The organism is Micromonospora sp. RL09-050-HVF-A (genome assembly GCF_019374995.1).
GTDB lineage: Bacteria > Actinomycetota > Actinomycetes > Mycobacteriales > Micromonosporaceae > Micromonospora > Micromonospora antibiotica.
On record NZ_JAGKQP010000002.1, the window covers coordinates 4280172 to 4510857 of the forward strand.

General features: G+C 71.9%; 210 protein-coding genes, 5 tRNA genes and 10 pseudogenes (1 of these 225 running past the window's edge). 126 read left to right on the top strand and 99 right to left on the bottom strand.

The window, feature by feature from the left end; translation table 11 throughout:
• The 3 genes in view from J7462_RS18675 to J7462_RS18685 are tightly spaced (each overlapping or abutting the next) and all read left to right on the top strand, a layout consistent with a single transcriptional unit that may run on beyond the window.
• Window positions 1–520: the 3' portion of a hypothetical protein gene (locus J7462_RS18675; protein WP_219465218.1), read on the top strand. Its footprint begins 158 nt before the window's first position; 520 of the gene's 678 nt are visible here — the last part of the coding sequence; its start codon lies beyond the left edge, outside the window; the stop codon is at window positions 518–520.
• Complete coding sequence (locus J7462_RS18680) at window positions 517–1371, top strand: protein phosphatase 2C domain-containing protein (protein ID WP_219465219.1); 855 nt, start codon at window positions 517–519, stop codon at window positions 1369–1371. The genes J7462_RS18675 and J7462_RS18680 overlap by 4 nt, the downstream gene beginning before the upstream one ends.
• Complete coding sequence (locus J7462_RS18685) at window positions 1368–2975, top strand: hypothetical protein (protein ID WP_219465220.1); 1608 nt, start codon at window positions 1368–1370, stop codon at window positions 2973–2975. Before J7462_RS18680 ends, J7462_RS18685 begins: the two co-directional genes overlap by 4 nt.
• Before the next feature lie 832 nt (window positions 2976–3807).
• Here J7462_RS18685 and J7462_RS18690 read toward each other — a convergent pair.
• Window positions 3808–4188 carry a hypothetical protein gene (locus J7462_RS18690; protein WP_219465222.1) on the bottom strand — a complete coding sequence of 127 codons (381 nt, stop codon included), beginning with the start codon at window positions 4186–4188 and terminating at the stop codon, window positions 3808–3810.
• 83 nt (window positions 4189–4271) lie between these two features.
• On the opposite strand from J7462_RS18690, the gene J7462_RS18695 reads away from it, so the two are divergent.
• The gene (locus J7462_RS18695; protein ID WP_219465223.1) at window positions 4272–7112 is read left to right on the top strand and encodes a CHAT domain-containing protein; all 2841 of its coding nucleotides are present in this window, start codon (window positions 4272–4274) and stop codon (window positions 7110–7112) included.
• 29 nt (window positions 7113–7141) lie between these two features.
• Here the strand turns inward: J7462_RS18695 and J7462_RS32345 are convergent, their stop codons facing one another.
• The 3 genes from J7462_RS32345 to J7462_RS18705 are packed head-to-tail and all read right to left on the bottom strand — an operon-like array spanning window position 7142 to window position 9788.
• Window positions 7142–7336: a hypothetical protein gene (locus tag J7462_RS32345; protein WP_308290938.1), complete on the bottom strand. Its 195-nt coding sequence runs from the start codon at window positions 7334–7336 to the stop codon at window positions 7142–7144.
• A complete protein-coding gene (locus J7462_RS18700; protein ID WP_308290939.1) occupies window positions 7333–8985 on the bottom strand; it encodes an EAL domain-containing protein in 1653 nt (550 codons plus the stop codon). The genes J7462_RS32345 and J7462_RS18700 overlap by 4 nt, the downstream gene beginning before the upstream one ends.
• Window positions 8982–9788, bottom strand: coding sequence for an SAM-dependent methyltransferase (locus J7462_RS18705; RefSeq protein WP_208564992.1), 807 nt, complete (start codon window positions 9786–9788; stop codon window positions 8982–8984). The genes J7462_RS18700 and J7462_RS18705 overlap by 4 nt, the downstream gene beginning before the upstream one ends.
• A gap of 242 nt (window positions 9789–10030) precedes the next feature.
• On the opposite strand from J7462_RS18705, the gene J7462_RS18710 reads away from it, so the two are divergent.
• Window positions 10031–10354, top strand: coding sequence for a DnaK-like suppressor protein (locus J7462_RS18710; RefSeq protein ID WP_219465224.1), 324 nt, complete (start codon window positions 10031–10033; stop codon window positions 10352–10354).
• Between the two features lie 51 nt (window positions 10355–10405).
• Here J7462_RS18710 and J7462_RS33365 read toward each other — a convergent pair whose 3' ends face one another.
• The 6 genes from J7462_RS33365 to J7462_RS18735 all read right to left on the bottom strand — a co-directional run bounded on the left by J7462_RS33365 (window position 10406) and on the right by J7462_RS18735 (window position 15944).
• A complete protein-coding gene (locus tag J7462_RS33365; RefSeq protein ID WP_308290940.1) occupies window positions 10406–10681 on the bottom strand; it encodes a cellulose binding domain-containing protein in 276 nt (91 codons plus the stop codon).
• On the bottom strand, window positions 10678–11994 hold the full coding sequence (locus J7462_RS18715; RefSeq protein ID WP_308290941.1) for a glycoside hydrolase family 5 protein: 1317 nt from the start codon (window positions 11992–11994) through the stop codon (window positions 10678–10680). Before J7462_RS18715 ends, J7462_RS33365 begins: the two co-directional genes overlap by 4 nt.
• A gap of 227 nt (window positions 11995–12221) precedes the next feature.
• Entirely contained in the window at window positions 12222–13346 is a 1125-nt protein-coding gene (locus tag J7462_RS18720; protein ID WP_219465225.1) for a HAMP domain-containing sensor histidine kinase, read from the bottom strand.
• Window positions 13339–14034: a response regulator transcription factor gene (locus tag J7462_RS18725; protein WP_219465226.1), complete on the bottom strand. Its 696-nt coding sequence runs from the start codon at window positions 14032–14034 to the stop codon at window positions 13339–13341. The genes J7462_RS18720 and J7462_RS18725 overlap by 8 nt, the downstream gene beginning before the upstream one ends.
• 50 nt (window positions 14035–14084) lie before the next feature.
• A complete protein-coding gene (locus J7462_RS18730; RefSeq protein WP_219465227.1) occupies window positions 14085–14777 on the bottom strand; it encodes a VanZ family protein in 693 nt (230 codons plus the stop codon).
• A 99-nt stretch (window positions 14778–14876) separates the two neighbouring features.
• Window positions 14877–15944, bottom strand: a complete 1068-nt coding sequence (locus tag J7462_RS18735; protein WP_308290942.1) for a serine hydrolase domain-containing protein — start codon at window positions 15942–15944, stop codon at window positions 14877–14879.
• 506 nt (window positions 15945–16450) lie between these two features.
• On the opposite strand from J7462_RS18735, the gene J7462_RS18740 reads away from it, so the two are divergent.
• The 4 genes from J7462_RS18740 to J7462_RS18755 all read left to right on the top strand — a co-directional run bounded on the left by J7462_RS18740 (window position 16451) and on the right by J7462_RS18755 (window position 20935).
• Window positions 16451–17254, top strand: a complete 804-nt coding sequence (locus tag J7462_RS18740; protein ID WP_219465228.1) for an ABC transporter ATP-binding protein — start codon at window positions 16451–16453, stop codon at window positions 17252–17254.
• A gap of 3 nt (window positions 17255–17257) precedes the next feature.
• Window positions 17258–19768 (top strand): FtsX-like permease family protein, encoded by a 2511-nt coding sequence (locus J7462_RS18745; protein WP_219465230.1) that lies wholly within the window; start codon window positions 17258–17260, stop codon window positions 19766–19768.
• Between the two features lie 357 nt (window positions 19769–20125).
• Window positions 20126–20266 (top strand): hypothetical protein, encoded by a 141-nt coding sequence (locus J7462_RS18750; RefSeq protein ID WP_208564995.1) that lies wholly within the window; start codon window positions 20126–20128, stop codon window positions 20264–20266.
• Window positions 20267–20455: 189 nt separating this feature from the next.
• A complete protein-coding gene (locus tag J7462_RS18755) occupies window positions 20456–20935 on the top strand; it encodes a GNAT family N-acetyltransferase (protein ID WP_219465231.1) in 480 nt (159 codons plus the stop codon).
• A 291-nt stretch (window positions 20936–21226) separates the two neighbouring features.
• Here the strand turns inward: J7462_RS18755 and J7462_RS18760 are convergent, their stop codons facing one another.
• Window positions 21227–21694 carry a VOC family protein gene (locus J7462_RS18760; RefSeq protein WP_219465232.1) on the bottom strand — a complete coding sequence of 156 codons (468 nt, stop codon included), beginning with the start codon at window positions 21692–21694 and terminating at the stop codon, window positions 21227–21229.
• 101 nt (window positions 21695–21795) lie between these two features.
• Here J7462_RS18760 and J7462_RS18765 point away from each other — a divergent pair, with 101 nt between their 5' ends.
• The 3 genes from J7462_RS18765 to J7462_RS18775 all read left to right on the top strand — a co-directional run bounded on the left by J7462_RS18765 (window position 21796) and on the right by J7462_RS18775 (window position 24052).
• Window positions 21796–22740 (top strand): helix-turn-helix domain-containing protein, encoded by a 945-nt coding sequence (locus J7462_RS18765; protein WP_255597785.1) that lies wholly within the window; start codon window positions 21796–21798, stop codon window positions 22738–22740.
• 116 nt (window positions 22741–22856) lie between these two features.
• Window positions 22857–23354, top strand: a complete 498-nt coding sequence (locus tag J7462_RS18770) for an SRPBCC family protein (protein ID WP_219465233.1) — start codon at window positions 22857–22859, stop codon at window positions 23352–23354.
• A 44-nt stretch (window positions 23355–23398) separates the two neighbouring features.
• A complete protein-coding gene (locus J7462_RS18775) occupies window positions 23399–24052 on the top strand; it encodes an SRPBCC family protein (protein WP_219465234.1) in 654 nt (217 codons plus the stop codon).
• Window positions 24053–24113: 61 nt separating this feature from the next.
• On the opposite strand, the gene J7462_RS18780 is transcribed toward J7462_RS18775, so the two are convergent.
• On the bottom strand, window positions 24114–26801 hold the full coding sequence (locus J7462_RS18780; protein WP_219465235.1) for an AAA family ATPase: 2688 nt from the start codon (window positions 26799–26801) through the stop codon (window positions 24114–24116).
• A 290-nt stretch (window positions 26802–27091) separates the two neighbouring features.
• On the opposite strand from J7462_RS18780, the gene J7462_RS18785 reads away from it, so the two are divergent.
• Window positions 27092–27961: a site-specific integrase gene (locus tag J7462_RS18785; RefSeq protein WP_308290944.1), complete on the top strand. Its 870-nt coding sequence runs from the start codon at window positions 27092–27094 to the stop codon at window positions 27959–27961.
• Here J7462_RS18785 and J7462_RS18790 read toward each other — a convergent pair.
• Both J7462_RS18790 and J7462_RS18795 read right to left on the bottom strand, forming a co-directional pair.
• A tRNA-Arg gene (locus tag J7462_RS18790) sits at window positions 27927–27999 on the bottom strand. The two genes, J7462_RS18785 and J7462_RS18790, sit on opposite strands and share 35 nt — an antisense overlap.
• A 35-nt stretch (window positions 28000–28034) precedes the next feature.
• Window positions 28035–28125, bottom strand: a tRNA-Ser gene (locus tag J7462_RS18795).
• Window positions 28126–29103: 978 nt separating this feature from the next.
• Here J7462_RS18795 and J7462_RS18800 point away from each other — a divergent pair.
• Window positions 29104–30120, top strand: coding sequence for a hypothetical protein (locus J7462_RS18800; RefSeq protein WP_219465236.1), 1017 nt, complete (start codon window positions 29104–29106; stop codon window positions 30118–30120).
• 125 nt (window positions 30121–30245) lie between these two features.
• Here the strand turns inward: J7462_RS18800 and J7462_RS18805 are convergent, their stop codons facing one another.
• Window positions 30246–31019, bottom strand: a complete 774-nt coding sequence (locus tag J7462_RS18805) for a CPBP family intramembrane glutamic endopeptidase (protein WP_219465237.1) — start codon at window positions 31017–31019, stop codon at window positions 30246–30248.
• 144 nt (window positions 31020–31163) lie between these two features.
• Between J7462_RS18805 and J7462_RS18810 the strand changes: the two genes are divergently transcribed.
• Window positions 31164–32282 carry a globin domain-containing protein gene (locus tag J7462_RS18810; RefSeq protein ID WP_219465239.1) on the top strand — a complete coding sequence of 373 codons (1119 nt, stop codon included), beginning with the start codon at window positions 31164–31166 and terminating at the stop codon, window positions 32280–32282.
• 99 nt (window positions 32283–32381) lie between these two features.
• On the opposite strand, the pseudogene J7462_RS18815 reads toward J7462_RS18810, so the two are convergent.
• Window positions 32382–33883: pseudogene (locus J7462_RS18815) on the bottom strand (peptide deformylase).
• Between the two features lie 339 nt (window positions 33884–34222).
• Here J7462_RS18815 and J7462_RS18820 point away from each other — a divergent pair.
• Window positions 34223–35002, top strand: coding sequence for a hypothetical protein (locus J7462_RS18820; RefSeq protein WP_219470459.1), 780 nt, complete (start codon window positions 34223–34225; stop codon window positions 35000–35002).
• 15 nt (window positions 35003–35017) lie between these two features.
• On the opposite strand, the gene J7462_RS18825 is transcribed toward J7462_RS18820, so the two are convergent.
• On the bottom strand, window positions 35018–36730 hold the full coding sequence (locus tag J7462_RS18825; RefSeq protein ID WP_255597786.1) for a hypothetical protein: 1713 nt from the start codon (window positions 36728–36730) through the stop codon (window positions 35018–35020).
• A 393-nt stretch (window positions 36731–37123) separates the two neighbouring features.
• Between J7462_RS18825 and J7462_RS18830 the strand changes: the two genes are divergently transcribed.
• Window positions 37124–37834, top strand: a complete 711-nt coding sequence (locus J7462_RS18830) for a class I SAM-dependent methyltransferase (RefSeq protein ID WP_219465242.1) — start codon at window positions 37124–37126, stop codon at window positions 37832–37834.
• A gap of 50 nt (window positions 37835–37884) precedes the next feature.
• Here the strand turns inward: J7462_RS18830 and J7462_RS18835 are convergent, their stop codons facing one another.
• Window positions 37885–38418 (bottom strand): YbhB/YbcL family Raf kinase inhibitor-like protein, encoded by a 534-nt coding sequence (locus J7462_RS18835; RefSeq protein ID WP_219465243.1) that lies wholly within the window; start codon window positions 38416–38418, stop codon window positions 37885–37887.
• 145 nt (window positions 38419–38563) lie between these two features.
• Here J7462_RS18835 and J7462_RS18840 point away from each other — a divergent pair, with 145 nt between their 5' ends.
• Window positions 38564–38944, top strand: a complete 381-nt coding sequence (locus J7462_RS18840; RefSeq protein ID WP_219465244.1) for a nuclear transport factor 2 family protein — start codon at window positions 38564–38566, stop codon at window positions 38942–38944.
• Window positions 38945–38949: 5 nt separating this feature from the next.
• On the opposite strand, the gene J7462_RS32350 is transcribed toward J7462_RS18840, so the two are convergent.
• Complete coding sequence (locus tag J7462_RS32350) at window positions 38950–39285, bottom strand: hypothetical protein (protein WP_255597787.1); 336 nt, start codon at window positions 39283–39285, stop codon at window positions 38950–38952.
• Window positions 39286–39949: 664 nt separating this feature from the next.
• On the opposite strand from J7462_RS32350, the gene J7462_RS18850 reads away from it, so the two are divergent.
• From J7462_RS18850 to J7462_RS18875, 6 genes are all read left to right on the top strand, one after another.
• Window positions 39950–40171 (top strand): GntR family transcriptional regulator, encoded by a 222-nt coding sequence (locus J7462_RS18850; RefSeq protein ID WP_219465245.1) that lies wholly within the window; start codon window positions 39950–39952, stop codon window positions 40169–40171.
• A 9-nt stretch (window positions 40172–40180) separates the two neighbouring features.
• A complete protein-coding gene (locus tag J7462_RS18855; RefSeq protein ID WP_219465246.1) occupies window positions 40181–40423 on the top strand; it encodes a GntR family transcriptional regulator in 243 nt (80 codons plus the stop codon).
• 88 nt (window positions 40424–40511) lie between these two features.
• Window positions 40512–40790 carry a type II toxin-antitoxin system Phd/YefM family antitoxin gene (locus J7462_RS18860; protein WP_219465247.1) on the top strand — a complete coding sequence of 93 codons (279 nt, stop codon included), beginning with the start codon at window positions 40512–40514 and terminating at the stop codon, window positions 40788–40790.
• Window positions 40787–41197, top strand: a complete 411-nt coding sequence (locus tag J7462_RS18865) for a type II toxin-antitoxin system VapC family toxin (RefSeq protein WP_091251046.1) — start codon at window positions 40787–40789, stop codon at window positions 41195–41197. The genes J7462_RS18860 and J7462_RS18865 overlap by 4 nt, the downstream gene beginning before the upstream one ends.
• A 106-nt stretch (window positions 41198–41303) precedes the next feature.
• Window positions 41304–41642 carry a helix-turn-helix domain-containing protein gene (locus tag J7462_RS18870; protein ID WP_219465248.1) on the top strand — a complete coding sequence of 113 codons (339 nt, stop codon included), beginning with the start codon at window positions 41304–41306 and terminating at the stop codon, window positions 41640–41642.
• 127 nt (window positions 41643–41769) lie between these two features.
• The gene (locus tag J7462_RS18875; protein ID WP_219465250.1) at window positions 41770–42597 is read left to right on the top strand and encodes a hypothetical protein; all 828 of its coding nucleotides are present in this window, start codon (window positions 41770–41772) and stop codon (window positions 42595–42597) included.
• Between the two features lie 255 nt (window positions 42598–42852).
• On the opposite strand, the pseudogene J7462_RS18880 reads toward J7462_RS18875, so the two are convergent.
• Window positions 42853–43107: pseudogene (locus J7462_RS18880) on the bottom strand (haloacid dehalogenase); the annotation flags it as partial.
• A gap of 84 nt (window positions 43108–43191) precedes the next feature.
• Between J7462_RS18880 and J7462_RS32355 the strand changes: the two are divergent.
• A pseudogene (locus J7462_RS32355) lies at window positions 43192–43478 on the top strand (integrase); the annotation flags it as partial.
• Window positions 43479–43600: 122 nt separating this feature from the next.
• Here J7462_RS32355 and J7462_RS18885 read toward each other — a convergent pair.
• Window positions 43601–43687, bottom strand: a tRNA-Ser gene (locus J7462_RS18885).
• A gap of 326 nt (window positions 43688–44013) precedes the next feature.
• On the opposite strand from J7462_RS18885, the gene J7462_RS18890 reads away from it, so the two are divergent.
• The gene (locus J7462_RS18890) at window positions 44014–44991 is read left to right on the top strand and encodes an NAD(P)H-quinone oxidoreductase (protein ID WP_219465251.1); all 978 of its coding nucleotides are present in this window, start codon (window positions 44014–44016) and stop codon (window positions 44989–44991) included.
• A gap of 165 nt (window positions 44992–45156) precedes the next feature.
• Here J7462_RS18890 and soxR read toward each other — a convergent pair whose 3' ends face one another.
• On the bottom strand, window positions 45157–45618 hold the full coding sequence (soxR, locus tag J7462_RS18895) for a redox-sensitive transcriptional activator SoxR (protein WP_219470461.1): 462 nt from the start codon (window positions 45616–45618) through the stop codon (window positions 45157–45159).
• Window positions 45619–45663: 45 nt separating this feature from the next.
• Here soxR and J7462_RS18900 point away from each other — a divergent pair, with 45 nt between their 5' ends.
• Window positions 45664–46386, top strand: a complete 723-nt coding sequence (locus tag J7462_RS18900) for a transketolase (RefSeq protein WP_219465253.1) — start codon at window positions 45664–45666, stop codon at window positions 46384–46386.
• Window positions 46387–46388: 2 nt separating this feature from the next.
• Entirely contained in the window at window positions 46389–47288 is a 900-nt protein-coding gene (locus tag J7462_RS18905; RefSeq protein WP_219470463.1) for a transketolase family protein, read from the top strand.
• Between the two features lie 57 nt (window positions 47289–47345).
• Here the strand turns inward: J7462_RS18905 and J7462_RS18910 are convergent, their stop codons facing one another.
• Window positions 47346–48050 carry a glycosyltransferase family 2 protein gene (locus J7462_RS18910; protein ID WP_219465255.1) on the bottom strand — a complete coding sequence of 235 codons (705 nt, stop codon included), beginning with the start codon at window positions 48048–48050 and terminating at the stop codon, window positions 47346–47348.
• Window positions 48051–48205: 155 nt separating this feature from the next.
• Here J7462_RS18910 and J7462_RS18915 point away from each other — a divergent pair, with 155 nt between their 5' ends.
• A complete protein-coding gene (locus J7462_RS18915; RefSeq protein ID WP_219465257.1) occupies window positions 48206–50515 on the top strand; it encodes a phospholipid carrier-dependent glycosyltransferase in 2310 nt (769 codons plus the stop codon).
• 96 nt (window positions 50516–50611) lie between these two features.
• On the opposite strand, the gene J7462_RS18920 is transcribed toward J7462_RS18915, so the two are convergent.
• The 6 genes from J7462_RS18920 to J7462_RS18945 form a co-directional block, all read right to left on the bottom strand.
• A complete protein-coding gene (locus tag J7462_RS18920) occupies window positions 50612–51205 on the bottom strand; it encodes a hypothetical protein (protein WP_219465259.1) in 594 nt (197 codons plus the stop codon).
• Window positions 51206–51261: 56 nt separating this feature from the next.
• Window positions 51262–52713 carry a HAMP domain-containing sensor histidine kinase gene (locus J7462_RS18925; protein ID WP_219470465.1) on the bottom strand — a complete coding sequence of 484 codons (1452 nt, stop codon included), beginning with the start codon at window positions 52711–52713 and terminating at the stop codon, window positions 51262–51264.
• 57 nt (window positions 52714–52770) lie between these two features.
• Window positions 52771–53466 carry a response regulator transcription factor gene (locus tag J7462_RS18930; protein WP_208565052.1) on the bottom strand — a complete coding sequence of 232 codons (696 nt, stop codon included), beginning with the start codon at window positions 53464–53466 and terminating at the stop codon, window positions 52771–52773.
• Window positions 53467–53534: 68 nt separating this feature from the next.
• A complete protein-coding gene (locus tag J7462_RS18935) occupies window positions 53535–54047 on the bottom strand; it encodes a hypothetical protein (protein ID WP_219465261.1) in 513 nt (170 codons plus the stop codon).
• 119 nt (window positions 54048–54166) lie between these two features.
• The gene (locus J7462_RS18940) at window positions 54167–55171 is read right to left on the bottom strand and encodes a phosphotransferase (RefSeq protein ID WP_308290945.1); all 1005 of its coding nucleotides are present in this window, start codon (window positions 55169–55171) and stop codon (window positions 54167–54169) included.
• A gap of 108 nt (window positions 55172–55279) precedes the next feature.
• Window positions 55280–56452: an acetyl-CoA C-acyltransferase gene (locus tag J7462_RS18945; protein ID WP_219465264.1), complete on the bottom strand. Its 1173-nt coding sequence runs from the start codon at window positions 56450–56452 to the stop codon at window positions 55280–55282.
• Window positions 56453–56602: 150 nt separating this feature from the next.
• Between J7462_RS18945 and J7462_RS18950 the strand changes: the two genes are divergently transcribed.
• Window positions 56603–57028: a PH domain-containing protein gene (locus J7462_RS18950; protein WP_219465266.1), complete on the top strand. Its 426-nt coding sequence runs from the start codon at window positions 56603–56605 to the stop codon at window positions 57026–57028.
• A gap of 37 nt (window positions 57029–57065) precedes the next feature.
• On the opposite strand, the gene J7462_RS18955 is transcribed toward J7462_RS18950, so the two are convergent.
• Window positions 57066–58013 (bottom strand): rhomboid family intramembrane serine protease, encoded by a 948-nt coding sequence (locus tag J7462_RS18955; RefSeq protein WP_219465269.1) that lies wholly within the window; start codon window positions 58011–58013, stop codon window positions 57066–57068.
• Window positions 58014–58040: 27 nt separating this feature from the next.
• The gene (locus J7462_RS18960; RefSeq protein ID WP_208565059.1) at window positions 58041–58571 is read right to left on the bottom strand and encodes a peptidylprolyl isomerase; all 531 of its coding nucleotides are present in this window, start codon (window positions 58569–58571) and stop codon (window positions 58041–58043) included.
• Between the two features lie 84 nt (window positions 58572–58655).
• Here J7462_RS18960 and J7462_RS18965 point away from each other — a divergent pair, with 84 nt between their 5' ends.
• Window positions 58656–59507 (top strand): hypothetical protein, encoded by an 852-nt coding sequence (locus tag J7462_RS18965; protein ID WP_219465272.1) that lies wholly within the window; start codon window positions 58656–58658, stop codon window positions 59505–59507.
• A 260-nt stretch (window positions 59508–59767) separates the two neighbouring features.
• Complete coding sequence (locus J7462_RS18970; RefSeq protein ID WP_219465273.1) at window positions 59768–60694, top strand: polysaccharide deacetylase family protein; 927 nt, start codon at window positions 59768–59770, stop codon at window positions 60692–60694.
• 81 nt (window positions 60695–60775) lie between these two features.
• Here the strand turns inward: J7462_RS18970 and corA are convergent, their stop codons facing one another.
• Entirely contained in the window at window positions 60776–61924 is a 1149-nt protein-coding gene (gene corA / locus J7462_RS18975) for a magnesium/cobalt transporter CorA (protein ID WP_219465274.1), read from the bottom strand.
• 411 nt (window positions 61925–62335) lie between these two features.
• Entirely contained in the window at window positions 62336–63430 is a 1095-nt protein-coding gene (locus J7462_RS18980; RefSeq protein WP_219465275.1) for a PLP-dependent aminotransferase family protein, read from the bottom strand.
• A 256-nt stretch (window positions 63431–63686) separates the two neighbouring features.
• On the opposite strand from J7462_RS18980, the gene J7462_RS18985 reads away from it, so the two are divergent.
• The 4 genes from J7462_RS18985 (at window position 63687) to J7462_RS19000 (ending at window position 67099) form a co-directional block, all read left to right on the top strand.
• Window positions 63687–64496, top strand: a complete 810-nt coding sequence (locus tag J7462_RS18985; protein ID WP_308290946.1) for a hypothetical protein — start codon at window positions 63687–63689, stop codon at window positions 64494–64496.
• 122 nt (window positions 64497–64618) lie between these two features.
• Window positions 64619–65350, top strand: coding sequence for a sugar phosphate nucleotidyltransferase (locus J7462_RS18990; RefSeq protein WP_204925428.1), 732 nt, complete (start codon window positions 64619–64621; stop codon window positions 65348–65350).
• The gene (locus J7462_RS18995; RefSeq protein ID WP_219465276.1) at window positions 65338–66405 is read left to right on the top strand and encodes an iron-containing alcohol dehydrogenase family protein; all 1068 of its coding nucleotides are present in this window, start codon (window positions 65338–65340) and stop codon (window positions 66403–66405) included. Before J7462_RS18990 ends, J7462_RS18995 begins: the two co-directional genes overlap by 13 nt.
• Complete coding sequence (locus J7462_RS19000) at window positions 66380–67099, top strand: CDP-alcohol phosphatidyltransferase family protein (RefSeq protein WP_219465277.1); 720 nt, start codon at window positions 66380–66382, stop codon at window positions 67097–67099. The genes J7462_RS18995 and J7462_RS19000 overlap by 26 nt, the downstream gene beginning before the upstream one ends.
• 21 nt (window positions 67100–67120) lie before the next feature.
• Here the strand turns inward: J7462_RS19000 and J7462_RS19005 are convergent, their stop codons facing one another.
• The 3 genes from J7462_RS19005 to J7462_RS32360 are packed head-to-tail and all read right to left on the bottom strand — an operon-like array spanning window position 67121 to window position 70825.
• Window positions 67121–68578 carry a tetratricopeptide repeat protein gene (locus tag J7462_RS19005; protein WP_219465278.1) on the bottom strand — a complete coding sequence of 486 codons (1458 nt, stop codon included), beginning with the start codon at window positions 68576–68578 and terminating at the stop codon, window positions 67121–67123.
• Entirely contained in the window at window positions 68568–70475 is a 1908-nt protein-coding gene (locus tag J7462_RS19010; protein ID WP_308290947.1) for a CHAT domain-containing protein, read from the bottom strand. Before J7462_RS19010 ends, J7462_RS19005 begins: the two co-directional genes overlap by 11 nt.
• A 2-nt stretch (window positions 70476–70477) precedes the next feature.
• The gene (locus tag J7462_RS32360) at window positions 70478–70825 is read right to left on the bottom strand and encodes a hypothetical protein (protein ID WP_255597788.1); all 348 of its coding nucleotides are present in this window, start codon (window positions 70823–70825) and stop codon (window positions 70478–70480) included.
• A 370-nt stretch (window positions 70826–71195) separates the two neighbouring features.
• Here J7462_RS32360 and J7462_RS19015 point away from each other — a divergent pair, with 370 nt between their 5' ends.
• From J7462_RS19015 to J7462_RS19030, 4 genes are all read left to right on the top strand, one after another.
• Window positions 71196–72326, top strand: a complete 1131-nt coding sequence (locus J7462_RS19015) for a tetratricopeptide repeat protein (RefSeq protein ID WP_219465279.1) — start codon at window positions 71196–71198, stop codon at window positions 72324–72326.
• Window positions 72327–72498: 172 nt separating this feature from the next.
• Window positions 72499–73308: a pectate lyase gene (locus J7462_RS19020; RefSeq protein WP_219465280.1), complete on the top strand. Its 810-nt coding sequence runs from the start codon at window positions 72499–72501 to the stop codon at window positions 73306–73308.
• A 268-nt stretch (window positions 73309–73576) separates the two neighbouring features.
• Window positions 73577–73774: a hypothetical protein gene (locus tag J7462_RS19025; RefSeq protein ID WP_088642370.1), complete on the top strand. Its 198-nt coding sequence runs from the start codon at window positions 73577–73579 to the stop codon at window positions 73772–73774.
• Entirely contained in the window at window positions 73771–74175 is a 405-nt protein-coding gene (locus J7462_RS19030) for a type II toxin-antitoxin system VapC family toxin (RefSeq protein WP_219465282.1), read from the top strand. The genes J7462_RS19025 and J7462_RS19030 overlap by 4 nt, the downstream gene beginning before the upstream one ends.
• Before the next feature lie 255 nt (window positions 74176–74430).
• On the opposite strand, the gene J7462_RS19035 is transcribed toward J7462_RS19030, so the two are convergent.
• Together J7462_RS19035 and J7462_RS19040 are read right to left on the bottom strand one after the other, a co-directional pair.
• Window positions 74431–74613 (bottom strand): DUF397 domain-containing protein, encoded by a 183-nt coding sequence (locus J7462_RS19035; RefSeq protein ID WP_219465284.1) that lies wholly within the window; start codon window positions 74611–74613, stop codon window positions 74431–74433.
• 14 nt (window positions 74614–74627) lie between these two features.
• Complete coding sequence (locus J7462_RS19040) at window positions 74628–75506, bottom strand: helix-turn-helix transcriptional regulator (protein WP_308290948.1); 879 nt, start codon at window positions 75504–75506, stop codon at window positions 74628–74630.
• A 146-nt stretch (window positions 75507–75652) separates the two neighbouring features.
• Between J7462_RS19040 and J7462_RS19045 the strand changes: the two genes are divergently transcribed.
• The 3 genes from J7462_RS19045 to J7462_RS19055 are packed head-to-tail and all read left to right on the top strand — an operon-like array spanning window position 75653 to window position 77227.
• On the top strand, window positions 75653–75874 hold the full coding sequence (locus J7462_RS19045; protein WP_219465286.1) for a hypothetical protein: 222 nt from the start codon (window positions 75653–75655) through the stop codon (window positions 75872–75874).
• The gene (locus J7462_RS19050) at window positions 75871–76041 is read left to right on the top strand and encodes a hypothetical protein (RefSeq protein WP_219465289.1); all 171 of its coding nucleotides are present in this window, start codon (window positions 75871–75873) and stop codon (window positions 76039–76041) included. The genes J7462_RS19045 and J7462_RS19050 overlap by 4 nt, the downstream gene beginning before the upstream one ends.
• The gene (locus J7462_RS19055) at window positions 76028–77227 is read left to right on the top strand and encodes a helix-turn-helix domain-containing protein (protein ID WP_308290949.1); all 1200 of its coding nucleotides are present in this window, start codon (window positions 76028–76030) and stop codon (window positions 77225–77227) included. The genes J7462_RS19050 and J7462_RS19055 overlap by 14 nt, the downstream gene beginning before the upstream one ends.
• A 229-nt stretch (window positions 77228–77456) precedes the next feature.
• On the opposite strand, the gene J7462_RS19060 is transcribed toward J7462_RS19055, so the two are convergent.
• From J7462_RS19060 to J7462_RS19070, 3 genes are all read right to left on the bottom strand, one after another.
• A complete protein-coding gene (locus J7462_RS19060; protein ID WP_219465291.1) occupies window positions 77457–77849 on the bottom strand; it encodes a type II toxin-antitoxin system VapC family toxin in 393 nt (130 codons plus the stop codon).
• Window positions 77846–78130, bottom strand: a complete 285-nt coding sequence (locus tag J7462_RS19065; RefSeq protein ID WP_308290950.1) for a type II toxin-antitoxin system Phd/YefM family antitoxin — start codon at window positions 78128–78130, stop codon at window positions 77846–77848. The genes J7462_RS19060 and J7462_RS19065 overlap by 4 nt, the downstream gene beginning before the upstream one ends.
• Window positions 78131–78209: 79 nt before the next feature.
• Window positions 78210–79484, bottom strand: a complete 1275-nt coding sequence (locus J7462_RS19070) for a glycosyltransferase (protein WP_219465294.1) — start codon at window positions 79482–79484, stop codon at window positions 78210–78212.
• A 136-nt stretch (window positions 79485–79620) separates the two neighbouring features.
• On the opposite strand from J7462_RS19070, the gene J7462_RS19075 reads away from it, so the two are divergent.
• From J7462_RS19075 to J7462_RS19090, 4 genes are all read left to right on the top strand, one after another.
• The gene (locus J7462_RS19075; protein WP_219465296.1) at window positions 79621–80481 is read left to right on the top strand and encodes an Fpg/Nei family DNA glycosylase; all 861 of its coding nucleotides are present in this window, start codon (window positions 79621–79623) and stop codon (window positions 80479–80481) included.
• A 328-nt stretch (window positions 80482–80809) separates the two neighbouring features.
• Window positions 80810–82321: a sugar transferase gene (locus tag J7462_RS19080; RefSeq protein ID WP_219465297.1), complete on the top strand. Its 1512-nt coding sequence runs from the start codon at window positions 80810–80812 to the stop codon at window positions 82319–82321.
• Between the two features lie 40 nt (window positions 82322–82361).
• On the top strand, window positions 82362–83585 hold the full coding sequence (locus tag J7462_RS19085; RefSeq protein WP_208565080.1) for a sensor histidine kinase: 1224 nt from the start codon (window positions 82362–82364) through the stop codon (window positions 83583–83585).
• A 17-nt stretch (window positions 83586–83602) separates the two neighbouring features.
• A complete protein-coding gene (locus J7462_RS19090; protein WP_088643667.1) occupies window positions 83603–84364 on the top strand; it encodes a LytTR family DNA-binding domain-containing protein in 762 nt (253 codons plus the stop codon).
• Between the two features lie 235 nt (window positions 84365–84599).
• On the opposite strand, the gene J7462_RS19095 is transcribed toward J7462_RS19090, so the two are convergent.
• Together J7462_RS19095 and J7462_RS19100 are read right to left on the bottom strand one after the other, a co-directional pair.
• Entirely contained in the window at window positions 84600–86681 is a 2082-nt protein-coding gene (locus J7462_RS19095) for a choice-of-anchor D domain-containing protein (RefSeq protein WP_219465298.1), read from the bottom strand.
• A 289-nt stretch (window positions 86682–86970) separates the two neighbouring features.
• Window positions 86971–88356 (bottom strand): hypothetical protein, encoded by a 1386-nt coding sequence (locus J7462_RS19100; RefSeq protein ID WP_219465299.1) that lies wholly within the window; start codon window positions 88354–88356, stop codon window positions 86971–86973.
• 242 nt (window positions 88357–88598) lie between these two features.
• Between J7462_RS19100 and J7462_RS19105 the strand changes: the two genes are divergently transcribed.
• From J7462_RS19105 to J7462_RS19125, 5 genes and pseudogenes are all read left to right on the top strand, one after another.
• The gene (locus J7462_RS19105) at window positions 88599–89027 is read left to right on the top strand and encodes a hypothetical protein (RefSeq protein WP_374197537.1); all 429 of its coding nucleotides are present in this window, start codon (window positions 88599–88601) and stop codon (window positions 89025–89027) included.
• A 1-nt stretch (window position 89028) separates the two neighbouring features.
• A pseudogene (locus tag J7462_RS19110) lies at window positions 89029–90668 on the top strand (cation acetate symporter).
• A 157-nt stretch (window positions 90669–90825) separates the two neighbouring features.
• Entirely contained in the window at window positions 90826–91590 is a 765-nt protein-coding gene (locus J7462_RS19115; protein WP_208565085.1) for an ABC transporter ATP-binding protein, read from the top strand.
• On the top strand, window positions 91575–93263 hold the full coding sequence (locus J7462_RS19120; protein WP_219465300.1) for an ABC transporter permease: 1689 nt from the start codon (window positions 91575–91577) through the stop codon (window positions 93261–93263). The genes J7462_RS19115 and J7462_RS19120 overlap by 16 nt, the downstream gene beginning before the upstream one ends.
• Complete coding sequence (locus tag J7462_RS19125; protein WP_219465301.1) at window positions 93263–93781, top strand: SRPBCC family protein; 519 nt, start codon at window positions 93263–93265, stop codon at window positions 93779–93781. The genes J7462_RS19120 and J7462_RS19125 overlap by 1 nt, the downstream gene beginning before the upstream one ends.
• Before the next feature lie 13 nt (window positions 93782–93794).
• Here J7462_RS19125 and J7462_RS19130 read toward each other — a convergent pair whose 3' ends face one another.
• Window positions 93795–93995, bottom strand: coding sequence for a DUF397 domain-containing protein (locus tag J7462_RS19130; protein WP_219465302.1), 201 nt, complete (start codon window positions 93993–93995; stop codon window positions 93795–93797).
• Entirely contained in the window at window positions 93992–94840 is an 849-nt protein-coding gene (locus J7462_RS19135; protein ID WP_308290952.1) for a DUF5753 domain-containing protein, read from the bottom strand. Before J7462_RS19135 ends, J7462_RS19130 begins: the two co-directional genes overlap by 4 nt.
• On the opposite strand from J7462_RS19135, the pseudogene J7462_RS19140 reads away from it, so the two are divergent.
• The 12 genes and pseudogenes from J7462_RS19140 to J7462_RS19195 form a co-directional block, all read left to right on the top strand.
• Window positions 94726–95259, top strand: a pseudogene (locus J7462_RS19140) (flavin reductase family protein); the annotation flags it as partial. The gene J7462_RS19135 and the pseudogene J7462_RS19140 sit on opposite strands and share 115 nt — an antisense overlap.
• 333 nt (window positions 95260–95592) lie before the next feature.
• Entirely contained in the window at window positions 95593–95964 is a 372-nt protein-coding gene (locus tag J7462_RS19145; protein ID WP_219465305.1) for a DUF485 domain-containing protein, read from the top strand.
• Entirely contained in the window at window positions 95942–97615 is a 1674-nt protein-coding gene (locus J7462_RS19150) for a cation acetate symporter (protein WP_219465307.1), read from the top strand. Before J7462_RS19145 ends, J7462_RS19150 begins: the two co-directional genes overlap by 23 nt.
• Before the next feature lie 185 nt (window positions 97616–97800).
• The gene (locus J7462_RS19155; RefSeq protein ID WP_219465308.1) at window positions 97801–98778 is read left to right on the top strand and encodes an NAD-dependent epimerase/dehydratase family protein; all 978 of its coding nucleotides are present in this window, start codon (window positions 97801–97803) and stop codon (window positions 98776–98778) included.
• 77 nt (window positions 98779–98855) lie between these two features.
• Window positions 98856–100088: an LCP family protein gene (locus J7462_RS19160; protein WP_219465310.1), complete on the top strand. Its 1233-nt coding sequence runs from the start codon at window positions 98856–98858 to the stop codon at window positions 100086–100088.
• A 250-nt stretch (window positions 100089–100338) separates the two neighbouring features.
• Window positions 100339–101547 (top strand): LCP family protein, encoded by a 1209-nt coding sequence (locus J7462_RS19165; RefSeq protein ID WP_208565095.1) that lies wholly within the window; start codon window positions 100339–100341, stop codon window positions 101545–101547.
• Between the two features lie 196 nt (window positions 101548–101743).
• Window positions 101744–102685: an LCP family protein gene (locus J7462_RS19170; RefSeq protein WP_208565096.1), complete on the top strand. Its 942-nt coding sequence runs from the start codon at window positions 101744–101746 to the stop codon at window positions 102683–102685.
• 193 nt (window positions 102686–102878) lie between these two features.
• Window positions 102879–103214 carry a rhodanese-like domain-containing protein gene (locus tag J7462_RS19175; protein ID WP_208565789.1) on the top strand — a complete coding sequence of 112 codons (336 nt, stop codon included), beginning with the start codon at window positions 102879–102881 and terminating at the stop codon, window positions 103212–103214.
• 10 nt (window positions 103215–103224) lie between these two features.
• Entirely contained in the window at window positions 103225–104016 is a 792-nt protein-coding gene (locus J7462_RS19180) for a glycerophosphodiester phosphodiesterase family protein (RefSeq protein ID WP_208565097.1), read from the top strand.
• A gap of 135 nt (window positions 104017–104151) precedes the next feature.
• Window positions 104152–105609: an ATP-binding protein gene (locus tag J7462_RS19185; RefSeq protein ID WP_219465312.1), complete on the top strand. Its 1458-nt coding sequence runs from the start codon at window positions 104152–104154 to the stop codon at window positions 105607–105609.
• A 94-nt stretch (window positions 105610–105703) separates the two neighbouring features.
• Complete coding sequence (locus tag J7462_RS19190; protein ID WP_307799007.1) at window positions 105704–106117, top strand: ATP-binding protein; 414 nt, start codon at window positions 105704–105706, stop codon at window positions 106115–106117.
• A 163-nt stretch (window positions 106118–106280) separates the two neighbouring features.
• Window positions 106281–107162 (top strand): DUF5926 family protein, encoded by an 882-nt coding sequence (locus J7462_RS19195; protein WP_219465315.1) that lies wholly within the window; start codon window positions 106281–106283, stop codon window positions 107160–107162.
• A gap of 50 nt (window positions 107163–107212) precedes the next feature.
• On the opposite strand, the gene J7462_RS19200 is transcribed toward J7462_RS19195, so the two are convergent.
• Window positions 107213–108430: an arginine deiminase gene (locus tag J7462_RS19200; RefSeq protein WP_208565101.1), complete on the bottom strand. Its 1218-nt coding sequence runs from the start codon at window positions 108428–108430 to the stop codon at window positions 107213–107215.
• Between the two features lie 164 nt (window positions 108431–108594).
• On the opposite strand from J7462_RS19200, the gene J7462_RS19205 reads away from it, so the two are divergent.
• The 4 genes and pseudogenes from J7462_RS19205 to pheA all read left to right on the top strand — a co-directional run bounded on the left by J7462_RS19205 (window position 108595) and on the right by pheA (window position 111555).
• Window positions 108595–109332 carry a hypothetical protein gene (locus J7462_RS19205; RefSeq protein WP_219465316.1) on the top strand — a complete coding sequence of 246 codons (738 nt, stop codon included), beginning with the start codon at window positions 108595–108597 and terminating at the stop codon, window positions 109330–109332.
• Window positions 109333–109508: 176 nt separating this feature from the next.
• Window positions 109509–109970, top strand: coding sequence for a hypothetical protein (locus tag J7462_RS19210; RefSeq protein WP_208565103.1), 462 nt, complete (start codon window positions 109509–109511; stop codon window positions 109968–109970).
• 50 nt (window positions 109971–110020) lie between these two features.
• A complete protein-coding gene (locus J7462_RS19215; protein WP_219465317.1) occupies window positions 110021–110590 on the top strand; it encodes a hypothetical protein in 570 nt (189 codons plus the stop codon).
• Window positions 110591–110600: 10 nt separating this feature from the next.
• Window positions 110601–111555: pseudogene (pheA, locus tag J7462_RS19220) on the top strand (prephenate dehydratase).
• A 79-nt stretch (window positions 111556–111634) separates the two neighbouring features.
• Here pheA and J7462_RS19225 read toward each other — a convergent pair.
• From J7462_RS19225 to J7462_RS19235, 3 genes are all read right to left on the bottom strand, one after another.
• Window positions 111635–112354: an AIM24 family protein gene (locus J7462_RS19225; RefSeq protein WP_208565106.1), complete on the bottom strand. Its 720-nt coding sequence runs from the start codon at window positions 112352–112354 to the stop codon at window positions 111635–111637.
• A 149-nt stretch (window positions 112355–112503) separates the two neighbouring features.
• On the bottom strand, window positions 112504–112848 hold the full coding sequence (locus tag J7462_RS19230; RefSeq protein ID WP_208565790.1) for a metallopeptidase family protein: 345 nt from the start codon (window positions 112846–112848) through the stop codon (window positions 112504–112506).
• Window positions 112849–113059: 211 nt separating this feature from the next.
• On the bottom strand, window positions 113060–113491 hold the full coding sequence (locus tag J7462_RS19235; RefSeq protein WP_208565107.1) for an OsmC family protein: 432 nt from the start codon (window positions 113489–113491) through the stop codon (window positions 113060–113062).
• A gap of 118 nt (window positions 113492–113609) precedes the next feature.
• Between J7462_RS19235 and J7462_RS19240 the strand changes: the two genes are divergently transcribed.
• The 3 genes from J7462_RS19240 to J7462_RS19250 all read left to right on the top strand — a co-directional run bounded on the left by J7462_RS19240 (window position 113610) and on the right by J7462_RS19250 (window position 116216).
• Window positions 113610–114320, top strand: a complete 711-nt coding sequence (locus J7462_RS19240; RefSeq protein WP_219465318.1) for a hypothetical protein — start codon at window positions 113610–113612, stop codon at window positions 114318–114320.
• A gap of 262 nt (window positions 114321–114582) precedes the next feature.
• Window positions 114583–115404 carry an HAD family hydrolase gene (locus tag J7462_RS19245; protein WP_208565109.1) on the top strand — a complete coding sequence of 274 codons (822 nt, stop codon included), beginning with the start codon at window positions 114583–114585 and terminating at the stop codon, window positions 115402–115404.
• A complete protein-coding gene (locus J7462_RS19250; RefSeq protein WP_219465319.1) occupies window positions 115404–116216 on the top strand; it encodes an HAD family hydrolase in 813 nt (270 codons plus the stop codon). The genes J7462_RS19245 and J7462_RS19250 overlap by 1 nt, the downstream gene beginning before the upstream one ends.
• A 129-nt stretch (window positions 116217–116345) precedes the next feature.
• Here the strand turns inward: J7462_RS19250 and J7462_RS19255 are convergent, their stop codons facing one another.
• Window positions 116346–116945, bottom strand: coding sequence for a bacterial proteasome activator family protein (locus J7462_RS19255; protein ID WP_219465320.1), 600 nt, complete (start codon window positions 116943–116945; stop codon window positions 116346–116348).
• A 149-nt stretch (window positions 116946–117094) separates the two neighbouring features.
• On the opposite strand from J7462_RS19255, the gene J7462_RS19260 reads away from it, so the two are divergent.
• Together J7462_RS19260 and J7462_RS19265 are read left to right on the top strand one after the other, a co-directional pair.
• On the top strand, window positions 117095–117940 hold the full coding sequence (locus tag J7462_RS19260) for a S9 family peptidase (RefSeq protein WP_208565112.1): 846 nt from the start codon (window positions 117095–117097) through the stop codon (window positions 117938–117940).
• Between the two features lie 29 nt (window positions 117941–117969).
• Window positions 117970–119184 (top strand): ABC transporter substrate-binding protein, encoded by a 1215-nt coding sequence (locus J7462_RS19265; RefSeq protein WP_219465321.1) that lies wholly within the window; start codon window positions 117970–117972, stop codon window positions 119182–119184.
• Window positions 119185–119355: 171 nt separating this feature from the next.
• Here J7462_RS19265 and ddaH read toward each other — a convergent pair whose 3' ends face one another.
• The gene (gene ddaH, locus J7462_RS19270; protein ID WP_357538147.1) at window positions 119356–120189 is read right to left on the bottom strand and encodes a dimethylargininase; all 834 of its coding nucleotides are present in this window, start codon (window positions 120187–120189) and stop codon (window positions 119356–119358) included.
• A gap of 59 nt (window positions 120190–120248) precedes the next feature.
• On the opposite strand from ddaH, the gene J7462_RS19275 reads away from it, so the two are divergent.
• Entirely contained in the window at window positions 120249–120707 is a 459-nt protein-coding gene (locus J7462_RS19275; RefSeq protein WP_208565114.1) for an Lrp/AsnC family transcriptional regulator, read from the top strand.
• A 160-nt stretch (window positions 120708–120867) separates the two neighbouring features.
• On the opposite strand, the gene J7462_RS19280 is transcribed toward J7462_RS19275, so the two are convergent.
• The 3 genes from J7462_RS19280 to J7462_RS19290 all read right to left on the bottom strand — a co-directional run bounded on the left by J7462_RS19280 (window position 120868) and on the right by J7462_RS19290 (window position 123199).
• Window positions 120868–121980: a YbjN domain-containing protein gene (locus J7462_RS19280; RefSeq protein WP_219465322.1), complete on the bottom strand. Its 1113-nt coding sequence runs from the start codon at window positions 121978–121980 to the stop codon at window positions 120868–120870.
• A 170-nt stretch (window positions 121981–122150) separates the two neighbouring features.
• Window positions 122151–122447, bottom strand: a complete 297-nt coding sequence (locus J7462_RS19285; protein ID WP_219465323.1) for a DUF6457 domain-containing protein — start codon at window positions 122445–122447, stop codon at window positions 122151–122153.
• Entirely contained in the window at window positions 122444–123199 is a 756-nt protein-coding gene (locus tag J7462_RS19290) for a molybdenum cofactor guanylyltransferase (protein ID WP_219465325.1), read from the bottom strand. Before J7462_RS19290 ends, J7462_RS19285 begins: the two co-directional genes overlap by 4 nt.
• A gap of 221 nt (window positions 123200–123420) precedes the next feature.
• Here J7462_RS19290 and fdhD point away from each other — a divergent pair, with 221 nt between their 5' ends.
• Window positions 123421–124275 carry a formate dehydrogenase accessory sulfurtransferase FdhD gene (fdhD, locus tag J7462_RS19295; protein WP_219465327.1) on the top strand — a complete coding sequence of 285 codons (855 nt, stop codon included), beginning with the start codon at window positions 123421–123423 and terminating at the stop codon, window positions 124273–124275.
• 282 nt (window positions 124276–124557) lie between these two features.
• Here the strand turns inward: fdhD and J7462_RS19300 are convergent, their stop codons facing one another.
• Both J7462_RS19300 and J7462_RS33690 read right to left on the bottom strand, forming a co-directional pair.
• Window positions 124558–124812 (bottom strand): flavin reductase, encoded by a 255-nt coding sequence (locus J7462_RS19300; RefSeq protein WP_219465329.1) that lies wholly within the window; start codon window positions 124810–124812, stop codon window positions 124558–124560.
• Window positions 124809–125177 carry a hypothetical protein gene (locus J7462_RS33690; RefSeq protein WP_374197538.1) on the bottom strand — a complete coding sequence of 123 codons (369 nt, stop codon included), beginning with the start codon at window positions 125175–125177 and terminating at the stop codon, window positions 124809–124811. Before J7462_RS33690 ends, J7462_RS19300 begins: the two co-directional genes overlap by 4 nt.
• A gap of 399 nt (window positions 125178–125576) precedes the next feature.
• On the opposite strand from J7462_RS33690, the gene J7462_RS19310 reads away from it, so the two are divergent.
• From J7462_RS19310 to J7462_RS19320, 3 genes are all read left to right on the top strand, one after another.
• The gene (locus J7462_RS19310) at window positions 125577–126323 is read left to right on the top strand and encodes a helix-turn-helix transcriptional regulator (protein ID WP_219465330.1); all 747 of its coding nucleotides are present in this window, start codon (window positions 125577–125579) and stop codon (window positions 126321–126323) included.
• Window positions 126311–126505 carry a DUF397 domain-containing protein gene (locus J7462_RS19315; protein ID WP_219465332.1) on the top strand — a complete coding sequence of 65 codons (195 nt, stop codon included), beginning with the start codon at window positions 126311–126313 and terminating at the stop codon, window positions 126503–126505. Before J7462_RS19310 ends, J7462_RS19315 begins: the two co-directional genes overlap by 13 nt.
• A gap of 146 nt (window positions 126506–126651) precedes the next feature.
• Window positions 126652–126843, top strand: a complete 192-nt coding sequence (locus J7462_RS19320) for a DUF397 domain-containing protein (RefSeq protein ID WP_219465334.1) — start codon at window positions 126652–126654, stop codon at window positions 126841–126843.
• A gap of 414 nt (window positions 126844–127257) precedes the next feature.
• Here J7462_RS19320 and J7462_RS19325 read toward each other — a convergent pair.
• Window positions 127258–128303, bottom strand: a pseudogene (locus J7462_RS19325) (DUF4192 domain-containing protein).
• Between the two features lie 153 nt (window positions 128304–128456).
• On the opposite strand from J7462_RS19325, the gene J7462_RS19330 reads away from it, so the two are divergent.
• The 5 genes from J7462_RS19330 to J7462_RS19350 all read left to right on the top strand — a co-directional run bounded on the left by J7462_RS19330 (window position 128457) and on the right by J7462_RS19350 (window position 135210).
• The gene (locus tag J7462_RS19330; protein ID WP_219465337.1) at window positions 128457–129371 is read left to right on the top strand and encodes a fructosamine kinase family protein; all 915 of its coding nucleotides are present in this window, start codon (window positions 128457–128459) and stop codon (window positions 129369–129371) included.
• On the top strand, window positions 129368–130381 hold the full coding sequence (moaA, locus tag J7462_RS19335; RefSeq protein ID WP_219465338.1) for a GTP 3',8-cyclase MoaA: 1014 nt from the start codon (window positions 129368–129370) through the stop codon (window positions 130379–130381). The genes J7462_RS19330 and moaA overlap by 4 nt, the downstream gene beginning before the upstream one ends.
• Before the next feature lies 1 nt (window position 130382).
• Entirely contained in the window at window positions 130383–130628 is a 246-nt protein-coding gene (locus tag J7462_RS19340; protein WP_088643614.1) for a MoaD/ThiS family protein, read from the top strand.
• 12 nt (window positions 130629–130640) lie between these two features.
• Window positions 130641–131888, top strand: a complete 1248-nt coding sequence (locus J7462_RS19345) for a metallophosphoesterase (RefSeq protein WP_219465340.1) — start codon at window positions 130641–130643, stop codon at window positions 131886–131888.
• Between the two features lie 127 nt (window positions 131889–132015).
• Window positions 132016–135210, top strand: coding sequence for a UvrD-helicase domain-containing protein (locus J7462_RS19350; RefSeq protein ID WP_219465341.1), 3195 nt, complete (start codon window positions 132016–132018; stop codon window positions 135208–135210).
• A 108-nt stretch (window positions 135211–135318) separates the two neighbouring features.
• Here the strand turns inward: J7462_RS19350 and J7462_RS19355 are convergent, their stop codons facing one another.
• Window positions 135319–136014 (bottom strand): prepilin peptidase, encoded by a 696-nt coding sequence (locus J7462_RS19355; RefSeq protein ID WP_308290953.1) that lies wholly within the window; start codon window positions 136012–136014, stop codon window positions 135319–135321.
• Between the two features lie 26 nt (window positions 136015–136040).
• Complete coding sequence (locus J7462_RS19360; protein WP_208565132.1) at window positions 136041–137015, bottom strand: EamA family transporter; 975 nt, start codon at window positions 137013–137015, stop codon at window positions 136041–136043.
• A gap of 287 nt (window positions 137016–137302) precedes the next feature.
• Between J7462_RS19360 and J7462_RS19365 the strand changes: the two genes are divergently transcribed.
• From J7462_RS19365 to J7462_RS19375, 3 genes are all read left to right on the top strand, one after another.
• Entirely contained in the window at window positions 137303–137779 is a 477-nt protein-coding gene (locus tag J7462_RS19365) for a hypothetical protein (RefSeq protein WP_219470480.1), read from the top strand.
• Window positions 137780–139350: 1571 nt separating this feature from the next.
• On the top strand, window positions 139351–139773 hold the full coding sequence (locus J7462_RS19370) for a hypothetical protein (RefSeq protein ID WP_308290954.1): 423 nt from the start codon (window positions 139351–139353) through the stop codon (window positions 139771–139773).
• A gap of 181 nt (window positions 139774–139954) precedes the next feature.
• Window positions 139955–141199, top strand: a complete 1245-nt coding sequence (locus J7462_RS19375) for an ATP-binding protein (RefSeq protein WP_219465342.1) — start codon at window positions 139955–139957, stop codon at window positions 141197–141199.
• 56 nt (window positions 141200–141255) lie between these two features.
• On the opposite strand, the gene J7462_RS19380 is transcribed toward J7462_RS19375, so the two are convergent.
• Complete coding sequence (locus J7462_RS19380) at window positions 141256–141801, bottom strand: GNAT family N-acetyltransferase (RefSeq protein WP_208565135.1); 546 nt, start codon at window positions 141799–141801, stop codon at window positions 141256–141258.
• 192 nt (window positions 141802–141993) lie between these two features.
• On the opposite strand from J7462_RS19380, the gene J7462_RS19385 reads away from it, so the two are divergent.
• Window positions 141994–142539 carry a DoxX family protein gene (locus J7462_RS19385; protein WP_219465343.1) on the top strand — a complete coding sequence of 182 codons (546 nt, stop codon included), beginning with the start codon at window positions 141994–141996 and terminating at the stop codon, window positions 142537–142539.
• 204 nt (window positions 142540–142743) lie between these two features.
• Window positions 142744–144183, top strand: coding sequence for a glycosyltransferase 87 family protein (locus tag J7462_RS19390; RefSeq protein ID WP_219465345.1), 1440 nt, complete (start codon window positions 142744–142746; stop codon window positions 144181–144183).
• 66 nt (window positions 144184–144249) lie between these two features.
• On the opposite strand, the gene J7462_RS19395 is transcribed toward J7462_RS19390, so the two are convergent.
• From J7462_RS19395 to moaC, 4 genes are all read right to left on the bottom strand, one after another.
• Window positions 144250–144681 (bottom strand): molybdenum cofactor biosynthesis protein MoaE, encoded by a 432-nt coding sequence (locus J7462_RS19395; RefSeq protein ID WP_219465347.1) that lies wholly within the window; start codon window positions 144679–144681, stop codon window positions 144250–144252.
• Window positions 144678–145937, bottom strand: coding sequence for a molybdopterin molybdotransferase MoeA (locus J7462_RS19400; protein WP_208565138.1), 1260 nt, complete (start codon window positions 145935–145937; stop codon window positions 144678–144680). Before J7462_RS19400 ends, J7462_RS19395 begins: the two co-directional genes overlap by 4 nt.
• Before the next feature lie 78 nt (window positions 145938–146015).
• Window positions 146016–146486: a molybdenum cofactor biosynthesis protein B gene (locus J7462_RS19405; protein ID WP_219465348.1), complete on the bottom strand. Its 471-nt coding sequence runs from the start codon at window positions 146484–146486 to the stop codon at window positions 146016–146018.
• Window positions 146483–146974 (bottom strand): cyclic pyranopterin monophosphate synthase MoaC, encoded by a 492-nt coding sequence (gene moaC / locus J7462_RS19410; protein WP_208565140.1) that lies wholly within the window; start codon window positions 146972–146974, stop codon window positions 146483–146485. Before moaC ends, J7462_RS19405 begins: the two co-directional genes overlap by 4 nt.
• A gap of 698 nt (window positions 146975–147672) precedes the next feature.
• Here moaC and J7462_RS19415 point away from each other — a divergent pair.
• From J7462_RS19415 to J7462_RS19435, 5 genes and pseudogenes are all read left to right on the top strand, one after another.
• Window positions 147673–150201, top strand: coding sequence for a bifunctional diguanylate cyclase/phosphodiesterase (locus J7462_RS19415; protein WP_219465350.1), 2529 nt, complete (start codon window positions 147673–147675; stop codon window positions 150199–150201).
• Window positions 150198–151532: pseudogene (locus J7462_RS19420) on the top strand (glycosyltransferase 87 family protein); the annotation flags it as partial. The gene J7462_RS19415 and the pseudogene J7462_RS19420, both read left to right, overlap by 4 nt.
• 69 nt (window positions 151533–151601) lie before the next feature.
• Window positions 151602–152234, top strand: coding sequence for a phosphoribosyltransferase (locus tag J7462_RS19425; protein WP_219470483.1), 633 nt, complete (start codon window positions 151602–151604; stop codon window positions 152232–152234).
• 29 nt (window positions 152235–152263) lie between these two features.
• Window positions 152264–152692 (top strand): zf-TFIIB domain-containing protein, encoded by a 429-nt coding sequence (locus J7462_RS19430; RefSeq protein WP_219465352.1) that lies wholly within the window; start codon window positions 152264–152266, stop codon window positions 152690–152692.
• Window positions 152693–152826: 134 nt separating this feature from the next.
• A complete protein-coding gene (locus J7462_RS19435) occupies window positions 152827–153510 on the top strand; it encodes a maleylpyruvate isomerase N-terminal domain-containing protein (RefSeq protein ID WP_219465354.1) in 684 nt (227 codons plus the stop codon).
• Window positions 153511–153535: 25 nt separating this feature from the next.
• Here the strand turns inward: J7462_RS19435 and J7462_RS19440 are convergent, their stop codons facing one another.
• Both J7462_RS19440 and dnaB read right to left on the bottom strand, forming a co-directional pair.
• Window positions 153536–154465: a hypothetical protein gene (locus J7462_RS19440; protein WP_219465356.1), complete on the bottom strand. Its 930-nt coding sequence runs from the start codon at window positions 154463–154465 to the stop codon at window positions 153536–153538.
• Complete coding sequence (gene dnaB, locus J7462_RS19445) at window positions 154462–156798, bottom strand: replicative DNA helicase (RefSeq protein WP_219465358.1); 2337 nt, start codon at window positions 156796–156798, stop codon at window positions 154462–154464. The genes J7462_RS19440 and dnaB overlap by 4 nt, the downstream gene beginning before the upstream one ends.
• A gap of 390 nt (window positions 156799–157188) precedes the next feature.
• Between dnaB and J7462_RS19450 the strand changes: the two genes are divergently transcribed.
• Window positions 157189–158928 carry a hypothetical protein gene (locus tag J7462_RS19450; RefSeq protein ID WP_219465360.1) on the top strand — a complete coding sequence of 580 codons (1740 nt, stop codon included), beginning with the start codon at window positions 157189–157191 and terminating at the stop codon, window positions 158926–158928.
• 186 nt (window positions 158929–159114) lie between these two features.
• Here J7462_RS19450 and rplI read toward each other — a convergent pair whose 3' ends face one another.
• The 4 genes from rplI to rpsF form a co-directional block, all read right to left on the bottom strand.
• On the bottom strand, window positions 159115–159561 hold the full coding sequence (gene rplI, locus J7462_RS19455; RefSeq protein WP_208565147.1) for a 50S ribosomal protein L9: 447 nt from the start codon (window positions 159559–159561) through the stop codon (window positions 159115–159117).
• Between the two features lie 14 nt (window positions 159562–159575).
• Window positions 159576–159815 carry a 30S ribosomal protein S18 gene (gene rpsR / locus J7462_RS19460; protein ID WP_007073789.1) on the bottom strand — a complete coding sequence of 80 codons (240 nt, stop codon included), beginning with the start codon at window positions 159813–159815 and terminating at the stop codon, window positions 159576–159578.
• Window positions 159816–159856: 41 nt separating this feature from the next.
• Window positions 159857–160393, bottom strand: a complete 537-nt coding sequence (locus J7462_RS19465; RefSeq protein WP_208565148.1) for a single-stranded DNA-binding protein — start codon at window positions 160391–160393, stop codon at window positions 159857–159859.
• 79 nt (window positions 160394–160472) lie between these two features.
• Window positions 160473–160763: a 30S ribosomal protein S6 gene (rpsF, locus tag J7462_RS19470; protein ID WP_067301247.1), complete on the bottom strand. Its 291-nt coding sequence runs from the start codon at window positions 160761–160763 to the stop codon at window positions 160473–160475.
• Between the two features lie 540 nt (window positions 160764–161303).
• Here rpsF and J7462_RS19475 point away from each other — a divergent pair.
• Window positions 161304–162086, top strand: a complete 783-nt coding sequence (locus J7462_RS19475; RefSeq protein WP_208565149.1) for a deoxyribonuclease IV — start codon at window positions 161304–161306, stop codon at window positions 162084–162086.
• Between the two features lie 243 nt (window positions 162087–162329).
• Window positions 162330–164474: a hypothetical protein gene (locus J7462_RS19480; RefSeq protein WP_308290955.1), complete on the top strand. Its 2145-nt coding sequence runs from the start codon at window positions 162330–162332 to the stop codon at window positions 164472–164474.
• A 36-nt stretch (window positions 164475–164510) separates the two neighbouring features.
• On the opposite strand, the gene J7462_RS19485 is transcribed toward J7462_RS19480, so the two are convergent.
• The 6 genes and pseudogenes from J7462_RS19485 to J7462_RS19510 form a co-directional block, all read right to left on the bottom strand.
• Complete coding sequence (locus J7462_RS19485) at window positions 164511–164957, bottom strand: hypothetical protein (RefSeq protein WP_219465362.1); 447 nt, start codon at window positions 164955–164957, stop codon at window positions 164511–164513.
• A gap of 32 nt (window positions 164958–164989) precedes the next feature.
• Window positions 164990–167209 carry a GDSL-type esterase/lipase family protein gene (locus J7462_RS33370; RefSeq protein ID WP_219465363.1) on the bottom strand — a complete coding sequence of 740 codons (2220 nt, stop codon included), beginning with the start codon at window positions 167207–167209 and terminating at the stop codon, window positions 164990–164992.
• Between the two features lie 5 nt (window positions 167210–167214).
• Window positions 167215–167440: pseudogene (locus tag J7462_RS19495) on the bottom strand (helix-turn-helix domain-containing protein); the annotation flags it as partial.
• Window positions 167441–167763: 323 nt separating this feature from the next.
• Window positions 167764–169263, bottom strand: a complete 1500-nt coding sequence (locus J7462_RS19500) for a glycosyltransferase family 87 protein (RefSeq protein WP_219465365.1) — start codon at window positions 169261–169263, stop codon at window positions 167764–167766.
• Between the two features lie 177 nt (window positions 169264–169440).
• On the bottom strand, window positions 169441–172368 hold the full coding sequence (locus J7462_RS19505) for a transglycosylase domain-containing protein (RefSeq protein ID WP_219465366.1): 2928 nt from the start codon (window positions 172366–172368) through the stop codon (window positions 169441–169443).
• Window positions 172369–172565: 197 nt separating this feature from the next.
• Window positions 172566–173012, bottom strand: a complete 447-nt coding sequence (locus tag J7462_RS19510; protein WP_219465368.1) for a DUF5318 domain-containing protein — start codon at window positions 173010–173012, stop codon at window positions 172566–172568.
• 175 nt (window positions 173013–173187) lie between these two features.
• Between J7462_RS19510 and J7462_RS19515 the strand changes: the two genes are divergently transcribed.
• Together J7462_RS19515 and J7462_RS19520 are read left to right on the top strand one after the other, a co-directional pair.
• On the top strand, window positions 173188–173829 hold the full coding sequence (locus J7462_RS19515) for a PadR family transcriptional regulator (RefSeq protein WP_208565153.1): 642 nt from the start codon (window positions 173188–173190) through the stop codon (window positions 173827–173829).
• Window positions 173830–173846: 17 nt separating this feature from the next.
• The gene (locus tag J7462_RS19520) at window positions 173847–174926 is read left to right on the top strand and encodes an inositol-3-phosphate synthase (protein WP_208565154.1); all 1080 of its coding nucleotides are present in this window, start codon (window positions 173847–173849) and stop codon (window positions 174924–174926) included.
• Window positions 174927–175082: 156 nt separating this feature from the next.
• Here the strand turns inward: J7462_RS19520 and J7462_RS19525 are convergent, their stop codons facing one another.
• The 4 genes from J7462_RS19525 to J7462_RS19540 all read right to left on the bottom strand — a co-directional run bounded on the left by J7462_RS19525 (window position 175083) and on the right by J7462_RS19540 (window position 178826).
• Complete coding sequence (locus J7462_RS19525; RefSeq protein WP_219465371.1) at window positions 175083–175478, bottom strand: peptidase inhibitor family I36 protein; 396 nt, start codon at window positions 175476–175478, stop codon at window positions 175083–175085.
• A gap of 434 nt (window positions 175479–175912) precedes the next feature.
• Window positions 175913–177481 (bottom strand): hypothetical protein, encoded by a 1569-nt coding sequence (locus tag J7462_RS19530; protein ID WP_219465372.1) that lies wholly within the window; start codon window positions 177479–177481, stop codon window positions 175913–175915.
• A 36-nt stretch (window positions 177482–177517) separates the two neighbouring features.
• Entirely contained in the window at window positions 177518–177784 is a 267-nt protein-coding gene (locus tag J7462_RS19535) for a hypothetical protein (protein WP_219465375.1), read from the bottom strand.
• A gap of 562 nt (window positions 177785–178346) precedes the next feature.
• Window positions 178347–178826, bottom strand: coding sequence for a methylated-DNA--[protein]-cysteine S-methyltransferase (locus tag J7462_RS19540; protein WP_219465377.1), 480 nt, complete (start codon window positions 178824–178826; stop codon window positions 178347–178349).
• 198 nt (window positions 178827–179024) lie between these two features.
• On the opposite strand from J7462_RS19540, the gene J7462_RS19545 reads away from it, so the two are divergent.
• The 4 genes from J7462_RS19545 to J7462_RS19560 are packed head-to-tail and all read left to right on the top strand — an operon-like array spanning window position 179025 to window position 182728.
• A complete protein-coding gene (locus J7462_RS19545) occupies window positions 179025–179537 on the top strand; it encodes a SigE family RNA polymerase sigma factor (protein WP_219465379.1) in 513 nt (170 codons plus the stop codon).
• A gap of 4 nt (window positions 179538–179541) precedes the next feature.
• The gene (locus J7462_RS19550; protein ID WP_219465381.1) at window positions 179542–180627 is read left to right on the top strand and encodes a hypothetical protein; all 1086 of its coding nucleotides are present in this window, start codon (window positions 179542–179544) and stop codon (window positions 180625–180627) included.
• A 30-nt stretch (window positions 180628–180657) separates the two neighbouring features.
• Window positions 180658–181179, top strand: a complete 522-nt coding sequence (locus J7462_RS19555; RefSeq protein ID WP_308290956.1) for a hypothetical protein — start codon at window positions 180658–180660, stop codon at window positions 181177–181179.
• 28 nt (window positions 181180–181207) lie between these two features.
• Entirely contained in the window at window positions 181208–182728 is a 1521-nt protein-coding gene (locus tag J7462_RS19560) for a flotillin family protein (protein ID WP_208565160.1), read from the top strand.
• 55 nt (window positions 182729–182783) lie between these two features.
• Here the strand turns inward: J7462_RS19560 and J7462_RS19565 are convergent, their stop codons facing one another.
• Window positions 182784–184241, bottom strand: a complete 1458-nt coding sequence (locus J7462_RS19565) for a CCA tRNA nucleotidyltransferase (RefSeq protein WP_208565161.1) — start codon at window positions 184239–184241, stop codon at window positions 182784–182786.
• Between the two features lie 125 nt (window positions 184242–184366).
• On the opposite strand from J7462_RS19565, the pseudogene murJ reads away from it, so the two are divergent.
• The 7 genes and pseudogenes from murJ (at window position 184367) to J7462_RS19600 (ending at window position 192828) form a co-directional block, all read left to right on the top strand.
• Window positions 184367–186117, top strand: a pseudogene (gene murJ / locus J7462_RS19570) (murein biosynthesis integral membrane protein MurJ).
• A gap of 448 nt (window positions 186118–186565) precedes the next feature.
• On the top strand, window positions 186566–188161 hold the full coding sequence (locus tag J7462_RS19575) for a protein kinase family protein (protein WP_219470485.1): 1596 nt from the start codon (window positions 186566–186568) through the stop codon (window positions 188159–188161).
• Between the two features lie 43 nt (window positions 188162–188204).
• The gene (sigM, locus tag J7462_RS19580) at window positions 188205–189002 is read left to right on the top strand and encodes an RNA polymerase sigma factor SigM (protein WP_219465383.1); all 798 of its coding nucleotides are present in this window, start codon (window positions 188205–188207) and stop codon (window positions 189000–189002) included.
• A complete protein-coding gene (locus J7462_RS19585; protein WP_219465384.1) occupies window positions 188999–189991 on the top strand; it encodes a hypothetical protein in 993 nt (330 codons plus the stop codon). The genes sigM and J7462_RS19585 overlap by 4 nt, the downstream gene beginning before the upstream one ends.
• A gap of 177 nt (window positions 189992–190168) precedes the next feature.
• Window positions 190169–191119 carry a thioredoxin-disulfide reductase gene (trxB, locus tag J7462_RS19590; protein ID WP_208565165.1) on the top strand — a complete coding sequence of 317 codons (951 nt, stop codon included), beginning with the start codon at window positions 190169–190171 and terminating at the stop codon, window positions 191117–191119.
• A gap of 38 nt (window positions 191120–191157) precedes the next feature.
• Window positions 191158–191481 (top strand): thioredoxin, encoded by a 324-nt coding sequence (trxA, locus tag J7462_RS19595; protein ID WP_067310719.1) that lies wholly within the window; start codon window positions 191158–191160, stop codon window positions 191479–191481.
• A gap of 189 nt (window positions 191482–191670) precedes the next feature.
• Entirely contained in the window at window positions 191671–192828 is a 1158-nt protein-coding gene (locus J7462_RS19600; RefSeq protein ID WP_219465385.1) for an N-acetylmuramoyl-L-alanine amidase, read from the top strand.
• 42 nt (window positions 192829–192870) lie between these two features.
• Here J7462_RS19600 and J7462_RS19605 read toward each other — a convergent pair whose 3' ends face one another.
• Window positions 192871–193539, bottom strand: a complete 669-nt coding sequence (locus tag J7462_RS19605; RefSeq protein WP_208565167.1) for a GNAT family N-acetyltransferase — start codon at window positions 193537–193539, stop codon at window positions 192871–192873.
• Window positions 193540–193836: 297 nt separating this feature from the next.
• Between J7462_RS19605 and J7462_RS19610 the strand changes: the two genes are divergently transcribed.
• Complete coding sequence (locus J7462_RS19610; RefSeq protein ID WP_219465386.1) at window positions 193837–195144, top strand: PLP-dependent aminotransferase family protein; 1308 nt, start codon at window positions 193837–193839, stop codon at window positions 195142–195144.
• Window positions 195145–195151: 7 nt separating this feature from the next.
• Window positions 195152–196177, top strand: a complete 1026-nt coding sequence (locus J7462_RS19615; protein WP_255597793.1) for a D-alanine--D-alanine ligase — start codon at window positions 195152–195154, stop codon at window positions 196175–196177.
• A 121-nt stretch (window positions 196178–196298) separates the two neighbouring features.
• On the opposite strand, the gene J7462_RS32370 is transcribed toward J7462_RS19615, so the two are convergent.
• The 9 genes from J7462_RS32370 to rpmH all read right to left on the bottom strand — a co-directional run bounded on the left by J7462_RS32370 (window position 196299) and on the right by rpmH (window position 205496).
• Window positions 196299–197189: a hypothetical protein gene (locus J7462_RS32370; protein WP_255598811.1), complete on the bottom strand. Its 891-nt coding sequence runs from the start codon at window positions 197187–197189 to the stop codon at window positions 196299–196301.
• A gap of 2107 nt (window positions 197190–199296) precedes the next feature.
• Complete coding sequence (locus J7462_RS19625; RefSeq protein WP_219465387.1) at window positions 199297–200343, bottom strand: ParB/RepB/Spo0J family partition protein; 1047 nt, start codon at window positions 200341–200343, stop codon at window positions 199297–199299.
• Between the two features lie 27 nt (window positions 200344–200370).
• Entirely contained in the window at window positions 200371–201726 is a 1356-nt protein-coding gene (locus tag J7462_RS19630) for an AAA family ATPase (RefSeq protein WP_308290957.1), read from the bottom strand.
• 274 nt (window positions 201727–202000) lie between these two features.
• Window positions 202001–202702: a 16S rRNA (guanine(527)-N(7))-methyltransferase RsmG gene (gene rsmG, locus J7462_RS19635; protein WP_255598812.1), complete on the bottom strand. Its 702-nt coding sequence runs from the start codon at window positions 202700–202702 to the stop codon at window positions 202001–202003.
• Window positions 202703–202829: 127 nt separating this feature from the next.
• On the bottom strand, window positions 202830–203408 hold the full coding sequence (locus J7462_RS19640; RefSeq protein ID WP_208565172.1) for a R3H domain-containing nucleic acid-binding protein: 579 nt from the start codon (window positions 203406–203408) through the stop codon (window positions 202830–202832).
• Window positions 203409–203623: 215 nt separating this feature from the next.
• Window positions 203624–204610, bottom strand: a complete 987-nt coding sequence (gene yidC / locus J7462_RS19645) for a membrane protein insertase YidC (RefSeq protein ID WP_219465389.1) — start codon at window positions 204608–204610, stop codon at window positions 203624–203626.
• Between the two features lie 3 nt (window positions 204611–204613).
• Window positions 204614–204853, bottom strand: a complete 240-nt coding sequence (yidD, locus tag J7462_RS19650; protein WP_204925644.1) for a membrane protein insertion efficiency factor YidD — start codon at window positions 204851–204853, stop codon at window positions 204614–204616.
• A gap of 44 nt (window positions 204854–204897) precedes the next feature.
• Window positions 204898–205329 (bottom strand): ribonuclease P protein component, encoded by a 432-nt coding sequence (gene rnpA, locus J7462_RS19655; protein ID WP_219465390.1) that lies wholly within the window; start codon window positions 205327–205329, stop codon window positions 204898–204900.
• Window positions 205330–205358: 29 nt separating this feature from the next.
• Window positions 205359–205496 (bottom strand): 50S ribosomal protein L34, encoded by a 138-nt coding sequence (gene rpmH, locus J7462_RS19660; RefSeq protein WP_208565176.1) that lies wholly within the window; start codon window positions 205494–205496, stop codon window positions 205359–205361.
• Window positions 205497–206129: 633 nt separating this feature from the next.
• Between rpmH and dnaA the strand changes: the two genes are divergently transcribed.
• The 5 genes from dnaA to J7462_RS19685 all read left to right on the top strand — a co-directional run bounded on the left by dnaA (window position 206130) and on the right by J7462_RS19685 (window position 212736).
• A complete protein-coding gene (gene dnaA, locus J7462_RS19665; protein ID WP_219465392.1) occupies window positions 206130–207941 on the top strand; it encodes a chromosomal replication initiator protein DnaA in 1812 nt (603 codons plus the stop codon).
• Window positions 207942–208725: 784 nt separating this feature from the next.
• Window positions 208726–209859 (top strand): DNA polymerase III subunit beta, encoded by a 1134-nt coding sequence (dnaN, locus tag J7462_RS19670; RefSeq protein WP_208565178.1) that lies wholly within the window; start codon window positions 208726–208728, stop codon window positions 209857–209859.
• A 41-nt stretch (window positions 209860–209900) separates the two neighbouring features.
• Window positions 209901–210773 carry a phosphogluconate dehydrogenase (NAD(+)-dependent, decarboxylating) gene (gene gnd / locus J7462_RS19675; protein WP_208565179.1) on the top strand — a complete coding sequence of 291 codons (873 nt, stop codon included), beginning with the start codon at window positions 209901–209903 and terminating at the stop codon, window positions 210771–210773.
• 16 nt (window positions 210774–210789) lie between these two features.
• Entirely contained in the window at window positions 210790–211923 is a 1134-nt protein-coding gene (gene recF / locus J7462_RS19680) for a DNA replication/repair protein RecF (protein ID WP_219465394.1), read from the top strand.
• A 285-nt stretch (window positions 211924–212208) separates the two neighbouring features.
• Window positions 212209–212736: a DUF721 domain-containing protein gene (locus tag J7462_RS19685; RefSeq protein WP_219465396.1), complete on the top strand. Its 528-nt coding sequence runs from the start codon at window positions 212209–212211 to the stop codon at window positions 212734–212736.
• Between the two features lie 24 nt (window positions 212737–212760).
• Here J7462_RS19685 and J7462_RS19690 read toward each other — a convergent pair whose 3' ends face one another.
• Window positions 212761–212988, bottom strand: a complete 228-nt coding sequence (locus J7462_RS19690; protein ID WP_219465398.1) for a hypothetical protein — start codon at window positions 212986–212988, stop codon at window positions 212761–212763.
• A 91-nt stretch (window positions 212989–213079) separates the two neighbouring features.
• On the opposite strand from J7462_RS19690, the gene J7462_RS19695 reads away from it, so the two are divergent.
• Window positions 213080–213571: a MarR family winged helix-turn-helix transcriptional regulator gene (locus J7462_RS19695; protein ID WP_372443949.1), complete on the top strand. Its 492-nt coding sequence runs from the start codon at window positions 213080–213082 to the stop codon at window positions 213569–213571.
• A gap of 52 nt (window positions 213572–213623) precedes the next feature.
• Here J7462_RS19695 and J7462_RS19700 read toward each other — a convergent pair whose 3' ends face one another.
• Entirely contained in the window at window positions 213624–214208 is a 585-nt protein-coding gene (locus J7462_RS19700) for a hypothetical protein (protein ID WP_219465400.1), read from the bottom strand.
• A gap of 529 nt (window positions 214209–214737) precedes the next feature.
• Here J7462_RS19700 and gyrB point away from each other — a divergent pair.
• The 6 genes from gyrB to J7462_RS19730 all read left to right on the top strand — a co-directional run bounded on the left by gyrB (window position 214738) and on the right by J7462_RS19730 (window position 220898).
• A complete protein-coding gene (gyrB, locus tag J7462_RS19705; RefSeq protein ID WP_219465402.1) occupies window positions 214738–216684 on the top strand; it encodes a DNA topoisomerase (ATP-hydrolyzing) subunit B in 1947 nt (648 codons plus the stop codon).
• Between the two features lie 121 nt (window positions 216685–216805).
• Window positions 216806–219328 carry a DNA gyrase subunit A gene (gene gyrA / locus J7462_RS19710; protein ID WP_219465403.1) on the top strand — a complete coding sequence of 841 codons (2523 nt, stop codon included), beginning with the start codon at window positions 216806–216808 and terminating at the stop codon, window positions 219326–219328.
• Window positions 219329–219332: 4 nt separating this feature from the next.
• A complete protein-coding gene (locus J7462_RS19715) occupies window positions 219333–220241 on the top strand; it encodes a DUF3566 domain-containing protein (RefSeq protein WP_208565186.1) in 909 nt (302 codons plus the stop codon).
• 287 nt (window positions 220242–220528) lie between these two features.
• A tRNA-Ile gene (locus J7462_RS19720) sits at window positions 220529–220602 on the top strand.
• A gap of 49 nt (window positions 220603–220651) precedes the next feature.
• The gene (locus J7462_RS19725; protein WP_218108253.1) at window positions 220652–220780 is read left to right on the top strand and encodes a DLW-39 family protein; all 129 of its coding nucleotides are present in this window, start codon (window positions 220652–220654) and stop codon (window positions 220778–220780) included.
• A gap of 42 nt (window positions 220781–220822) precedes the next feature.
• Window positions 220823–220898, top strand: a tRNA-Ala gene (locus J7462_RS19730).
• A gap of 221 nt (window positions 220899–221119) precedes the next feature.
• Here J7462_RS19730 and J7462_RS19735 read toward each other — a convergent pair.
• Genes J7462_RS19735 through J7462_RS19750 form a run of 4 tightly spaced genes read right to left on the bottom strand, consistent with a single transcriptional unit; the run spans window position 221120 to window position 222770 of the window.
• Complete coding sequence (locus tag J7462_RS19735; protein ID WP_219465404.1) at window positions 221120–221620, bottom strand: hypothetical protein; 501 nt, start codon at window positions 221618–221620, stop codon at window positions 221120–221122.
• Complete coding sequence (locus J7462_RS19740) at window positions 221617–222207, bottom strand: CDP-alcohol phosphatidyltransferase family protein (RefSeq protein ID WP_219465405.1); 591 nt, start codon at window positions 222205–222207, stop codon at window positions 221617–221619. Before J7462_RS19740 ends, J7462_RS19735 begins: the two co-directional genes overlap by 4 nt.
• Window positions 222204–222428, bottom strand: coding sequence for a hypothetical protein (locus tag J7462_RS19745; RefSeq protein WP_219465406.1), 225 nt, complete (start codon window positions 222426–222428; stop codon window positions 222204–222206). Before J7462_RS19745 ends, J7462_RS19740 begins: the two co-directional genes overlap by 4 nt.
• A complete protein-coding gene (locus J7462_RS19750) occupies window positions 222429–222770 on the bottom strand; it encodes a helix-turn-helix domain-containing protein (protein WP_219465407.1) in 342 nt (113 codons plus the stop codon).
• Window positions 222771–222887: 117 nt separating this feature from the next.
• On the opposite strand from J7462_RS19750, the gene J7462_RS19755 reads away from it, so the two are divergent.
• Window positions 222888–223223 (top strand): DUF952 domain-containing protein, encoded by a 336-nt coding sequence (locus J7462_RS19755; protein WP_219465408.1) that lies wholly within the window; start codon window positions 222888–222890, stop codon window positions 223221–223223.
• A 237-nt stretch (window positions 223224–223460) separates the two neighbouring features.
• On the opposite strand, the gene J7462_RS19760 is transcribed toward J7462_RS19755, so the two are convergent.
• Window positions 223461–224222 (bottom strand): HAD family hydrolase, encoded by a 762-nt coding sequence (locus J7462_RS19760; protein ID WP_219465409.1) that lies wholly within the window; start codon window positions 224220–224222, stop codon window positions 223461–223463.
• 316 nt (window positions 224223–224538) lie between these two features.
• Between J7462_RS19760 and J7462_RS19765 the strand changes: the two genes are divergently transcribed.
• Window positions 224539–225504 carry an L-threonylcarbamoyladenylate synthase gene (locus tag J7462_RS19765; RefSeq protein WP_219470489.1) on the top strand — a complete coding sequence of 322 codons (966 nt, stop codon included), beginning with the start codon at window positions 224539–224541 and terminating at the stop codon, window positions 225502–225504.
• A gap of 301 nt (window positions 225505–225805) precedes the next feature.
• Here J7462_RS19765 and J7462_RS19770 read toward each other — a convergent pair whose 3' ends face one another.
• The gene (locus J7462_RS19770) at window positions 225806–230209 is read right to left on the bottom strand and encodes an HAD-IC family P-type ATPase (protein WP_219465411.1); all 4404 of its coding nucleotides are present in this window, start codon (window positions 230207–230209) and stop codon (window positions 225806–225808) included.
• A gap of 142 nt (window positions 230210–230351) precedes the next feature.
• Here J7462_RS19770 and J7462_RS19775 point away from each other — a divergent pair, with 142 nt between their 5' ends.
• On the top strand, window positions 230352–230672 hold the full coding sequence (locus J7462_RS19775) for a hypothetical protein (RefSeq protein WP_255597794.1): 321 nt from the start codon (window positions 230352–230354) through the stop codon (window positions 230670–230672).
• The last annotated feature ends 14 nt before the right edge of the window (window positions 230673–230686 follow it).

Genomic DNA, 230686 nt, shown 5'->3' on the forward strand with positions numbered 1-230686 from the left:
CATCGGGTTCTCCGAGGACGTGATCGTCCACTCCGCACTGTCCGACCTGCGCAACGAGTCGGCGCTGCCGCAGCTGTCCGTACGGGCCGGGACGGCCTACGGCGTCGCGTTCAGCCTGCTGGTCGACCGGATCCCGGCCGACGTGCGCGCCCTCAAACGGGAGGGCTTCGCGGTGCACCGGCCGGCGGTGTTCTTCCTCAGCGACGGCCAACCGACCGACCCGGGCGAGTGGGAGCCGGTCTATGCCGAGCTGACCGACCGGGAGCGCACCCCGACCGCGCCGAACATCATCGCGTGTGGCATCGGCGAGGCACGGGCCGAGACGATCCTGCACGTGGCGACCCGGCCGGAATTCGCGTTCGTGGCCACCCCCGGGGTCGAGGTGGGGTTCGCGATCGCCGAGTTCTGCACCGCCCTGACCCGCAGCGTCATCAGGTCGGGGCAGGCCGTCGGTGGCGACACGGCGGAGCTGGTCGTGGAGCGGCCGGACAGCTTCCGGATGGCCGTGGACGTGGTGTGAGCTTCGACTGGGCTCCTCCGCTGATCGGGGCGACGGGCCCGGAGCTGCCGGCCCGCGCGCCGCAGACGCAGCCGTACCGGCCGGACACCGTGCTCGACGGGTGGGCGACGGACGGCTTCGCGGTGCGGGCGGCCTCGGTGCGCGGGCCCGGCCACCGGGCGTCCGACGTACCCCGGCAGGACGATTTCGCGCTGGCCACGGCGGACGGTTCGGTGATCGCGGTGGTGGCCGACGGGGTCTCCAACGCCCCGCTGTCCCACCTGGGCGCCACCATGGTGTGCCGGACGGTCGTCGACTACCTGCTGCGCGCCGACGACACCGTCGACTGGCACGACCTGCTGCGCTGCGCGGGCTGGGCCCTGGTGGAGTACGCCGGGCGGCAGCTGGGTGAGCCCGATCCGCAGCGGGCCGAGGCGCTGCTGGCCAGCACCGTGGTCGTCGCCCTCGTCCGGCCGGACGGGCCCGGTCGGGCCGTCGCCCACCTGGTCCGGGTCGGTGACTCGGCCGCCTGGCGGTTGCGCGACGGCACCTGGGAGCCACTGCTCACCGACCCGACCGACCCGCAGGACGAGTTGCTGCCGGACGGCGTCGCCGCCCTGCCCCGGGTGCCCACCGAGGTCGACCCGGTGGCGGTGACCCTCGTCGCGGGCGACGTGCTGGTGCTGGCCACCGACGGTTTCGCCGAGCCGCTCGGGCACGGCACCGGGGACCTCGGGCAACTGTTCGGCGACGGGCTGACCACGCCGCCCGCGCTGACCCGGCTCGCCTGGATGCTCGACTTCGCCGGCGGGGCCTGGGACGACGACCGTACCGTGCTGGCCGTCTGGCCGGTCCCGCCCGAACTGCCATGACCAGCCCACTGCCGCCCGAGGTGAGCCTGTCCGCCCTCGGCCCGCGTAACCGCATCGGGGTCGGCGGTCAGGGCACCGTCTACGCCCTCACCGAGGACCCCCGGTGGGTCTACAAGGAGTACGCGACCCGGCTCGTCGACGACGTCGACGTGACCACGCTGAACCGTTTCGTCCGACTCGCCGCCGACGCCGGACCGGACGCGGACGCGCTGCTCGGTCTCGCCGCCTGGCCCACCGCCGTCGTCCGTAAGGAGGGCGTGGTGCGGGGCTTCCTGATGCCCCGGGTGCCCGACCGGTTCCGGGTCCGGATCCAACTGCCACGCGGGCCGGACACCGTGCTGGCACAGGTGCAGTACCTACTCAACAACGACGACTACCTGCGCGGCCGTGGCCTGCACGTCGACGACCGGATGCGCCTCGAACTGCTGCGGGACACCGCCGAGGCGCTGACCCTGCTGCACCGCCTCGGGGTCTGCGTCGGTGACCTGTCGCCGAACAACCTGCTGTTCAGCCTCGACGCCCGACCCCGGTGCTACTTCATCGACTGTGACGCGATGCGCCTCGATGGCGACTCGGTGCTGGCGCAGGCCGAGACCCCCGAGTGGCACGTGCCGGACGCGGACGCCGAGGAACTGGCCACCCCGGCCACCGACGCGTTCAAGTTCGGACTGCTCGCGGTCCGCCTGTTCGCCGGTGACCAGCAGACCCGCGATCCGGCTGCGGCGCAGCGGCGGCTCGACCGGCAACTGGTCACCCTCGCCGGCCGGAGTCTCGACCCCGTCCCGGACCGCCGGCCGGCCCCGGAGCACTGGCTGGACGCCCTGGAGCGGGGCATCCGACGCACACCGCCGACGGCACCGGCTGCTTCCCCGGGCCCGGAGCCGCCCGGTCAGGGGTCGACGCGCCCGAACGCCCCCCGCCGGGACCCCGTACGCCGCAACGTCCCCCGGCCCGGGGTGGTCAACCCCCAGCCGGCCGGCCGGGGTTGGGGTCTGCTCGTCGCGGCGATCGCCGCGATCGCGGTGATGGCCGGCCTGATCAGCGCCAACAGCGACACGACGAGCACGACCCCCCGGGCCCGGTCGAGTCTGCCGACGGGAGTGCGGTGGGACGCCACCATCGTGCCCTCCTACCCCCGGGTCCTGCCCACCCGCTACCCGGCAGGGGTGCCCGCAGCGCCCGTCCTGCCGCTACCGACCCGTTTCGACCTCGAAAAGCTCCTTCCCCTGGCCAGGCCCTGCCTGTTCAGCGACGTCACGGTGGGGCGCAGCCTCAACCGGACGTCCGCCCGGACGAAAGCGGCGGTCGCCGCCGTCGGCAGCTTCCTCTGCGGGATCAACATCGACTCACCACGCCTGGCCGACCGCAGCAGCACCCAGACCGCGCGCGCCGCCACGTTGGCGGACCGGGGCCCGTTCCGTGGCGCGACCATCATCGGGATCCGCACCGCGGCCAGCGGCAGCCCTCAGGTCAACGTGGTGTTCGTGCCGAGTGGTGAAGGCTCGTCATCCGATTGCTGGCGCTCCCGGCTGTCACTGGTCAAGGACGGTGCCGGATACCGCGTGGGCTCGCTCGCCGCCCCGGCCCGGGCCTCCTGCCCGTGACCGCTGGCACCCTTGTGCAGCAGGTCGTTGACGGCGGCAGCGGTGGACGGGGGCAGCGGACGACCCTCCTCGACGGGGAAGCCCAACTCGGCGACCAGGCTGCGGTGCCGCAGGTCGACGGTCGCCTCCACGGTGTCGGCGAACAGGCCCACCGCGGACCGGGCCCGCCACCAGAAGACGACACCGAGGGTCGCGCCGAGCGGTGCCGCCGGCCACCACCACGGGGTCAGCGCCAGGTAGAGCACCGCCCAGCCGGCCGAGGTGACGGCCCGGTCGAACCGGTCACGGGCCTGCATCACGTCGGTCCGGCCATCGGCGGTGAGCAGCAGCCAGAGCCGTGGCCAGATCAGGCCCAGGCGGAGACCGTACTGCGCGGCGACCCGGTCGTCGGCGAGGCGGATCCGGTCACCGATCCACGTCGGCCGGGCCGGCAGGTACACCGCCGGGACCACCCGGTGTTGCGCGACCAGCCGACGCGCGGCAGCGGCCCGGCGGCGGGCGGTCAGCGCCGTCGCGATCCGCCCCGCCGGGCCGGCCCAGGACCCGAGCCAGAGGTGGCGGACGACCCGGCCGGCCGCCTGGGCGCCGACGGCGGCCACCGCGGCGACCGCGACGACGAGCGACCCGACCACCACGGCCAGGCTGACCCGGCCCTTCAGGTGGTCGAGCGCGTCAGCGGCGGCGAGCGCCGCGCCGGGCACGTCGAAGACACCACCGCGCCCCGGCAGTACGGCGAACGCGGCGACCAGGCACCACAGCAGGCCGGGGCCCAGCGCCCGGGTCAGCCACCGGTCGTTGAGGCGTCGGCCGACCTCGCCCAGCAGCACCTCGATCATGGCTCGGTCCGGTACGTCATCGGCGTACCGGCGAGCGCACAGTGCGGCACCCGACCCCGGTCGTCGCGGTGGGCCCGGCGTGCACAGCGGTGGTGTGGGCAGCGGTAGTCACCGTTGAGCACCACCGGCGCGAGACCCTCCAGTCGGGCGCCCCCGGCGTAGTCGGGAAGCGACGGGCCGGAGCCGATGCCGCGCTCGGTCTCGGGCTCCGGTCCGACGGTCCAGCCGAGCTGCCGGCAGACCTCCTCCACCGGCCGGCCGGCGGCCAGCTCGTCGAGCAGGTCGTCGAGCAGGTCGGTCCACATCCCCGCCTCGGCGCGTTCGCGCAGGGTCGGTACGGCGGCGCACAACGCGGCCAGCAGACGACGTTGCTCCATACACGACACTCCTGTCGATTGACGCCCGAGCTGCCGTCGAATCTACTGAATCCGTGCCATCCGAAGCAGGATCCGTCGATTCGATGGATCCGCTCATCGTCGCCTACAACGACAGTGGCGACGAGTCGCTGCTGGTCCGGGCCGAGGACGTGGCGCGGAGCCTGCTCGCGTCCGATCCGTCCCGGGTGGATGTGCTCGCCGCGCTCTCCACCGTCCTGATGTTGCGGGGCCGGGCCTCGGACCCGAAGCACCTCGACGCGGCGGTGGTCGCCGCCGAGCAGGCCACGGCGCTGACCTCGCCCGGTGATCCGTGGTGGCCGTACGTCAACGCCCAGCTGGCCCTGGTCGTCGGCTTCCGGTTCGAGCAGCGGCGTAAGGTGGCGGACCTGTCGACGGCGAAGCGGCACGCGGACGTCGCGGTGGCCGCCGTCGGCGCGGACGACCCGATCCGGATCGACGTGCTGGTCCGCTGCGTGAACGTGTACCGGCTCAGTTTCGAACGGTTCGGCCAGTTGGCGGACATCGACGCGGCCGTACGCCTCAGCCGGGAGGTCCACCGGTCCACCGACCCGGACCACGTGCTCACCGCCCGCCAACTGCTGGCGCTGTGCCTGGCCATGCGCTTCACCCGGACGGGCGGTCCACGCGACATCGACGAGGCGATCGAGCACTGCCGCAGCGGTCTGGCCGCCATGCCCGCGCGGCACGTGGACCGGGCCGCCCTCAACGGTGTGCTGGTGATCGCGCTGGTGCAGCGTTGGGTGAGCACCGACCACGCGGACGAAACCGACCTGCACGAGGCGGTCCGGGTCAGCCGGCAGGTCGTCGCGGACCTGCCGGCCGTCGGCACGGTCCGCGCGCAACTGCTGGCCACCCACGGGGTGCTGCTGGTCCTGCACGGCCTCAGCAACAACTCGTCGGTGCACCTCGACGAGGCGATCCGCAGCGCCCGGGAGGCCGTCGACGCACCGACCGCCGGCACCCAACGGGCCGGCCACCTGGTCAGCCTGGCCCACTCGCTGCTCATCCGGGCCCGGATGAGCAGCGACCCGGCCGGGGTCAGCGACGCCGTCGACACCGGTATGGCCGCCCTGGCCGGGTTCTCGCCGGGCCATCCGGACCGGGCACGGGCCCTCAACGTGCTCGGCACGGCGTTGCGGATCCGCTACCTGATCGATCACGACCCGGCCGACCTCGACGCCGCGGTCGGCATGTGGCGGTCGTCGTCGGCCTCCCGGGCGGGTGCGATCGAGATCCGGATGACCGCCGCCCGCACCTGGGCGCAGACCGCCGCCGAGGCCGGTGACGCGACGCTGGCCCTGGAGGCGTACGGCACCGCCGTGGGTCTGCTGCCGCTGCTGGCGTGGCGGGGCCTGGACCGTACCGTGCAGGAGAAGCGGCTGACCTCGGTGGCCGGCCTGGCCGGCGACGCGGCGGCCTGGGCCATCGCCGCCGGTCAGCCGCAACGCGCGGTGGAACTCCTGGAGCAGGGTCGTCAGGTGCTGTGGTCACAGGCCCTGCAGACCCGCAGCGACCTGTCCGCGCTGGCCGCGGTCGCACCCACGCTCGCCGACGAACTCGACCGGACGCGCCGGGAACTGGACGGCGCCGGGGCGTCCCCGATCGTCGCGCTGCCGTCCCGGCCCGGCTGGGAGCTGGGCCGGGACCTGCTGACCAGCGCGCTGGGTGGACCGCACCGTGCCGAGACCGAGGACGCCGGTCACCGCCGCCGGTTGGCGGAACGCTGGGAGCGGCTGGCGGCCGAGGCCCGCCGCCAGCCCGGCTTCGAGAACTTCCTGCACCCGCCGTCGTTCGCCGCCCTCCAGCCCGCCACCAGGGGCGGGGCCGCGGTGCTGGTCAACACCTCGCGGTGGCGCAGCGACGCGATCGTCGTCACCGCCGACGGGGTACGGGCCGTGCCGCTGCCGTGGCTGTCGCACGACACGGCGCAGCGGCGTGCCGCGGCGTTCCTCGAGGTGCAGCGGGCGGTGGAGGGGGGCGGCGGGCCGGCCGAGCGGGCCGCGTTGCACCAGACGCTGGTGTCGTTGCAGCGGTGGCTCTGGGACACCGTCGGGGAGTCCGTCTGTGCGGCCCTCGACGACCTGCTCGGCGTCGGGCCGGAGCGACGGCACCGCGTGTGGTGGTGCCCGACGGGGCCGCTGACGATGTTGCCGCTGCACGCCGCCGGCCGGTTCGGGGCGAGCGCCCCGCTCGCCGCGCGACGCCGGATCTCGATCGCCGCGCGTTGCGTGTCGTCCTACACCCCGAGCCTGTCCGCGCTGCTGCGCGCCCGCACCACCCCGGCGCCGCCCGGGCCGCCGCGGGCGTTCGCGGTGGGGCTCGGCACCCTGCCCGGCCAGCCGTCGCTGCCGGCGGTCAGCGACGAGCTGCGCGCGGTCAGCTCGCACGTGCCCGGCCTGCGGGTGTTGTCCGGTCGCAGCGCCACCGTCGAGGGTGTGCTGAGCGCGCTCGAACGGCACAGCTGGGCGCACTTCGCCTGCCACGGCGACCAGGACTTCAAGCGGCCCAGTGCGGCCGCCCTCCGCCTGGTCGACGGCAGGCTCAGCGTCCTGGACCTGGCCGGCCGCCTCGCCGCCCGCAGCCAGTCGGCCGGTGGGGCCGACCTCGCCTACCTCTCGGCGTGTCGCACCGCGGCGGGCGGCCGGGACCTGCCCGACGAGGCGATCCATCTCACCGCGGCGCTCCAGATGGCCGGCTTCCGACACGTGATCGGCAGCCAGTGGGCGGTCTCCGACCGGGTGGCGGCCCAGGTCGCCGGCGACGTCTACGCCGGGCTGAGCGCCGGGGACCACCTGGACGCCGACGGTGCGGCCGTCGCGCTGGACGCGGCCATAGATCGGGTACGACGGGCGCACCCGGACCGCCCGGAACTGTGGGCGGCGCTGGTCCACACCGGCCCCTGACCCTCCGGCAGCAGCGGCCGGCGGGGGCGTCAGCGCCGCTGGACCGGGATCACCGGCAGCTCGGGGCCGGGTGGCACAGCTTCGCGGTGCTGCAGCGCGACGATGCCGGCGGTGATCTCGTCGGGTGGCACCGGACGACCGAAGTGCCAACCCTGCCCGTTGTCGCAACCGGCCGCGGTCAGCCGGTGGGCCTGCTGGGCGGTTTCGATGCCCTCGGCGGTCACGACGAGACCGAGCCTGTGCCCGAGCGACACGACGGTGCCGAGGAAGTCGTCATCCGTGCCGGGGCGGCGGGCCCCGGCCAGCGGGCCGGCTGCGCCGACGGCCGGGTCAGACTGGCGTCGAGTTTGAGGCCGTACAGGGGCAGGGAGCGGAGGTTGGCCAGATTCGCATAGCCGACGCCGAAGTCGTCGATGACGATCCGGACGCCGAGTTGCATCAACGCCGCCAGGGTCTGCGTCACCACGCCGGTCAGGTCGATCACCGCCTGCTCGGTGACTTCCAGGTGCAGCAGGTGCGGCGGCAGACCCGTCCGGTCGAGAATCTGCGCCACCTCCCCGGCGAGGCCGGTGCGGTGCAGTTGGCGTACCGAGACGTTCACGCTCACGTACAGGCCGGGTTGGATCCGCTGCCAACTGCTGGCCTGCCGGCACGCCTGCTCCAGCAGTTGGCTGCCGAGCGCCACCACGAGGCCGGTGCGTTCGGCCAGCTCGATGAAGCGGGCGGCGCTCAGCAGCCCGAGCTGGGGATGCCGCCAGCGGGCCAGGGCCTCCACCCCGGCCAGCCGTCCGGAGCGTAGCGCGGTGACGGGCTGGTAGGCGGCGGTGAACTCGCCCTGTCGCAGCGCCGCCGGCATGGCCGCCGACAGCCGGTAACGCTCGGCGTCGGCGTTGCTGCGGTCCTGGTCGAACAGGCGCAGGGTGGCCTTGCCGTCCGCCTTGGCCCAGTGCAGCGCGATCTCACCGGCGCGCATCAGGCGCGCGGCGCCGCCGTCGGCGACGGTGCCCTCGGCCACCCCGGCGCTCACCGTCAGCGGCACCTCGGTGCCGCTGACCCGGAACGGGGCGGCGAGCACGGCGAGCGCCCGATCAGCGATCTTGACGACGTCCCCGGCGCAGGTGGTGTCGCGGACCAGGATCGCGAACCGGTCGCTGTCCAGCCGCGCCACCAGGTCGACCCGCCCGTCGGCGAGCGCGCCGAGCCGGGCGGCGATCTCGCGCAGGAGCAGGTCGCCCACCTGGTACCCGAGTACGTCGTTGACCGCCGCGAAGTCGTCGACGTCGAGGCAGCAGACCCCGACCCGGTCGGTCGGCGCCTCGGCGGTGGACAGCCGTCCCAACTGCTCGGTGAGCAGTGTCAGGTTGGGTAGTCCGGTCAACTGGTCGTGCGTGGCGAAGCGACGGAACCTGGCCTCGCTGACCCGTAACGCCTCCTCGGCCTGGGTGCGGGCGGCCAACGCGGCAAGCCGGACCGTGTCCTGGGCCCGCAGGCTGTGGTCGTGCGCGGCCGACGTGAAGCCCGTCGCGAGTTCCGCCAGCAGGTCGTTCAGCCGGGCCGTCCGGGTGGGGTCGGCGGCGACGCCGAGGTCGCCGAGGAGCCGCGAGGTGAGGACCGCGATCGTCCCACCGAGCGCCTCCGGCGACCCGAAGCCGGCCGCCACCAGGTCGGCACCGATCCGACGGCCTTCGCCGGGCCCGCCCGGTCCGGCGAGGACCGCGGTGACCAGGCGGTCCGCGAGCCCGGTGACGATGCGGTGCCGTTGTTCGGCGCTGATCGGCACGTAGTGGGCCCGGTGCAGGGCCGTGGCCCACGCCGTCACGAACTCCCCGACGCCCCGGCCGTCGGCCCCGTCGGCGGCGGGCCGGTCGTTCACCTGCGGCGTCCGACTCCGACGTAGAAACTCATCCGTTCCGGGTGCTCGCCGACGTCGGCCTCCGACTCGGGACGCCACAGCGGGGACCACACCACGCCGGGTTCGACCAGGTCGAGGCCGGTGAAGAAGTCCTCCACCTGGGCGCGGGTCCGGGCGGTGACCGGGGTGTTCGTCCGGCCGCTGAGCCGGGCGCCCTCGCCCATCTCGTCCGGCCGGCTGTCGGTGGTGACGTGGCTGATCGCCACGCAACTGCCGGGGGCCAACGCGGTCCACAGCCGCCTGATCAGTCCGTACGGGTCGTCGTGGTCGGGGACCGCGTGGACCACCGAGACGAGCAGCAGGCCGACCGGTCGGTCCAGATCCAACAGCCGGCGGACCTCCGGATGGTCCAGGATGGCCTCCGGATGGCGCAGGTCCTCGAGCAGGGCGACCGCGTTCGGTTGGCCGGCGAGGATGTGCGTGCTGTGCGTCACCGCCACCGGGTCGATGTCCACGTAGGCGACCCGGGAGTGCGGGTCCACCTGCTGGGCGATCTCGTGCACGTTGCCCACCGTCGGAATACCGGACCCGATGTCCAGGAACTGACGGATCCCCTCGTCGAGCATGAACCGCACCGCCCGGTGCAGGAACTCGCGGTTGGCCCGCGCGACCAGGCGGAGATCGGGCACCGCAGCCAGTGCCTGGCGGGCGAACTCCCGGTCGACCTCGAAGTTGTGCGAGCCGCCGAGCCAGTAGTCGTAGGCTCGGGCCACGCTCGGCCGGCTGAGATCCACATCTGCTGGTGCCCATTCCGGCCGTTCCATCGCCACCCTCCAGCACCACACATTGACGAACCGCCGCCACTATAATCGGAACTTTGCCACCATTGCACCGCGCCGAGATCCCTACGCCGGTCCGCAGGTCGACGGGTGTGTCGATGTCGGCGGGGGCCTGACCGTCGGCGTGGTGCTGCCCAACCGCCCGCCGATCCCGGCGTCGGAGACCTCGGTGCACGCCCGCCCACCGGGAGCCGTACGACCGCCACGTCCGGCACCAACCTGGGCAGATGATCCGGGAGGCGCTGCTGCGGTTACGGGCGGGTGCGGAGGTCGAGGCGGCGACGCTGGCGCGGGATCTGGAGGCGCTGTTCGCGGCATCGCGGGATTCGAACGCCGACGACGAACACGATCCCGAGGGTGCCACCGTCGGCTTCGAACGCGCCCAGCTGATCGCGCTGCTCGCCGCGACGCGGGCGCGGATCGCCGAGGTCGACGACGCCCTGCTCAGGCTGGCGGCGGAGACCTACGGGAGCTGCGAGCGCTGCCAGCAGCCGATCGGTGCGGAACGACCCCCCGTGCGGCCGTCCGCCCGCCACATCTCGTGTGCGTAGGACCGACGGGCCGGGCGTCCGTGACGCCCGGCCCGTCGGCTCACGGCCTGCTCAGCTCGCCGCGCAGGACAACGCCGGTACGCCGTTGACGGCACCCGACGATCCGAGGAAACCGAAGGTCGTGCTGCCACCGGCACCCAGCGCCCCGTTGTAGCCGACGTTGCGGGCGGTGACGGTCGAGCCGCTGGTGGTCAACGTCGCGCTCCACGCCTGCGTCACCTGCTGCCCGTTCCCGAACGTCCAGGTCACCGTCCAACCGTTGATCGCCGAACTGCCGGCGGTCACCCGCACCTCGGCCTGGAAGCCACCCTGCCACTGACCGGTCACCGTGTACGACGCCGCACAGGACCGCCCGGTCGACGGCGGTGGGGTCGTGGTGGGCGGCGGTGGGGTGGTGGTCGGCGGCGGCGGGGTGGTGGTGGGGGTGGGGTGGTGGTCGGCGGCGTCGTGGGGGTGGTGCCGCCGACGGCGCTCATGATGGCGTCGATGATGCCCTGCTGGGTGACCGTGGCGTTGCTGCGGTTGAACAGCCCGAACCCGTACGCCCCGTTGTAGCCGTTGTCCCAGTAGGCGGTGGCCGCGCCGTACTTCCTGGCGGCGGCCACCAGGGTGCGCGCGTAGTCCGCGCGGTACCTGTTGTTCGTCGGGTCGGCCGACGTCTTGTCGACCGAGCCGTACTCGCCGACGAAGACCGGGTAACCACGCGAGACGAAGGTGTCGCGCACCTTCTTCAGCTGCCCGTCCATGTGGTCCTGCTGACCCCAGGTCGACTTCCGGGACGGAGTGGTGGCGTTCGGCCCCCACTGCGTGATGGTGCCGTTCTCCTCACCGGCGAAGTCCCAGGGGTCGTAGTAGTGCACCGAGATCATCAGCCGTTGCTCGTTGGCGGGCACGGACGACGACCGGTACTGGTCCGTCGGCAGCGTGAAGCCGTAGTTGCCCACGGTGTAGTCGATGTTGGTGTTCCAGCCGGGGACGAGCAGCCAGCGGGAGGTGTTGTTCCCGCCGGTGCGGCGGACCGTGTCCACGAAGATCTGGTTGTAGGCGTTGATGTTCGCGTAGCACGGCTGGGTGGGATTGCCGTACTGCCCGTCGAACTCCTCGTTCATGGATTCGAGGATGAGTCGCTCGCTGTAGCTCTGGAACCTGGTCGCGATCTGCTGCCAGACCTTCTGGTACTTGTCCCGGATCGTCGTCTGGTTGGACGAGTCGCAGATCAGCCACGAGCCGTTGACGGTCTTGAAGCCGTCGCCGTGCATGTTGATCAGCACGTACAGGCCGCGGCCGTAGGCGTAGTCGACGATTTCCTTGATCCGGTTGAGCCAGGCGGAGTTGATCGTGTAGTTCGGGGCGGACCCGATGTTGCCCAGGTAGGACACCGGGATGCGGATCGTCTTGAAGCCCGCCGCCTTGACCCGGTCGATGAACGCCTGGGTCACGACCGGGTTACCCCAGGCCGTCTCGCTGGGGATGCCGTTGGCGTTGGCCTCCAGGGCGTTGCCCAGATTCCAGCCCGCCCCCATGTCGGCGACGAGTTGGGTGGCGTTCACCTGGGCCATGCTGTCGGCCGAGGCGGAACTCGTCAGCACGGCGGTGGAGCCGGCCAGCGCCAGGACGCCGGAGAGCACGGCGAACTGCACCTTCCTGAGGGTGGATTTCACAAGAGTCTCCCGTCTTCGAGCCCACAGTCACACTGGGTTGTCGAAGCGATTCGACGATATTTCGACTGCCTGTCCCGGCAGCCGACGGGCCGCCAAATGATAGATGCATGTGCATCAATAAGGCAAGGTCGTCGCCGTACGGCCGCTCGTCAGGGGCCATGGCGGACGACCGACGGGCACCGCCCGGGCCGCAGGGAAGGGGCGCGTCACGGCGTGCCGGGCAACCGGACCGTGACGACGAGACCTCCGTGCGGGGGCGGGACGAGGTCGAGCGTCCCGCCGTGGGCGCGGACGATGCCGTGCACGATCGCGAGACCTAGGCCCACGCCGGCATGTTCGTCGGTGCGCACGCGTTCCGTTCCGCGCCGGAAGGGTTCGGTGAAGGTCGACACCAGAGCGGGTGGGAGCCGCCGGCCCGTGTTCTCGATCCGCACCATGCTCGTGGCACCGCACGCCTCGGTCAGGACCGTCACGGTGCCGCCGGCGGGAAGGTTGTGCACGATGGCGTTCTGCACGAGGTTCGTCACCATCCGCAGCAGGAGTTCGGCGGAGCCGCTGGTGAGTGCCGCCCCACCGCGGACGTCCAGGGTGATCCGACGCCGTTCGGCGAGAGGAAGCAGCGTCTCGGCGGCCTCCTCGGCGAGGAGGGAAAGGTCGACGCGCTCGCGGGTGAAGGCGCCACGGTCACCACGGCTGAGCAGCAGCAGGGCCTCGGTGAGGTCGATCGCCCGCTGGTTGACGGTGTGCAGTCGTTCGATGAGTTCGCCCCCCGCACCGGTGGGTTCCCGGCGGGCCACGTCGAGGAGCGCCCGGGAGATCGCAAGCGGCGTACGCAGCTCGTGGGACGCGTTCGCGGCGAACCGCTGCTGCTCGGCGACGTGGGACTCGAGCTGTTCGAGCATCGAGTCGAACGTGTCCGAGAGCTCCCGGAACTCGTCGTCGCGGCCCGCGAGCCGAATCCGGTGGGACAGCGACCCGCCTGCGGCCATCCGGGTGGCGTGGGTGATGCGGTTCAGCGGCGCGAGCATCCGGCCGGCGAGGATCCACCCGCCCAGCAGGCCGAAGAACAACAGCAGGGCCAGCACGGCGGCTGCTCTCGGGGCGAAGGCACGGAGCAGGTCGGAACGGTTCGGCACGAACATCACGGGGGCGGGGAGACGGGAACCGTCGGGTGCCGGCGCGGGCAGTCGGGCGTCGTCGATCACCTCGGGTACGTACCGCAGCAGGAACACCCACACGGTGACCAGCAGCAGGCCACCGACCAGCATGACGAACCCGGCATAGCTGAGGGTCAGCCTGAGGCGGACGCTCGGACCGGGCCGCCTATCCACGGTCCGCCCCGCCACCCCCGGCACCGGGCGCGGTGTCGATGCGGTAGCCGACCCCGGGCACCGTGGCGATGATCCACGGTTCGCCCAGCCGTTTGCGCAGCGCGGAGACGGTGATGCGCACGGCGTTGGTGAAGGGGTTGGCGTTCTCGTCCCAGGCCCGGGCCAGCAGTTCCTCGGCGCTGACCACCCCACCCTCGGCGGCGACGAGGACCTCCAGCACGGCGAACTGCTTGCGGGTGAGCGCGACGTGGCGTCCGTCGCGGAAGACCTCCCGGCGGAACGGGTCGACCCGCAGGCCCGCCGTCTCGCGGACCGGGGGCCGGGCGTACCCACGCCTGCGGTCGAGGGCCCGGAGCCGGAGCACCAGCTCCCGGAGTTCGAACGGTTTGGTGAGGTAGTCGTCGGCACCGAGCTGGAAGCCGGATGCCTTGTCGTCGATCCGGTCGGCCGCGGTGAGCATGAGGATCGGCATGCCGCTGCCGGAGGCGACCACCCGCCGGGCGACCTCGTCGCCGGAGGGGCCGGGGATGTCGCGGTCGAGGATGGCGAGGTCGTAGTGGTTGACGCCGAGCAACTCCAGGGCGGTGTCGCCGTCGGGAGCGACGTCGGCGGCGATCGCCTCCAGCCGCAGACCGTCGCGGACGGCTTCGGCCAGGTAGGGCTCGTCCTCCACGATCAGTACCCGCATACGCGCAGCCTATGGTCGGCGACATTCGACGGACACATCCCGGACGTACCTCAGCCGACCGGCACCGACGTGGGACCCGGCCGCTCCGACGGCACCTGCCACCAGGGGCGGGACGCCAGCGCGGCCAGCACGGCACCGGTGGTGTTGACCAGCACGTCGTCCACCGAGGACACCCGGTCCAGCCACAGGACGTACTGGGCGGTCTCCACCAGGACCGAACAGCCGACGCCGAGCGCCAGGATCCGTGGCACCGAGGCGAGCGCCGCGAACCGCATCGGGGCGAAGAACCCCAACGCCGCGAGGACCAGCAGGTTGCCACCGATACCGACCGGGCCCATGGTGACCAGGTCCCGTAACGGGACCAGGCTCACCCGGCCGGGGCCGACGCCCGGCGCCGCCCCCGGCATCAGGGTCATCCAGACGAACGGCACCGTCCCGTAGACCATGCCCACCTCGGCCAGCGACGTCCGCCACGCCTGGGCTACGCCGACGGCACGCCGGGAGTGCGCCAGCGCCCACACCACCAGGGCCGCCAGCGGCAGCCCCACCAGGGTCATGAACACCACCCCGTTGAACGTGTCGTAGCAACCCTGCCACCGCCCGGCCAGACACCTCGGAGCGGACATCAGCAGCGGCCGCCGTACGACGAACGCCGCGCCCGCCAGCCCGAGGAAGAGCAGGCTGGCGAGCACGATCCGGCGGGTGGGGCGGAACGCCCCGGACGGGTGTGCACCGTGTTCCATGCCCCCATCGAAGCCTCCGGCCCGTTGCGACGGCGTATCCGATTCCGCATACGCCCGCGATACACCGAGGCCCGACGGAGCGCACCGTCCGGCCGGCCCTCAGCCACCACCGCCGGGTGGGCCGACCGGTCCGCCGGTGACCGCCTCGGCCTCCCGCAGGCAGATGTCCAACATGGGTACGCCGTCGCTGTTGCCGAGGATGACGCCGACCCAGCCGGTGTCCGGGTAGATGCTCCAGTTCGCGCCGACACCACCGGCCCCGCCGCCCCGGCCGATCACCCACTGGCCGTTGACGATGCTGACCGGCATCGTGTACCCCTCGTACGCCGTGGGCACCGGGCCGGGAAGCTTGGCCCCGGCGAACAGGTCGGCGTAGGGACGGTCGAGCAACGTACCGTCGCGCAGCGCCTCGGCGAACCGGACCAGGTCCGGCGCGGTGGCGAAGCCGTCACCCGAGGCGTACCCGATGAAGCCCCGACCCGGATTGCGGCCCAGGATGTTGGGGTCCAGGCTGCCCTTGTCCAGGTTGCGGACGGCATCCACCTGGCTGCCGTCGGCCTGCTGCAGGTACGGGTGCGCGATGTGCCCGTCGGTGAGCCACTGCTCCCTCGTGTAGAACGCCGAGCCGCTCATCCCGCAGCGCCCGAAGACATGCTCGTGCACGTAGTCCCAGAACGTCATGCCGGAGACGGCCTCCACGATCTGCGCGGCCATGGCCAGGCCGACACCGCCGCCGGGCAGGTGACCGTTGGACCCGGCACCCGGAACCCCCACCAGCGTCGCCTGCCGGGCCCACTGCTCGTGGTGGTCGTGCACCTCCTCCCGGCTGTGGAAGACGCGTTGCCAGTCCGGCATCGGGGCGTCCAGCCCGGAGGTGCTGGTGAGCAGGTGGTGGATGGTGACCCGCTCGGCGATCTGACCCGCGAGCCCCGTCAGGTGGGTGCCCACCGGGTCGGACAACGTCACCCTGCCCTGCTGCACCAACTGCAGGATGGCCACCGACAGGAAGGGCTGGCTGCCCGAGGAGAGGTTGAACGCGGTGCCCTCGTGGTTGCGGATCCCCCGCTCCCGGTCGGCCATGCCGTAGCTGCGCGACAGCACCGTCCGCCCCCGGTGGGACAGCAGCACCACGCCGGAGAACCTGCCCTCGGCGGCCAGCTGCGCCACGTACCGGTCGTAGGCCCCGCCGGGCCGGGTGTCCGGCCGGGCCGGGTCGCGCCCGGACGGGCCGGTGCGGGCCGGGGCGGCGTGCCCCGCCCGGCACCCACCAGCGGGGAGCCCGCCACCAGCCCGGCGGCGGCCATCCCACCCCAGGTGACCAGCCGCCGCCGGTCGACACCCCGTGTGGCATCCGAATGCATGATCATGCTCCTTGCCCGGTCGACGATTGATGCGCTGACAGTGCTGCGCTCCGGTTCATCGCCGTAGTCAAGATGCACGCACGTTGCGGGGGCGTATGCGTTTTCCGATACGCCCCCGACACAGCGCCGGTGACCCGACCGGCGTACGGACAGCACGCCCGGACGGGTCCGTGCCGATCGCCTGACGACGGCACCGGGCCCTGACGGTACAGCCAGCGCTACCTCGGTCGGCCCGCCACCTGGATTGCTGGAGGCGATTCCCAAAAATATGGTTTCTCTGCGGAAGAAATCAACGAAAATTGGAGTCCGGCGATGTCGGTTAATAGCGCACGACTCGAATTCGGGTCGACAGTTACGAGAGAGACGCCGGTGGCGGCGGTGCGGGTCCAGCAACTGCGCAAGGTCTATGGCGGGGATCGGCAGGCGGTAACCGCACTCGCCGGAGTCGACGCGACCTTCCAGCGCGGGACGTTCACCGCGGTGATGGGCCCGTCCGGCTCGGGCAAGAGCACGTTGCTGCAGACCGCGGCGGGGCTGGACCGCCCGACCAGCGGCCTGGTGTGGGTCGGCGACACGGAACTGTCGAAGCTGTCGGAGACAAAACTGACCAAGCTGCGGCGATCGGAGATCGGGTTCGTCTTTCAGGCGTTCAACCTCGTCGGAGCGTTGACGGTGCAGGAGAACATCACGCTGCCGTTGCGGCTGTCCGGAAAGCGGGCGGACCCCCTCTGGATACAGCAGATCGTCAACCGGGTCGGGCTCACCGAGCGGCTGTCCCACCGCCCTTCGGAACTGTCCGGCGGGCAGCAGCAACGCGTCGCGATCGCCCGGGCACTGGCCACCCGGCCGGAGGTCATCTTCTGTGACGAGCCCACCGGCGCGCTGGACACCCAGACCGCCGGTGAGGTGTTGGCCCTGCTGCGCTCGGTGGTGGACGAGGCGGGACAGACGGTCATCATGGTCACCCACGACCCGGTGGCGGCGTCCTACGCCGACCGGGTGATGGTGCTGGCCGACGGGCGCATCGTGCAGGACATGCCGCAGCCGGGCGCGGAGCGGATCGCCGAGCACCTCGCGACGCTCGGGCGTCGTCCGCAGCTGACGCAGGAGGGCTGACCCGTGCTGAAACTGGCCGGACAGATGCTGCGTCACCGCAAGGGCAGCGCGACCGCCACCCTCCTGGCGATGACCGCCGGGGTGCTGATCCTGATGTCGCTGGGCGTCCTCGTGGAGTCCGGCCTGCGCTTCACCGCCGCCCCACAGCGTTACGCGGCCGCCGACGTCGTCGTCGCCAACCGGGACATCACCCTCACCTCCACCATGCTCGGCGAAAAGGAAACGAACACCGTCGCGCTGCCCGAGGGCGGAACAGTCCCGGCCGCGATGGTCGACCAGATCCGGAAACTGCCGGGGGTGGCCACCGTCGTCGCCGACCGGACGGTGCCGGCGATCCTGCCGAACGGTGCCGCCACCGGCCACGGCTGGAGCAGCACCGCCATCACCCCGTACCAGCTGACCAAGGGTGCCCGACCCACCCGCGACACCGAGGTCGCGCTGGACGAACGGCTGGCCGCTTCGGTGGCTCCGGGCGACGAGGTGCCGATCCTGGTGAACGGCAGCGCACGGACGTACCGGGTCAGCGGTTTCGTCCGCCACGCGGGCCCCCGGCCCGACCCGCACGCACCACCCGCGGTGTTCTTCACCGACGCGCACGCGGTGGTCATCCACCCCCGGCTGGGACAGGTCGACGCGGTGGCCGTCCTGGCCGAACCCGGTGCCGCCCCGGCCGTGGTGGCCGACGTGCGCCGGCTGGCCGCCGAAGCCGGCGTCAAGGCCTACGCCGGCGACGAGCGGGGGCTGCTGGAACAGTCCGCGGACCAGGCGGCCTCCCTCATGCTGGTCCAGCTGGGCAGCGTGTTCGGCGGCTACGTCGCGCTGCTGGTCATGTTCGTGGTGGCGGGCACCATCGGGCTCGCGGTCCGGCACCGCCGCCGTGACCTCGCCCTGCTGCGCGCCGTCGCCGCCACCCCCGGCCAGGTCGCCCGCCTGATCCTCGCCGAGGTGGGACTGCTCAGCCTGTTGTCGGTCGTCATCGGTGTGCCCGTCGGTTGGCTCGCCAGCCGCTGGCTGCACCAGGAGTTGGTGGACCGGGCGTTCATCCCGGACACCTTCCCGGTTCGCGGTGGCGGCTGGGCGGCGATCGCCGTGGCGGTGGCAACGGTCACGGTGGCGACCGGTGCGGCGTTGCTCGCAGCGCGTCGGACGGTGCGGATCCGCCCGACGGAGGCGCTCGGTGAGATCGCCGTGGAATCCGGCCGCAACAGCGTACTCCGCCTGATCTCCGGATTCGCCGCCCTGGCCGGCGGCTTCATCCTGATCGCTCTCACCGGCGCGGCGAAGGGGACCGCCGCCCTCGGGCCCGCGATGGGTCTGCTGTGCCTGTTCGTCCTCGCGGTGGCCCTGCTCGGGCCGTGGATCAACCGGGCCGCCGCCCGGCTGCTCGCCCCGGTGCTGCGGCGGGTGTGGGGCGACAGCGGCTACCTCGCCGCGGCGAACCTGCGCGCCAACGCCCAGGGCATGGTCACGGTGCTGACCGCACTGGTGCTGTCCGTCGGTTTCGGCGGCTCGGTCTGGTTCCTCCAGGACAACCTGGACAAGCAGATCGTCGCCGAGAACCATGGTGGGGTGCTGGCCCAGCAGACCGTGGTTTCCGCCACCGGACTGCCCGACACCATGCTGGCGCAGATCCGCGACATCCCCGGTGTGCTCGCGGCCACCGGCGTACGAAACACCTCGATCATCCCGGACGGAGCCGTCGAGAGCGCGGATGCGCAGGCGATCGACCCGGAGGGCGTCGACCTCACCATGGACCTCAAGGTCCGCAGCGGAAGCCTGGCGGACCTGCGCGGGTCGGCCATGGCAGCGTCGACCCTGCAGGCCGAGTCGAGCGGCTGGCGGGTGGGCGACCAGGTCACGGTGCGGCTCGGCGACGGCACACCCGCCGACCTGCGCGTCGTGGCGATCTACGACCGGGGCTTCGCGTTCGGCGCTGTCACCGTCGTCAACGACGTCGTCGCCGGGCACACCGCCGTCGCCGGCTACGAGCGGATCCTGGTACGCACCGAGCCCGGCAAGGACATCTCCGCCGCGTTGGGCGAGGTCATCGGCCAGTACCCCGGCAGCTCGGTGACCAGCACGGCCGACATCAGCGGTCAGCTCGCCGACGACCTCGCGCTGAGCGCCTGGCTCAACAAGCTCCTGATCGGCATCATGGTCGGCTACGCCGCTCTCGCCGCAGCGAACACCATGGTCATGGCCGCCCTCGCCCGAGGCCGCGAGTTGGCCCTGCTGCGCCTGGTCGGTGTCACCGGCAAGCAGGTCAAGCGGATGGTCCACGCGGAACAGACCGGCCTGCTCGGCGTCTCGCTGCTCATCGGCGGAGCCATCGCCGCCGTAACCCTGGTGTCGATCGTGCACACGCTCACCGGGCAGCTGGTGCCCTACGTGCCGACGCTGGGATGGGTGTCCATCATCGGCGGCACGACGCTGCTGGCGCTGTTCACCACGATCCTGCCGGTTGCCCGACTGCTCCGCGTCCCTCCGGTCGCCGGCATCGGCATCAAGGAGTAACCGGCCACGGCTGGCCGGTTGGGCGGATCGGCCGAACACGCGCGACGGGCGGGCCCGCAACACGGGCCCGCCCGTCGACCTCAGGGCGACGACGGGCCTGAGCACATGGCCGCAGCAGTGCCACCCTCATCGTCCTTGCCGAAGATGCCGGGAAGGCCGACAGCACCCGGACCGCCAGGACCGCCGGGACCGCCAGGACCGCCGGGACCGCCGGGACCGCCGGGACCGCCAGCCCGGGCTGCGGCCCGATACCGTCGAGACGAAAACAGGGAGACGACCTCAGCTATGACGAGCGACAGGAACACGGGCCGCCGGGGGTGGATCGCCGCTGCGATTGCCGTCCTCGCGGCAGCCGTCGTGACGGAGGAACTGCTGCGCTCCGGCACGCTGGCCGACGGTCTGCTGGACCATTGGTGGGGTCACGTCGGCAGCACCGCACTGCTGCTCGGCGGTGTGGGTGCCGGGCTGTACTTCCTGCATCGCGCGTACCGCAGCTGAGCCACCCTCGAAGCAGGTACGCCCTGACCGGGCCCTTCAGACCAGGTCGGCCTGCGCGGTCACGACGAGATCCTCGTCCGTAGCCGCGCCCGTCCTACGCTCCACCGCCTGCCCGGGAGGCCGACCGCCGCAGCCACGGCGGGCCGGCCGGTTCGGCGTAGCCGCAGGGAGCAGGGAGCAGGACGAACAATGGCACGACCACGTAGGGCCGGCCCCGACGACGCGGCTGCGCTGGTACGACTTCGCGTCACCATGCTGGAGGCGATGGGGGCACCCGTCGGCGACGCCACGGCACCGTGGCGGGCCGCCGCCCTGGACTGGTTCACCCGTTCGCTGAGCGATCCGCAGACGTTCGCCGCCTTCGTGATCGAAGACCCCGAACACGGCATCGTCAGCAACGCCTCCGGCCTCTGCGACCGGCACGCGCCGGGACCCGGCAATCCAGGAGGGCTACGCGGTCACGTCTTCAACATCAGCACCGTGCCCCACGCACGCGGACGCGGCCACGCCCGGGACTGCCTGAACGCGCTCCTGCGCTGGTTCGCCGACGACACCACGGTCAGCGTGGTCGATCTCAACGCCACCCCGGGCGGCGAACGCCTCTACCGAACCCTCGGATTCGCACCACCACGCCACCCCGCCCTGCAACTACGCCGGGACCAGATGTAGGGCTGCAGGTGCAAGGACGCCAAACGGGTCCGGAGACGACCACCCGTCGGGGCGTACCAGAACGTCCCACCAACAGCGTCGAGGCGTCGTCCTGACGTACCGCGTAAAGCTGCTGAACAGTTCGACACCGTGATGTCACCATCGGTGCAGCAGACCCGTGCGTGCGCCCGACCGGGCCGGATCAGGGTCGGTGCGAGGGCCGTAGCCAACCCTCTATCCCTGGATCGGGTTCGGGGCGTTCCCGAGCCTGCGGCGGTCGCCCTACCCGTGGCTGAGTAGCGCACCGTGTGGTCACCGAGGGAGTTCGAAGAGCTCCAACTGGATGCCGTCCGGGTCACGCAGGTACAGGATCTTGGTGCCGGCGAGCTCGCCAACGTGGATTCCGTCACCGCTGGCCAATATCACCGGGTCAGCGTTGAGGTGGACGCCGCGCTCCCTCAGGTGGCGTACCGCCGCGTCCATGTCGTCGACCTCGAAGCAGAGATGCATCACCCCAACGTCGCAGTTGCGGCCCTCGAACGGCTTCGGCACCGGCCGGTCATACTGGATCAGTTCCAGCAGGACGTTGTCTCCGGCGAGCGAGAACACCGCTCGCATCGCGGGGTTCTCCACTTCCACCACGGCGCCGAGCGCAGCGTTGTCGGCCGAGATGGTCACGCCGTTAGCGGCGACCCCGAGAACATCTTCGTACCACCGCACCGACCGGTCGAGGTCGCTGACGGGCACGCCGATGTGGTTCATTCGCGTCACTTTGAGCATCCATCGATGCTCCTACACCGATACGTTCCGAGGGAGTCAGAGATCTTCCTCGTACTGCTGGTACCAGGACACGGGCAACCGGATGCGGGATCATCAAGAGGATGAACCACCTTGGTGCCGCGCTCCGCGCCTGGCGAGACCGACTGGAGCCGGCCACCGTCGGGCTGGTCCACCACGCACCGCGGCGGGTCGTCGGACTGCGCCGCGGTGAGCTGGCGATGCTGGCGGGCGTCTCGGCCGAGTACGTCGCGCAGCTCGAGCAGGGCCGAGCGAAGACCCCGTCGGCTCAGGTGTGTTCGGCGTTGGCTCGCGCGTTGCAGTTGAACGACGAGGAGCAGGCCCACCTGCTGCGTCTGGCTGGGCATACCGCCAACCCGGATCGCATTCCCAGGTTGATCCCGATCAGTGTGCGCCGGGTTACCGACCAGCTCAGCGCCAGCCCTCTGGCCGTGTACGACGCCGCCTGGCAGTTGCTGCACTGGAACCTCTTGTTCGCGGCGACCTGGGGTGACCCGCGCCGAGCCAGCATTGAGGACCGGAACGCCATGATCACCCAGTTCGAACGGCGGAACGCCCGGGTCCGACAGACCACGGCGGAACGGGTGTGGTTCGAGCAGTCCCTCGTCGCGGACCTGCGGACCACCACCGGCCGATACCCGGACGATCCCGATGTCGCATCGTTGATCGATCGGCTGAGCCGCACTGCGCGGTTCCGCGAACTGTGGGCGAGTCCGACCGTCGCGGCTCACGAAAGCGCGCACAAGACTGCTGTCCATCCGGAGGTTGGTGAGATCGCCCTGGACGCCAACATTCTTCCGACACAGGACAGCGATCTGCGGGTCGTGGTGCTGACGGCGCGACCGGGCACTGACGCCCGAAGCAAACTGGACCTGTTGGCCACTATCGGTGTCCAGGAAATGGCTCTTCGCCCCGATCAACCTGGCACGCCGGGGCGTGCTCCGGCCGCGAACTCGTCCGCTGTGGCGGCCTGCGGCGAAAGCTGGCCACCGCGCCAGGGGGAGAGGGGCCACACCAGGAGTAGGTAATCCTTGCCGATGCGGGCGAGGCGTGTGCCTTGGCAGGATCGTCTCCGTTGTGCGGGGTCAGCCCCGCGAAACGGTGGCGGCCAGCGGGCCGCCGCTCACCGTAGAGAGGTAGCGCGATGGAGAACGGGCAGGTCACCGGCGCGGCAAACGAAGGTTTGAGGATCGACGAGACGGCACCGGTGATCAGTCGACACAGGGTCACGGTGCAGGCGTCGGCTGAGATCGTGTGGCGCGTTCTCACCGACATTGACGCGTGGACGACGTGGCTGCCGGAGCTTCCGTACGCGCGGGCGGAAACCCCGGGGCCGCTCGGGTCGGGATCGGTGTTCCGGTGGTCCGCGTCTGGGCTGGACATCGTCTCGACCATCGCCGAGGTACGGCCCTACGAGCGCCTGGTCTGGTCCGGACACGCCAACGGACCGGACGGCATCCTGGGCGTCCACGTCTGGAACCTGGCTCCTGGCGACCGCGGGCTGATCGTGTCCACCGAGGAGTCCTTCGCGGGCCCGCCAGTCGACGCCGATCCTGGCCCCATCCAGGCAGCTCTGGACGAGAGTCTGGTCACCTGGTTGCAAAGGCTCAAGGACACCGCCGAAGCGGACGCCGCCGGATAGCGACAACCCTTCATCGTGCGACGAACCCAGTGAGAGGAACAGCTTTGACCGTCTTCCCTCCAACTTGGCCGGGTATCAAGCGCATGCTGGCGGCCTCGCTCGCCATGACCACCATTCTGGGGGTCCTGGCCACGTCGGCGCACGCCTCCACTCGGAGCAGCGGCGCCAACTCCGGAGCACCACGTTGCGCGGGGGAGAGCGTCGACCCGAACGCCAAGATCCGCTACCGCACCGAAGCCGTCATCGACGCATCGCTCCGGACGGTCTGGAAGCTGCAGACCGATGTCGAGCGGTGGCCGTCCTGGCAACCGCCGGTCCTGACCAGCAGGCGTCTCGACTCCGGTCCGCTTCGCGCCGGCTCGTCGTTCCGGTGGACGACTCCGGTGCAGGAGACACACCTCAACCCCGCCACCACTCTCGTGGTCACCTCCACCGTCCACCAGCTTCAGCGGCAGAAGTGCGTGCGGTGGAGCGGTCCAGCGGTCGGCGAAGGACTGCGTATCGACGAGGGAGTCCACGTCTGGACCTTCACCGAGGTCGGGGGCCGGGTTCTCGTGCGTACCGAGGAAACCTGGCGCGGTCGCCAGGTCGAAGCGGACGTCGAATTCGCCACCGCCGCTCTCGGGGCAGGTCTCGAGGTGTGGCTACGAGACCTGAAGACCACGGCTGAACGAGACTGCGACCGGCACCGCCGCTGACAACGCTGAAAACCCCCGATGCCCCGCCACCGGCCCCCGGTGGCGGGGCCAGCCGTATCCGCTACAGCTGAAGCTCCCGGAGCTGGCGTCGCGACGTTATCTCCAGCTTTCGATAGATGTTGCGCAGGTGGGCATCGACCGTGCGAGGACTGACGAACAGCAGCGCGGCCACCTCCTTGGTGCCCGCCCCGGACGCGACCCTGCGAGCGACAAGCAGCTCCCGCTCCGTCAGTGCGTTGAGCGGGTCGGTCTCGTCCGCCCCCGGATGCTCACCGATGGCCGCCAGCTCCCGCGCGGCCCGGTCGGCGAAGGCCCGCGCGCCGACCGTCTTCAGCAACTCGTGCGCGGCACGCAGCTCCACCCGCGCCTCGGCACGACGGCCCACGCTGCGTAGCCACTCCCCATGCAGCAGGCGAGCCCGCGCGTAGTGCCCACGTACCCGGGTTTGGGCGAACCGGTCGATCGCGCCGACGTACAGCTCGTGAGCGCCCAGGCCCGGTTCGAGCAGCGCTCGCGCGAGCAGGTGCGCGCCGACCGCCCACGAGGTGGGGCTGGCGCGCGCGAGATCCTCAAGCCAGGCGGCTGAGACCTTGCCCTCCTCCGGCCGGCGGGCACGCACGGCGGCCTCGACGAGTTCACTGTGGAACGCGGAGACGACGTACGAACCATGCTGCTGCCGATCTCGCGCGACCAGCAACGCGTCGAGCGCGTCCTCGTAGCCGCCGAGCCCGTTGCGCAGCACGCCGGTCGCGTAGAAGACAGCGGTGAACTCCACACCGGCCCAGTCGCGCAACGCCTCCCGAACCTCGCGGAACCGTTCAGTGTCACCACGCCAGGCGGCGAGTGTCAGGTCCGAGCCGAGGAGATTGGTCGTGCCCGCCGCCTCGTCGACCGCGCGTGCCTCGATGATGCTGGCGGCCGCATCATCAATCCGGCCGACCATGACCCTGGCGGCCGCCTGAAAACGCAGCGCATGCGGCAGAATCGCATAGGCTCCCTGTGCCCGGGCAAGTTCGACCTGACGGTCGGTCAGCTGCTCCATCGCGACCTCGTCGCAGAGGTCGGCGCTCAGCACGCAGGCGCGCTCCATCCACCACGGATTCGCATCAAACCCCCGGGTCTGATCCTGAAACGCCTCGACCGCGCGGCGCATCGCGGGTGCCGCCTCGTCGACGGGCAGCAGGTTCTGGGCAAGCAGGGCGTCAAGTAGAAGGTCAACGGCGCGGGGCGGACGCCGTCGCGGTAACCGCTCCTGGATGCGTAGGGCGAGACGGCGCAGCCGGCCAGGCTCATCGATGCTGAACATCAGGGAGGCGAACGCCTCCAGGTAGGTTTCGCGGGCTCGGTCGGGATCGAGACCCTCGGCCGCGTCGGCAAGTGCAAGCGTCGCCGGGATACTGCGGGACACGTGGTAGTCGATCATCGCATCCAGGAGGCGCAGCTCAGCGCTGTCAGCCGTTCCAGGGCGGCCGCGCCGTGCCTGATTCACCAGTTCCCGCGCGGCTTCGGGCGCCCCGGACTGCAACCGCGCTCGAGCGGCCGACAACAACCGACCTGCCCGCCGCGAAGCGTCCGGCGTCAGCTGAGCGGAGCGTTCCAAGAACGCCGATGCCCCGGCGAAGCCCCCACGTTCGTGCGCGCGCACAGCCGACCGCTCCAACTCCGCCGCTATCGACTCGTCAGGAACGGCGACCGCTTTGGCTCGGTGCCACGTGCGACGGTCCGCATCCGTATCGACACTGGTCGCCTCGGCCAGCGCCGCGTGTACCTGCCGGCGTGTCCGGGCATCGGCCGACCGGTACACCGCGGAACGAGCCAATGGATGCCGGAAGTACAAGCGGGGACCGGCGACCACCAGGCCCTCCTCCACAACCGGAGTGAGATCGGCAGCGTCCAGCCCAAGAACCGTCATGGCGCGGCGTAGCAGCACGATGTCGCCCAAGGGTTCCGCCGCAGCGAGCACCGAAACCAACCGGGTCCGCGCCGGCAACCGCAGGATCCGACGGGTGAACTGCGCCTCCAACGCGCCTTGCACGCCACCGGTCACCACGTTCGGCAGACCCAACGGATCCGCGTCCCGAGCGAACTCCACCAGCGCGAGCGGATTGCTACCCGCCTCGGCGACAATCCGTTCCAGTACCGGGCCGTCAAGATTGGATAACGCTGACAATCGCAGCAGGTCAAGGGCTTCGCTGGCCGCAAGTCCGGCAACGGCGAGCCGAGGAAGACGATCGAGCTCCGGGACAGAAGCGACTTCCCGCGCGACGAACACCATTGCGACCCGATCGGCACCGACACGGCGCGCGACGAACGCCAGCGCCTGCCGCGACGCTTCATCACTCCACTGCGAGTCATCGAGCACGCAACACACCGCAACGTCCTGCGCCGCAGCGCCCAGAAGGCTCAGTACAGCCAGGCCGACCAGCATGGGACTCGGTGCGGCACCTGCGCCGAGCCCGAACACCGTCTCCAGTGCGAGCCGCTGAGGCGCCGGGAGCTCGCGGCGGTACTCCAGTACCGGAGCACAGAGGTGGTGCAGCGCCGCGTAGGGCAGCTCACTTTCGAACTCGACGCCGCTCGCGCGCAGCACCCGCCAGCCGTCGAGCGACTCGACCGCGGCCTGGACAAGAGTCGACTTGCCGATGCCCGCCTCGCCGACGATAAGCGTCGCACCTCCGCGCCCACCCGCCGCGGCCGCCGCGAGCGCGCCGAGCTCGCGCAACTCCGACTGCCGGGCGACGAATCGCATTCACACCCCATCCCGATGTCGTCCTCGTCGCAACCTTAACGCCGGCCACGCCGATCAATATTCGGCGCGGGCGGCATGACCTGCGCACCACGCTGCGCGCCGCGCTCAACCTCGCCGTCCGCGAGGGGCTGATCGACGGCAACCCGGCCCGGCACATCGAGGTCAGCGGCTACCAGCAACCCCACGCGAAGGTATGGACCGACGCCCGCGTCGAACAGTGGGAACGCACCGGTGACCGGCCGGCGGTGGCGGTCTGGACCGCCGACCAACTCGCCGAGTTCCTCGGCGACGTGACCGACGACTCGCTGTTCGCGTTCTGGTGGCTCACGGCCCTGCGCGGCCTGCGCCGCGGCGAGATGTGCGGACTGCGGTGGACCGACGTCAACCTCGACCAGGGCGTCCTCACCATCGAACGCAACCGCACCACCGCCGGTTACACCATCGTCGAAGGCGACCCCAAGACCCCCGCCGGCCGCCGAGCAATCGCCCTCGACAAACGCACCGTCCAGGTCCTGCGCGCACACCGTCGCCACCAACTCGACCAGAAGACCGCAGCCGCCGAGAACGGCAAGGCATGGACCGACACCGCGTATGTGTTCACCCGCGCCGACGGCCTGCCGATCAACCCGAACTACGCCACGACCCGGTTCCGCAAACTCGTCCAACGCGCCGGACTGCCCCCGGTACGGCTGCACGACCTGCGCCACGGCGCCGCGTCCCTCGCCCACCAGGCCGGCGCCGACCTGAAGACCCTCCAAGATCTGCTCGGCCACTCCAGCATCGTGATCACCGCCGACACCTACACCAGCGTCCTACCCGACGTACAACGGCACTGTGCCGACGCCACCGCCCACCTCGTCCTCGCCGCAGCCCGCCGCACCCGGAAAAAGATCAAGAACAAAGCCCGAGAGAATCGACCCACCCGCCGACCGAAAACAGGCGCTCCGATCCCCAGCGCCCCCGGCACGGCGGCGAAGCCACAGGCCAGAACCGCAAAGCGCGAGAAGAACTCAAAATCAAGGGTGGCACCCACATCGCACCCACGTGACACCCACCATCCACACAGGCCGAAAAGCAAGAAGGGTCTGACCGCCGTTTCGGCAGGTCAGACCCTTCATGATCTTGTGCGCCCGAAGGGACTCGAACCCCTAACCTTCTGATCCGTAGTCAGATGCTCTATCCATTGAGCTACGGGCGCCCGGTGCTCGACCAGTCTACACAACCGGTTTTGCGCGGAGACTCCGGGATTCGAACCCGGGAGGGGCTTTAAGACCCCAACCGCATTAGCAGTGCGGCGCCATAGACCAGACTAGGCGAAGTCTCCTCGGTGACCCTGCGGACCACCGCGGACGAGGATACAGGTCCGCCCCCACCCGGGGCAAAGCGACTATCCCGACCGACTGCAAGCCCTGCTGGGGATCGTGCCGGAGGGTCAGCCCGGAGGTGGCTGCGGGGCGGCGGCCGCCCTCCCACGACACCGCCCCGCACGCGTATTCCCGCGTGTGCCAGGTCACGTTCGCGGCTACGCTCCTGTCCCATGCAGGAGCAGCCGCCGAGCGACCCGCCCCGTCGCCCCGCCAGCGACCGGGCGCGTCGCCGCTCGCCGGAGGCGACCTTCACGCCGCCGCCCGTACCGCCCCGGCAGCAACAACCTTCCGATGACGAGGCGACGCCCCGGCCGAAGCGGAGTCGCCCCACGAAGGCGGCACCGGCCGTGCTGTTCCAACCCCCCGCCGACGGGTCGCCCGTACCATCGCCGCCGCCTGCCGCCCGACCACGCCGCGCGGCCGACGGTCCGCCGGCAGACGAGCCGACCAGCACGGCCGACGGTCCGCCGGCAGAGGAGCCGACCAGCACGGCGGGCGGTCCGCCGACCGCACCCGCGCAGCGCGGAGGGGACGAGAGGTCGGTACGCGACGCCGCCCCCGCCGCGGGCAGCGCGCCGGCACCCGCCGCGATCCCCGGGTCGCCTGCCGCGCGACGCACCGCCCGCAGCCGGGCGGCGGGGGCGGCCGCCGGCAGCACCACCTCCCCACCCCGGCGAGAACTACGGCCCGACCCGGCCGAGGGGCCCACCACAGTCCCCGGCACCCCCGATCCACCGCCGGAGACCGCTGTCTCGCCGGAGACGCCGGAGACGCGTGTCTCGGCGGAGACGCCGGAGTCAGCTGTCCCGGCGGAGACGAGCACGCCGACAGAAACAGCCGCTCCACAGGCACCGGTTCCGCCACCGAAAACGGCCAGACCGGCACAGAAGTCCACGGCTTCGCAAGCGGCCACACCGACGACGACCACGCCGGTGGTGCCGGGCACGCCGCCACGGAAGCGGGCCCCCCGGAAGGCGGCCCCGGCGGAGGAAGCCGGCCCGACCACCCGCCGGGCTGCGCCCCGCAAGCGGGCGACCTCACCGAAGAAACCGGCACCGCCGGAACCCGCCCCGGCGGCGACCACCAACCCCACCGGGGAACCCGACCCGACCATCGGGCAGCACCCGGTAGCAGGGCCCGACCTGGCGGGCGGGCAGCGTCCGCCCGCCGGATCGGAACTCGGCACCGCGCCGACCGCCCCCGGGCCGGCCACCGCCGACCTGGCGGAGCACGGCCCACGAGCCGTGCCCCCACAGCCCGACGCCACCGACGCACCTGCCGAGGCGGCAGCGGACCCGGACGGCGTGCCATCGGAGCGGGTCGAGCTGGCGGTGCTCCGGGCCCGGCTGCTGGCCCACCCGGGATTCGCCCCGGAGCTGCTGGCCCTGGCGGCGGTCGAGGGGATCGGGCCGCGCGCGCAGACGTGGGCGCGCGGGCTGCGGGAGGCGTACCCGGATGCCGGTCCGGACGGGCTGGCCCGGCTGGCCACCCGGCGGTTCGTCAGGTGGGCCGGGGTGGGTGGGGCGACGGCGGCGGTGGCCGGGCTGTTCGCGCCGGTGGCGGAGCTGACGGCGGTGCTCTGGACGCAGTCCGCGCTGGTGCTGCACGTGGCGGCGGCCTACGGGCGGGACCCGCTCCACCCGGACCGGGCGGTGGAGTTGCTGGTGCTGACCCAGGTGCACCCGGACGCGGACAGCGCCCGTGCCGCATTGGACTCGGCGCGGGCGGCGGACGGGCCCGGTGACGGGCCATGGCCGCGTGCGGCGGAGGCGGCCTGGCGGTTGGCGGCTCCGCTGGCCGCGCAGGCCGGGGGCTGGGCTGCGCTCCGGCTGGCGGCCCGGCTGCTGCCGGGGGCGGCGGTACTGGCGACGGCGGCGGGTGACGCGGCGGCAACCGAACGGCTCGCTGCCCGGGCGGTGGCCTCCTACCGGCCGGCCCGGGTCGGCCGGTAGGGCCGGCCCCCACCGAACCCGCTCACCGTCGGCGGCCTCCGCGGCACTTCAGTGACCACCGCCGGAACATCGACAGCGGAGCGGCGCGGCGACAGGAGGGCGGCGCGGGCAGTGGGTGGCGGCGGTCAGAGCCAGTCGAACCAGTCCTTGGGCAGCAGCGAGTAGCCGACGAAGGCGACCACGTCCAGCAGGGTGTGCGCCACGATCAGCGGCATCACCCGCCGGGTGCGCAGGTAGAACAGGCTGAACACGACGCCCATCACGGCGTTGCCGACGAACGCGCCGAAGCCCTGGTAGAGGTGGTAGGAGCCGCGCAGCAGCGCGCTGGTCGCGATGACCGCGCCGATCCGCCACTGGAGCTGGCGTAGCCGGGTGACCAGGTAGCCGACCACGATCACCTCCTCCAGCACGGCGTTCTGCACGGCGGCGAGGACCAGCACCGGCACCGCCCACCACAGCGGCGGCAGGCCGGCGGGGACCAGGGTGGCGTTGATGCCGAGCTGCGCCGCCACCCAGAACAGGGCCAGGCCGGGCAGGCCGATCAGCGCGGCCAGCCCGGCGCCCCGGGCCAGGTCGGACCCGGGCCGTCGCAGGTCCACGCCGAGGGTCCGCGCCGGGTCGCCGGGGTCCCGTGCCAGCAGGTGTACGGCGAGCAGCACCGGCAGCAGCGCGAAGACGATGCCGAGCAACTGGTAGGTCAGGTCGAGCCAGGGCCGGGCGGACTGCGAGGTGTTGAGCGAGGCGGTCTGTTTCGACAGCGGCCCGTCGGCGGTCAGCTTCGCGGTCAGCGACACCACGGCGTAGACGGCCGACTGCCCGAGCGACAGGCCGAGTACCAGCAGGGTCTCGGTGCCGAGGACCCGCCGGGTCACGGGGCGGGTGGGCTGCTCATCGGTCACCGCACCACTCTGCCCGACGGGGTGGCCTGATTGCACCGGCCGGTGCCCCGGACGAGCCGATCGCACAGTCTGTGCGACCGCTATATACGCTCCGTGGACATTCTATCGGGGCCCGATCCGCCGTCAGGAGGAGGACCGCCCCCCGTGGACAACTTCGCTCGGCTGTTGAAGGAGAGTTGGACCCTGGTCGAGGAGGACCGGAACCGGCTGAGCGGTCGTTTCTACGCCCGGCTGTTCCTGCTCGATCCGGAGCTGCGCCGGCTGTTCCCGGCGGAGATGACCGGCCAGGGTGACCGGATCCTGGACGCCATCGTCACCGCGACCCAGGTGATGGACGATCCGGAGAGCTTCGACGAGTACCTGCGCTCGCTGGGCCGGGACCACCGCAAGTACCACGTCGACGCCGCGCACTACGCGACGATGGGGGTGGCGCTGCTCGACGCGTTGCGTACCACTGCCGGTGACGGTTGGAGCCTGGAGTACGACCAGGCGTGGCGGGACGCGTACGCGGCCATCACGGCGACCATGCTGGCCGGGGCGGAGTCGGACGAGAATCCGCCGTTCTGGCACGCGGAGGTCCTCACCCACGAGCGGTACGGCACCGACACCGCCGTGTTGACCGTCCGCGCCCTCCAGCACCCGCTGGTCTGGCGGGCCGGCCAGTACGTCAGTGTCGAGGTGCCCCGGCACCTGCCCCGGGTGTGGCGGACGTACTCGGTGGCGAACGCCCCGAACGATGACAACGTGCTGGAGTTCCACGTCCGTACGCCGGCCGGCGCGGGCTGGGTGTCCGGGGCGTTGGTGCGCCGGACCAAGCCGGGTGACCTGCTGCGGGTGGCCGCTCCGATGGGGTCGATGACGGTGGACCGGGATTCCGGGCGGGACATCCTCTGCGTGGCCGGCGGGGTCGGCCTGGCGCCGGTGAAGGCGATGGTGGAGGAGTTGGCCGGCTGGAACCGGGCCCGCTGGGTGCACGTGTTCTACGGTGCCCGGCACGCCGACGAGTTGTACGGCCTGGCCGGCCTGGAGGAGCTGGTCGCCGCGCATCCCTGGTTGTCGGTGACCCCGTCGTGCAGTGACGACCCGGGCTTCGACGGCGAGCGTGGGGACGTCCCCGAGGTGGTGGCCCGGTACGGCCCGTGGACGTCGCACGACTGTTACGTCTCCGGCTCAGCCGCGATGGTCCGGGCGACGTTGCGGGCGCTCGCCGAGGACGACGTCCCGCCGCAGCACATCCGGTACGACACGTTCGGCAACCTGTAGAGCTTTACTCCCCCCGAACCGGGGCGCGTGCCCCCGCCCCCTGGGGCACGCGCCCCGGTCCCCTCCGTGCCCACCCGGATCAGCGTCCGGGGCAGGGGTTCAGGCGTTGCTGTCGCGGTACTCCTCGACGGGGACCAGCGGCACGCCGGGTGCCATCCGGTCGGTCCAGGCCCGCCCGTCGAGGTGGTCGATCTCGTGGGCGACCAACCGGGCCATCCCGTACGCGAACGAGGTGATCATCCGGCTGCCGTCCCAGCGGGCGTGTTCCACGTCGACGCGCAGTGGGCGGGGCACCAGGCCGCGGTGGTCGGCGGTGGCGAGGCAGCCCTCGTACTGTTCGACGGTTTCCGGGCTCTCGGCGACCAGCCGGGGGTTCACCAGGACGACCGGCGGGGCGGTCCGGTCGGGGGGGCGCACGACGGCGACGGCGACGTCCAGGCCGAGCTGCGGTGCGGCGAGGCCCATCCCGGCGCTGAACGTGTGCACCTCGTCTGCCTGGGCCAGCAGGTCGGTGAGCCGGCCGGCCACTTCGCGGGCGGCGGCGGCTTCCCGGGGCAGGTCGAAGGGGCGGGCCGGCCGGCCGGACGCGGTGGCGTCGGGGGGCAGCACGCCGAGGGCGCGCAGCCGGTCGGCGGGGCGGGCCGGCACCTGCGGCGTCGTCTCCGCCGGCTCCTGGCGGAACCGCCACTGGAGGCGGAAGCGGGTGTTGAGCGGCGGGTCGTCGGTGGACCAGTCGAAGACCACCCGGTCGCCCCGGTCGTGTCGGCGGACCGGGGTGCGCAGTGGCCCCTCGTCGGCGGAGAGCGAGGTCTCGACCCCCCAGACCCGGGGGTCGAGGGCCGCCGGGAGGTCGAGCCGCACGGCCAGGTGCCGGGTGGGCAGGCGGACGGCCCGTTGGAACCAGGGGCCCCACTTGACCCGGCCGACCCGGTAGGCGTACTCGACCTCGGCGCGATCGCCGGGGTGCAGCGGGAACGGCCCGTCGGCGTTCTCGAACAGCAGCCAGATCTCCTTGTACGCGTCCCGGTCGTGGCGGACCCGCCAGTGCATCGGTTCGCGGCCGCCGTCGTCGTGGTGGATGGCCCGGAAGCGCAGCTCGGCGAAGGTGAGCGGGTGTTCCCGGTGGTGCCGGTTGGAGCGCCCCGGGTCGTCGGGCCACCGGTCGACGGCGACCCGGACGAGGTAGCGGGTGACCGGTTCGGTGCCGGCGTTGTGCAGTCGACGACGGATCACGCACCGGTAGGTGCCGTCGACCAGGGTGAGGGTGGCGGTCTCCTGTTCGACGACGAGCCCGGTGCCCGGCGGGAGCCACCGCCCGGGGGTGTCGGTTCGCGTTGCCCGGGAACGGCACGGGCCTGGCGGAGCTGGTCGTACTCGCGGAAGCACTGCCAGATGACGCCGCCGGCGTCGAGGACGGCTTCGGCGCGGCGGGCGAAGTCTTCGGTGGGCCGGTGCCGACGCCCCTCGACGTGACTCACGTACGACGGATCGAAACCCATCAACGTGGCGAGCTGTTTCTTGGTCAGCCCCCGCCCCGTCCGGTGCCGGGCGAGTTCCGCCGCGAACGAATCGGCGGCCCGCTCCAGGGGAGAGGTCGTCATCAGCTTCCTCACGCAAAGCAGCCGGGACGACAAGTCTTCACGTTTTCTCCGTTTCCCCGTACCGAACTGGCACGTTGTCGACATATGCCTTGACACCGCCGGCGTTTTCCGCGCCTTCGGTCGGGTAGTAGCCGAACCGGGCTGACCCGTGCCGACCGGACGGCCATGGTGATCCCGACCTCCCGATCCGCTCCCGGAGAGGCTTCCCTCAGGACCCCAGGCATGGTTAGGCTAGCCTTAGCTTTACGGGCGACCCCTCCGGCACCGGAGTGGCCGACGGGACCTCCGCCACCCACGGCGGACGAGCGGTGACGGGAGGGGGTCGGGATGACGGCGGTGATGCCGGGCCAGGATCTCGCCGGCCGGCTCGCCCCGGTCACCACCACCCTGCGGGCCATGTTCGGCACCGACGCGCTGCCCGGCCTCGCGCCGGGTCTGGTGGTGGCGGACGAGTTCGGCTGGAGCCCCGCCACCACCCTCGTCGACGGCACCCGGATGCCCGAGTTCCTGCGCGCCGCCGCCCGCCGCTGGGGTGGCACCCCGCACGCGTGCGCCGCGCTGGCCTGGAAGTCCTACAGCTACTGGACGGCGCTGCCGGTGGTGCTCGGGTGGGCCTCGGCCCGCCGGGTGCCGCTGCTCGACCCGGCCGACGTGCTGATCCACTTCGAGGACCACCGGCAGCTGCTCACGATGGGCCTGCGCCGCTCGACGACCGTCGCGGTGCTGCCCGGTGACCCGCTCGCCCTCACCGGCCAGCCCGGGGTCCGGGTCGCCGCCGACGAGGCCGAGCTGCTCGGCCTCCTGCGCGCCTCGCTGCTCGACGCCCATCTCGCCCCGATGGTCACCGCGATCCAGGCGGAGGTGCGGGTGGGCGCGCGTACCCTGCTCGGCTCGGTGGCCTCGGGCATCGCGCACGGCATCCTGCGGGCGGCGGACGTCCTGCCGGGCCCGTCGGCGCGCACCATCGACACCCTGCTCGACACCCTCGGCATGGCCGACCTGGTCGAGCTGGTGCCCGGCCGGGGCGGCGAGCCGACCGTGCAGCGGCGCACCTGCTGTCTCGCCTTCACCCTGCCCAGCCCCAAGGTCTGCCAGGGCTGCTGCGTCCGCACGGCCTGAACCGGTCCGGCCCGCTCAACCCGTGAGCGGCCGGACGTCCCAGCGCCAGACCCCACCGGTCCAGGTGGGGGTGATGCCGGTCACCGCGGTCATCGCCTGGCGCAGCGCGTCGGCGTGCGGGTGCGGGCCGAGGATCACCACGCCGGCCCGCCAGTAGCGCAGGTCGGTCACGGCGGCCCGTCGGTCGGCGGCGGTGACCGGTGGAATGGTGCCGGTGCGCGCGATCCCGCCGAAGAAGTTGCTGGTCCGCCGGTACGGCGCGGTGAACAGGGCGGCGTCCGGCTCGGGCGACCACGGCCGGGTGTCGGGGGCCAGGAAGTAGCCCCGGGCCAGCGGCATCTCCAGCCGGGTCCGGGCCGACCAGCGCAGCGGGTCGGCGTAGGTGTTGTCGGGCAGCGGCAGGGTCACCACGCTGCGGCCCCCGGTGACGTAGGGGCGCCACCCGCCGGAGGTGACGAACGCCGGCACCGGGTCGAGGCGGGTCGCCGGCAGCGGGGTCGGCAGCAGCGGCAGCAGGGCCATCAGCAGGACGGTCGCCGTGACGAAGCGGATCTGTCGCCTGGCGGTCGGGTGCCGGTGGGCGAGATCCCGGGCCCGCTGCACGCCGAGGGCCAGCAGCACGCCGATGATCGGGGTGATCGCCAGCGACCACCGGGTGGGCACCACGGAGTGCAGCAGGGGCAACTCCTCCAGCAGCGCCCAGGGGGCGGGGACGCCGGTGTTACGCCCGTTGAGCTGCACCTCCCGGCCCAGCGACAGGACGGCGAAGAGCAGCCCGAGCGCGGCCAGGCCGAGCACCAGGGCGTTGCGTCGCAGCCACCAGACCAGGGCGACCGTGAGGACGACCAGCGGCCAGCCGAAGAACGCGTTCTCCTCGGTGGGGTTGCGGGCCAGCGGGTCGGCGGACCGGGCGTCACCGGCCAGGGACTCCCGCGACCAGCCGACGAACGCCCCCAGGTCGGTGCGGTAGCCCCGGATCAGCCGGGACAACCCGTGGTAGGAACCCGGCCCGAAGAGCTGCACGTACAGCGGGTAGGCGAGCAGCACGGCGGACAGCAGCGCGGCCACGCCCAGCCCGGCGAGGAACGGTCGGGCCGCCGTACGCAGCTGCGGCCGGCCGATGACCAGGGCGCCGGTGACCGCGGCCAGGGCGATCGCCGTCATCAGCAGGATCTCCAGGTTGAGGAAGGCCTGCCAGACGATCAGCAGGCCCAGCAGGAGCCCGTTGCGCAGCCACCGGCCCGGCTCGGTCAGTCGCAGGGTGCGCCAGATGATCAGCGGTACGACGAACTGGGAGACGATGTTCGGGTGGGCGTTGGCGTGCGACACCATCGCCGGGGCGTACGCGCAGAAGGCTGCGCCGAGCCAGGCCGGCCCCCGGGACCGGGTCACCACCCGGGACAGGAAGAAGTACCAGGCGGTGCCGGTGGCCGCCATTCCGAGGGTGAGGAAAAGAAGAAAGGACCAGTGCGGCCCGAAGAGCATGGTGACCGGGGTCATTGGTATTGAGATGGATAATACGGAGGTATTCGCCATCAGATTCACGCCGTCGGGCACGTTCATCCGGTCCGAACCGAACGGATAACTCCATTCCGTGACGACCCGAGCGCCGTGCGCCATCATCCACTCGAACTGCGCCTGGTCCGACCGGTTGTCCCGCACCCCGGCCCCGGGGTCGCGCCACAACCGGGCCGTGACCCACATCGCCAGCGCGAGATAGCTGGCCATGGCGAGCGCGTCCCGCCGCCACCCCGCCCTCGCCGGACCCCCGCCGCCGGGGCAGGTGGGCGACGCGGGCGGCCCGTCGGGAACACCCGCCGCCACCTCCGCCGGACGACACGCCGGGTCGGCACCGGCTCGGCGTCCCCGACGCCGGACCGACCGGCGACAGGCTCCGATTCGGAAGTAGTCATGACAATTCACAGCGTAGTTGGCCTATGGCGGGCACGTGACATGTTTCGGGTACTGCCGTACTATGTGCCGGGTTCGCCGACCGCCGATCACGTGCCCTCCCCCGACCACAATTCGGCCTTCACAGTGCCCCGTTTCCTCCGCCCCTCGCGCGGATGATTCACTCTGTCGGTCCAGGCGCGGGTCAGTCATATCGTGAGGAATCGACGCATGGTAGAAATCACTGGGGATCAGCGCGTCCAGTCAGAGGTCCTGGAGGGCCTCGCCACCGCGGTCAACCACCGCCGGTGGTTCGTCGAACTGGCGGTGCCCCACCTCGGTGACGACCCGATCGAGATCGGCAGCGGCCTGGGCGACTACGCCCTGGAGTGGGCGCGGCACGTCCCCCGTTTCACCGCCACCGAGGCCGATCCGGACCGGCTGATCCTGCTCAAGGAGCGACTGGTCGACGAGCCGACGATCGAGGTCCGCGAGATGCTGCTGCCGCACCCGGGCGGCGGCGACTACAGCGCGGCCGTGTCGTACAACGTGCTGGAGCACATCGAGGACCACGTGGGTGCGCTGCGCAGCATGCGCGACCTGGTCCGGCCCGGCGGCGCGGTGATCATCATCGTGCCGGCGTTCCAGTTCGCGATGGGCCCCGCCGACATCGCCACCGGCCACGTGCGCCGCTACACCAAGAAGACCCTCGGCGACGCGATGACCGCGGCCGGGCTGCGGGTCGAGACGATGCACTACGCCAACGCCCTCGGCCTGATCGGCTACTTCATGGCCACCAAGGTCTTCCGGCTGATGCCGAAGGAGGGCCCGATGGTCAAGGTGTACGACACCCTCGTGCTGCCCGCTACCAAGGCCGCCGAGCAGCTCGTCCGGCCGCCGTTCGGCCAGTCCGTCTTCGCCGTTGCCCGGGTACCCGGCTGACCGTGCCGCCCGCCCGCCGGCCCGCCCACGCGGGACCGGCGGGGCACCGCTCACTCCTTGATCTGGTACGTCGGCCGGATGACCGCCCGCGCCAGGGTGTGGAACGCCAGGTTGAAGCCGACGTACGCGGGGCTGGCGTCCGGCCCCACGCCGAGCGTGTCGACGTCGACCGCGTGCACGGCGAAGACGTACCGGTGCGGACGGTCACCCGGCGGTGGGGCCGCGCCGCCGTAGCCGGTGTCGCCGTAGTCGTTGCGGACGCTGAACGCCCCACCCAGGTCGGCCTCCTGCACGCCGGTCGGCAGGCTGGTCGTCGAGGCGGGCACGTCGACCAGCACCCAGTGCCAGAAACCGCTGCCGGTCGGGGCGTCCGGGTCGAAGCAGGTCACCACGAAGCTCTTCGTCCCGGCGGGGAAGCCCGACCAGGCCAGGTGCGGGGAGACGTTCTCGCCACCGGTGCTGCCGTGCGCGTACCGGGCGTCCATCGGCTCGCCGTTGTGCACGTCGTCACTGGTCAGGTCGAACGACGACACGGTCGGCAGCAGCTCGTACGGGTCCGGGGCGATCGGTCGTTCCAGGGTCATCGGGAAGGTCCTTCCGGTGTGCGCGTTTTCCTCTGCCCCTTCTTACCCCGCCGGGCGGGGACGACGAACCGGAAGCACCGCGCACCGTCGGGCCGCCAGAATGAGGGGACGCGGCCGACGGGCCGGTCGACGACCGGGAGGGCACATGCGGGACACCGAACGTGAGGCGGAACTGTTGGAGGCGGAGCGCCGCCTCCAAGCCGCCCAACGGGCCGGCGACGTGGCAGCACTCGACGCCCTGCTCGACGACCGGCTGATCGCCGTCGGGCCGGACGGTCGCACCTTCGGCAAGTCCGACGACCTGGCCGCGCACCGCAGTGGCAGTTCGGTGCTCGACGAGCTGGTGGAGGAGGAGTTGGAGCTGCTCGTCGCCGGGACGACGGGGGTGACGTTCTTCCGGGGGCGGGTCAGCGGCACCTTCGAGGGTTCGCCGTTCGCGGCGCGGCTGCGCTACACCCGCACCTGGGCCTACGACGACGGGTACGGCTGGCGCATCCTCGCCGCCCACCTCAGCCCCGTCCCCTGACCGAGCTATCTGGGCTGCTCGCTGGCCGACGCAGAGCGGCTGTCACCGGTCAGGACTCCGCCGCGGCGGCGCGCACCTGAGGGGCGCCGCTGTTCATGCCGGCTGCGGGGGACGGGCACCGGTTGCCTACTCTCCAGCTTCGCGGGCTGCACGAAGATCGATCGACGAGCGACCGCGTCGCCTCTGGCGTCCAGTTGGTAGACGTCGAGCCAGCACCACCCGTCGTAGGTGATCCAGTCGAGCACCCGGATGACCCGGCACCAGATCGGCTTGATGAACTGCACGCTGGCAGCGCGGGTGACGTACACCAGGTCGCCGGCCTTCGGCAGTGGCGCGTTCATCGATGGCCTCAGACCTGACGTAGCCTGCGCCACGCCCTGATCCGGGCACGGGCGGCCTCGACCATCGGGCAGAAGCTGCCCTCGGTGCATCTTCCGCACCGGCTGTGGCGGTGGTGCTCCAGGCAGTCCCACGCCGACTGGACCAGGAGCGGCACTCCGCTGCGCGCATCCACCGCGCCCCGGCGGACAGCCGCCTCCCCGCAGGGGCAGTCATCAGGGGCAGCGCGTGGGTAGGGCTGTGGTGGTGCCCTCCGGACCGGAGCCCACGCGCCGGTCTTATTCGGATACGCCGTGGCCGGACCGGTGCGATCCAACGGCGGGTAGGCACTCGGACGGCCAGCGAGCCGCCGCAGGGCACGTGTGATCAACGAACGCAGCATGAGCATCCGATCCTTCTGCCGGCCGATAGCGGGCCGTCGTGCGGACGTTCGTCCATGGAGATCCCTCAGCCGGTGGTGCTGCGGAGACGGGATGCCGGGCTGAGGCGGCACGGGATCCACCCCAGCCCGGCGGGGGCATCACGGCCAGGTGCCAACCAGGGAGGAATACCCGCCCAACAACCTAGGTCACTATATGACCACTATGCAAGGAGAGACCGGGGTGACCGGCGTGTCGTGATCTACTGGCCAGGCCAACCAGGTACCGGACTATCCGGAGATCCGCCATGCCCATCCCCATGTCCTCACGCCAGATCGCCGACGACCTCAGCGCCCGCATCCGCTCCGGGGAGTATCCGCCGGGCTCCAAGCTGCCGTCCCTGCGGGAGTTGGCCGACCTGTACTCCGTCAGCGTGTCCACCATCCAGCGCGCCCTGGAACTCACCCGTGACCGAGGGCTCACGGTCGGTCGGGCCGGTGCCGGGGTGTACGTGACCGAGGGCTACTAGGTGGGGACGATGATCGACCAGTTCTCGCCGACGCCCCTGTACGTGCAGCTCGCCGACCTGATCGCCAAGCGCATCGAGTCGGGAGAGTTGCAGCCGCTCAAGCCGCTACCGAGCGAGCTGCGGCTACAGCAGGAGTACGGGGTGGCACGCGGCACGGTCCGCGCGGCGATCGCCCTGCTACGGGAACGCGGGCTGGTCATGACCATGCCCCAGCGCGGCACGTACGTCACCGAGCACCGCACGAAGACGTAGCCCGGGTTGATTCCGCCCGGTCGGCGCGGGTAGTCCAGATGACGCCAGCAGCTGGAACGGTAGAACATTTAGTTCTACACTCGGTTTCATGGAGCGCATCGGTGTCCGGGAGCTGAACCAGAACACGAGCCAGGTGTTGGCCCGGGTGAGTGGCGGCGAGACCGTGGAGATCACCGATCGAGGCCGCCCGATCGCCCGACTGATTCCGGTAGGTGACGAGAGATCGGTTTTGGCCAAGTTGGTAGCCGCAGGGCGAGCCGTCGCCCCCACCGGCAGTGGCTCTGTGCCGCTTCCACCGAAGCTCGGTGACGAGAACGTGGACGTGGCCGCTTCGCTCGCAACGATGCGCGACGAGGAGCGCTGGTGATCTATCTCGATTCCGCCGCCGTCGTCAAGCTGGTCCGACAGGAGGAGTGCAGCACAGACCTCGTCTCCTGGCTCAACGCACACGACGACGTCCCGCTGGTCTCCTCCGCCCTCGTCGAGGTGGAAGTGCCCAGAGCGCTGCGCCGGTCAGCTCCGCAGGCGTTGATCGGAGTGCCGGCTGCCGTCGGACGGCTGTTCCGACTGGAGATCGACAGCACGATCCGGGCGACCGCAGCCACGTTCGCCGAGCCGATGCTCCGCAGCCTCGACGCCATCCACCTGGCCACCGCCCACGTGCTGACCAACGAATCCGGCACGGCACTCACCGCCTTCGTCACCTACGACCGACGGCTGCTCGAATGCGCCAAGGAAGCAGGACTACCCACAGCAAGCCCCGGCCAGAACTGACCTACGAGTCCCCGCCCCGGTACGGATTCCGGCCCTCCGTACGACACACGCCAAATGTAACCCAACAAGCTTGAAATATAACTCACGCGCAGTTACATTTCGCGCCATGACCGAGGACTTAGCCGACCTGGTACAGACGCTGCGCGCAGCTGGCGGGGATACGACCAGTGTCGAGGTCAAGGCTGCCGCAGGCGGACTGCCTGTATCGCTGACCTCCTCGTTGAGCGCCCTGGCCAACCTTACCGGTGGCGGGACGATCATCCTGGGCCTGGACGAACGTACCGGCTTCCGCCCGGTGCCACTCGCCGATCCACAGATCCTCAAGCAGGGCCTCGCCGCCAAGGCCCGCGCGTACACACCGCCCGTGCGCCTGTCCATCGACGACGGACTACATCAGCCAGTTATATGCTGCCTCGGCGGGCCAGAACTCTTGCGCCGCAAGTAGGACGACATCGACCTGCCCGCATCGGCTATTTGGTGAGCCCGTTCGCGTCGCCGCCCGGCCTGTTGTAGCTGGCGGGCTGGCCGCCTGATGACTTCTGCAACGTCTCCTTGTCAGCGACAATGCACCCATGACCCTGATTGCAACCTTGGCCAGCAACTCCGTCGTAGTCCAGGTCTCCGACCGAAGAATCTCTCTATTACATCCGGACGGCTCGACCGAACTGAGAGACGACGTAACGAATAAAGCTGTGTTGTATGAGAACAGAGCAACTCTGTCTTTTACAGGACTTGCTGAACTTGAAGGCCAAACGACGGACTTGTGGATCGCTCAACGTTTAGCCGCCGCACCAAACCTGAACGATGGTCTCGAAAAACTGACTAACGACCTCACCGTTCTCTTCCGGCGACGACCTTACCGAGGCCACTCCCACAGTATTGTCATGACGGGTTGGAAGAGGAACGGATCTGACGAGCCCACGCCGTTCTCAGGGTTGGTGTCGAATCAATTTGAGGTCGGAAAGGGATGGAGAGCGTCTCCGTCGGCGGATTTCGACTGGTTCGTGGAGATGGCGAGACCTGAGCTGCCTACGCTGATCTTCGCTCCAGACTTGGTCCCGAGGACGTCGGCAAGGGCCTTGTACCGCCAGCTACTCAGAGTGAAAAGCCAAGGCCTGAATGTTGCAAACGCCGTCGATCTGATTGCGGGAGAGATTCGGTCGGTCGCGGATTATCGGCCCACGGTCGGTCGCGAGTTGATGGTTTCAGTCCTGCCGAAATCTGCTGTCCCCCTCGGTCCGGTTACTGAACTGTCCGTCATAAGCGGACACGCCAATTCTGATACACCGACCTTCTGCAGCCTCTCCGCGAGCGGCGACCAGGTCGCGTATGGCCCAACAATGATCATGAACGGAATGATTATATCCGGCTTCCAGGCACGCCCTATCACCGACGACTAGCCCGATCCCTTTTCGCCACCATCCCGACCCACCCCGACCCTGGCCTGTTCGGCTTTCCTGAGTCAGTGGTGGCCGGGATGGCAGCTCCCCAACCCACTCGCCGACACTCCTTGAGTTTGCAGCCGGGCCATCACGGTCCGCCCCTACCTGCGCCGGTCGCAGCGCATTTCAGCCACCGATACGTTCAAGCACTACGCCAGCGATCTAACTCATGCTCGTAATCACCACATCCACCTCGGCGGCTCAGGACGTCTAAACCTTGGCCGACCGATTCGCATAGTCAATCACACGCGCGCCGACGGCACGCGCGGCTTGCAGGATCGGTTCCGGATTGGGCTTCATGCGGCTCGGATCGGCGTATGCCCGGCCGACCACCGGCGACACGTAGGCGGCGAGCCGATGCGCTGTTTGGTACGCGCTCACCGCGCCGGCCGAGTTGTTGCTGACGACCGCCACAGGTATCCCGGCCCGCGACGTACCAGCCTGTCTGGCACTGGTTCGCATTCTGCGGCATCATTCGCGGGAGCACTGCCGGAACATCAACGGGCAGATGTTCAACGCCGCTGGCGCTTGACCGGGACCGGTGTCTAAAGCACCTATCTGGGTGCATGGCGGCAGGCACGCGCGACAGCGCTGACACCGGCTTAGCAGCGCTCACCGCTGGCGCACCGGCCCTACGACCTGCGGCACGCCGCCGTATCGCTCTGGCTCAACGCCGGAGTGCCGACTACTCAGGTCGCCCAGTGGGCCGGGCACAGCGTGTATGTGCTGCTCAAGATCTACGTCTCGTGCATCGACGGACAGGACGAGGTCGCTCGGAAGCGGATCGAGGGGCGCTAGGCACCGAGCCGACCGAAGGGCCGGAGAGCGCCGACACGTAGACGACACAACCAGTGAGACACGGCAGTCCCAAGCGAGACGAAGTGAGGCTTGCTCGCGACATATAGACACGCCCCCTGCCGGCGTCCGCACTGGTCAGGGGGCGTTTCTGCGGCTCTGGACGCGGAGGGTGTGGGATTCGAACCCACGAAGACATCGCTGCCTTACCGGTTTTCAAGACCAGCGCCATCGGCCACTAGGCGAACCCTCCCGGACCGCCACCCACGGGTGCGCGGCCTGTGCCTAGTCTGCCACGAACCGCGTCCGGGCGAGCCGGCCCATCACCGTCGGGCGGGGTTCGGCGTACCGGAAAGGGGTCCTTGATCCATGGCATGACCAGCGTGACCTCACCCGGTCGGTCCACTGTGGCCGAATTTCCGGCCGTCCTGGGCGAGCGGTGGCCCGCCCCGGACGACGGGTGGTGGATTTTGCCGACCGAAGGTGGCCGCAGTGGCAGTTGTCGTCAGACCGACGTGTGTCACCGCACCGCCACCGTCGACGACTGCGTTTTCGGATCGGATCGGGTAAGACTGGGCCATGCACGCGATCACGATCCCGGAACCCGGTGGACCCGACGCACTCGTCTGGGCGGAGGTGCCCGACCCGGAGCCCGGTGCGGGTGAGGTGGTCGTCGAGGTGACCGCCAGCGCGGTGAACCGGGCCGACCTGCTCCAGCGGCAGGGGCAGTATCCGCCGCCGCCGGGTGCGCCCGCGTACCCCGGGTTGGAGTGTTCGGGGGTTGTCGGCGCGCTCGGTGCGGGGGTGACCGGCTGGGCGGTGGGTCAGCCGGTGTGCGCGCTGCTGGCCGGCGGCGGGTACGCCGAACGGGTGGCCGTGCCGGCCGGGCAGCTGCTGCCGGTGCCGGCCGGCGTCGACCCGGTCGACGCCGCCGCGCTGCCCGAGGTGGCCTGTACGGTCTGGTCGAACCTGGTCCGGGTGGCCCACCTCGGCAAGGGCGAGACGCTGCTGGTGCACGGCGGCGGGAGCGGGATCGGCACGTTCGCGGTGCAGTTCGGTGCGGCGCTGGGCGCGACCGTGGTGGCCACCGCCCGGTCGACCAAGCACGGCAAGCTGCGGGAGTTGGGTGCCGCGCACACCGTCGACTACCGGGAGCAGGATTTCGTGGAGGAGGTCCGGCGGGTCACCGACGGGCGGGGCGCGGACGTGATCCTCGACATCATGGGTGCCTCCTACCTGGGCCGGAACGTGGCGGCGCTGGCCGACGGCGGCCGGCTGGTGGTGATCGGCATGCAGGGCGGGCGCAAGGCGGAACTGGACCTGGGCGCGCTGCTGGCGAAGCGGGCGTCGGTGGCGGCCACCGCGCTGCGCTCCCGTCCGCTGGCCGACAAGGCGGACATCGTCCGGGGCGTCCGGGAGCAGGTGTGGCCGCTGGTGGAGTCCGGCGCGGTCCGACCGATCGTTGACCGGCGGCTGCCGATGCGCGACGCCGCGCAGGCGCACCGGCTGGTCGAGTCGGGCGACCACGTGGGCAAGGTGCTGCTCACCACCGGGTGACGGCCCGGCCGGACCACGAGGTGGTGCGGCGGCAGGAGCACCGCACGGACCCCGGACCAGGCGCCGGCGGCACGGCCCACGCCAGGCGGGGGTACGGGGGTTACGGCTGGTCGGTCGGCTCGGCGGTGTGCAGGCCGGCAGCGCAGCCCAGAGCCCGGGGAGCGTTCAGGCCGGCGGACGCGGGCCATCGCGGCGGGGCAGCACCAGGCGGGCGCCGGGGCCCTCGCCGGCCAGCGTGTCGCCCGGGTTGTAGAGGGTGCAGCGCTGCAACGACAGGCAGCCGCAGCCGATGCAGCCGTCCAGGTCGTCGCGGAGCTTGCCGAGCAGCTTGATCCGTTCGTCCAGCCGCTCCCGCCAGGTGCGGGAGAGGGCGGCCCAGTCGTCCGGGCTGGGGGCGCGGGACGAGGGCAGCGAGTCCAGCGCGGTCCGGATCTCCTCCAGCGAGATGCCGACCTGCTGGGAGATCCGGATGAACGCCACCCGGCGCAGCTCGGTACGGGCGTACCGACGCTGGTTGCCGCCGGTGCGGTCGGCGTTGATCAGCCCGAGGCGTTCGTAGTAGCGCAGCGCCGACTGGGCCACCCCGCTGCGCGCGGAGAGCTGCCCGATGGTGAGTGACTCGTGCATCATGACCCTTGAGTTGAAGTCAACTTCAGGTTGCACGCTAGCCACATGACCACACCGACCGCAACCCGCCCGTGGGGCCGCACCCTCCCCGCCCCGGTCGTCGCGCCGCTGGAACGCATCCGCGCCGGCAACGCCTACGACGACAACGTGTACTCAACCGTCGACGTGCACTGGGTGCTCTACGACCGGGTCCTGCGGGTCACCCCGGCCACCGTCGACGACCCGGACCGGGACCGCTTCCTGCTCTCCAAGGGGCACGCCGTGGCCGGCTACTACGCGGTGCTCGCCGCCAAGGGGTTCATCCCCGTCGACTGGCTCGACGACGCGGGCGGGCCCGACAGCCGCCTCGGCGGCCACCCCGACCGCACCCTCGTCCCCGGCGTCGAGATCGGCTCCGGCTCCCTCGGCCACGGCCTCGGGTTGGGCGTCGGCACCGCGCTCGGCCTACGCGCCCAGGGCCGCACCACCCCCCGGGTGTACGTCCTGCTCGGCGACGCCGAACTCGACGAGGGCTCCAACCACGAGGCGATCGCGTACGCCGGGGCGACCGGCCTGGCCGGGCTCACCGCGATCGTGGTCGACAACGCGTCGGCCAGTCACGGCTGGCCGGGCGGGGTGGCCAGCCGGTTCACCGTCAACGGCTGGACCGCCGCCACCGTCGACGGGCACGATCACGACGCCCTGCACGCCGCCCTCACCGGCCACGACGGCCACCGCCCGCACGTCGTCGTCGCGGTCGACGGACCGACCCCGGGGAGCCGGTCATGACCATGCGGGACACCTTCGTCGCCAGCGCCACCCGGTTCCTCGACGACCCCCGGACCACGATCGTGCTGGCCGACATCTCCGCCGACGCCTTCGCCGAGGCGGGCCGACGGTATCCGGACCGGGTGGTCAACGTGGGCATCCGGGAACAGTTGATGGTCGGGGTGGCCGGTGGGCTCGCCCTCACCGGGCAGCGCCCGATCGTGCACAGCTACGCCCCGTTCCTCGTCGAGCGGGCGTACGAGCAGATCAAGCTGGACCTCGACCACCAGGGGGTCGGCGCGGTGCTGGTCAGCATCGGCGCGTCCTACGACCGGGCGGAGGCCGGCCGGACCCACCTCGCCCCGGCCGATGTCGCCCTGATCGACACCCTCGACGGCTGGACCGTGCACGTGCCCGGTCACCCCGACGAGGTCCCCGACCTGCTGCGCGACGCGGTCTGCGGGCAGCACTCGAGCTACCTGCGGCTGTCGCTGCGCAGCAACACGCGGGCGTACCCGCAGGCGGGTGGGTTGCAGGTGTTGCGCGACGCCGGGCCGGGCGCGGCGCTGCTGGTGGCGGTCGGTCCGGTGCTCGACGCCGCGCTCGCCGCGGTGGCCGGGCTACCGGTGACGGTCGCCTACACGCACCGGCCCCGGCCGTTCGACGTGGCCGGGCTACGGGCGCTGGCCGGCGGCGAGGTGATCGTGGTGGAGCCCTACCTGGCCGGCACCTCGACGCGGGTGGTGGCCGAGGCGTTGGCGGACCGGCCGCACCGGCAGCTCAGTCTCGGCGTGGGCCGGGCGGAGCTGCGGCGCTACGGCACCGCCGAGGATCACGACCGGTGGCACGGCCTCGATCCGGCCGGGCTGCGCCGGGCGATCGGCGACTTCCTGGCGGCGGGCCACCACACCGGCCCTTCCTGACGACCGGGCGGTCTCCGACACGCCGACCGGAGGCCACGGCGGGCCCGGCCGTCGCGCTCAGCGGGATGCGCGCGACGGCCGGGAACGGGTGCGTTCCCGGCCGAGGATCCAGATCGCCTCGACGCCGTCCTTCCAGGTGATCTTCTTGCCCTCCTCGCGCCCGCGCGCCCGGTAGCTGATCGGGACCTCGTACGGGCGGATGCGACGGCGCAGGAGCTTGCCGGTCACCTCCGCCTCCATCCCGAACCCCCGGGACCGGATGCCCAGCGACCGGTACAGCTCGACCGGCATCAGCTTGAAACAGGTCTCCAGGTCGCCGATGTAGGAGTTGAACAGGACGTTCGCCGCCATCGTGACGCCCTTGTTGCCCATCACGTACCAGAAGCTGTAGGCGCTGTGACTGCCGAAGGTGCGGTTGCCGTAGACCACGGTGGCCCGCCCGTCGAGCACCGGGGCGAGCAGCCGGGGGATGTCCTGCGGGTCGTACTCCAGATCGGCGTCGAGGATGACCATGTACTCACCCTCGGCGCTGTCCACGGCCGTCTTGATCGCCGCGCCCTTGCCCGCGTTACGGGAGTGGGTGATCACCCGCAGCCGCGCGTCGTCCGCCCGGCCGAGGATCTCCCCGGTGCCGTCCCGGCTGCCGTCGTCGACCACGACCAGCTCGATCTCGCACGGATAATCGACCGCCAATGCCTGCTTGAGGGCATCCGCGATGCGTTCTTCCTCGTTGTAGACCGGCATGAGGATCGAGAGCTTCACGGGAATCTCCACGGTGGCGACAGTGAGTCGGGCCTAGCCTAGCCTGGCAGATCGGCCCCGCGAGGGTCGCCACCGCAGCGGCGGGTTCCCGTCATCCGTGGCCACCGTACCGGCCGGCACCCGGTCTTTCAGCGCAATGGTGTTTACTTCCGCCCATGTCGGCAGCCGGCTGGATGCTCGTGGCGGCCCCCGTCGCCTCGCTCGTGGTGCTCTCCGCTCTGCTGCGGCCCCGAGCCGCCGGGGTGGACGCCCCGCACCGCCTCGGCGTCGTCCGGGCCGCCCTGCTCACCGGCGTCTTCGCCGTGCTGACCGTGGAGGTGCTCGGCGCCCTCGACGCGCTCACCCTGCCCGCCTTCGCCCTGGCCTGGCTGCTCTTCGTCGCCGGGGTGGCGGTCGCGGCGGCGACCCACCGACGGTCCGGGCGGGTTGCCGGCCGGCCCGGCACCACCGCCGCCCGGACCCGCCGGGCGGTGCTGGTCGGCTCGGCAGTGGGCGGCCCGACGGCACAGGGCCCGGGCGGGGGCGGGCCGAGGGCGGACGACCTCACCGGGGACCCGGCCGCCGGCACCCGCGCGGAACTGCCGAGCACCGCCGGACGCGGCGTCGCGGCGGTGCTGTCCGACTGGGCGGGCCGACTGACCCACCTGCGGCGTACGGCGACCCGGGGCGAGCGGCTACTCGCCGGCGGGGTGCTCGCGATGGTGTCGATCGAGCTGGTGGTGGCGCTGCTGGCCGAGCCCAACAACTTCGACTCGCAGACCTACCACCTGCCGAAGGTGGAGCACTGGGTGGCCCAGGGCAGCCTGGAGTTCTGGCCCACCGCCATCCACCGGCAGGTGACCATCCCGCCCGGCGCGGAATACCTGCTGCTGCACCTGCGCCTGTTCACCGGCGGGGACGCCCTGCACAACCTGGTGCAGTGGGCCGCCGGGATCGGCTGCCTGCTGGCGGCCACCCGGATCACCGCCCAGCTCGGCGGCGGCCGGCGGGCCCAACTGCTCACCGCGTTCCTGCTCGCCACCACGCCGATGGTGGCCCTCCAGGCGACCAGCACCCAGACCGACCTGGTGGCCGCCGCCTGGGCCGCCTGCGCCGCCACCCTGGTGCTGGACGGCCTGCGCCGCCGGGCCGACCTGACCGCCGCGCTGGCGCTGGGCGCGGCCACCGGCCTGACCGCGTTGACCAAGACCAGCGGGCTGATCGCCGTCGGTCCCCTGCTGCTGCTCTGGGGGCTGGCCCAGCTCCGCCTCGCCGGAGGCGGCACCGGTCACTCCGCCGGGGCCGGCACCGGTCACTCCGCCGGAGGCGGCACCGACCGGACCGGCCGGGCGGTCGACGGTGTCGGGTCGGATCCGGCGACCCGGGCGGCCGACCGGCCGGCACCCACCGGGACCCGGCAGGTGGCCCGGACGGTGGGCGGTTCGCTGCTGGTGCTGCTGGTCGCGGCGACCGTGGTGGGGCCGTTCCTGGCCCGGGAGACCGCCGAGTTCGGCCACCCGTTGGGGCCGCCACGACTGCGCGAGTCCATCCCGATGGAACGGCACGACCCGGCGTCCGTGCTGGTCAACGCGCTGCGGATCGGGCACACCGCGTTCGACACCCCGCTCGCCCCGCTGCGCGCCGGCACCGCGGGGGCGATCACGGCCGGCTCCCGCGCCGTCGGTGTCGACCCGCAGGACCGGGCCATCACCTTCGGCCGGGAGGTCTTCCCGGTGCCGTCCTGGTATCCCGACGAGGACCGGGTGGCCTTCCCGCTGGCCGGGTCGCTGGCGCTGCTCGGGGCGCTCTTCGCGCTGGCCCGCCCCCGCCGGGTCAGCCCCGGTCGACCGGGGACACTGCGGGCGTACGCGGCCGTGGTGGTGCTCGCGGTGGTTCTGCACACCGCGATGATCAAGTGGCAGCCGTGGGGGAACCGGCTGCTGCTGTACGCGCTGGTGCTGGCCGTACCGCTGGCCGGGCTCTGGGTGGACGCGGTGCTGCGGCGGCGGCCCGGGGCGGGACGAGGGTCGGTGGCCGCCGGGCTGGTGGTGACCGTGCTGGCCACCTCCGCGTTGGCCGGCGTGCTGGCCCTGTCGTACGGCTTCCCGCGCCGGCTGGTCGGTGCCGGCTCGGTCTTCACCACCTCGGAGTGGGACACCCGGTTCCTGCGCCGGCCACAGTGGGCCGACGAGTTCCGGTGGGCCGCCTCGGCGGTGCGGGCGAGTGACGCCCGACGGATCGGCCTGGTGCAGCAGAACGACAACTGGGAGTACCCCTGGTGGTTGCTGCTGCGCGGCGACGACGGCCGCTCGCCCGAGCTGGTGGCGTTGCAGTCGGTGCTGCCGGACCGGCCGCCGGCCGACCCCACCTCGGTCGACGCGATCGTCTGCACCGGCCCCCGCACGGAGTGCGCCCGGCTGGTCCCGGCGGGCTGGACGATCGAGTACCGCGACCACGTCGGCTACGCGCTGCCCCCGCCCCGCTGAGCGCGATCCGACCGCCGGCAGCGCCGGCCAGCTGAACCGGTCGGCGGGACGTCGGGCCGGCGTGGTGGCCAACGCCGGCCCGACCGTCCCCACGGGTCACTTCTGCTTGACCGGCACCACGATCAGCCGGGCCACGCTGGCGTCGCCGTCCCTGGCCCCCGCCACGTTGACCTTCGTACCCACCTTGACGTCGTTGGCCTTGATGGTGGTGCGCCGCTCGACCACCCGGAGCTGCTCGCCCAGCTTCCAGGTGAGGGTGAAGCCGTCGGTGGACTTCACCGTCACCGAGTCGCCGTCGATCGCGGTGACCTCGCCGCGCTGCACGACGACGGTCTTCGTGCCGTCCTTGGTCTGTACCACCGCCTCGCCGTGCAGGCCGTTGCGGCCCAGCTGCACCCGGGCCTGCCGGCGCTGCCGCAGCTCCTTCACCCGCTCGCTCCGCTTGCCCTTCGCCCCGGCCTGCGGGGACGGGGTGGTCGACGCGGCGGGCGCGGCGAGCAGGTCCAACTCGACCGGGTCGAGGCCGAGCGCGGCCAACGCCTGCCCCTCGACGCCCAGCGCGGCGGCCACCTCGACGACGGCGACCTTCGTGCCGTCCTGCGCGACCTGGGCCGTACCGCAGCCGGCGACGCCGAGCGTGAGCGCCGCGAGCAGCGACGTGGCGGTGACGGCGATTCCCCGATGTGCCATGACTCTCCCTCTGGTCCGTGGTGCCACCAGCGTCGCGGAGCCCGATGGGCGCGGGGTCAGGCCGATGTTCGGGTCGGGTAAGGATGGGCGGGCAGCCGGACGGTGAACGCCGCGCCGCCCTCGGCGGCGTGCCCGGCGACGATCTCCCCGCCGAGCCGGCGGACCAGCCCGGCGGCCAACGCCAGCCCCAACCCGCTGCCGACCTTGCGGACCCCCCGGTAGCGCTGGTGCAACGCCCCCCGCTCGAAGGCCACCGCCAGGTCGTCGTCGGTGAAGCCGGGCCCGCCGTCACGGACCTCGATCAGCCCATCGGCGGTCGGGTCGGCACCGGCCGCCCGGACCGCGAGCACCACCGGCGCCCCCGGCGGTACGACCCGCAGTGCGTTCTCCAACAACCCGTCCACCACCTGCCGGATCCGCCCCGGATCGGTGTACGCGGGCACCGCCGTGCCCGGCGTCTCCAGCCGGAACGGCACCCCGACGGCCGCGCACCGCTCCGACCAGGTGCGCTCGGCGTCGGCGGCCAGCCGGGTGAGGTCGACCGGCACCGGTTCCAACGGGAAGTCCACCGCCTCCAGCCGGGCCAGCGCCAACAGGTCGGCGACCAGCCGGTCCAGGTGCTGGGCCTCGGTGAGCATGGTCCGGCCGGTGGCGGCGGCCTCGTCCGCGCCGATCACCCCGTCGGCGAGCGCCTCCGCCCACCCCCGGATCGCGGTCAACGGGGTACGCAGCTCGTGCGAGACGGACAGCAGGAACTCCCGCTGCCGGCCCTCGCTGGTGGCCAGCGCGGCGGCCAGCCCGTTCAACGCGTACGCCAGGTCGGCGACCTCGTCGGGGGGTTCGACGGGCACCCGGACGGCCCGGTCACCGGCGCGCAACCGGGCGGCGGCGGTGGCGGCGTGCCGGATCGGGCGGGCCAGCCGGCGGGCGAGCAGCAGCCCGGCCGCCGCCCCGGCGGTGAGCCCGGCGAGCAGCGGCAGCCAGAGGGCGCGCAGCACCTGCCGCCACGGCCCCTGCGGGGTGGCCCGGGTCAACACCACACCCTCACCGCCGGGCAGTGCCCGCCCCTCGACGAGGGTCCGTTGGCCGTTGACGAACCGTCGGCCGGAGACGTCCCGACCGCCGGAGACCCGGTTCACCACCTGCCGGGGCAGGCCGGGGCGGTCGGCCAGCCCACCCTGGACGACGTACACCTCGATCTGTTGTTCCCGGAGTTGGCGGATCAGCCGGTCGCCGGCCGCGTCGCGCTGGCGGCTGGGGCGTACCCGCAGGACGTCGGCGGCGAGACGGGCCTGGGCGGCCAGCGCGGCCTGGTCGCGGCGTTCCACCCCGCGTACCGCCAGGGGGACCGCGACCAGCGCGGTGACCAGCACCGACACCAGCGACACCGCGCAGGTGACCAGGACCGCGCGGGCGGTCAGCGTGTGGGTGAACCGGCGGCGCGGCCGACGGCGACGCCGCCGGGCCCCGCCCGGCGGCGGGGTGGCCGGCGGCGGGGCGGCCGACAGCGGGGCGGCCGACAGCGGGGCGGCCGACAGCGGGGTGGTCGGCGGCCGGGGGCGGGCTCAGCCATTGGCGGCGTATCCGACGCCCCGGTGGGTGCGGATCACGCTGGCCGGGCCGAGCTTGGCCCGCACCTGGGCGACGTGCACGTCGACGGTGCGGGTGCCGGCGTGTGCCGCGTAACCCCAGACCCCGGCCAGCAGCTCCTCCCGGGTGAAGACCCGGCCGGGGCGGGCCATCAGGTGGGCGAGCAGGTCGAACTCGGTGGAGGTGAGCTGGACGGGGGAGCCGGCCGCGAGCACCGTGCGGCGGGCCGGGTCGAGGGTGACCGGGCCGACGGTGCGGGGCCGGTCCGGCCCGTCCGGGGCTCCGGCGGTGCGCCGCAGCACCGCCCGGACCCGGGCCACCAACTCCCGGGGGCTGAACGGCTTGGTGACGTAGTCGTCCGCGCCCAGCTCCAGGCCGACGATCCGGTCGACCTCGTCGTCGCGGGCGGTGAGGAAGAGGACCGGGGTCCAGTCACCGGCCTCGCGCAGCCGCCGGCAGACCTCGGTGCCGGCCAGGCCCGGCAGGGTGATGTCGAGGACGCAGGCCACCGGGCGCAGCCGTCGGGCGGCGGCCAACCCGCCCGTGCCGTCCCGTTCCAGGTGTACGCCGAACCCGTCCCGGCTGAGATAGAGCCGGACCAGGTCGGCGATGGCCGGTTCGTCCTCCACCACGAGGACGAGCCCACGTTGGCCGGTGGCGTCAGCGGTCACCGGCCCATGATGACCGACCCGGGACCGACCGAAACGTAGGCCGGTGTTCGGGTCAGGTAAGGATGTGGTCAGCGGGTCGGCAGCGGGCGCAGCAGCGGGGCCGGTGCGACGGCCGGCGCGTCGCCGATGGTGGCGACGACCCGTTCCTCGGGCTTGCGCAGCCGGCTGCGGAACGCGTGGTGCAGCAGCGTGTCGAGCTGCCACACCTGCTTCGGGTGCTGGGTACGGATGACGAACCGCTCCCGCACCCCGTCGATCGCGGTGGCCGCCAACTCGACGGCCTGCGCCCGGGGATCGGGGCTCCAGGTGACGTTGCTCAGCTCACGCAGCTCGGTGTTCAGGTGCAGGCGCAGCCGGTGCAGCACCCGGGTCTGCTGGGTGACCACCAGCCGGCGGTGGGTGAGCAGGAGGAGGTAGTCGCCGTCGACCGGCCGGTCGGGGCGGGCGCACCGGGCGACCAGGATGGTGGCGTCGCCGGAGCCGACGCACTGCCGGAAGACCGGCATGTGCCGACTCACCGTCTGGACCGCCAGCCCGGTCTCGGCGGCGGCCGGGAGGAAGGTGCGCGAGAAGACGTCCATACCTGGCCAACGAGCCGTGACCAGGGGTGATGTGGGTCACTGTCGACTTTTGGAAGTTCCACTCCCCCGTGTCGCACCACCGGTGTGTCTTCCGGACCTCCCGCCCGCCCGACACCCGGTCAGACGGGCATCGGGGCGAAGAGCTCGCCGAGCCACCCGGGCACCGCGTCGGCGTACTCGGTGCGGCTCGGGTCGGTGGTGTCGAGGGCCCGCCGCCAGGACAACGCCCGACTCACCGTGGTCACCCGCATGGCCAGCCCGGCGACCTCCCGCAGGGTCGCCCGGTCGTGCCGGTCGGTCCACGGCTCCAGATAGGCGTCCCGCAGCCGGACCAGCACCGGGTCCCCCTCCGGCAGCGAGAACGTGTGTGCCGCCGAGCGCAACGTCACCAGCAGGGTGCCGAACGGGTGCGCGACGGAGGCGTCCCCCCAGTCGAAGAAGCGGTAGCCGTCGGCGGCGGCGAACACGTTCCCGTCGTGCAGGTCGTCGTGCTGGACACTGGCCGGGATGCCGCTGTCGGCGAGCCGCCGGCAGTCCTCGGCGAAGCGCGGCAGGTGCGCCCGCAACCGGTCGTGGGTCGCCGCGTCCAGGCCACCGCCCCCACCTTCGCCACCGGCGTCGAGGAGCAGGGCGGCCCGGTCGTCGAGGAGGTCGGCCAGGAGGCCCGGCATCGCCGCCGGACGCTGGTCGGGTACGCCGAGTGCGACGAGTTCGTCCGCCGCCGGGGCCAACTCCCGCTGGAGTTCGGCGTAGGCCGCCAACACGTCGACCCAGCGGGCGGGCTCGGGTTCGGCCAGTTCACGCAGGGTGGGGCCGCCGTCGGGCAGCAGCGACCAGCCCCGGCGAGGGTCCACCGCGACCGGGTCGAGCACCCGACCGGGGGTACGCCGGGCCAGCTCGGCCAGGAGCACCACCTCGTACGCCGTGCCGGGATTGTTCGCCTTGAACCAGTACGACCCGGCGTCGGTGGGCACCTGCCAGACCGACGACCAGGGGCGCAGCCGGGCCTCCACCGGGCCGGTGACCCGGCGACCGTGCCGGTCCAGGTGCCCGGTGACCCAGTCGAGGGCGGCGGACCGCCACTGCGGATCGGCCCAACCGGCGGCTACGGGAATGGTCGTCACGCCGCGCAGAGTAGGCCACCATCCCACCCCGGCACCCGCCATTTTCCACCGGGCCGGCCCGCTGGTCGGGTGGTGGCCGGATCGACCTGGGATCGCGGACGGGCGGTGTCAGAGCAGTTCGAGGATGGTGGCGTTGGCCATGCCGCCGCCCTCGCACATGGTCTGTAGGCCGTAGCGGATGTCGTTGTCCCGCATGTGCTGGAGCAGCGTCGTCATGATCCGGGCGCCGGACGCCCCGAGCGGGTGACCCAGCGCGATCGCCCCGCCGCGCGGGTTGAGCCGTTCCGGGTCGGCCTCGGTCTCGGCCAGCCAGGCCAGCGGCACCGGGGCGAACGCCTCGTTCACCTCGTACACGCCGATCTCCTCGATGCCCAGGCCGGCGCGGCGCAGCGCCTTCGCGGTGGCCGGGATGGGGGCGGTGAGCATGGTGACCGGGTCGTCGGCGGCGACCACGGCGGTGTGCACCCGGGCCAGCGGACGCAGGCCGTGCCGGCTGGCCCAGTCGCTGGTGGTGACGGCGAGCGCCGCCGCGCCGTCGGAGATCTGCGACGCGGACCCGGCGGTCACCACGCCGTCGGCGCGGAACGGGGTCTTCAGTCCGCCGAGCACCGCGAGGGAGGTGTCCCGGCGGATGCCCTCGTCGGCGGTGAAGGTGCCACCGTCGGCCAGCGGCACCGGGGCGAGCTCCGGGTCGAACACCCCGGCGTCCTGCGCGGCGGCGGCCTTCTCGTGGCTGGCCAGCGCGAACTCGTCGAGCTGGCTGCGGGAGAAGCGCCACCGGGCGGCGATCAGCTCGGCACCGACCCCCTGGTTGAACGGGAGCGGCTGGTCGTCGGCGAAGCCATCGACCCCCCGGTAGCGGGCCCGGAGCTGGTCGCTGAACGGCATGCCGTCGCCGACGCTGGACCCCATCGGCACCCGGGTCATCGACTCGACACCGCCGGCCACCACCAGGTCGGCCTGCCCGGAGAGCACCGTCGCGGCGGCGAAGTGCAGGGCCTGCTGGCTGGAGCCGCACTGCCGGTCGAGGGTGGTGCCGGGCACCGACTCGGGCCAGCCGGCGGCGAGCACGCCGTTGCGGGCGACGTTCCAGGACTGCTCGCCGACCTGGGACACGCAGCCCCAGATCACGTCGTCGACCTGGCCGGGATCGATGCCGGTGCGGTCGGCGAGGGCGCGCAGCACGTGCGCCGACAGGTCGACCGGGTGCACCTCGGCCAGGCCACCCCTGCGCCGCCCGACCGGGGTACGGACCGCACCGACGATGACTGCGTCGCTCATGACTACTCCCCGGTAACTTCGGCTGCCTCGATCCTACGTCCCCGACCGCCGGTCCGCCCTGCCCGGCGCACCCGACCCGACGCAGAGGGGCGGGCGGCGCGGGGCGAGCGGTCGCCGCAGGGGGGCGGGCGGAGCTGGCATGCTGGGACGGTGCATCCACCATCGTCTCCGGCCCGCCAGTGGCGGGTCCCCCCGGCGCTCCCGGCGGTGAAGCTGGTCGGTGCGGTCGGGCTGGTCGCCCTCGGGCTGCTGCTCGCCGCCGGGGACCCGGTCCCGCTGGCACTGGCCGTCGCCGCCACCGTGGGCCTGGCCGCCTGGGCGGTACGCGACCTGCTCGCCCCGGTCCGCCTCGCGGTCGACGCCGAGGGGATCACCGTCGTGCGGGGATACGCCGGGCGGCGGCACCTGCCGTGGGGCGTGGTGGAGGCGGTCACCGTGGACCGGCGGACCCGGTTCGGGTTGACCGGGGAGACGCTGGAGATCGACGCGGGCGAGACCCTGCACCTGCTCGGCCGGGCCGACCTGGGTGCGTGGCCGACCGAGGTGGCCGAGGTGGTCCGGGCCGCCCGCCCCTGACCGGCGCGGCCCGCGCCGGTACCGGCACCGGCACCGCTCAGCCGAGCAGCATCACGGTGCGGACGATCACCAGGCCGAGCAGCGCCACCAGGATCACCGCCGTACCGGCCGCCTGGAAGACCGAGCGTCGCATCCGGGGGGCGTACGCCAGCACGAGCGCCATCAGTGCCCCGACGATCAGCCCGCCGACGTGGCCCGGGATGGAGATGCCCGGCACGGTGAACGTGAAGATCAGGTTGATCACCAGGATCGGCAGGATCGCCGAGGTGTCCCGGCCCAGCCGGCGCATCAGCACGAAGATCGCCGCGAACAGCCCGAAGATCGCCGTCGAGGCACCGGCCGACGCGGTGTTGGGGCTGCTGAACAGGTAGGCCGCCACGTTGCCGCCGAGCCCGGCGACCAGATAGAGGGTGAGGAAGCGCAGTGGCCCGAGCAGGGCCTCCAACTCCCGCCCCAGCACCCAGAGCGCCCACATGTTGAGCAGCAGGTGCACCACGCCGTAGTGCAGGAACATCGCGGTGACGAGGCGGTACCACTCACCGGAGGCGACGCCGTGCGCTTCCCCGAACGGCACGTACGAGGCGTAGCTGAGCACCGAGCCCCACTGGGTCAGCGGGGTGCCGCCACCGAGCAGGCCGCCGAAGCCGGACCCGCCGATCATCGAGTCGCCGCCCCGGTCGCTGAGCACCGAGACGATCATCACCAGGACGTTCAGGGCGATCAGGACGCGGGTGACCACGCCGCGACGGCCGGCGGCACCGCCACCGAAGGCGGTACGCGCCGGCCGTACGCTGCGGCGTCCCTCGTTCACGCACTCCGGGCACTGGTGGCCGACCGGAGCGTCCCGCATGCAGTCCGGACAGATCGGCCGGTCGCAGCGGGAGCACCTGAGGTACGTCTCCCGGTCGGCGTGGCGGTAGCAGACCGGGGTGGTCGGCACCGGCCCACCGGTGGCGTCGCCGGCCGGCCCGGAGCGTTCAGTCATGCGTGCAAAGGTACCTCGCGGGTGCGGTCAGGCCTCGGTGCGCTCGATCTCGACCCGCTCGATCACCACGTCCTGCAACGGCCGGTCGCTCGGACCGGTCGGGGTGTTCGCGATCGAGTCGACCACCTTCGCCGACTGCTCGTCGGCCACCTGGCCGAAGATGGTGTGCCGGTTGTTCAGGTGCGGGGTCGCCCCGACGGTGATGAAGAACTGCGACCCGTTGGTGCCCGGCCCGGCGTTCGCCATCGCCAGCAGGTAGGGCCGGTCGAAGCGCAGCTCCGGGTGGAACTCGTCGGCGAACGTGTAGCCCGGGCCGCCCCGGCCGGTGCCGGTCGGGTCGCCCATCTGGACCATGAAACCGCTGATCACCCGGTGCGAGATGGTGCCGTCGTAGTACGGCCCGTTGCCCGGCTGACCGGTGCGGGGATCGGTGTATTCCTTTTTGCCCTCGGCCAGTTCCACGAAGTTACGAACCGTCTTCGGAGCGTGATTGCCGAAGAGCTCCAGCCGGATCGGGCCAGCGTTGGTGTGCAAGGTGGCGTAGACAGCCTCGGCCACGGGTACTCCTCACTCGTTGGTCAGTTCCATGCGGATCCTCCCATGTGCCCCATCTGGCAGTGCGGAGGCATCCGTTGGTGGAGGATGACGAAGGAACAACTCCCAGGAGGTGGGACCGTGTTGGGAATCGGGCGACGCAAGACCCAGGGGCAGCTGGCAAAGGTGGAGCTGCACCAGGGCATCGGTCACCTGAGGCAGGCTGCCACGCACGCGGCGAAGGGTGCCGGCGCCACGGTCGGCCCGCGGGTCCAGGCGGCCCGGGGGGCGGTCGCGCCGACCGCTGTCGTGGTGCGGGACCGGGCTTCCAGTGGCCTCGCGACGACGGTCGCGGCCCTCGCCCCGGTGGCCCTGGCCGTGCGCAACGCCCAGGCCGAGGCCGCCGGTAAGGCGGTGACCGGCAGGAAGGCCGCCGCCGCGAAGCAGGCCGCGGTGAGCAAGAAGATCAAGGCGAAGAGCCCGAAGGCCCGCAAGAGGAAGCGCACGTCGCGCGGCATGCTCGCCGGCCTGCTGGTCGCCGGGACGGTGGCCGGGGTGGCCGGTGCGATGGCGATGCGTCGCCGCCGTGAGCAGCAGGAGTGGGCCGAGTACGACCCGACCCGCAGCATCGGCACCGCCCCCGTCACGCCGCCCGCCGCCGGCGTCTCCGCCGGCTCGGTCACCGCCGGCATCGACGCCCCCCGCGACGAGGTCGACATCCTGGTCGTGGAGACCCCGTCGGCCGACGACCCCGCCACCACCGGTCCGGTGCCCCCGTCCACCGGTGTCGGCAGCTCCACGGTGGCCGGCACCCCGGCCGGCAAGCCGGTGATCCACCCGAACGACAAGGTCCCCTCGGTCGCCGAGGGCGCCACCGACGTCTCCGGCCGGCCGGCCGACGACCTCGGCAAGGCGCTCGACGCCGGTCGGAACGCGGCGCAGTCCAGCACCCGGCGCTGATCCCCCGCACCACGTCGGCGGCGCGGTGACGACCTGACCGGTCGTCCCGCGCCGCAGCCGACTTCCGGACCCCGTCGGGTCCCGGGTCGCCCGACAACGGGACGCGCCGCTGGCACTCGGAGCCCTCGGCACGGTACGGCCCGGCACCGTCATCCGGCCTGCCCGGGGCGGCGGTCCCCACGAGAACGTAAGGATTTTTCAGGGTTCTCCCCGACCGTTACGGGCCCACCCGGCGGGCTTCCGGCTCCTACAGTGCTCGTATGTCGTCGACCACCGACCCGGAGCGCCCGGCTCCGGAGCCGAACGGCGCCCCCTCGACGGGGCGCTGGGACCAGTCCGCCGAGCGTCCGGAGGAGCCCCCGGCCGGGCGTGACCGGGCGCTGTCCCGGCGGCGCGTGCTCTCCGGCACCGCCGCCGCGCTGGCCGGCGCGGGTGTGGCGCTGACCGGTGAGTTCGGCTACGCCGAGGCCACCGCCGACAGCAAGCTGCCCGTCTACGGCGGGTACGCGGCCAGCGTGCACGCCGACCGGCGTACCCCGCCCCGGTCGTCCCGGGTCGACGTGGTGTGGAGCGTGGACACCACCCGACGGTTGATCGCGCTCACCTTCGACGACGGTCCGGCCCCGAACTGGACCCCCCGGGTGCTGTCGATCCTCGCCCAGACCGACACCCCGGCCACGTTCTTCATGGTCGGCCGCCGCGCCCGTGAGTACGGTCGGCTGGTGGCGCACCGGCTGGACGGCCACGAGATCGGCAACCACACCTGGGCCCACCAGGACCTGGCGAAGATGACCTACGAGCAGGCGTGCACCGCGATCGGTCGGGCGCACAACGAGCTGACCCGGCTCTGGGGGCGGGAGCCCACCCTGCTGCGCCCGCCCTACGGGCACCTGGCCGGCAGCACCCTGCTGGCCGCCAACGACCTCGGCTACCAGGTGGTCCTGTGGAACCGGCAGATGCTCGAATCCCGGTTCACCCAGAATCCGGACGGCCTGGTCGACTACATCGTCGAGTCCTGTGACCCGGGCACGATCCTGCTCGCCCATGACACCGGGCCGGCGGACCGGCTGGTGGCGATCCGGGGGCTGGCCGCGATGATCATCGGGTTGCGGCGGCGGGGCTTCGAGTTCGTCACCGTCTCCGAGCTGATGGCGGCGGCGACCCCGGCGGCCACCCCGGCGCACTGACCCACCGCCGCCCCGGCCCACCGACCGGGCGGCACACCGGCCACTGACCGGCCGCCACCCCGGCCCACGACCGGGCGGCGGTCAGAGCCAGCCGTTGCGGCGGAACCACCGGTAGAGCGCCAGCGAGATGGCGAGCATCAGCGCGAGCACACCCGGGTAGCCGTACGTCCATTTCAGCTCGGGCATGTTCTCGAAGTTCATGCCGTAGACCCCGGCGAACGCGGTCCAGACCGCCGCGATGGCCGCCCACGCGGCGATCTTGCGCATGTCGTTGTTCTGGTCGACGGTGACCTGCGCCAGCCGGGCCTGGAGGATCGAGTTGAGCAGGTCGTCGTAGGAGTTGACCTGTTCGACGGTGCGGCTGAGGTGGTCCTGCACGTCGCGGAAGTAGCGGCGTACCTCCTGCGGCACCTCCCGGTGCACCTGCGCGGTCAGCGTCATCAGCGGCCGTTGCAGCGGGATCACCGCCCGCTTGAACTCGACCAGTTCCCGCTTCATCTGGTAGATGCGCTGGATCCGCCCGCTGCTCTGCCGGTCGAAGACGTCGGCCTCCAGCACGTCGAGGTCGTCCTCCAGCTGGTCGGCCACCTCCAGGTAGAGGTCCACCACCCGGTCGGTGATCGCGTACGCCACCGCCCACGGGCCGTGCCGCAGCAGGTCCCGCTTGGCCTCCAGGTCGGCCCGGACGGGCGACAGCCGGCAGGCGTCCCCGTGCCGGACGCTGATCAGGAAGTTGGGGCCGATGAAGAGCATCACCTGGCCGGTCTCGACCACCTCGGAGGTCTCGGTCAGCTCGGTGTGCTCGCAGTACCGGGCGGTCCGCAGCACCAGGAAGCTGACGTCGCCGAAGCGCTCCAGCTTGGGCCGCTGCTGGGCCTTCACCGCGTCCTCGACGGCCAGCTCGTGCAGCCCGTACGTCTCGGCGATGGCGGTCATCTCGGCCAGTTCCGGTTCGTGCAGGCCGAGCCAGACGAACCCGCCGCGCTCGTCGCGGGCGGCGGCCAGCGCTTCGGCGTACCGCCACTGGCCGGGGCGGCGTTCGCCGTCGACGTAGAGGCCGCAGTCGACCACGCCGCTGCGGCCGGGGCCGGTGGGCGCGGGGGTGCGGGGGGAGCCGTCGGCGTTGAGGATGCGCGACATCGCCCGGACCGGGGACACCCAGGCGCGGGGGTTCAGCACCCGACCGCCGTGGGGTGTCGTCGACCGTTCCCGTTCCGCCCGGTCCGTCATGGCGTACCCCCTCCCGGTGTGCGTGCTGCGGCTTGCAGGCTACGCCGCCGCCGGGCCGGCGGCCCTCGGACGATCGGCGGCCCCTGCGGCGGGACGGACGGCGGCAGGTGGGTGGCCGTGATCCTGGTCACCCGGGCCGGGCCGGGAGCGGGGCGGATGCCGGGGAGCAGGTGGGGGGTGGTGCCGGGCGGGTCGGGCCGCGTCCAGGGGGGTGAGGGGCGACCCGACCCACCCGGCACCGTTGGGGGCGGGGGCAAAGCTGCGGCGTCACCCGGCCGGCCGGTGGCAGGGGCCCTGAGCGGGTCACCAGCCAAACGTGAGTGACGCTCGCAGCATTGTGGGGCGTCGGGCCGGCCGAGGGGAGCCCTCGACCGGCCCAGGTCGCGCTTCTGTCAGAAACCCGACAGATTTTCAGCCGCGTACGGCAGCCACCGCGTCCGCCAGCCGACGCACACCCTCGTCGATCCGGTCCGCGGTCACCGCGGAGAACGCCAACCGCAACGCGTGCCGCCCACCGTCGACCATGAAGTCGCTGCCCTTGACCACGGCGACGCCCCGCTCGGCGGCGGCCGGCGCCAACCGGTCCACGTCCACGTCGTCGGGGAACTCCACCCAGAGGAAGTAGCCGCCGTCCGGCTCGACGAAGGTCACCTCGGGCAGGTGCCGGCGCAGCGACTCGGCCAGCACCCCGGCCCGCTCACCCAGCGCCGACGACACCGTGGCGATGGACCGCTGGATGTCACCCGAGACGCAGAACTGGTGCACGATCGCCTGCGCCACCATGCCCGGCGAGATGTAGAGGCTGGTCGCCGACTTGGCGATGTCGGCGATCAGGCTCGCCGGCCCGACCAGGTAACCGACCCGCACCCCGGGGCAGACGGTCTTGGTGAAACTGGACGCGTGCACCACCACGCCCCGGGTGTCCATCGACAGCATCGACGGCAGCGGCTCACCCCGGAACCGGATGTCGGCGTAGGGGTCGTCCTCGAAGATCGTGAAGCCGTACTCGGCGGCCAGGTCGAGCAGCTCCCGGCGCTTGTCCAGCGACAGCGTCACACCGGCCGGGTTCTGGTAGTTCGGGATCACGTGGGCCAGCCGGGGGCGTACCCCGGACTCCAGCAGCTTGCGCAGCTCGGCGGTGTCCAGGCCGTCCGGCTCGATGCCCACGCCGTGGATCTCGCCGCCCATCCGCTGGAGGTTGAGCAGGGTCCGGTCGTACGTCGGCCGCTCCACCACCACGGCGTCGCCGCGCCGGACCAGGTGGTCGAAGAGGAACGCGTCGGCCTGGAGCGAGCCGTTGGTGACCAGCACCTGATCCGCCTCGACGCCGTGCTTCTCGGCGATCCACTTCCGCAAGGGTGGGTACCCGACGGAGGTGCCGTAGGCGGTGACCCCGGCGGGGTCGGCGTCGAAGGCACGGACGGCGGCGGCCTTGAGCCCCTCGACATCCACGATGTCCAGCGAGGGCGCGCCACGGGCAAACGAGATCAGCTGCTCGGCGGTCATGCGCACGAGCCTAGGGCCTGCCCGGCCCGCTCCGGCCGGCATACACGCCAAGTTCAACATGCGGGCAGTCCCACCCGCCCCGGCGGTGGCGGCGGTCCAGCCCGGCGGCCTCCCGACGGTGGCCGGCGCACCGGGAGTCCGGAGCGGGGTGCACCGGGCGTCCGGGCCGGGGCCGGGGCGAACCGGTCGACTCCGGTGCAGGTCGGGACGGGACCGGACATCGGCGCGGTCGGCCGGCGCTCGCTACTGTCGAAGTGTGCCCACCGAGCCCTCCCGCTGCGCCGGCGCGTTGACCGTGGGCGATGGCGTCGAGCTGGCACCGCACCGGTTCACCGGGCTGGTCGCCCCGGCGGTCGAGCGGGCGTTCGTGGCCGGGATGCTCGCCGGCCGCGACGGTGGTGGCGCCGAACTGAGCCAGCGGTACGGCGGCCCGGCCGCCACCGGCTTCCTGGTGGAGTTCCGCACCCGGCTCGCCGCACCCGGGGGTGCCGTCGACCGGGCCGGCTTCGCGGCGGTCAACCGCTACCGCGACCCGGCCACCTGCCACCGGGCGCTGGACAAGCAGGTCGCGCACGGCATGATCGCCCGCCGGCCGGACGGCGGTTTCACCGCCACCGAACGCGGTGTCGACTTCCTCACCGAGCTGTACCAGGTGCACGCCGAGGTGACCGAGGAGCTGTGGGCCGGGCACGACGACCGGGTGCACCGGCTCGTCGAGGCGTACGGTCGGGTGCTGGCGTACGCGGTGCTGCTCGCCGGGGAGCCGGACGCCGAGCCCGGGCCGGCGTTCGCCGCGATGGCCCCGCCGTACGAGCCGGACGGCATCCCGTCGGGGGTGTTGCTGCTCAACCGCCTCGGCACGCTGCGGTACCACCGGGCGGACGCGCACGCCGCCGCGTGGACCGCCGCCGGGCACACCGCCACCAGCGTCGGGGAGCTGCCGGACGGGCCGGAGCGACGGGCCATCGAGCTGGAGACGGACCGTCGGGCGGCCGGCCCGTACGCCACGCTGACCGCGGACGAGCGGCTGGGCGTGCTCGCCGACCTGGCCGCCCTGCCCGGTTGAACCGCTGCCCGGCCAGCCCTGGAACCCCTGCCCGGCCCGGCCGAACTCACGGTTGGCGGCGGCTGCCCGGTCACCCGGGGCTATCCTCCACGGTGACCTGGAGTCGTACGAGGGAGGCCCGCATGATCGGGATGGTGCTCGCGGCCGGTGCGGGACGCCGACTGCGCCCGTACACCGACACCCTGCCCAAGGCGTTGGTGCCGGTGGACGGTGAGACCACCATCCTGGACATCGCGCTGCGCAACCTGGCCGAGGTGGGGCTCACCGAGATCGTGATCGTGGTCGGCTACGCCGCCGACGCGGTCGTGCAGCGGCAGTCGGCGCTGGAGGAGAAGTACGGCGTCACCCTCACCCTGGTGCACAACGACAAGGCCGAGGAGTGGAACAACGCGTACTCGCTGTGGCTGGCCCGGGAGCACTTCGCCCGGGGTGTGCTGCTGGTCAACGGCGACACCGTGCACCCGGTGAGCGTGGAGAAGACCCTGCTCGCCGAGCGCGGGCCGGGCATCCTGCTGGCGGTCGACACCCTCAAGGCGCTGGCCGAGGAGGAGATGAAGACCACCTTCGACGCCGCCGGCCAGCTCACCCGGATCACCAAGCTGATGGACCCGGGCGAGGCGTACGGGGAGTACATCGGCGCGACGCTGATCGAGCCGCAGGTGGCCGGGGCGCTCGCCGACGCGCTGGAGGCGACCTGGCGACGCGACCCGAACCTCTACTACGAGGACGGCTACCAGGAGTTCGCCGACCGGGGCGGTGAGGTGCGGGCCGCGCCGATCGGGGACGTCTCCTGGGTCGAGGTCGACAACCACGACGACCTGACCCGGGCGCGGGAGATCGCGTGCCGCTACTAGCCCGTACCATCCTGACCCCGCTGCACATCGACGTGCGGCGCGGCGCGGTCGCCGACCTGGCCACGATCCTCGCCGACGGGCGGATCTCCGCCGGAGGTGACGTGGCGGTGGTGGTCGGCCCCGGTCAGGGCGGGCAGATCGCCGACCTGCTGCGGCCGTCGCTGCGCTCGGCGGACGTGTTCACCGTGGCCGGCGGCACCCTCGACGCCGCCGACGAGCTGGGCGGCAAGCTCCGCGAACGCTCGTACGACGCGGTGGTCGGCATCGGCGGCGGCAAGACCATCGACGTGGCGAAGTACGCGGCCACCCGGCGCGGCCTACCGATGGTGACGATGGCGACCAGCCTCGCCAACGACGGCATCGCCTCCCCGGTGGCCAGCCTGATCACCGGCGGCATCAAGGGCTCCTACGGGGTGCACATCCCGATCGCGGTGATCGTCGACCTCGACTTCGTGGCGGCCGGCCCGGACCGGCACAACCGGGCCGGCATCGGCGACGTGGTCAGCAACATCAGCGCCCTGGCCGACTGGGAACTGGCCCGCCAGGTACGCGGCGAACCGGTCGACGGCCTCGCCGCCTCGCTGGCCCGGATGGGCGCGGAGGCGGTGCTCGCGCACGGCGGCGACATGACCGACGACGCGTTCGTCACGGTGCTGGCCGAGGCGCTGATCTCCAGCGGCCTGGCGATGGCGGTCTGCGGCAGCAGCCGACCGGCCAGCGGCGGCTGCCACGAGATCATGCACGCCGTCGACGCCCTCTTCCCCGGCACCTCGTCGCACGGCGAGCTGGCCGGGCTCGGCGCGTTGTTCTGCACGTTCCTGCGCGGTGACGAGCGGCGCTTCGCCGAGATGTCGGCCTGCCTGGGCCGGCACCGGCTGCCCCGGCACCCGGCCGACGTGGGGCTCAGCGACGACCAGTTCGTCGAGGCGGTGCAGTTCGCCCCGGCGACCCGCCCCGACCGGTACACCATCCTGGAGCACCTGGCCATGTCGGTTACCGAGACGCGGGAGCGGCTGGCAGACTACGCCGGTGCACTCCGCGACCACAGTGGCTGAACCCCGTCCCACCGTTGCCGACTTCCACCGGGTCAACCGGGGCGGCGGCCTGTTCAGCGAGTCGGTCAGCCAGTGGCTGGGTGCCGTCTTCGCCCTGGTCGCCCAGCGCCTCGGGCTGCGCCCGACCGCGCTGACCATCACCAACCTGGTGCTCAGCCTGGCCGCCTCGGTGACCGTGGTGGCGCTCGCCGACCGGGTCGCCGCCGGTACCGTCCCGGCCTGGCTGGTCGGGCTGGTCGCGCTGGTCGGCTGGCAGGTGGCGTACGCCCTGGACTGCGCCGACGGGCAGCTCGCCCGGGTGACCGGTCAGGGCAGCGCGGCGGGTGCCCGGGTCGACGTGCTCTGCGACGTGGCCGCCCAGATCGCCCTGGTCGCCGCCCTGTCCGCCACCGCCGTGGCGCAGCGCCCCTCCACGCCGACCTGGCTGGTGGCGACCTTCGCCGGCACCTGGATGGTCAACCTGGTGACCTCGGTGATGCAGTCCGGCCCCAACGCCGCCAGCATGGTCACCTCCACCTCCCTGCCGGTACGCCTGGTCAAGCTGGTCCGCGACTACGGCGCGGTGATCTTCGTGGCGGGGCTGGTGCTGATGCTCGTGCCGGCGCTGGTGTTCTGGGTGGTCGTGGCGTTCACCGTGGTCAACGGCGGCTTCCTGCTGGCCAGCATCGCCTTCTCGGCCCGCGCGTCGCTGTAGGGCCCTGCGGCGGCGCTGCCGTCACGGCCCCGCAGGGGGTTCGGCATCCTGTTCTTGCGCGCGTTGTCGGCGGAGTTGTTCGAGGACTGCGGTGTCGGCTTCGAGGTCGGGATGGTCGACCTGCCGGTCGAGGTCGACGACCTGTTCGAGTTCCCGGATCGCCTGGTCGAGGTCACCGTTCGCCCGGTGGACCATCGCGATGTTGTACCGGGTGACGGCTTCGCCGACCCGGTCACCGACCTCCCGCCGAATAGGGAGTGCCTGGTGGTAATGGTTTAAGGCCCGCTGCCGATCCCCCAACCCGTCGTACGCGCCGCCGATGTTGTTCAGGGTGACGGCTTCACCGGCCCGATCGCCCACCTCCCGCCGGATAGGTAGAGCCTGGTGGTAGTGGTCGAGGGCCTGACGCCGATCCCCCAAGCCGTCGTACGCGTTGCCGATGTTACTCAGGGTGGCGGCCTCGCCCGCCCGATCACCCACCTCCCGCCGGATGGGCAGAGCCCGGTGAAAGTAGTCCAGAGCCCGCTGGCGATCCCCCAAGCCGTTGTACACGGTGCCGATGTTGCTCAAGGTGACGGCCTCGCCCGCCCGATCACCCACCTCCCGCCGGATGGGCAGAGCCCGGTGAAAGTAGTCCAGAGCCCGCTGGCGATCCCCCAAGCCGTTGTACACGGTGCCGATGTTGTTCAGGGTGACGGCTTCACCGGCCCGATCATCCACCTCCCGCTGGATGGGCAGAGCCTGATGGAAATAGTCCAGGGCCTGCCGCCAATCCCCCAGACTGTCGTACACGCTCCCGACGTTGTTCAGGGTGATGGCTTCACCGGCCCGATCATCCACCTCCCGCCGGATAGGCAGAGCCTGACGGAAATAGTCCAGGGCCCGCCTCCGATCCCCCACGCGGTCGTACACGCTGCCAATGTTGTGCAAAATGGCGGCTTCACCGGCCCGGTTACCCACCTCCCGGTGGATCGGCAGGGCCTGATGGAAGTGCTCCAGGGCCCGCCGCTGATCCCCCAGGCTGATGTGCACGCCGCCGATGTTGCTCAGGGTTACGGCCTCGCCCGCCCGGTCACCCGCCTCCCGCTGGATGGGCAGGGCCCGGTGGTAATGGTCCAAGGCCTGCCGCCGATCCCCCAGGCTGTGGTAGACGTTGCCGATGTTGTTGAGAGTGACGCCTTCGTTGCCTGGGTGGCCGGCCTGCCGGTACATGATCAGGGCTTGCTGGTAGTCCTCCAGCGCCGGCTGGGGCCGGCCGGTCGACGCCCGCGCCCAGCCACGCTGGTAGAAGGCATCGGCGTCCGGGCCCAGGGTCAGGGTCGCGGTGGCCATGGCCTCGACGGCGGCGAACCGCGAGGTGCTCAGCCACGTCCGGCACACCCGGTTACTTGCGTCCCGGGCGATCTCCGGCTGTCGGCCCGCGACCGCGAGCCGGTGCACCTCGACCCAGCGGGCGAGGAATCGCGGGTCAGTGGCCATCGGCGGCGGTGGAGTCGAGGACCCAGAGTTGGTAGAGGGACCGGGCGGCGGCGGCGCACGCCTCGGTGTAGTCGTCGTCGGTGAGCAGAGGGCGGACGAGCGGGTGCAGGACGTTGGAGACGAAGTAGCGGGGCTGGTGGGTCTCGGGGTCGATGCCCTCTTCGAGCAGACCGAGTTCGACGGCCCGCTGGAGGTGCCGGGCGGCGTCGGGATGCTGGTGCAGGGCGTGGACGGTGGCGGCGGGGATCGGGAGTTCGACGACGTTGACCCGGGCGAGCATGCGGCGCAGTTCGAGGGGTTGGGAGTCGAGCAGGTTGTCGGCGAGGACAGTCTCCCGGCGGAACCGGTCGGCTTCGCCCTCGATGGCGGCGAGCAGGCCGTCGACGTCGAGGGCGGCGTCGCCGACGATCTTGTCGAGCCAGTCGAGCAGGCGGGGGTTGCCGGCTGCGGCCTCGATCGCCCGGGTCCGGATGGTGGGGTTGATGGTGGATTCGGGGCGCAGGTTGGTCAGGTTGGCGATCTTCTTGGTCTGCTCGACGGTGGTGAGGCTTTCCAGCGCCTCGACGGCGAGGGTGGTGCCGGCCGGGGTGGGGAAGCGGTAGCGGCTGGTGATGACGACGCGGCTCGGGCTGCCGGTGTCGCGGATGGCGGTGAGCAGGGCGGGCAGGATCTCGGCCATCGCCGGGGCGAGCACCCGGCTGCGGTCGTCGCGGGTGTCGAGGTTGCCGGTCTCGAAGTCGTCGAACACGAACAGGCAGGGTGTGTCGCCGAGCGGCCCGTCGACGTCGAGCAGGTACCGCAGCCGAATCGGAAGCGGGAGCTGCTCGTTGTCGAGGAGTTTGGCGGCCTCGATGCTCTGGTCGACGTCGTCGAAGCGGATCTTGCTGGTCAGTTCGCGGAACTTGATGGCGTCGACCCGGCCGTACCAGACGGCGCGCTGGTGGGTGGGCATGCGTTCCAGGAGCCGGGAGGCGAGGCTGCTCTTGCCGAGCCCACCCATGCCGGCCAGCAGCAGGCCCTGCGCCGCGCCGGAGGTGTCGGCGGGTTGCCGCAGGACACGTAGGCAGCGCTGGATGACCCGCCGTCGGCCGACGAACTCGGCGCGGGACGCGACCCGGGACAGTTGGGTCTGCGGGTCCAGGAACTGCTGGTCGGCGGCGCGCACCTGCAACCGCTTACGGCCCTTGGTGTGCAGCGGGGTAACCATGGGTGCCAGCGGGGACCGGTCGGCGTAGACCCGGAGCAGATGCCAGTAGCTGCTCTTCTTGTCGTGGAACAGGTGACGGCGTGCCTCGACGATGGCCCGGTCCAACGACCCGCCGTCGGCCAGGGCCCGGTAGAGGGCGGCGGCGAAGTCGGTGGCGGAGATGTCCCCGACCGGCAGCGCCCAGCCCAGCACCGCAGGGGCACCAGCGGCGACCAGACTCTCACTCATCGACGGAAACACCCCGCCTTCCGGAGCGTCGGCGGTCAGGCAACCGGAGACGAACACCAGCCTCGGCCAGTGGCCCTGCATCGCCTCGGCGAGTTGGTCGGCCGTCGCCCTGGTGGGTGCGCCGAACTCGTCCTCCAGGAGGAAGACCGGCTTCCCACCGTCGGTAGTGGCGTGCCCGCTCAGGTGCAGCACGTCGAAGTGGCCGGGCCCGTAGTCGCGGCTGAGGAACCGCAGCCCTTCCAGGGTGCCGCTCTCCTCCACCACCAGATCCGTGCCGGTGCGTCGGGTCGCGGCCAGGATCGCCGCCTCCTCGGCCTCGAAGTTGAGCACCGGCTCCACACCCTCGGGCGCGGCCGCCATGAACAGCACCCGCAACGGCCGGTTGCCCGGCACGACCGGGCCCGTCAACGCCGCGTGGTCGCCGACCGTCCGGACCGGCAACAGCGGTGCCCGCCCGGCCACCGTCAGGAAGGCCCCTCCTGGGCCAGCAACTCCCATGGCAGGTGCCGCAGCCGCTGCTCGGCGGTGATCCGCAACACCGCTCCGGCGGGATGGGCCAGCATCGGGGTCAGCCACCGCTCGTCGCCGTCCAGGAACTCCGCCAGCCGGGTCCCCAGCTCGGCCAGCCGGGTCGCGCCGTACACCTTGTAGGCGGTGGCGTCGGTGCTGTAGTCGCGGCGTACCAGGGTGATCAGCTCGTCGACCGCGGCCCGGTCCAGGCTGCGGACCCGGGGTGGCTGGCCGTCGGCGGACAGCCGCAGCTCGTAGTGGTTGGAGGTCTGCTCGAAGACCTCCAGGTCGAAGGTACTCATCTGCCATCCCCGTCATGGTGGTCAGGTCAGTCCGGCCCGCAGCTCCGCCGCCCAGCTCGCGGCCCGCGCCCCGGACACCTCCACTGTGGCGCTTTCCATGACCACGTCTCCCCTGATGCGCCTGGTCAAGCCGGTCCGAGGCCGCCCACCGCCGGCCCGGCCAGGTGATCGACGGTGGACCTTGGGTGGCTACTGTACGTTTCCTTCGCGTCGCGCGACCGCTTCGTGAACCCGGCTCGGGTGACGACTTTCCGACTTACTGACCGGCTCCCTGCCATCGGGGGTAAGAACGTTCACGACCGATGCGCTGCCGCCCGCCGGGTGGTGCCACGGTCCGGTGGCGACCGCGTCGGCAACAAGGAGCATCAGGATGACCGAGGTGGAGTCGGGGATCGAGGATCGGGAAGCAGCACGACTCCGACCCGTCACTCCCACTGCGGCGGTCACCGTTGCCCGGTGGGTCGAGGTGCACCGGCTCGCGGTGGCCGGTCGGCAGCCGGTGATCGCCCGGGATGTCGGTTCCCGGGTGTGTCGGGTGTGGCTGCGTACCTCGCGGTTCGCCGCCGTCGAGGCCATGGCCACCGCGACCCTGACCCTCGGCCCGGACGCCAGCCCCTTCCACCAGCGGGGTTGGGCGCGGTCGGCGACCGGCCGACCCCGGCCGGCGCTGGAGGACTACCAGCAGGCCCTGACCCTGTACCAACAGGCCGGCCACCGGGCCGGCGAAGCCGCCACCCTCACCAGCATCGGCAGCGTGTACGACAGGCTGGGGGATCGGCAGCGGGCCCTGGACCACTACCACCAGGCCCTCCCCATCACACGGGAGGTCGGCGACCGGGCCGGCGAAGCCACCACCCTCAACAACATCGGCCACGTGTACGACAACCTGGGAGATCGGCAGCGAGCCCTGGACCACTACCACCAGGCCCTACCCATCCGGCGGGAGGTCGGCGACCGGGCCGGCGAAGCCGTCACCCTCAACAACATCGGCAGCGTGTACCACAGCCTGGGGGATCGGCAGCGGGCCCTGGACTACTTCGACCAGGCCCTCCCCATCCGGCGGGAGGTCGGCGACCGGGCCGGCGAAGCCGTCACCCTCCACAACATCGGCAGCGTGTACCACAGCCTGGGGGATCGGCAGCGAGCCCTGGACCACTTCCGCCAGGCCCTCCCCATCCGGCGGGAGGTCGGCGACCGGGCCGGCGAAGCCGTCACCCTCAACAACATCGGCAGCGTGTACCACAGCCTGGGGGATCGGCAGCGGGCCCTGGACTACTTCGACCAGGCCCTATCCATCCAGCGGGAGGTCGGCAACCGGGCCGGCGAAGCCGTCACCCGGTTCAACATCGCGATGCTCCTCAGGGCAGGCGGTGACCTCGACCAGGCGATCCAGGAACTCGAACACGTCGTCGACCTCGACCGACAGGTCGACCACCCCGACCTCGAAGACGACACCCGTGTCCTCGAACAGCTCCGACAGGAACGCACGGAAAGCCAGTAGGGAAGCACTTCGGCCACGGCCGAGCGAGACCCTTTCGATACATCGAAAGGTGTCGTAGTGTGGCGGTCGCAGGCAAGCGCTTTCCTGTCGTGTACGACACGTCGGCGGGTGCTCCTGCGGCGCGGACGCCTGTCCGCCACCACCCCGTCCCATCACCCGTCTCGGAGGACACGTGAGCACACGTGAGAACGGCGCGACGTCGCGCCGCCGACGCTGGCAGGTCGCCCTGCTGCCGTTCGCCACCGTAGGGCTGGTCGCCGCCGGCCTGGTCGTCACCCAGACCGGCGCCCAGGCCGCCACCTGGCCCACCGCCAAGAGCACCACCACCGTCACCACCACCCAGTCGGTCAGCGGCACCAAGGACTACGGCCTGGTGCGCTACAAGGCCGGCGGCGCGATGGGCGACGGCGGCCAGAGCGAGAGCCAGAAGCCGATCTTCGAGCTGGCCGACGGCGCGACGATCAAAAACGTGATCATCGGTTCGCCGGCCGCCGACGGCATCCACTGCAAGGGCACCTGCACGCTGATCAACGTGTGGTGGGAGGACGTCGGCGAGGACGCCGCCACCTTCAAGGGCGGCTCGTCGGCGAACTACACGGTCGACGGCGGCGGTGCCCGGTCCGCCTCCGACAAGGTGTTCCAGCACAACGGCGGCGGCAAGCTGACCATCAAGAACTTCGACGTCAGCAACTTCGGCAAGCTGTACCGGTCGTGCGGCAACTGCTCGACCCAGTACAAGCGGACCGTCGTCATCCAGAACGTCACCGTGACCGCCCCCGGCAAGGTGCTCGCCGGCATCAACACCAACTACGGCGACACCGCGACGTTCTCGGGCATCACCATCTACGGCGACAGCAGCAGGAAGATCTCCATCTGCGACCGCTACACGGGCAACAGCTCCGGTGCCGAGCCGGTCAAGACCGGCAGCGGCCCCGACGGTACGTACTGCAAGTACACGTCGTCGAACATCGTCTACAAGTAGGGCCGACGCTCTTCAGGCATCGAAAGCTCAGCCCCTGCCGAGGCGGGCCGCGCACGCACCGAGGTGGGCGTGCGCGGCCCGTCGCCGTCGCTGGCACCGACGCCCCCAGCGAGCGGGCAGCCAGCTTGTCGCCCACGACAACAGGCCAGGTCACAGCCGCGCGGAGAGTATGACGGAAGACGACTGACAGTTGGCCGTGACATGCGGACGCCTGGACGTCGGAGGTGCGAGAATAGGCGACGATCCAAGACACAGGAGGTGAGCCGGGATGTCGAGCAGCGCCGAGCAGATGCCTGAGTGGCCGACCGCTGAGCACGTACCGGCCGAGGAGATTGCCCGTCGCCAGGGTGTCCGGCCGATCGCCTCCGTCGACGACCTCGCACGGCCGGGCCTGTTCGAGTCCGACGACGAGCTGGACGACTTTCTCGCTGATCTTTATGCCTCCCGCCGGGCCAACGCCGCGTGAGCCTGGTAGTCCTGGACACTGACGTCGCATCGGCCATTCTGCGCGGCCGGCTACACGACAGGCTCCGCACCCGACTGGTGGGTAAGACCCTGTGCATCACCTTCGTCACGCTCGGGGAGCTGACCAAGTGGACTGCGATGAGGAGTTGGGGGCCACGCAAGCTGGCCGACCTCGCGCAGTGGCGGTCCGGCGTGGTGCTGCTCCCCTTCGACGAGGCGGTAGCGACGACCTGGGGCCATCTTCAGGCTCGGGCGCAGCATCGCGGGCGGCCCCGGCCGACGAATGACTCCTGGATCGCGGCGTGCTGTCTCGTCGATCGGCTGCCGCTGGCGACCTTCAACGACAAGGACTACGCCGACTTCGCCGAGTACGACGGCCGCCGGCTCTTCGACGTCTCGTAGGTGGTACGGAAGCGGGAAGTCCGTCAACCCAGGTCAGGCCCAGATGTTCTTGGGCGTCTTCGACCGCCGCACCCACCTTGATTGACTCAGTTGGGGCGAAGTTGGGGTGTCAACCGTGCAGGAATACCGCTACTTCAGCCCACGGGTTTGGCCGCTCAGCTCTCGGACGGCTGTTCGTCCCCACCGCAGCGTGCTCCGGACTCCCGAGACAGGAGCCGGGGCAGGTTACTGTCGCAGTCGATACGACGGGCAACGTCAGTTGCTCTTGAGGGAGTCGACGAAGGTGCGCCAGCCGTGGGTGTCGAAGGCGAGGGTGGGGCCGGACTTGTCCTTGCTGTCCCGGACGGCCACTCCGTTGCGGAGGTCGGCCACCTCGACGCACTGACCGTTGGCGTCGCTTCGGCTGCTCTTACGCCACACGCCGCGTGAACGGTCCATTACCGCGTCTCCCCCTACGTCATGTCCTTCACTACGGCGGCGATCAGGTCTCGGGACTTGCTGACGCTGAGCGCTGCCGCGTGCAGGTGCGTATACGCCAGCGTAACGCGTCGCAAGTCATCCTCGCGTTCGAGATAGGCGTCTCCCGCCTGGCTCACCACGTAGACGACTGGGCTGTGGATGTCCTCGGGAAACTCCAAGATCGAGAAGGAGCCCACGGTGCCGGGGTGCCAGCCCTCGCCGAACGGCAGCACCTGAAGCTCGATGTTCGGCCGCTCGCTCATCTCGATGAGGTGACGGAGTTGGGCGCGCATCACGTCCGGACCGCCGGTCTGACGACGCAGCACGCCTTCGTCCACGATGCCCCAGAACTTCAGCGCTGGCTCTTCGATCAGGTGATCCTGCCTGGTCATCCGCACCTCGACCCGACGACGCACTTCCTCGCTCTGACCCGGCCAGGCGGCGCTGACGATCGCATAGGCGTATGCCTCGGTCTGAAGCAGTCCTGGCACGACGGCCAGCTCGAAGTTCCGGACTGCCGTCGCTGCGGACTCCAGCCCGATGTACATGCTGTACGGGTTCGGGAGTTGGCCGAACTTCGCCCACCAGCCGCGCTCCTTGCCTTGGCGCTGAAGGTCAAGTGCGGTTTGCCGTATCCGGTCGTCACTGACGCCGTAGCGGGTGAGCATGACGATCACGTCAGGCCGGCTGACGCCGACCACCCCTGATTCGATCTTGTAAATCTTCGACTCCGAGCAGCCCAGCTCGGTTGCGATCTCCTTGTGCGAGACACCGGCAGCCTCACGGAGCCGGTGCAACTCTCGGCCGAGCTGCCATCGCGCGATCGTCGGCCCGCTTGCCCTCGCCACGTCTACCTCCAGGGTTGCGAACACCGTCAGTGTTCTCCCCTCCATCTCCGAGATCAAGGAGCGCAAGGCGAGCCCTGTTCCTCCATGGAAAGTTTCCATGGAAGTCTAGACTTCGCCGATCGCCTTTGCCACTCTCTGTATGGAAGCAACTACGACTCGGAGGTCCCCCCATGGCTCGGCATGCGAAGCATCTGACGCGCTCTGGTCTGCTGGCGAAGCTCTGGCCGTTCGGGCGTCGTCGGGTGAACCCGCTCGACCGGCTCCGGCCGGCGACGAACCACGCCGAGCGCGTCGCGGCGTACCGGGTGACAGGGGTGGCGCGGGTGCCCGACCTGCCGGAACGGCCGCTGTTGACGCTGGCGGGGGAATACCGGGCGGGGTGCTGGTCGTGACGGCGCGGCGCGGGCCCGACCACGACGACCGGGGCGAGCAGATCCAGGCGGCGGAACGCGAGGCGGCCCGGCAACGGATCCTCGCCCAGGCCGAGGCGGAGCGGATACCGGCCGAGGAGACCACCCGGGCGGTGCCGGACCGGCGGTGGCGTCGTGGACAGCAGTGAGCTGCTGCCGGTCGGCCGGCGGGTGGCGTACTGGCGGGGGCGCCGGAAACTGTCGCAGCAGGTGTTCGCCGATCGGCTCGGCCGGTCGAAATCCTGGGTCGACAAGGTCGAGCGGGGTGTCCGGTCGCTGGACAAAATGTCGACGTTGCGGGACATCGCCGCCGTGCTACGGATCGACACCGCCGTGCTGCTCGGCCGGGACGCCCGACCCGCCACGACGACCGCCCGGATCGAAGGGGTGGAGCGGATCCGGGAGGCCCTGTCGACGTACGACATAGCGCTCGGTCGCCCGGCGACCCGCCCGGCGGCGCCGGCCGACCGAGTGGTGCGGGACGTCGGGCACGCCTGGGTGCAGTTCCAGCATGCCCGGTACCCGCAGGTGACCACCGTCCTGCCTGGTCTGCTGGCCGGCGTGCAACGGGTCGCCGCCGACGATCACGAGCGGAGCCGCCCGCTGCTGGTGGAGGTGTACCGGCTCGCCGCCGCGCTGCTGGTGAAGCTCGGCGAGGCCGACCTGGGCTGGCTGGCCGCCGATCGGTCCATGGCCACCGGTGCCGGCGATCCCCTGCTGGTGGCCGCCGCCACGGTGCAGCTCGGCCAGGTGTTCCGCGCGTCGGGGCGGGCCCGGGCGGCGCAGTCGGCGGCGCTCGCTGGCGCGTACCGGATCGCCCTGCTCGGACCCGGCGATGGTGGCCCTGGTGAGTTGTCGTTGTGCGGGGCGCTGCTGGTGCAGGCCGCGCTGGGGGCGGCCCGCCTGGGTGACGACCGGGCCGTCGCCGACCTCCTCGACGAGGCCGCCGGGATGGCCGCGCAGGTCGGTGAGGGCCACGACCACCACCGGACCGCGTTCGGGCCGACGGCGGTCGACCTCGCCCGTACCGCCGCCGCCCTGGAGCTGGGCCACGCGGGTGAGGCGGTGGCCTGGCACGAGCAGACGACCCGGCGGGACGCCTGGCGGTGGCTGCCACTGGAGCACCGGGCGGCGCACCTGATCGATGCGGCCCGCGCCTACCTCCAGGCCGACGACCCGACCAACGCGGGCCGGGTGCTGGCCGACGCCGACCGGATGGCACCCGCCGAGGTACGCCACCGGCCCGCCGCCCGGGAAGTGCTCGGCCAGGTGGCCCGCGCCCCGCACGCCCCGGCCACGATCGTCACGCTCGCCGCCGCCCTCGGGGTGACCTGACCATGACCGCGCCTCACCTGTCGTTGGCGCAGATCCGCAATCGGCTGGTCCTCACCGCCCGCGCGGTCCTCCGCGACCACCGGCCCGACCCGGATGGCCGCTGCCGGGTCTGCCGGGTCGCGGACTGCCGGGTGTCGGCCGCCGCCCGCGACGTCCTCGCCGCCGCCGCTGCCTGCCGGGAAAACCCTGGCCGGCAAGCCGGCTCCGCCCGGCCAGGAATGCAGACTGGCTAATCGGTGCCGGGAGCCGCCACCGGCAGGCCCACCGAGGCGGCGATATCCGCCATCCGCTTGTCGTATGTGACCAGCACGTCGAGCGCATCGCCAAGGATCTGGGCGCTTGCCACGTGCAATGCGTCCAATGTTCGAATCCCGGCAGGAAGCGCTGCTGCGGAATCCCGGACCTCCTCGGTCAACAGGATCTCGGTGAAGTTACGAGCCAGCATCTGCATGGCGTCCGGATAGTCTCCGATCCGGTCGAGGGTGCGTACCGTCTCGACGAACCCGACAGAGCTGGTCGCCATCGGCATGCCGGCCCGGTCTGCCAGAAACTCCTTCAGCTGCGTCACGTGGGTGCGGCCGGAGAGCAGCGTGATCAAGGCGGACGAGTCGAGGTAGATCACCGATCATCGTCCTCACGGTCTGCCAGGAGCAGATCGAGAGGCGACACGTCGGACGGCACGTCGTAACGGGGCAACCGATCGAGATCGCTCGTGGTGGTCGCCTTGAGGCGGATCGCGCCTTTGGCCACCAGGGACGCGTATCTGCCGAGTGTCCCTGAACCCGGCAGCAGGACGGCGATCACGCTGCCGTGCCGCGTCACCTCGATCGACTCGCCCCGCTCGACCCGGGCGAACATCGCGCTCGGGTTGTAGGAGAACTCACGCACGGAAACGGTGCTCACAACACGCCTCCCTTGTGCCGACAACGCCATCATTGTACCTACACGGCTGGCCGCTTGCCTGCACGCCGCGCGATCGGAGTCAGTTGGCGCGGGTGAGGGAGGCGTAGATGGCCAGGTGCCGCTTGAGGACCACGTCCGGATGGAAGGTCTGCTCGTACCGCAGCCGGGCCGGGGCGGACAGCAGCGCGGCACCGGCCCGCGCGACCGGAAGCGCGGCGGCCAGCGCGGCCGGGTCCGGCGGGACCACCCAGCCGGCGGTGCCGCCGAGCAGGCCGGCCGGGACCGCCGGCGGACCGGCCGGCGGCGGGGCGTGACCGGCGACCGCCGAGGCGACGGCGGCCGGGCCGGTGCCGGCGGGCTCGTGCGGGGCGTCCGCGCCGACCAGGTACGGGATGCCGCCGAGCGCGGTGCCGAGGACCGGTCGCCCACTGGCCAACGCCTCGATGATCACGGTGGGCAGCACGTCGTGCCACATGGAGGCGGCGATCACCACGGCGCTCGCCTCGACGGCGGCGCGTACCCCGGCCCGGTCGAGCTGGCCCAGGTAGACGACGTCGGCGCGCTCGGCGGCGGCGGCCTCGACCAGCGGGCGCAGCTCACCGTCACCGGCCACCCGCAGCGTGCCGAGGCTGCCCACCGGGTGCCGCCGCCACGCGTCCAACAGCAGGTCGACACCCTTCTCCGGGGTCAGCCGGGCCAGGAAGAGGAAACCGTCGCCGAGCGGGGTAGGTGCACCCGGGTCGGGCACCGCGTTCGGCTTGACCACGATCCGCTCGGCCGGGATGCCGTAGTCGGTCAGGTGGTCGGCGATGGCCGAGGTGAGCGCGATGAACCGGTCCACCGAACGCCAGGTGCCCCGGTGCACGGCCAGGGTGGCCGCCATCAGCGCGCTCTGCGCCCGCGAGTCGCGGTAGCAGCGGTGCACGATCGACGGCACGGCCAGCGCCCGGCCCTTGCAGTCCTGGCAGATGACGCCGTCGCGGAAATAGATCCCCGACGAGCAGACCTGCCGGTAGTTGTGCACCGTCTGCACCACCGGCACCCCGTGCTTGTGCGCGGTCCGCACCACCCACGGCGACAGCAGCGGGTACGGGTTGTGCAGGTGCAGCACGTCCGGCCGGTGCTCGGTGAGCAGCCGGGACAGCTCCTGCTGGGCGCGCGGGGCGTAAATCGGTGAGATCGGCAGCAGCGCCTTGGCCGACTTCGGCATCGACGGGATCTCATCCGAGCTGCGGATGAACGGCAACACCTCGACCCCGGCGGCGGTGAGCTGCCCGATCTCCGAGTCCACCATCGTGTTCTCACCCGACGGCTGGGCTTCCCGGTACCGGTTGTGCGCCACCACGATTCTCACAGAGCTTGTCCTTCGTTCGCGACTGTGCCGGTTTCTGCTCGCGACTGCGGGGCTCGCAAGCTCACTCCTCGCACTCACGGCAGGGACTCGCAAGCTCATTCCTCGCGCTCACGGGAAGGAAGGCTACCGTGATGTGATGCCCGAACTACCGGAGGTGGAAGCGCTCGCCGGCTACCTGCGTGAGCGTGCCGTGGGGCGACGCGTCGACCGGGTCGAGGTCGCCGCGATCAACGCCCTCAAGACGTACGACCCGGCGCCCACGGCGGTGTCGGGCCAGGCGGTCGTGGACGCCCGGCGACACGGCAAGTACCTCGACGTGATCTTCGACGGTGACCTGCACCTGGTGGTGCACCTGGCCCGCGCCGGCTGGCTGCACTACCGCGAGGCGTTCCCGTCGACCACTCCGCTGCGCCCCGGCAAAGGTCCGATCGCCCTGCGGGTCCGCCTCGACGACGGCTCCGGGTTCGACCTCACCGAGGCGGGCACCCAGAAGAAGCTCGCCGCCTACCTGGTGACCGACCCGGCGCAGGTCCCCGGGGTCGCCAAGCTCGGGCCGGACGCGCTCGACGCCGACCTGGCCACCTTCACCGAACGGCTACGCAGCCGACGGGGGCAGGTCAAGGGGGTGCTGACCGACCAGGCGGTGCTGGCCGGGGTCGGCAACGCGTACTCCGACGAGATCCTGCACGCGGCGAAGCTGTCCCCGTTCGCGATCACCGACCGGCTCACCGACGACCAGCTCACCACCCTGCACGCGGCCACCCGGGCGGTGCTCGGCGAGGCGGTACGCCGCTCGGCCGGGCACCGGGCGGCGGAGCTGAAAGGCGAGAAACGCTCCGGACTGAAGGTGCACGCCCGCACCGGGCTGCCCTGCCCGGTCTGTGGCGACACGGTACGGGAAGTGTCGTTCGCCGACTCCAGCCTCCAGTACTGCCCGACGTGTCAGACCGGCGGCAAACCGCTCGCTGACCGTCGGTTGTCTCGCCTCGTACGCTGAGTCACAACCCGCCATTGTTACGGAGAGGTATCGCCTGCGGCGCGTGGAACCTCCCCGTCCGCGCTCTACCCCGGTGGCCGTCCATCGGTATAGTGGCTCGGTCCCCGGCTTCGAAAACTGACGTGAAGTCGGCCGGTTCCTCGTTGGCGACCCCAGACGCAAAGCCCCCCGGCTCCGCGTTTGACCCGCCGCCAGCGTGGGAGACTGGAACGGTGGGCGACCCGGGCCCCTCACGGCGAGTGAGCGGCGCGTGTCATGCGGGAGGACATGGGTTGAGGTGACGACAAGCCTCCAGCGCCCGGTAACCAACACAGGCCGGAGCAGACTCGTGCGGCACGTGGACAGCTTCGAGATCCAGCCGCCGACACCGCCGTCACACAACGGGGTGCCCCGGTCGGCCTGGGCTCGCGCCCGACGCCGGGTGTCCCGCTGGCACCGCCCGTACATCGCCGCGCTGTTGCTGCTCGACTTCGCCGCCGTGGTGTTGGCGGACTGGGTCGCCCAGGAGGCATTCGGCCAGGCACGCGCGGGCTTCTACAACGCGCAGGCGGACCCGACCTGGTTCTACACGGTGGTCTTCCTGCTGGTGCCGCTCGGCTGGTTGGTGGCCCTCTGGGGCAACCGGGCCTACGACCGGCGTTACCTCGGACTCGGCCCGGAGGAATACAAGCGGGTCATCCGGGGTGGTGTCGCGGTCGCCGCGACCGTCTCGTTCGTCGCGTTCGCCACCAAGACCGACCTCTCGCGTTACACGGTGGGGTTCGCCCTCGCCGGGGCCTTGGTGCTGGTCCTCCTCTTCCGGATCACCGCGCGGTTCGTGCTGCACCGCATCCGGGGTCGGGCCGGGCACGCCGGGCACCGGATGGTGCTGGTGGGCACCCTGCCGGAGTGCCTGGAGGTCTACATCGCGGTCACCCGCAACCCGAGCGCCGGCCTGGTGCCGGTGGCCATCCACATCACCGACGGGTACGCCGCCGCCCGGGGCATCGAGACCCCCGTCCCGGTGTACGCCGGGCGGGACGTGCTGGCCCTGGTCCGGGAGGTCGGCGGGGACACCATCGCGGTCTGCGGCTCGGCCAGCGCCGAGCCGGGTGAGCTGCGCCGGCTGGCCTGGCAGCTGGAAGGCTCCGGTGTCGACCTGGTGGTCGCCCCGCAGCTCACCGACATCGCCGGCCCCCGGGTGCACATCCGCCCGATCGAGGGCCTGCCGCTGCTGCACGTGGAGGAGCCGACCCTGTCCGGGCCGGCGCTGCTGGCCAAGAACCTGATGGACCGGGTCGCCGCCGGGCTGGGCCTGCTGCTGCTGGTGCCGGTCTTCCTCGCCGTCGGGCTGGCCATCCGGCTCTCCGACCCCGGGCCGGTCTTCTTCCGCCAGCCCCGGGTCGGCCACGAGGGGCGGACATTCCGGGTCTGGAAGTTCCGCACCATGTACGTCAACGCCGAGGAACGACTGGCCGGCCTGGTCGACCAGAACGAGACCGACGGCATGTTGTTCAAGATGAAGCAGGACCCCCGGGTGTTCCCGGTGGGCCGTTTCCTGCGGGCCTCCTCGCTGGACGAGCTGCCCCAGCTGATCAACGTGCTGTGGGGGGAGATGTCGCTGGTGGGGCCGCGTCCGCTGCCCGCCGACGACGGCGACTTCCTCGGCGACGTACGGCGTCGGCTGCTGGTCCGTCCCGGGATGACCGGGCTGTGGCAGGTCTCCGGCCGCTCCGACCTGTCCTGGGACGAGGCGGTCCGGCTCGACCTCTACTACGTCGACAACTGGTCGCTGGCGTACGACCTGAGCATCCTGTGGCGCACGGTCGGTGTGGTGCTGGCCCGCAAGGGCGCGTACTGAACCCCTTGGCGTGGCGGCCCGGACAGGTCAGGATCGCGGGATGGGTGGCAACCTCTCCGCCGTGGTCGGCGTCGTCTCGCTGGTGACCGCGCTCGCCGCCGCGCTCTGGGCGGCGCTGCGGCTACGTGGTCGACGGGGCATCGCCACCGCCACCCAACGGGCCACCTACGAGGTGCTGCACACCGCCGGGCTGGCCGCCGAACCACTGCGTACCGGGCTGCACCCGGCGGGCGCGGCGAAGGCCGTACGCCATCTGCGGGCGTTGGTGGGGGCGGCCGGGCTGGCGTTGACGGACGCCGACACGCTGCTCGCCCTCGACGGGCGCGGCGGGCACCACGGCGACCAACTGCTCGCGGCGGCCCGGCGGGTGGCCGAAACCGGGCGGTCGACGGTGCTGGGCGAGTCGGAGCTGCACTGCGACCGGGTGGACTGCCTGGTCCGGGGGGCGGTGGTGGCGCCACTGTCAGCCGACGGCCGGGTGGTCGGGGCACTCGTCGCGGTGGCCGACGGGCCACCCGAGCCGGGCCTGGTGCAGGCCACCCTGGAGACCGCGCACTGGGCCGGCAACCAGCTCTCGCTGGCCGAGCTGGACTCGTCCCGGGAGCGGCTGGCCCGCGCCGAGATCCGGGCGTTGCGGGCACAGATCAGCCCGCACTTCATCTACAACGCGTTGACCGCGATCGGGTCGTTCGTGCGCACCGACCCGGAGCGGGCCCGGGAGCTGATCCTGGAGTTCGCCGAGTTCACCAGGTATTCCTTCCGGGCGCACGGGGAGTTCACCACCCTCGCCGAGGAGTTGCGCTCCATCGACCGCTATCTGACCATCGAACGGGCCCGGTTCGGTGACCGGTTGCAGGTGCGGTTGCAGATCGCCCCGGAGGTGCTGCCGGTGACCCTGCCGTTCCTGTGCCTGCAACCGTTGGTGGAGAACGCGGTGCGGCACGGGTTGTCGCGCAAGCCCGGTACCGGCATGGTGAGCATCGAGGCCCGGGACGCGGGTGCCGAGTGTCACATCACGGTGGAGGACGACGGAGTGGGGATGGACCCGGCCACGCTGACCGCGGGGATCGCCGAGCTGACCCGGGCCGGCAGCGACCCGACCGACGACCCCGGCCAGCACGTCGGCCTGTCCAACGTCGACGAGCGGCTCCGCTCGGTCTTCGGCGACGGGTTCGGCCTGGTCGTCGAGACGGGCCCCGGCTCGGGTACGAAGGTGAGCCTGCGGATTCCGAAGTTCCACCCGGGCGTACGGGCCGGCGCGTGAACGAGCGGGCCGGCACGGTGAACGCGTCCGGGTTCCTGCGGGTGCTGGCCGTCGACGACGAACCACCGGCGCTCGACGAGTTGGCGTACCACCTGCGGGCCGATCCCCGGGTGGCCCGGCTGCACACGGCCGGGGACGCCACCGAGGCGTTGCGGGTGCTGCGGGACACCGACGTGGACGTGGTCTTCCTCGACATCCGGATGCCCGGACTGGACGGGATGGAGTTGGCCCGGGTGCTGCGCCGGTTCGCCAGGCCGCCCGCGATCGTCTTCGTCACCGCGTACGACGACGGGGCGGTCGACGCGTTCGACCTGGGCGCCACCGACTACGTCCGCAAGCCGGTACGCGCCGAACGGCTCGCCGAGTCGCTGCGCCGGGTGATGGGCTCCCGGGTGGTGCCGTCGCATCCGGCGGCGCTGGCCCGCGCCGAGGAGGACCCGACCATCCCGGTGGAGCTGGCCGGGACGACCCGGATGCTGCCCCGCTCGGCGGTGCGCTGGGTGGAGGCGCAGGGCGACTACGCCCGGCTGCACACCGCCGACGGGTCGCACCTGGTCCGGGTGTCGCTGGCCACCCTCGCCGAACGTTGGGCGGACGCGGGTTTCGTGCGCATCCACCGGTCGTACCTGGTGCAGTTGCGGCTGATCGCGGAGCTGCGCCTGGTCAACTCGGGGTACGTGGTGCTGATCGACGCCGCCGAGTTGCCGGTGAGCCGCCGGCACACCCGGGAGCTGAAGGACAAACTGGTCCGCGCCGCCAAACAGGACTGGAACCGCTGAGCAGGCCCGCGCTGCCGCCACCGCACGGCCGGCCCTGATCGTCGCGCTGTCGGCGAGGTCGCGGAGACGGCCGACCCCTATAACCCGCGCTGTCGGCGAGGTCGCGGTGACTGCCGGCCCGGAACACGCGACGTCGGTGACGGAGTGCCCGGGAGGCCGCGACTTCAGCCCCCTGGCCTGGGGACGGCGAAGGGCGCCCCGGTCTGGCCGGGGCGCCCTTCGCCGTTGGGGCGGGTCAGCGCGGGGAGTGGGTACCCACGCCTGAGTCGATCACCTTGAACCTGCTGCCGGGGGACGTGGCCCGGCCCGTGGGCGGGGTGGCCGTGCCCGGGTAGACCCAGAGCGTGCCGACCACATCGGCGACCACATGTGTGTTACCGGAGTGGTTGTAGACGTTGAATCCCTGCGTGGGGCCGAGGATGCCCAGCACCGCGTTGGAGACCGTCTGCCCGGCGGCCGGGTTGAGGTTGCTCGCCGTGGGCCGGGTCATCGCCGAGTCGGCCGGCCACACCGTGAGCACGGTGTTGCTGGTCGGGGTGACCGCGGTGACGTTCATCGCGAGCACCTGCGTGCTGGGGGTCAGCATGCTCGCCGGCGCGGTGACCTTGCCGACCGCGGTCGGCCCGAGCACGCTCGGCAGGCCCTGGCCGATCCGGCTGTCCGCGATCCGGGTCGGCGACATCGGCGTGAACCGCAGGCCGTCCGGAACCGTGCCGTCGTCGATCACGCCCACCACGTCCACCACCAGGTGGGTGGTCTGCGAGGTGTAGATCGCGAACTGCGGGGCCCGCTTGCCACCGCACTCGGTGCACTCGACCGTCTCCACGATCGCGAGGTTCGGCACCACCTTGCCCGCCGGGTAGTTGACCGTGGACGCGGTGGGCACGTCCCCCTGCCCGGTCCAGGCCGTCAGGTAGCCGGCCTTGCGGGGCGAGACGGCGGTGATGTTGACGACGAGCGCCCGGATGTTGGCGTTGACGTTGCCGAAGCTGAGCCAACTCTCCATGTAGTAGGTGGCGGGCAGGGGAGCGCCGTCGTCCCGGGTGTCGTAGAGGCGGTACGGCTTGATCCACTGGTACTGGCCGCCCGGCCCCCGGCTGGAGAGCGAGTTGTTTCCCGCCCAGACGCCCGCCACGTCGACCACGACGTCCGTCGACCCGGCGTGGTTGTAGACCGACACCTTGCCGCCCGAGCCCACCTTAACGGTGACGCTGTTCGAGCCGAGCCACGACTTCGCGAAGTTGATCGAGGAAGCGGTGGGGCGGCTCTGGCCGGCAGGGTAGAGAGTCAGAAAGCTCCCCGCCGTCGGGCCGACGACTGTCACGTTCAGCACGACCGAGCCGACACCGCTGCTCGGCACGCCGCCCCGACCGGTGACCTGGAGGTCGACCTTCTTACCCGGGCCGATCTTGGCCTTGGGCGCACCCAGCCCGGAACGGGTGTCCATCAACCGCTTCGGCGTCAGCGGGTAGTAGCTGCCGGTGACACCCCGGAAGCCCTCCACGGCCAACTGCACCCGGCGGGTGCCGGAGGCGCTGTCATCGGCGAGCAGCAGGCTCGCCTGCTGCACCCCCTCCTTTGTCGGGTTGGCCGCGACAGAGACGGTGCAGGTCTGGCCCGGGGCCAGCGTCCGACCGGTGCAGTTCGAGCCGAGCAGCGCGAACGCCCCGGGCGTCGGGCCGCCCAGGCTGGCCGCCCCGAACGTGACAGGCGCGCTGCCGACGGACCGGAAGGTCACCGTCCGGGCCGCGCTGGGCACCGCGATCTCCTGGTAGTTGAAGCTCACCGGGTTGGGCTCGCCGTGCGCGACCGCGTAGTCCACGGACGAGTTCCAGCGCAGCTCACCGCTGACCGTGCCGGTGTAGTTGGTGCTGTCCCGGCAGCTGTACTCGTACGCGGCGGCGAAGGCGTCGACCCGGCCGGTGTCGCTGTCCCGGTCGGCCTGCCGGACCTTGATCCAGCCGGAGACGTGGCCGCAGCCGCGCCCGTCGGAGGCCAGGTCCATGGCGGCGGTGCCGCCGTCGCCCTGCCAGGTCGCCTGGTAGGTCTGACCGGCGGTCCACTGCTCGCCGGCCGGCGGCTGGATGCTGAGTCGCACGTAGGAGCCGGCCCGGGTGGTATCGACGGCCAGCCGGTCGTTGCTCTGCGCGACCACGGAGATGGTGGAGTTGTCGCGGTCGAAGACGTCGGACTGGTAGATCGGATAGCCGCCGGTCTGGTCGCCGACGTCGACGGTGAGGACCGTGTACGGCGCGGTGGGCGCGGCCAGCGCCATCCCCGGCAGTACGGCCAGCGCACAGGCCCCGGCAATGCTCATGCCGAGTAGAGCGCGAAAAATGCGCATGAATACCCCGTGAAGAAGGAAGAGTGATTGTGGACCACACACTATGGGCGGTGATCACGAGCGGCAAGGCCGAATCGACGGAATGCCAAGAAAGGGCATTGCGCCCTTACCGGATCGACGACCGGCACCGTGTCCGAAGCCCGTTCACCCTGCATGGCAGGCGCCTGCCATTCATCGTCGGAAAACGCGAGAGCGCCCCGACCGGGTGGTCGGGGCGCTCTGCGGGTGACGACTGACGGTCAGCCGTCGGGGTGGCTGTCGGTCAGCTCCGGTTCGCGGCCGGGACCGCGCTCGGCTTGGCCTTGCCGCCCTTCAGCGACGTGGCCGACTTGGCCGTGGACGCCGGCGGGTAGTAGAACGTGCCCACCACGTCGGCGACCAGGTGCGTGCTGCCGGACAGGTTGTTGACGTTGAACGCGTACTCCGGGCCGATGACGCCGAGCACGCCGTTGGAGACGACCTGGCCCGCGTACGGGTTCAGGTTGCTGGTGGCGGGCTTGCCGATGTCGTCGAAGTCGGCCGGCCAGGTGGTGATGACCGTGTTCTTGGTCGGGGTGACGGCGGTGACGTTCATCGCCAGCACCTCGGTGTCGGGCGTGACCAGCGCGCCCGGGGCGGTGACCTTACGGGTGCCGTTGGCCGGGATGGCCCCGGAGATACCCAGGTTGGAGCGGCTGTCCACGATCCGGGTCGGGCTCAGCGGCGCGAACCGCATGCCGTACGGGGACTCACCGTCGTCGACCACACCGACCAGGTCGACCAGGACGTGCGCCGCCTGCGAGGTGTAGATGTGAAACTTCGGCGCACCCTTGATGCACCAACCGTTCAGCTCGCTGCCGGTGCAGGGGGTGGTCTGCACGAACGTCAGGTTGGGCACGTTCGTGCCGGCGAGGTAGTTCACCGTGGAGGCGGTCGGCCGGGCGCCCTTGCCGGACCACGCGGTGAGGAAGCCGGACTTGGCCGGCGACACCGCGGTGACGTTGAAGACGAACGACTTGACGTGCGGGTTGTAGTCGTCGCCGAAGTCGAGCGAGTATTCCAGCACCTGACCCGCCGGGGGCTTACCCTCCGGGTCCTCGCGGCTGTCCCACATGCGCTCCGGCAGGTACCACTCGTACTGGCCGCCGGCACGGTTGGTGAGGCTGTTGTCGCCCGCGTAGAAGCCGACCACGTCGACGATCACGTCGGTGGAGCCGCTGTTGTTGAAGACCGAGACCTTGCCACCGGAGCCGAGCTTCACGGTGACGTTGTTGGAGCCCAGCCAGCCCTTGGCGAAGTTGACCGAGGAGGCGGTGGGGCGGGACTCACCGGTCGGGTAGGCGGTGAGGAAGCTGGCGGCGCTGGGACCGGTGACGGTCACGTTCAGCACGACCGCGCCGACGCCGCTGGCCGGTACGCCACCACGGCCGGCGACCTGGAGGTCGACCTTCTTGCCGGCACCGATCTTGCCGATCGGGGCACCCGTGCCGTTACGGGTGTCCAGCAGGCGGGCCGGGGCGACCGGGTAGTAGGCACCGGTCACGTCGTCGAGGGCCGCCGCCTTCTGCAGCGGTGCGGAGACGGGAGCCGCGGAGGCCGTACCCGGCACCACGGCCAGTGCACATGCTCCGGCGAGAGTGACGCCGAGGATAGTGCGAATTTTGCGCATAGAGACCCCGTGTTCGAAGAGGAAAGGATTGGCCGCCCCAGCGTAGGGGCCCGGGTCAATGCCGGCAAGGCCGATACAGATGACCGCCCGGTGACGTTCCGGTGAGGACGAATCACACGAAATGCCACCGGCATCCTCGGCCCGCCGCTGTCGTCCACAGGATGGCCGCCTTGTCCACAGGTTGTCCACACCCCCCGGTGGACGACACTTGACATTCGGGCCGGGCCCGCGAGACTGCCCGGGTGACCGCCCACCACGAGCCCGAACCGACACCCCGGGACCCCGGGCCACCGGCCGCCCGGCCGACCGGGCGGGTACGGATCGTGCTGGCCGGCGTCTCCCGCCGGGACACCCGGGCCGACCACACCCGCACCGAACTGGCCCAACAGACCCGGGTCGGTGAGGCGCTGGTGCGGGGCCTGGTCCGGGCGCAACTCACCCTCGCCCTGCGACTGAGCCTGCTGGTGCTGGTCGGGCTGGGCGGGCTGCCCTGGCTGTTCGCCATCGCACCCCCGGTCGGCCGGGTCACCGTGCTCGGGGTCAACCTGCCCTGGCTGCTGCTCGGGGTGGTCTCCTTCCCGTTCCTCATCGCCGTCGGCTGGGCGTACGTGTGGCTCGCCGAACGCAACGAACAGGACTTCGTCGACCTCGTCCAGCGGCCGGAACGCTGAGATGGGCAACGGGTACGTCGTCCCGGCGATCGTCGCGGTCACCCTGGTCACCGTCGGTATCGGCTTCTACGGCCTGCGCCTGGCCCGGACCACCTCCGACTTCCTGGTGGCGTCCCGGACGGTCAGTCCGACCTGGAACGCCGCCGCGATCGGCGGGGAGTACCTGTCGGCGGCGAGCTTCCTCGGCATCGCCGGGCTGATCCTCAAGTACGGCGTCGACGTGCTCTGGTACCCGGTCGGTTTCGCCGCCGGCTACCTGGCGCTGCTGCTCTTCGTCGCCGCGCCGCTGCGCCGCTCCGGGGCGTTCACCCTGCCCGACTTCTGCGAGCTGCGGCTCGGTTCCCGCCGGCTGCGCACCCTCGCCACCGTGTTCGTCATCTTCATCGGCTGGCTCTACCTGGTGCCGCAGTTGCAGGGCGCCGGGCTGACGCTGGCCACGGTGGCAGGCTCGCCCTACCCGGTGGGGGCGCTGCTGGTCGCGGCGGTGGTCACCACCAACGTGGCGTTCGGCGGAATGCGCGCGATCACCTTCGTCCAGGCCTTCCAGTACTGGCTGAAGCTGACCGCGCTCGCCGTACCCGCGATCTTCCTGGCCCTCCAGTGGCAGGCCGACGCCCGCCCGGCGGTGACCCCGCCCGACGGGCCGGCGTTCCGCACCGCGACCACCGTCGTGGTCGAGCACCGCGCGGCCCTCACCTTCCCCGACGGCACCATCCGGGAGGTACGCCCCGGCGACGAGCTGAGCTTCGCCGCCGGTGACCCGGTGCCCGAGGTGTCCGGGGCCGCCACCGGGCGGCCGACTGGCTGCTGCCCAGCGCCGCCGGGGACGACGACCGGGGGCTGTTCGCCACCTACTCGCTGATCCTGGCGACCTTCCTCGGCACCATGGGACTGCCCCACGTGCTGGTGCGCTTCTACACCAACCCCGACGGCGCGTCGGCCCGGCGGACCACCCTGGTGGTGCTGGCGCTGGTCGGCGTCTTCTATCTGCTACCCACCCTCTACGGCGTGCTCGGCCGGATCTACACCCCGCAACTGCTGGTCAGCGGGCAGACCGACGCGGTGGTGGTGCTGCTTCCCGAGGCGGCGCTCGGTAGCGGCGTCACCGGGCGGCTGCTTGCCGCTCTGGTCGCCGCCGGGGCGTTCGCCGCCTTCCTGTCCACCTCGTCCGGGTTGCTCACCAGCGTCGCCGGGGTGATCTCCACCGACGTGCTGGGACGCGGCTCGGTACGCGGCTTCCGGCTGGCCACGGTGATCGCCGGCGGAGTGCCGGCGGTGCTCGCGCTGAACGTCTCCGGGCTGGACGTCTCCCAGGTGGTCGGGCTGGCCTTCGCCGTCGCCGCGTCCAGCTTCTGCCCGCTGCTGGTGCTCGGCATCTGGTGGCGCGGCCTGACCGACCTCGGTGCGGCGGCCGGGGTGCTGGTCGGCGGCGGGGCGGCGATCGGCGCGGTGCTGGTCACCGTGCTCGGCCCCCCGTTGTCCGGCTGGCCGGCCACCCTCACCACCCAACCGGCCGCCTGGACGGTGCCGCTCGCCTTCACCGTGATGATCGCCGTGTCGATGGCGACCCGCCGTCGCACCCCCGTCGACGTCGGGGCCACCATGCTCCGCCTGCACACGCCCGAGTCACTGCGCTCCTGACCGTTTCGTCCCGGTCGTCCGGGGCCATGCCAGGATCGACGGGGCGGTCACGTCACGTCTCGGATCCTTCACCGTGCGCGACCGTCCGTCTCGGGGATGAGCCCGGATCGTCCCCCGGCGGGAGCAGCCACTCGCCCGGCCCGGATACGGTCGACACATGACTGGTGAACACCCTGCGCTGGCACTCCGCGGCCTGGCCAAGCAGTTCGACGGCAAGGTGGCGGTCGCCGGGGTGGACCTGGCCGTCCCCGCCGGCTCGTTCTACGGCCTCCTCGGCCCCAACGGCGCCGGCAAGACCACCACCCTGTCGATGGCCGTCGGACTGCTCCGACCCGACCACGGCAACGCGTGGGTGCTCGGGCACGACGTCTGGGGTGACCCGGTCGAGGCGAAACGGCTGCTCGGCGTCATGCCCGACGGCGTCCGGCTGTTCGACCGGCTCACCGGCGCGGAGCTGCTGGCGTACCACGGGCTGCTGCGCGGGATGGACCCGGCGGTGGTCGACCAGCGGGCGGCGGAGCTGCTCGACGTGCTGGCCCTCACCGACGCCGGCCGGACCCTGGTCGTCGACTACTCCGCCGGCATGAAGAAGAAGATCGGCCTGGCCTGCGCGCTGCTGCACGGCCCCCGGCTGCTGGTGCTCGACGAGCCGTTCGAGGCGGTCGACCCGGTGTCGGCGGCGCTGATCCGCGACATCTTGCACCGGTACGTGGTCGGCGGCGGGACCGTCGTCTTCTCCAGCCACGTGATGGAGGTCGTCGAGCGGCTCTGCTCGCACGTGGCGATCCTCGCCGACGGCACCATCAAGCGGGTCGGCACCCTCGCCGAGGTGCGTGGCGAGCGTTCCCTGGAGGACGTCTTCGTCGAGGTCGTCGGCGGCCGGACCGCTACCGGTGAGGAGCTGGCGTGGCTGTCCCGGTGAGCACACCCGCCGAGCGGGTCCGCCCGGTCTCCCCGCGCCACTTCGTCCGGCTCAAGCTGCGGGTGATGGGCAACAACTTCCGGGGCCAGGGCTGGCGGATCGCGCTCTTCGTGGTCGGGGTGGTGGTCGGGCTCTGGTTCGCGGCCGGCGGTTTCCTGATGTTCGCCGCCCCCGGCTTCGCCGACGAACCCCGCTACGCGGTGATGGCGGCGGCGTTCGGTGGCGGGGTGCTCGTCCTCGGCTGGCTGCTGCTGCCACTGGTCTTCTTCGGTGTCGACGAGACCCTCGACCCGGCCCGGTTCGCCCTGCTGCCGCTGTCCCGCCGCACCCTGGTCACCGGCCTGTTCGCGGCGGCGCTGATCAGCGTGCCGGTGTTCGCGGTGCTGGTCGCGGTCGCCGGGCTGGTGGTCAGCGCCGCGCTGCTCGGCGGCGCGGCGGCCGGCGTCGTCGCCGCCGTCGGCGTGGTCGCCGGGGTGCTGCTCTGCGTCGCCGCCAGCCGCGCGGTGACCAGTGCGTTCGCCACCATGCTGCGGTCCCGCCGGGTCCGTGACCTGGCCGCCGTGCTGCTCGCCGTGGTCGCCGCGCTGCTCGGCCCGTTGCAGCTCGTGGTGCTGGCCGCCGTACGCACCGCCGACTGGGACCGGCTCGTCGGGGTGGCCCGGATCGTCGGCTGGACCCCGTTCGGCGCACCCTGGACGATCGGCCTGGACGTGGCCGAGGGCCGGGCCTGGGCGGTGCCCGTCAAGCTGCTGATCACCGCGGTGACCATCGGGGCGCTGCTGCTCTGGTGGTCCCGGTCGCTGGAGTCGGCGATGGTCGGCGCGGCGAGCGCCGCCCCGACCAAGACCCGCCAGGCACCGACCGGCGGCGCGATCGCCCAACTCTTCCCCCGCGCGGTCGGCTGGGCCCGCCGGGACCGGTTCGGCGCGCTGGTGGCCCGCGAGTGCCGCTACTGGTGGCGCGACGCCCGACGACGGGCCAACCTGATCACCATCGCCGTGGTCGGGATCTTCGTCCCGGTGATGGTCAACCTCGGTGGCGCGGGCTTCGCCGTCGGCCAGGAGGGCTTCGAATCCACCGGGGACCCGTCGCCGGTACTGCTCAGCATCTCGATGATCTTCGTCGGCGTGCTCGCCTCGGTGACCCTGGCCAACCAGTTCGGCTTCGACGGCAGCGCCTACGCGGCGAACGTCGTGGCCGGGGTCCCGGGTCGGCTGGAGCTGCGCGCCCGGATGACCGCCTTCTCCGTGTACGTGCTGCCGATGCTCGGTCTCGTCTCCCTGATCATCAGCGGGGTGCTCGGCCGGCCGGAATGGTTCGGGGTGGCGGCGGGCGCACTGCTCGCCTCGTACGGGGTGGGGTTGGCGATCAACGGGTTCATCTCGGTGCTCGGGGCGTACTCGCTGCCGGAGACGAGCAACCCGTTCGCGATGAACGGCGGTTCCGGGGTCGCCAAGAGCATGCTCACCCTGCTGTCCATGGTCGGCTCGGCGGCTGCCGCCGTACCGATGGTGGTGGCCGCCGGGCTGCTCGGCGACGTCTGGCTCTGGCTGGCCCTGCCGGTCGGCGCGGCGTACGGGGTGGGGGCGGCGCTGCTCGGGGCGTACCTGGCCGGGGACGTGCTGGACCGCCGGATGCCGGAGTTGCTGTCGACCGTCACCCCCCGCCGCTGATGCCGGTCGTCGAGGCGGTCACCACCGTCGCGGTCCCGCCGGAGGTGGCGTTCGCGGTGTCGCAGACCGTCGCGCCGGTGCGCTACCGGTGGGACCCGTTCGTCCGCGAACAGCACTTCGTCGACGGTGCCACCCGCCCCGGCAAAGGCGTGCGCACCTTCACCCGGTCCCGGCACGGCCTCGTGATGATCAGCGAGTACGTCTCCTTCGCCCCGCCGACGAACGTGGGGATGAAGATGGTGCGCGGCCCGTGGTTCTTCGAGATGTTCGCCGGTGGCTGGCGGTTCGCACCGGCACCCGAGCCGGGCCACACAGTCGCCACCTGGCGGTACAGCTTCCGTTGCCGGCCGGCGTTCCTGCGCCCGGTCGCCGACCGGGTCGGCGTCTGGCTGCTCACCCGGGACATCCGCCGCCGGATCGCCGGTTACGCGGCCGGTTGCGCCGACCCGCAGGTGCTGGCCGCCGCCCGTGCCACCCTGTCCGTCGACCCTCCACCCACCGGCACGGGTACGCCCTAGCGCCGCACCGCCGTCACGGGCGGCGGGTACGGCCGACCCTGACGGTGCCGACGAAGGAACGCCAGGTGTCGGGGGTGAAGTGGAGCGTCGGGCCAGCGCGGTCCTTGCTGTCCCGGACCAGCACCACCCCGGGCAGATTGTCCGCCACCTCGACACAGTTGCCGGAGTCGTCGGAACGCGACGAGGTCCGCCAGCGCGGCTTGTCAGGGGTCATGGCGTCACCTTCAGCTTGTTGATCAGGTCGAGTGAGGCGCGCTCGGCGAGCGCCTCACCCAGCAGGCTCTCCCACTTGCGTAGCATCAGTCGAATCCACTCCGGATGGTCCGCGATCTGCCCTCGGGCGGTGTTGTCCAGACACAGGACCTGCTCGCTCCCGGGCAGTTCCGCCAGCACGAACCCACCGCCCAGCGAGACGTGCGCACCGGCATCGAGCGGCAGCACATGGAGCCGCACATGAGGCAGCTCAGCAGCCTCCAGTAGCCGTCCGAGCTGCCGGTCCATCACCGCCGGCCCACCGATCGACCGCCGCAGTGCGCTCTCGTCGATGACGAAGACACACTCGGGTGGGTCGTCCCGCCCCAGTACCGCCTGTCGGCTCATCCGGAGCGCGAGGAGTTCCTCCACCCGCTCGTCGCGCTGGAGCCCGCCGGCCGAGAAGACGGCCCGCGCGTAGTCCTCCGTCTGGAGCAGCCCGGGCACCAGACACGGCTCGAAGTTGCGCAGCCGGGTTGCCTGAGCCTCGTAGCTCTGCCAGGGCAGGAACCATGACGGTGCCCGCTCCCCCTCCTGGTCTCTGGGCGCGCGCCCGGTCGGCGGGAAGGTCCGACGATCGTCTACGCGTGAGCGGCACCGAACCGGCGTGTCGTAGTCGTTTACCCGTGGACGATCATGAAAGCGAGGCCGTCTCTCGCCCCGACCTGGCAACGCGGGACTGGGCGGGGGCCACAATGTTTCACGTGAATCCAGAACCGGGTGCCGAGATCCACCACACCGACCCGTTCGCGGTGCCGACCGGGCAACGCTCGCCGGCCCGTCGGCTGCGGGGACGGCTCGCCGCACCGGTGACGCTCTGGACCGCACCCGGCCCGGCCGGGCTGACCGTGTCGTCCACCCTGGTCGCCGAGGGGGAGCCGGACCGGCTGCTCGGCCTGATCGACCCCGAGGCCGACCTCTGGGCGGCGATCGAGGAGGCCGGCCGGTTCGCGGTGGCCCCACTCGGGCCGTCCCACCGGCAGCTCGCCGACCGGTTCGCCGGGCTCTTCCCCTCGCCGGGCGGCCTGTTCGCCACCGACACGTGGACCGACACGCCCTACGGGCCGGTGCCCGCCGACGCCGGGAGCTGGGCCGGCTGCCGCCTGGACACCGCCCGGGAGTACGGCTGGGCGCTGCTCGTCGAGGCCACCGTCGAAACGGTCGAGATCCTGACCGACACCCCGCCCCTCCTGCACCACCGGGGCCGCTACCACCAACTCCCCTGACCGGGCGGGGTGGCGTCGCAATGTCACCGATATAGCGGCTTCCTGGCCGGCGGATACTGCTATATCGACCCAAGAGAGTGGATCATGGCCGGCCGGGCGGGGCCAGGGCGGCCGGCGGGGCGGGGTCATGGTCCCGGGCGCGGGGCGGGTCGGGGCGGGCGGCGGGAAGCGGGCGGCAGGGGCCGGTGAGCGGGGTGACGTGGGTCACTGGGCGCAGGTGGGGGACCGTTCGGCGCAGGGGACTGCCGGGATCGATCTGCACCTTTTCTCGCAGGCAGGCCGCTCTCTACGGTGCGCGAAACTCCCGATGCCTGTGAAGGTGGTGATCCACAGATGTCCACGGACACACCCACGCCCGCCCCGGCCGAGTCGGCGGCGGAGCGTTATCTGGCCGTACAACGGTCGGACGAGTTCGTCGGGTTGCGCCGCGCGCTGCGCAGCTTCGTCTTCCCGATGACCGTCACGTTCTTCCTGTGGTACGCGCTCTACGTGATCCTCTCCGCCTACGCGCGGGACTTCATGGGCACGAAGCTCTTCGGCAGCAACATCAACGTGGCGCTGATCTTCGGGCTGCTCCAGTTCGTCTCGACGTTCCTCATCGCCTGGCTCTACTCGCGGTACGCCGACCGCAAGCTCGACCCGACCGCCGACCGCATCCGCGCCGAGATCGGGGAGGTGACCCATGAACACGGTCCTCGCGGTTGAGGCGGGTGGCGGCACCGCCCGCAACCTGACCATCACGCTGTTCCTGGTCTTCGTGGCGGTGACCCTGGCGATCACGATCTGGGCCAGTCGGCAGACCAAGACGGCCACCGACTTCTATGCCGGCGGCCGGTCGTTCTCCGGTTTCCAGAACGGCATGGCGATCGGCGGCGACTACATGTCGGCCGCGTCGTTCCTCGGCATCGCCGGCATCATCGCGCTGTACGGCTACGACGGCTTCCTCTACTCGATCGGCTTCCTGGTCGCCTGGCTGGTGGCGTTGCTGCTGGTGGCGGAGCTGCTGCGCAACTCGGGCCGCTACACGATGGCCGACGTGCTGGCGTTCCGGATGCGTCAGCGCCCGGTGCGTACGGCGGCGGCGGTCTCCACCATCACGGTGTCGATCTTCTATCTGCTGGCCCAGATGGTCGGGGCGGGCGCCCTGGTCGCGCTGCTGCTGGGGATCAAGCCGGGCACCACGTTCCTCGGCATGGACGCCGACACCGCCAAGATCGCCACCATCATCATGGTCGGCGCCCTGATGATCATCTATGTGACCGTGGGTGGTATGAAGGGCACCACCTACGTCCAGATCGTCAAGGCGTTCCTGCTGATGACCGGCGCGCTGGTGATGACCGTGCTGGTGCTGGCCAAGTACAACTTCAACCTGTCGGCGCTGCTCGGTGACGCCGCCGCCACGTCGGGCAAGGGCAGCGCGTTCCTCGAACCCGGGCTCCGCTACGGCGTCGAGGTGGCCGGCAACTCGACGCAGACCTTCTATAACAAGATGGATCTGCTGTCGCTGGGCATCGCCCTGGTGCTCGGCACCGCCGGCCTGCCGCACATCCTGATCCGCTTCTACACCGTGCCGACCGCCAAGGCGGCCCGCAAGAGCGTGCTCTGGGCGATCGGCATCATCGGCACCTTCTATCTGTTGACGCTGGCGCTGGGCTTCGGCGCGGCGGCGCTGGTCGGCGGCAAGGCGATCGTCGCGCAGGACAAGGCCGGCAACACGGCCGCGCCGCAGCTCGCCGAGGAGTTGGGCAAGACCTTCCTCGGCGGCAACCTGGGCGGGGCGACCCTGTTGGCGATCATCGCGGCGGTCGCGTTCGCCACCATCCTGGCGGTGGTCGCCGGCCTGACCCTGGCCTCGTCGTCCAGCCTGGCGCACGACTTCTACGCCAACGTGATCAAGAAGGGGCAGACCTCCGAACGCCAGGAGGTCCGGGTGGCCCGGATCTCGGCCCTGGTCATCGGCGCGGTCTCGATCGCCCTGTCGATCTTCGCGCAGAGCCTCAACGTGGCCTTCCTGGTGGCGTTGGCGTTCGCGGTGGCCGCCTCGGGCAACCTGCCGGCGATCCTCTACAGCCTGTTCTGGAAGCGGTTCAACACCTCGGGCGCGGTCTGGGCGATCTACGGCGGCCTGATCTCGGCCGTGTTCCTGGTGTTCTTCTCGCCGGTCGTCTCCGGCGCACCGACCTCGATGTTCCCGGAGCACGACTGGCAGTGGTTCCCGCTGTCCAACCCGGGCCTGCTGTCCATCCCGTTCGGGTTCCTCTGCGGCTGGATCGGCACGGTCATCTCCAAGGAGCACGACGAGGACAAGTACGCCGAGTTGGAGGTGCGTGCCCTCACCGGCGCGGGTGCGCACTGAGCAACCGGCACCACGAGGCCCCGCCGCGAGCGATCGCGGCGGGGGCCTCCGCCGTCGCCCGGGGCCCGCCGACCCCGACGGCCGCGTCGTGGCAGGCCCCGGGGCAGAGACGGGCAGGGTACGGGGCACGGGCGTCACCCAGGTCGAAATGACCTGCGGCGGTCGCGCTGAGTAGGCTGACCGCCATGAAGGTTGCCCAGCGGTTCGGTAGCGGTCACCGCGTCCTCGTCACCGGCGGTGCCGGGTTCGTCCCGTCGCACCTGGTGGACGCCCTGATCGAGCGCGGGTGCACGGTCGTCGCGCTGGACAACTTCGTCACCGGCTCCAAGGACAACGTCGCGCACCTCGCGGAGCACCCGCGGTTCACCCTGGTCGAGGCGGACATCTCCGAGGGTCTGCCCAGCCACCACCCGGCCCTGGCCCAGCGGTTCGACGCGATCCTGCACATGGCCTCCCCGGCCAGCCCGACGGACTTCGCGAAGCTGCCGGTGGAGATCCTCCGGGTCGGCTCGGTGGGCACCCTGCACCTGCTCGACCGCGCGGTCACCGACGACGCCCGGTTCCTGATGGCCTCCACCTCCGAGGCGTACGGGGACCCGAAGGAGCACCCGCAGCGGGAGACCTACTGGGGCAACGTCAACCCGATCGGGGTGCGCAGCGTCTACGACGAGGCGAAGCGGTTCTCCGAGGCGGCCACGATGGCGTACCACCGCAGTCGGGGGCTGGACGCGGCGATCGTCCGGATCTTCAACACGTACGGCCCCCGGATGCGGCCGGACGACGGCCGGGCCATCCCGACGTTCATCTCCCAGGCGTTGCGTGGCGAGCCGATCACCGTGCACGGCACGGGTGAGCAGACCCGGTCGATCTGTTACGTCGACGATCTGGTGCGCGGCATCCTGCTGCTGCTCGACTCGACGCAGACCGGCCCGATCAACTGCGGCACCGAACACGAGCTGACCATGCGGCAACTCGCCGAGACGATCGCGTCACTCTCCGGCAGTACGTCACAGGTGACCTACGTCACTCGCAGCTCGGACGATCCGGAGATGCGCCGCCCCGACCTGACCCTCGCCCGGGACCTGCTGGGATACCAGCCGCAGGTGTCGCCCGACGAGGGCCTGCGACGCACCATCGACCATTTCCGCAGCCGGCTAGGGTAGCTCTCCCACGCCACGCGGGGCGCTCGGGAGGCTTCACATTCAGCGAACGCTCGACCCGCCTACGTACGCTGAAACGCATGTCAGCGACCTCGTCAGCCGGCGCCTCGCTCCCGTACCTGCACCGCAGCGCGGGCCGTGCCTCGGTGCCCGGCTCCGACCGGGGCGCCACCGGGCGCACCCGCCAGTCCGACGCGCAGTGGTACCCCTCGCACCAGGAGAGTCAGCCCCGGTCGGGCGGGCCGGGTGGCCCCGGCACACCCTCGGGGCCGGGCGGGCCGGGGAACTACGGCCGGCGTGGGCCGCGCCCGCGCTGGGGGCGGATGGCCCTGGTGGCCGGCGTGACGGTGCTGGTGGTGGCGCTGCTCGGCGGGATCGGGGCCTGGTTCTACACCCGTAACCTCAACGAGGACCTGGCCCGCACCGACCCGTTCTCGGAGATCACCGGTGGGCGGCCGGCGAAGGCGGTCGACGGGGCGCTCAACATCCTGCTGGTCGGCACCGACTCGCGGGACCCGGACGCGGCGGTCGACAAGCCGGGCGAGTGGCGGGCGGACACGCTGATCGTCATGCACATCCCGGCCGACCACAAGTCGGCCTACCTGGTCTCCGTCCCGCGTGACCTGTACGTGCCGATCCCCGAGAGCGCGGGCGCGGCCTGCGACTCCGGTCGGCGTGCCAAGATCAACGCTGCCTTCGCCTTCGGTGGCCTGCCGCTGGCGGTACGCACCGTGGAGTGCTTCACCGACGTCCGGATCGACAACGTGATGGCGATCGACTTCGGCGGCTTCAAGGAGGTCACCGACGCGCTCGGCGGGGTCGACCTGAAGGTGGAGCGGAGCATCACCTCGATCCACAAGCCGTACCGGAAGTTCACCAAGGGCACCATGCACATGGACGGCGCGACGGCCCTGGACTGGATCCGCCAGCGCAAGCAGTTCCCCCAGGGCGACTTCGCCCGGATGCGCCACCAGCAGGAGTTCCTGCGGGCGCTGATGGACAAGGCGGCGAGCACGGGCACGCTGACCAACCCCAAGAAGCTGAACGCGTTCCTCCAGTCGGTGACCGCCGCGGTGACCGTCGACAACGACTTCTCCCTCGGCGACATGGCGATCCAGTTCCGCAACCTGCGCGGGGAGAACCTGACCTTCCTCACCAGCCCGAACACCGGCAGCGACACCATCAACGGCGAGTCGGTGGTGGTGTCGGACCGGGAGAAGGCGCTGGCGATGTACAAGGCGATGTCCGCCGACACGATGGCGGACTGGGTGGCCGCCGACAAGAAGGCGGACACGCCGGGCAACGGGAACTGAGCCGGCCCGGCATCCGGGGTCGGCCCGACCCCGGATGTCGGGCAGATTTCGACGAGCGTCATCAGAGGTCTTTACCGAAGGCTTGATCATCAAAAGCCAACAGCCGTCCGGTCTCATCGATTCATCCGTTCGGACAAATCGCGGAGGAAAAGGTCGGGTTGTCTGGGATTTGTGCGTGTGACGACCTCGCCTTGACGGGAAGCGGTACGTAAAGTGGTCCCGCCCCCCGATCACGCGAGCTGGAGCATGCATGCCGGTTCAGACCAGCCCCCGCCCTTCGTCGCTGAACGCCGACCCCTACCGGGCGTCGGCCGCCGTCCCGTCACCGGGCGGTCGCGGCGGTCGGCCCTCCGGCACGGCCCGCAAGCGCACCCGGCGCAAGGACCCGCTCTGGGCGCGGCTGACCGTCATCTTCGGCGCGGTGCTGATGGTGACCAGCGGCATCGCGATCGTCGGCAGCAAGGCGCTGATCAGCCAGGCCACCGGCAACATCGCCCAGCGCAACCTGCTCGGCGGGGCGGGGAAGACCGAGGCGGAGGGCGGCGCCAACCTGGACGGCCCGATCGACATGCTGCTGCTCGGCGTGGACGCCCGGGAGCGCTGGGCCGCCGACGACGTCCGGTCGGACAGCATCATCGTGCTGCACATCCCGGCCAGCCACGACCAGGCGTACCTGATCTCGATCCCCCGCGACACCGAGGCACAGATCCCCGCGTTCAAGAAGAGCGGGTTCAAGGGCGGCACCGACAAGATCAACGCGGCGTTCCAGGCCGGCGCGCGCAACGGCGGCGGCTGGGAGGGCGGCGCGCAGCTGATGGCCCAGACCATCAAGAACATGACCGGAGTCAGCTTCGACGGTGCCGCGATCATCAACTTCGGTGGCTTCAAGAACGTCATCGACACCCTCGGCACGGTGCGCATCTGCGTCAGCCACGAGGTGAAGTCGCACCACATGATGATGGTCGACGGCAAGCAGATGTGGAACGCCGACGCCAAGAAGACCGGCCGGCCGATGACCCCGGTGGTCTACAAGAAGGGCTGCCGGGAGATGAACGGCCTCCAGGCGCTCGACTACTCGCGGCAGCGTTACGGCCTGCCCAACAGCGACTACGACCGCCAGCAGAACCAGCAGCAGCTGATCAAGGCGATGGCCCGCAAGGCCACCGACAAGGGCATGATGACCAACCCGGTCAAGGTCAACCAGCTGATCAAGGCGGCCGGCAAGGCGTTCATCCTGGACACCGGCGGGGTGCCGGTCGCCGACCTGGTCTTCACCATGCGCGGGGTCACCGCCAACGAGTTGACCATGCTGCGCACCAACGGTGGCACATTCAACGGCAACGCCAACAACCGTGAGGCGCTCAGCCAGCAGACGCTGGACATGTTCCAGGCGATCAAGGAAGACAAGCTGGCCGAGTTCGTCTACGCCAACCCGAGCGTGCTGTCCACCCGGAAGTGACCCGCCGGTAGTCCCGGCGAACCGGCCCGGGGACCCGTGGTCCCACCGTAGCCTGACGTGAGAAACACTCACGTTTCGGCCACGGGAGGGCGTCACGGCCAGGTCAGCGCGATCCGTTCGGGGGCGGGGCACACCGCCTCCCGCCCGGCGCGGGACACGCTGGTCGCGGATCCTGCTCGGCGTCGGCCTGACCCTGGTGCTGCTCGCCGGGCTCGCCGTCGTCGGGGTACGGCTGCTCGCCCACCGCTACGACCGGACGGTCAGCCGGGAACAACTACTCTCCCCCGACGCCCGGCAGGCCCGCACCGAGCTGGACACCGGGCTGAACTACCTGATCGTCGGCACCGACCGACGCCCCGGCGCAGCCGGGGCGGACCAGCGGTCGGACACCATCCTGATCGTGCACGTTCCGCCCGGCCTACGGCAGGCGTACCTGATTTCCGTCCCCCGCGACCTGCTGGTCGCGATCCCACCCGACGCCGCCGGCTACGGCGGGGGCCAGGACAAGATCAACGCGGCGTACGAGCACGGCGGTGGCGGCGAGGGCGGCACCCGACTGCTCTCGGCCACCCTGACCCGACTCACCGGCATCCGCTTCGACGGCGCGGCGCTCGTCGACTTCGCCGGCTTCCGCCAGGTCATCGACCTGCTCGGGGGCATCCGGATGTGCGTCGACACCGAGGTCCGGTCGATCCACACCGGGACGAACTTCCCGGTCGGCTGCCAGCAGATGGACGGCGCCAGGGCGCTGGACTACGCCCGGCAACGCTACGACCTCCCGAACGGCGACTACGACCGGCAACGACACCAGCAGCAGATGCTGCGGGCGATGCTGGACCGGGCCGCCCAGTCCCACCTGCGCAGCGACCCCGTGCAACTGGACCGGGTGCTGCGGGCGGTCGGCAGCTCGCTCACCGTCGACACCAACGGGGTGCCCCTGGACGACCTGGTGTTCGCGCTGCGTTCCCTGCCCGCCGACGCGCTGCACGGGGTGCAGTTGCCGTCCTACCCGCAGACCATCGACGGCATCTCCTACGTGGTGCTGGACCAGGGCGGCGGCGGGCTCTTCGACGCCGTCCGCACCGACCGGCTGCCCGACTGGTCGCGGGCCAACCCGCGCTGGGTCAACCGGCTGTGACCACCACCCCGACCACCGGATCCCGCGCTCCCGGGGCCCCGGGAGCCACCGGCATCCCTGGAGCCACCGAGGTCCCGGAAGCCACCGGCATCCCGAGAACCGCCGGGGTCCCGGGAGCCACCGAGGTGCCGGGAGCCGCCACGCCGGCTGCCGACGTGCCGTCGGCGGCACCGAGGATCTAGGCTTGGTGACCGTGTTCGGATCCCAGGTTCCCAGCGTCCCCGTGACCGCGATCGACGACGACACCTACCTGCTCGACGTCCGGGAGGACGACGAGTGGGCGGCGGGCCACGCGCCCGGCGCCCACCATGTGCCGATGATGGAGCTGCCGGCCCGGCTCGCCGAGGTCCCCACCGACCGCGAGGTGGCGGTGATCTGCCGCTCCGGCGGGCGCTCCGCACAGGTGGTCGGCTACCTGCTCGGCAACGGGTGGGAGCAGGTGCGCAACGCCGACGGCGGGATGCGGCAGTGGGTGGCCGTCGGCAAACCGGTGGTCACCGGGGACGGGCAACCCGGCCAGGTCATCTGAGCGACCGAGCATGGGCGATCCACTGGTCTTCGCGCACCGTGGCGCGTCGGCCGACCTCCCCGAACACACCCTGGCGGCCTACCTACGGGCCCTCGACGAGGGTGCCGACGGGTTGGAGTGCGACGTCCGACTGACCCGCGACGGGCACCTGGTCTGCGTACACGACCGGCGGTTGAACCGGACCAGCAACGGTCACGGTCTGGTCAGCGCCCGCACCCTGGCCGAGCTGGAGGCGTTGGACTTCGGCTCCTGGCATCCCGGGTGCACACCGGCCGACGGCGACGAGGCAGGCGACGACGCGCACACCCGGCTGCTCACCCTGGACCGGCTGCTGACCGCCGTACGGGACGCGGGCCGCCCGGTCCGGCTGCTGGTGGAGACCAAACACCCGTCCCGCTACCGGGGGGACGTCGAGCGCCGGTTGGTGACCATGCTGCGGCGGCACGGGCTAGCCGAACCGGGCCCCGACGACCCGGTCCAGGTCACCGTGATGTCGTTCTCCCCCCTGGCCGTCCGCCGGGTCCGTGAGCTGGCCCCGGCGCTGCCGACGGTGCTGCTGCTGGAGGTGCTGCCCCGCTGGCTGCCGCTCGGCCGGCTGCCGTTCGGGGCCCGGATCGCCGGGCCGGGCATCGGCCTGGTCCGGGCCCGCCCGACGCTGGTGCCCGCGCTGCGGGCCGCCGGCCACCCGGTGTACGTCTGGACGGTCAACGAACCGGCCGACCTGGACCTGGTCCTCGACGCGGGGGTGGACGGGGTGATCACCGACCGCCCCGCCCTCACCCTGGCCCGGCTCGGCCGGTGAGGCCAGTCGCCGCCCGACCCGACCGACCGGTGCGGCCCGTCGCCCGACCGGCCCGCTCGCGCCCGGGCGTCCCAGCGGCGGGTCGGCCCCCGCCCGGGGATGTCCGACGGGCGGTGCACCGGGCACACTCGGGGCATGCCGGAGCGAACCGATCTCGCCGACCTCATCACCGACCACGGCGCGGTGATCGAAATGATCAACTCGGGAGAGGCCGGGTTGCCGGTGCTCACCGCGCTGCTGCGGGCAGCCCGACCCGCGCTCGGCGCGGCCTGCGTGGCCTTCGTCGAGTTCGCCCCGACCGGGGGACGGGTGATCGCCGCCAGCGGCTGCGCCGAGTGGACCATCGGCCGCCCGTTGCCCGCCTCCGACCCGGCCACCGTCTGTCTGCTCACCGGTCCCCGGGTCCGGCAGACCCGGCTGGACCACCTCGACGGTCCGCTCGCCGGCGAGCTGGCCGAGCGGGGCCTGCGCCGCATGATCGTCGCCCGCGCCGAACTCAACGGCCTGACCGTCGGCAGCCTGCACGCCCTCTACGCCGACGGCGAGGAGTCCGAGGACCGGGTCCAGCACGCCACCCTCGGCTACCTCGCCTCCTGCATCGCCCACATGTACGGCGACCAGAGCGGCCTGCCGGTGCACGGCGACGGCCCGGTCGTGGCGGCGCTCGCCGACGGTCTGGCCGTGGTCGACCGGGACGGCCGGGTCCGGCTCTGGAACCCCGCCGCCGCCCAGGTCACCGGCCGCGGCGCCGGTGAGGCACTGAACCGCCCACTACCGTTCCCGCTCCCCCCGACCGGCCAGGTGCTCGACCACCAACTACCCGACGGGCGGTGGCTGCGGATCACCTCCGGCGAGCTGGTCGACCCGGGCACGCTGCGGGTGGTCACCTTCCGCGACATCACCGACCAGCAGCGCCGGGACTCCGACCGGGACCTCTTCGTCGCGGTCACCAGCCACGAGCTGCGTACCCCGGTCACCGTCATCAAGGGGTACGCGGACACCCTCACCGACCACTGGGAGTCGCTGACCGACCACGACCGGCGGCAGGCGGCCCGGGTGATCGGTCAACGGGCCAACGAACTGGCCCGGCTGGTCGACCGGCTGCTCGCCTCAGCCACCGACGTACGCCCCGGCGACGAGCCGGCCGTGCCGTTCGACCTCGGCGGGGCGTTGCGCGCGGCGGTGCTGGACCTCCCCGGTGACCTGCGCCGCCGCCTGCTCCTGCACGTCCCCGTCGACCTGCCCAAGGCGCTCGGGGACCGGCACAGCCTCACCACCGTGCTGACCGAGCTGTGCACCAACGCGGGCAAGTGGTCACCTCCGGACGCCGTGATCGAGGTGTTCGCGGCCGCCGACGGGCAGACCGTGTCGTTCCGGGTGACCGACCGGGGGGTGGGCATCCGGCCGGAGCACGTGGAACGCGCCTTCGACCGGTTCTGGCAGGGCGAGTCCGGCGACCGGCGGGGTTATCCCGGGGCCGGGTTGGGTCTCTATCTCGTCCGCCGGATCGTTGAACAGCAGAATGGATGGGTATCCCTACGTCCACGAGATGGTGGCGGTACCGTCGCAGAGGTGCGGCTGCCGCGCGGGTGAGCCGTCGGTGGACCCGGGGTGGTCCACCCCGCCAGCAGGCACGGGTCGAGAAGGAGCCGGGGTGTCGACGGGACGGGTCGAGCGTTCGTGGTGTGTGGTGGTTCCCCACCACGCCACCGGCGCGCGGCTGGCCCGGCACCGGCTCGCCGACGAGTTGGCCGGCCTGGTGCCCCCGCCGCTCCTCGCCGACCTGGTGGCGGTCCTGGCCGAACTGGTCGGCAACGCGGTCCGGCACGCCGACCCGCTGCCCGGCGGGGTGGTCCGGGTCGCCTGGCGGCTGCGGCCCACGTCGACCGGTCCGGGTCTGTCCGTCCGGGTGACCGACGGCGGCGCCGGCGTGGGGCCCCGGATGCGGGCCGCCGGCACGGACGCGGTCGACGGCCGGGGCCTGCACATCGTCGCCGGCCTGGCCAGTCGGTGGGGGGTCGACCGGGACGGTCTGGGGCAGAGCGTCTGGGCCGAGTTCGACCCGGCCGACTGCCGCCCGGATCTGATCGCCGCCGGCTGACCCGTCACCGCCGTCGGCCGCCGGCCGAGCCGCGGTCCGCCTGTCCCTCCACCAGCCGGGTCGGGATCGGCGACGTCGGCGACGTCGGCGGCACCGGCGACCCGGCAGGCGCGGGGCGGGTCCTGCCCCCACCGCCGCCGATCGGGCTCTAGGCTGTCTCGCCGTGAGCAAGCGTCGAAAGAACCAGCGCGCCGAGGCCGCCCCCCGCCGGGAGAAGATCCGGGACGTGTTCGTCCCCCGTCCGTTCGAAGGGCTGGTGGACGAACCGGAGTGGATCGCCCTGCGCGAACTCGTACCGGCCGCCTCGGCACCGCTGCGACTCACCCCGGACCTCGTCGAGGAGCACGGCGACCGCCCGGTCACCCTGGCGACCGTGCTGCCGATGGCCGCCCCGGCGATGACCAAGCCGGACGGTCGGGTGTTCATCGGTCTCCAGCGCCACCAGCAGTCCGGTGACGTCTCCCGGGACCTGGCCGACGCGCTGCTCTGCGCGTTGCGTACCGAGCCGGGTGGGGCGGTGACGGTGCCGCCGTTGCCGGGCCCCGGCCCCCGGCTCCAGGACATCCTGGTCGACGGCACGCTGGACATCACGATGCACGAGGGTTTCGAGTTCTGGCTCGATCCCGGCGCCGCCGACGACCCGACCGTGCAGGCGTCCCTGGAGCGGGCGAACGCCGCGATCTATCCGACCGTGAAGCTGGCCGCCGCCCGGGCCGCCTACTGGTGTCAGGTGCCGGAGAAGGCCCACGTGCGCTGGGTGCTCGGCGACGACGAGGACGCCGCGTTGGACGCGCTCTCCCGGCTCTCCGCCGCCGGTGCCCTCCCCCTGGGCGAGGGCACGAAGTTCGCCGGCATGTTCCGGGCGCACGGCCGGCTCGCGCCGGTCTGGGACCTGCCGGAGGACGTTCCGGCCGCCGAGTGGGAGGAGCCGGTCGCCGCGTTCGCCAAGCGGTACGCCGACGCGCTGGCCGAGAAGGAGCCGTTGGACGCCGCCGGTCGCCGGGCCCGCCAGGGCCTGCTCGGCCGCCAGCTCACCCTCCGCTGAGCCACCCCCACCGGTCCGGGGCGACGACGCCGGGGGAGGCGGACAGCGGGTCAGCCGGCGGGCGGTCGCAGTGGCTCGCGGACCAGCGGACAGGACATGCAGCGCGGGCCGCCCCGGCCGGAGCCCAGCTCCGAACCGGCGATCGGGATGACCTCGATGCCGGCGCGCTCCAACTGGGCGTTGGTCTCCACGTTGCGTTCGTAGCCGACACAGAGCCGGGGGGCCAGCGCGAGGGTGTTGTTGCCGTCGTCCCACTGCTCGCGTTCGGCGGTCACCGGGTCCAGGCCGGTGTCGATCACCCGGAGCTGGTCGAGGTCCATCGCGTCGGCCGCCGCGCGTAGGAACGGCGCGGGGCCGTCGACCCGGGGCTCGCCGTCCGGGCCGGCGATCACCGTGTACGCCGACAGCGTGCTGGCCACGTTGGGGTACATCAGCACCGTGTCGACGTCGACCATGGTGCAGACGGTGTCGAGGTGCATGGTGGCCCGTTCCTGGGCGATCGGCACCACCAGCATGGTGTGCGCCAGGCCGGCGGCGAAGACCTGCCGGGCCAGCCGCTCGGCACCGGCGGGGGTGGTTCGCTCGCCCACCCCCACGGCGAGCACCCCGGGGGCGAGCAGCAGCACGTCGCCGCCTTCGAGGTGTTCCAGGCCCGGGTGGTAGACGGCCCGGGTGCCGACGAAGCGGGGGTGGTAACGGTAGATCGCGTCGGTCAGGGTGGTCTCCCGGCGGCGGGCCGGCATGGCGAGGCTGGTGACCCCGACCCGGTCGCCGATCCACAGTGACGAGTCGCGGGTGAAGAGCAGGTTGGGCAGCGGGTCGATGACGAACTCGTGCCGGTCCATCATCGTCCAGACCAGACCGCCGGGGCGCTCGGCGCTGATCCGTACCTCCTCGTGGGCGAGCCCGGCGGTGAGCACGTCGGCGAGCGCGGCGGGGTCGAGGTAGGCGAGGTGGTCGGCGACCCGGCGGCGCAGGGTGTCGCCCAGCCGGGGCGAACCGAGCACCTGCTCGGTCAGCTCGGCGCGGGCCTCGGGGACGGCGAGCGTCTCGGCGAGCAGGGTGGCGAGGTAGAGCACCTCCACACCGCGCCCGCGCAGCTCGGCGGCGAAGGCGTCGTGCTCCTCCTGGGCCCGGCCGACCCATGGGATAGCGTCGAAGAGCAACGAGTCGTTGTTGCGGGGGGTGAGGCGGGCAAGTTCCGGACCCGGCCGGTGCAACAGCACCGTGCCGAGTCGACCGACCTCGCTGTCCACGTAGTGGGTCACCTCCGCAGCGTAGGGCAGTGATGAACGATCTTCAGCGGAAGAACAGCGGATGAATATGGCATTCATCCGCACTCATTCCGGCGTTCCAACTTGCCGTACCCCCACAGTGGCGACGTAGGGTAGTGAGACCATAACTTTCGAGGGACCTTTTGCCGGAGGTCGCGATGACTGTCTTTCCCGCTCGTCGAGCCGTACCCACCCGGGCACTGCCGCCCGTGGCGGTGCCGCACCCCCGTCCCGACGGGTCCGCGGCACTCGATCCGGCCCGTCCCACCCCACTGGAGTGGGCGCGTCGACGCCGCGCCGAGCGTGGCGCCCGCCGGCTGGAGGCCGCCGGGGCGCGGGCGCTCGGTCAGCTCGACCACCTGGGCCCCGCCTGGCACGTCATCGAGTGGCCGCGCACCGACGTCTCCGACGTCCTGCGCGACCACGGCCAGGACGAACGCGCCGGGTTCCTCGCCATCGGCCCCAGCGGGCTGTTCGCGGTGAGCATCGCCGACCACGGCCGGGCCCGGGTGCTGGTCGCCGGGGACGTGGTGCAGATCAACGGCAAGCGCCCGCCGTACGTGGCCGAGGCCCGCAAGGACGCCAAGCGGGCGAGCAAGGCCCTCACCGCAGCGGTCGGCCTGCCGATCCCGGTGACGCCGGTGCTGACCTTCGTCGGCTCCGGCGTCATCAGCGTCTACGGCCTGCCCAAGGACTGCATGATGGCGACCCACCGGGAGCTCGACCGGCTCCTCGTCGCCGGAGGCAACCGGATCAGCCCGGCCACCGCCGAGAAGCTGTCCCGGGTCGCCCAGGCACCGCAGACCTGGCACAACGGCACCTACCGTCCCACCGGCGACTACCGGTGGTACGACGAGGGCCGAACGGCCGCTGACAAGCCGGCAGGTCGCCGGTAACGTCACCGGCGACGCCCCGCGGCACCGGTCCCCCCGACATCTCCGGTCCGCGCCGTCGCCGGCCGCCCACCAAGGCACCCGATCCACCCACCGGCGGCCGGTGGCTCCCGCGCGGTCGGCGACCGTCATCAAGACCGGCTAGCGTGGACAGTCCGTCGGTGTACCTAGGAGGCGCGGTGGCCCACGTCGAACTCTCGCTCTCGGACGTGTTCGTGCCGGCCGCACGGACGACGCCGACAGGGCCGGGAGGCGACAACGTCGGGCAGTGGTCAGCCACCGTCTCCCACGCCGAGGAGCCCTGCCTCCTGATCGCCGCCGACACCCGGGTGGTCGCCATCTCCGCCGCCGGCTGCGAGCTGCTCTGTCTCGGCGCTCCCGAGGAGGTGGTCGGCCTGCCGCTGCTCGAAGGGGGCCTGCGGCTGCTCGACTTCACCGCCGCCCGGCACGAGCTGCCCGAGCAGGAGACCGACAAGATCCCGCCGTTGCTGGCCCTGCACTCCGGTCGACTCGCCCGGGGGCTGCTGAGGGTGCAGCCGGCCGGTGACGACACCACCTACGCCACCGTCGACGCGATCTCCACGCCGATGCTCACCGACGGGTCGGTCGCCGGTTCACTCACCTTCTTCTCCGCGATCTGACCGGCTCTCCCGTCCCGACGCCCCCGCGCGACTCTCCCGAGGATCGGACCGTGCCGCCTGACCCCGCACACCGTCCCCCGTGCCACCGGCCGGTCACCGGTCGGATCGTCGTGGCCCTGCTCGCCGTGCTGCCGGCCACCGGCTGCGCCGCACCGCCGCCAGACCCGCCACCGGTCCCCCTCGCCCCACCGACACCCGCCGTCAGCGCGCCGCCGGCAACGTCGCCCGGCATGCCGCCGGTGACCCCCACGCTGCCGGTGATCCCGACACGGCCGTCGACCCCGCCGCAGCCGACCCCCACCGCCGCGACGGTCGCCACGGCCTGCGCCGGCCGGCCCTCCGCCAACTCGGTGATCGGGCTGCTGCGCAGCGACGTGCTGCCGGGCGACGTGTCGGTGCGGGCAGTCGAGGGGCCGCTCTGCGCCGACGGCTGGCACTACACCGTGCTGGCGGTCAGCGGGCACGAGGAGCTCCAGGCGGTCAGCCGGGGGGAGCCGGGGGCGCTGCGGCTGGTCACCGCCGGCACGGACGTCTGCTCGATCGAGGTCAAGGCCGTCGCACCGTCCGCCATCCGGACGTTGGCCTGCGACGCCGGGACCGGGCTGCCACCGGGTGCGTAGGCTGGGCGACATGCCCGGAACACCGCCGACCCGATACGTCTACCTGGGCCCGGAGGGCACCTTCGCCGAACAGGCGTTGCGTACCGTCCCGGCCGCCGAGCACGGCAGTCGTACGCCCGCCCGCAGTGTCGGCGAGGCACTGGAGAGCGTCCGGGCCGGCGAGGCGGACGCGGCGCTGGTGCCGATGGAGAACTCGATCGGCGGCGCGGTCGGGGTGACGCTGGACGAGCTGGCCGAGGGAGGCCCGCTGGTGATCACCCGGGAGGTGATCCTGTCGGTGGAGTTCGTGCTCGGCGCGCGCCCCGGCACCGAACTCGCCGGGGTGCGCAGCGTGGCCGCCCACCCGCAGGCGTCCACCCAGTGCCGCAACTGGCTACGCGCCCACCTACCCGACGCCACGGTGATCGACGTGCTCTCCAACGGCGCGGCGGCGGCCGGCGCGGCCAACGGCGAGTTCGACGCGGCGATCTGCGCCCCGATCGGGGCGGCCCGGCACCGCTTGACGCTGCTCGCCGACAAGATCGCCGACCACCCGGACGCGGTGACCCGCTTCGCCCTGCTGTCCCGCCCGGCCCGCCCCGCCGCCCACCGGCGACGACCTCACCTCGCTGGCCGTCTACATCGCCCACGACCGGGTGGGCGCCCTGCTGTCGGTGCTGATGGAGCTGGCCGTCCGGGGGGTCAACCTGACCCGGATCGAGTCCCGCCCCACCGGTGAGGCGCTCGGTCGGTACGTCTTCTTCCTCGACTGCACCGGTCACGTGGCGGACGCCCGGCTCGGTGAGGCGTTGCAGGGGCTGCGTCGGGTCTGCGCCGAGGTGCGCTTCCTCGGGTCGTACCCCCGGCACCGCTGGACCGACGCGGTGGGTGACCGGCCGGTCCCGGCACCGGCCGGCCTGTCGGACGCCGACTACACCGACGCGGCGGCCTGGCTGGCGCGGCTGCGCTCCGGCGAACTGAGCTGACCCCGCCTGCCGCAGCGCCCGACGGCACGCAGACGGATGGGGGTGGTCCCGGCCGGGACCGCCCCCATCTCGGCGAAGGTCAGCTGAGCAGGCCGCCGAGCAGGCCCTGTTGCTGCTGCTGGCCGCCGCTGCCCTGGACCGGCGGCTCCTCCGACGGCTGGACCACGACGAAGCCCTGGCCGGCGAAGCTCATGGTGAACGCCTCACCGGTGCTGCGGCCGAGCAGGGTGCCCAGGCCGAGCTGCTCGGCGCGGTGGTAGCCGGTCTGGAGGTTGGCCGACCAGCAGACGGCGGCCTGCGGGTCGACGTAGGTGGGGGCGTCGACGTTGAGCACGACCGGGGTGCCCTTGGTGGTGATGGCGATCCGGCCGTGGCCGCTGAACACGCAGTTGAACAGGCCCGACGAGGCCATCCCCGCGCCGCCGACCATCTTGATGTCGTACGACAGGCTGGAGTCGAAGGCCAGCACGCTGGACCCGTTGATCGACAGGGCGTCGCCCGGCTCCAGGTCGATGATGTGCACGTCCTTGGCCAGCTCGGCGAGGAAGACGTCGCCGTGGCCGCTGAGCTTCATCAGCGGCACTCCCTCGCCGGTGAGCCGCTGCTTGATGAACTTGCCGATGCCGCCCGAGCCGAGCGCCTGGAACTGCACCTGCCCCTGGTAGGCGACCATGGACCCGACCCGGGCCATCGCCTCACCGTTGAGTTCGATCTTGAGCATCTTGGAGTTCTGCAGCCGCATGCCGGGCTGGGCGGACTCCTTCTCCAGGTTCTCCGCGGAGAACAGCGCGCTGCGCATTGGGTTTTCCTCCTGATTGGGGGTGTGCTCGCCCCACGGTAGGCAGCCCCCGCAACAGCCGCATCGGCCGGGTGGAGCACAAGCCCGGCTCCACGCACCGAACCGGTCACCTGTGCGGAGGTGACCGGCCGGAGCAGCGGGTGGCGGGCTCAGCCCCAACCCAACGCGTGCAACCGCTCGTCGTCGATGCCGAAGTGGTGGGCGATCTCGTGCACCACCGTCACCGCCACCTCGTCGACCACGTCGTCCTCGGTGGCGCAGATGTGCAGGATCGGCCGACGGTAGATGAAGATCCGGTCGGGCAGCACACCCGAGTAGCTCCAGCCGCGCTCGGTCAGCGCGTGCCCCTCGTAGAGGCCGAGCAGGTTCTCACCGGCGGGCGGGTCGTCCTCGACCAGGATGACCACGTTGCTCATCAACCGGAGCAGCTCCTCGGGCACCTCGTCGAGGGCCTCGCCGACCAGCTCCTCGAAGCGTTCACGGCTCATCTCCACGGGCACCTCACCCATTGTGCCCGACCCGCCGCCCACCCACCGGCCCGATCACCCACGCTCGGACCGCCCACCGGGAGCGCCTCGAACCACCACACCGTGATCTCGCTCGATCCTGCTCACCGGGGCGACGAATCGCCCGGATACCACGACGACCGGGATCGAGGGTGGGCCCCGGCCCCACCCCAGGGCGGGGTGGGGCCGGGGCTCGGGGTCAGGAGGCGAGGCGGGCGGTGAGGCTGATCTGCGCGCCGGGGGAGAGCAGCCGGGAGATCGGGCAGCCCTCCTTGGCGGCCTGGGCCAGCTTGGTGAACTGGGCCTCGTCCAGGCCCGGGGCCTGACCGACGGTCTCCAGGTCGATCCGGGTGACGGTCATCCCCGCGTCGGTCTTGTCGAAGTGCACCTTGGCGGTGGTCTCCACCGAGGTGTCGGACAGGCCGGCGTCGGCGAGCTGCTTGGAGAGCGCCATCGAGAAGCAGCCCGCGTGGGCGGCCCCGATCAGCTCCTCGGGATTGGTCCCCTCGCCCTCCTCGAAGCGCGACTTGAAGGAGTAGTTCCCCTCCAGGCCACCCTTGCCGGTGCGGACGGTCCCGGCGCCCTCGGTGAGGTTGCCCTGCCAACGTGCGGATGCGGTACGGATAGGCATACCCGAACGCTAGTCGAACCCGCACCGCACTGCCGACCTTCCGGGGGCGGGCGCTCCCGGCCGGTGGCCCTCCGACGTGGGATGATGCGGGTCAGGCCCGCGACGCGGAAGGTAGCCGATGTCCCAGGATCTCCCCATCCCGAGACAGGACGACCGCTCGGACGACAGCCCCGTGCCGCAGTGGGACGCCCCCGAAGGACCCACCGGCCGGCGATTCGGGCCCTGGCCCACCGCGCTGCGCCGCGACCACCGGCTGCCCCCGGTGCTGACCCTGCTCGGCGCGGTCGCCGCCACGGCGTCGGCGGCCGGGGAATGGCTGGTGATGACCCTCCCGAACGGTGGTCCGGAGGGCAGCGGCACCATCCGGGTGCCCGGTGGGGTCGCCGAGGTGGGCGGCTTCGGCATCGCGTACCTGGTGGGACTGCTACTACTCAGCGCGGCGGTGGCGCTGACCCTGCGGGGGAGCGCGGCGGTCCGGCACGACGCCCGGGTGGCCGGGCTGGCCGTGGCGGGTGCCCTGCTGGTCCTGCTCACCGTCACCGCCTTCTCGTTGGACGACTCCGGGCAGCGGGCGGTGTTCTACTCCGCCGAGGACGGGTTCCGGGTGGACTACGGCCGGGGCCTGGTGATGGCCTTCGTGGCCGTCACGCTCGTCGGGGCGGCACTGCTCACGGTCGTCCCGCAGCAGCCGGCCGAACGGCCGGACGGCGACGGCGACGTGGCGGAGCGGACGGGCTTCGGCCCCGGCGGGGACGACCGGCCGGCCGTACCCGCCGACCTGACCGTCACCCCGACGGTCCCGTTCGCCCGTCGCGAACCCGACGCCTGAGCGCCCCACCCACCGCGACCCACCCCGCCGGTCGCCGGGAGCGGAGGTCGACCAGGTCCCCCGTCGGCCCTGCCACCGGCCACGACCCGCTCCCGCCCGGCGCCGGAACCGGCACGCCGGGTGGCGGTCCGGCGGCCATCGGACGTTGCCGCCCGGTTCGCCGGGAAGCCGTGGTGACGACCTTTCCGGCGAGGTACGGTTGCTGCCCGCCGTCACACCGGGTCGGACGACCGGTACGGACGGCGGCGGGCAAGGAGGAACGATGACCCGCCCGGGACTACCGAAACTCATCGCCACCGACCTCGACGGCACGCTGGTGCGCAGCGACGACACCGTCTCGGCGTACACCCACGGGGTGCTCGACCGGGTGCGGGCCGCCGGCATCCCGGTGGTCGGCGCCACCGGCCGGGGCCCCCGGTTGAAGGAACTCACCCGTAACGACATCCGGGCCGCCGACTACCTGGTGATGGCCGGCGGCGGCTGCGTGGTCGACCAGAGCGACCCGGCCGGCCCGGTGGTGCTGCGCGACGAACGGCTCTCTGCCGAGGTGCTGGCCGGTTTGCTGACCGACCTGGAGGCCGCCGTCGGCCCGCTGACCGTCATGGTCGAGGGCTCCGACGAGCACGACGCGCCGCTCTGGGGCGACTACCACCCGGCCTGGCCCTACCCCGAGCGGTTCGAGGCGCGCACCCGGGCGGAATGTCTCGCCCTCGACGTGATCAAGGCGTTCGTCCGGACCGCCGACCACGACGTGGACGAGCTGCTGGCCACCGCCCGCCGGATCGTCCCGCCGCAGGTCGCCACCCTCACCCAGGCCGGTCTCGGCTTCGTCGAGATCACCCCGGCCGGGGTGGACAAGGCCAGCGGGCTGACCGTGGTCGCCGAACGGCTCGGCGTCGACCCGGCCGACGTGCTGGTCTTCGGGGACATGCCCAACGACCTGCCGATGTTCGCCTGGGCCGGCTGGTCCCGGGTGGCCGTGTCGAACGCCCACCCGCTGGTGCGGGCCGCCGCCGACGAGGTGACCCTGCGCAACGACGACGACGGGGTGGCGGTCTACCTGGACCGACTACTCTCCCGGTGATGGGAGAGACACCACGGCTGGTCGCCAGCGACATCGACGGCACCCTGCTCGGCGACGACCGCCGGCTCAGCGCCCGCACCACGGCGGTGCTGGAGCGGATCGCCGCGGCGGGCACGCCGGTCGTGCTGGTCACCGGCCGCCCGATCCGCTGGCTCCAGACGGTGTACGACCAGCTCTCCGCCCCACTGCCGGCGATCTGCGCCAACGGCGCGGTGGTCTACGACCCGGACACCGACCAGGTGCTGCGGGCCGACCCGCTGGCCCCGGAACTGCTCGCCGAGGTGGCCCGGCGGTTGCGGGCGGCGGTGCCGGAGGTCAGCTTCGCGGTGGAGATCGTCGACAGCCGGGAGATGCGGCACGAGGCGCACTACCCGCTGCGCTGGGACGCCGACCACGATGCCATCCGGGCCGTCGAGTCGCCCGAGGAGCTGGCCTCGGTGCCGGCGGTGAAGCTGCTGGCCCGCGCCGGCACCCAGGACCCGGACGCCTTCGTGCAGGTGGTGGCGGGGGCGCTGGAGGGGCTGGCCGAGGCGACCCACTCGTCGTACAGCGGGCTGGTGGAGATCTCCGCCGCCGGGGTGACCAAGGCCGCCGGGCTGGCCTGGTACGCGGCCCGGCTCGGGGTGGCGCAGGCCGACGTGCTCGCCTTCGGTGACATGCCCAACGACGTGCCGATGCTGACCTGGGCGGGGCGGGCGGTGGCGGTGGCCAACGCGCACCCCGCCGTGCTAGAGATCGCCGACGAGGTGACCGGGGCGAACACCGCCGACGGCGTGGCGGCGTACCTGGAGAAGGTCTTCGGGGTGGGCTGAGCGGACCGGGGCGTCACCGCGCGGCGACGCCCCGACGCCCGACCCCGGGCCGGCGGCCCCGACCCGGGGGCGGGCCACCGACCCGGAGGCAGGGCCGAGGGTCAGAGGCCGGCCGGGGCCGGCCGGGGGTCAGAGGTACTGGCCGGTGTTGTGGCCCTCGCCACCGGGCTGCTGCCCCATGCCGGGCATGCCGGGGATCATCGCGCCGGGGCCGCTGGGCAGGGCGGGACGGCCACCGGAACGCATCTGCTCCAACTGCACCCGGGCGGCCATCTGCTGGGCCACCAGGGCGGCCTGGATGCCGTGGAAGAGCCCCTCCAGCCAGCCGACCAGCTGGGCGTGGGCGATCCGCAGCTCACCCTCGCTGGGGGCCTGGTCCTCGGCGAACGGCAGCGAGAGCCGTTCCAGCTCCTCACGCAGCTCGGGGGCGAGGCCGTCCTTCAGCTCGACGATCGACCGGGCGTGGATCTCCCGCATCCGGTGCCGGCTGGCGTCGTCGAGCGGGGCGGCCTTGACCTCCTCCAGCAGCTGTTTGATCATGCTGCCGATCCGCATCACCTTGGCCGGCTGCTCCACCAGGCGGGTCGGGTCCTCGCCGGTCTCGTCGGTCTGCACGGTGCCGACCGGGCGGCCGTCCGGGCCGACCACCACCACGGTGCCCGACTGCCCGTCCGCGCGGCCCAGCTCGTCATCTTGTCCAGTGGAATGCGCTTCGGTCATGGCACCCATCTTTACCCACCCGGTCCCGCCGCACGCGCCCGGACCGCCACCGGCCCCGACATCGCCCATGGGCAGCGGGAACACCCTCGGTGAGGTCGCTCACGGGGCGCGGCCGGCGGGGACGCCGTCGCGGCGGTGGCCGCGCTACCGTCGCCGGCATGCCCACCGACCCGCGTGCCGTGCTCACCCGGCCCGCCCCACCGCCGGACCTGACCGTCCGCTACGGCGACCGGCCGGAGCAGCTCGTCGACCTGCGCCGGCCGGCCGGGGGTGGTCCGGTCCGCCCGCTGGTGGCGGTGCTGCACGGCGGTTTCTGGCGGGCCGGGTACGACCGCACCCACACCGGCCCGCTCGCCGCCGCGCTGGCCGACCTGGGGTGGCCGGTGGCCCAGCTGGAGTACCGGCGCACCGGTCAGCCCGACGGGGGGTGGCCGAACACCCTCGCCGACGTGCGGGCGGGGGTGGCGGCGCTGCCCGGGTTGGCGGCGCGCGCCCTGCCGGGGCAGGTCGCCGAGGGGCCGCCGCTGCTGCTGGGGCACTCGGCGGGCGGGCAGCTCGCGCTGCACGTGGCGGCACACGTCCCGCAGGCCGTGGGCGGGGTGCTGGCGCTGGCACCGGTCGCCGACCTCGTCGAGGCGTACCGGCTGGATCTGGATTCGGGGGCGGTGGCCGCGCTGCTCGGCGGCGGCCCGGCCGAACACCCGCAGCGGTACGCGGTGGCCGACCCCCGCAGCTCGGTGCCGGCACGGACGCGGACGGTGATCGTGCACGGGATGCGGGACCGGCAGGTGCCGATCGCTCTGAGCAGGTCATATGCTGCCACCGCACAAGCCGCCGGAGCCCCGGTCACCCTCGTTGAGCTGCCGGAATGCGAGCACTTCGGGTTGATCGACCCGCTCTCGGCGGCCTGGCCCGAGGTAAGGGCTGCGTTGCAGTCGCTGCTTGAAGATCAAGATCCATTGACGCAAGGCCGCTCACCAGGTAGAACGCCGGAGGGGCGGTGACGCCCGGCAATGCTCCCGGAAGGATTTCGGTGTCGCAGATGAACCGCAGGCGGGCCCTCCAACTGTTGGCCGCGCTCGGTACGACCGGACTGGCCGCCGCCTGCGGCACGGACGACACCGAGACGCCGGTCGTGGGCAAACCGATCAAGATCGGGCTGATCCGGCCGGAGAGCGGCGTCGGCAAAGCCATCGGCGAGGACATCGAGAACGGCTTCCAGCTCTTCCTGGCCATGAACGGGCAGCAGCTCGGCGGGCACCCGGTGACCGTGGTGACCGTCGACGAGGGGGACAACGCCAAGAGCGGCCAGGCCGCCGTCGACTCCCTGCTCGCCCAGAACGTGCTCGCCATGAGCGGCGTGGTCAACTCCACCGTGATGTCCGGCATCCGCGACGCGGTGGAGAAGGCCCGGGTGCCGCTGATCGGGTCCAACGCCTCCCCGCCCAGCCTCCAGAGCGTCGTCTACATCTGGCGGACGTCGTACGTGCTCGACGAGCCGGGCCGCGCGCTCGGGTCGTACCTGCGGCGAACACTTCCCGCCGGCAGCCGGCTCGCCATCGTCACCCCGGAGGGCACCGCCAGCCAGGACGTGATCAACGGGTTCCGGGACGGCTTCGGCACCGACGACCCCCGGATCATCGGCGACCCCATCCTCACCACCGCCAACCCCACCCCGGGCGAGAACGAATTCAGCGCGCAGATCAACGAGGCGCTCAGCCGCCAGCCCGACGGGATCTTCTGCTTCTATTCCGGCACCGCGGGTGAGCAGTTCATCAGGCAACTGCGCCGCAGCCGCTGGTTCGGCGACATCTACGCGCCCGGCTTCCTGACCGAGGGCAACATCCTCACCGACCTGCGCTCGACCCTGGTCAACGCGGACGACAGCCTCAAGGCCGGCACCATCCAGACCTCGCTGAACTACTCGGCCGACCTCAACAACAACGCCAACCGGATCTTCGCCTCGGCATACCGCAAGACCTACAACGTCTCGCCCACCACCTACGCGATGGCCTCGTACGACGCCGCGCAGGTGCTCGACAAGGCGATCCGGCTGGCCGGCGCGGAACCCACCGCGCAGCAGGTCAACCTGGCGCTGGGCAAGATCGGCCAGATCGACAGCCCGCGCGGGCCGTGGCAGTTCAACCAGCCGCGTACCCCGCAGCAGAAGTGGTACCTGCGCAAGGTGCAGTTCGACGGCCGGCTGCTCTCCAACGTCCTGATCAACGAGATCGCCACCCTCGGCTGAGCCGCCCCACAGCCGGCCGCGGCATGGCAGGCCAGGCCGTGGCGGCCGGCCAGGCCGTGGCGGGGCAGGCCGTGGCGGGGCAGGCCGTGGCGGGGCAGGCCGTGGCGGGGTCGGCCCTTCGCGGCATGGCACCGGTCAGGGCAGGCCGTGGCGTGGTGGTGGGCGCGGCGGTCAGGGGCGCAGCTCGGCGATGCAGCACTTGACGCTGCCGCCGCCCTTCTTCAGCTCGGCCAACTCCACCGGCACCGGGGTGTACCCGGCCGCCTTGAGCTTCCCGGCCAGCCGGGTCGCCTCGCTGTTGAGCACCACGTTCGCCCCGTCGCTGACCAGGTTCAGGCCGAAGGCCAACGCGTCCTCGTCGTCGGCGAGCACCGCGTCCGGGAAGAGCTGGGTGAGCACCCGCTGGCTGGCCGCCGAGAAGGCCCCCGGGAAGTACGCGACGTTGCCGTCGTCGATCGAGGCGAGCGCCACGTCCAGGTGGTAGAAACGCGGGTCGACCAGGCGCAGCGACACCACCGGCCGGCCCAGCGCCTCCTGCGCCTCGGCGTGCGCCGGCAACTCGGTGCGGAACCCGTGCCCGGCGAGGATCAGCCCGCCGTGCGCCTCCGGCAGATAGGCGAAGTCGCCCTCCCCCTCGTTGGTCTCGCTCGGCGCGATGAAGTGCCAGCCGTGCTCCTGGTAGAACGCCCGGTGCGCGGCGGCCTCGGCGGCCCGCTGCTCGTGCTTGAACTGCGCGCCGTAGACCGTCCCGTCCACCACGAAGGCACCGTTGGCCGCGAAGACCATGTCCGGCAGCCCCGCCTGCGGGGTCAGCACGTGCACCTCGTGCCCGAGCCCGACCAGCGTGTCCCGCAGCCGGTCCCACTGTTTGACCGCCAGTGCCACGTCGACGCCGACGGTGACGTCCATCCACGGGTTGATGGCGTACTCGACCGCGAAGTGCTCCGGGGCACACATCAGATATGTCCGCTTTCGCGGGGCGCGCTGCTGGTTCACGGTCACCAAGGGTAGGTAGCGTAGAACGTTGGTAACAGCCACAACCATTGCTTCCACGAGGCGGAACGTTGCAGATAGACGCGGTCGACCAGCGAATCATTGCGTTGCTCGTGGCGGACGCCCGAACCTCGTACGCGGACATCGGCAACCGGGTGTCACTCTCCGCTCCTGCGGTCAAGCGACGGGTGGACCGGCTGCGGGCCACCGGGGTGATCCGGGGCTTCACCGCCGTGGTGGACCCGGCCGCCGTCGGCTGGACCACGGAGGCGTTCGTCGAGTTGTTCTGCGCCGGCCGGACCACACCCACCCAGCTGGGGGTGGCCGCCCGCCGGCACCCCGAGGTGGTCGGCGCCTACACCGTCTCCGGTGAGGCCGACGCGCTCGTGCACCTGCGGGCCGCCGACATCTCCCACCTGGAGGAGGCACTGGAACGGCTCCGGGCGGAGCCGTTCGTCACCTCCACCCGGAGCACCATCGTGCTGTCCCGACTGGTCGAGTCGCCCGGCGTCGGCCCGTCCACCCCCTGACCGCCCGCGCCGCCCATGCCGGTCGGGCCGCCCATGCCGGTCGGGCCGGTCGCGCCGGTCGCGCCGTACCCGGCGGCGTAGCCAGCAGCCGGGCAGCAGTGCGGCGGCAGGCCGGCGGCGGCAGCGGCGGCGGCGGCGCGGTTGTCTGGTGGGCGGAGGATCAGAGGTACATGCCGGTGCGGTGTTCGCTGTCGCCCCGGCCCGGCTTGTCACCCTCGCCGAAGAACCGCTTCCCGCCGAACTCACCGTGCAGCCGGTCGTCCAACTCGTCGGCGAGCCCCGTCATCACCTGCACCGCCAGCATCAGGTGGGTAGCCTGGAAGTTGCGCCCGAAGACCGGGATGGACGCCCACACCGTGTCGTCGGCGCAGTACAACCGGCCGATCGGCATCCGGTTGGTCAGCTCGGAGAGTTTCACGTACAGCCGCTCGGTCGGCTCGACCTCGGTCAGCACCGGCGAGAAGACGTCGACCAGCGGCGGGTTGTCCCGCACCCGGACGAAGACCATCGCCGACCCGGCCCGGATGTTGATGTCGCCGTCGGAGTCGATCTGAAGGTGGTCGGAGGTCGACTTCAGCATGGTCGACACCACCGTGCGGACCCGTTCGGGCAGGTCCAGGACCTCCTGCTCACCGTTCTGCGCGCTCGCCGCAGCGGCCAGTGCCTCGTCGAGGTCGGCCTCGACGTCCTGGTCGGGGCCGAACTCGCTGCGTGCGGTGCCGAGCGCCTCGATCGGCAACGACTCACCCTCGGCGTCCTGACTGAGATAGACCAGGAAGGCCGGGTGCGGTGCGCCGTACACGTCCCGCAGGGTGCGGGAGAGCAGCCCGGCCAGCTTGCTGGCGTCGTCGGCCACCCCGTCCAGGCCGAAGTGTTCGCCGGAGCCCGCCACCACACCGGGCGGCGACCAGCCGAGCGCGATCATGTCGGCCACCGCCGCACGGTCCAGCCGGAAGCCCTGCGGCAGGGTGGCGTTGCCCACCGCCCGGGCGGAGATCCGGCCCCCCTCGTCGATGCTCACGCTGATCGAATAGACCGCGTCACCCGTGCCGGAGGCGGTCGGGTCCAGGGTGAGTTCGAGCTGCGCCCCGGCGGGCAGCTCACGCAGCCGCGCGGCCAGCGCCCGGGCGAACTCCCGCCACGCCTCGGTGACCTTGGCCCGCAGATCGGCCGTGCTCGGCTCGTCCAGCAGGACCGACTCGTGGTGGTCGTGGTGCGCCGGCGAGGTGCCGGGCTGATCACCGGTCGGCTTCGAGGGGTGGTCCGCCGTCATGATCGCCTCCGTCCGTCAAGGTCACCCTACCCAGGCGGGCCGGAGAACGAATCCACCGCGACCGGCATCGGACACCGTCACCGACGATCGTGGCGGCGAGAGAACACGACGTGACGGGATCACCGGTGGGGCGGCCGGTCAGCCGGCCACGACGGTCATTGCCGGGCCGCTCAGGGTGCCGGCGGTGCCTGCCGGCCGACCTCGGACGCCAGCCGGTCGGGGCGCTCGCCGCCCAGCTCCACCGGCCACTGGGCGGCCAGTCCGCTGAGCCGGGCCGCCGCCGCTGCCGGGTCCGCACCGCGCCCGACCGCCACCCCCAGCAGGTACGCGGTGACCGGCGCACCCGGCCGCAGCACCTGGTGGGCGACGTCCCGGGCCAGGTCCAGCACGGTCGGCACCGACACCTCGGCCGGGTCGAGACCCAGCTCGGCGCAGGCTGCCGTCACCCAGTCGTCCAGCACCGTCATCGCGTCCACTCCTCCGCCCGGCGAATGTCGGAGTCAGTGTCGCAGTCGAACCACGGTGGGGGGCCGGCAGCGGACCAGACCAACTCGCGTACGGTCAGCTCACCCAGGAGTTCCCGCATCGACGCCCCGGCGAGGGCTTCGGCTCCCCCGCCGCCGCCGGCCCGCCCGACACCCCGGACGCCCCCGGTCCCGCCGGCGTTGCCGGGCAGCTCGGCGTTGCCGGGCAGCTCGGCGTTCCCGGGCAGCTCCGCGACCCCGGCAGCCCCGACACTCCCGGCGGCCTCGGATCGGCGGGCGGCCACGCGGGCCAGCGCGGCACGTAGCGACGGCACCCGCCACACCCCGCACAACGGTTGCCGCCGGCCCCGGTCGTCGAGGAGACAGACGCCGTCCGGTACCTCCGGGCCGGACTCGGCGGCGAGCGCGTCGAGTAGCACGCCGACGGCCGGGCGGGTGAGCAGCGGCAGGTCGGCGGCGAACAGGGCGACCACCGTCGTACCCGGGTGGAGCAGGGCCAGTCCGGCCGCCGTCGCGGCCACCGGGCCACCGCCCGCCGGCTCCTCCCGGGTCACCAGCACGTCGACCGGCAGCGACCCGCCCGGCCCGACCAGCACCCGGGGCGTGGCGTCAGCAACGGCGGCGAGCACCCGGTCGCGCATCGACAGCCCGTGCACCGGCACCGCCGGCTTGTCCCGCCCACCCATCCGGCGGGCCGCACCACCGGCCAGCACCACCGCCGCGTACGCCGTCATCCGGTCACGGTAGCGGTCCGGCTCCCACCCGGCCCGGCATCATGATCCGGTAACTGCCCTCATCGGTCGATCCTGTCGCGTTCCACGGTCGCCGGGGCCGGCACCGGGTGCCCCGCCGGACGGGCACCCGGCAGGCCGACGGGGTCACCGGCCGAGCATGCGACCGCGCAGCCAGGGTGGTCACCGTGCGGGAGGCCGGGTGGGCGGGGCAGGATGGCGGGATGGGACGGGCCACTGACCGGCGGAGCGTGCTCCGGATCGACCTCGACGCGGCGGACGACGCCCGGGTGGCGCTGCGCCGGCCCGACACGCTCGCCGTGGAGGAACCGCTGGAGATCCGGGTCGGTCCGGGTGGCCCGGGTCGACGCCGCCCGCTGGCGGTGACCATGCGTACCCCCGGTGACGACCTCGACCTGGCCATCGGTTTCCTGCTGACCGAGGGGCTGATCCGCAGCGACGCCGACGTGCACACCGCCCAGCTCTGCTCCGGGGCGGAGACACCGAACACGTACAACGTGGTCGACGTGGTGCTCTCCCCCGGTGTGCCGGCACCGGAGACGGACCCGACACGCAACTTCTACACCACCAGTTCCTGCGGGGTGTGCGGCAAGGCCAGCATCGACGCGGTGCGTACCCGGTCCCGTTTTCCCGTCGCGGACGACCCGCTCACCGTGCCGGCGAAGCTGCTGGCGGAGCTGCCGGACCGACTGCGCGCCGCGCAGCGTGCCTTCGACCGCACCGGCGGCCTGCACGCGGCGGGCCTGTTCACCCCCGACGGTGAGCTGGTGGTGCTGCGCGAGGACGTCGGCCGGCACAACGCCGTGGACAAGGTAATCGGCTGGGCGGTGCGGCAACGGCGGCTGCCGCTCGCCGGGCACCTGCTGATGGTGTCCGGCCGGGCGAGTTTCGAGCTGACCCAGAAGGCGTGGATGGCCGGGGTACCGCTGCTGGCGGCGGTCTCCGCGCCGAGCACCCTCGCCGCCGACCTGGCCGACGAGGCGGGCCTGACCCTGGTGGGCTTCCTGCGTGGCCGCACGATGAACGTCTACACCGGCGCGCACCGCGTCACATCCTGATCTCTCATGGGGATCCGATCGCTGCCCGTGTCGCGACCGGCGGCCCCACCGGGGTCGGCGTTGCGGTCGGCCCGGCACGGCGTCGGCGGTGCGGCGTCGGCGGTGCGGTCGGCCCGGCACGGGGTTGGTGGGAGTGGGGCGAGGATTGTGGAGATTTCTTGTCGCCAGGGCAGCAACAACTCTCCACAATCGATGGACAGCCGAGCCCCGCTACCGCGATCGAGGCGGCGAGGAACCCGCGCAGCGCCGGCCTGCTGCGCCGACCCGGACCGGCGGGGAGAATCAACGACCCGGCGGGCGGGCCCAGCTCAGGAAGCGGTCGGTCACGTCGATCTGGCGACCGTTGTCGAGCTGCGTCAGATGATCGGTCGCCTCCGTCGACAACCGGGCCAGCAGGGCGAGCAGGCCCGGCCGGTCGCCGTCGTACCTGGCGAGGAGGGCGATTTTCGCCGCCCCGCACGGCCACGGGTTCGCATCGACCCGGCACAACCAGATCGGCCGCAGCGGCGTGTGCCGGCCGGGCAGCGGCCCGGTCACGGTGTCCCCGCCGACCGGGACGCCCGCCCCCGGCCGGGCCGCGCGTCCCGGGGGACCGCCATCCCCCGCCGCGAGACCGTCGCCCCACCTCGCCGGGCCGGGGGAGCCGGGACGGTCCGGGTGGGGGCGCGGTCCGACTGCGGGGCGGGCCGGCGCGCACCCGCCGGCATCAGGAACAGGGTCCGCCGCCGCACTGCGTCGCCGACAGCATTCAGCTGGTACGCGTCGATCCACACCCACCCGTCGTACGTGTGCCAGTCGGCCAGCACCCGGATGACCCGGACCGTGATCGGCCGGATGAACTGCACGCTGGCGGTACGCGACAGGTGCAGCACGTCTCCCGACCTGATCTCCGGCGGAGTCACCGTGGCCCCGGGTTCCGGCTGACCGCCCAGCGGTGCGTCGGCACGACGCCGGTCATCCGCCCCGGCCCCCGGTACGGCGGAACGAACGGCCCGATCGGTCCGGGCACGATCGGGCGCGCGGGCGGTCCGGGGCCGGGTACGGGCGTCGGGTCGGGTACGGGCTTCGGGCTCTGCTCGGGTTTCGGCTTCTCCCTGGGCACGGGGTCTCCTCTGCGTCGACGTGGAGGAGGGGCCGTCCCGCCCTCCCACGGGACGGCCCCTCCGGCAGACGCCGTCGCCAGCTCTCGACCACTACCGACAGCGCCGCCCCGAATAGACCTTGCCCAGGGTTGCGGATCGATGACACCGCGTAGCAGTCTGTACCGCAGACATTCGGGACGTTCACTCGGAGGAGCGTGGATGAATCGGGCAGTTCAGAGAGCGATGGCTGCGGTTGGCGAGACCGCCGAAAGCCTCGCCTCTCAGATCGGAGTTGATCCGAAGACGGCAGCCCGGTGGGTGAACCAGGGACGGATTCCCCAAACGCGCCACCGCGCCAAGGTTGCCGAGATCCTGCGTAAGGACATTGAGGAACTTTGGCCGGACATTCTGAAGAAGCTCGAGCCGGCATGGTTCAGACCGTGGGCCGAGATCGAGCGGGAGGCGTCCGGCCTGCGGTGGTTCGAGAATGCCGTCCTGCCAGGCGTACTCCAGACCCCTGATTACGCCCGCGCCATCATCGCCAGCGGCCCGCTCGCCGACGATGCCGAAGATCACGTGGAATCTCGCCTACAACGGCAGGCGGTCGTGCTCAACCGAGCACGGCCGCCCTTGCTCGTGTTCGTGATCGACGAGGCGGCTCTACGCCGGGGAACCCCAGACGTCATGAATGCCCAGTTGGACCACCTGGTAGAGCTTGCCCAGCGACCGAATCTGATGGTCCACGTCCTGCCGCTACGCGCCGGACTTCATCCAGGTCAGGCAGGACCGTTCATCATCGCGAACACACCGGAGGGTGAAGAGGTCGGCTATCTGGACGACCAGGCCGCAGGACGCATCACCAAGGACGTTGCTTCCCTTTGGGAGGTCTGGGATACAGTCAGGTCGGTAGCGTTGCCGCGCGACCAGACCATCGAATTTCTGAGGGCACGATCATGGATGAGCTGACCGGCGCGCGCTGGCGTAAGAGCAGCCGCAGCAGCTCCAATGGTGGAGCTTGTGTCGAGGTCGCCGACAACCTTCCCGGAACGGTCGCGGTCCGCGACTCCAAGGACCCACATGGGTCAGCCCTGACGTTCACACCGACGGCATGGCACATGTTCGTCGCCGGGCTGATTGATCGAGCTTGACCCCTTGGTCCACCGTGGACCGGGCCCACGTCGGCCTACCGCAGGAGCATTCTTTCCCTTCCGAGTCAGGCGATATGACGCGGAACCAGAGCCATCAGCCGGGATAACAGCAGCCTGGCCGATTACCTGCGAGAGGTGGCGGACCAATGGACCTGACTGATGCGCAGTGGCGGAAGTCCACCCGAAGTGGGACCAGCGGCGGGAACTGTGTCGAGGTTGCCGGCAACCTTCCCGGCGCGGTCGCGGTGCGGGACTCCAAGGACCCGGACGGGCCGGCCCTGACGTTCGCCCCGACCTCGTGGCGCACGTTCGTCGCCGGGTTGGCCGATCGCGCCTGACCGAGCTGCCCGACGAAGTGCCTGCCCCGAGGCTTGGGGCAGGCACTTCGCGTCAGGGGACGACCCGGTCTCCCGCCCCCGACCTACCCGACCCGGTCGATGGAGAGCCTGGGCGTCCGTCGCCACGATCGGGCCAGATTCACCGTCTCGCCGCCGTCGTCACCGGTCGACCGTGGCTGCCCGACAACATGCCACCGACAGCCTTATGACTCAGAGGCATGAATATGACTGCTGGGCATACTCATCTCGGCGAACACATACCCCCGACCGGCAGGACGCCGTAGTCCCGGGTGGCGAGAGGGGAAGGCCGAAGCGCCGTGCCGCTCGCAGCACGGCCGAGACAGCACGGCCGAGTTTCAGCACGGCCGAGACAGCACAGCCGAGTTTCAGCACGGCTGAGACAACGCAGCCGAGTCAGCGGGGCCGGCGGGGTCGGCGACGACGGCGGCGCAGCACTCCCGGCTCGGTCACGGCCGGCCATCCGTCCAGGTCGGACGGTGGCACACCGCGCCGGAGCAGGTCGTCGAGGATCTGGGCGAGGGTGTAGTCGGGGCGGAGGGCCAGCGCCCGTTCCAGCGCCACGGCGGCGAGCGCGCCCTGGCCGGCCCGCCAGGCAGCGAAGGCGAGCAGGCAGGCGGGGGCGGGGACCAGCTCCTCCTCGGTGCGGCGCAGCACCTCGCTCCAGAAGGCGATGTCCTCCTCGCGCCCGTCGGTGCGTTCCCACGCGTGGTCGCGTACCGGCAGGTGGGTCAGGAGCAAGGTCAGCCAGGCCAACTCGTCGTCGGTGAGCCGGTCGCCGCGCCGGTGCCGGCGTTGGGCCTGCCGTACCGCTGCCACGCCGGCCCTGCGGATGGCCCGTTCGCCGAACTCGTCGGTGGCGGGGGCCGCCTCCAGCAGGCCCAGCAGGCGTCGTTCAGCGCGGTCGCCGGCTTGGCGCAGGGCGACCCGGTCGACGCCCTCGGCGGGGCCACCTGGGCGGTGAGCGCCGCCCGGTCAGGGAGGGCCACCTGACCGGCGTAGACCGCGGCGGCGGCGACCTGGCTGGCCTCCGGGTCGTACGGGGTGCCGTCGGGTGGGCAGCAGTCCGGCGCCTCGCAGAGGTACGACCAGTAGCGGCGGTCGGTCACCCGCAGCGCGTCGAGCACGGGCAGCCCGATGTCGTCCAGCGCCGACCGGACGGCGTCCACCGCCGGGGTGACCCGTTCGGGCGGGCCGAAACCGATGACCGTGGTGGATTCGGCGTCCTGCCGGCCGATCACGTCGCCGAGATGTCGCGCCGGCAGGGCCGGGTCGGTGCCCGACTCGGGCAGGTCGGCGCGGGCGGCGAAGACGATCCGTCGGCCCCGCATCGCCACCACCACGATGCTGTCGACGGGGTGGAAGCCGATCAGGTAGGGCACGGCGGTGATCAGGTCGGCGGGCGAGCGGACGGTGAGCCGGGGGCGGTCGGTCGCGTTCATGTCCGGCAGCCTGCGGCGGGCGGGAACATCCTCGACAGGCCCTGTGGACGACACGCGGGTTATCCACAGATACGGACGGTAGTCGTGCAGGTCACCGCGATCCGGGAGGCGACGCGGCCCACCGGGGTCGGTCCGAGCGGCTACCTTGCGCTCATGGACCTGGCGTACCTGCGGGCGCACCCGGAGCACCTGCCCACCTTCCTGACCCACCAGCGCATCCGGGAGACCCCGGTGGCCGGCGGGGACAGCTGCGCGGCCTCCCGGTTGACCCTGGACGACGGCCACTCGATCTTCGCCAAGACCTGGCCGGAGCGGGCCGGTCGACCGGCGCCGGAGGGCTTCTTCGACACCGAGGCCGCCGGGTTGCGCTGGCTGCGCGAGGCTGGCGCGGTGGCCGTACCGGAGGTGGTGGTGGCGCTGCCGGAGCTGCTGGCGCTCGACTGGGTCGACCCCGGCGAGCCGACGCCCGACGCGGCCGAGCGGTTCGGTCGGGAGTTGGCCGGCACCCACCGGGCCGGCGCCGACCGGTTCGGGGCGCCCTGGCCCGGGTTCATCGGCACCCTCGGGCAGGACAACACCCCCGACGAGGGGCCGTGGCCGGACTGGTTCGCCCGGCGGCGACTCCTGCCGTACCTGCGGATGTCGGTCGACGGCGGTGCGCTCGACGGCCCGGACGCCGCGCTGGTGGAGCAGGTGGTGGCGCGGGTCGGCGAGTTCGGCGGCGACGAGCCGCCGGTCCGGCTGCACGGCGACCTGTGGCCGGGCAACCTGCTCTGGGGCGCGGACGACCGGGTGTGGCTGGTCGACCCCGCGGCGCACGGCGGTAACCGGGAGACGGACCTGGCCCAGCTGGCGCTCTTCGGTGGTCCGCCGCACCTCGATCGGATCATGGCCGGCTACCGGGAGGCGTGGCCGCTGGCCGACGGTTGGCCTGAACGGGTGCCGCTGCACCAACTGCACCTGTTGCTCGTGCACACCGCGCTGTTCGGCGGGGCGTACCGCGATGCGGTCGTCGGTGCCGCCCGAGCGGCGCTGCGGGGCGTCGGTCGCGCTACGGTCGACGGGTGACCGCCGCCCCGACGACCGCCGGCGTCCTCGTCGACCGGTACGGCCGGATCGCCCGGGACCTGCGCGTGTCGCTGACCGACAAGTGCAACCTGCGCTGCACCTACTGCATGCCGGCCGAGGGGCTGCCCTGGTTGGCCGGGCCGCAGCTGCTCACCGACGCGGAGATCGTGCGGCTGGTCGGGGTCGCGGTGCAGCGACTCGGGGTGACCGAGGTGCGGTTCACCGGGGGCGAGCCGCTGATCCGGCCGGGGCTGGTCGGCATCGTCGCCGCCGTGGCCGCGCTCACCCCCCGCCCCCGGATCTCGTTGACCACCAACGGTCTCGGCCTGGACCGGCTCGCCCCGGCGCTGCGTGACGCCGGGCTGGACCGGGTGAACGTGTCGTTGGACACCCTGGACGCGGCCCGGTTCGCCGCGTTGACCCGGCGGGACCGGCTGGCCGACGTGCTCGCCGGGCTGGCCGGGGCCGCCGCCGCCGGGCTCACCCCGGTGAAGATCAACGCGGTGCTGATGCGCGGGGTCAACGACGACGAGGCGCCGGCGCTGCTGCGGTTCGCCCTCGACCACGGCTACGAGTTGCGGTTCATCGAGCAGATGCCGCTGGACGCCCAGCACGGCTGGGACCGGGCCACGATGGTCACCGCCGACGAGATCCTGGCGTCGCTGGCCGCCGACTTCGCCCTCACCCCCGACCCGGCGCACCGGGGCGCCGCCCCGGCCGAGACCTGGCTGGTCGGCGGCGGACCGGCCCGGGTCGGGGTGATCGGCACGGTGACCCGGCCGTTCTGCGGCGACTGCGACCGCACCCGGCTCACCGCCGACGGCCAGCTCCGCAACTGCCTGTTCGCCACCGATGAGTCCGACCTGCGGGGCGCGCTGCGGGCCGGCGCGGACGATGCCGACCTCGCCCGCCGCTGGCAGGCCGCCACGGTGGTCAAGCGGGCCGGGCACGGCATCGACGACCCGACCTTCCTGCAACCCGTCCGGCCCATGTCGGCGATCGGAGGCTGAGGTGGACCTCACCGTCCGGTACTTCGCCGGGGCGCGGGCCGCCGCCGGCCGCAGCGAGGAGACCGCATCCGCCGGCCGGCCGCTGGACGAACTCCTCGGTGAACTCGCCCACCGGCACGGCCCCCGGCTGGCCGCGGTGCTCCAGGTGGCGAGTTTCCTGGTCGACGGCGTCGCCTGCCATGATCGGCAGACGCCGTTGCCGGCCGGGGCCACGATCGACGTGCTGCCTCCCTTCGCGGGCGGCTGAGGAAAGGCTGCCGTGTTGGCGATTCTGGGGTTCGTGGGCACGCTCGCCCTGATCACCGGCCTGATCCACTTCTACCTGTGGAAACGGCTGGTCAAGGACACCACCGGGCCGGGCCGGTGGCGCCGGGTCGGCACGGTCGTCGCCCTACTCCTGGCGGTGCTCGTCCCGGCGACCATGGCCGGCACCCAGATCGCCGGGGCGTTCTGGCTGGCCTGGCCCGGTTACCTCTGGCTCGCGGTGATGTTCTACCTGCTGATCGTGCTGGTGGTGCTGGAAGTGCCGATGGCGGTGACCCGGCTGGTGCTGCGACGGCGCAGCACCGTCGCCGAGGCCACCACCGCCGCCCCGGAACCGGCGCTGGTCGGTGCGGCCGGCAGCGCCGACCCGCCGGCCGCCCAGGCCGTGGACCGGCCCGACCACGACGAGTCCCGCCGGTTGCTGCTCGCCCGTGGGGCCGCCATCTTCGCCGGGCTCACCGCCGCCGGCATCACCGGGTACGGGGTCCGTACCGCGCTGGGACCGCCACAGCTCGACCGGGTACGCATCCCGCTGGCGAAGCTCCCCCGCAGCATGGACGGGCTGCGCATCGCCACCGTGTCGGACATCCACCTCGGCCCGCTACGCGGTCGGGTGCACACCGAGCGGATCGTCGAGATGATCAACCGGTTGGACGCCGACCTGGTCGCGGTCGTCGGTGACCTGGTCGACGGCTCGGTCGCCGAGCTGGGCGAGGCCGCCGAGCCACTGCGTGACCTGCGTTCCCGCTACGGCAGTTTCTTCGTCACCGGCAACCACGAGTACTACTCCGGGGTCGAGGAATGGGTAGCCGAGGTCGACCGGCTCGGCCTGCGGGTACTCCAGAACGAGCGACAGGAGATCCAGGCCCGGGGCGGGGTGCTCGACCTGGCCGGGATCAACGACGTCACCGCCGACGGCACCGGCGTCGCCGGCCCTGCCGACTTCACCGCCGCGCTCGGCGGCCGGGACGTCAACCGCCCGGTGGTGCTGCTCGCCCACCAGCCGATCGCCGTGCACGAGGCGGCGAAGTTCGGCGTCGACCTGCAACTGTCCGGGCACACCCACGGCGGTCAGCTCGCCCCGTTCAACCTGGCCGTCAAGCTCCAACAGCCGGTGGTCTCCGGGCTCGGTGAAATCGACGGCACCAAGGTCTACGTCACCAACGGGGCCGGTTTCTGGGGTCCCCCGGTCCGGGTCGGCGCACCGCCGCAGGTGACCCTGGTCGAACTGCGCGCCCCGTGACCTGCCCGGATGGACGGAGAGCCCGGCTCATACCGCGTCCGGCCGCGGTAGTCCAGCACCGGATTGCCCTCCTCACGCGTACGCGTGGCGGCAGGCGGGTAGTGGACCGGCCGTGACAGGATGCGGCGTGCCTCCGTTCAGCGCCGCTCCCCCTGGTGGCGTCCCGCCGTTCGTCGCGGACCTGCACATCCACTCGAAGTACTCCCGCGCGTGCAGCCGCGATCTCACCCTGCCCAACCTCGGTTGGTGGGCCCGACGCAAGGGCATCGGGGTGCTCGGCACCGGCGACTTCACCCACCCCGCCTGGTACGACCACCTGCGGGAAACCCTGCAACCGGCCGAGCCTGGCCTGTACCGGCTCGGCCCGGAGGCCGAGGCGGACATCGCCCGGCGGCTGCCGCCCCGGCTGGCCGACGCGGCGGAGGCCGACCCGGTCCGGTTCATGCTGAGCGTGGAGATCTCCACCATCTACAAGCGGGACGACCGGACCCGCAAGGTGCACCACCTGATCTACCTGCCCGACCTGGACGCGGTGGCCCGGTTCAACACGGCGCTGGGCCGGATCGGCAACCTCGGCTCGGACGGCCGGCCGATCCTGGGCCTGGACTCCCGGGACCTGCTGGAGATCACCCTCGACGCCAGCCCGGACGGCTACCTGGTGCCGGCGCACATCTGGACACCGTGGTTCTCCGCGCTCGGCTCGAAGTCCGGCTTCGACGCGATCGCCGACTGCTACGCCGACCTGGCCGAGCACGTCTTCGCGGTGGAGACCGGGCTCTCCTCCGACCCGGCGATGAACTGGCGGGTCGGCAGCCTGGACCGTTACCGGCTGGTCTCCAACTCCGACGCGCACTCCCCGCCGGCCCTGGCCCGGGAGGCCACCGTCTTCTCGTCGGCCCGCGACTACTTCGCCATCCGGGACGCGCTGCGGACCGGTGACGGGCTGGCCGGGACGATCGAGTTCTTCCCCGAGGAGGGCAAGTACCACGCCGACGGGCACCGGCTCTGCGGCGTCAACTGGTCGCCGGAGCGGACCAGGGCGGCCGGCGGGCGCTGCCCGGAGTGCGGCAAGCCGTTGACCGTGGGGGTGCTCAGCCGGATCGAGGAGCTGGCCGACCGGCCGGACGGGCACCGCCCCGAGCACGCCCGCGAGGTGACCCACCTGGTGCCGCTGGCCGAGATCCTCGGTGAGATCAACAAGGTGGGGCCCCGGTCCAAGAAGGTCGAAGGCAAGCTCAACGAGCTGGTCGCCGCGCTCGGCCCGGAGTTGGAGATCCTCACCCGTACCCCGGTCGACGAGATCGGCCGGGTCGGCGGGGAGTTGCTCGCCGAGGGCATCGGCCGGTTGCGCCGGGGCGACGTGCGCCGGGTGCCCGGCTACGACGGCGAGTACGGCGTGATCACCCTCTTCGACCCGGCCGAGCTGGGCGGGGCCGGTGGGTCGGGGCAGGAGACGCTCTTCGACGTACCGGTGCCGGCGCAGCGCAGGCCGACGGAGCCGGCGGCGAAACCGAAGGCCAAGCGGCCGTCGGCGGCGAAGGCCGAGCCGAAGCCGAAGCCCGCGCCGACCCCGCCACCGCCACCGATCGCCTCGACCCCCTCGCCGCACGAGCCGTTCGAGCCGATGCTCGCCGGGATGGAGGAGGTCGGTACCGGCCTGCTCGACCGGTTGGACGCGATGCAGCGGGTGGCCGCCTCCGCGCCCGGCGGCCCGCTGCTGATCGTGGCCGGGCCGGGCACCGGCAAGACCCGCACGCTGACCCACCGGATCGCCTACCTCTGCGCCGAGCTGAACGTCTTCCCCGAGCAGTGCCTGGCGATCACCTTCACCCGGCGGGCCGCCGAGGAGCTGCGGCACCGGCTCGACGGGCTGCTCGGCCCGGTCGCCGAGGACGTCACCGTCGGCACCTTCCACTCGCTCGGGCTGGCCATCCTGCGGGAGAACGCCGCCGCGGCCGGCCTGCCGGAGGGGTTCCGGATCGCCGACGACGCCGAGCGGTCGGCCGCCCGGACGGAGGCCGGCGACGACCCGGCCCGTTACACGGCGTTGCTGCGTAAGCAGGACCTGGTCGACCTGGACGAGTTGCTGACCCTGCCGGTCGCACTGCTCAAGGGCGACAAGAAGCTGGTCCGGGAATACCGGGAACGCTGGCGGTGGATCTTCGTCGACGAGTACCAGGACGTCGACCCCGTCCAGTACGACCTGCTGCGCCTGCTCAGCCCCGCCGACGGCAACATCTGCGCGATCGGCGACCCGGACCAGGCTATCTACTCGTTCCGGGGTGCCGACGTCGGCTACTTCCTGCGGTTCTCCGAGGACTTCACCGACGCCCGGCTGGTCCGGCTCAACCGCAACTACCGCTCGTCCGCGCCGATCCTCGCCGCCGCCGTCCAGGCCATCGCCCCGTCGTCGCTGGTCCGGGGCCGCCGGCTCGACCCGGCCCGGCTCGACCCGGAGGCCCCGCTGGTCGGCCGCTACCCGGCGGCGTCCGTCGCCGACGAGGCCGATTTCGTGGTACGCACCGTCGACGACCTGGTCGGCGGCCTCTCCCACCGGTCGTTGGACTCGGGGCGCATCGACGGCCGGTCCACCAGCCTGTCCTTCTCCGACATCGCGGTGCTCTACCGCACCGACGCGCAGGCCGCCCCGATCGTGGACGCGCTGGCCAGGGCCAACATCCCGGTGCAGAAGCGGTCCCACGACCGGCTCCGGGACCGGCCCGGTGTCCTCGCGATCGCCCGGGAACTGCGGCACGCCGACGGTCCCGCCGCCGGGCTGCCCGCCCGGGTCCGGCTCGCCGGCCAGGTGCTCGCCGAACGGTTCGCCGCCCCCACCCTGGACGCCGCCGGCACCGTCCGCCCCGAGGACGTCCGGACCGCCGTCGACCTGCTCACCCCGCTGGCCCGACGCTGCGGCGACGACCTGGAACTCTTCCTCTCCCAGCTCGCCACCGGGGCCGAGGTGGACGCACTGGACCCGCGCGCCGAAGCGGTCACCCTGCTCACCCTGCACGCCGCGAAGGGGCTGGAGTTCCCGGTGGTCTTCCTGGTCGGCGTGGAGGACGGTCTGCTGCCGCTGCGCTGGCCCGGCTCGACACCGGACGACGACGCGATCGCCGAGGAACGTCGGCTGTTCTTCGTCGGGTTGACCCGCGCCCAGGACCGGCTCTACGTCAGCCACGCCGCCCGCCGGGTCCGGCACGGCACCGAACGCGACTGCCGACCGTCGCCGTTCCTGGACGTCGTCGACCCGGGGCTGTTCGAACGGTTCGGCGAGGCCGAGCCACGCCGACCCAAGGACCGGCAGCTCCGCCTGATCTGACTGTCCGTCGACCGACCTACGGGGTCGCCGCAGCGGTATCCGCCCGCGCTGATACCGCTTGATGCGTGACGTTGCTGCCCGCCCGCCCCAGCCGGCCCGACAGGCCGGTCAGGCGAGCAGGACGGCCAGCCAGGCACCGGTGAGCAGGGCCGGGCCGAACGGCAGGGCGGTGTCCCGGCGTACCCGGCGGGCGGCCAGCAGCGCCAGCACCAGCAGCCCCTGGAGCAGGTGCGGCAGGAGCAGGCCGAGCCAGAGGGTAGGCCAGCCCAGCCAGCCCAGCGGCAGCCCGAGCACCGCCGCCAGCTTCACGTCACCGAAGCCGAGCCGGGAGCGGGGCAGCAGCGCCAGCACGACGTACAGCAGGAGGGAGAGGGCGGCCCCGGCGAGCGCGAGCGCCAGACGACCGGGCGTGCCGGTGACGACGGCCGCGACGGTCAACGCGGTGCCGCCGCCGAGCGCGGCCGCGCCGACCAGCGGGTCGGGCAGGCGGAGGCTGGTCAGGTCCGCCACCGCCAGCACCAGACCCACGGCGGCGACCAGCAGGAACGCCGGCAGTGCCGGCTCCGGCCACCGTGCGGCGGCCAACCCACCGAGGACCACCGCCCCCACCACCGCGATCCCGACCGGCGCTGGAGCCGAGGCCACGGCCGGCGCTGGAGCCGGCGCGCAGTCGGGCGCTGGAACCGAGGCCACGGCCGGCGCTGGAGTCGGGTGCATGGCCGGCGGGGTGCGGGGTGGGAAGGAACGGGCGATCCGGGGTGCGGCGAGGCCGGCCAGGACGCCGAGCATCGCGGCTACGGTCACCGGGCCGACGGGCACGGCCCTCGACGTTACCGCCGGGACGGTACGGCGGCTGCCCCGTCACCCGCCGGCCGGCGGGCCCGCTCGGTGGTCACCACCAGCGCCACGCCGGCCACGATCACCGCACCGCCGAGCAGCACCTGACCGGTGATCGGCTCAGCCACCAGCAACGCGCCGAGCGCCACCGCCACCACCGGGTTCACGTAGGCGTAGGTGGAGACCAACGAGATGGGCGCATGGGCCAGCAACCAGACGTACGCGGTGAAGGCGACCAACGACCCGGCCACCAGCAGGTACGCCAGGGCGAACCAGGAACGGGTCGTCACCTGCGCCGGGGAGAACCCGCGCAGTTCACCCCGGGTCACGGACAGCACGACGAGCGCCACCGCCCCGGCGACCATCTCGTAGACGGTGGCGACGAACGGGTCAGCGGGCATCCGCAACCGGTTGGACAGGAACGACCCCACCGACCAGCAGGTGGCCGCCGCGACCACGGTCAACGCACCGACCAGCGGCACCGTCCCCGTCCCGCCCCGGGGGAGCACCAGCAGCACCAGCCCGAGAAAGCCCACCGTCACCCCGGCGAACGTCCACCCCGGCGGGCGGTCCCCGGTGACCGTACGCAGCAGCACCACCAGCAGCGGGACGGTGGCCACCAGCAGCGCGGCGATGCCCGACGGCACCGCCACGCCGGCCGGGCCCGACTCGGCGAGCACCACCAGGCCGTTGCCGCCGGCCAGCAGCAGCACCCCGACCAGCGCGGCCGAGCCGAGTTGCCGCCGGTCGACCCGCAACGCACCCGCGCCCCGCCGCAGCCGCAGGACCACCGCCAGCACCAACGCGGCACCACCGAAGCGGGCGGCAGCCGAGCCGAGCGGCGGCATCGACTCCACCACGACCCGGATACCGAGGTAGGTGGAACCCCACAGCACGTAGACCAGGATGAGTGCGGTCCAGATCAGCGCTGGTCGGGCGGGTGTCGCGGCCGAGGAAGGTGAGGTCATCGCGGGACCACGCTACGGTGACCACGTCGGTGGCGTCCTTCCGGACGACCGGCATCTCGGCACGCGGGAGGGCGGGCATGGCGAACTACGGACCACCGGGCGGTTCCCCGGACCCGTGGGGTGGGCGACGCCCGGACGACCGTTGGGGCCAGCCCGCCCCGGAGCAGCCCCACCCCGCAACCGTGCCGACCCAGCCGACGGGTGGACAGCAGCCCCACCATCCGGCGTACGACCAGTTCCAGTCGGAGCCGTACGGGCCGGCAGGGCAGTTTCCGGCGGGCGGACCGGTGGCCTACCCGGGCAACCCCGGGTCGGGGCGCGGCCGGGGTCCGCTGATCGCGGTGCTGGTTGTGCTCGCCGTGCTGACCGTCAGCGGTGGCACCCTGTGGTACCTGCTGAGCGACGACGAGCCGACGAACACCGGTGCGGCGCTGCCGACGGCACCGGTGGTGCCGGACGCGGCCACTGCCGAACCGGGCGGGTCGACCACCGCCACCCCCGCACCCGCCGCCTCGGCCGACCCGCGCTTCGTCAAGGCTGGGCAGTGCGTCCGCAACGAGGGTCCGGCCGGCGGCAAGCCCAAGCTACTGATCACCGAGTGCGCCCCGAGAACGTACGAGGTCTTACGTCGTTTCGACGGGGCGACCAGTGGTGAAAGGGACGCCGAGGCGAAGTGCGGCAAGGTGGAGGGCTACACCAACTGGTACTTCTTCGACAGCGAGCTGGACACCCTCGACTTCGTCCTCTGCCTGAAGCAGCGCTGAGCCCACCCCTGGGGGAGAGATTGTCAACCTTCGGCCCACCCGACTCCGGCCGCCCCGACGAGGAACAACGTCCCTCGAACAGCGACCCGGAGCCACCCACCGCGCCCCTCGCGCACCCCGACCCCGAACCAGCGACGAAGCCCATCTTCCGCGCCGAGCCGGAGCCACCCACCGTGAGAATTCCGTCGGAGGCGGAACCACCGACGGCACCGATCCCGGGCGGATCGGACGAGCAGCCGACGGCACCCCTCACCCGCAACCAGGACGAGCAGCCGACGGCACCGATCTCCCCGGCGGCTCCACACGCCGCCGAGGAACCGGTGACCGCCGTCAACTCGCCGGCTGCCCCGCATCCGGCTGACGAGACGCCGACCGCGCCGATCTCCGCGCCTGCCCCGGGCGCTGCCGAGGAACCGGTGACCGCACCCCTCCGGGGTGACGCGGACGACCAACCGACCGCCCCGCTCTCCGCCGGGCCGACCGGACCCGATACCGGCCCGGACGAGCCGCCGACCACACCGATCCGCCCGGAGGACGTCGAGCCACCGACCACACCGATCCGCCGGGAGGACGTCGAGCCACCGACCGTGCCGGTGTCACGGGAGGCGGGCGAGCCGGCCACGGCACCCATTCCGAGTGCGGAAGAACCGCCCACCGCACCAATGGCCGCGTCCTCGCCGGAGCCGCCGACGGCACCGATCTCGGCCGCCGCGCCCGAACCGCCGACCACACGACTCTCAGCCACCACGCCCGAACCCCCGACCACACCACTCTCGACCACCACGCCCGAACCGCCGACCGCACCACTCTCGGCCACCACGCCGGAACCGCCGACCGCACCCTTCGCCGCCGAACCGCCGACCGCCCCGATCTCCACGCCACCTGAGCCGCCGACCACCCGGCTGCCGGTGTCGGGAGCCGGGCAGCCGGCCACCACGCCGATGCCCGCAGCGGGCGGCGGATACTCGCCGACCACCCAGATGCCCGCAGCGGGCGGGTACTCGCCGACCACCCAGATGCCGGCAGCGGGGGCTGACTACCCGACGCCGTCTTCCGGAGCGGGCTACCCACCTCCGTCCTCGGGGGCGGGTTATCCTCCGCCGGACACCTATCTCCCGCCGACCGGCACGCCGGTGCCGTCCTCGGGGGCCGGCTACCCGCCGCCGGGGCCCTTCCCGCCCGCCGGGCCGACCGCCGCACCGGCGGCCGGCGCGTTCAGCGCACCGGCGTCACCACCACCGGCCAGCTACCCCGCCCAGTCCCCACCGCCCCCGGCACCCAGCTACCCGGGGCCGGCCGCACCGTCATCCGGCTTCCCAGGACCGGCCGCACCATCGTCCGGCTTCCCAGGACCGGCCGCACCATCGTCCGGCTTCCCAGGACCGGCCGCACCATCGTCCGGCTTCCCAGGACCGGCCGCACCATCGTCCGGCTTCCCAGGACCGGCCGCACCGCCGCCCGGCTTCCCGGGGCAGCCCACGCCACCGGGATATCCGGGGCAGGGTTTCCCGCCTCCGGCGGCACCGCCGGCAAAGGGTCGGGGCGGTCGGATCGCGCTCATCATCGGGCTGGTGGTGGTCCTGCTGCTGTGCCCGTGCCTCGTGGTGGGTGGCTGGTTCCTCCTGGCGTCGGGTGACAGCGACGATCCGGCTCCGGAGGCGGTCGCGTCCGCCTCGCCGACGGAGAACGGGCCGACCGGGAACGCACCGACGGAGCCGACCGTCGAGCCGACCACGGCCGAGCCGACCCCGACGCCGACCCGGGCGGAGCAGATCGTCCGGGGCGACTGCGTGGTCAACGACGGTACGGCCAGTGACGCCGACCTGCGCAAGGTGCCGTGCGGTCCGAACACCTACGAGGTGCTGCTGCGGATTCCGGCGTCCACCAACGGGGACCGGTGTAAGTCGCTGGCCCCGGAGTCGAACGCCAACTACGTGCACGACAACTCGGTGGACCTCTTCGATTACGTACTCTGCCTGCGCAAACGCAGCTGAACAGGGAAATATGGGGCTGTCTAGCATCAACGCTAGACAGCCCCATATTCGTGTCGAGAGGGTCGCCGGCACCCCCGTCGCCTCCACCACGGGACCTGCCCGGACCCGGTGGGCGACACGCCGGTAGCCCCGTCTACGCATCTCTAGTCCGCAGGCTAGACCGCCCGATACTGTGCGATGCGTGGATCCGGTCCGCAACCCGTACGCCCCGGGCGCCGGTCAGCGCCCGCCCGAGCTCGCCGGGCGGGGGCGGGAGCTGGACGTCTTCGACGTGGTGCTGGAACGGATCGCCCGGGGACGCCCCGAGCGCAGCCTGATGCTCACCGGCCTGCGCGGCGTCGGCAAGACCGTCCTGCTCAACACCCTGCGCTCCCAGGCGATCAACCAGCTCTGGGGCACCGGCAAGATCGAGGCCCGACCGGAGCAGTCGCTGCGTCGACCGATCGCCGCCGCGCTGCACATGGCGGTCCGCGAACTCGCCCCCCGGCACCGGGCACCGGAGCGGATCGACGCCTTCCTCGGCGTACTCAAGGCGTTTGCGCAGCGCAGCGCACCGACCACCGGGCGGGCCGGTGCGGCCCCCCGGTTGCGTGACCGGTGGCAGCCCGGCATCGACGTGCCGGCCAGCAGCGGCCGGGCCGACTCCGGGGACATCGAGATCGACCTGGTGGAGTTGCTCACCGACGCGGCGGCGGTCGCCGGGGACGTGGGCACCGGTATCGCCGTCTTCATCGACGAGATGCAGGATCTCGGTGCGGAGGACGTGTCGGCGCTCTGTGCGGCCTGCCACGAGTTGTCCCAGCTCGGCGCACCCTTGATCGTGGTCGGCGCGGGCCTGCCGCACCTGCCGGCGGTGCTCAGCGCCGCCAAGTCGTACTCGGAGCGACTCTTCCGTTACCTGCGGATCGACCGGCTGGACCGGATCGCCGCCGACCAGGCACTGTGCGCGCCGGCCGGGCGGGAACAGGTGGAGTACGAGCAGAAGGCCCTCGACCTGCTCTACGAGTCGTCCGGCGGCTACCCGTACTTCGTCCAGGCGTACGGGAAGGCGACCTGGGACCATGCGCCCCGCTCCCCGATCACCGACGCGGACGTCCGGGTCGCCGCCCCGGAGGCGGAGGCGGAGCTGGCGGTCGGTTTCTTCGGTTCCCGGTTCGAGCGGGCCACCCCTGCCGAACGCGAGTACATGCGGGCGATGGCGACCCTGTCCCAGGTGGCGGGCGAGGCTGACGGCGGTGGTCGGGACGACATGGACGCCGCCGTGCCGACCGCCGAGATCGCCCGTGCGCTGGGCCGCAAGCCGGCGAGCCTCTCCCCGGCCCGGGACGCGCTGATCAAGAAGGGTCTGATCTATTCGGGGGAACGCGGCACGGTCGCCTTCACCGTCCCGCACTTCGGCCGCTACCTGCGTACCCAGCCGGCCTGATCGGCACCGGCCACGGGGCGACCGGACCCGCCGGACGGCCGGCACCGGCCACGGGGTCAGACCCGGGACCAGGGGGGTGGGAAGACCACCTCGCCGCGCGGGGGTGGTGGCGCGTCGCTGGTCTCCGGCGGCAGCACCAGCGCCTGCCACGGCTCTCCCAGCCCCGACCAGGGGCTGACCAGCCCCATCCGGTCGGCCCGGGTGAAGCCGAACCGCCGGTAGTACGCCGGGTCGCCGAGGACCACCACCAGCCGCTCGCCCAGCTCGGTGGCGGCCTCCAGCGCGGCCTGCACCACCGCCGTGCCGTGCCCGACCCGTTGCCGGTGCGGGGCCACCGCCACCGGCCCGAGTACCAGCGCCGGGGCGCGTTCCCGGTCGGCCTCGACCCGGACCCGGGTGAGCAGCGCGTACCCGACCACCTCGCCGCCGTACTCGGCGACCATCGCCAGTTCCGGCAGCCACGCCGCACTGCCGCGCAGCTCGTCGACGAGCGCGACCTCACCGGGGGTGGTGCGGTCGGGGCGGGCGAAGGCGGCAGCCAGCACCCGACGGATCGGGCCGGCGTCGGCCGGGCCCTCGGGACGCAACCGCAGGGTCGTCACCGGCGCGACGTTACCGGTCGTGGCAGGTCCATCAGCGACGGTCGCCCAGTTCGGCGTGGCGTGTCATCGCGCCGACCGGCACGGCGCGGTCCCGGGAGCAGCGGCGCGACCCGCTTCGGGCGACGGCACGCAGAGCGCTCCGGATCGGCCGTTGCCCGGATAGCAGGGGTCCAAACGGGGTATGACTGAGCAATGAAACCCGTGCGCTCCCTCGCCCGTGTCATGTTGAGCGGCATCTTCGTGGTCAGCGGCGCCCGCAACTTCCAACACCCCCAGCGGCTCGTGACGGCTGCCCGGCCGGTCACCGACCGGGTCGCTCCGCTGATCCAGCGGGCCGCGCCGCAGCTCCCCACGGACCCCGAGACGCTGATCCGCGCCAACGCCGCCGTGCAGCTCGCCGCCGGCCTGATGCTGGCCACCGGGAAGTTCACCCGGCCGGCCGCACTGGTCCTGGCCGGCACCCTGGTGCCCACCACCGCCGCCGGTCACCCGTTCTGGGACAACGACGATCCGACGACGCGGAGCAACAACCAGGTGCACTTCCTGAAGAACCTCGGGCTCTTCGGTGGTCTGCTGCTCGCCGCAGCCGACACCGAGGGCAGGCCGGGCCTGCGCTGGCGGGCCGGTCACCGCATCGGCCACTCTCGACGGTCGGTCGGTCGTGCGGTGCGCACCGCCCGGCGGGAGGCCCGGATCGCCGTCCGGTCGGCCGCCGCCGCCCGCCGGCTTCCCGGCTGACCTGCATCGATTCGGCCACCACCCCCCGTAAGGCCGCGAATTACCTGAACCACCCGACACCCGTTAACGCGGTGGAAATGTCAAAAACTGGTGTGGGATCGGACACGGTCGGATAACGCGGGAGGCAGCAACGTGAGGCGCCGTTCTAGGCTCCCTACCGGACCTGGACGGGTAGGACGACCTTGGTATGGGGGTGGCCACGCCATGCCGACGACCGTCGGTAGACGGGCGGACCGCCTCGCCCCAGTCCGTCGCGCAACGCGTGGGATCGATCGTAGGACAGTCGTACGGGTCGGCATCGTGGCCGCCGTCGCCTATGCCGCATGGCTCGCCATCGGTGCTTTCGGGCGGCCGTACAACTTCTTCGACATGAAGATCTACCACGGCGCGGTGGTGTGGTGGGCGAGCGGGCACGAGTTGTACGAGTTCATCGCGCCCACCACCACGCTGGGTTTCACCTACCCGCCCTTCGCCGCGCTGGCCATGCTGCCGATGGCGATGCTGCCGATCGAGGCGGCCGGCTGGATCAACGCGGCCGGCAGCATCGCCGCGCTGGCGGTGATCCTCGCCGCGCTGCTGCGCCCGATCGTCGACCGGCTCGGCTGGCCGCTCTGGTACTCCGTGGCCATCGCCACCCCGATGGCCACCGCCCTCGAACCGGTCCGGGAGACCCTGGGGTACGGGCAGGTCAACCTGCTCCTGTTCGCGTTGATCATGGCGGACCTGGTGGGTCTGCGCTGGCGTTCCCGGCGGGGCACCCACGGACGCGGCACCGACGGCCCGTTCCTGCGGCTGCTCTACAGCGGGTCCTGGGCGGGCATGGGCATCGGCCTGGCCACCGCCGTCAAGCTCACCCCGGCGCTGTTCATCGTCTACCTGCTGGTCACCCGGCAGTGGCGGGTCGCCGCCACCGCCGTCGGCACCATCATCGGCGTCACCCTGGGCAGCTTCGCGCTGGTCGGCACCGAGTCGCGGGCCTACTTCGGCGGGGTGCTGTGGCAGACCGAGCGGGTCGGGGCCGCCGACATGACGCCCAACCAGTCGCTGGCCGGCCTGCTGGCCCGGCTCTACGACTCGATCGAGACGCCCGGTCTGCTCTGGTTGGCGTTCTCGGTGCTGATCCTGGCCGTCGGGTTGTCCCGGGCCGCCAACGCCCGCGCCGACGGCGACGAGCTGACCGCGTTCACCCTGGTCGGGCTGACCGCCAACGTGATCAGCCCGATCTCCTGGTCGCACCACCTGGTCTGGGTCATCCCGGCGATCGTCGTGCTCGCCGACGCCGCCGTACGCCGCCGTGAGGCGAGTCGGGGGCTGTCGGTGCGTACCGGCCCGCAGTCGTTCGGCGGGCCACCCGGGGTGAGTGGGCTGCGCCCGCCGATCTGGTACCCGACGCTGACCGGGTTGCGGCACGGGGTCGCGGCGCTCGGGTTGTACCTGCTCTTCGTGATCTCGCCGATCTGGCCGTACGAGCACAAGCTGCCCGAGGTGTCCCACTACCAGAACGGCCTGTTCGGCGCGCTTATGGAGAACTCGCTCGCGTTGGCGCTGATCGTGCTGGTCGCCGCCCTGCCGTGGCGGCCCGGTGCCGAGCCCGCTTTCTATCCCGACCGGTCGGCCCGTGTCACCACGGCCGGTCGCCGCTGACCCCGCCCGGCCCGCGCCACCACGGTCGGCCGACCCTGGCCGGCCCGGTGGGGCACGACGCCACGGTCAGGGGCAGTTGACCCACTCCTCGGTGCCGTCGGCGAAGACCTGCCGTTTCCAGATCGGCAGCCGCGCCTTCACCTCGTCGACCAGCCGGGCGCAGGCCGCGAAGGCCGCCGCCCGGTGTGCCGTGCTGACCGCCGCCACCAGCGCCACGTCCCCGATGTCGAGCCGACCGATGCGGTGCGACACGGCCACCGCGTAGACGTCGGGGTCGGCGGCGATCTCGGCGGCCACCGCGCGCAGCGTATCGACGGCGCTCGGGTGGCCCTCGTACTCCAGCAGGGTGACCGGTCGGCCGTGGTCGTGGTCGCGGACCACGCCCTGGAAGGAGACGACCGCGCCGGCCCGGCGGTCGGCGACCGCCGCCTCGTGCGCGGCCAGGTCCAGCGGCTGGTCGGTGACCGCGAGCAGGGCCGTGGTGGGGTCGGCCGTCACCACGTGCGCTCCCCGGGCAGCAACGGCAGCGGTACGACGGGCACCCGGGCCCCGACCTCGCCGGAGGTGCCCGGCCGGATCACCGCGAACCCGTCCGCGCCGGCCAGCCCTCGCAGCATCGCCGAGCCGACGTGCCGGACCGGGTGGGCGGTGCCGGCGGCCCGGTCCAGCCGGACCAGGGCCAGGTGGGTGTAGTCGCCCCGGCCGGGCACCGGCCCGGCGAGGGTGGCGTACGGCAGTGCCGGCAGCACCCGGCCCTGGAGCCCGGCGAGCAGCGGCGCGACCAGCGACACCAGGGCGACGATCGCGGACTGCGGATTGCCGGGCAACCCGGCCACGAAACGGACCCGTCCGTCGTCGTCGACCAGCCGGGCCAGCAGCATCGGGAAGCCGGGCCGGACGGCGACGGTGTTGACCACGTGGTCGGCGCCGAGCGCCTCCAACGTGGGGTGCAGGTGGTCGACCGGGCCGTGCATGGTGCCGCCGGTGGTGCAGACCAGGTCGGCCACGGCCAGCGCCCCGCGCAGGGCGGCCACGTGGGCGGGCAGGGTGTCCGCCACCGGACCGACCACGTCGGAGGGCCGCACCTGGCAGCCGTAGCGGCGCAACCAGGACGGCACGGCGGGACCGAGCGCGTCGCGGACCCGGCCCGACCCGGGCGGGCCGGCGGTGAGCAGTTCGTCGCCGAAGACGAGCAGCGCGGCCCGGGGCTGACGGCGGACCCGGAGCTGGTCGTGCCCGCAGGAGGCGGCCAGCCCGATCAGCGCGGGGTCGACCGGGGTGCCGGCCGGCAGCAGCTCCTCACCGGCCACCGCCTCCTCGCCCGGCTCCCGCCACTCCGGGTTCGGGCGCGGCGTGCCGGTCACCCGCCCGTCCGGGGTACGACCCGAGTCCTCGATGCGCAGGATGGCGGTTGTTCCGGCGGGGACCATCGCACCGGTGGCGATCTCGACGGTGGTGCCGTCGGCGGTCAACCCGGCCGGGGTGTGCCCGGCGAGTACCCGCCCCACGACGTCCCACGGGCCGGTGCCGCGCACCGCCCAGCCGTCGACGCTGGAGGTGGGGAAGGCCGGCAGGTCGGTCCGGGTGGTCAACGGTTCGGCCAGGGTGTGCCCGTCGGCGTCGGCCAGCGCCCGGTTGACGGCGGGCAGGGCGGCGGCCAGGCCGACCGCGTAGACCCGGGAGCGGGCCTCCTCCCATCCGGCCGGCGGCGGCGCGGCGACCTGGGCCGCGGTGGCGGCGGTTTCCGTGCTCACCGGGGGCCTCCGTTCGGACGGGACGCGGGGCTCCGCGTTCACCCCCGCGAGCCTATCGCCGCCGGGGCGGCCGTGCGGTCAGTGGTCGCCGCCGCGCAACTGGTCGACCGCGTGGGCGAGGATCGGGCCCAGCACGGCCAGACCGTCCTTCGCACCGCCCCGCGAGCCGGGCAGGTTGACCACCAGCATCCGGCCCAGCACCCCGGCCAACCCCCGGGACAGCGCCGAGGTGGGCACCCGGTCCCGGCTGTACGCGCGGATCGCCTCGGCGATGCCGGGGATCTCATGGTCGAGCAGCGCCCGGGTCACCTCCGGGGTCCGGTCGGTGGGGGTGATGCCGGTGCCGCCGCTGGTCAGCACCACGTCGATCCCGTCGGTGTGGGCGGCGCGCAGTGCCTCGCCGACCGGTTCACCGTCGGGCACCACCACCGGTTCGTCGACCTGGCAGCCCAGCTCGCGCAGGCCGGTGACGAGCAGCGGGCCGCTGGTGTCGGCGTACACCCCGGCGGCGGCCCGGTTGGACGCCACGATCACCCGGGCCCGGATCACGGCCGGTCCTGGGGGCGGACCCACTCGCCGGTCTTGCCGCCGGTCTTGCGCAGCACCCGGACGGCGTCCACGGTGGCGGCCGGGTCGACCGCCTTGACCATGTCGATCAGGGCCAGCCCGGCGACGGCGACCGCGGTCAGCGCCTCCATCTCCACCCCGGTCCGGTCGGCGGTGCGGGCGGTGGCGGTGATCTCGACGGTGTCGTCGGTGAGGCGCAGGTCGACGTCGACGCCGTGCAGGGCGATCGGGTGGCAGAGCGGGATCAGGTCGGGGGTGCGTTTGGCGCCCATGATGCCGGCGAGCCGGCCGACGGCCAGCGCGTCACCCTTGGGCAGCCCGTCGCGGCGCAGCAGGTCCACCACCTCGGCGGTGGTGTGCAGCCGGCCGGCGGCCACGGCGACCCGGCCGGACACCGGCTTGGCGGAGACGTCGACCATGCGGGCCGCGCCCGCGGCGTCGACGTGGCTGAGCTGCGCGGGATCGGTCACGTCCGCGAGCCTAGCGGCCGGGTCCGACCGGGGGGTACGTCCCATTCACCCCGGGCGGTGGGGATCAAGCGGGTCGACGCCGTACGGGATGATTCGTGATCGATAGTTCACCGTCGATTTCATCGGTCGCCACTAATACGTTCTCGGGTCGGCGGGAGAGCGGGAAACGTCATCGCCCGAGAGATCGGACACCTCGTCGTCACGGACGAGAAACCCAACGTCGCGTCGCGACCGCGAATCGCCACCGGGCCACTTCGTCGGCACTGGCACCAGCGCGCCCACACGACTACGCTGCGTTCCGCAATCGGGTGATCCGTCGCACTCACCCGCCGGTCACCGCACAGTTGCTCCAACCAGCGACCCTCACCCGATGTCGCAAACCCCGCCGCTGCACCATTATCTAGCGTTAACGAGAACGGTCGGGAGCACTCAGCACTCCGTTTCCCCGTGGAAACGGAAAGTCACCAACCTGCACTCAATTCTCACCTATCGCTCATAGTTACATTTATACCTCCAAAATCGTCCTAACCGCCCTTAGGCTGTCCCCTGTCAGATCCCGACCGGAAGGTCGGACACGGCGACCAGGGGAGGCGAAAGCGATGTCCGCACACGAGTGGCTCTGAACGATTGTGGTGGCGGCGTGACCCCACGTAGCCTTGGCCTCTGCTCAGCGACACGGAGTGGTTGTCGAGGACACGATGGCACGACCGGACGAAGGCAAGACGGAGGCCGAGCGGCAGCTGACGCTGCACGTCGGCCTCGTCTGCGTGGTGGCCACCGCAGCAGCGGCCGTCGCCCTGTACCAACTGGCCCACCTGCACCTCACCGGCGGCGACCTCACCCGATCCATCGCCCTGGCCTTCATGGCCGCACTCGGCGTCCGGATCAACTGGCGAATTCGAATTCGGGCAACGGTCCACGCAATATCGTGGAGCGAGACCGCGATCGTCCTCGGCCTGGCCGTCGCCCCCGCACCCCTGGTCGTGCTGACCACCGGCACGGGCGTCGCGATCGCCCTGCTCTCCATGAAGCCCTCACCCCTCAAGACCGCCTTCGGCATCGCCAAGAGCATGCTGCTGGCGGCCGGCGGTGGCATCGCCCTGCACACCCTCGGCTGGTCACCACAGGACACCGACCTCCGACACGTCATCGGCATGATCGGGCTCGCCTACCTCGTCGCGGTCGTCCTCGACGAACTGCTCACCCTGCCGGTCATCGCGATGGCCACCGGCACCGCGCTGCGCAGACTGTTCTGGGACGACCTCGGGCTCCGCCTGACCAGCGTGCTGGCCCGGTTCGTCCTCATCGCCGTCACCCTGGTCATCCTCCAGGCCGACCCCCGGCTCCTGCTGGCCGTGCCGCCCCTGGTGCTCAGCCTCCACCTGCTCTACTCCAACCAGGTCAAGTCCCGCACGGAGCAGCAGGCATGGCAGCGCCTCGCCCGCACCACCGACGCGCTCAACGTGGTCGACCTGGACAAGGTCCTCACCACCGCCGTCACCCAGGCCACCGAGCTCTTCTCCGCCGACGAGGTCGAGATCGAGCTGCGCGACGCCGGCCGCACCGTACGGGGGGCCAGCGGCACCATCACCTACGACGGCCCCGCCGGCACCCCCAGCGACATCGAGGGCACCGTCCTGCCCGCCCGGCTCGAAGGCCACGACCGGACGGCCGACGTCGGGATGCTCCGACTCCGGTTCCGTGGCCCGGTACGCCTCAACGAACGCGAGCAGTACACCCTGCGCACCTTCGCCTCCGCCCTGTGCACCGCCGTCCGCAACGCCCAGGCGTACGCCGAACTGGCCCGGGTCGCCGCCGAACACGCCCACGCCGCCAGCCACGACGCGCTCACCGGCCTGGCCAACCGCCGGCAACTGCTCGACCGGGGCACCGAGCAGCTCGGCACCCGGCACGCCGAGGGGGTGACCGCCCTCGTCCTGATCGACCTCAACCACTTCAAGGAGGTCAACGACACCCTCGGCCACGCCGCCGGTGACCAGGTGCTGATGCAGGTCGCCGACCGGCTGCGCGCCGCCGCCCGCGACGAGGACCTGGTCGCCCGCCTCGGCGGGGACGAGTTCGCCGTGCTGATGCGCAACCTGCCCGCCCCCGCCATCGCCGCCCACCGGGCCGAGACCCTGCTCGGTGCCCTGCACGAACCGCTCGACGTGGACGGCATGCGGATCAGCGTGGAGGCCAGCGGCGGCATCGCGGCGGCCCCCGCCACCGGCGGCATGCCGGAGCTGCTGCGCCGCGCCGACGTCGCCATGTACCAGGCCAAACGGGCCGGCCAGCGGATCGCCACGTACGCCCCGACCCGGGACACCGCCGACCTGCGCCGGCTCACCCTCGGCGGTGAACTGCCCCGCGCGGTGGCCGACCACGAGTTCACCGTCAACTTCCAACCGCTCGTCGACCTCGGCACCGGCGAGGTGACCGGAGCCGAGGCCCTCGCCCGCTGGCACCACCCCCGGCACGGGGTGATCGACCCGCTGCGCTTCATCGAGGCGGTGGAACGCTCCGGCATGCTCCCCGCGTTCGCCGAGGCCATCCTCGACCAGGCACTCGTCGCCGCCGTCACCTGGCGTACGGCCGGCTTCGACCTCCCGGTCTCGGTCAACGTCTCCCCCCGCAGCCTGCTCGACGCCCGATTCCCCAGCGCGGTGCTGGCCCGCCTCCAGGCCCACGACTTCCCCCCCGACCGGTTGGTCCTGGAGCTGACCGAGACGCTCACCCTCAGCCAACTCGACGTGGTCGACCGGGTGCTGAGCCGGCTGCGCGACTCCGGCATCCGGCTCGCCCTGGACGACTTCGGCACCGGTTACTCCTCCCTCTCCCTGCTCTCCCGCATCCCGGTCCACGAGCTGAAGATCGACCGCAGCTTCGTCACCGCGATGGAGAGTTCCGCAGAGGCGGCGGCCGTCATCCGCTCCACCCTCGACCTCGGCCGCAGCCTCGACCTCGCGGTCGTCGCCGAGGGCGTGGAGAGCGAACCGCAACGCCGCGCCCTGTGGTCACTCGGCTGCGCCGCCGGCCAGGGGCACCTGTTCGCCCGCCCACTGCCGGCCGGCGCGCTCCTCGCCGCCCTCCAACGCGGCTCCGGCGGCCGGCCCGGCACCCTCGCCACCCCGCTGCACGACACCGGCGCGGTCATCCGCCTCAGCACCCCCGGCCGCCGCCAGCCCGCCCGGAACCGCGCGACCGGTCTGCCACACTTGCCGGCGTGACCGTCGCCGACCGCGCCGCCCGCCGCTGGCGGACCGTCGACACCGCAGCCGACGGACTCGCCCTCGACCTCGGCCTCTACACCGTCTCCGCAGCCTTTGCCGCCGTCACCGCCGCCACCTCCACCCTGGCACCGCACCGGGCCTGGGGGAGCGTCGCCGCCGTCGGCTACCTCGCCGCGACCCTCCTGGTCGCCGCCCAGGTCCTGCTGCGACGCCACCGCCCCGGGCTGGCCGGCACCACCGCCCGCGCGATCGTCACCGGCCTCGCCTGGGTCGGCACCGCCCTGCTCCCGCTGCTCGTGCAGGCCGGGCAGCGGGCCGCCGGGCGGACCGACCGGGCCCAGGAGGAGGTGGTGGTCGTCGAACAGGCCGGCATCCGGCTCGCCGAGCACGGCACCCCCTACCTCGGGCCGGACGCCATCGCCGCGTTGCCCGCCGACGAACGGCTGCTCGGCTACACCCCGTACCAGCCGGGGATGGCGTTGTTCGGGCTGCCCCGGGCCGCCGCCGACGCCTGGTGGACCGACTCCCGCGTCTGGTTCGCGCTGGTCACCGCCGCCGCACTGGCGCTTGCCGTGGTCGCCCTGCGACGGTCCGCCAGACCCGGCGGAGGCTGGGCCGGCGGAGGCTGGGCCGGCGGAGGCTGGGCCGGCGGAGGCTGGGCCGGCGGAGGCTGGGCCGGCGGAGGCTGGGCCGGCGGAGGCTGGGCCGGGGCGGCGGCGGTGCTGCGCGGCGTGCAGGCGGCGACCGTCCTGCCGATCTGCGCGCTCACCCTGGCCACCGGCGGCGACGACCTGCCCGTACTCGCGCTCTGCCTGCTGGCCCTGGCCCTCGCCGCCGCCGGACGGCCCGGCGGGGCCGGAGTGGCGGTCGGGCTGGCCGGCGCATTGAAACTCTTCGCCTGGCCGGTCGCGCTGGTCCTGATCTTCTGGGGGACCACCCGGCGGGCCGGGCTGCGGGTCGCCGTCGGTGCGCTCGGCCTACCCGCCCTCGCCCTGCTCCCCGCCCTGCTGGTCGACCGGGACGCGCTGGTGGAGAACGTGTTCCGCTTCCCGCTGGGCCACGGCCAGGTCACCAGCCCCGCCCAGTCCCCCTTCCCCGGCCACCTGATCGCCACCGCCCTGCCCGGTGGTCGGCTCGTCGCCGCCGCGCTGCTCGTCGCCGCCGGTGCCGCCATCGCCGTCCGGCTCGTCCGCCGCCCACCGCGCAGCGCCGCCACCACCACGCTGATCTGCGGGTACGGCCTGCTCGCCGCCATCCTGCTGATGCCCACCACCCGCTTCGGCTACCTGCTCTACCCCATCGCCCTGCTGAGCTGGGCACCCGCCCTGACCACCCACCGGACCCCGGTTCCGCCGAGTCCCCGGCACGCCCCGCCCCCAGGGCGTAAACCTGAGCACATGAGCAGCTACCACGATCGGGACGACGCCGGTCGGCAACTCGCCGCACGACTCACCGCACTGGCCGGTCGACCCGACGTCGTCGTGCTGGGCCTGGTCCGCGGCGGGGTGCCGGTCGCCAGGGTGGTCGCCGACCAGCTCGGCGTACCGCTCGACGTGCTGGTGGTCCGCAAGCTCGGCCTGCCCTGGGCCCCCGAGGTGGCCTTCGGCGCGCTCGGCCCCGGTGGCGTGCGGGTCCTTAACGACCAGGTCGCCGCCCAACTCGATCCGACCGACAGCGCCGACGTGCAACGCCGCGAGCAGGCCGAACTCGACCGCCGGGAGGCCCGCTACCGGTCCGGTCGCCCACCGCTGGACCTGACCGGACGCACCGCCCTGATCGTCGACGACGGCCTGGCCACCGGTGCGACCGCCCGCGCCGCCGTACAGGTCGCCCGGCGACTCGGTGCCCACCGGGTCGTCGTCGCCGTGCCGGTCGGCGCGCAGCAGGCGTACGAGATGCTCACCGCCGAAGCGGACGAGGTGGTCTGCGCCCGGCGGCCCGCCGACTTCGGCGCGGTCAGTGCCTACTACGACGACTTCCACGAGGTCGACGACGACGAGGTGACCGGGGCGCTGATCGCCACCGCCTGAATGCTGCGCCGACCGGGTACCGTCGAGCGATGCAGCTCACCTGTCCCAAGTGTCGCGGAGAAATGCGCCAGTACGAGCGCAGCGGAGTCGTCATCGACCAGTGCGGCGAGTGCCGGGGGATCTTCCTGGACCGTGGCGAACTCGAAAAGCTGTTCGAGGCCGAGGCGAACTGGAACCAGCAGCGCGGTGCGCCCGCGCCCGGTCAGCCGGGGCCCGTCCCCGGTCAGCAGCACGTCCAGACGCCCGGCGGATACCCACCGCCGCCTCCGCCGCCACCCGCCCCGAGCCACCAGCCGGGTTACGGTGCCGTGCCGCCGCCCCCGCCCCCGCCGGGTTACCCGCCGCAGCCCGCGTACGGCACCCACGGTGGTTACGGTCACCCGCAGCAGCACCACGGCTACCACGGCCACTACAAGCGCAAGAAGCACAAGGGTTTCCTCGACGAAATGTTCGGCTGAGCGATCCCGTCGACGACCGGGCCGGGACCTTCCGTGCCCGGCCCGGTCCCGCCGGGCGGCACTGCCGGGTGGCCACGGTAGGTGGCCCGTCAACCGCCGTGCCGGGGCACGCCGCTCGTGCGACGCTGCACGGCATGACGTTCGTCCGGCAGCACACCGCGTTGGCGCAGGTCTACGACGGGATCACCCGGGTGGTCACCGACCTCGACGACGCGGCGCTGCAACGATCCACCCGGTGTCGCGGCTGGGTCGTCGCCGACCTGCTCTTCCACCTGCTCGGCGACGCCCAACGCGCCCTGGTCACCCTGGCCAGCCCCGCCGACGGGCCGGCAGACACCGACGACGTCAGCTACTGGCGGTCCTTCCCGGCGGGTGACGACCCCGACGCCGCAGCCCGGCACGCGTGGTGGGTCCGCCGCTCGGCCGCCGCCTTCGACCGGCCCACCGGTGTGGTCCGGATCTGGGCGGACACCGCACCGGCTGCCGTCCGCGCGGCGGGTGCCGCCGACCCGCAGGGACACGTCACCACCCAGGGGCACGTGCTGCGGGTGCCCGACTTCCTGGCCACGCTGACCACCGAGGCCGTCGTACACCACCTCGATCTGGTGCACCACCTGCCCGAGGGGCCGCCGCCCGGTCCGCTGGCCGTCGAGGTCGCGGTCACCACCATGGACGGCCTGCTCAGCGACGACGCCGTCCGGCCCGCCGACTGGGACGACCTGACCTACCTGGGCAAGGCCACCGGTCGGGAGCCGTTGACCGACCGGGACCGGGTGGCGCTGGGCGAGGCGGCCGGCTGGTTCCCGCTGCTCGGCTGATCTCGACGGGCACGGAACTGATGTGCTACCGCTGGCGGACGATCATCTGTGCGGCAATCTCCGCCTTCCGGGCCAGCGCCGGTTCGGCATTGAGGTAGAGGAGGGAGGCTATCCTCTCGGCCGGCCCACAGGTGGTTCCGACAGTGCAGATACTCTTGTGTGGACGCACCGACAGACCACTGATGCCGCTACTTTCGAGGAAAGAAACGAATGCGGTCATGACATGTCGTCTTCCGACCACTCTGAACTGAGCAAAGGTTCGACCGCTCGGGGCTGCCCTCTTGTAGATCCCCAGCGAGCCGTCACCATCGACGACACCACGCCAGAAGTCGCGCGAGACGACCAACCGCTCGTCGATGGAATCATCGTATCTGCCCAATTCGATGAGCCGGTCCGCCAAGCTCCGCGAACGCACGGAGAACTGACACGATCCTTGGGTCGGATTTGTTTGGGAGATGCTGTTACCACAGCCCAGATAATCCCGCAGCGCGACCAACTGGCCTCGGTCTCGCTCAGCCAGCCCTATCGATATCTGCGGCAGGTGACCTGGCCGGTAGCTGACACATCCGTCAGCGAACAGGAACCCGATCCAGTAGCAGGCATCAGGCGTCAGACTGTCGAAGGCATCATGCCGCAAACCCTCCGAGACTGATGGGATATTGATTCCTCGGCGGGAGATCAGGCCGCGAACAGACGGAACCGTGACGCTGAACTCGGTGGCGATCTGCCCGAGGCTCACTCCGTTGAGAAATCGATTTATCACTTCCTCCCGCTGCGCATCCGTCAGCTTCCCGGTCCGACGCGCAGGTACGCCACAACGACGGAGCATCCCTCGGATCGCCCGCCTTGTCACCCCGTAACGCAGGGCGATACTCGTGATGCTCTCCCCGCTCTCCGCACGTACGACCACGTCTCGTCGCCGCTCACCGGCGAGTTGCCTCCCGGCCTCGGTCATCCGATAGCCATATCGACGAATCGAGAGAGATGAAGCTGGGCCGCGACCGTTATACTATCGGTCGGACCATTCCTGTGCTTGGCGATTATGAAATCCGCCTCTCCGGCGCGCGGCGACTCCTTGTCGTAGTAGTCGTCGCGGTGCAACAGGATGACGACGTCAGCATCTTGTTCGATCGAGCCAGATTCGCGCAAATCGGACAATTGGGGTCGCTTGTCGGTGCGTTGCTCGGGGCCACGGTTGAGCTGGCTGACCGCGATCACCGGGCACTCGACCTCCTTGGCCAGCAGCTTGAGGCCACGGGACAGGTCCGCGACCTCCTGCTGACGGCTCTCGGTGCGCTTCGGTGAGGTCATCAGCTGGAGATAATCGACGACGATCATCTTGAGATCGTGCTTCTGCTTGAGCCGCCGCGCCTTCGCCCGGATCTCCATCAGGTTCATGCTCGGCGTGTCGTCCACGAACAGCGGCGCCTCGCTGATCTCACCCATGCAGCGGGCCAGCTTGGTCCAGTCGTCGTCGGAGAGCTGCCCGCTGCGCAGCACGTGCAGCGGGACCCGCGCCTCGGCCGAGAGCAGCCGCATGACGATCTCGACCTTGCTCATTTCCAGCGAGAAGATGGCGGCGGCCTGGTTGGCCCGGATCGCCGCGTTGCGGGCGAAGTCCATGCTGGCCGTGCTGTTGTGGGTGGGGATCATCGACCGGCCGGCCAGGTAGAGATGGTCCGGGTTGTCGACGGTCACGCACCGCACCGGCACGCTGGCCACCGGCCGCACGTCCACCACGTACCGGACACCCGGGTCGGTGCGTGGGCGGACGGCCTCGGCGGACGCCCTGGGCTCGCGGCGGAAGACGGCGTCCTGGGTGGCGAAGGCGACCGTGTACGTCGTCCCGGTCCGACCGGGTGCCGGCCGCTCGGTGACCGTGCAGCGGTACCCGAGACCCACCACGAGTTCCCGTACGTCACCGGTCAGCCGACGCGAGGTCGAGGTGTACCGGAGGTCGCCGGTCGGGGTGAGGGTGCCGGCGGTGTCCATCAACCCGGCGAGCAGCGCCCGACGTTGCGCCTCGGAGCCGCGCAGGTAGTCCCGGGGGATGTGCTTGTCCGCGAGGACGCCGATCTCCCGCAGCGTCGCCAGGAAGGACCCGGCGAGATGACCCGGGTCGGCCCGGCCGTCGCCGAGCCAGCCACCCAGGCCGTACGGGGGGATGGGCACCGCCCGCTCGGGCAGTTGCAGGGGGGCGCAGGTGGCGACGGCGTGGCGGGGGCTTCCCTCCGGGCCGGTACGCAGCGTCGCCGCGATCTGCGCCGTGGTGAGTACGCCGTCGCCGGCCTCGGCGGGGCCCTGAGCTGAGTCTGCCGGTATGCCGCCCGCCGGCGCGAGGGCCCACCTCCGGGTGCTGGTCTGCCACAGGTGCTCGGCGTCGGCGACGATCACGCTGCCGTCGGAGAACTCGACCTCGTAGCAGGGACGCCCGTGCATCACGGCGAACGCGGCGGTGACCGTGGTCGGCGTACCGTCGGCGGCGAGCAACCGGTCGCCGACCTCGACCTCACCCATCGTGGTCCAGCCGTCGGGGGTGGGCAGCGGCGTGTCCAGGGCGAGCGCCTTGCCGAGACCGGGCCGGCCGGCCACGATGATGAGCTGCCCCGGGTGCAGGCCGTTGAGCAGCCGGTCCAGGTCGGTGAAGCCGGTCGGCACCCCGGTCATCACGCCGCCCTGCGCGCCGACCGCCTCGATCTCGTCGAGGGTGGGCTGGAGCATGTCGGCGAGGATCGCGAAGTCCTCGCTGACCCGCCGTTCGGTGATCTCGTAGACCGCCTGCTGGGCCAGGTCGACGACGTCGTCGACGTCGCGGCTGCCCCCGGCGGCGGTGCCGTAGCCGAGCTGCACGATCCGGGTGCCCGCCTCGACCAGCCGGCGCAGCACCGCGCGTTCGCCGACGATCCGGGCGTAGTAGGAGGCGTTCGCCGCTGTCGGGACGGCCGCCATGCAGGTGTGCAGGTAGGGGGCGCCGCCGACCCGGGCGAGGTCCCCCGAGTCGGCGAGGGCCGCCGCGACGGTGATGCCGTCGGCCGGCTCACCGCGCCCGTAGATGTCGAGGATCGCGTCGAAGATGGTGGCGTGGACGGGCCGGTAGAAGTCGGTCGACTTGAGGATCTCGACGACGTCGGCGATCGCGTCCTTGGAGAGCAGCATGCCGCCGAGGACGCACTGCTCGGCGGCCACGTCCTGGGGTGGGGTCTTGTCGAACTGTCCGTCGCGGGGCGGCGGGGCGGACGACTGCCCCGCTGCCCGGGGCTCCGCCCGCATGTCGTCGGTGACCGACACGGTTCCCCCTCCACAGCGTCGAGCTGGCCCCAGCGGTACGCCGGTGGTGTGCCACCTGCCGGTCGGGTCGATCGGGGGGCCATCGCGCGACCGGTCGGTGCCCCACGATACGGACCCCGAGGTCAGACCCTCAACCGGCGCGGTGGATGAGCCTCGGGACAACCTGTGGACGCGAGTGGACAACCATGTGCGCAGCGTGTGCACAGCCTGTGGAAAACTGTGGAGGAAATCCGGGCCCCACGGCTCTGACCTGCTGTTTCTTTGTCCCCACCCTGTGGACGAATAATTTCTGGTAAGGCTCTTGGGTCGGTCTTCCCGTACTATCTCTGCGAAACGGCTACACCTGGACAGCGGATTGCACTTTCGGTTGAGAAGGGTCACGCTCCGGCCGTGAGTTACCGGGACTGGGAGCGCGGGGAGGGCAACCCGCGCGAGCGTCAGCCGATCGCCCCGTGGGACGACCTCGGCGACCCGGTCCTGTCAGCTTCACACTCCTCGACGGACCGCTACCGCACGCCGAGCCGCCGCCGGGCGGTCGAGCGTGGCCAGGATGAGCCCGTCGACGCCTACCTGCCCCGGTGGGCGGTCGAGTCGGGGATCGCCCACGCCGACGGCCGTGGCCGGCACGCCGCCCCGGACGACGAGGACGACGACGCCCCTCCGGTCTCCGGGGTGGGTCGTCGTGCCGCCAGACGGCGGCGGGAGAGCGAACGGCGGGAAACCCGCGCCATCGCCGCGGCCCCCGAGTCCGACCACACCCGGGAGTGGACTTTCGACCGCCCGCAGGATCAGGGGTACGTCGGCAGCCGGCGGGCGGACACCGATGAGGGTGCGCCGGTCTCCGGGGCCGCCCCGACGGCCCGCCCGCGGCGGTCGCCGTCCCGCCGGCCCGAGGTGATCTGGTCCGGCGGTGACGACTCCGACCTGCCGGTGGAGGCCGTACCCGAGCAACCGCCCCGGCGACGGCGGCGCAACACCGACGATTCGTGGGCCCGGCCGTTGACCGACCCGGGAAGCCGTCCGGCGAGCGACCCGTGGAGCCGTTCCGCCGAGCCGGAGCCGGAGTACCGGCCTGCGGTGGACCCGTGGGACGCGTCCGGCGTGCACAGCTGGCAGAGTCCGGTGGTCGACGACCGCTGGGAGCGTCCCGGCGGGGCGTCGCGGTGGGAGCAGAGCGACGACACCGGCCAGTGGGACCGGTTCACCGACACCGCGCAGTGGGACCGGACGGACATCGGCCGGTGGGGTTCGGTGACCGCGGATCGTGACGAGGTCGGCCGCCGGGACACGGGCGGTGTCGGCCGGTGGGGTTCGGTGACCGCGGATCGTGACGAGGTCGACCGCCGGGACACGGGCGGGATCGGCCGCCGGGACACCGGCGGTGACGACCGCTGGGGCCGGGACGACGCCGACCGGTGGGACGCCGACGGTGTCGGCCGCCGGGCCCGGGACGACGTCGACCGGTGGGAACGGTCGGTGCCACCCCGGTCCTCGCAGCCGGTGACGGGTGGCGAGGGCTGGCCGTGGGGTGAGCAGCCGGAGGGGTTCTGGTCGGGCACCCGGCTGGCCGGCGACGATCCCCGGTGGATGGACCCACCGACCTCGGCACCCCGCTCTCCGGTGGTGGGTTACACGGCACCGAGGCCCCGGCCGGTGCCCCGGCGTCGGGCCGAGCCGGCGTCGGGCCGGTCGGTGGCGACGGCCGCACTGCGGGACCGGATCGGATCGGTGGGTGCCGGTTCGTGGAACCGCCGCCTGGAGGACGACCTGCTCGACCCGGACCCGGGTGGCCCGCTGCGCCCGCTGGTCTACACCGCCGCCTGCTACCTGGTGCCGGCGGTGCTGGTGTTTCTGTGGCTGTTGACCCTGGACGGTCAGCCGCCGGCCGGCTGTGTCACGGACATCAGCGGCGGCGGGTGTGAACCGCCCCGGGCGCACGCCTTCGGTTCCCTGGTCGCGGGGGCACCCCGGTTCGGGCTGTCGCTGCTGAGCAGTCTGGTGGTGGCGGTCCTGCTGCGCCGGGTGGGGACGACCTGGCGGCCGGCGACGGTGGCGTTGGCGGCGGCGGTGGTGGGTGGTGGCCTGTCCACCGTGTTGATCAGCGCGATCACCGGTCAGCCGATCGGCTGACCTGCGCGGCGCTCCCGGCGTCGGTGGCGCCGCGCGGTGCCACCGAGCCTGGCTCCGGGTGTTGTGCGGTCGACGGTTGCCGGGGGTGAAGGGACGCCGCCGCAGAGCCCCGGGCCGTCGGTGGACATGACTTGGCCCGCACCGGGTGCCGGTGCGGGCCATGTCGGGTGATGCTGTGCGGTGAGGTCAGCCCTGGACGACGTTGAGGTCGAACTTGGCGGACACCTCGGGGTGCAGCTTGACCCGCACCGGGTAGGCGCCGGTCGACTTGATGTGACCGGGCATCTCCAGCCGACGACGGTCGAGGACCGGGCCGCCGGCCGCCTTGACGGCGTCGACGACCTCGGCCGGGGTGACCGAGCCGAAGAGCCGGCCACCGTCGCCGGCGCGGACCTTCAGGTTGACCTTCAGGCCCTCAAGCTGGTCCTTGACCTCGGTGGCGTGGCCCAGGTCGCGGATCTCCCGGGCCGAGCGGGCCCGCTTGATGACCGTGACCTGCTTCTCCGCACCCTTGGTCCAGCTGATCGCGAAGCCCTGCGGCAGCAGGTAGTTACGGCCGTAGCCGTTCTTGACCTCGACGATGTCGCCGGGGGCACCGAGACCGGAAACTTCCTGGGTCAGGATGATCTTCATGTCGGTGCCTCCTCTCAGCGGGCCGTGGCGGTGTACGGCAGGAGCGCCATCTCACGGGCGTTCTTGACCGCACGGGCGATCTGCCGCTGCTGCTGGGAGGTGACCCCGGTCACCCGCCGAGCGCGGATCTTGCCGCGGTCGGAGATGAACTTACGCAGCAGCGCGGTGTCCTTGTAATCGATATAGGTGATCCCGTCCTTGTCGAGCGGGTTCACCTTCTTCTTCGGCTTGCGAAGTGCCGCAGCCTTGGCCATTGCACGTGCTCCTGGTTTACGATCGCGGGCGCTCGGCGCCATTAGAACGGTGGCTCCTCATCAAAATTGGCGCCCGAACCACCGCGCGAGGAGGGAGCCGGAGCAGCAGAGGCCCAGGGGTCGTCGAAGTTGCCTCCGCCGCCGCCCTGATTGCCACCGCCACCGGAACCGAAGCCACCGCCGCCACCACCGGAACGCGACATCTTCTGCACCTTCGCCGTGGCGTAGCGCAGCGACGGGCCGATCTCGTCGACCTCAAGCTCGATGACGGTGCGCTTCTCACCCTCGCGGGTCTCGTACGACCGCTGACGCAGCCGACCCGAGACGATCACGCGGGCGCCCCGCTGGAGCGACTCGGCGACGTGTTCCGCCGCCTGCCGCCACACGGTGCAGGCCAGGAAGAGCGGCTCGCCGTCCTTCCATTCGTTGGTGGTCTTGTCCATGAACCGGGGCGTCGAAGCGACCCGGAACTTGGCGACCGCCGCACCCGACGGGGTGAACCGCAACTCGGGGTCATCGGTCAGATTGCCGATGACCGTGATGGTGGTGTCTCCTGCCATGACCAACTCCTCGCGCACTCATCGTTGCGTCGTACAGACTCGCAGAGCCGTACGACATCACCGACGAGGCTGATCCGGGCGAACCGGGGTTGAATGCTTAGCGCATCTCCGGCCGGATGACCTTGGTGCGCAGCACGGACTCGTTGAGCCGCAGCTGGCGGTCGAGTTCGGCCACCGCCTCCGGCGTCGCCTGAAGGTCGATGACGGCGTAGATGCCCTCGGCCTTCTTGTTGATCTCGTACGCGAGGCGCCGGCGGCCCCACACGTCGGTCTTCTCGACCGAGCCACCCGCGGTCCGGATCACGTTCAGGTACGTGTCGAGCGAGGGTGCGACGGTGCGTTCCTCGAGGCTGGAGTCGAGGATCACCATTACTTCGTAATGACGCAAGACGTGCTCACCTCCTGTGGGCTAGGCGGCCACGGTCCTTCCGTGGCAGGAGGTCGTGCGTCGTGCCCGTCCCGGAGCGGGGGAACCCGACCGGACGCGGACAACCGGACCAGAATACCCGGCCCCGACGATCATGCCCGGGCAGGTCGACCCGACGGGGTGACCCGGCCGGGCAGGAAGGGCGACAGGGGCCCACCGCGACACCCGAAGGCCGGCGGTGGACCCCTGTCCACGGGGCCGCGGGGCGTCCCGTCCGCATTCCTTGGGTGGGACCTGGGGAGGAACGACCACACCGATGAGGTTGGATCGAGGACACCCCGCGGAGCTTCATCCTGTTGTTATCTGACGGTACAACGGCAATCGTCACGTGATAGCCGAATTGCAGCTATTCGTCCCACTGCCCTACCTCGGTCAACGATCGCCGCGGTCACCGGGTGACGCCACGCACCCTGCGACGCGGCGGACCGGGGCGGCGGGACGGCGCGACTTGCCCGCGACCGTCACCAGCCGGCGTCGGGGACGGGACGTAGGCTCGCCTGCATGCGTATCGGAGCCCACGTCGACCAGGCCGACCCGCTGGCGGAGGCGGCCACCCGTACCGCCGAGGCGGTGCAGTTCTTCCTCTCCGACCCGCAGGGCTGGAAGGCCCCGAAACCCCGGGAGGACGCCGACCGGCTGCGCGCCGCCGACGTGGACCTCTGGGTGCACGCCCCGTACGTCATCAACGTGGCCACCCTCAACAACCGCATCCGCATCCCCAGCCGCAAGCTCCTGCTGGCCCACGCCACTGCGGCGGCGCAGCTCGACGCCCGGGGGCTGATCGTGCACGGCGGCCACGTCAATGCCGGTGACGACCTCGCCGTCGGCTTCGACAACTGGCGCAAGACCTTCGCCTACGCGGCCGACTCCGGTGGCTTCCCCGTGCCGGTCCTGATCGAGAACACCGCCGGCGGCGACAACGCCTGCGCCAGGCGGCTCGACGCGCTGGCCCGGCTCTGGGACGCCCTCGGTGACTACGAGGTGGGCTTCTGCCTCGACACCTGCCACGCGTACGCCGGTGGCGAGGAGCTACTCGACCTGGTCGACCGGGTGAAGGCGATCACCGGCCGGATCGACCTGGTGCACGCGAACAACTCCAAGGGCGGGTTCAACTCCGGGCAGGACCGGCACGACAACCTCGACGGCGGCACCATCGACCCGGAGCTGCTGGTGGCGGTGATCCGGGCGGCGGACGCCCCGGTCATCGTGGAGACCCCCGGCGGGGCGACCGGTCAGGGTGCCGACATCGCCTTCCTCCGTGGGCAGCTCGGCACGGGGGCCTGAGCGCCGATGACCACCAACGCGACGGGCGGCAGCCCACCCCCACGGCAGACCGGCGGCACGGACCCCACCCCCGGGTCGCCGCAGGACCGGCCGGCACCCGACGCGCGGGACAGCTCGGAGCCGGGCAGGAACGACCCGCCCCCGGCCACCGGACCCGACCCGCAGCCAGCCGGGTCGGGCGGTGAGCCGGCCGGGTCGGGCGGTGAGCCGGGCGGACCCGACTTGCAGGCCGACGGAGCCGGCGTGGAGCCCGCCGAGGGCGGCCCGGTAGCCGACGAGAGCCGGGCCGAGGGTGGGAGGGCCGGCGGCGGGAAGGCCGGGGCCGACCCCGGGCCGACCGGGGCGAAGGCCCAGCCGGCCGGGACGACCACGGAGAAGGCCGCAGCGCCGACCACGGTGGCGACCGACCGGGCCGGCACACCGACCGCAGTGGCAGCCGACCAGGGCGCGACGATCGCGGTGGCAGCCGACCAGGCCGGCACGACGATCGACCCGGCTGCGAAGCCCAGGACCTGGAAAGACCGGCTCAGGAGAAGCAGGGCCGGGAAAGACGAAGCCGGGAAGAGCCGGGGTGACGGGCCGGCCGGGGGCGAAGCGGAGCAGCAGGAGCCGGCGGCCGAGGCCGATCCGTGGACCTCGTTCGCGCCCGCGCCCGAACCGGTGCCCGGCCGCCCCGTCCGGGCAGCCCACGCCACCGGCCGGTTCCTGGTGCACGAGTGGACGCTCGCCGTCCTCGGCTCGCTCACGCTGGCCGTGGGGATGACCTGGCCGACCCTGCGCTACCCGCTCTACACGCTCCCCCAGGACTACTGGGACCCGAGCCTCCAGGCCTGGCAGATGGCCTGGTCCGGGCATGCCCTGCGGACCGACCCGGGGCAGCTGTTCCAGTCCAACACGTTCTTCCCGGAGCCGTGGAGCTTCGCCTTCTCCGACATGCTGCTCGGGTACGCCCCGGTCGGTCTGCTCGGCACCGGCCCGGACGCCGCCGTGCTCCGCTACAACATCATGTTCGTGCTGGCGCACGCGATGGCCACCTTCGGGGCATACGTGCTGGCCCGGCAGTTGGGCGCGGGACGGATCGGGTCGGCCGTCGCCGGGGTCAGCTACACGTACGCGCCGTGGCTGCTCGCCCAGGCCGGTCACCTGCACATCGTCTCCAACGGCGGTATCCCGTTGGCGCTGGCCATGCTGGCCCGGGGGCACGGCTGGTCGCTGCGGCACGGCTACCGCCCCGAACGCCGCCGGGTCGGCTGGGCGTACGCCGGGTGGGCGGTCGCGGCCTGGCAGCTCAGCCTGGGCTTCGGCATCGGCCTGGTCTTCGCGTACGTCCTCGCGGTCATCCTGCTGGTCTCGGCGGTGGTGTGGTTCTGGCGGCGGCGGCAGGGGCGGCGGCCCTTCGGGCGGCGGCTGTTCGTGGCCGACCTGGTCGGCGGGCTCCTCTTCGCCGCCGTCGGCGCGCTGCTGGCGGTGCCGTACTTCAAGGTCGCCGAGCTGCACCCCAACGCGGAACGGACGATCGGCGACATCGGTGTCTACTCACCACCGGCGAGCGGCTTCTTCACCGCGCCCGGCGAGTCGTGGATCTGGGGTGGGTTGCACGAGGGGGCGCGGGCGGCGCTGCCCTGGCATCCGGAGATGACCCTGCTGCCGGGCTTCGTGCTGTACGCGCTGGCGGCCGGCGGGCTGTTCCTCTCGGTGTGGCGGCTGCGGCACCGGCTGTTCATGCTGGCCGGGGTGCTGGTCACCATGGTGCTGGCGATGGGCACCCGGTTCTTCGACGGCACCTTCACCTATGCGCCGCTCTTCGACCACCTGCCGGGCTTCAACGGTCTGCGTACGCCCGGTCGGATGATGCTCTGGACGACGCTGCTGCTCGGCCTGCTGGCCGCCGGTGCGGTGAGCGCCTTCGCCCAGCGGGTCCGCGAGCTGAGCACCGAGCGGGTGCCCTCCCGGCCGTCACCGTGGCTGCGCGTGGCCACCCTGCTGCCGCTGCTGCTGGTGGTCGTGGAGGGGTTGAACACCACACCGCACCCGGTGGTGCCGGAGCAGCCGGCGGCGATGCGCACGGTGGACGGTCCGCTGCTGGTGCTGCCCAGCAGCCAGAACCAGGACCAGCCGGTGATGCTCTGGTCGACCAGCCGCTTCCAGCAGGTGGTCAACGGCGGCAGCGGCTTCACCCCGAAGCAGCTCGACGACGTCCGTCGGGTGACGGCGGCCTTCCCCGACCAGACCAGCGTCGACTACCTGCGCACCCTCGGCGTACGCAACGTGGTGGTGCTGCGGGACCAGATCGTCGGTACGCCGTGGGAGGTGACGGTGGATGCGCCGGTCGAGCAGTTGGGCATCACCCGTCAGCAGGTCGGCAACGCCGTCGTGTTCCGTCTCTGAGCACCTGCTCCCGTCGGCACGGCACAGCGGAGGCTTCTAATCAGTGAGCTTCACGATTCGGCGGTCGGACCCGTCGGGGATCCCGGGGCAGGCGGTATCGGTCATCGTCACCTGAGGGTCCTTCTCGGCGACGCCGGCCAACCGCACACAGAGCCGGACGTGAACCTCGGCGGCGACGAATCCACCGCCGTTGGCGGTCCCGTCGTAGTAGACGTCCACTTCCAGCCGCTCATCAGGGGAGGACCGGCTGGCGAAGACCGTGCCGAAACGTTCTGTGGTGCCCACCGACCCGGCCAGAGCGGCCAGCTGGCCTGCCGGGTCACGCTCGGCAGTGTGCGGGTCGGCGAGGACTGCGACAGCGGTACGCCGGGCCAGTTCGGCGCGGGACCGCACCGAGTCGGTCGCCGTGTCGACCGCCCGCGCCTCGGAGTCGAGACCACAGCTGGTGAGGCAGAGCAGGGCGGTGCCGGCGAGGAGGAGCATCCTCCCCACCGGCACCGCTCGGAAAGCTCTGATCACAGGCCCATGAAATCGACGACGACGTGATTCATCACCGAAGCATAGCGGTTAGAGCCGCCTAGGTTGGGATGGAATGATTGCTGCGAAATGCCGTACTTGTTCCAGCTTTCCGGCAGCTCGTCCAGTAACTCCCCATTCTCGCCCGGAGTCAGGGTGTAAACCACCCTGTGGATTTCCTCCGTCTGAGCACAGACACCATGACCGGAGAACGCAAAGGTGGGATCACCGAAATAAGTGGGGATGCCCTCCGAGCTGGCTTCAGTCGTGGCGAGGCCCATTACCGAAGCCAGCAGCATGGCCGTGTTATTCAACCACTTCCGCTCCCCGTCGCTGATCTCGGGCATGCAGAGTGGCCCGGTGTCCTCGAACAGCTTCGGATAGCCCATTAGCATGATCTGCGCACTTGGCGCCTTCTTGTGGATCTCTCGTAATACTGTTTTGATGGACTGCTTCACTGGCCCCTCGATGTCTGCCTTGACCTGCGCAGCAAGCGGCTTGGTGTCACCGGGATAGGTGTCGGTGTCGCAGTTAAAGCTGTTCAGGAAACAGAACTGGAGCACATTGGCGAAGCGGGCATCATTACCGCCGATCGACAGTGTCACCAACGTGGTGTTCTCGTCCAGAAAACCTCGGTCGAGCTGCGACATCTCACCTGAATGGTATTCGGCCGCCTCGCCCCACGCATTCGTCGGCAACGGCTGCCCGGCTGGGACGGTGTAGCCGGGAAGCAGCTGCTCCGTCTGAGCACCGGAACAGGCGAGGAACTGATAATCCAGGTTCGGATCCCAACCGTCCGAACGGGAGCCGATGCTTGACGTACTGTCGGAGAATTTCGCCAACCGGGACCAGGCGGACCGGGACCGGTGGCAGACGTCCTGATAGCGAACCTCGTCGTTGACGATCTGCTTGTAGTCGGTCTCCCGGTAATAGTCGGACCCGTTCGAGCTTGAGACCCCCTCACCCGACGAGTACGAATCACCCAGAGAAACGACCTGGTGGCGGGGCTTGGCTGTCAACTTCTGGATCGCGATGGCATCCCACGCCACATCCTCGTCCCCGGTTCCGTCATACGCGTCGTTGGTCAGCCGCACCTTCGGCGTTCCGGTGAACTTGAACACCCCGAGCGACACCCATTGATTGCTCTGCACCCGTTGCAGGACGACCCGCTTCTTACCAGCCCCGAATCCCTGCCCGAGGTCGATCTCGTAGGTGGCTTGCCGGGTGTGCGCGCCGTGATCCGGAATATGCACCATCACCCGCGCCCAACCGGTGACCGCCTGGTTGAGGGTCCAGGTGCCAGCGACCTTCATCTTGCCGCCCAGATCACCTGGAGCCCAGGTATGGGCGAACCAGAAGTGTCCACCGAAGCCACCACCGATCTGATGGAAGTCGACCTTGGAGGGCAGATTTCCCACGGAGTCGGTAGCGAAGCTCAGCCCGAAGGTGCCGGAATTGGTCCAACTGTTCGTACAACCCGCACGGACGGGTGGAGTACCCCCGGGCACATCGTCGATCACCAGGCTGCCCGTCGGCAGGCCGGTCAGATCACACTTCGGCAGATAGGTTGTCGCGTCGTCCTGGTATGCGTAGCCGGGATCGAAGCGCAGCACCTCATTGCCGAGCTGACTGCTCCCCTTCCAGTTGACCGATTTGTGGAACCAGCACACCAGGTCGTACTTGCCTGCCGCGTTGCGATGCGCACACGGCCCGGCCGGCTCACCCACCACGTCCGGATCGTCCGGGGTGTGCAGCTCCCCAGGATGACAGTCGTTGGACGCGTCACAGAACAAGTTCACCGGCGGCTTGACCTTCTCCCGGTCCTCGACGGTGCTCCACCAGGCAGCCCGGAAGCCGGCCACGAAGGTATCCGGCCCCTCCAGCAGGTTCGGCGGATGCCCGGCGAATCCCAGCACCTTCTCCTGATAGGGCCAGAACTGCGGCTTGGCCGCGTCGGCGTAGCTGTCTTCAAGGAACGGTCGGCGGTCCGGCCGGTACCGCGGGTTCGCCGGATTGTTGCCCCAGCCGAGACCCCATGGCTCGCCGGTGCCGAGGTTGGGATGCAGGCCCGAGTTGTACGCCCAGAGGGCGTAGAACCAGTTCTCCAAGCCGGCGGGGTTCCCGTCGTTGATGATCAACGAGGCGCTCCGGGTCTGGTTCCACTTGTCCTGAAGCACACGCAGGCCCGCCGCTACATTCGCGGCGAAGTCGAGCGCCACCGCCCGCTGGGCATGTCCGGGAACTCCGCTAACAATGCCCTGATCTGCGGCTCGACGGCATCCACGATCGAGCCCTTCGCCGCCCGCCGATACCGCGGCGGCCCATCACTGGCCAGGGCCTTTCTTCACGGTGTTGCGAGACATCCTCAACCGCCGTGCGATGGCCTGGATCGCCATGCCCTCCGACCGCCGCAGCCGCCGGATCTCCGCCCAGTCCTCCACGTTCAGCACCTCCCGATGCTTCAGGAGGTGGTCCCGATTCAGCCGGAACCACGTGGTCAGTTTTCAGGCGGAGCCGACACTCGGACGCCGGAATGCAGATCGTTGGTCGTAAGCGCGGCATCATCGGGCGAAGGAATCACAGCGGATGCGGAGGCGGCGGAACCAGTGCAACAGTGCGGTGGCCTACTCGACGACTCATCGTCGTGCGCCGAGGCCGCAGCCGTGGCCGACGCGGCGTCGGGCGATGGCAGGTGGGAGATCCAGGCCGCCATCCACAAAGCCCTCCTCACGCTCGCCTGCGAGAAGCGTCTCTCAGGTAGGACACCGCTCCACTACCGATCCTGCACGACAGCCCGGAGTTCGGTTCTTCCCCGGAGCTTGGCCAGCCAGGGAGCGTCGGGGGCACCGTCGAACACGCCGCCGTCCGGGTCGTCGAGGTAGGTCTGGCGCACCGCGTCCCGCTCCGGGTGCAGGATGTCCTTGACGATCAGGACGCAGAGCACCACCACCGTGCCGAGCCGCAGCGACGAGGCGAGCACGAAGACGCCCTCGGGGAAGACCGGCCGACTGGTGGCCGAGCCGAGCAGTTCGCCGTAGAAGGCGACGAAGTAGCACACCTCGGCGAACTGCCAGGCGAGGAAGGCCCCCCAGCGGGGTCGGGCGAGCACCGCCAGCGGCAGCAGCCAGAGCACGAACTGCTGCGACCAGACCTTGCTGAAGATCAGGAAGGCAGCCACCACGAGGAAGGCGAGCTGGGCCAGCCGGGGCCGGCGGGGTGCCCGCAGGGTCAGCACGGCCACGCCGATGCAGGCCAGCCCGAACAGGGCGTACGACAGGTTGTTGAGGGTGGGGATGTTGCCGTTCAGCCACTGGAACGGGCCCTGGTCGCCGGGAGCGCCGGTGTTCACCTTGCCGTCGAGGTACCGCCCGATGTACCACAGCGTGCCCCAGTCGATGGGCCGTGTGGTGTTCAGGTCGAAGAACCGCCCCCAGTTGTCCGGGTAGCGGATCGCCGTCGGCAGGTTCACCGCGACCAGCGCGACCAGGCCGGTGGCGACGGCGGTGAACGCGGCCCGCAGCCGATTCGCGCGCAGGCCGAGGATCAGGATCGGGCCGAGCAGGAACAGCGGCCACATCTTCGCCGCACCGCCCAGTCCGAGCAGGATGCCGGCCAGTACGGGTTGTCGTTTCGCCCAGGCGGCCAGCCCGAGAGCGGCCAGCCCGATGGCGAGGAAGTCCCAGTTGACGGTGGCGGTGAGGAACAGCGCCGGGGCCAGCGCGAAGAGTGCCGCGTCCCAGGGTCGTCGGCGGCGCAGGGCGAGGATCACCGCGGCGGTGGCGACAGCGAGCGCGCTGAGGGCCAACGCGTTGGCGTTGTAGAACCACCGGCCCTGGTTGATCGTCGGGTCGTCGACCCCGACGGCGTGCACCGGCAGGCCGAGGGCGCCCATCATGTAGCCGGTGAGCACCGGGTATTCCACCGGGTGGTCCCGGTAGGGGACCTTGCCCTCGTGCAGGCCCTCGGCGTAATAGAGGGCCAGCACGTCGGTGTAGCACATCCGGGTGTACTGGATGTTGTTCTGCCAGGCGCCGTTCTGGCAGGGCGCCTTCTGCACCCAGTGCAGGGCCAGGGTCAGGCAGGCCAGGGCCAGCACGATCCGGGCCGCCGTCCAGAACCGGCTCTCCCGACCGGCGGGCCGGTCGACGGCGACGGCGTGGTCGCCGAGCGGCCCGCCGATCGCCTCGGAGACGCCCCGGACGAAGCCGTCCGATCGGGACGGGTGGTCGCTGCTCCCGGCGTCGTCGATGCCGGTCGTCGGCTGGGTGCTCATGAGAATGCATCCTGCCCTATGAATGGCTCTCGGACGAGCAGCATGTTCCGCCGGCGGCCCGCTTAACCCCGCGCGGACCGCCCCGGTGGGGGCCTGCCGAAAGACGCCGCTGCCGGCGATCCGCAGGTCTGCGGGTCGCCGGCAGCGGCATAGACGCTCGTCGGTGTGCTGGTCAGCTCAGTCCCGGGTACGCGGGGTGGGCAGCAGTCCGCCGCCGTTCCCGCCGTTCTGGCCGGGGAGGTTCTGGTTGGGTGGGGTCGGCGGATCGCCGCCCTGGTTCCCTCCCTGGTTACCACCCTGGTTGCCGCCCTGGTTCCCACCTTGGTTGCCGCCCTGGTTGTTGCCGCCCTGGTTCCCGCCACCGAGAAGGCACTGCAGGTCGGTCGGGGCGCAGTTCTGGCCGTTCGGGTTCGGCGGTGGCGGCGGGGGCGGGGGCGGGGTGCCGTTGCCGGACTCCGGGTCGCCGACCTTCGCCGCCGGTGGGAAGTCCAGCTTCTCCTCGCCCTTGAGGGCGCCGTTCATGACCCGTTCCCAGATCTCGCCGGGCATGGAGGAACCGGTCATGTTGGCGCCGTTGTTCAGCTTGATCGCTTCCCGCTTGCCCTTGTTGCCCACCCAGACGGCGGTGGCGAGCTGCGGGGTGTAGCCGACGGTCCAGGCGTCACCGTTCTGGGTGGTGCCCTCCTTGAGCTCCCAGGTGCCGGTCTTGGCGGTCGACTTCCGGCCATCGGCCAAGGTGTGGTTGATCCGGCCCGGGTAGGCCTCCAACACGTCGGTCACGTCGGCGACCACGTCCGGGTTGATCCGCTTCTGCGGCTTGAGCTGCTCGCCGCCGAGCTTCTCCCACTTGCCGGTCTCCTTGTTCTGCTTCTCGGCGGAGATCAGGAAGTGGGCCTTGTTGTAGATGCCCTTGTTGGCGAAGGTGGCGATGCCGTTGGCGTGGTCGAGCACGGTGATCGGGTACTGACCGTAGGCGACCACGTGGTAGAAGGGGTCGGGCGCAAGGTCGGCGGCCTTCTCCTTGGTCAGGTCGTGCCCCTTGGGCGGGCTCACGTTCGTCTGCCACATCATGCTGACGCCGGCCTTGGCCGCCATGTCAACGATCTTGTCAGGCCCGATATCGAGGCTGACGTGGTAGAACGGCACGTTCAACGACTGCAGCGTGGACTCCCGCAGCGTGCAGGAGTCCCCGCACTTGGGGTTGTCGGTGCCGGCGTTGCTGACCCGGAACTCCACGCCCTCCGGGGTGAACGCCCGGCCCTTCCAGCGCGAGTCGACGGACTTGCCCGCCTCCAGCGCCGCCGCCAGCGTGTAGATCTTGAAACTGGAGCCGGGCGAGTGCCCGCCGGTGATGTTGCCGTTGGTGTCGGTGTTCGTGCCGGCGTAGTCGGTGCCGGTGCCGTCGTCCCCGCCGTAGTAGCCGAGCACCCGGCCGTTACGCGGGTCGATGGAGACCACAGCGGCCATCAGGTTCTTGCGCGCGCCGTCCAACTCGGAGCCCTTGGTGCCGCGCTGGGCGGCGCTGGTGACGGCCTTCTGCACCTTGTTGTCGATGGTGGTCCGGATCCGGTAACCACCCTCGCGGAGCATCGCCGAGCAGCGCGGCTTGCGCTCGGTCACCTCGGCGTCGTTGTCGGTGCAGAGCTTCTTCTCCCGCATCTCCGCCGAGACGTAGTTGATGACGTTGCCGATCGGGGTGTTGACGCCGAACTTGACGCCCGACCGGGACTCCTTGGGGGTCTGCAGCGTCTTCGTCGGGTACTCCGTCGGATGCGCCGGCCGGCCGGGGGCATCGACCCAGCGCATCTCGATCATGTTCTTGATGACGTAGTCCCAGCGGTCCTTGGCCTCGGCGGGGTTGAGCGCCGGGTCGAAACCCTTGTGGGTGGCGCTCGGTTCCGGCTGCTTGATCAGGGCGGCGAGCACGGCGGCCTCGGCCACGTCGATCTTCGAGACCGACTTGCCGAAGTAGGTCTGCGCCGCCGCCTCGATGCCGTACGCGTTGCGGCCGAAGTAGATGGTGTTGAGGTAGTGCTCCATGATCTGTTCCTTGGTGAACTGATCGTTGAGCTTGGAGGCGACGATCGCCTCCTTCACCTTTCGCGCGTACGAGTCGTCCTGGAGGTTCTCGTAGGCGTTGCGGGCGTACTGCTGGGTGATCGTCGAGGCGCCCTGCTTGTCGCCGTTGGAGAGGTTGTTCCAGGCGGCGCGGGCGATGCCCTTGTAGTCGACACCGGCGTGCTCGTAGAAGTTCTTGTCCTCCGCCGCCGCCACCGCGTCGCGCATGTGCTGCGGGATCTGGTTGATCGAGACGAAGGTGCGGTTCTGCTCGCCCACCTTGGCGATGACCGTCTTGTTGTCGCTGGCGTAGATGGTCGTGGCGAGCGGCAGCTTGATCTGGTTGGGCAGCACCACGGTGGTGGAGTAGTAGGTGAAGCCGACCACGCCGAGGCCGGCGAGCATGATGAAGACCGCGAAGCCGGCGATCAGCAGGTTGATCCGCTTGCGCCGCTTGGCCTTCGCCATCGCGTCCGGGTCACCCGGGCCGCGTCCACGCCCACCGCCGGCACCACCTCCGTAGCCGCGACCCGGCCCGTTCGGGCCGCCCGGCCCACCCGGCCCGCCGCCGCCGACCGGCGCGACGCCGGCCCGCGCCACCGAGGCGCGACCCGCGGAGCCGACCGAGGCCGCGCCGACGCTGGCCCGGCCGGCGGAAGCCGTCCCGACGCTGGCCCGCCCGGCCGGTCCGCCCGCCGGGGAGACCGGCACCGAGGCCCGACCCCCGCCACCCCATCCCGGCGAGGCCGGGGAGACCGGCACGGAGGCCCGACCCGGCCCGGCCGGGGAGACCGGCACCGAGGCCCGGCCCGGGGTAGCCCGGCCGACGGGGGCCGCGCCACCTGTCGCGCGCGGCGGGGGCACCGCCGCCGAAGCCCGCCCGGTGGGCGCGGCACCGCCGACCGAGGCCCGGCCGGCCGGGGCGGCACCCCGGTCGTCACCGCCCCATCGGGGGTACGCGTCGTCCGCCCCCGGTCCGGGGCCGCCGTTCGAACCCGGTACCTGGGCCCGCGCGCGCGGGGAACTGGGATCGCCGTACGAGTTCATTCCTCACACCCTGCCGGTCGCGGTGGGACGCGGGGGCGCCACCACCGGGTTGCCGTGAGCTGACACACGCGCCATGAGGCCGGCGATGAGCCGGGTGCGCGCTGCAAATTCCACATCATTCGGGCCAATCGGGCCGATGGGCCGCCGGTCGCGGTGTCTGTGTCGTACGACACCCGAGTCGACCGGATCAGCCAGGTTCACCGTTGCGCCTCTCGCCTTCGCTCCTGCCGGGCGGCGGCGGCGGACTCCGCAGCGCCCTGTTCCGGACCGCCGTCGGCCAGCCCGTCCCCGCCGAGCAGGAACTGCTCGACGAGGTGGTTCCAGTCACAGCCGAGGCACACCTCCACCACGAAGACCTGAAACTCACGCAGCGTCATCGCCAGCGCGGGCAACTCGGCCAGCGTGCGCGCCTGGCCGGCGGACTGCCTGAGTTCGTCCCCGTAAATGTAGTGGACGTGGGTGAGGTTCTCGCTCCGACAGATCGGGCACCGCTGTTCGGTCGGTTCCCCGTGGAACCGGGCCGCGTTCTTCAGGTAGGGCGAGGCGTCGCACACGTCGTACGTGCCGATCCGCCCGGCGAGCACGTCACGCAGCACTGCTCGCTTCTGCAGCGAGTAGTCGACCACCTGACGAGACGTGCGCATGCGGCAAAGGGTACGCGTTCCGATCGGGTGGGGCGACCACCGTCACGATCCGTGCACGGGCTGGCGCAGAACGGGGGTTTGCCCTGACAGCGGGGGAGGTACTAACGTGCGATGTATCGGTCCGATACATCGAGGCGGTTAATCAGCCGCTCCGAGGGTAAGGAAAGGGTGGCCCGTGCTCGAGCTCGCCATCCTCGGCCTCCTGCAGGAGGCCCCGATGCACGGCTACGAACTCCGCAAGGAGCTCACCGCCAAGCTCGGCGCCATCCGGGCGGCGATCAGCTACGGCTCGCTCTACCCGACCCTGCGCAGGTTGCAGGCGGCGGGTTGGATCACCGAGGCCGCCGACGCACCGGCCACCGCCGAGGAGGTTCCCGCACTGACCAGCCGACGAGGTCGGGTGGTCTACAAGATCACTGCGGAGGGCAAGGAACGCTTCGCCCAACTGATCGCGCAGGCCGGGCCCGAGACGTACGACGACACGGGCTTCGGTGTGCACTTCGCGTTCTTCGCCCGCACCGACCAGGCGACCCGGCTGCGCATCCTGGAGGGTCGCCGCCGCACGATCGAGGAGCGTCGCGAAGGACTTCGGGACGTGCTGGGCCGGGCGGCCGAGCGTCTCGACGCGTACACCCTGGAACTGCAACGCCACGGCCTCGACGCCTGCGAGCGCGAGGTCCGCTGGCTGGAGGAGCTCATCGCCAACGAGCGCTCCGGCCGTGCCCCGACAGTCCCGCGACCCGGGACGGCCGGCGGTCCACGAGACAACAACAGCCCGCCTCCGCCTGGAGAGTCCAGGAATGAGCGGCCGTCATGAAGAAGGAGGCAGACGCTATGGGCTCCGTCCGCGTCGCCATCGTCGGTGTGGGTAACTGCGCCTCGTCCCTCGTGCAGGGCGTGGAGTACTACCGCAACGCCGACCCGAACGACCGCGTCCCGGGTCTCATGCACGTCACCTTCGGCGACTACCACGTATCGGACGTGGACTTTGTCGCGGCGTTCGACGTGGACGCCAAGAAGGTCGGCATGGACCTCGCGGAGGCGATCGTCGCCAGCGAGAACAACACCATCAAGCTCTGCGACGTGCCGCCCACCGGCGTCAGCGTCCAGCGCGGCCCGACCTTCGACGGCCTGGGCCAGTACTACCGCGAGATCATCGAGGAGTCCGACGCCGCGCCGGTCGACGTGACCAAGGCGCTGCGCGACGCCCAGGTCGACGTGGTCGTCTGCTACCTGCCGGTCGGCTCCGAGCAGGCCGCCAAGTTCTACGCCCAGGCCGCGATCGACGCCGGCTGCGCCTTCGTCAACGCGCTGCCGGTCTTCATCGCCTCCGACCCGGAGTGGGCGCAGAAGTTCACCGACGCCGGCCTGCCGATCGTCGGTGACGACATCAAGAGCCAGGTCGGCGCCACCATCGTGCACCGCGCGCTGGCGAAGCTGTTCGAGGACCGGGGCGTCGAGCTGCTGCGCACCTACCAGCTCAACTTCGGCGGCAACATGGACTTCATGAACATGCTGGAGCGCACCCGGCTGGTCTCGAAGAAGATCTCGAAGACCCAGTCGGTCACGTCCCAGATCCCGCACGAGATGGTCAAGAGCGACGTGCACATCGGCCCGTCGGACCACGTGCCGTGGCTGGACGACCGCAAGTGGGCGTACATCCGCCTGGAGGGCCGTTCCTTCGGTGACACCCCGCTCAACGCCGAGCTGAAGCTCGAGGTGTGGGACTCGCCGAACTCCGCCGGTGTCATCATCGACGCCGTCCGGGCCGCCAAGATCGCCCTGGACCGCAAGGTCGGTGGCCCGATCCTCTCGGCCTCCTCCTACTTCATGAAGTCCCCGCCGGAGCAGTACGCCGACCACGACGCGCACGCCGCCGTCGAGTCCTTCATCAAGGGCGACATCGAGCGCTGACGCGCCGACCACCGCACCGTCGAGGGCCGGGTCCGTGCGGACCCGGCCCTCACGCGTTCGGTCCACCATTTCCAGGTACGGCGACAGCCGCCGGCAGAAAGGTCCGCCCGGCAAGGTCGCGCCGGTTCCAGGATCGACCCGAAGGGCTGTCCGTGTTCAACAGGCCCGGTAGACCTTGTCCGCCCTGTTCTGCTTCGGATAGACATCGCTGATGGATCTCTTCGAGACGCTCACCGTGAAAAGCGGAGTTCCGTTGCTCTCGTAGAACGTCACCGAACCGCTTTTCAGGTTGTAGTAGACCGCTTCCGTGCGGTTCTGCCAGCCCCAGGTGGCCAGGTTCTGCCAGCCGCAGTCGGACAGCTTCCCGTAGGGGGTGCCGAATCGCACGTCGTCGTAGAAGCAGAACCACCCGTCCGGGCAACTGGGGGCGGCGAGCACACCTGGCGAGGTTCCCGATGCCGCAGCCGCAGGGGTCGCGGCCGAGAAGCTGCCGAATATGATCAGTAAATTGATCATCACGCCGGCCAACAGGCGGCGAACGGCACGGATCATGGTGGCTTCCCTCCCTCGGTCGAGCGACAGCAGGGCAGGCCAGGAGCAATCGATGAACGCTCTGAGATCGAGCGGCGACGCTCAGTGACGCCCGTTGGCTCAGGGTAGAGTCGCGCCACGAATGATCGCCAGACCGGAAGGGAATTCTGATCGGCCGTAGGACGGCTGCGATCATCGATTTCCGCTAAACTGTTTGCCGCCCCGGATCGGGCGGATCAGTTCCGTCGCCGGCGATCAAGGGCATGACCATGTGGGATCGACCCGTGGGCAGCAGATCATCGGCACCATCCGTGCCGGAAACCGTCACCGTCGGCGTCATTCTTCACATGGCGCATTCCCGGTTCGCCTTTTCGGGCCGCGTTTCTGACACCTCGGCTCGACGGTACTGCCGCCCGGGGGGGTTCGCAGAAGACCCACCCTCCCCGGGCGGTTGCTCAGTCGCGCCCCTTCCTCAGCTCGCAGTCCACGAACGTGGTTCCGGATTCGACCACCGGCACCGGCGACTCGGGACGTACGGTCTGCTCGTGGAACAGAAGCGCACCGCGAGCAGGGTCGATGACGAGCGTGTCCCGGGTGCCCACAGCATTCTTCGCGGCTTCGCCGTCGATGCTGAACGCCAGTCCCTGCCGACCTGTCGCGTCTATCAACCAGTCACGGAACACCAGACCAGGCAGACCGGCCAGCACCCGCAGGAGCGCCGCTCGTTGTGCGGAGCCGAGGCAGTGCTCCTTGTTGAGGTTGGCTATCCCCCGGAGCACGGCCAGCGACTCGGCCGTTGATCCCGGCTCGGCTCCCTGATCGACCAGGAGCTGCCGGCTGAGTTCCCGGGGGTCCGTCGACGGGTTCGGGACCCGCAACCGGGTCAGCGCGGAGGCAGTGCACTGCGTCGGCTCAGGCTCCCTCCGGTGGTCCGCGTGGATCAGCGTGCTGGACTCGCAGTCCTGCCCGTCAATGACGGTCCTCCGGAACTCCCGTTCCTCGTAGGCGTCCACCTCGGACGAGGTGGTCGTCCGGGAGACGACCAGCCTGGTGAGCACCGCATCCTCCCGGGCGATCGCCGACTGCGGTGTGACCACAATCCGCTGGTCCAGCACGAAGACCTCGTACCGACCGTCCGGCGCCTCCTCCACCACCGGACCACCGGCCCGCTCGTTGTCCGGCGCGACCCGGTCGCGCCTGCGGTCGGCCGTCGCCATGCCCAGGAGAACCAGGGAAACGGCGGTCAGTGCCACCGCCGCCAGCATGTGCCACCGCCGCCGGGATGGTCGCACGATCGAGGGCCCAGGAGTCCCCTCGGCCGCCGCACCCGAGGCGATCACTGCGTCTGCCGCCCGGGTCGATGCGACGAGCGGATCAGGCAACGGGTCCCGCGGTTCCGTCTGCTGTTCGCCGAGGCGATCGGCCAGCGCACACCAGGCGCGGACCTGGCTCTCGTGTGCACCGAGGCAGAGGACGAGGTAACCCAGCGCATCCGGACCGGGGTCGACCTCACCGGCCAGGATGGCGTCAACCTGTGCTCTTCTCGGCACCGGACCCGACAACGCGCCCTTCAGTCGCTCCCCACTCACCGCGTCGAGCCGCCGTTCGAGTTCCTCGTCGGTCAGCCGCTGCTCCGCCCTGAGCCGACGCAGCGCGACGAGCAGGCCTGACGACGAGGCGATGCGGCCGTCCGGCTCGAACCGCTCGGCGGCCTCAACTGCCTCCTCGCGAAGTCGTCGCCAGTCGCGCGCGACCTCGTCGGTGACGCCGATACCGACGAGGAAGGCGTCCAACACACGCGACGTGGGGATCCTCCGACCACTGAGGTTCTCCGACAACGTACTCGTGCTCACGTCGCCCTTGCGCGCCACGCGTTTCATGGGCGGCTCACCAGCGGCCAGGTACGCGTCACGCAGCTTCTGAGCGAGTTGGGCGGCCGGGCCGAAGCCCACCACCGGGTTCAGCGGCCGGCCCGTCCTCTTGGTTGTCCCGTGTTCGGTCGGCGGTGCCGCCGGGCTCTGCACTCTCGTTCTGACCTTCCTGCGCGTGTAGGACGACCGTCACCGGCCTTCGGGAGTCTGTCCGTCGGATCGACCCGCCAGTTCTGCGACGTCCCGGCCTCCGGGTCCGGTCTCCGGGCCCAGAATGTCGAACAGCCGGCGCAGCGTCCGCCGGTGGCTGCGGCCCCAGGTCTGCGACGTCCAGCGGGCCATCTGGACCGCGACGATCCCGAGGATCGCCGGCATGGCGACCGCCACCCGCCAGGACCCGCCATCGCGCATCACCAGCGCCGAGTAGATCATCAGCATGGCCAGCAGAACGGCCACCAGGGCACCCCCGTCGGCCCCACGCCGCCGCGGACGGCCGCCATCCAGCTGGTGTTGAGAAGACATGTCGGAACTCCTTGCCGGCACGACGGTGTCACGTCGCGCGTTGTTCGTTGGAAGATTCGGCGCAGGGAGTCGGATCTAACGGAACACCGTCGTCGAACTCCCGCCCGCACCTCCGATCTTGCTCCCCCCACTCACCGAATCTCAATGCCGGACTGAGTCATCACGCAGCTCAGATAATTGCTTGCGGGAACAACATGATGATTGTTCGGAAGGCTGCGGAGGTGGGTTCCTGCTATTCGGGCAGGCCCCCCGAAAAACTCGCCAGATATCTGTGAGCTGGGAATTCATCAACCACCGAGGGGCATGTGCCCGGCTGGCCGACCACCATCCGAGCCAGGGCCCAGGGTTGTCCGACGGAGATTGCCCAGGCGCCCCACGCCCGGCACACACTCGCGGCCCCGCAACTCGTCCCGCTGCCGCTGCCCACCCAGAAAAACCGAAAAACACCGGCGTCCACGCCCACCCGGTCCTGCCGCACTGATCGGCGATCTGATCGTCACGACCAGGCGCGGCGCAGCGCCACCCCCGCCTCCAACTCCAGCAGGGTCACCTTGCGGGGCAGGCCGCCGCCGAAGCCGACCAGTTTGCCGCCCGCGCCGACGATCCGGTGGCAGGGCACGATCACCGGGACCGGGTTGCGGTTGCAGGCCACCCCGACCGCCCGTGCCGCGCCCGGGTCGCCGACCAGCCGGGCCACCTCGCCGTAGGTGAGCGTCTCCCCGTACGGGATGCGGGTCATCTCCCGCCACACGGCGCGCTCGAACTCGGACCCGCGCGGCACCGTCACCGGCACGGTGAACCCGGTCAGCTCACCGGCGAAGTACGCCCGCAATTCGGCGACCGCCCGGCCGGCCAGCCCGTTGGCGGGTTCGTCGTCGGCCGACGCGACCCGGCCGAAGTGGGTGCCGCAGACCGCCGTGTCGTCGGTGGCGACGGAGAATTCCCCGATCGGCGAGTGGAGCACGGTCCAGCGCATACCGCCATTCTTCCCGCCCCGACCGACACCGGGAGCGGGGCCGGGCCCGGAGAGGGCGCGGGATCGGCCCACCACGTCGGACCAGCCGGACGTGCCGTCCGTCGTCTCCGGCCACCCCACGGAGCCGACGGCGACGAAACACCTGCGGACGGGGCAAGGTCTCCCCGCCGCCGAGCGTCTTCGGTACGGAGGTGAGCGGTGACCGAAGGCACCGACGGGGAGTTCACCGCGTTCGTCAACGAACGGGGGGACGCGCTGCTGCGCGTCGCGTACGCGCTGGCGGGCAGCCAGCACGCCGCTGAGGACCTGCTGCAGAACGCGCTGGCCAAGGCGTACGCCCGGTGGCCCCGGATCCGGGGTGACGCCGAGCCGTACGTGCGCCGCATTCTCTACCACGACCAGGTCTCCGGCTGGCGACGGCTGGCCCGGCGACGTGAGGTCCCGGTGGCGGTGCTGCCGGAACGGCCCGGCGAGCGCAACAGCAGCCACGACAGCGAGCTACGGATGCTGCTGCGCGACGCGCTCCGGACGCTGCCGCCCCGGCAACGGGCGGTGTTGACGCTGCGCTATCTGGAGGACCTCAGTGTCGAGCAGACCGCCGCGATCCTCGGCTGCCGGGCCGGCACGGTGGCCAGCCAGGCGTCCCGCGCGCTGGCCCGGCTGCGGGAGCTGGGCCGTCCTTCGACGATCTCATCGGCAGTCCGGAGGTGAAGCGATGAGCCGACGGGCGGAGGATGCGCTGCGGGCCGCCGTGCACGATCTCGCCGACGAGGCGCGGCCGTCGCCCCGGCTGGCCCTGGCGGCGCTGGCCCGGGGCCGTCGGCTGCGCACCCGACGCCGAGTCGCGGTGGTCGGCGCGGCGGTGGTGGTGGCGGTGGCCCTGGTGGTACCGCTCGTGCTGATCCGGCCGGAGCACCCGGTCCAACCGGTGCGGCCCACGCCGAGCCCCACCCCCGGTACGACGCTGCTGCCCACCCCCGGTGCCGACTGGCCGGCCCGGCCGTTGGCGCTGCCCGGTGGCTGGGTGGTCACCGGCGGCGTGACCGGCGGCACCGGGTACGTGCTGGACCGCACCCGGTCCCGCTACGTCCGTGCCGGCGGATACGCCGAGGTGTGGCCGGCCCCCACGGGCACGGTCACCGCCGTGCGGGACGAGCAGCGCCCCGGCCAGCTCGGTCTCGCCGACGCGGCCACCGGGAAGCTGCGCTGGCAGCGGATCCGGGGTGCGCTGGACGTCCAGTGGTCGCCGGACGGCCGCCGGTTGGCGGTGACCGTCCTGCGGGGCGGGGTGCACCGTCTCGGCGTGCTGGAGGTCGGTGGGCGGTACCGGGAGTACCGGATCGACCCGGTCAGGTACCTCTGCACCGACCACTGCGCCTTCACCTGGACCCGCGACGGCCGGGAGGTGGCGTTGCCGCTGACCGACAGCTTCGCACCCCGGTCCGAGCAGCTCCGCCATCCGCGCTGGGGGGTGCAGTTCTTCTCCGCCGACGACGGGCGGCCGACCCGGTTCGTCAAGATCCCCGGCGACCCGGCCGGCCCGTGGTCCTGGTCGCCGGACGGGAACCGGGTGGTGGTCCAGGGGCAGCGGGAGCCGCTGCTGGTCGACGCGGTCACCGGCACGGTGCTCGGCCCGCTGCCGGTGGCCGAGGTCGCCTGGGTCGGCGACGACCGGCTGCTCTACCGGCGGCCGGGTGGCTACCGGGACGTCGTACTCGCCGACCCCGCCGGCCACGAGCTGCAACGGTTGCCGCTGCCGAGGGAGTTGGCCGAACGGACGGTGTCCGTCGCCCCCAAATGATCACGCGGAACGTTGCGTCGGGTCGCTACCGTGCAGGTCGTGGCCACGGGGACGCTCATCTTTCTGATCATCGGTGGGGCGGGCGTCGGTGTGCTGGCGCTCGCCCTGCTCGGCGGCGAAATCCTGCATTTCGGTCATCCCGACGTCGACGGTCCGGTCTCCGTCGAGGCCGTCGCCGGTTTCCTCGGCGCGTTCGGCTTCGGCGCGGCCATCGTCAACGAGCTGCTCGGTGGGCGTACCCCGGGGATGATCGCGGCGGCGGTCGGTGGCGGCGCGCTCGCCGCAGTGCCCACCGCGTGGCTGGCGGGTCGGCTGAGCCGGGCGGCGCGCGACATGCGCACCGACGCCACCCCCACCCGGGACGACCTGGTCGGCGCGCTCGGCCTGGTGGTCACCCCGATCCCGACCGGCGGCTACGGCGAGGTGCGGGTACGCGTCGCCGGCCAACCCGTGAAACTCAACGCCCGCGCCGACCGGCCCATCCCGCTCGGTGCGCAGATCTTCGTGGTGCAGACGCTGAGCGAGACCAGCGTGCACGTCGAGACCTACTGACCCCTCTTCTCGCAGAGACGGAACCCCCATGCCTCTCCTCATCGCCATCGGCGGCGCGGTCGTCCTCGCCCTCGTCCTCGTGTTGTTCGTGCTCTCCCGGATCAAGGTCGCCGGCCCGAACGAGGCGTTCATCGTCACCGGCCGCAAGGGTCGGACCACGCAGACCGCCGACGGCGGCCGGTCCACCGACAACTCCGGCCAGAAGGTCGTCCTCGGCGCGTCGGTCTTCGTCCTGCCTGTGGTGCAGAAGCTCCAGTCGCTCGACCTGTCCAGCCGTCGCATCGACGTCGGCATCCGGGGCGCGGTCAGCAAGCAGGGCATCCGGGCCGACCTGCACGGTGTCGCCATCGTCAAGGTCGGTGGCACCGAGGACGCGATCCGCGCCGCCGCCCAGCGGTTCCTGCACCAGCAGGACGAGATCGACAACTTCACCCGGGAGGTGCTGGCCGGCGCGCTGCGCTCGATCGTCGGCCGGCTCACCGTCGAGGAGGTCATCCGGGACCGGGCGGCGTTCGCCAACGCCGTCGCCGAGGAGGCCGAGCACTCGATGACCAACCAGGGGCTGGTGCTGGACACCTTCCAGCTCCAGGACATCCTGGCCGAGGGGTCGTACCTGCAGGACCTCGGTCGGCCGGAGGCGGCCCGGGTGCTCAAGGACGCGGCCATCGCCGAGGCCCGCGCCCGGCAGCAGGCCGAGCAGGAGCGGCTGCTGGCCGAGGAGGCGATCGCCGAGGCGAACCGGAACCTGTCGCTGAAGCAGGCCGGTATCCAGGCCGAGATCGACGCGGCGAAGGCGAAGTCGGCGGCGGCCGGGCCGCTCGCCCAGGCCGAGCGGGACCAGGCGATCCTCTCCGAGCAGCAGAAGGTGGCCGAGCGCAACGCCGAGCTGAAGCAGCGTCAGCTCGACACCGAGGTGCGCAAGCCGGCCGATGCGGCCCGGTACAAGGTGGAGCAGGAGGCCGAGGCGGCCCGTAACGCGGCGGTGCTGAACGCCGACGCGCAGCGGCAGGCCACCATCGCCGCCGCCCAGGCCGCCGCCGAGCAGGCCCGGCTCACCGGTGAGGGCGAGCGGGCCCGCCGGGCGGCGCTGGCCGAGGCCAACGCGATCGAAGGCGCCAAGGAGGGTGAGGCCGAGCAGCGGCGGCGGTCCGCCATCGCCGAGGCGGTCGAGCGGGAGGGCCAGGCCGAGGCCACCGCCATCCTGGCCCGGGGTCAGGCCGAGGCCGACGCGATGGCCCGTAAGGCCGAGGCGTTCGCCGCGTACGGTGAGGCCGCCGTGCTCGACCTGCTGGTCAAGATGTTGCCGCAGGTGGTCGAGGCGGCCAGCGCCCCGATCGGCGCGATCGACAAGCTGACGGTGATCTCCACCGACGGGGCGTCCTCGTTGACCAAGTCGGTGGCCGGCAACGTGGCCCAGGGCCTCCAGCTCGGCTCCGACCTCACCGGCATCGACCTGTCGGCCCTGCTCGCCAAGCTCGGCGCGGCGTCGGCCGGGTCCCCGGCCAACGGCAAGCCGCCGGTCGAGGGCAGCGCGGTCGAGACCCGCTGACCGTACGACGGAAGGGGCCGTCCGGTGTGCCGGGCGGCCCCTTCCGTCGGTCAGCTCAGCGCAGGCCCTGCTCGTGGGCCCAGCGCAGCAGTTCCGCCTCGGCCTCGTCACGGTCGAGCGGGCCGCGTTCCAGGCGCAGCTCCTTGAGGTGCTGCCAGGCCCGGCCGACCAGCGGACCGGGTGGCACGCCGAGCAGCTCCATGATCGCGTTGCCGTCGAGGTCGGGCCGGACCCGGGCCAGGTCCTCCTCGGCGGCGATCCGGGTGATCCGCTCCTCCAACGCGTCGTAGTCGGCGGCCAACTGGGCGGCCTTGCGCCGGTTACGGGTGGTGCAGTCCGAGCGGGTCAGCTTGTGCAGCCGGTCCACCAGGTCACCGGCGTCGGTGACGTACCGGCGCACGGCCGAGTCGGTCCACTCGCCCCGGCCGTACCCGTAGAACCGCAGGTGCAGGCCGACCAGCTTGGTGACCTGGGAGGTGACGTCCTTCGGGTAGCGCAGGGCCTTCATCCGCGCCTTGGTCAACCGGGCACCGACCACCTCGTGGTGGTGGAAGCTGACCCGACCGTCCCCACCGACCGCCTTGGTGGCCGGCTTGCCCACGTCGTGCATGAGCGCGGCCATCCGGAGCACGAAGTCACAGCCGTCCGTCTCGTAGGACACCGCGTTGCTCACCACGGTCAACGTGTGCTCGTAGACGTCCTTGTGCTGGGCGTGCTCGTCGATGGTCAGCTTGAGGCCGGTCAGCTCGGGCAGGAACCGGTCGGCCAGCCCGGTGTCGACCAGCAGCCGCAGCCCGGTGATCGGATCGGTGCCGCAGAGCAGCTTGGTGAACTCGTCGCGGATCCGCTCGGCGGTGATCCGGTCCAGGTCGGCGGCCATCGAGGTCATCGCCGTCCGCACGTCGGGGTGGACGGCGAAGCAGAGCTGGGCGGCGAACCGGGCGGCCCGCAGCATCCGCAGCGGGTCGTCGCCGAACGACTCGGCCGGCGTGCCCGGGGTACGGATGATCTTCGCGGCCAGGTCGTCCAGCCCGCCGTACGGGTCGGTGAACCGGTGGTCGGGGAGGCTGACCGCCATCGCGTTGACGGTGAAGTCGCGCCGCCGCAGGTCGTCGGTGAGGTTGGTGCCGTACTCCACCACCGGGTTGCGGCTGACCTGGTCGTACGCCTCGGCGCGGAAGGTGGTGACCTCCAGCCGGAGGCCGTCGCGCTGGCAGCCGATGGTGCCGAACTCCCGACCGGTCTCCCAGATCGACTCGGCCCAGCCCTTGATGATCCGTAACGTCTGGTCGGGGTGGGCGTCGGTGCAGAAGTCCAGGTCGTCGCCGAGCCGCCCGAGCAGGGCGTCGCGCACCGAACCACCCACCAGGTGCAGCTCGTGCCCGGCACGGGCGAACCGGCGGCCCAGCTCGTCGGCGACCGGTGAGACGCGGAGCAGCTCGGCGACGGCGTTGCGCTGCGCGGTGGTCAGCTCACGGCGTTCGGCGGCGTGGGGTGTGGAGGCTTCGGACATGGGATCGCCAGCCTATCGGGCGGGGACGGGAACCGATCCGCCGGGCGCGGGTGTCGGGTCCGGGTTGACTATGGTCATGGCGTGCGGACCGGTACCGGCTCCGACGGATCCCCGGGAGGCTGGAGATGAGCGGCGGGCTCTACCGCAGCGCGAACGCCGCGCAGGGTGACGACGGGCTCCGGCCGTACGACGGGGCGACCTTCATCTCCGCCGAGCCGCTGAACCAGCCGGGGGTGGAGGCGACCGCGCCGCCGCAGGAGGTGGTCGCCGAGACCAGCGCCGCGGCGAACAGCGCGGTGATGGCGGTCGGCAGCCTGGTCAGCCGGGGCACCGGCTTCATCCGCAACCTGATGATCGGCGCCGCGCTGGGCAGCGCCGTCGGCGACGCGTTCACCACCGCCCAGTTCCTACCCAACCAGGTGTACGAGTTCCTGCTCGGCGGCGTGCTGACCAGCGTGCTGATCCCGGTGCTGGTACGCCGGCGCAAGGCCGACCCGGACCGGGGCGAGGCGTACGCCCAGCGACTGCTGACCCTCGCGGTGCTGGCCCTCGCGGTCACGGTCGTGCTGGCCCTGCTGCTGGCCTCGACCCTGACCACGCTCTACGCCGGCGGCAAGAACGCGGCGTACACGAGCCTGGTCACCAACCTGTCGTACCTGATGCTGCCGATGCTGTTCTTCACCGGCGTCAGCGCGTTGATCGCGGCGGTGCTGAACACCCGGGGGCACTTCGCCGCGCCGATGTGGGCGCCGATCCTCAACAACCTGGTCGTCATCGGCACCTTCGGCCTCTACATCGTGGTGTACGGCGCGCAGGCGCTGGGCCCGGAGGACATCGGCTGGGACCGGATCCTGCTGGTCGGCGGGGCACCCTGCTCGGGGTGGCGGTGCAGGCGGCCGGGCTGCTGCCGGCGCTGCGCAAGGTGGGTTTCCGGTGGAAGCTGCGGTTCGACTTCCGGGAGTTGGGCCTGCGTGAGCTGGCCCGGCTCGGTGGCTGGATGTTCTGCTACGTCGCGGTCAACCAGCTCGGCCTGTTCGTGGTGGTCAACCTGCTCACCCGGGCCGCCGGTGGCGACGACAGCAACGCCGGCCTGCTGATCTACAACAACGTCTTCCTGTTGCTGATGATGGCGCACGGCATCATCGCCGTCTCGATCATCACGGCGCTGATGCCCCGGATGAGCGCCGCCGCCGCCGAGGGCCGGTTCGCCGACGTCACCGCCGATCTGTCCCGGGGCACCCGGATGGTGACGGCGGTGCTCGCCCCGATCGCGGTCTGTTACGCGGTGCTGGCCGGCCCGGTCTCCGTGGTGGTCTTCCGGTACGGCGCGTTCACCGGTGACAACGCGCTTGCCACCTCGCTGGTGCTGCTGGTCGCCGCGCTGGGCCTGGTGCCGTTCGCGATCAGCCAGCTGTTCACCTTCGCCTTCTACGCGTTGCCGGACACCCGCACCCCGGCGCTGGTCAACATCCCGGTGGTGATTCTGCGGGTGGCCGTGCAGATCGGGGTCTTCGTCACCTTCTCGGCCACCTTCGCGGCGGCCGGCATGATGCTCGGCAACGCCGTCTCGTACGTGGCGGCGGCGGTGCTCTCGGCGATGCTGCTGCGGCCCCGGGTGGGCCGGATCGGGCTGGGCCGGATCATGCGGACCGTGGGCAAGGTGCTGGTGGCGGCGCTCGGTGCGGCGCTGGTCGGCCTGCTGGTGGTCAACCTGCTCCCCGGTGACCCGGGCAACCTGAGCTGGACGGCGGCGGCGGTGCGGCTGGTCCTCGGCGGGGTGGTGATCGGCGGGACGTACCTGGGCCTGGCGATGGTGCTGCGGATCGGTGAGATCACCGAGGTGGTCGGGATGGTGCGCCGCCGGCTCGGCCGCTGATCCGCTGCCCGTACCGGGGCCGGGCGGACAGGGGACACGCAGGGTGAACGAGGATCACCAGCCTGGGGACACGCCTGTGGATAACTTGGTTAGTCCCCGCTCAGTCACCGTAAGGGCCTGTGGACAACCAACCGTACGGCTGAGCATGTGCGGCCGTTCGGGGGGAACCTGACGTACTGCCACCGGGTTGTCACCGGTGGGCCGGCCCGGGGGTCGGTGGCTTGCGGCCAGCGTCTAGATTGGCCAGTACATGTGCCAGCAACGCGGGCGAGAGTGGCGGTAACCGGACTAATCCCCTCATATGCGACGGCCCGTTGAGCGCGGCGGGAAGATGACATGTCGGGATGGCGGGCGGTCCGGGTAAGGTCGCTGTCGACGGACACGGCAGGTGGCCGACTCCCGCGTCGACGCCGCCGGCCGCTCCATCGACGGCGGATCGGGAAGCCACATGCCCAGCAGTTCGGGTCCATCGATCGACACGATCACCGAGGGAGGACGGGTGACCCAGGTCGGCGAGGGTCAGGAGGCGGAGGAAACCGCTCCTCCGGTCATGACCTTCGGTGCTCCCACAGCCGGTGAGATCCTCGCCGAGCGGTACGAGCTGGTCGAGCACATCAACAACGACAGCGCCGGGCGCCTGGTCTGGCGGGGCGTCGACGTCATCCTGCGCCGCCCCGTGGCCGTGGTGCTCCGCTACCCGGGAGGCGACTCCGCCACCGAGATGCTCCAGGCCGCCGTGGCGGCCAGCCGGGTCATCCACCCCAACCTGGTCGGCGTCTACGACGCCATCGACGAGGACGTCCGGGCCTACGTCGTCCGGGAGTGGGTCGACGGTCGGTCCCTGCGTGAGCTGGTCGCCGACGGCCCGTTGGATCCGGCCCGAGCCACCGCCATCGGCAACGCGGTCGCCAGCGCCATGGCCGCCGTGCACGCCACCGGAATGGTCCACGGCAACGTGCACCCCGGCACCGTGATGATCAGCGACGACGGCCGGGTGGTGCTGGCCGACGCCCGCACCGACGGCGACGACAGCCAGGAAGCCGACATCCGCGCGGTGGGCGGCATCCTCTACTTCGCCCTCACCGGGCACTGGCCGCACGCCGAGGCGCCGCTGCGCGGTGCGACCGCCGGCCACGGCCGCGCCGCCATCCCGGACGCCGTCCGCGACGCCAGCGGCGCCATCGCCGCACCCCGGCAGGTCCGGGCCGGCGTGCCGGCGTACCTCGACGACCTGACCATGGACCTGCTCGACGCCGAGATCGCCCCGCCGTCGTCGGACGTGCTCTCGGCCGAGCTGGGCCGGCTCGACATCCCCGCCGAGGACCACTTCCTCGACCAGACCGGCACCATCCGGTTCACCGCCGACGGCGTCGAGGACCGCTCGCCGCTCGCCGCCGCAGGGGGTCGGAAGGTTGCCATCGGCATCGCCGGTCTGCTGGCGGTCGCCCTGATCGGCCTACTCATCGGCATCAACACGCTGGGTGGCGACGACGACCCGCAGACCGAGCCGGTGGCCCGCCCCTCCGCCAGCACCCCGGCCGGCGACGCCACCCCGGCCCCCGCCGTGCGCAAGCTGAACATCCAGGACATCCGGATCATCGACCCGGACAGCCGGCAACGCAACGAGCTGGGCGACGCCGAAAAGATGCTGGACGGCGACGAGGACAAGGGTTGGGAGACCGACACCTACTACTCGGCCAACTTCAGCAACTACAAGAAGGGCATGGGGGTCTGGATCGACCTCGGCGCCCTGCACACCGTCAAGTCGCTCACGGCCACCCTGTCGGACTCCGGCGTCTCCGCGGCGCTGTTCACCGGCACCGGCGACTTCCCGTCCAGCTCGCAGGGCGACAAGGACCTGGTCAAGGGATTCAAGACGCGGATCGGGCAGCCGTTCGAGCAGCACGACGGCACCAAGATGGCCTTCGACGGCTTCGACCCCGAGCAGAAATACCAGTACCTGCTCTTCTGGATCACCGAGCTGCCCTCCACCGAGCGGGGCTTCAAGCTGGGCGTCCAGGAGATCGCGGTCCAGGGATCGTGACCTGCCGGCCGCGACCCCGTCACCGCCTCCGCCGGGCGTGGTGATGGTCGGTCGCGGCGGGCACCCACCCGACCCGGCGACCGGCGGGCCGGCAGCGACCGGGGCACCGCAGCCCGAGGCCACCGACCTGGACCTGCTGCGTGCCCACGTCGCCGGTGACCGGGACGCCTTCACCGAACTCTTCCACCGGCACCGCGACCGGCTCTGGGCGGTGGCCCTGCGGACCACGGGTGACCGGGAGGAGGCGGCCGACGCCCTCCAGGACGCACTGCTGTCCGCCCACCGCGCCGCCGGCCGGTTCCGGGGCGACTCCGCCGTCACCACCTGGCTGCACCGGATCGTGGTCAACGCCTGCCTGGACCGGCTCCGCCGCCGGCAGGCCCACCCCACCGTCCCACTGCCCGACGGCAACCACACCGACGACGCCCGGGGCACCGGCGGCGTCGAGCCGGCGGCACCCGCCACCGACCACGACACCGCCCTGGTGGTACGCCAGGCGCTGGCCGGGTTGCCGGTCGAGCAGCGGGCCGCGCTGATCCTGGTGGACGTGCAGGGCTACCCGGTGGCCGAAGTCGCCCTGATCCTCGGGGTGGCCGAGGGCACGGTCAAGAGTCGCTGCGCCCGGGGCCGGGCCCGGCTCGCCCGGGTGCTCGGGCACCTGCGCGCAGGTGGGGACGAACCGTCGCCCCACCCGGCCGCCAGCTCAGCGACCACGCGGGGCGGGCACCTCCGGACGGGTCGGGACGTTTCCGACGTCACACCGGGGAACCGGCAGCCGACCGACGGCGTCCGATCGGGGTCGGGGCAGGCCCGGCGGGGCGCCATCCAGGAGGAGACGTGACGGGCCGGGAGTTCAGGGAGGTCGACCACGACCTGCTCGCCGACTATCTGGGCGGGGCACTGGACGGCACCCCGGAGCAGACCGTCGTCGCCCGACTCGTCGCCGAGGACCCGGCCTGGTCCGACGCGCACGACGTGCTGGCCCCCGCCCTGACCCGGGTGCACGACGAGCTGACGGGTTGGGGTGCCGCCGTACCGGAGATGCCCCTGGCCGTGGTGGAGCGGCTCACCGCCGTGCTCGCCGGTGCCGGCCCGGCCACCCCACCCACCGACGACACCGCCACACCCGACCGCGCCTACCCGCAGGTCGGCCCGGTGCCCACGCAACCGGGCGGGTCGCGTACCCCCGGCGGTCGGGCCGGGGCCGGACGCACCGATGCGTCGGGTCCCGGTCGGCGACGGCGCTGGGCGCGGCTCGCCGGGCCGGTCAGCCTCGCCGCGGTGTCGTTGGCCGCAGTGGGGTTCGGCGTGGCCCACCTGCTCGACGGCGCGGCCTCCCGGGACTCCCCCGCCACGACGATGGCCGGGCCGGCGCAGGACGGCGCGGAAAACGCGGGCCGGGGATTCCGGTTCACCGGTGAGACCCAACGCAGCGGCATCGACTGGTCCCCGACGACGCTGCGCGGCACCACGGCTGCCCCACTGCCCCGCCCCGTCACCCCGCCGGGTCTCCAGTCCGCAGAGGGGCCCGACGTCACCACCCAGATCGACCCCACCACGCCGGAGAGCAAGCGACTCACCGAACCCGGTGGGCTCGACCGGCTGACCGGGCGGGCGGCGCTCGACGCCTGTCTCGCCGACATCGCCGCCGAGCACAACCGTGGGCCGGTCGCCGTCGAGGTGGTCGACTACGCCACCTTCAACGGCCTGCCAGCGGTGGTGGTCCGCTTCACCGATCCCAGCGGTGCACGGTGGGCGTGGGCGAGCGGTGCGGAGTGCGGTGTGCCGGGGTCCGGCGCGGACACCCGCTACCAGGCGCAGGTAGGGTGAGGACCCGGTCACCCCTCGTCCCGCATCGCGTGACGTGACCCACCGGACGACCGGTCCGGGAATCCCCGGTTCGTACGATGACGTTCTGCAAGTCAGCCGCCGACGTCGTTGAACCGTCGGCGCTCGGATCGACGTCGGTGCGCCGCCGATGTCGTACACACACATCGGGAGACGGCAGTGGACGAGGTCCGCAACCTGATCATCATCGGCTCCGGGCCGGCCGGCTACACGGCGGCGGTCTACGCCGCGCGCGCCAACCTGAAGCCACTCGTGATCGAGGGTGTGCAGTCCGGTGGTGCGTTGATGACCACGACCGAGGTGGAGAACTTCCCCGGTTTCGCCGACGGCATCCTCGGCCCCGAGCTGATGGACAACATGCGCAAGCAGGCCGAACGGTTCGGTGCGGAGTTCCTGACCGACGACGTCACCCGGGTCGAGCTGAAGGACACCGGCGACACCGGTTCCGACGCGGTGAGCACCGTGTGGGTCGGGCAGACCGCCTACCGGGCCAAGGCCGTCATCCTCTCCACCGGCTCGGCCTGGCGTCCGTTGGGCGTGCCGGGCGAGCAGGAATACCTGGGGCACGGCGTGTCGTCCTGCGCCACCTGTGACGGGTTCTTCTTCCGCAACCAGCACATCGTGGTGGTCGGCGGCGGTGACTCCGCGATGGAGGAGGCCAGCTTCCTCACCCGGTTCGCCGAGTCGGTCACCATCATCCACCGGCGCGACTCGTTCCGGGCCAGCAAGATCATGGCCGACCGCGCGCTGGGCAACGACAAGATCAGGGTGGAGTGGAACAGCACCGTCGAGGAGGTGCTCGGCGACGACGGCAAGGTGACCGGCGTCCGGGTCCGCAACGTGCACACCGGCGACGTCAAGGTGCTCGACGTGACCGGCGTCTTCGTGGCGATCGGCCACGACCCGCGCAGCGAACTCTTCCGCGACCAGGTCGAGCTGGACGACGAGGGTTACGTGAAGGTGCAGGCCCCGAGCACCCGCACCAGCGTGCCGGGTGTCTTCGCCGCCGGTGACGTCGTCGACCACACCTACCGGCAGGCGATCACCGCCGCCGGCACCGGCTGCGCCGCCGCCCTCGACGCCGAGCGGTTCATCGCCACCCTGAGCTGAACGACAGCAACACCAACAATCTGAGGAGGAGGGTCATAGTGGGAGCAACGAAGGTCGTCACCGACGCCAGCTTCACCGCCGACGTGCTGAAGTCCGACAAGCCGGTTCTGGTGGACTTCTGGGCCGAGTGGTGCGGGCCGTGCCGCAAGGTCTCGCCGCTACTGGAGGAGATCGCGGGCGAGATGGCCGGTCAGGTCACCATCGTCAAGCTCAACATCGACGAGAACCCGGAGACGGCCCGCGCCTACCGGATCATGTCGGTGCCGACCCTCACCATCTTCAAGAACGGCGAGCCGGTGCAGTCGATCGCGGGGGCCAAGCCGAAGGGCGAACTGGTCCGGCTGATCGAGTCGGCGCTGTAACACCTGCGCACCACCGGAACCCCGTACCCCCACCGGGTGCGGGGTTCCGGTCGTCCCGGCCACCTGACCTGCGCGAACCGCCAGCCGGACCAGACCGGTCACGGTACGCTCCGTAAGCGCTGGTCCTCCGGACGCACAGCGTGGCCGTCTGCGAAGGTGCCCGGCAGCCAACCTCTGAGGGGGTCCTGCGTGCGTCCGATCCGATCCGGTGACCGTGGACCGGCAGTGACCGAGATCCGTGCCGTCCTGACCGGCCTGGACCTCCTCGCCGCCACCCCCGGTGACGAGTTCGACGTCGCCACCGAACGTGCCGTCCGGGCCTTCCAGCAGTCCCGCGGGCTCAGCGCCGACGGCCGGGTCGGCGCGGAGACCTGGCGGGCCCTGGACGCGGCCCGCTGGCGACTCGGGGCCCGCACCCTCTACCACGCGGTGCCCGAACCCCTCACCGGCGATGACGTCCGCTCCCTGCAGGAACGACTGCTGGAGATGGGGTACGACGTCGGGGGCGCCGACGCCGTCTACGGCGTACGCACCTCCCGGGCGGTGGCCCAGTTCCAACGTGAGGTCGGGTTGAAGCCCGACGGCTCCTGCGGCCCGTACACGATGGGTGCGCTGCGGCGGCTCGGCCGCAAGGTGGTCGGCGGACGTCCCCAGTGGTTGCGGGAGTCCGACGCCATCCGGCAGTCCGGCCCGACGCTGGTCGGGCGGACCGTGGTCATCGACCCGGGGCACGGCGGCACCGACCCGGGCGTGGTGGTGCCCGACGGTTCGCTGCGCTGGACCGAGGCGGACCTGGTGCACGACCTGGCCAGCCGGCTGGAGGGGCGGCTCGCCGCAGCCGGGGTACGGGTGCAGCTGACCCGTGGCCCCGCCCCCCGCAACTGCCTGCCGGACGTCGACCGGGCGGAACTGGCCAACTCCCTCGGTGCCGACGTGTTCATCTCGCTGCACACCGACGGTCACGCCGACCCGGCCGCCGACGGGGTCGCCACCTACCACTACGGCACCGACAACGGCGTCACCTCGGCCACCGGGGAACGACTCGCCGGGCTGGTGCAGCGGGAGATCGTGGCGCGGACCGGGCTGCGGGACTGCCGTACCCACGCCAAGGCGTGGGACCTGCTGCGACTGACCAGGATGCCGGCCGTCCGGGTCGAGGTGGGCTACCTGACCTCACCGCAGGACCGGTCCCGGCTGGTCGACCCCCGGTTCCGGGACCGGGTCGTCGAGGCGATCGTGGCCGCCGTACAACGGATGTTCTTCCCGGTCGAACGGGACGTGCCGACCGGCTCGATCGACGTCAGCGCCCTGCGGGCGGTGGTGACGGCCGGCGCGGTCCGCGACTGAACCTGGTGGTGCCGCGGGCTGGCGGGGCGTAGGGCTCGCCGCTCAGCCGGCGCTGGACCGGGTCGCCGGGGCGGGGCGGACCGGCCGCAGCAGGCTCTCCGGGCTCATCGAGCCGAGCAGCTTCTCCAACGCGTACTCGACGTCGGACTTCCAGCTCAGCGCGGTGCGCAGCTCCAGGCGCAGGCGCGGGTAGCGGGGGTGCGGACGGACCGTCTTGAAGCCCACCGAGAGGAAGAAATCGGTCGGGGCGACGCAGGCCCGCACGGTGTCCTCCGGCTCGTCACCGAACTTCGCGTCACCGAACGCCTCGATCGCCTTGATGCCCCGCTTGGTCAGGTCCCGGGCGACACCCTGCACCAGCATCCGGCCCAGCCCACCGCCCGCGAACGCGGGCACCACACTGGCGGTCATCAGCAACGCGGCGTCCGCCGACACCGGCGAGGTCGGGAAGGCCATAGAGCGGGGCACGTAGGCCGGTGGCGCGTACAGCACGAAACCGGCGGGCATCCCGTCGACGTACGCCAGCTTGCCGCAGGAACCCCACTCCAGCAGCGTCTGGGAGACCCACGCTTCCTTCTCCAGCCCCGGGTCACCGTTGGCGCAGGCCCGCTCGGCGGAGACCGGGTCCAACTCCCAGTAGACGCACTGCCGGCACGGGCGAGGCAGGTCCTCCAGGGTGTCGAGGGTCAGACTGACCAGACGTCGCGACATCAGCGCATCCCCACACTCAGGCTCGGAGGCGAGACCAGCCCGCAGCGGCGGCACACCGGCTGCGTCCCCGACGAGCGATCGTACGCCGCCTGCCGACCGTACGGGAGGGGACGCGCGAATCGCCACCCGGGCCCGGGGACGGACGTCCGGGATGTGGACGGGGACCACATCGTGACCGACGACCGCCCCGCCGGGGATTACGATCGACCGACCGGCGTCCCCGCGCCGCCATGGTCGCCGGCACCGCGGGTACCCCAGCGGGCGGGAGCCCGACCGACACCCGATCGAGGTGATGTCATGACCGGCACGACGCTTGACGACTACACCGACCGGTACGCCCGGCGCGTCCGGGGCATGACCGCCTCGGAGATCCGGGCCCTCTTCGCGGTGGCCAGCCGGCCGGAGGTCGTCTCGCTCGCCGGTGGCGCACCCTACATCGCCGCGTTGCCGCTCGACGCGGTCGGCGAGATGCTCGGCAAGCTCGGCAGCGAGCTCGGCACCACCACCCTCCAGTACGGCATCGGCCAGGGCACCCTGGAGCTGCGCGAACGGATCTGCGAGGTGATGGCGGACTCCGGCATCGACGCCTCCTGCGGCGCCTCCCCCGACGACGTGGTGGTCACCGTCGGCGGTCAGCAGGCGCTCGACCTGGTGGCCCGGCTCTTCCTCGACCCGGGTGACGTGGTGCTCGCCGAAGGCCCGACCTACGTCGGCGCACTCGGGGTGTTCCAGGCCGCCCAGGCGCAGGTCGTCCACGTGCCGATGGACGACGACGGGCTGATCCCGGAGGCCCTGGAGGTGGCGATCGCCGACCAGGCCCGCGCCGGCCGGCGGGTGAAGTTCCTCTACACCATCCCCACCTACCAGAACCCGGCCGGCGTGACGCTGAGCGAGGAACGGCGGGAACGGGTGCTCGACATCTGCGAGCGCGCCGGCCTGCTTGTGGTCGAGGACGACCCGTACGGCCAGCTGGGTTTCGAGGGTGAGGCGCCCAGGCCGCTGCGGGCCCGCCGCCGCGACGGGGTGTTCTACCTGAGCACCTTCTCCAAGACCTTTGCCCCCGGGCTGCGGGTGGGTTGGATCCTGGCCCCGCACGCGGTCCGCGACAAACTGGTCATCGCCAGTGAGGCGCAGATCCTCTGCCCCAGCGCTTTCGCGCAGGCCGCCGTCACGACGTACCTGTCGACGATGCCGTGGCGCGAACAGCTCAAGGTCTACCGCGAGGTCTACCGGGAACGGCGTGACGCCCTGCTCGGCGCGCTGCACGACCTGATGCCGGAGGGCACCACCTGGACCAGGCCCACCGGTGGTCTCTTCGTCTGGGCCAGCCTGCCCGACGGGCTGGACGCCAAGGCGATGGTGCCACGTTCCATCGCCGCCCGGGTCGCCTACGTACCGGGCACCGGTTTCTATGCCGACGGCACCGGCACCGGCAACATGCGGCTCAACTTCTCCTTCCCCGCCCCGGAGCGGATCCGGGAGGGGGTACGCCGGCTGGCCCGGGTCATGGAGCAGGAGATCGCCATGCGGCAGGTCTTCGGCCCGGTCGGTCCGACCGGGAGCCGGCGGGGCGGGGCGGACGTCCCCGGCCCCGACTTGGCATGATGCCCGCATGGCTGCCATCCCCGTCGAGCGCACCGTCGTGACCGATTCCGCCGCCGCAGTTCCTGCGACCACCGGCTCCGCCGCCGACCTGCACATCCTGGTGCTGGCCGGTGGCCTGTCGTACGAGCGGGACGTCTCCCTGCGGTCCGGCCGGCGGGTCCTCGACGCGCTGCGCAGCGCCGGGGTGGAGGCGGAGCTACGGGACGCCGACGTGGCACTGCTGCCCGCGCTGGCCGCCGACCCGCCGGACGCCGTGGTGATCGCCCTGCACGGTGCGACCGGCGAGGACGGCTCGCTACGCGGGGTGCTCGACCTGTGCGACGTGCCCTACGTCGGCTGTGACGCGCGGGCCGCCCGGCTGGCCTGGGACAAACCGTCGGCCAAGGCGGTGCTGCGGGAGAACGGCATCCCCACCCCCGACTGGGTGGCCCTGCCGCACGACCGTTTCTCCGAGCTGGGCGCGGTGGCCGTGCTCGACCGCATCGTGCAACGGTTGGGGTTGCCGCTGATGGTCAAGCCCACGCAGGGCGGCTCGGGCCTGGGTGCCGCCGTGGTGCGGGATACCGCCGCCCTCCCGGCCGCGATGGTCGGTTGCTTCGCGTACGACTCGACGGCACTGGTCGAGCGGTACGTGCCCGGCATGGACGTGGCGGTGTCGGTGCTCGACCTGGGCGACGGGCCACAGGCGCTACCGCCGGTGGAGATCGTGCCCCGCAACGGCGTGTACGACTACGCCGCCCGCTACACCGCCGGCCGGACCACCTGGCACGCACCGGCCCGCCTCGACCCGGCGGTGGCCGGCGCGGTGGCCGAGGTGGCGTTGGCCGCCCACACCGCGCTCGGGCTGCGCGACCTCTCCCGGGTCGACCTAATCGTCGACGGGGACGGCCGACCCCACGTGCTGGAGGTCAACGTGTCGCCCGGCATGACGGAGACGTCGCTGCTGCCGTTGGCGATCCAGGCGGCCGGGCTGGACTTCGGTCAGGTCCTCGGCACACTGGTCGGCCGAACGGCAGCCCGCCGCCGCCCCTGATCCGCGCCCGCGCCGTCGGGCTTTCCTGCCGTCGGGTTGCCCGGACAGGGGTCGGTAGCCCTGCGGGTCGGGGTGGTCCCCGTGCGGCCGGGTCAGCGCCGGTCGGGGTCTGACGCGACAGTCACGCCGGGCCCGTAGTGGGCTTCGCCGCGCTGACGGCGCCGGTCCCGTCCGTACCGTCGACTGCCGTGCCTTCGGCCTCCGACGCGACCGTGTCGGTGTTTCCGGGCCCGGTACCGGGCCGGTCCGTTCCGCTGCCACCCGGGCCGGTGCCGGTTGCGGCGGCAGCCCGGTCGGCCGTGCCCTCCGGATCGGGACGGGCAGCCGTGTTGGCCCGTCCCGGACCGGCACCGTCAGCGGTGCCGTCGTCGTCAGCGCCGACGGTGCGGGTTTCCCTGCTTTCGGCGTCCTGGGTGCTGCGCGGATCGAGGACGAGGGCCGCGCTGTCGGGCCCGGTCCGCTCCGGGGCCGACGCGGTCGCACTCTCCACCGACGAGGTCTCGGTGTTGATTCCGGTCTCAGCTTCGGCCCCGGTCGAGCCTTCCGTCGGGACCGGGAGAGGGATCTCCTCCGCCGACTCGATCACGGAGACGGCGTCTCCCGCAGCCGCAGCCGCGGCTGCCTCGGCCGACGACTGCGCGGCGATGCTGGAGGGCGTCTGCCACTGGATCCGCGGCGGCTCGGCGAGGGGCCGGCCGCCGAACTCGGCGAGCCAGGCCGCGACATGTGCGAGGTTTTCCCGCCACTGGGATTCGGAGATGGGCGGCAGGATCGAGTCCCAGAGCGACAGGAAGGTGCCACGCAGCTGGAGTCGGCCGTACGGACGGGCCAGGAACCACATGTGCAGGTGGGCGGACCCGTCACCCCACCGGTTCACATGCACCCGGGCGACGCCGTCCAGCGAGCGGATGGCGCGTTCCAGTCGGACGGTCATCACCCCGAGTTCGGCAGCGAGCAGATTGGGCAGGTCGCCCAGGTCGAGATGCGAGCGCGACTCAAGGATCAGCACCATGGGCAGGCCGGTCGGACGGTCCATGGCCCGCACCCGCCACCGCTCACCCACCCAGATGTACGCGTCGTCGGGTGCTTTGCAGGCGATGCACTCCCGGAGCCCTTCGCCCTTACGGGGAGGCTCGACCGCCACCGGTTCGTCGAGGTGCTTGACGCGCAGCTCACCCTCGAAGGGAAACGACGGCCACTGGGTGAAGTCCGGAACTGGGGAGGCAGGGGTGTCGTGCACGACGCTGACCCTAACCGAGACCGGCACCGCTGTCCCTACCCCGAACGCCGCTGATCATGACGGGATTTCGGCCGATCGAAGCGGCTGACACCGGGGCGCGGAGGGGGCGACAGGTGGGTTGTCCACAGGCTGATGAGATCACCACCACACCCCGTCATCCACAGGCTGGGGATGGCTCTGACGCGCTGTTTCACGTGAAACGGGTAGTGCCTGTGGAAAACTTCTGTGGATAACTTTGGCGTTCGTCCACAGCACTGTTCACAGGGATGGCGTGCTCGACTCGTTCAACGATCGAAGGGCGGCTGTAGCTGTCGGCAGCTCCGGGCTTTTAGCCCGGACACCGGTCCTCTCGGCCATCCGATCGGTCCCGTGGGGGAGCGCCAGAGCACCGGCCGTGCTCCTGTCGCCAACTCCTCCTCATCCCCTGAGGGCACTCTCCACCTCCTGGACGCCCCATGGAGAGGCCCACTCGATCACAAGGGATACGGGAGACCCATGCCCTCGTCGACGCCATGGCGCTGCTCGCTCCCGACCACCGACCACCGCGATCGCCCGCTGAGATCACCATTCGCTGCTACCTGCGCCGCCGGAGCCGACTCCATGGCTACGCACGCGAGTCCGGCTTCGTGTGGAACGGCGAACCCCGCCCCGGGCACCTGGTGCGATCGCCGGTGGAGCGGCAGGCCGGTTTCACGTGAAACCGGCGCAGTGCCGACTGCTGAGTGGGCAGCTCCGACGCCTCCCCGCCGGTACCGCCCGCCGCCGCCATCGGACGGAAGGTTCGGCGGGGTGGAAGTTGGATCGCAACCGCACGGGCATGTTCCACGTGAAACCTGATCGAGGTCGTTGTTCCACGTGGAACAACGTCGTTTCGGTAGTGGCGTCCCGGAGGCCGACAGCAGCATCTCCCGCCGAGGGCGGACGGCCCGGGGGCTGGGGCCCGGAGGGCCTGGGGCGGAGGGCCTGAGGCGGAGGGCCGAGGGTCGGGGGCTGGAGTGCGGGAGGGGCCAAGGGGCCAAGGGGCCGGAAGGCGGAGGGGCCGGAAGGCCGGCGGGCGGGGGTCGCGCGACCCGTCCATGGCCGGAGGCGACCATGGTCGATGCCCGACCCGCAGCCGTGCCCGTCACGCCCGAAAATCCCACGGCACGGACCGCCCCCAGGACGACAGTCGGCCTCGCTCCCCAGCGCGCGGCCGTGGCTCCGCTTCGCGCAGCGGGCCGAGGCCCTCAGATCGACTGAGCCGTCACGTGAGCATCTCGGGTACCACCAGGACGGGGCGTCACCTTTCCAGTCGTCTCCGGCGTCCTGAGCGATCCGGTCCACCCATCACGGCAGCCGCCGGGCGGATCAGCAGACCGCTCCGCGGACGGCGGCTACTCCGCGAAGCCTCGGATGCCAGGTGGTCCGCGACCGCCGGCGCGCGGTCGGTTCCCGCCGGCGCGCGCGGTCGGGCGTGCGGTTCCCGGCCGACCGGTCGCCTTGGTGGACGGTTCCCGGCCGACCGGTCGCCTTGGTGGGCAGTTCCCGGCCGACCGGTCGACTGGTGGGCGGTTCCGCACGCGGTCGGCGGGTGGGACGCGACTGGCCTGCGGTCCACTCTGCGCTCCTGCGTTTCACGTGAAACGGGGGCGACGCTCGGCTCGATGGCGGCACCCGAGGAAATGTCGACCCGCAGGGGAGAAACCCGCCGACCCCGAGCAGAACGGCCGCCGGGCGGGAAGCCACGCCTCGGAGTCGGGTGGTGAAAGGGCGAGGGCCCGGCGTGGACGTGCTCTGCTGAGTGCAGCAGGTCCACCGCCCATACTGGCGGCAGGGCAGCACCACCAGAACGGCCGCGTACCCGTCTCGGGTACGCGGCCGGGGAACGGCGGGAAACGGATCAGTCCTCGGGCTCGGATTGGCCTTCCTCGCCGACCCCGATGATGCCGACGATCCGCTCCAGGTCGTCCACCGTGGCGAACTCGATCGTGATCTTTCCCTTGCTCCGACCGATGTCCACCTTCACCCGGGTGTCGAACCGGTCGGAGAGCCGGTCGGCCAGATCGGTCAACGCCGGGGCGTGCGCCTTGGACCGGCGCTTGGCTGCCGGGGTCTTCGCGGGGCCGTCGCTGAGCGTCAGTGCCACGATTTCCTCGGTAGCCCGGACCGAGAGCCCTTCGGCGACGATCCGCAGGGCCAACTGCTCCTGCGCCTCGGCCTCGTCGAGGCTGAGCAGCGCGCGGGCGTGGCCGGCCGACAACACACCGGCCGCCACCCGGCGCTGCACCTGCGGGGGAAGATTCAGCAGCCGGATCGTGTTCGAGATCTGTGGCCGGCTCCGCCCGATCCGCCGGGCCAACTCCTCGTGGGTCGCGCCGAACTCCTCCAGCAACTGCTGGTAGGCCGCAGCCTCTTCCAACGGGTTGAGGTTGGCCCGGTGGATGTTCTCCAGGAGCGCGTCCCGGAGCATGGCGTCGTCCTTCGTCTCCCGGACGATCGCGGGAATGCTCTCCCGACCGACCGCCTGGGCGGCACGCCAGCGCCGTTCACCCATGACGAGTTCGTACTTCTCGCTGTCCAGCTGCCGGACCACGATGGGCTGGAGGAAGCCGACCTCCTGGATGGAGGTCTTGAGTTCTTCCAGCGCCTCCTCGTCGAAGACGTGCCGGGGTTGCTTGGGGTTCGGCACGATCGCGTCGACGGAGATTTCGGCGAAGCGCGCACCGGGCACCGGGCTGAGTTGCGGCTCGTCGGGTGGCGGTGCGAGGGCCACCGGCGCGGGCATCGTCACGTCCAAGGCCACCGGATCGGTGGACGTCTCGGTCGCCGGCCGCGCCGGGTCGACCTCCACGGGCAGGGTCGCCGTGGTCGTGCTCTCCTGCACCGGCCCGGTCGGGATCAGCGCACCGAGCCCTCTACCCAGACCGCCCCGGGGACGGTTCTTCATACGACGCCTCCCAGCGACTCGTCCGCACTACGCATTCCGGCTCACCGGCTCCTTGGCACCGCGCTCGGCGATTTCCTGGGCAGCCTCGAAGTAACTCGTGGCTCCCCGCGATCCGGGATCGTAGGTCATCACGGACTGCCCATAGCTCGGGGCCTCCGACACCCGCACGTTGCGGGGGATGACGGCCTGGAGGACCTTGTCGCCGAAGTGGTTCCGGACGTCCTGCTCCACCGCGTCGGCCAGCCGGGTACGGCGGTCGTACATGGTGAGCAGGATCGTGGAGACCTCCAGCTTCGGGTTGAGGTGCTGGCGAACCAGGTTGATGTTGTTTATCAACTGGTTCAGCCCCTCCAGCGCGTAGTACTCGCACTGGATCGGGATCAGCACCTCCTGCGCGGCCACCAGGGCGTTGACCGTCAGCAGCCCGAGGGAGGGTGGGCAGTCGATGAAGACGTAGTCGAAGTGCCCCGGGTACGCCTCGATGGCCCGGTTGAGCCTGGACTCCCGGGCGACCACGGAGACCAGTTCGATCTCGGCGCCGGCCAGGTCGATGGTCGCCGGCACGCACCACAGGTTGGGGATGCCCTCGACCTCCTGGGCCACCTCCGCCAGCGGCACGCTGTCGATCAGGCAGTCATAGACGTCCGGCACCCCGGTGTGGTGCGGGACGTTCAACCCGGTGGAAGCGTTGCCCTGCGGGTCGAGGTCGACCACCAGCACCCGGTTGCCGTGCAGGGCCAGCGCCACCGCCAGGTTCACCGTGGTCGTGGTCTTGCCCACGCCGCCCTTCTGATTGGCAACGCACATCACCCGGGTCCGCTCAGGACGGGGCATGGTCACCTCGCCACTCGGATTAAGGATCTGCACGGCGCGCATCGCCTCCATAGCCAACGGTGGGTCATCCTCTTCGCGCGTCGGGGTTTCACGTGAAACGTACGCGGCGTCCGCCGAACCCACGGCGACGGGCCCGGGGACGAGCCCAGGAATGTCGAGGGCAGGCGTCGCGTCGGGCACCGCGTCGGGGTGGGGTTGGGTGGGCACCGATGGTGTATTGCCGTGCAGCGGAGCCGTGAACCGCGACGACGCCCCCGCGTTACGTCGTGCCGAGGGTGCTGTCCGGCCATCGGGAGCACGGGTGGGACCGCCGTCGGAGCCGGATCGGGCGGTAGGCGGCGGAACGTACGACTCGGGAGCCGGGCGTGCCGCACCCACCACCGGAGGCTCACGCCGCGATCCGGGAGTGCGCTCCGGCGGATGGATCGCCTGCTGCCCACCGGCAGTCCGGTCCTGATGGTCGGTTTCACGTGAAACAGGGCCCGCGTCCGAGCCCGATCCGTCGGGACGGTTCACCCGTGGATCGTCGTACCTGCCGTCGTCATGCACCTGTCATCCCTACCCGCTCCGGATGGTCGGTCCGCACCCCGTCTCGCTTGCCGTACGCGCTCGCACCGCGGAGCGTACGGCCCGGCGGGGGCGATCGGGACCCGGTGCGCCCGACATCCACCCGCCCCACACTATCGACGCGCGGTCAGCCTACGGGGGACGGGCGCGGCGGGTCCATCTCCGTTCTCCGGCGGCACCGCGTCTGCCGCGGATCGGTGCCACCGCACCGGGCACCCGGGGGCAGCGGGCACCGATCCGCGTCGACAGACAGGACTCAGCGGGCGCGCTTCCGGCCACCGCGAGCGCGCTTCGACGCCACCTTGGCCCCCGGTGGTCGGACGACCCGCTCCCGCACGATCTCCACCACGGTGGTCGGCGGATCGAGGAGGCCGGTGCCGCACAGCTGCACCGTCGGCTCGCCGCCGCCCAGCTTCGCCACGGCCTCGGCATGCTCGGCGATCTCGTCCAGCGCGGACGACCCCTTGAGGGCGAGCAGCCGGCCGCCGCGAACCACAAGCGGCAGGCTCCAGGTGGCGAGGCGGTCCAACGGTGCCACCGCGCGGGCGGTCACCACGTCGGCGGTGAACGGGCCGACGCCGGACGCCCCGGTGGCTGCCTCGTCGGCCCGGCCCCGGAACACCCGGACCATCCTGGCCAGCCCGAGCCGCTCCACCGTCTCGACGAGGAACGAGGTACGCCGGGCCAGCGGCTCGACCAGGACGACGTTCAGGTCGGGACGGGCGATCGCCAGCACCAGCCCGGGCAGCCCGGCTCCGGAGCCGACGTCGATCACGCTGGCACCCTCGGGGATGCGCTCGGCGACGGCGGCGCAGTTGAGCAGGTGCCGGTCCCAGATCCGGGGTGCCTCCCGGGGGCCGATCAGACCACGCACCACACCGTCGGTGGCGAGCAGCTCGGCGTACCCGGCGGCCAGGTCGAGCCGGTCACCGAAGAGCGCCGTCGCGGCGGCGGCCAGCTCGGCCGGGAGGGTGGCGTCCTGGGCAGACGGGGCAGACGGGGCGGAAGGCTCGGACGGCGGCCCGGGCGGCGTGCCACCCGGGCCGGGACCGGCATCCGTCGTGAGGTCGTCGGGCGTCACCAGTTCAGTCCGCCGGCCGGACGACGATGCGCCGGGTCGGCTCGACACCCTCGGACTCGCTCTCCACCCCGCTCATCGCGTTGACCACGTCGTGCACGCACTTGCGCTCGAAGGCCGACATCGGCTCAAGCCGCACCGGCTCGCCGTGCTCCTTGACCTTTTCCACCGCGTTCTTGGCGACGGCGGCGAGTTCCTTGCGCCGGGTGGCCCGGTAGCCGCCCACGTCGAGCAGGAGCCGACTCGGCGAGCCGGTCTGGCGGAACACAGCCAGTCGGGCCAGCTCCTGGAGTGCCTCCAGGGTGGCGCCGCGTTGGCCGACCAGGTTCTGCAACCGGCCACCGACCACCTCGACGACCGGACGACCACCGGAGACCAGCTCGTCGATGTCGCCGTCGTAGTCGAGGATGTCGAGCAGCCCCTCGATGTAGTCGGCGGCGATCTCGCTCTGGGCGAACAGCTCGCCCTCGCCGGCTGACTTCTTCTCCTTGCCGCCGTCGGCGGGCTCACCCTCACCGGTAGCGGCGGTCGGGACGGTCTCCTCGTCGAGCGAGGCGTCCGCGCTGGGGATGCTGGTGTCGGTCACGGTGTCATCTCCGTACTAGCTCGGCCGGACCGTCGGGTCCGCTGGTCTCCCGGGCGACCGGCGGAAAGAGGCCGGTTCGGTCACGGGCACGTCTGGTACGGGCGGTCTCGCCCGCAACCGCGCAAGGCGCGGCGGTCCCGGTCCGGCGCCGACCGTGAGGCGGCTGCGCGGTGCCGGAGAGCCGCCGTCGGTCGTCCCGACGGCGGCCCGGTGGCTCAGCCCTGGCGCTTGGCCGGGCCCTTCTTGGGGTTGGCCGGCTTGGCACCCGGCTTCGGCCCGGCGACCTTCGGCGCGGCCGGCTTGGCGGGCGCCTGCGCGACCGGCTTGTTCCGGTTGAGGAAACCGCCGGTCTTGGCCGGCTGCACCGGACCGGAGCTGGTCGCCTTGTTGCCGGTGACCCCCTTGTTGGTCACCAGCGGCGGGAACTTGCGGAGCACCCACTGCTGCTGGCCGAGGGTGAACAGGTTGTTGGTGACCCAGTAGATGATCACGCCGATCGGGAAGATCGAGCCGGAGACGAGCAGGGAGAGCGGGATGCCGTAGAGCATCAGCCGCTGGATCATCCGCTGCTGCGGGTCCTCCGCCCAGCCGGTCTTGAGGATCATCTGACGGCTGGTCAGGTAGGTGGTGCCCATCATGACCAGGACCAGGATGCCGGCGATCACCTTCACGGTGGTGCCGTTGGCACCGAGCCGGGCCAGCTCGTCGGCGGTGGAGCCGAACTTGCCGGCGATCGGGGCGGTGAAGATCGTGGCGCTGGAGGCGCTGTCGAACTGCTCGGCGGTCCAGCCGTAGAGGCTCTTGGCCTCCTTGGCCGGGTCGAGCCGGCGCAGCACGTGGAAGAGACCCAGGAAGACCGGGATCTGGAGGAACATCGGAAGGCAGCCCATCAGCGGGTTGGCCTTTTCCTTCCGATAGAGCTCCATCATCTCCTTCTGGAGCGTCTCCCGGTCACCCTTGTGCTTCTCCTGGAGCTCCTTGACCTTCGGTTGGAGCGCCTGCATCGCCCGCTGGGACTTGATCTGCTTGACGAAGACCGGGAAGAGGATCACCCGGACGGTGACCACCAGGAAGACGATGGCGAGAATCCACGACCAGTTCGTGCCGAGCACCGTGCGGACCGGCACCCCGATGGCGTCCCACGCCGAGTGCCAGGTCAGCAGGATCCACGAGATCGCGTAGTAGATCCAGTCGAGACTCAATTCTCAGACTCCAGTCACGTCGGCGCGTCGGCGGCGGCCCGGCTCCGGAACCGGGTCGTGTCCACCAGGGTGGAAAGGGTGGCAGCGCGACAGCCGCCGGACCGTCAGGCCGGCCCCCCGGAGCGCGCCGTGACGGGTCACCGCCTCCAGGGCGTAGGCACTGCACGACGGGTAGAACCGGCAGCGGGCCGGCAACGCCGGGCTTATCCAACGACGGTACGCGATGATGGGACCACTGAGCATCCGGGCACCCATGCTCCGGCGTGCCGACACGGCGGGTCCGTTGCTCACCGCGACCGCCGCGCCCGAGGCGTCCGGGCGGCGGCGATCGCCGCGTCCAGGTCGCTGCCGAGCCGGGCGTACGGCGTGCCGGCGGCGGGGGGGAGGGCGCGTACCACCAGGGTGCTGCCGGCCGGTAGCGCGTCCAGCCGCTCACGGACCAGGTGCCGCAGCCGGCGGCGAACCTTGTTGCGGACCACGGCGGGCCCGACGGCTTTGGACACGACGAAGCCGGCGCGGCTCGATCCGGAGATCAGCTCCGGGTCGGTGCTCCGCGCCGGCTCCGGCGAGGTTGTCCCGAGGGGTGTGGTCGCGGCGGATGTGGAGGCCACCGGCAGTGTCAGGTGGACGACGACGGCACCACGCCCGACGCGTCGACCACCACGGACGGCTGCGGCGAAGTCGCTGCTACGCCGCAGGCGCTGTGCGGCCGTCAGCACGACTGTCCACGTCCCCGGACCGGTCGGCCTCAGGCCGACAGGCGGTTACGGCCCTTGGCACGGCGGGTCGACAGAATGGCGCGGCCGGCACGGGTGCGCATGCGCAGCCGGAAGCCGTGGGTCTTCGCGCGCCGGCGGTTGTTCGGCTGGTAGGTGCGCTTGCTCACGTCAGGCTCTCCGTTTTCGTACGTCCCCGGCGCGGGTTCGCCCGGGGTCGTTTGGTGGACCAGACCACCTCGGTGGTGGCCTCCGATCGGTGCTGCCCGGCGGCGCGGAACCTCGGCGATGCGGGGCGACGACCACGGACAGCGAGCACCCATCACCCTAGCAGAGGGCGACAGAGCAGCCCCTCCAGCCTACGCAGGGGGGCAATGACCGTCAAACCACCCGGACCGGCGATCCGCTGGTCCGGTGTCCTGTCGAGCGGGTGTCCCGCCCGGGGTGGGAGCGGCGGTCGGGGTGGCGGCGGTTGATGGCGGCCCGTCGTCGCTGTTACCGTGCGCGTTTGCGGTCAGCTTCGGTTCCGGGTTGTGGTCGGAGGGCAAGACCGGACCCGGCAGTGAATCGTTCGGCACGGTGAACCCGCTTCAAACGCCCTCCCCGACAGGGGGGCAGGTCCGACCCGCGCCCGGCGGGCGGCCACAATCGGTCGGTACACACAGGCTGTGGATAACTTGTGGATGCCGGCCGGTCAGCCGTCCGGTGGGTGAGCGGTACCACCCGCGAACGCGGTGGCGGGCCCGGCACAACCGCTGGACCACAGCGGCGGTCGGGAGCAGAGGCGAGGGGGTGGCACGACGGTGGCCGGAACGATCGACCTTGCCGCGGTGTGGACCGCGGCGACGGACGAACTCGCCGACGAGATCATCTCCGCCCAGCAGCGGGCCTACCTCAGGCTGACCCGGTTGCGGGCGATCGTCGAGGACACCGCGCTGCTCTCCGTGCCGGACGCCTTCACCCGGGACGTCATCGAGTCGCGGCTGCGACCGGCCATCACCGAGGCGCTCACCCGACGGCTGGGCCGGCCGATACAGGTCGCGGTGACCGTGCGGATCGCCGAGGACGCCGCCGGACGGCCCGCCGGCACCGTCTACCGCAGCGGACCGGAGGCCGCCGTCGTGGCGGAGCCCGGTCCGGCCGTGGACGACTATCCGGGGTTCCGGCCGTCGGCCTACGACGAACCCGAACCGTCGTACCCCCGGGAGGCCGGGCCACCGCCGGAGCAGCCCGGGGTCCGGTCGCCCGCCGGGCAACCGGAGCCGGACGGCCACCGCCCGGCCCGGGTTCCGGCCAGCCGCGACGGTGGTCAGGACACGCTGTTCGGCGTCGGCTTCGCCGAACCGGCGCGGATGGACCGCCCCGCCCCCGAGCGGCGCGGTTTCGAGGAACGTCACCGCGCCGAGCCCGACACCGACCCGCGCGGCTACGAGCCCGCCTACCGGGACCAGGGGCGGCCGCCGCGTGACCAGCAGGGTCCGCGCGGCCCGGCCCGCGACGGCGTCACCGACAGCGGGCCCGGTCGGGCCGGCACCGACCACCGACCCGGTGGCGGTGACCGACGCCCCGGCGGTTCGGAGGGCAGCGGCAACCGGCTCAACCCGAAGTACATGTTCGAGACGTTCGTCATCGGCTCGTCCAACCGGTTCGCCCACGCGGCGAGCGTCGCGGTGGCCGAGTCACCGGCCAAGGCGTACAACCCGCTGTTCATCTACGGCAGCTCGGGGCTGGGCAAGACGCACCTGCTGCACGCGATCGGGCACTACGCCCAGACGCTCGGCAACGCCCGCTCGGTCCGGTACGTCTCGACCGAGGAGTTCACCAACGACTTCATCAACTCCCTGCGGGACGACAAGACCAGTGCGTTCCAGCGCCGCTACCGCGACGTCGACATCCTGCTGATCGACGACATCCAGTTCCTGGAGAACCGTGAGCGGACCCAGGAGGAGTTCTTCCACACCTTCAACACCCTGCACAACGCCAACAAGCAGATCGTGATCACCTCCGACCGTTCGCCGAAGCAGCTGGCGACGTTGGAGGACCGGCTGCGGACCCGGTTCGAGTGGGGGCTGCTCGCCGACATCCAGCCGCCCGACCTGGAGACCCGGATCGCGATCCTGCAGAAGAAGGCCGCCCAGGAGCGGCTGTACGCCCCGCCGGACGTGCTGGAGTTCATCGCCTCCCGGGTGTCGAACTCGATCCGGGAACTGGAGGGGGCGCTGATCCGGGTCACCGCGTTCGCCAGCCTCACCCGGTCCACCGTCGAGCTGTCGTTGGCCGAGGAGGTGCTGCGGGACTTCATCCCCGACGGCGCCGGCCCGGAGATCACCGCCGACCAGATCATGGTTTCCACCTCGGAGTACTTCGGGGTGAGCCTGGAGGACCTGCGCGGGCATTCACGCTCCCGGGTGCTGGTCAACGCCCGTCAGGTGGCCATGTACCTGTGTCGGGAGCTGACCGACCTCTCACTGCCCCGGATCGGGCAGGCGTTCGGCGGCCGGGACCACACCACCGTCATGCACGCCGACCGGAAGATCCGCCAGCAGATGGCGGAGCGGCGCTCGCTCTACAACCAGATCGCCGAGCTGACCAACCGGATCAAGCAGAACACCTGAGACGTACGCCACTTTCCACCCGTCGTCGACGCCCGGCCGAGCATCTCGGCCGGGCGTCTTCGTGTCGGCGCACGGCCCCGGTGGTCCCGTCCGCCCCGGGTCGCCGGGGCGCGTCCTGTGGATGAGTCGTCACCTTCGTCCACAGGACGGCCCGGTTGTCCACACCCCCTGTTCCACAACCGGTGGATAACCACGCTCCGTCCCGAGCCGGTTACCCACAGACTGTGGATAAACCCTGGGGACGGTGCTGTGGACGGCTGGGGACAACCGGGTCGTCCTCCACAGCCGACGGTGGGCCTGTGGGCAACCTGTTGAAGGTTCTGGGGACGGGCCGGCTCCGGGCCGACGCCGTCGTCCACAGCACTGGGGGTAAACCCGGTGGATAACCGGTGGACAACCGGTGGACGACGGTGGACAACGGTGGGGACATCCGGTGCCTGTGGACGACCGACCGGGTTTTCCCCCCGGTTCTCCACAGCGAACCCACCGGTGGATAACGGGTCTGACCTGCGACGACGCGAGTTACCCACAGTTTGCACAGGTGCGATGAAGACGATGAGTTATCTCTTCTAAAGAATCAAAAACCAATCATCACCGTTGGACTTCCTGTGGATCGGGCCGCAGCACTGCCGTCGGCAGTCGCCCCGGCACCGGAAGCACGGGGTCGGGCGCACAGCCGATGCCCACGCGCCCTAAGGTGCGATGGGTACCCGCACGGTCGGGCGGGGCGGTGGGCAGCGGTCGGCATGAGAGAGTTGTCGCTGACGTCGACGCGGAGGCATTGATGAAGTTCCGAGTGGAGCGCGACGCGCTCGCCGAAGCGGTGGCGTGGACCGCGAAGAGCCTGCCCAGCCGGCCGTCCGTACCGGTGCTCGCCGGGGTGATGCTGCGGGTCACCGACGGCAACCTCCAGGTCTCCGGCTTCGACTACGAGGTCTCCAGCCAGGTGACCGTCGAGGTGCAGGGGGACGCCGACGGCGCCGCCCTGGTCTCCGGCCGGCTGCTCGCCGAGATCACCAAGGCGCTCCCGGCCAAGCCGGTCGACATCGCCGCCGTCGGTGCCCACCTGGAGCTGGTCTGTGGCAGCGCCCGGTTCACCCTGCCGACCATGCCGGTGGAGGACTACCCCGCCCTGCCGGAGATGCCGGAGAGCGCGGGCACCGTCGAGGCCGCCGCGTTCGCCGCCGCCGTCGCCCAGGTGGCCATCGCGGCCGGCCGGGACGAGACGCTGCCGATGATGACCGGCGTCCGGCTGGAACTGTCCGGTGGCACCCTGGCGATGCTCGCCACCGACCGCTACCGGCTCGCCCTGCGCGAGATGGAGTGGAACCCGGACGACCCGGAGATCAGCATCAACGCCCTGGTGCCCGCCCGCACCCTGAACGACACCGCGAAGGCGCTCGGCCCGCTCGGCGGCCCGGTGACCATGGCGCTGTCCCAGGGCGCCGCCGGCGAGGGCATGATCGGCTTCTCCGGCGGCACCCGCCGGACCACCAGCCGGCTGCTCGACGGGGCCAACTACCCGCCGGTCCGCTCGCTCTTCCCGGCCACCAGCAACGCCGAGGCACGGGTCCCGGTCAGCACCCTGATCGAGGTGGTCAAGCGGGTCGCCCTGGTCGCCGAGCGGACCACCCCGGTGCTGCTCAGCTTCAGCAGCGACGGCCTGGTGGTCGAGGCCGGCGGCACCGAGGAGGCGCGGGCCAGTGAGGCGATGGAGGCCACCTTCACCGGCGAGCCGTTGACCATCGGCTTCAACCCGCAGTACCTGATCGACGGCCTGGCCAACCTGGGGGCCCAGTACGCCCTGCTGCGGTTCGTCGACGCGTTCAAGCCGGCGGTGATTTCGCCCGCAGGCGAGGATGGCGAGGTCATCCCTGGGTACCGGTACCTCATCATGCCGATCCGCGTGTCCCGCTGACCGCGCACCGGCACCACCCAGACGCACGGAGGTAGGGGCAGATGCAGCTCGGCCTGGTAGGACTCGGCCGGATGGGCGGCAACATGCGCGAGCGGTTGCGCGCCGCCGGTCAGGAGGTCGTCGGCTACGACCGCAACGCCGACCGCAGTGACGTCGCGAGCCTCGCCGAGCTGGCCGACAAGCTGGAGTCGCCCCGCGCGGTCTGGGTGATGGTCCCCGCCGCCGTCACCGACGCCACGATCGACGCGCTCGCCGAGGTGCTGGGCGACGGCGACATCATCATCGACGGCGGCAACTCGCGGTTCAGCGACGACGCCCCCCGGGCCGAACGGCTGGCCGCCCGCGGCATCGGCTACGTCGACGTCGGCGTCTCCGGCGGTGTCTGGGGCAACGTGAACGGCTACGCCCTGATGGTCGGCGGCGCGCAGGAGCACGTCGACCACCTGATGCCGATCTTCGAGGCGTTGAAGCCGGCCGGCGACCACGGCTTCGTGCACGCCGGTCCGGTCGGTGCCGGCCACTACGCCAAGATGGTGCACAACGGCATCGAGTACGGCCTGATGCACGCCTACGCCGAGGGTTTCGAGCTGCTGTCCGCCGCCGAGATGGTGACGAACGTGCCGGGCATCATCAAGTCGTGGCGGGAGGGGACCGTCGTGCAGTCCTGGCTGCTCGACCTGCTGGACCGGGCGTTGGACGAGGACCCGGACCTGGCCACCCTGACCGGCTACACCGACGACACCGGTGAGGGTCGCTGGACGGTCGACGAGGCGATCCGGTTGGCCGTCCCGCTGAACGTCATCACCGCCGCCCTGTTCGCCCGGTTCTCCTCCCGGCAGGACGACTCGCCCGCGATGAAGGCGGTCGCCGCGCTGCGCCAGCAGTTCGGCGGGCACGCCGTGCACAAGCGCTGAGCGGCATCCACAGGCTGTGTACGTCCGCCGGCTCGAACTGGTCGACTTCCGCTCGTACGAGCGGGTCGGCGTCGACCTGGAGCCGGGGCCGAACGTCCTGACCGGGGCGAACGGCGTCGGCAAGACCAACCTGGCGGAGGCGTTGGGCTACGTGGCGACCCTGGACTCGCACCGGGTCGCCACCGACGCCCCGCTGGTCCGGCTGGGCGCCACCTCGGCGGTGATCCGCTGCGCGGTGGTGCACGACGGCCGGGAACTCCTGATCGAGCTGGAGATCGTCCCCGGTAAGGCCAACCGGGCCCGGCTGGGGCGCTCCCCGGCCCGGCGGGCCCGGGACGTGATCGGCGCGTTGCGGCTGGTGCTGTTCGCGCCGGAGGACCTGGAACTCGTCCGGGGTGACCCGGCGGAACGCCGCCGCTACCTCGACGACCTGCTGGTGCTCCGGCAGCCCCGGTACGCGGGGGTGCGCGCCGACTACGAACGGGTGGTCAAGCAGCGCAACGCCCTGCTCCGCACGGCGTACCTGGCCCGTAAGACGGGCGGGTCGCGCGGCGGTGACCTGTCGACCCTGGCGGTCTGGGACGCCCACCTGGCGCAGCACGGGGCCGAGTTGCTCGCCGGCCGGCTGGAACTGGTCGCCGCGCTCACCCCGCACGTGGCGAAGGCGTACGACGCGGTGGCGGCGGGGGCGGGGGCGGCGGGGATCGCGTACCGGCCGTCGGTGGAGCTGACCGGGGTGGGCACCGACCGGCAGGTGCTGGCCGAGGCGTTGACCGCCGCGCTGGCGGAGTCCCGGTCGGCCGAGATCGAACGGGGCACCACCCTGGTCGGGCCGCACCGCGACGACCTGGTGCTCACCCTCGGCCCGCTGCCCGCCAAGGGGTACGCCAGCCACGGCGAGTCCTGGTCGTACGCGCTGGCCCTGCGGCTGGCCGGGTACGACCTGCTGCGCGCCGACGGGATCGAACCGGTGCTGGTGCTCGACGACGTCTTCGCCGAGCTGGACGCGGGTCGCCGGGAACGGCTGGCCGAACTGGTCGGTGGGGCCGGTCAGCTGCTGGTGACCTGTGCGGTGGACGACGACGTCCCGGTGGCCCTGCGCGGCGCCCGGTACGCGGTGGGCGACGGGACGGTCCGCCGTGTCGACTGAGCCGGAGCAACCCGCCGGGCCCCGGAAGGCGACCGGCGGCCAGGGGCGCACCGCCCCGGGCGGGGCACGCGGTGCGCGTACCGCCGGGGGACCGGTGGGGGTGCGGACGGCGCGCGGGCCCGCTCGGCCGGAACCGGCGCGGACGCCGGTGCCGGTGGGGGTGCGGACGCCGCCTCCCGGGGCCGCACCGGGGCCGGTGGTGGTGGACGGGCCGGTGGTGGTGCGGGCACCGCTGGACCGGCGGGTACCGGCTCGTCCGACGCCGGGGCGGGCGGTGGTGCCGGGGTGGCGGAGGCGGGTGCGGCGCAGGCGACCGGGCCGGAGCTGGCGCGGGCGGTGCTGGACGCGGCGAAGGCCCGGCGGGAGTCGGCGGCCCGTAACCGTCGCCCGGGGGTCACCGGTGCTGCCGACGGGGCCGGCCGGCGGCTGCGCGGCTATTCGGGGCCGGGGCCGGACCCGCGTGACCCGCAACCGCTTGGTGCGGTGCTGGAGCGGCTGATGAAGGCGCGCGGCTGGCAGCAACCGGCCGCCGAGGCGACCGTCTTCGGTGCCTGGGAGAAGGTCGTCGGGGCGGAGATCGCCCAGCACAGCCGCCCGGTCAAGCTGGAGGACGGCGAGTTGACCGTGGAGGCCCGGTCGACGGCGTGGGCCACCCAGCTGCGCTTGCTGGCCGGGTCGCTGCTCAAGCGGATCGCCGGGGAGGTCGGCCACAACGTGGTGCGCAAGCTGCACATCCACGGGCCGGCGGCACCGTCCTGGTCACGGGGGCCGCGTCGGGTACGCGGTCGGGGGCCGCGCGACACCTACGGCTGAGGCTCACCCCTCACCCCTCACCCCTCACCGCTCGGCGCGACGGGCCTCCCGCTCGGCGCGTTTGCGTTCCCGCTGCTCGCGGCTCCACTGCTTGCGTCGTTCCAGGTCGGCTTTCCAGGCGTCGCGGGCCTGGCGGGAGCCGCCCTGCACCGCGCCGGCCACCTCCGGCGGGCCGGCCAGGTTCTTGAAGGCCCAGGCGAGGAGTCGACCGCCCTCGCCCGGGGCCTTCGCCACCGGCTTGTCCTCGCTCATCGGCACCGACCCCCCTGCTGACGATTGGTGTACAAACCATTGGTACACCAATCGTTGGTAGCATCGCAACGGCGACGAGGAGGTGCACGTGGTGGACGGCCCACCCGACGGGGATCCGCTGGCGTTGGAGGAGCAGGTCTGCTTCGCGCTCTCCGTCGCCGCGCGCGGCGTCGTCGCGGTCTACCGGCCGCTCCTGGAACCGATGGGGCTGACCCACCCGCAATATCTGGTCATGCTGGCGCTCTGGCAGCACGCGCCGCTGTCGGTACGCGAGCTGAGCCGGCTGCTCCAGCTCGACCCCGGCACCCTGTCGCCACTGCTCAAGCGCCTGGAGGCGGCCGGCTACCTCCGCCGTGAGCGGGACCCCGCCGACGAACGCAGCCTCGCGGTCTCGCTCACCGGGAGCGGGCGGGCGCTGCGGGCCCGTGCCGAGCAGATCCCCCCGGCCGTCGTCGCCCGGCTCGGGTTGCCGCTGGCCGAACTACGCGACCTGCACGGCGCGCTGACCCGGGTGATCGCCGCCGCCAACGGCGCGGTGACGGCCGGGCCGCCACCTGCCGGGCCGGCGACGCCGGACAGCTAGCCGCCGCGCACCGCCCGGCCAGCCGGGGTCAGCCGCCACCGTGCGGGTGCGGTCAGGGCTGCGGGCCGGGCCGGCGACCGGGCTCGGCGTCGGCGTAGACCGCGAAGCCCCGGTCGGCGCAGCGCCGGTAGAAGGCGGCCAGGACGCCCAGCTCGGCACAGGTGAAGTCCCACTGCGGCGGGTCACCGTTCTCGTCGCGCAGCCGGTCGAGCCGGCTGCCCAGCCAGCGCAGCTGCTGCTCGGCGAGACGCCCGTCACCGAGCAGCGCGCGGAGCACGTCGCTGACCGACTCGAAGGTCACCGTCTCGCCGTGCGGCCGGTGCTGGACGACGAACTTCTCCACCCCGCCGGCGATCCAGGAGCAACCGTCCGGATCGATCACCGGGTCCTCGTCCTCGGCGGCGGCGTCGGTGGCGTAGAGCACATTCTCCAGCCCGAGGATCAGGTCGACCAGCTCGGTGTAGGCGGTGGCCCGGACCGTGCCGGTCTTGGCGATGTGCTCGGCGAGCGCGGCGGTCGGCGCGGAGATCCGGGGGATGTCCACGACCTCGCCGAAGTCGACGAACTCGGCCGGCGCGACCGGGTCGTAGAAGCGGCCGGTCCGCGGCCAGTGCACCGCGACATTGTCCAGCCCCATCTGGTGTCACCTTTCGAGAGCACGGGTCGGGTCGATCGGGTCCATCGTCCCGGTTGCGGGTGGAAAAGATCAAGACGGGCAACTTTGCCGCGCGCCGCAAAGCTACGGTACGGCCACCGTCGGACGCGACCCCCCGCCCGCCCGGCAGGGCGGCCGATTCCGTGGCGGCGGCCACGGAGGTGGGGCCGGGGCGTGTAGGGGGAGTCGCGGACAGCGAGATTCGGCCGGCTACGAGGGTCTCAGCCGCCTTCCAGGGGTGCCGAGTGGCGGTTCTGTCGTGTGCGCACAGTAAGATTGACGGTGAGACGACGACCTGACGCGGTGCGACGGACAGGGGCCCTCACCGGCCCTTGATCAACGTCCCGGGTCGGGTCTGGCCGATCGCGATCCGCGGGCAACCGCGGCGACCGGCGCGCACGATCCGCGACCGCCCTGCGGGGCCGCTGCCCGTGTGCGCCGACGTCGTGTCCTGTCCGCCGAACCCGCGCACCCGCGCCCCGGCGCGGGCGGTGCGAGAAAGTGGCCGAGGGTGGCAGCGCAGGACAAGCAGGAGTACGGCGCAGAGTCGATCACCGTCCTCGAAGGGCTGGAGGCGGTCCGCAAGCGGCCCGGCATGTACATCGGGTCCACCGGCGAGCGTGGCCTGCACCACCTGGTGTGGGAGGTCGTGGACAACGCGGTCGACGAGGCGCTCGCCGGTCACTGCGACACCATCGACGTGGTGCTGCTCGCCGACGGCGGGGTCCGGGTCACCGACAACGGCCGTGGCTTCCCGGTCGACCTGCACCCCAAGCTCAAGAAGCCGGGTGTCGAGGTCGCGCTGACCGTGCTGCACGCGGGCGGCAAGTTCGACGGCAAGGCGTACGCGGTCTCCGGCGGTCTGCACGGCGTCGGCGTCTCCGTGGTGAACGCCCTCTCCACCCGGATGGCCGTCGAGATCCACAAGTCCGGCTTCGTCTGGCGGCAGAAATACCACAACTCCAAGCCCGACGCGCTGGAGAAGGGCGAGACCACCGACCGCACCGGCTCGGCGGTCTCCTTCTGGCCGGACCCGGACGTCTTCGAGACGACCGACTTCGACTTCCAGACCATCTACCGCCGGCTCCAGGAGATGGCCTTCCTCAACCGGGCCCTCTCCATCCACCTGCTCGACGAGCGGGTCGCCGAGGGCGAGGAGGGCAAGCCCCGCGAGGTCACCTTCTACTACGAGGGCGGCATCGCGGACTTCGTCCGGCACCTCAACGCCTCCAAGAACCCGATGCACAAGACGGTGGTCGAGTTCGCCGCCGAAGAAGAAGGCATGTCGGTCGAGATCGCCATGCAGTGGAACGAGTCGTACGGCGAGTCGGTCTACACCTTCGCCAACACGATCAACACGCACGAGGGTGGCACCCACGAGGAGGGCTTCCGGGCCGCGCTGACCAGCGTGGTCAACCGCTACGGCGCGGACAAGAAGCTGCTCAAGGGCGACGAGAAGCTCTCCGGCGAGGACATCCGCGAGGGCCTTGCCGCGATCATCTCGGTCAAGCTGGCCAACCCGCAGTTCGAGGGCCAGACCAAGACCAAGCTGGGCAACACCCCGGTCAAGAGCTTCGTGCAGCGGGTCTGCAACGACCGGCTGGTCGACTGGTTCGACCGGAACCCGGCGGAGGCCAAGACGATCATCCAGAAGGCGTCCCAGGCGGCCCGGGCCCGGATCGCCGCCCAGCAGGCGCGCAAGCTGGCCCGGCGCAAGTCGCTGCTGGAGTCGGGCTCGATGCCGGGCAAGCTGGCCGACTGCCAGTCCACCGACCCGCGCGAGTCCGAGGTGTTCATCGTCGAGGGCGACTCGGCCGGCGGCTCGGCCAAGCAGGGGCGCGACCCGCGTACCCAGGCGATCCTGCCGATCCGCGGCAAGATCCTCAACGTGGAGAAGGCCCGGATCGACCGGGTGCTCAAGAACAACGAGGTCCAGGCGCTGATCACCGCGCTGGGCACCGGCATCCACGACGACTTCGACATGGAGAAGCTGCGGTACCACAAGGTGGTGCTGATGGCCGACGCCGACGTCGACGGCCAGCACATCCAGACCCTCCTGCTCACCCTGCTGTTCCGCTTCATGCGTCCGCTGGTCGAGCTGGGTCACGTCTACCTGGCCGCCCCGCCGCTCTACAAGATCAAGTGGAACAAGAAGGGCGACGACGCCCAGTACGCGTACTCCGACCGGGAACGTGACGGGCTGATCGCGCTGCGCCAGCAGAAGAAGCCCAACGCCAAGCCGGACGACATCCAGCGGTTCAAGGGTCTCGGCGAGATGAACTATCCCGAGCTGTGGGAGACCACGATGAACCCGGCCACCCGGACCCTGCGTCAGGTCACCCTCGACGACGCCGCCACCGCCGACGAGCTGTTCAGCGTGCTGATGGGTGAGGACGTCGAGGCCCGCCGCTCGTTCATCCAGCGCAACGCCAAGGACGTGCGGTTCCTCGACATCTGACGGGCCGGCCGACCGGTGCCGCACCGGTCGGCCGCCGTCCACCGGGTTATCCACAGCCTGGCCGGTTTCCACAGCGTTATCCACAGCACGAACACGACTCTGAGTCTGATAAGGGTTAACAGTGACCGATACTCCCGAGTCCACCCCGAACGAGCCGGAGACCCCCGAGACACCACTCGCGGCGGTCGTCCAGCACGACCGGATCGAGCCGGTCGGGCTCGAGGTCGAGATGCAGCGCTCGTACCTCGACTACGCGATGAGCGTGATCGTCGGGCGGGCACTGCCGGACGTCCGGGACGGGCTCAAGCCGGTCCACCGCAAGATCCTCTACGCCATGTACGACTCGGGTTACCGGCCGGACCGGGGCTACGTGAAGTGCTCCCGGGTCGTCGGCGACGTGATGGGGCAGTTCCACCCGCACGGCGACTCGGCCATCTATGACGCGCTGGTCCGGATGGCCCAGCCCTGGTCGCTGCGCTATCCGCTGGTCGACGGCAACGGCAACTTCGGCTCGCCCGGAAACGATCCGGCTGCCGCGATGCGCTACACCGAATGCAAGCTGGACCCGCTGGCGATGGAGATGCTGCGGGACATCGACGAGGACACCGTCGACCTCCAGGACAACTACGACGGCCGGGCCAAGGAGCCCACCATCCTGCCGGCACGCATCCCCAACCTGCTGGTCAACGGCTCCGAGGGCATCGCGGTCGGGATGGCCACCAAGATCCCGCCGCACAACCTGCGCGAGATCGGCGCGGCGGTGCAGTGGTGCCTGGAGAACCCGGAGGCCGACGAGGCGACCACGCTCGAAGCGCTGCTGGAGATCGTCAAGGGTCCGGACTTCCCCACCCACGGGTTGATCGTCGGTCAGTCCGCCATCCAGGACGCGTACCGGACCGGTCGCGGGTCCATCCGGATGCGCGCGGTGGTGGAGGTCGAGGAGGACAAGCGGGGCCGGCCGGCGCTCGTCGTCAGCGAGCTGCCCTACCAGGTCAACCCGGACAACCTCGCCGAGCGGATCGCCGAGCTGATCAAGGAGGGCAAGCTCGCCGGCATCGCCGACATCCGGGACGAGTCCTCCGGGCGTACCGGCATGCGGATCGTGCTGGTGCTCAAGCGCGACGCGGTCGCCAAGGTGGTGCTGAACAACCTCTACAAGCACACCCAGCTCCAGGAGACCTTCGGCGCCAACATGCTGGCCCTGGTCGACGGGGTGCCGCGCACGCTCAACCTGGCCCAGTTCCTCCGCTACTACGTCGAGCACCAGATCGAGGTGATCCGGCGGCGGACCGCGTTCCGGCTGCGCAAGGCCGAGGAGCGGGCGCACATCCTGCGCGGTCTGTCCAAGGCGCTGGACGCGCTGGACGAGGTGATCGCCCTGATCCGGCGCTCGCCCACCGTCGACGACGCCCGGCAGGGCCTGATCCGGCTGCTGGAGATCGACGAGATCCAGGCGACCGCGATCCTGGACATGCAGCTGCGCCGGCTGGCCGCCCTGGAACGGCAGCGGATCCTGGACGACCTGGCCAAGCTGGAAATCGAGATCGCCGACCTCAAGGACATCCTCGCCAAGCCGGAGCGGCAGCGGAAGATCGTCTCCGAGGAGCTGAGCGAGATCGTCGCGAAGTGGGGCGACGAGCGGCGTACGAAGATCATCCCGTTCGACGGCGAGGTCTCGATGGAGGACCTGATCGCCCGTGAGGACGTGGTGGTGACCATCACCCGCACCGGGTACGCCAAGCGCACCAAGGTCGACCTCTACCGCTCCCAGCGGCGCGGCGGCAAGGGCGTGAGCGGCGCGACCCTGCGGCAGGACGACATTGTCAGCCACTTCTTCGTATGCTCCACGCACGACTGGATTTTGTTCTTCACCAACAAGGGCCGCGTGTACCGGGCCAAGGCGTACGAGTTGCCCGAGGCCAGTAGGGTGGCCAAGGGCCAACACGTGGCCAACCTGCTCGCCTTCCAGCCGGACGAGCAGATCGCGCAGATCATCGAAATCCCGAACTACCAGGTGGCCCCCTACCTGGTACTGGCCACGAGAAACGGCCTGGTGAAGAAGACCCGACTCGAGGAGTTCGACTCCAACCGGTCCGGCGGCGTCATCGCGATCAACCTGCGCGATGAGGACGAGCTGGTCGGTGCCGTCCTCGCGGCGCCGGAGCAGGACCTGCTGCTCGTTTCCAAGAAGGCTCAGGCGATCCGGTTCAACGCCTCCGACGAGGCGTTGCGCCCGATGGGCCGGGCCACCTCGGGTGTGATCGGCATGCGCTTCACCGACGACGACGTCCTGCTGGCCATGGAGGTCGTCCGGGAGGGCCTGGACGTCCTGGTGGCCACGAACGGGGGATACGCGAAACGTACCCCCATCGAGGAATACCCCGTCCAGGGTCGGGGAGGTAAGGGCGTGTTGACTGCGAAGATCACCGAGCGCCGCGGTGGTCTGGTCGGCGCGGTCGTGATCGACCCGGACGACGAGCTGTTCGCGATCACCAGCAACGGCGGCGTCATCCGGACTCCGGTGAAGCCTGTACGCCGTACCCGTGACCGGAACACAATGGGGGTCAAGCTGATGGACCTCCCGGACGGCGTGACTATCGTGGCGATTGCTCGCAATGCCGACGAGCCTGACGAACAGGACTAGTTGAATGACGGAGACACAGGCGAAGTCGGGGAACAAGGGGACCTCGGCCACCCCGGTCGACGAGGAGGCCGCCAAGAGCGGCACAACCCCTGCCGGCCGCGCCGCGGTGGGCCGGGCGACCGTCCCCGCCGACGCGCCTGCCCCGAAGTTCACCCGGGCACCCGGCATGGCACCGCCGCCGGACAAGCCGGGTGAGGACTCGGGGACGACCGAGCAACCCCAGCCGACGGGCACCGACGCGCCGTCCTCCGCCACCCAGCCGGTGGCCACCACGGCCAGGTCGAGCAACACGACACAGCCGATCTCACTGGGGGCAGCCGCCTCCCCGTCCACGACCGGCACCCAGCCGAAGATCGGCGGCGGGTTCCGGCCGTCCCCGGACACCGGGCGTACCGGCGCGGGCGGGGGCGCGGGTAACACCCGGCCGGCCAACGGCGGTGGGCTGCCACCGGGCCTCGGTGGCCCGGCGGCCGTCGGAGCCGCCCGGGTGGGTGACGCGGTACGCGCCGCGCGTACCTCGGTCAGTTCCGCTGCCTCCCGGGGGCCGCGCCGCGCCCGGCTGAACCTCAAGCGGATCGACCCGTGGTCCGTGATGAAGTTCGCCTTCGCGGTCTCCGTCGTCCTGTTCATCGTGGTGGTCGTGGCGACCTCGGTGCTCTATCTCGCGCTGGACGCGATGGGTGTCTTCCAGAGCGTCAACGACAGCTTGACCGACCTGGTCAGCGCGAGCGGTGGGCAGGGCGCCGACGGTGGCTTCCAGATCACCGCCAAGGGCGTCATCCTCACCTCCGCCCTGATCGGGCTGGTCAACGTGGTGCTGTTCACCGCGCTGGCCACCCTCGGCGCGTTCGTCTACAACGTCTGTGCCGACCTGGTCGGCGGGATCGAGTTGACGCTCGCCGAGCGCGACTGATTCGACCCGACGCCGGGGTGCCGCCTACCGCGGTCACCCCGGCGTCGTGCTTTCCCACCCACCCGCCCACCACCAGCCGTCCCCGCCCTCGCTCCTGGGGATGCGGCGGTGTGGGAGCCGCTCCGCTACCGCTGTGGCGGGGTTGGAGTGGAGCTCCGATCGCCCGACCGGGGTAAACGGCTCGCCCCGATCAGGGGTGGCCGGTACGGTCGGGAAGGCGCGGGAGCGTCGGCCACCCCGATTTGGGAGCGGACGATGCGATGGGTTAACCTTGCTCGTCGCTACGCGGGGCTATAGCTCAGTCGGTTAGAGCGCAGAGCTGATAACTCTGAGGTCGCTGGTTCGATTCCAGCTAGCCCCACCGCACACAGTTCCGGCGAGCAGTCGAGTCGAGCGCGAGGGGTCGCCCCATGTTCAAGAAGCTGCTGTTCCTGGTCGGCATCATCGGTGTCGCCGCCGTGGTGGCCAAGAAGGTCAAGGCTTCCAACGACGAGCGCGCCCTCTGGCACGAGGCGACCACCTCGCCCGACCTGCGCTGACCGGCCCGGCTCCGGCCAGCACCCGGCGGCCCGGCCCGTCCGGGGGCCCTAGCTCAACTGGCAGAGCACTGCCTTTGCAAGGCAGGGGTTAGGGGTTCGAGTCCCCTGGGCTCCACCAGCACCACCCTTGACCGAGCTTCTCGTCCCGTGAAGATCAACGGGCACCTGGTGGGCACAGATCAGGATTGATCTTGAGTCGTGGAACCTGCCACCCGGTTTCCGGCGGCGTCGACCACGCCCTTCGGACGTTCCCGCTTCGTCACCGGTGCACCGCTGCCCGACCGGCGGCCGAGCCGCCAGTCCACGGCGGAGACGACCGTGGTGGGCCGGTCCGCGTGCTCAGTAACCGGCGAGCCGCGGCATCAGCGCGATCGCCACGAAGCGGATCGTGCGGCCCAGCAGGCACGTCGCCGCGAACGCGACCGGACGCAGGGGCGTGCGTCCCAGGTAGACGCTGGTGGCCAGTAACGGCGGAAACCCGGTGACCGCGCTGACCAACAGCATGCCGGTGGCCTGGCGGGGACGCTCCATCACCTCGACGAGTCGTGCGCCGGCCGCCTTCGGGCGCGCGAGCATCGTCCCCCACCGGCCCGGCGGTCTCGGTGTGCCGGGCGTGTGCCTGGTGAGTCGGCGTCGCAGCCAGGGTGAGTGGATCGCGCCGCGCGTACCGAGAAAGATCAGTAACTTTCCGGTGGTCTGACCGGCTGCGGCGGCGACGCCGAGCGCCACGGGCGGCGTGCCGGTCGTGACCACCGCCGCCATCAGATAGGGCTCGGCCGGGGTGAACGGCAGGAACGCCGACAGCAGCCCGACGGCCGCAGCCGCCAGAACGGCGATCATGGCTGGGTGGACGGTGGGCCGACCGGCAACCTGGCGGCGCGGACCAGCGAGACGACCTTCACCGCGGCGACGCCGAGGGCGAAGGTGACGGCCACGGCGGTGGGCGCGAAGATCGCCAGCAGCACCACCGCGGCGGTGTTCAGCGCCTTCGCCGGCGGAGACCAGTTCCACCGGTAGATGCGCCGGTCGACGCAGCCGAAGTAGTTCGGGCTCAGCAGGGGCCAGCGCAGGAACATCAGGCTCAGCAACTGATCGACGACCATGAACTGGACGAGGAACACCGCGATCGGCAGCGCCGTTTCGGGCCGCAGCACGACGAGTGCCGCGGCACAGGCCGACGTGCAGGCCCGGTCGGCGACTATGTCGAAGACCGCGCCGGCGCGGGTCTCCTGCCCCAGGGTGCGGGCGGCGACACCGTCGAGGATGTCACCGATCCAGTAGATCAGGTAGGCGGCGACGAGCAGGTGGGCGTCGCGGTGGGTCAGCGCCGCCACCGCGAGCCCGAAGGAGCCGGCCGTGCGTACGGCGGTGACGGCGTTGGGGACGTTGACCAGAGTGACCGGCGGTGCGAGCCCGAGCGCCGTCATTCGGCGTCTTTGAGGATGCGTTGCAGGTCGACGGTCCGGCGGTGCAGATCGGCCAGTTGCGTGCTCATCTCGGCGAGCAGCCGAGACGTTTCGGCGGCCTGCTCGGCGTACTGCCGCTGCAGTTCGCTCGACACCTCGGTCCGCTTGCGGACGCCCGCATACCAGACGACGGAGATGAGCACGGCGGCGACGACGATCAGGAAGACCGAGGCGGCGTCCATCTAACTGGTTCCCTTCGGTGGGGAGTCGCCGTCTCCGGCGTTGCTCAGGGTCGCGGCGGCAGCCGCCACCACGTCGGGCGTGAGCTGGAGCGAGAACGGTGTGACCTCGTAGTACTTGAGCGCCTTGCCGTCATCGGACAACTCCAGGTGGGCGGTGACCAGGCCGGCCCGCTCCAATTTCTTGAGGTGCACCTGGAGCAGCGCACGGCTGATGCCCAGGTCGCGGGCGAGCTGTGAGACGTAGGAACGGCCGCCGGTCAACGCGGCGAGCACGCGGAGTCGGTGCGGACTGGCCAACGTGGCGAGAATCTCGACCAGCCGATCGCCGGTCAAGTTTCCCATAGTTCATCTTGGCTCATGCCAACTATTATTTGCATGAGCCAAGGCGGGCTGTCAACCCCGGGGTGGGCTGCCGGGAGCGGCGGCTGCGGATCACTCCGACGTCTGCCACCCTGAGCTGTGCTGATTTACAAGATCCTGCTGCCCGCCGAGTGGGCCGGATTCGAGGCCGCCGGCCGCTTCGACGGCTCGCCGCTCGACCACAGCAGCGGTTTCATCCACTGCTCCTCGCGTGAGCAGGTGGCCGCGACCGCGCTGCGGTTCTTCGCGCAGGAGCCGACGCTCGTGGTCGCCGCTCTCGACACCCGACTGCTCGGTGCGGCGGTGCGCTGGGAGGACGCCCCCGACGGTGGGCCCTTCCCGCACGTCTACGCGGCACTGCCGATCGACGCCGTGGTCACCGTCCACCAGGTGGCGGGGGCGTCGTCGGTGGACGACGCGATACCGCAGGCCTAGCTTGGTGATCGGGCCACCGGAGCGTGGCTCCGGGCAGGATCGGCAGCCAACCCGGTCGACCACCGTTGCACCCTGCGCCGCAACACTGCCCGACGGGCCGAGGTGGACCGACGGCGACCCGGTGGTGAAGCTCCTGCCACCGTTCGATGGCGACACCAGTCGATGGCGGCGGCTGACCCCGCCAGAACGGGTGGTGCTCCCGGCCACCCGGCACCTCCATGATGCGGGCCGACGTCCTCAGTCGACGGAGCCCCGGGCCTGACGCAACAGCGCGAGCAGACCGTGGCCGTCCTCGATCCGGGCGTCAGGGACGACGGCGGGGTGCGGGGGTTCCCGGTCGGTGCGCGGGGAACGCATCAGGATCGCCGCTCCCGCGCCGGCCCGGCGGGCACCCTCGACGTCCCGGCCGAGAGTGTCGCCGACGAACCAGCAGCGGTCGATCGGCACCCCGACGGCGTCTGCCGCCAGCAGCGCCAGTCGCGGGTTGGGCTTCCGGGGGCCAGCCTCGTCGCTGTAGAACTGGGCGGCGAACGAACCGGCGAGCCCGACAGCGGCGAGGAAGTCCCGGTGCGCGGCACCGCAGAGGGTGTTGCTCACCACGGCCAGCGGAAGGCCCGCCGCGGTGGCCGCCCGGAGCGCCTCGGGGATCCCCGGGCGCACCGCCCAGTCCGCCCGCCACGTCCAGGCGTACGACAGGGGGGTCGCCTCACGGTCGACGGCGTCGCGGGCCGGTCCGGGCCACGAGCCGGTGACGAACTCCGCCCAGACCCGGGAGTGGGACAGCTCCACCGGGTCGGCTGTCCGGCCCGCGCCGTCACGCCAGGCCGAGTAGCGTCGTGCGCCTTCGGTCAGGTCGGCGGCGATCTGTTGGTCCGCCACCGCGCCACCGACGAGCTGGGACAGCCGCCGGACAAGTTCCGGTGGGGCGGGTGGCTGCGGAGGCGCGTCGGCCAGGACGCCACCGAAGTCCAGCAGGAGGGCGCGCGGCGAGCGGAGCATGCCCGCAATTCTCCCCCGACGAGACCGAAGGCGCGGAACGGACCGATCGGCACCCGACCTCTAGCGGCGCGGCAACGGGGGCAGTCGTGACCGACCACGCGGTCGCCGAGCTACGCGCCGCCGACATCGGCTGGGCGTAGGAGGAGACGACCTGCTGTCCGCCGGCGCGGAGCTGCGCGGTGACCCCACCCTGGCGCTCGCCTGCCGTCGCGGACGTCACCCGGGACGACCCTCGCGGGGACGACCGCCACCCGCACCGGGCCAGGCCGGGGCGGCAGGCTAGCGTCGGGGTGTGACCACTGGCGCTCCCCGTGTCCTGCCCGCCGCGCACGGCATCGCCGAGGCCGCCGAGGTGCTGCGGGCCGGCGGCCTGGTGGCCTTCCCCACCGAAACGGTCTACGGGCTCGGCGCGAACGCGCTGGACGCCCGGGCCGCGGCGCGGATCTTCGAAGCGAAGGCCCGGCCCAGCTTCGATCCGCTGATCACCCACCTGGCTGACGCCACCGACCTGCCGGCGCTCGTCGGCGCGCTGCCCCCCACCGTCGCGGCGCTGGCCGAGCGGTTCTGGCCGGGACCGCTCACCCTGATCGTGGACCGGCCGGCCGTGATCCCGCCGATCGTCACCTCCGGTCTCGACACGATGGCCGTACGGGTGCCCGACGAGGCGTCCGCCCGCGCGTTGATCCGGGCCGCCGGAGTGCCCGTGGCCGCGCCGAGTGCCAACCGGTTCGGGCAGCTCAGCCCCACCCGCGCCGAACACGTCGTTCGAGGGCTCGGTGCGGCGGTCGACGTGGTGCTCGACGGCGGCCCCACCCGGTGCGGAATCGAGTCGACCATCGTGGACGCGCGTGGCCCCCACCCGTTGGTGCTGCGGCTCGGGGCGCTCGCCATCGAGGAACTCGTCGCGGCGGTCGGCCCGGTGACCGTCCGGCAGGGCAGCTCCGGGCAGCCGGTCGCCCCGGGTACGTTGGCCGCGCACTACGCGCCGCGTACCCCGTTGCGGGTGGTGGCGGGCGCGGTGCCGGCACCGGCCGACGGGGTTCGACGGGGCTTCCTGGCCTTCCGGGAGGGCCCGGCGGCCGGTTACGCGGCGGTTGAGGTGCTGTCACCCACCGGTGACGTGACCGAGGCGGCCGCCCGGCTCTTCGACGCGCTGCACCGGCTGGACGCGGCCGGGGTGACCGAGATCCTCGCCGAACCAGCCCCCGACGAGGGGGTCGGCCGGGCGATCAACGACCGGTTGGGCCGCGCCGCCGCCACCTGGTCCCCACCCGCGCCCTGACCCCGGGCACATCCCCACGGCCAGCCGCGCACAACAAGCATGTAGTGGTCATTCGGCTGGCGGCGAGCCGCGCAACAACAAGGAACTAGTGGTCATTCGGCCGCAGGATGCCACTACATCATGGTTCGAGCACGATCTTGCGGTGGCGGGCAGCGGTGGCGGCGGCGGCGGGCAGGCGGCGGGCAGCGGTGGTGGCGGGCGGTGGCGGCGGCGGGCAGGCGGCGGGCAGCGGTGGTGGCGGGCGGTGGCGGCGGCGGGCGGCGGCGGGCAGCGGTGGTGGCGGGCGGTGGCGGCGGCGGGCTCAGCGGGTGGGCGGGCCCGGCAGGCGCTCCACCAGGCGGGTCAGCGCGCCGTTGGCGAAGGTCGCGCCGAGCGCCGAACCGGCGGCGATGCCCCAGCCCACCGGGCCGAGCGGGGTGCAGCCGAAGAACTGGCTCACCCCGGGGGTCTGCACCACGGCCGCGAGTACCCCGACCGAGGCGGCGGTCGACGCGAGCACCGTAGGGCTGGTGCCCCCGGCGAGGACGGTCTGCCCCAGTTGGGTGCCGACCAGCGAGACCAGGGCCACCGTGCCGGCCCGCCGTTCCCGGCCGGTCCACCGGGCCACCGTCCAGCCGGCGGTCGCCCCGAGGGTGGTTGCGGCGGCGCGGAGCCCGATCTCGCGGGTCATGGTGCCGCCGAGGGAGGCGTCCGGTCCTTCGCGGAGCAACCCGTCGGCGTGGTCGGCGTCGGGGGGCCGGACCGCGATGGCCAACGCGGGTGCCAGGTCGGTGAGCAGGTTGACCAGTAGCAACTGCCGGCCGTTGAGCGCCGACCGGCCGGTGACGGCGGCGCTGAGCACGCTGAACGCGATCTCCCCGAGGTTGCCGCCGACCAGGATGCTCAGCGCGTGGCGTACCGACGACCACATGGCCCGCCCCTCGACCAGGGTGGCGATGATGGTCTCCAACCGGTCGTCGGTGACCACCAGGTCGGCGGCGGCACGGGCGGCCGGGGTGCCCCGTTGGCCGAGGGCGATGCCCACGTCGGCCAGCCGGATCGCCGGGGCGTCGTTGGCGCCGTCACCGGTCATCGCCACGGTACGCCCGCACTTCTGCAACGCCTGGATGATCCGCACCTTGTGCGCCGGGGTGCACCGGGCCACCACGTCGGTACGGCCCAGCCGCTCACCCAGCGCCGCGTCGTCCAACTCGTCCAGCTCGGTGGCGGTGACCACCCGTTGGCCGTCGGTTTCCGGGCTGATGGCCGACGCGATCGCCTCGGCGGTGGCCGGATGGTCCCCGGTGATCATGATGGTGTGCACGCCGGCCTGCCGGATCCGGCGGACCGCCGGGGCGGCGCTCTCGCGTACCCCGTCGGCGAGGGCGAGGAAACCGACGAAGACCAGCCCGCGCACCTCGTCGTCGGTGACCGCCTCGGCACCGGCCCGGCACTCCGCCACGGCGAGGATCCGGTGACCCGCCCCGGCCCGGTCGGCGAGCGCGGTGTGCAGCCGGTCCCGGCGTGCGGCGTCCAGCGGCTCGTCCCGCCCGCCCGGCAGCCGCCACGCACCACAGCGGGGCAGCACCGTCTCCGGGGCACCCTTCACGCTGAGCAGCAGCCCGTCGGTGGTCCGGCCGACGGTGGCGTGGTAACCCCGGGACGGCTCGAACGGCAACCCGCCGACCGCCGCCCAGCCGGACGCGCCGGTCTGCTCGGTCACCCCGGCCTGCCGTGCGCCGTACCGGACCGCCCGGTCGGTGTGCTGCGGCAACACCTGCGGATCGTCCGCGTACGGGGTGGCGCGTAGCCCGGCGGCGAGGACCCGGCGCAACCCGTCGTCGAGGCCGGGCAGATCGGCGAACCGGCCGTCGTCGCCGACCCCGGCGAGCAGCAGCCTGCCCTCGGTGAGGGTGCCGGTCTTGTCGAAGCAGAGCACGTCCACCCGGCCCAGCGCCTCGATGGTGCGCGGGTTGCGGACCAGCGCGCCGTGCTCGGCCAGTCGTCGCGCGGCGGCCAGCTGCGCCGCGCTGACCAGGAACGGCAGCCCCTCCGGCACCGACGCCACGGCCAGGTTCGCGGCGGTCGCCGCCGTCTGCCGCAGCGGTACGCCCCGCAGCAGCCCCGCCCCGGCCACCGCGATCGCCGACGCGGCGGCCAACGGGATCGCCGAGCGGGTGATGGTGCCGAGCCGGGCCTCCACACCGCTCTCCGGCGGGGACTGCCGGGCCAGCGCGAGACTCCGCCCGGACTCGGTCCGCGCACCGGTCGCCACCACCACGGCGGTGCCGTGTCCGGCGGCGATGGTGGTGCCCTCGTAGAGCATCGAGGCCCGGTCGGCCAGGGCGGTGGCGACCACCGGAGCGGCCCCCTTGGTCACCGGCAACGACTCGCCGGTCAGTGACGACTCGTCGGCCTCCAACCCGTCGGCGGTGAGCACCCGGCAGTCGGCCGGCACCGCGTCCCCCGGGCCGAGGGTCACCACGTCACCGGGGACCAGTTCCTCGGCGGCGGCCACCCGTTCGGCCCCGTCCCGCAGCACCCGCGCGGTGACCGCCGAGCGGGACAGCAACTCGGCGAGCGCCCGGTCGGTGTTGCGTTGGTGCACCGCCCCGACCAGCGCCGATCCGCCGACCACGCCGCCGACCAGGGCCGCGTCGACCAGTGAGCCGAACGCCGCGGAGAGGACCGCGCCGGCGGCCAGCACCGGCGTCAGCGGGTTGGCCAGCTCGTCGACGAAGGCCCGGAACAGGCTGACGGGGCCGGCCGCCGCGTCCGGGTCGGCGCGGTGCCGGTGCTGCGCCTCGGCGTCGGTCAGCCCGTCCGGGGTGGTGTCCAGCTGGCGCAGCACGGCCGACACCGGCATCAGGTGCCAGGCGGTGGTGGCCGACTCCGGGGCCCCGGCCGGGTCGGGCAGCCGGCGGGCCCGCCACACGCCGTTGGCGAAGGCCAGCGCCGCCGCGCCGTTGACGGCGGCGAGGCTGCGGCCGGGCAGCTGCGGCACCGCGGCGGTGAACGCCCCCAACGCGCCGAGCCCGGTGCCGGCCATGGCGAGGCGGATGTTCTGCCCGGTCATCCGCCGGGCCACCCCGGCCGCCTCGATCAGCAGCACCGGAATCCGCAGGTCGGTGCCGACGAGCAGGTGGGCGCCCCACGGCGGCAGGTCCTCGGCAGCGGCCACCCCGAGCCCGCAGTCGGCTGCGGCAAGCGCCGTCCGGTCGCCGGAGACCAGCATCACCACCGCGCCGTCGCGTTGCAGGGCACGTACGGACTCGACGAGCCGGTCCCCACCGGGCAGCACCGCGTCGGCGAAGCCGTACCGCTGCGGGTCGTCACCGGCGACCACCAGCCGCAGGCCGGCGTGCCGGGCGGCGGTGGGTAGCGCATCGACGCCGGGAGCCGGTTCGGGTGCGACCCGGACGACGGCGGTGAGGCTGCCGTGGTGGACGAGGCCGAGCAGCGGGCCGCCCGCCGTGCGCAGCCGTGCGCTGTCGGGGGTGTCCCCCGGGTCGACGGCGTCGAGGTCGGCCAGGGGGCCGAGCCGCCAACCGTCCGCCTCGTGGACGGCGTCGGGCTGCTCGGGGTCGAACAGGGCGAACGCCCGACCGGCCACCTCCCCGGTGTCGGTGCCGGGCAGCGGAGCCAGGTCGGCGAGGACACCACGGTCCGATCCGAGCACGGCCGCGTCCAGCACCACCGTGTCGATCCGGTCGAGTTCCCGCAGCACACTGCGGTCCATCGCGATCACGCCACGCCGGGCCAGCACCCGGCCGAGCTGGGCGGCGTACCCTTCGCGGCCACTGCCGGGGGCCTTGGGTAGCGCGGCGAGCCCCAGCGCGGCGGCCCGCTTCGGCCCGGCGACGGGCCACGCGGCGGCCCCGGCGGCGACACCGGTGGCGAGCATCGTCGAGATGTACCGTTCGACGGGGCCGTCGGGGCGGGGGCAGGGCCGCCGGACCCCGGGTGAGCGGGCCACGGCACGCTCCGGGTCGCCGGTCAGCCCCGGCTCGGCCCGGGTCCAGGCGGCGAGTTGGGCGCGCGCCTCACCCCACTGCACGATCCGCTGCGCGCCGTCGAGGACGATGCCGGCCCAACCACCGGTCAGGCCCTGCACGACCGCCTCGGCGAGCGGGAAGAGCACCTCGGCGCGTGGGTCGGCACGCAACCCCCGGCCGGCGAGGTCGTGCAGCCTGGGGTGCAGGTCGACGGCGGTGAGCAGGCCGGCCACCTCCCCCGGCACCGGGGTGAACGGCAGGATCCGGGTGGCGGCGGAGATGGTCAGGCCCAGCGCGTCGGAGGCGAGCGCACCGAGGGTCCGGGGGGTACGCGGCCCGTCCTCCGGCGGATGCGGGGGCGGGATCTCCGGGTCCGGCTCGTGCGGGCAGATCCGTTCGACCCGGGCCACCGTGTCGATCAGGTCGCGCAGTTTCGGTTTCGGTTCCCCGACGGCCACCACCACCCGGCCGGACGGGGCGTTCACCCGGGCCCAGGCCACCCCGGGGAGCCGTTGCAGCGCCGCCTCGACCTGCCGGGCCAGCCGGTCGCCGCCGTCCTGGCAGACGCCGTGCACCTCGATGTGGTGCCGGCCGTCGCGGGACCACACCCGGCGGCGGGTCAGCCCGGCCACCCGGGCCAGCCGTCCGACGGTACGGGACGCGCCGCCGAGCAGCGGGGGCACCGGCACCGACGGGAGGACCCGGCCGGCGACCCGGCCCAGCGTGGTCATCGAGGCGTACGGCCGATGCGTCGGCCCCGCCCACTGCCGCCGTACGCCATCGTGCCTCCCGCGTTCGTCAGGCGGCCTGGCTTCCCGGCAGGGCGTCCGTTATGCCCCCCAGGGTGGGGGGAGTTTCCGCCGGTGGCGGGGCATGGACGGCGGTGCCGGTGGAATCCGGCTGACGATCCGACGAGTCGGCAGGGAGGCCGGGATGAGCACGATCACGCGTCACCTCAGTGGCAGTCACGAGATGGTCCGCGCGTACACCCGACGGGTGGAGGTGCCGATGCTGGGCGAGGTGGCGGTGCCCCCGCCCGACAAGATCGCCTACTACGCCGGGTTGGGGGTGCTCGCCGCGCTCCAGGTCATCGAGTGGCCGCTCGCCCTGGTGATCACCGCCGGTCACCTGCTCGCCGACCAGCACCTGTCGGGACTGGCCAAGGGGCTCGGGGAGGCCCTGGAGTCGGCGTGACGAGACCGGGCTCA

Excerpts from the sequence above, each read along its gene's own strand:
- J7462_RS18685 (WP_219465220.1), top strand. The coding sequence starts at position 1,368 with ATGACCAGCCCACTGCCGCCCGAGGTGAGCCTGTCCGCCCTCGGCCCG.
- J7462_RS18690 (WP_219465222.1), bottom strand. The coding sequence starts at position 4,188 with ATGGAGCAACGTCGTCTGCTGGCCGCGTTGTGCGCCGCCGTACCGACC.
- J7462_RS18695 (WP_219465223.1), top strand. The coding sequence starts at position 4,272 with ATGGATCCGCTCATCGTCGCCTACAACGACAGTGGCGACGAGTCGCTG.
- J7462_RS18705 (WP_208564992.1), bottom strand. The coding sequence starts at position 9,788 with ATGGAACGGCCGGAATGGGCACCAGCAGATGTGGATCTCAGCCGGCCG.
- J7462_RS18710 (WP_219465224.1), top strand. The coding sequence starts at position 10,031 with ATGATCCGGGAGGCGCTGCTGCGGTTACGGGCGGGTGCGGAGGTCGAG.
- J7462_RS18725 (WP_219465226.1), bottom strand. The coding sequence starts at position 14,034 with ATGCGGGTACTGATCGTGGAGGACGAGCCCTACCTGGCCGAAGCCGTC.
- J7462_RS18730 (WP_219465227.1), bottom strand. The coding sequence starts at position 14,777 with ATGGAACACGGTGCACACCCGTCCGGGGCGTTCCGCCCCACCCGCCGG.
- J7462_RS18740 (WP_219465228.1), top strand. The coding sequence starts at position 16,451 with ATGTCGGTTAATAGCGCACGACTCGAATTCGGGTCGACAGTTACGAGA.
- J7462_RS18755 (WP_219465231.1), top strand. The coding sequence starts at position 20,456 with ATGGCACGACCACGTAGGGCCGGCCCCGACGACGCGGCTGCGCTGGTA.
- J7462_RS18760 (WP_219465232.1), bottom strand. The coding sequence starts at position 21,694 with ATGCTCAAAGTGACGCGAATGAACCACATCGGCGTGCCCGTCAGCGAC.
- J7462_RS18765 (WP_255597785.1), top strand. The coding sequence starts at position 21,796 with ATGAACCACCTTGGTGCCGCGCTCCGCGCCTGGCGAGACCGACTGGAG.
- J7462_RS18770 (WP_219465233.1), top strand. The coding sequence starts at position 22,857 with ATGGAGAACGGGCAGGTCACCGGCGCGGCAAACGAAGGTTTGAGGATC.
- J7462_RS18780 (WP_219465235.1), bottom strand. The coding sequence starts at position 26,801 with ATGCGATTCGTCGCCCGGCAGTCGGAGTTGCGCGAGCTCGGCGCGCTC.
- J7462_RS18820 (WP_219470459.1), top strand. The coding sequence starts at position 34,223 with ATGCCGGGCCAGGATCTCGCCGGCCGGCTCGCCCCGGTCACCACCACC.
- J7462_RS18825 (WP_255597786.1), bottom strand. The coding sequence starts at position 36,730 with ATGGCCAGCTATCTCGCGCTGGCGATGTGGGTCACGGCCCGGTTGTGG.
- J7462_RS18830 (WP_219465242.1), top strand. The coding sequence starts at position 37,124 with ATGGTAGAAATCACTGGGGATCAGCGCGTCCAGTCAGAGGTCCTGGAG.
- J7462_RS18835 (WP_219465243.1), bottom strand. The coding sequence starts at position 38,418 with ATGACCCTGGAACGACCGATCGCCCCGGACCCGTACGAGCTGCTGCCG.
- J7462_RS18840 (WP_219465244.1), top strand. The coding sequence starts at position 38,564 with ATGCGGGACACCGAACGTGAGGCGGAACTGTTGGAGGCGGAGCGCCGC.
- J7462_RS32350 (WP_255597787.1), bottom strand. The coding sequence starts at position 39,285 with ATGAACGCGCCACTGCCGAAGGCCGGCGACCTGGTGTACGTCACCCGC.
- J7462_RS18850 (WP_219465245.1), top strand. The coding sequence starts at position 39,950 with ATGCCCATCCCCATGTCCTCACGCCAGATCGCCGACGACCTCAGCGCC.
- J7462_RS18855 (WP_219465246.1), top strand. The coding sequence starts at position 40,181 with ATGATCGACCAGTTCTCGCCGACGCCCCTGTACGTGCAGCTCGCCGAC.
- J7462_RS18860 (WP_219465247.1), top strand. The coding sequence starts at position 40,512 with ATGGAGCGCATCGGTGTCCGGGAGCTGAACCAGAACACGAGCCAGGTG.
- J7462_RS18870 (WP_219465248.1), top strand. The coding sequence starts at position 41,304 with ATGACCGAGGACTTAGCCGACCTGGTACAGACGCTGCGCGCAGCTGGC.
- J7462_RS18875 (WP_219465250.1), top strand. The coding sequence starts at position 41,770 with ATGACCCTGATTGCAACCTTGGCCAGCAACTCCGTCGTAGTCCAGGTC.
- J7462_RS18890 (WP_219465251.1), top strand. The coding sequence starts at position 44,014 with ATGCACGCGATCACGATCCCGGAACCCGGTGGACCCGACGCACTCGTC.
- soxR (WP_219470461.1), bottom strand. The coding sequence starts at position 45,618 with ATGCACGAGTCACTCACCATCGGGCAGCTCTCCGCGCGCAGCGGGGTG.
- J7462_RS18900 (WP_219465253.1), top strand. The coding sequence starts at position 45,664 with ATGACCACACCGACCGCAACCCGCCCGTGGGGCCGCACCCTCCCCGCC.
- J7462_RS18905 (WP_219470463.1), top strand. The coding sequence starts at position 46,389 with ATGCGGGACACCTTCGTCGCCAGCGCCACCCGGTTCCTCGACGACCCC.
- J7462_RS18915 (WP_219465257.1), top strand. The coding sequence starts at position 48,206 with ATGTCGGCAGCCGGCTGGATGCTCGTGGCGGCCCCCGTCGCCTCGCTC.
- J7462_RS18920 (WP_219465259.1), bottom strand. The coding sequence starts at position 51,205 with ATGGCACATCGGGGAATCGCCGTCACCGCCACGTCGCTGCTCGCGGCG.
- J7462_RS18935 (WP_219465261.1), bottom strand. The coding sequence starts at position 54,047 with ATGGACGTCTTCTCGCGCACCTTCCTCCCGGCCGCCGCCGAGACCGGG.
- J7462_RS18945 (WP_219465264.1), bottom strand. The coding sequence starts at position 56,452 with ATGAGCGACGCAGTCATCGTCGGTGCGGTCCGTACCCCGGTCGGGCGG.
- J7462_RS18955 (WP_219465269.1), bottom strand. The coding sequence starts at position 58,013 with ATGACTGAACGCTCCGGGCCGGCCGGCGACGCCACCGGTGGGCCGGTG.
- J7462_RS18965 (WP_219465272.1), top strand. The coding sequence starts at position 58,656 with ATGACGAAGGAACAACTCCCAGGAGGTGGGACCGTGTTGGGAATCGGG.
- J7462_RS18970 (WP_219465273.1), top strand. The coding sequence starts at position 59,768 with ATGTCGTCGACCACCGACCCGGAGCGCCCGGCTCCGGAGCCGAACGGC.
- corA (WP_219465274.1), bottom strand. The coding sequence starts at position 61,924 with ATGACGGACCGGGCGGAACGGGAACGGTCGACGACACCCCACGGCGGT.
- J7462_RS18980 (WP_219465275.1), bottom strand. The coding sequence starts at position 63,430 with ATGACCGCCGAGCAGCTGATCTCGTTTGCCCGTGGCGCGCCCTCGCTG.
- J7462_RS18990 (WP_204925428.1), top strand. The coding sequence starts at position 64,619 with ATGATCGGGATGGTGCTCGCGGCCGGTGCGGGACGCCGACTGCGCCCG.
- J7462_RS19005 (WP_219465278.1), bottom strand. The coding sequence starts at position 68,578 with ATGGCCACTGACCCGCGATTCCTCGCCCGCTGGGTCGAGGTGCACCGG.
- J7462_RS32360 (WP_255597788.1), bottom strand. The coding sequence starts at position 70,825 with ATGAGTACCTTCGACCTGGAGGTCTTCGAGCAGACCTCCAACCACTAC.
- J7462_RS19015 (WP_219465279.1), top strand. The coding sequence starts at position 71,196 with ATGACCGAGGTGGAGTCGGGGATCGAGGATCGGGAAGCAGCACGACTC.
- J7462_RS19025 (WP_088642370.1), top strand. The coding sequence starts at position 73,577 with ATGTCGAGCAGCGCCGAGCAGATGCCTGAGTGGCCGACCGCTGAGCAC.
- J7462_RS19035 (WP_219465284.1), bottom strand. The coding sequence starts at position 74,613 with ATGGACCGTTCACGCGGCGTGTGGCGTAAGAGCAGCCGAAGCGACGCC.
- J7462_RS19045 (WP_219465286.1), top strand. The coding sequence starts at position 75,653 with ATGGCTCGGCATGCGAAGCATCTGACGCGCTCTGGTCTGCTGGCGAAG.
- J7462_RS19075 (WP_219465296.1), top strand. The coding sequence starts at position 79,621 with ATGCCCGAACTACCGGAGGTGGAAGCGCTCGCCGGCTACCTGCGTGAG.
- J7462_RS19085 (WP_208565080.1), top strand. The coding sequence starts at position 82,362 with ATGGGTGGCAACCTCTCCGCCGTGGTCGGCGTCGTCTCGCTGGTGACC.
- J7462_RS19095 (WP_219465298.1), bottom strand. The coding sequence starts at position 86,681 with ATGAGCATTGCCGGGGCCTGTGCGCTGGCCGTACTGCCGGGGATGGCG.
- J7462_RS19100 (WP_219465299.1), bottom strand. The coding sequence starts at position 88,356 with ATGCGCAAAATTCGCACTATCCTCGGCGTCACTCTCGCCGGAGCATGT.
- J7462_RS19115 (WP_208565085.1), top strand. The coding sequence starts at position 90,826 with ATGACTGGTGAACACCCTGCGCTGGCACTCCGCGGCCTGGCCAAGCAG.
- J7462_RS19125 (WP_219465301.1), top strand. The coding sequence starts at position 93,263 with ATGCCGGTCGTCGAGGCGGTCACCACCGTCGCGGTCCCGCCGGAGGTG.
- J7462_RS19130 (WP_219465302.1), bottom strand. The coding sequence starts at position 93,995 with ATGACCCCTGACAAGCCGCGCTGGCGGACCTCGTCGCGTTCCGACGAC.
- J7462_RS19145 (WP_219465305.1), top strand. The coding sequence starts at position 95,593 with ATGTCCACGGACACACCCACGCCCGCCCCGGCCGAGTCGGCGGCGGAG.
- J7462_RS19150 (WP_219465307.1), top strand. The coding sequence starts at position 95,942 with ATGAACACGGTCCTCGCGGTTGAGGCGGGTGGCGGCACCGCCCGCAAC.
- J7462_RS19155 (WP_219465308.1), top strand. The coding sequence starts at position 97,801 with ATGAAGGTTGCCCAGCGGTTCGGTAGCGGTCACCGCGTCCTCGTCACC.
- J7462_RS19160 (WP_219465310.1), top strand. The coding sequence starts at position 98,856 with ATGTCAGCGACCTCGTCAGCCGGCGCCTCGCTCCCGTACCTGCACCGC.
- J7462_RS19165 (WP_208565095.1), top strand. The coding sequence starts at position 100,339 with ATGCCGGTTCAGACCAGCCCCCGCCCTTCGTCGCTGAACGCCGACCCC.
- J7462_RS19180 (WP_208565097.1), top strand. The coding sequence starts at position 103,225 with ATGGGCGATCCACTGGTCTTCGCGCACCGTGGCGCGTCGGCCGACCTC.
- J7462_RS19185 (WP_219465312.1), top strand. The coding sequence starts at position 104,152 with ATGCCGGAGCGAACCGATCTCGCCGACCTCATCACCGACCACGGCGCG.
- J7462_RS19205 (WP_219465316.1), top strand. The coding sequence starts at position 108,595 with ATGACTGTCTTTCCCGCTCGTCGAGCCGTACCCACCCGGGCACTGCCG.
- J7462_RS19225 (WP_208565106.1), bottom strand. The coding sequence starts at position 112,354 with ATGCGCAGCGCGCTGTTCTCCGCGGAGAACCTGGAGAAGGAGTCCGCC.
- J7462_RS19235 (WP_208565107.1), bottom strand. The coding sequence starts at position 113,491 with ATGCCTATCCGTACCGCATCCGCACGTTGGCAGGGCAACCTCACCGAG.
- J7462_RS19240 (WP_219465318.1), top strand. The coding sequence starts at position 113,610 with ATGTCCCAGGATCTCCCCATCCCGAGACAGGACGACCGCTCGGACGAC.
- J7462_RS19245 (WP_208565109.1), top strand. The coding sequence starts at position 114,583 with ATGACCCGCCCGGGACTACCGAAACTCATCGCCACCGACCTCGACGGC.
- J7462_RS19250 (WP_219465319.1), top strand. The coding sequence starts at position 115,404 with ATGGGAGAGACACCACGGCTGGTCGCCAGCGACATCGACGGCACCCTG.
- J7462_RS19255 (WP_219465320.1), bottom strand. The coding sequence starts at position 116,945 with ATGGGTGCCATGACCGAAGCGCATTCCACTGGACAAGATGACGAGCTG.
- J7462_RS19260 (WP_208565112.1), top strand. The coding sequence starts at position 117,095 with ATGCCCACCGACCCGCGTGCCGTGCTCACCCGGCCCGCCCCACCGCCG.
- J7462_RS19280 (WP_219465322.1), bottom strand. The coding sequence starts at position 121,980 with ATGACGGCGGACCACCCCTCGAAGCCGACCGGTGATCAGCCCGGCACC.
- J7462_RS19285 (WP_219465323.1), bottom strand. The coding sequence starts at position 122,447 with ATGACGGTGCTGGACGACTGGGTGACGGCAGCCTGCGCCGAGCTGGGT.
- J7462_RS19290 (WP_219465325.1), bottom strand. The coding sequence starts at position 123,199 with ATGACGGCGTACGCGGCGGTGGTGCTGGCCGGTGGTGCGGCCCGCCGG.
- fdhD (WP_219465327.1), top strand. The coding sequence starts at position 123,421 with ATGGGACGGGCCACTGACCGGCGGAGCGTGCTCCGGATCGACCTCGAC.
- J7462_RS19310 (WP_219465330.1), top strand. The coding sequence starts at position 125,577 with ATGAATCGGGCAGTTCAGAGAGCGATGGCTGCGGTTGGCGAGACCGCC.
- J7462_RS19315 (WP_219465332.1), top strand. The coding sequence starts at position 126,311 with ATGGATGAGCTGACCGGCGCGCGCTGGCGTAAGAGCAGCCGCAGCAGC.
- J7462_RS19320 (WP_219465334.1), top strand. The coding sequence starts at position 126,652 with ATGGACCTGACTGATGCGCAGTGGCGGAAGTCCACCCGAAGTGGGACC.
- J7462_RS19330 (WP_219465337.1), top strand. The coding sequence starts at position 128,457 with ATGGACCTGGCGTACCTGCGGGCGCACCCGGAGCACCTGCCCACCTTC.
- J7462_RS19360 (WP_208565132.1), bottom strand. The coding sequence starts at position 137,015 with ATGACCTCACCTTCCTCGGCCGCGACACCCGCCCGACCAGCGCTGATC.
- J7462_RS19385 (WP_219465343.1), top strand. The coding sequence starts at position 141,994 with ATGAAACCCGTGCGCTCCCTCGCCCGTGTCATGTTGAGCGGCATCTTC.
- J7462_RS19390 (WP_219465345.1), top strand. The coding sequence starts at position 142,744 with ATGCCGACGACCGTCGGTAGACGGGCGGACCGCCTCGCCCCAGTCCGT.
- J7462_RS19415 (WP_219465350.1), top strand. The coding sequence starts at position 147,673 with ATGGCACGACCGGACGAAGGCAAGACGGAGGCCGAGCGGCAGCTGACG.
- J7462_RS19425 (WP_219470483.1), top strand. The coding sequence starts at position 151,602 with ATGAGCAGCTACCACGATCGGGACGACGCCGGTCGGCAACTCGCCGCA.
- J7462_RS19430 (WP_219465352.1), top strand. The coding sequence starts at position 152,264 with ATGCAGCTCACCTGTCCCAAGTGTCGCGGAGAAATGCGCCAGTACGAG.
- J7462_RS19435 (WP_219465354.1), top strand. The coding sequence starts at position 152,827 with ATGACGTTCGTCCGGCAGCACACCGCGTTGGCGCAGGTCTACGACGGG.
- J7462_RS19440 (WP_219465356.1), bottom strand. The coding sequence starts at position 154,465 with ATGACCGAGGCCGGGAGGCAACTCGCCGGTGAGCGGCGACGAGACGTG.
- rplI (WP_208565147.1), bottom strand. The coding sequence starts at position 159,561 with ATGAAGATCATCCTGACCCAGGAAGTTTCCGGTCTCGGTGCCCCCGGC.
- rpsR (WP_007073789.1), bottom strand. The coding sequence starts at position 159,815 with ATGGCCAAGGCTGCGGCACTTCGCAAGCCGAAGAAGAAGGTGAACCCG.
- J7462_RS19475 (WP_208565149.1), top strand. The coding sequence starts at position 161,304 with ATGCGTATCGGAGCCCACGTCGACCAGGCCGACCCGCTGGCGGAGGCG.
- J7462_RS19485 (WP_219465362.1), bottom strand. The coding sequence starts at position 164,957 with ATGCTCCTCCTCGCCGGCACCGCCCTGCTCTGCCTCACCAGCTGTGGT.
- J7462_RS19500 (WP_219465365.1), bottom strand. The coding sequence starts at position 169,263 with ATGAGCACCCAGCCGACGACCGGCATCGACGACGCCGGGAGCAGCGAC.
- J7462_RS19505 (WP_219465366.1), bottom strand. The coding sequence starts at position 172,368 with ATGAACTCGTACGGCGATCCCAGTTCCCCGCGCGCGCGGGCCCAGGTA.
- J7462_RS19510 (WP_219465368.1), bottom strand. The coding sequence starts at position 173,012 with ATGCGCACGTCTCGTCAGGTGGTCGACTACTCGCTGCAGAAGCGAGCA.
- J7462_RS19520 (WP_208565154.1), top strand. The coding sequence starts at position 173,847 with ATGGGCTCCGTCCGCGTCGCCATCGTCGGTGTGGGTAACTGCGCCTCG.
- J7462_RS19525 (WP_219465371.1), bottom strand. The coding sequence starts at position 175,478 with ATGATCCGTGCCGTTCGCCGCCTGTTGGCCGGCGTGATGATCAATTTA.
- J7462_RS19540 (WP_219465377.1), bottom strand. The coding sequence starts at position 178,826 with ATGCGCTGGACCGTGCTCCACTCGCCGATCGGGGAATTCTCCGTCGCC.
- J7462_RS19550 (WP_219465381.1), top strand. The coding sequence starts at position 179,542 with ATGAGCCGACGGGCGGAGGATGCGCTGCGGGCCGCCGTGCACGATCTC.
- J7462_RS19560 (WP_208565160.1), top strand. The coding sequence starts at position 181,208 with ATGCCTCTCCTCATCGCCATCGGCGGCGCGGTCGTCCTCGCCCTCGTC.
- J7462_RS19565 (WP_208565161.1), bottom strand. The coding sequence starts at position 184,241 with ATGTCCGAAGCCTCCACACCCCACGCCGCCGAACGCCGTGAGCTGACC.
- J7462_RS19575 (WP_219470485.1), top strand. The coding sequence starts at position 186,566 with ATGCCCAGCAGTTCGGGTCCATCGATCGACACGATCACCGAGGGAGGA.
- sigM (WP_219465383.1), top strand. The coding sequence starts at position 188,205 with ATGGTCGGTCGCGGCGGGCACCCACCCGACCCGGCGACCGGCGGGCCG.
- J7462_RS19605 (WP_208565167.1), bottom strand. The coding sequence starts at position 193,539 with ATGTCGCGACGTCTGGTCAGTCTGACCCTCGACACCCTGGAGGACCTG.
- J7462_RS19610 (WP_219465386.1), top strand. The coding sequence starts at position 193,837 with ATGACCGGCACGACGCTTGACGACTACACCGACCGGTACGCCCGGCGC.
- J7462_RS19615 (WP_255597793.1), top strand. The coding sequence starts at position 195,152 with ATGGCTGCCATCCCCGTCGAGCGCACCGTCGTGACCGATTCCGCCGCC.
- J7462_RS32370 (WP_255598811.1), bottom strand. The coding sequence starts at position 197,189 with ATGGTGCTGATCCTTGAGTCGCGCTCGCATCTCGACCTGGGCGACCTG.
- J7462_RS19625 (WP_219465387.1), bottom strand. The coding sequence starts at position 200,343 with ATGAAGAACCGTCCCCGGGGCGGTCTGGGTAGAGGGCTCGGTGCGCTG.
- yidD (WP_204925644.1), bottom strand. The coding sequence starts at position 204,853 with ATGCTCAGTGGTCCCATCATCGCGTACCGTCGTTGGATAAGCCCGGCG.
- dnaN (WP_208565178.1), top strand. The coding sequence starts at position 208,726 with ATGAAGTTCCGAGTGGAGCGCGACGCGCTCGCCGAAGCGGTGGCGTGG.
- gnd (WP_208565179.1), top strand. The coding sequence starts at position 209,901 with ATGCAGCTCGGCCTGGTAGGACTCGGCCGGATGGGCGGCAACATGCGC.
- J7462_RS19690 (WP_219465398.1), bottom strand. The coding sequence starts at position 212,988 with ATGAGCGAGGACAAGCCGGTGGCGAAGGCCCCGGGCGAGGGCGGTCGA.
- J7462_RS19700 (WP_219465400.1), bottom strand. The coding sequence starts at position 214,208 with ATGGGGCTGGACAATGTCGCGGTGCACTGGCCGCGGACCGGCCGCTTC.
- J7462_RS19715 (WP_208565186.1), top strand. The coding sequence starts at position 219,333 with ATGACGGAGACACAGGCGAAGTCGGGGAACAAGGGGACCTCGGCCACC.
- J7462_RS19725 (WP_218108253.1), top strand. The coding sequence starts at position 220,652 with ATGTTCAAGAAGCTGCTGTTCCTGGTCGGCATCATCGGTGTCGCCGCC.
- J7462_RS19735 (WP_219465404.1), bottom strand. The coding sequence starts at position 221,620 with ATGATCGCCGTTCTGGCGGCTGCGGCCGTCGGGCTGCTGTCGGCGTTC.
- J7462_RS19740 (WP_219465405.1), bottom strand. The coding sequence starts at position 222,207 with ATGACGGCGCTCGGGCTCGCACCGCCGGTCACTCTGGTCAACGTCCCC.
- J7462_RS19745 (WP_219465406.1), bottom strand. The coding sequence starts at position 222,428 with ATGGACGCCGCCTCGGTCTTCCTGATCGTCGTCGCCGCCGTGCTCATC.
- J7462_RS19750 (WP_219465407.1), bottom strand. The coding sequence starts at position 222,770 with ATGGGAAACTTGACCGGCGATCGGCTGGTCGAGATTCTCGCCACGTTG.
- J7462_RS19760 (WP_219465409.1), bottom strand. The coding sequence starts at position 224,222 with ATGCTCCGCTCGCCGCGCGCCCTCCTGCTGGACTTCGGTGGCGTCCTG.
- J7462_RS19770 (WP_219465411.1), bottom strand. The coding sequence starts at position 230,209 with ATGACCACGCTGGGCCGGGTCGCCGGCCGGGTCCTCCCGTCGGTGCCG.
- J7462_RS19775 (WP_255597794.1), top strand. The coding sequence starts at position 230,352 with ATGGACGGCGGTGCCGGTGGAATCCGGCTGACGATCCGACGAGTCGGC.